Annotated in this window: 176 protein-coding genes, 1 tRNA gene, 1 other RNA gene and 2 pseudogenes (1 of these 180 cut by a window edge); 93 read left to right on the top strand and 87 right to left on the bottom strand. The window is 69.3% G+C overall.

Features of this window, described 5'->3' with window-relative positions:
* Positions 1 to 111: 111 nt before the first annotated feature.
* Positions 112 to 1299, bottom strand: a complete 1188-nt coding sequence (locus I4Q42_RS13780; RefSeq protein ID WP_198576642.1) for an acetyl-CoA C-acyltransferase — start codon at positions 1297 to 1299, stop codon at positions 112 to 114.
* A gap of 152 nt (positions 1300 to 1451) precedes the next feature.
* On the opposite strand from I4Q42_RS13780, the gene I4Q42_RS13775 reads away from it, so the two are divergent.
* The 11 genes from I4Q42_RS13775 to sugE all read left to right on the top strand — a co-directional run bounded on the left by I4Q42_RS13775 (position 1452) and on the right by sugE (position 9926).
* Positions 1452 to 1877 carry a hypothetical protein gene (locus I4Q42_RS13775; protein WP_232793105.1) on the top strand — a complete coding sequence of 142 codons (426 nt, stop codon included), beginning with the start codon at positions 1452 to 1454 and terminating at the stop codon, positions 1875 to 1877.
* A 437-nt stretch (positions 1878 to 2314) separates the two neighbouring features.
* A complete protein-coding gene (locus I4Q42_RS13770; protein WP_198576641.1) occupies positions 2315 to 2635 on the top strand; it encodes a CC_3452 family protein in 321 nt (106 codons plus the stop codon).
* Between the two features lie 121 nt (positions 2636 to 2756).
* A complete protein-coding gene (locus I4Q42_RS13765; RefSeq protein WP_198576640.1) occupies positions 2757 to 3005 on the top strand; it encodes a hotdog family protein in 249 nt (82 codons plus the stop codon).
* Between the two features lie 217 nt (positions 3006 to 3222).
* Positions 3223 to 3777: a F0F1 ATP synthase subunit delta gene (locus tag I4Q42_RS13760; RefSeq protein WP_198576639.1), complete on the top strand. Its 555-nt coding sequence runs from the start codon at positions 3223 to 3225 to the stop codon at positions 3775 to 3777.
* Between the two features lie 61 nt (positions 3778 to 3838).
* On the top strand, positions 3839 to 5371 hold the full coding sequence (gene atpA / locus I4Q42_RS13755) for a F0F1 ATP synthase subunit alpha (RefSeq protein WP_198576638.1): 1533 nt from the start codon (positions 3839 to 3841) through the stop codon (positions 5369 to 5371).
* Positions 5372 to 5406: 35 nt separating this feature from the next.
* On the top strand, positions 5407 to 6285 hold the full coding sequence (locus I4Q42_RS13750; RefSeq protein WP_198576637.1) for a F0F1 ATP synthase subunit gamma: 879 nt from the start codon (positions 5407 to 5409) through the stop codon (positions 6283 to 6285).
* Positions 6286 to 6337: 52 nt separating this feature from the next.
* Positions 6338 to 7963 (top strand): F0F1 ATP synthase subunit beta, encoded by a 1626-nt coding sequence (atpD, locus tag I4Q42_RS13745; RefSeq protein ID WP_198576636.1) that lies wholly within the window; start codon positions 6338 to 6340, stop codon positions 7961 to 7963.
* Positions 7963 to 8214, top strand: a complete 252-nt coding sequence (locus I4Q42_RS13740) for a hypothetical protein (protein WP_198576635.1) — start codon at positions 7963 to 7965, stop codon at positions 8212 to 8214. The genes atpD and I4Q42_RS13740 overlap by 1 nt, the downstream gene beginning before the upstream one ends.
* Entirely contained in the window at positions 8214 to 8474 is a 261-nt protein-coding gene (locus I4Q42_RS13735) for an ATP synthase F1 subunit epsilon (RefSeq protein WP_198576634.1), read from the top strand. Before I4Q42_RS13740 ends, I4Q42_RS13735 begins: the two co-directional genes overlap by 1 nt.
* A 313-nt stretch (positions 8475 to 8787) precedes the next feature.
* Positions 8788 to 9456 (top strand): hypothetical protein, encoded by a 669-nt coding sequence (locus I4Q42_RS13730; RefSeq protein WP_198576633.1) that lies wholly within the window; start codon positions 8788 to 8790, stop codon positions 9454 to 9456.
* Between the two features lie 146 nt (positions 9457 to 9602).
* Positions 9603 to 9926: a quaternary ammonium compound efflux SMR transporter SugE gene (gene sugE / locus I4Q42_RS13725; RefSeq protein ID WP_198576632.1), complete on the top strand. Its 324-nt coding sequence runs from the start codon at positions 9603 to 9605 to the stop codon at positions 9924 to 9926.
* A 147-nt stretch (positions 9927 to 10073) separates the two neighbouring features.
* Here the strand turns inward: sugE and I4Q42_RS13720 are convergent, their stop codons facing one another.
* The 5 genes from I4Q42_RS13720 to I4Q42_RS13700 form a co-directional block, all read right to left on the bottom strand.
* Complete coding sequence (locus I4Q42_RS13720; protein WP_198576631.1) at positions 10074 to 10823, bottom strand: alpha/beta hydrolase; 750 nt, start codon at positions 10821 to 10823, stop codon at positions 10074 to 10076.
* Positions 10824 to 10879: 56 nt separating this feature from the next.
* The gene (locus tag I4Q42_RS13715) at positions 10880 to 12397 is read right to left on the bottom strand and encodes an alpha/beta hydrolase (RefSeq protein ID WP_198576630.1); all 1518 of its coding nucleotides are present in this window, start codon (positions 12395 to 12397) and stop codon (positions 10880 to 10882) included.
* A 43-nt stretch (positions 12398 to 12440) separates the two neighbouring features.
* Positions 12441 to 12932 (bottom strand): RNA pyrophosphohydrolase, encoded by a 492-nt coding sequence (locus I4Q42_RS13710; RefSeq protein WP_198576629.1) that lies wholly within the window; start codon positions 12930 to 12932, stop codon positions 12441 to 12443.
* Positions 12929 to 14116 (bottom strand): divergent polysaccharide deacetylase family protein, encoded by a 1188-nt coding sequence (locus I4Q42_RS13705; RefSeq protein ID WP_198576628.1) that lies wholly within the window; start codon positions 14114 to 14116, stop codon positions 12929 to 12931. The genes I4Q42_RS13710 and I4Q42_RS13705 overlap by 4 nt, the downstream gene beginning before the upstream one ends.
* 86 nt (positions 14117 to 14202) lie before the next feature.
* Positions 14203 to 15672: an alpha/beta fold hydrolase gene (locus I4Q42_RS13700; RefSeq protein WP_198576627.1), complete on the bottom strand. Its 1470-nt coding sequence runs from the start codon at positions 15670 to 15672 to the stop codon at positions 14203 to 14205.
* A gap of 177 nt (positions 15673 to 15849) precedes the next feature.
* Here I4Q42_RS13700 and I4Q42_RS13695 point away from each other — a divergent pair, with 177 nt between their 5' ends.
* Entirely contained in the window at positions 15850 to 18051 is a 2202-nt protein-coding gene (locus tag I4Q42_RS13695; RefSeq protein WP_198576626.1) for a TonB-dependent receptor, read from the top strand.
* Positions 18052 to 18329: 278 nt separating this feature from the next.
* Here I4Q42_RS13695 and I4Q42_RS13690 read toward each other — a convergent pair whose 3' ends face one another.
* Positions 18330 to 19730, bottom strand: a complete 1401-nt coding sequence (locus tag I4Q42_RS13690; protein ID WP_198576625.1) for a S41 family peptidase — start codon at positions 19728 to 19730, stop codon at positions 18330 to 18332.
* Positions 19731 to 19872: 142 nt separating this feature from the next.
* On the bottom strand, positions 19873 to 20916 hold the full coding sequence (locus I4Q42_RS13685; RefSeq protein ID WP_198576624.1) for a murein hydrolase activator EnvC family protein: 1044 nt from the start codon (positions 20914 to 20916) through the stop codon (positions 19873 to 19875).
* Positions 20917 to 21104: 188 nt separating this feature from the next.
* On the opposite strand from I4Q42_RS13685, the gene I4Q42_RS13680 reads away from it, so the two are divergent.
* On the top strand, positions 21105 to 21482 hold the full coding sequence (locus tag I4Q42_RS13680; protein WP_198576623.1) for a VOC family protein: 378 nt from the start codon (positions 21105 to 21107) through the stop codon (positions 21480 to 21482).
* A gap of 21 nt (positions 21483 to 21503) precedes the next feature.
* Here the strand turns inward: I4Q42_RS13680 and rlmH are convergent, their stop codons facing one another.
* The 5 genes from rlmH to I4Q42_RS26715 all read right to left on the bottom strand — a co-directional run bounded on the left by rlmH (position 21504) and on the right by I4Q42_RS26715 (position 25424).
* Positions 21504 to 21968, bottom strand: coding sequence for a 23S rRNA (pseudouridine(1915)-N(3))-methyltransferase RlmH (gene rlmH, locus I4Q42_RS13675; RefSeq protein WP_198576622.1), 465 nt, complete (start codon positions 21966 to 21968; stop codon positions 21504 to 21506).
* Between the two features lie 67 nt (positions 21969 to 22035).
* The gene (gene rsfS / locus I4Q42_RS13670; RefSeq protein WP_198576659.1) at positions 22036 to 22476 is read right to left on the bottom strand and encodes a ribosome silencing factor; all 441 of its coding nucleotides are present in this window, start codon (positions 22474 to 22476) and stop codon (positions 22036 to 22038) included.
* A gap of 108 nt (positions 22477 to 22584) precedes the next feature.
* Positions 22585 to 23238, bottom strand: a complete 654-nt coding sequence (locus I4Q42_RS13665) for a nicotinate-nucleotide adenylyltransferase (protein ID WP_198576621.1) — start codon at positions 23236 to 23238, stop codon at positions 22585 to 22587.
* Positions 23204 to 24478 (bottom strand): glutamate-5-semialdehyde dehydrogenase, encoded by a 1275-nt coding sequence (locus I4Q42_RS13660; protein ID WP_198576620.1) that lies wholly within the window; start codon positions 24476 to 24478, stop codon positions 23204 to 23206. The genes I4Q42_RS13665 and I4Q42_RS13660 overlap by 35 nt, the downstream gene beginning before the upstream one ends.
* Positions 24417 to 25424: a hypothetical protein gene (locus tag I4Q42_RS26715; RefSeq protein ID WP_198576619.1), complete on the bottom strand. Its 1008-nt coding sequence runs from the start codon at positions 25422 to 25424 to the stop codon at positions 24417 to 24419. Before I4Q42_RS26715 ends, I4Q42_RS13660 begins: the two co-directional genes overlap by 62 nt.
* 159 nt (positions 25425 to 25583) lie before the next feature.
* On the opposite strand from I4Q42_RS26715, the gene I4Q42_RS13650 reads away from it, so the two are divergent.
* The 3 genes from I4Q42_RS13650 to I4Q42_RS13640 are packed head-to-tail and all read left to right on the top strand — an operon-like array spanning position 25584 to position 27140.
* Positions 25584 to 25988 (top strand): hypothetical protein, encoded by a 405-nt coding sequence (locus I4Q42_RS13650; RefSeq protein WP_198576618.1) that lies wholly within the window; start codon positions 25584 to 25586, stop codon positions 25986 to 25988.
* Positions 25985 to 26185, top strand: a complete 201-nt coding sequence (locus tag I4Q42_RS13645) for a helix-turn-helix transcriptional regulator (RefSeq protein WP_198576617.1) — start codon at positions 25985 to 25987, stop codon at positions 26183 to 26185. The genes I4Q42_RS13650 and I4Q42_RS13645 overlap by 4 nt, the downstream gene beginning before the upstream one ends.
* A gap of 40 nt (positions 26186 to 26225) precedes the next feature.
* The gene (locus tag I4Q42_RS13640; protein WP_198576616.1) at positions 26226 to 27140 is read left to right on the top strand and encodes an alpha/beta fold hydrolase; all 915 of its coding nucleotides are present in this window, start codon (positions 26226 to 26228) and stop codon (positions 27138 to 27140) included.
* Positions 27141 to 27275: 135 nt separating this feature from the next.
* Here I4Q42_RS13640 and proB read toward each other — a convergent pair whose 3' ends face one another.
* A complete protein-coding gene (proB, locus tag I4Q42_RS13635) occupies positions 27276 to 28409 on the bottom strand; it encodes a glutamate 5-kinase (RefSeq protein WP_198576615.1) in 1134 nt (377 codons plus the stop codon).
* A complete protein-coding gene (obgE, locus tag I4Q42_RS13630) occupies positions 28406 to 29470 on the bottom strand; it encodes a GTPase ObgE (protein ID WP_198576614.1) in 1065 nt (354 codons plus the stop codon). The genes proB and obgE overlap by 4 nt, the downstream gene beginning before the upstream one ends.
* Before the next feature lie 215 nt (positions 29471 to 29685).
* On the opposite strand from obgE, the gene I4Q42_RS13625 reads away from it, so the two are divergent.
* Positions 29686 to 30642, top strand: a complete 957-nt coding sequence (locus tag I4Q42_RS13625; RefSeq protein ID WP_198576613.1) for a hypothetical protein — start codon at positions 29686 to 29688, stop codon at positions 30640 to 30642.
* Positions 30643 to 30788: 146 nt separating this feature from the next.
* Here I4Q42_RS13625 and I4Q42_RS13620 read toward each other — a convergent pair whose 3' ends face one another.
* The 4 genes from I4Q42_RS13620 to rplU form a co-directional block, all read right to left on the bottom strand.
* Positions 30789 to 31808, bottom strand: a complete 1020-nt coding sequence (locus tag I4Q42_RS13620) for a glycoside hydrolase family protein (protein ID WP_232793104.1) — start codon at positions 31806 to 31808, stop codon at positions 30789 to 30791.
* Positions 31809 to 32049: 241 nt separating this feature from the next.
* Complete coding sequence (locus tag I4Q42_RS13615) at positions 32050 to 32583, bottom strand: GNAT family N-acetyltransferase (protein WP_198576612.1); 534 nt, start codon at positions 32581 to 32583, stop codon at positions 32050 to 32052.
* A 226-nt stretch (positions 32584 to 32809) separates the two neighbouring features.
* Positions 32810 to 33079, bottom strand: a complete 270-nt coding sequence (rpmA, locus tag I4Q42_RS13610; RefSeq protein WP_198576611.1) for a 50S ribosomal protein L27 — start codon at positions 33077 to 33079, stop codon at positions 32810 to 32812.
* 78 nt (positions 33080 to 33157) lie between these two features.
* Positions 33158 to 33670 carry a 50S ribosomal protein L21 gene (rplU, locus tag I4Q42_RS13605; protein WP_198576610.1) on the bottom strand — a complete coding sequence of 171 codons (513 nt, stop codon included), beginning with the start codon at positions 33668 to 33670 and terminating at the stop codon, positions 33158 to 33160.
* Between the two features lie 214 nt (positions 33671 to 33884).
* Between rplU and I4Q42_RS13600 the strand changes: the two genes are divergently transcribed.
* Positions 33885 to 34514, top strand: a complete 630-nt coding sequence (locus I4Q42_RS13600) for a hypothetical protein (protein ID WP_198576609.1) — start codon at positions 33885 to 33887, stop codon at positions 34512 to 34514.
* Between the two features lie 36 nt (positions 34515 to 34550).
* Positions 34551 to 35669, top strand: a complete 1119-nt coding sequence (locus I4Q42_RS13595) for a CobW family GTP-binding protein (protein WP_198576608.1) — start codon at positions 34551 to 34553, stop codon at positions 35667 to 35669.
* Between the two features lie 178 nt (positions 35670 to 35847).
* Here the strand turns inward: I4Q42_RS13595 and I4Q42_RS13590 are convergent, their stop codons facing one another.
* The 3 genes from I4Q42_RS13590 to I4Q42_RS13580 form a co-directional block, all read right to left on the bottom strand.
* Entirely contained in the window at positions 35848 to 36441 is a 594-nt protein-coding gene (locus I4Q42_RS13590) for a CC0125/CC1285 family lipoprotein (RefSeq protein WP_198576607.1), read from the bottom strand.
* Positions 36442 to 36544: 103 nt separating this feature from the next.
* On the bottom strand, positions 36545 to 37228 hold the full coding sequence (locus tag I4Q42_RS13585) for a LysE family translocator (RefSeq protein WP_408611069.1): 684 nt from the start codon (positions 37226 to 37228) through the stop codon (positions 36545 to 36547).
* 62 nt (positions 37229 to 37290) lie between these two features.
* On the bottom strand, positions 37291 to 37695 hold the full coding sequence (locus I4Q42_RS13580) for an MAPEG family protein (protein WP_232793103.1): 405 nt from the start codon (positions 37693 to 37695) through the stop codon (positions 37291 to 37293).
* A 170-nt stretch (positions 37696 to 37865) separates the two neighbouring features.
* On the opposite strand from I4Q42_RS13580, the gene I4Q42_RS13575 reads away from it, so the two are divergent.
* Positions 37866 to 38066 carry a KTSC domain-containing protein gene (locus tag I4Q42_RS13575; protein ID WP_198576605.1) on the top strand — a complete coding sequence of 67 codons (201 nt, stop codon included), beginning with the start codon at positions 37866 to 37868 and terminating at the stop codon, positions 38064 to 38066.
* A gap of 92 nt (positions 38067 to 38158) precedes the next feature.
* Here I4Q42_RS13575 and I4Q42_RS13570 read toward each other — a convergent pair whose 3' ends face one another.
* The 4 genes from I4Q42_RS13570 to I4Q42_RS13555 are packed head-to-tail and all read right to left on the bottom strand — an operon-like array spanning position 38159 to position 41747.
* The gene (locus I4Q42_RS13570) at positions 38159 to 40009 is read right to left on the bottom strand and encodes a flotillin family protein (protein WP_198576604.1); all 1851 of its coding nucleotides are present in this window, start codon (positions 40007 to 40009) and stop codon (positions 38159 to 38161) included.
* 46 nt (positions 40010 to 40055) lie between these two features.
* Entirely contained in the window at positions 40056 to 40670 is a 615-nt protein-coding gene (locus I4Q42_RS13565) for a YqiJ family protein (RefSeq protein ID WP_198576603.1), read from the bottom strand.
* 5 nt (positions 40671 to 40675) lie between these two features.
* Complete coding sequence (locus tag I4Q42_RS13560; RefSeq protein ID WP_198576602.1) at positions 40676 to 41251, bottom strand: PspA/IM30 family protein; 576 nt, start codon at positions 41249 to 41251, stop codon at positions 40676 to 40678.
* Positions 41252 to 41261: 10 nt separating this feature from the next.
* Positions 41262 to 41747 carry a hypothetical protein gene (locus tag I4Q42_RS13555; RefSeq protein ID WP_232793102.1) on the bottom strand — a complete coding sequence of 162 codons (486 nt, stop codon included), beginning with the start codon at positions 41745 to 41747 and terminating at the stop codon, positions 41262 to 41264.
* A gap of 609 nt (positions 41748 to 42356) precedes the next feature.
* On the opposite strand from I4Q42_RS13555, the gene I4Q42_RS13550 reads away from it, so the two are divergent.
* Genes I4Q42_RS13550 through I4Q42_RS13520 form a run of 7 tightly spaced genes read left to right on the top strand, consistent with a single transcriptional unit; the run spans position 42357 to position 50535 of the window.
* The gene (locus I4Q42_RS13550; RefSeq protein ID WP_198576600.1) at positions 42357 to 44759 is read left to right on the top strand and encodes a TonB-dependent siderophore receptor; all 2403 of its coding nucleotides are present in this window, start codon (positions 42357 to 42359) and stop codon (positions 44757 to 44759) included.
* A gap of 20 nt (positions 44760 to 44779) precedes the next feature.
* Entirely contained in the window at positions 44780 to 46123 is a 1344-nt protein-coding gene (locus tag I4Q42_RS13545) for an MFS transporter (RefSeq protein ID WP_198576656.1), read from the top strand.
* A 15-nt stretch (positions 46124 to 46138) separates the two neighbouring features.
* A complete protein-coding gene (locus tag I4Q42_RS13540) occupies positions 46139 to 47203 on the top strand; it encodes an LLM class flavin-dependent oxidoreductase (RefSeq protein WP_198576599.1) in 1065 nt (354 codons plus the stop codon).
* Positions 47200 to 47832 (top strand): cysteine hydrolase family protein, encoded by a 633-nt coding sequence (locus I4Q42_RS13535; protein ID WP_198576598.1) that lies wholly within the window; start codon positions 47200 to 47202, stop codon positions 47830 to 47832. Before I4Q42_RS13540 ends, I4Q42_RS13535 begins: the two co-directional genes overlap by 4 nt.
* A complete protein-coding gene (locus I4Q42_RS13530) occupies positions 47832 to 49217 on the top strand; it encodes a zinc-binding metallopeptidase family protein (protein ID WP_198576597.1) in 1386 nt (461 codons plus the stop codon). Before I4Q42_RS13535 ends, I4Q42_RS13530 begins: the two co-directional genes overlap by 1 nt.
* 5 nt (positions 49218 to 49222) lie before the next feature.
* Positions 49223 to 49711: a flavin reductase family protein gene (locus I4Q42_RS13525; RefSeq protein ID WP_332873079.1), complete on the top strand. Its 489-nt coding sequence runs from the start codon at positions 49223 to 49225 to the stop codon at positions 49709 to 49711.
* A gap of 11 nt (positions 49712 to 49722) precedes the next feature.
* Positions 49723 to 50535 carry a TauD/TfdA dioxygenase family protein gene (locus I4Q42_RS13520; protein ID WP_198576596.1) on the top strand — a complete coding sequence of 271 codons (813 nt, stop codon included), beginning with the start codon at positions 49723 to 49725 and terminating at the stop codon, positions 50533 to 50535.
* Between the two features lie 171 nt (positions 50536 to 50706).
* Here I4Q42_RS13520 and I4Q42_RS13515 read toward each other — a convergent pair whose 3' ends face one another.
* Positions 50707 to 51456, bottom strand: coding sequence for an enoyl-CoA hydratase/isomerase family protein (locus tag I4Q42_RS13515; RefSeq protein WP_232793100.1), 750 nt, complete (start codon positions 51454 to 51456; stop codon positions 50707 to 50709).
* 291 nt (positions 51457 to 51747) lie between these two features.
* On the opposite strand from I4Q42_RS13515, the gene ccrA reads away from it, so the two are divergent.
* The 7 genes from ccrA (at position 51748) to I4Q42_RS26070 (ending at position 58114) form a co-directional block, all read left to right on the top strand.
* Positions 51748 to 53028, top strand: a complete 1281-nt coding sequence (gene ccrA, locus I4Q42_RS13510) for a crotonyl-CoA carboxylase/reductase (RefSeq protein WP_198576595.1) — start codon at positions 51748 to 51750, stop codon at positions 53026 to 53028.
* Between the two features lie 90 nt (positions 53029 to 53118).
* Positions 53119 to 53358, top strand: coding sequence for a DUF2188 domain-containing protein (locus I4Q42_RS13505; protein WP_198576594.1), 240 nt, complete (start codon positions 53119 to 53121; stop codon positions 53356 to 53358).
* Positions 53359 to 53439: 81 nt separating this feature from the next.
* On the top strand, positions 53440 to 54276 hold the full coding sequence (locus I4Q42_RS13500) for an outer membrane protein (RefSeq protein WP_198576593.1): 837 nt from the start codon (positions 53440 to 53442) through the stop codon (positions 54274 to 54276).
* Between the two features lie 103 nt (positions 54277 to 54379).
* Entirely contained in the window at positions 54380 to 55846 is a 1467-nt protein-coding gene (locus I4Q42_RS13495; protein ID WP_198576592.1) for a M20 family peptidase, read from the top strand.
* A 173-nt stretch (positions 55847 to 56019) separates the two neighbouring features.
* Positions 56020 to 56172, top strand: coding sequence for a hypothetical protein (locus I4Q42_RS13490; RefSeq protein WP_198576591.1), 153 nt, complete (start codon positions 56020 to 56022; stop codon positions 56170 to 56172).
* A 32-nt stretch (positions 56173 to 56204) separates the two neighbouring features.
* Positions 56205 to 57323 carry an aromatic ring-hydroxylating oxygenase subunit alpha gene (locus tag I4Q42_RS13485; protein ID WP_198576590.1) on the top strand — a complete coding sequence of 373 codons (1119 nt, stop codon included), beginning with the start codon at positions 56205 to 56207 and terminating at the stop codon, positions 57321 to 57323.
* The gene (locus I4Q42_RS26070; protein ID WP_332873078.1) at positions 57311 to 58114 is read left to right on the top strand and encodes a CPBP family glutamic-type intramembrane protease; all 804 of its coding nucleotides are present in this window, start codon (positions 57311 to 57313) and stop codon (positions 58112 to 58114) included. The genes I4Q42_RS13485 and I4Q42_RS26070 overlap by 13 nt, the downstream gene beginning before the upstream one ends.
* Before the next feature lie 86 nt (positions 58115 to 58200).
* Here the strand turns inward: I4Q42_RS26070 and I4Q42_RS13475 are convergent, their stop codons facing one another.
* On the bottom strand, positions 58201 to 58776 hold the full coding sequence (locus I4Q42_RS13475; RefSeq protein WP_198576589.1) for an SH3 domain-containing protein: 576 nt from the start codon (positions 58774 to 58776) through the stop codon (positions 58201 to 58203).
* Positions 58777 to 59051: 275 nt separating this feature from the next.
* On the opposite strand from I4Q42_RS13475, the gene I4Q42_RS13470 reads away from it, so the two are divergent.
* Positions 59052 to 60737: an acyl-CoA dehydrogenase family protein gene (locus I4Q42_RS13470; protein WP_198576588.1), complete on the top strand. Its 1686-nt coding sequence runs from the start codon at positions 59052 to 59054 to the stop codon at positions 60735 to 60737.
* A gap of 173 nt (positions 60738 to 60910) precedes the next feature.
* Here the strand turns inward: I4Q42_RS13470 and I4Q42_RS13465 are convergent, their stop codons facing one another.
* The 3 genes from I4Q42_RS13465 to I4Q42_RS13455 all read right to left on the bottom strand — a co-directional run bounded on the left by I4Q42_RS13465 (position 60911) and on the right by I4Q42_RS13455 (position 62511).
* The gene (locus I4Q42_RS13465; RefSeq protein ID WP_198576587.1) at positions 60911 to 61516 is read right to left on the bottom strand and encodes a TetR/AcrR family transcriptional regulator; all 606 of its coding nucleotides are present in this window, start codon (positions 61514 to 61516) and stop codon (positions 60911 to 60913) included.
* 132 nt (positions 61517 to 61648) lie between these two features.
* Entirely contained in the window at positions 61649 to 62296 is a 648-nt protein-coding gene (locus I4Q42_RS13460; RefSeq protein WP_198576586.1) for a TetR/AcrR family transcriptional regulator, read from the bottom strand.
* The gene (locus I4Q42_RS13455) at positions 62293 to 62511 is read right to left on the bottom strand and encodes a hypothetical protein (RefSeq protein ID WP_198576585.1); all 219 of its coding nucleotides are present in this window, start codon (positions 62509 to 62511) and stop codon (positions 62293 to 62295) included. The genes I4Q42_RS13460 and I4Q42_RS13455 overlap by 4 nt, the downstream gene beginning before the upstream one ends.
* Before the next feature lie 421 nt (positions 62512 to 62932).
* Between I4Q42_RS13455 and I4Q42_RS13450 the strand changes: the two genes are divergently transcribed.
* The 7 genes from I4Q42_RS13450 to I4Q42_RS13420 all read left to right on the top strand — a co-directional run bounded on the left by I4Q42_RS13450 (position 62933) and on the right by I4Q42_RS13420 (position 68140).
* Entirely contained in the window at positions 62933 to 63130 is a 198-nt protein-coding gene (locus tag I4Q42_RS13450) for a twin transmembrane helix small protein (RefSeq protein ID WP_198576584.1), read from the top strand.
* A 47-nt stretch (positions 63131 to 63177) separates the two neighbouring features.
* Positions 63178 to 63756, top strand: a complete 579-nt coding sequence (locus I4Q42_RS13445; RefSeq protein ID WP_198576583.1) for a cob(I)yrinic acid a,c-diamide adenosyltransferase — start codon at positions 63178 to 63180, stop codon at positions 63754 to 63756.
* Between the two features lie 18 nt (positions 63757 to 63774).
* Positions 63775 to 64476 carry a type 1 glutamine amidotransferase gene (locus I4Q42_RS13440; protein WP_198576582.1) on the top strand — a complete coding sequence of 234 codons (702 nt, stop codon included), beginning with the start codon at positions 63775 to 63777 and terminating at the stop codon, positions 64474 to 64476.
* A gap of 33 nt (positions 64477 to 64509) precedes the next feature.
* Positions 64510 to 65160 (top strand): Isoquinoline 1-oxidoreductase subunit, encoded by a 651-nt coding sequence (locus I4Q42_RS13435; RefSeq protein WP_198576581.1) that lies wholly within the window; start codon positions 64510 to 64512, stop codon positions 65158 to 65160.
* Positions 65161 to 65262: 102 nt separating this feature from the next.
* Positions 65263 to 65721 (top strand): hypothetical protein, encoded by a 459-nt coding sequence (locus tag I4Q42_RS13430; protein ID WP_198576580.1) that lies wholly within the window; start codon positions 65263 to 65265, stop codon positions 65719 to 65721.
* Between the two features lie 5 nt (positions 65722 to 65726).
* A complete protein-coding gene (gene rpiB / locus I4Q42_RS13425; RefSeq protein ID WP_198576579.1) occupies positions 65727 to 66167 on the top strand; it encodes a ribose 5-phosphate isomerase B in 441 nt (146 codons plus the stop codon).
* A 110-nt stretch (positions 66168 to 66277) separates the two neighbouring features.
* Positions 66278 to 68140 (top strand): glycoside hydrolase family 2 protein, encoded by a 1863-nt coding sequence (locus I4Q42_RS13420; protein ID WP_232793099.1) that lies wholly within the window; start codon positions 66278 to 66280, stop codon positions 68138 to 68140.
* Between the two features lie 138 nt (positions 68141 to 68278).
* Here the strand turns inward: I4Q42_RS13420 and I4Q42_RS13415 are convergent, their stop codons facing one another.
* Entirely contained in the window at positions 68279 to 68755 is a 477-nt protein-coding gene (locus I4Q42_RS13415) for an SRPBCC family protein (RefSeq protein ID WP_198576578.1), read from the bottom strand.
* A 158-nt stretch (positions 68756 to 68913) separates the two neighbouring features.
* Here I4Q42_RS13415 and I4Q42_RS13410 point away from each other — a divergent pair, with 158 nt between their 5' ends.
* Both I4Q42_RS13410 and I4Q42_RS13405 read left to right on the top strand, forming a co-directional pair.
* A complete protein-coding gene (locus I4Q42_RS13410) occupies positions 68914 to 69678 on the top strand; it encodes an SDR family oxidoreductase (RefSeq protein WP_198576577.1) in 765 nt (254 codons plus the stop codon).
* A gap of 128 nt (positions 69679 to 69806) precedes the next feature.
* Entirely contained in the window at positions 69807 to 72374 is a 2568-nt protein-coding gene (locus I4Q42_RS13405) for a hybrid sensor histidine kinase/response regulator (protein WP_198576576.1), read from the top strand.
* A 3-nt stretch (positions 72375 to 72377) separates the two neighbouring features.
* Here I4Q42_RS13405 and I4Q42_RS13400 read toward each other — a convergent pair whose 3' ends face one another.
* The gene (locus I4Q42_RS13400) at positions 72378 to 72836 is read right to left on the bottom strand and encodes a response regulator transcription factor (protein WP_198576575.1); all 459 of its coding nucleotides are present in this window, start codon (positions 72834 to 72836) and stop codon (positions 72378 to 72380) included.
* A gap of 123 nt (positions 72837 to 72959) precedes the next feature.
* A complete protein-coding gene (locus I4Q42_RS13395; protein ID WP_198576574.1) occupies positions 72960 to 73673 on the bottom strand; it encodes an extensin-like domain-containing protein in 714 nt (237 codons plus the stop codon).
* Positions 73674 to 73785: 112 nt separating this feature from the next.
* Between I4Q42_RS13395 and I4Q42_RS13390 the strand changes: the two genes are divergently transcribed.
* Positions 73786 to 75165 (top strand): MFS transporter, encoded by a 1380-nt coding sequence (locus I4Q42_RS13390; protein ID WP_198576573.1) that lies wholly within the window; start codon positions 73786 to 73788, stop codon positions 75163 to 75165.
* Here the strand turns inward: I4Q42_RS13390 and I4Q42_RS13385 are convergent.
* From I4Q42_RS13385 to I4Q42_RS13360, 6 genes are all read right to left on the bottom strand, one after another.
* A complete protein-coding gene (locus I4Q42_RS13385) occupies positions 75152 to 75511 on the bottom strand; it encodes a HepT-like ribonuclease domain-containing protein (RefSeq protein ID WP_198576572.1) in 360 nt (119 codons plus the stop codon). The two genes, I4Q42_RS13390 and I4Q42_RS13385, sit on opposite strands and share 14 nt — an antisense overlap.
* Positions 75504 to 75794, bottom strand: coding sequence for a nucleotidyltransferase family protein (locus I4Q42_RS13380; RefSeq protein ID WP_198576571.1), 291 nt, complete (start codon positions 75792 to 75794; stop codon positions 75504 to 75506). The genes I4Q42_RS13385 and I4Q42_RS13380 overlap by 8 nt, the downstream gene beginning before the upstream one ends.
* A 28-nt stretch (positions 75795 to 75822) precedes the next feature.
* Positions 75823 to 77811 carry a methylmalonyl-CoA mutase family protein gene (locus I4Q42_RS13375; RefSeq protein ID WP_198576570.1) on the bottom strand — a complete coding sequence of 663 codons (1989 nt, stop codon included), beginning with the start codon at positions 77809 to 77811 and terminating at the stop codon, positions 75823 to 75825.
* Positions 77812 to 78068: 257 nt separating this feature from the next.
* On the bottom strand, positions 78069 to 78554 hold the full coding sequence (locus I4Q42_RS13370; RefSeq protein WP_198576569.1) for a VOC family protein: 486 nt from the start codon (positions 78552 to 78554) through the stop codon (positions 78069 to 78071).
* A 15-nt stretch (positions 78555 to 78569) separates the two neighbouring features.
* Entirely contained in the window at positions 78570 to 79400 is an 831-nt protein-coding gene (locus I4Q42_RS13365; protein ID WP_198576568.1) for an oxidoreductase, read from the bottom strand.
* 192 nt (positions 79401 to 79592) lie between these two features.
* A complete protein-coding gene (locus tag I4Q42_RS13360; protein WP_198576567.1) occupies positions 79593 to 80468 on the bottom strand; it encodes a TauD/TfdA dioxygenase family protein in 876 nt (291 codons plus the stop codon).
* Positions 80469 to 80740: 272 nt separating this feature from the next.
* On the opposite strand from I4Q42_RS13360, the gene I4Q42_RS13355 reads away from it, so the two are divergent.
* The 6 genes from I4Q42_RS13355 (at position 80741) to I4Q42_RS13330 (ending at position 86951) form a co-directional block, all read left to right on the top strand.
* Positions 80741 to 81943 (top strand): aromatic ring-hydroxylating oxygenase subunit alpha, encoded by a 1203-nt coding sequence (locus I4Q42_RS13355; RefSeq protein ID WP_198576566.1) that lies wholly within the window; start codon positions 80741 to 80743, stop codon positions 81941 to 81943.
* A gap of 1 nt (position 81944) precedes the next feature.
* On the top strand, positions 81945 to 82751 hold the full coding sequence (ygiD, locus tag I4Q42_RS13350; protein WP_198576565.1) for a 4,5-DOPA-extradiol-dioxygenase: 807 nt from the start codon (positions 81945 to 81947) through the stop codon (positions 82749 to 82751).
* Between the two features lie 11 nt (positions 82752 to 82762).
* On the top strand, positions 82763 to 83836 hold the full coding sequence (locus tag I4Q42_RS13345; protein WP_198576564.1) for an acetamidase/formamidase family protein: 1074 nt from the start codon (positions 82763 to 82765) through the stop codon (positions 83834 to 83836).
* A 4-nt stretch (positions 83837 to 83840) separates the two neighbouring features.
* Positions 83841 to 84806: a helix-turn-helix domain-containing protein gene (locus tag I4Q42_RS13340; RefSeq protein ID WP_198576563.1), complete on the top strand. Its 966-nt coding sequence runs from the start codon at positions 83841 to 83843 to the stop codon at positions 84804 to 84806.
* Positions 84807 to 84917: 111 nt separating this feature from the next.
* Entirely contained in the window at positions 84918 to 86162 is a 1245-nt protein-coding gene (locus tag I4Q42_RS13335) for a GAF domain-containing sensor histidine kinase (RefSeq protein WP_198576562.1), read from the top strand.
* A gap of 12 nt (positions 86163 to 86174) precedes the next feature.
* A complete protein-coding gene (locus tag I4Q42_RS13330; RefSeq protein ID WP_198576561.1) occupies positions 86175 to 86951 on the top strand; it encodes a polysaccharide deacetylase family protein in 777 nt (258 codons plus the stop codon).
* Between the two features lie 140 nt (positions 86952 to 87091).
* Here I4Q42_RS13330 and I4Q42_RS13325 read toward each other — a convergent pair whose 3' ends face one another.
* Positions 87092 to 88240 carry an aminotransferase gene (locus I4Q42_RS13325; protein WP_198576560.1) on the bottom strand — a complete coding sequence of 383 codons (1149 nt, stop codon included), beginning with the start codon at positions 88238 to 88240 and terminating at the stop codon, positions 87092 to 87094.
* 247 nt (positions 88241 to 88487) lie between these two features.
* On the opposite strand from I4Q42_RS13325, the gene I4Q42_RS13320 reads away from it, so the two are divergent.
* From I4Q42_RS13320 to I4Q42_RS13310, 3 genes are all read left to right on the top strand, one after another.
* A complete protein-coding gene (locus I4Q42_RS13320; protein WP_198576559.1) occupies positions 88488 to 88739 on the top strand; it encodes a GlsB/YeaQ/YmgE family stress response membrane protein in 252 nt (83 codons plus the stop codon).
* Positions 88739 to 90049 (top strand): PQQ-dependent sugar dehydrogenase, encoded by a 1311-nt coding sequence (locus I4Q42_RS13315; protein ID WP_198576558.1) that lies wholly within the window; start codon positions 88739 to 88741, stop codon positions 90047 to 90049. Before I4Q42_RS13320 ends, I4Q42_RS13315 begins: the two co-directional genes overlap by 1 nt.
* Before the next feature lie 405 nt (positions 90050 to 90454).
* Positions 90455 to 93397: a TonB-dependent receptor plug domain-containing protein gene (locus I4Q42_RS13310; protein ID WP_198576557.1), complete on the top strand. Its 2943-nt coding sequence runs from the start codon at positions 90455 to 90457 to the stop codon at positions 93395 to 93397.
* A 160-nt stretch (positions 93398 to 93557) separates the two neighbouring features.
* On the opposite strand, the gene typA is transcribed toward I4Q42_RS13310, so the two are convergent.
* Positions 93558 to 95393 (bottom strand): translational GTPase TypA, encoded by a 1836-nt coding sequence (typA, locus tag I4Q42_RS13305; protein ID WP_198576556.1) that lies wholly within the window; start codon positions 95391 to 95393, stop codon positions 93558 to 93560.
* A 524-nt stretch (positions 95394 to 95917) separates the two neighbouring features.
* Positions 95918 to 96877 carry an N-formylglutamate amidohydrolase gene (locus tag I4Q42_RS13300; protein WP_198576555.1) on the bottom strand — a complete coding sequence of 320 codons (960 nt, stop codon included), beginning with the start codon at positions 96875 to 96877 and terminating at the stop codon, positions 95918 to 95920.
* Positions 96878 to 97027: 150 nt separating this feature from the next.
* Here I4Q42_RS13300 and cpdR point away from each other — a divergent pair, with 150 nt between their 5' ends.
* The 3 genes from cpdR to I4Q42_RS13285 all read left to right on the top strand — a co-directional run bounded on the left by cpdR (position 97028) and on the right by I4Q42_RS13285 (position 99989).
* On the top strand, positions 97028 to 97384 hold the full coding sequence (cpdR, locus tag I4Q42_RS13295; protein WP_198576554.1) for a cell cycle two-component system response regulator CpdR: 357 nt from the start codon (positions 97028 to 97030) through the stop codon (positions 97382 to 97384).
* A gap of 106 nt (positions 97385 to 97490) precedes the next feature.
* Positions 97491 to 97565, top strand: a tRNA-Val gene (locus tag I4Q42_RS13290).
* A gap of 249 nt (positions 97566 to 97814) precedes the next feature.
* A complete protein-coding gene (locus I4Q42_RS13285; RefSeq protein WP_232793098.1) occupies positions 97815 to 99989 on the top strand; it encodes a WD40/YVTN/BNR-like repeat-containing protein in 2175 nt (724 codons plus the stop codon).
* 3 nt (positions 99990 to 99992) lie between these two features.
* On the opposite strand, the gene I4Q42_RS13280 is transcribed toward I4Q42_RS13285, so the two are convergent.
* Together I4Q42_RS13280 and I4Q42_RS13275 are read right to left on the bottom strand one after the other, a co-directional pair.
* Entirely contained in the window at positions 99993 to 100994 is a 1002-nt protein-coding gene (locus tag I4Q42_RS13280) for an AraC-like ligand-binding domain-containing protein (RefSeq protein WP_198576552.1), read from the bottom strand.
* Complete coding sequence (locus I4Q42_RS13275) at positions 100995 to 102317, bottom strand: MFS transporter (RefSeq protein WP_198576551.1); 1323 nt, start codon at positions 102315 to 102317, stop codon at positions 100995 to 100997. It abuts the gene before it with no gap.
* Positions 102318 to 103062: 745 nt separating this feature from the next.
* Between I4Q42_RS13275 and I4Q42_RS26405 the strand changes: the two genes are divergently transcribed.
* The gene (locus I4Q42_RS26405; protein WP_198576550.1) at positions 103063 to 104289 is read left to right on the top strand and encodes an OmpA family protein; all 1227 of its coding nucleotides are present in this window, start codon (positions 103063 to 103065) and stop codon (positions 104287 to 104289) included.
* Positions 104290 to 104533: 244 nt separating this feature from the next.
* Here I4Q42_RS26405 and mnmD read toward each other — a convergent pair whose 3' ends face one another.
* From mnmD to I4Q42_RS13250, 4 genes are all read right to left on the bottom strand, one after another.
* A complete protein-coding gene (mnmD, locus tag I4Q42_RS13265; protein ID WP_198576549.1) occupies positions 104534 to 106324 on the bottom strand; it encodes a tRNA (5-methylaminomethyl-2-thiouridine)(34)-methyltransferase MnmD in 1791 nt (596 codons plus the stop codon).
* A 72-nt stretch (positions 106325 to 106396) separates the two neighbouring features.
* Entirely contained in the window at positions 106397 to 106705 is a 309-nt protein-coding gene (locus I4Q42_RS13260) for a hypothetical protein (protein WP_198576548.1), read from the bottom strand.
* A 144-nt stretch (positions 106706 to 106849) separates the two neighbouring features.
* Entirely contained in the window at positions 106850 to 107719 is an 870-nt protein-coding gene (motA, locus tag I4Q42_RS13255) for a flagellar motor stator protein MotA (protein ID WP_198576547.1), read from the bottom strand.
* Positions 107720 to 107828: 109 nt separating this feature from the next.
* Positions 107829 to 109631, bottom strand: coding sequence for a methyl-accepting chemotaxis protein (locus I4Q42_RS13250; RefSeq protein ID WP_232793097.1), 1803 nt, complete (start codon positions 109629 to 109631; stop codon positions 107829 to 107831).
* 133 nt (positions 109632 to 109764) lie between these two features.
* On the opposite strand from I4Q42_RS13250, the gene I4Q42_RS13245 reads away from it, so the two are divergent.
* A complete protein-coding gene (locus I4Q42_RS13245; protein WP_198576546.1) occupies positions 109765 to 111081 on the top strand; it encodes an MFS transporter in 1317 nt (438 codons plus the stop codon).
* A 110-nt stretch (positions 111082 to 111191) separates the two neighbouring features.
* Here I4Q42_RS13245 and I4Q42_RS13240 read toward each other — a convergent pair whose 3' ends face one another.
* From I4Q42_RS13240 to I4Q42_RS13230, 3 genes are all read right to left on the bottom strand, one after another.
* A complete protein-coding gene (locus I4Q42_RS13240) occupies positions 111192 to 111674 on the bottom strand; it encodes an ASCH/PUA domain-containing protein (RefSeq protein WP_198576545.1) in 483 nt (160 codons plus the stop codon).
* A gap of 172 nt (positions 111675 to 111846) precedes the next feature.
* Complete coding sequence (gene rpoH / locus I4Q42_RS13235) at positions 111847 to 112743, bottom strand: RNA polymerase sigma factor RpoH (RefSeq protein ID WP_198576650.1); 897 nt, start codon at positions 112741 to 112743, stop codon at positions 111847 to 111849.
* Positions 112744 to 112943: 200 nt separating this feature from the next.
* A complete protein-coding gene (locus I4Q42_RS13230) occupies positions 112944 to 115079 on the bottom strand; it encodes a histidine kinase dimerization/phosphoacceptor domain -containing protein (protein WP_198576544.1) in 2136 nt (711 codons plus the stop codon).
* Positions 115080 to 115288: 209 nt separating this feature from the next.
* On the opposite strand from I4Q42_RS13230, the gene I4Q42_RS13225 reads away from it, so the two are divergent.
* Positions 115289 to 115645 (top strand): phage holin family protein, encoded by a 357-nt coding sequence (locus I4Q42_RS13225; RefSeq protein WP_198576543.1) that lies wholly within the window; start codon positions 115289 to 115291, stop codon positions 115643 to 115645.
* A 4-nt stretch (positions 115646 to 115649) separates the two neighbouring features.
* Here the strand turns inward: I4Q42_RS13225 and I4Q42_RS13220 are convergent, their stop codons facing one another.
* Entirely contained in the window at positions 115650 to 116438 is a 789-nt protein-coding gene (locus tag I4Q42_RS13220; RefSeq protein ID WP_198576542.1) for a M23 family metallopeptidase, read from the bottom strand.
* A 319-nt stretch (positions 116439 to 116757) separates the two neighbouring features.
* Between I4Q42_RS13220 and I4Q42_RS13215 the strand changes: the two genes are divergently transcribed.
* On the top strand, positions 116758 to 117108 hold the full coding sequence (locus tag I4Q42_RS13215) for a UrcA family protein (RefSeq protein WP_198576541.1): 351 nt from the start codon (positions 116758 to 116760) through the stop codon (positions 117106 to 117108).
* 122 nt (positions 117109 to 117230) lie between these two features.
* Here I4Q42_RS13215 and I4Q42_RS13210 read toward each other — a convergent pair whose 3' ends face one another.
* From I4Q42_RS13210 to I4Q42_RS13195, 4 genes are all read right to left on the bottom strand, one after another.
* A complete protein-coding gene (locus I4Q42_RS13210; RefSeq protein WP_198576540.1) occupies positions 117231 to 118649 on the bottom strand; it encodes an NAD(P)(+) transhydrogenase (Re/Si-specific) subunit beta in 1419 nt (472 codons plus the stop codon).
* Positions 118650 to 118680: 31 nt separating this feature from the next.
* Positions 118681 to 119004 carry a proton-translocating transhydrogenase family protein gene (locus I4Q42_RS13205; protein WP_198576539.1) on the bottom strand — a complete coding sequence of 108 codons (324 nt, stop codon included), beginning with the start codon at positions 119002 to 119004 and terminating at the stop codon, positions 118681 to 118683.
* A gap of 23 nt (positions 119005 to 119027) precedes the next feature.
* Positions 119028 to 120170 carry a Re/Si-specific NAD(P)(+) transhydrogenase subunit alpha gene (locus I4Q42_RS13200; protein ID WP_198576538.1) on the bottom strand — a complete coding sequence of 381 codons (1143 nt, stop codon included), beginning with the start codon at positions 120168 to 120170 and terminating at the stop codon, positions 119028 to 119030.
* A gap of 119 nt (positions 120171 to 120289) precedes the next feature.
* Complete coding sequence (locus I4Q42_RS13195; RefSeq protein ID WP_198576537.1) at positions 120290 to 120529, bottom strand: aa3-type cytochrome c oxidase subunit IV; 240 nt, start codon at positions 120527 to 120529, stop codon at positions 120290 to 120292.
* Positions 120530 to 120636: 107 nt separating this feature from the next.
* Here I4Q42_RS13195 and I4Q42_RS13190 point away from each other — a divergent pair, with 107 nt between their 5' ends.
* On the top strand, positions 120637 to 121704 hold the full coding sequence (locus tag I4Q42_RS13190; protein ID WP_332873080.1) for a glycosyltransferase family 4 protein: 1068 nt from the start codon (positions 120637 to 120639) through the stop codon (positions 121702 to 121704).
* 188 nt (positions 121705 to 121892) lie between these two features.
* On the opposite strand, the gene I4Q42_RS26400 is transcribed toward I4Q42_RS13190, so the two are convergent.
* From I4Q42_RS26400 to I4Q42_RS13155, 7 genes are all read right to left on the bottom strand, one after another.
* Positions 121893 to 122900: a glycosyltransferase family 9 protein gene (locus tag I4Q42_RS26400; RefSeq protein WP_198576535.1), complete on the bottom strand. Its 1008-nt coding sequence runs from the start codon at positions 122898 to 122900 to the stop codon at positions 121893 to 121895.
* Complete coding sequence (locus I4Q42_RS13180) at positions 122897 to 123820, bottom strand: alpha/beta fold hydrolase (RefSeq protein ID WP_198576534.1); 924 nt, start codon at positions 123818 to 123820, stop codon at positions 122897 to 122899. The genes I4Q42_RS26400 and I4Q42_RS13180 overlap by 4 nt, the downstream gene beginning before the upstream one ends.
* A 3-nt stretch (positions 123821 to 123823) precedes the next feature.
* Positions 123824 to 124297: a PaaI family thioesterase gene (locus I4Q42_RS13175; protein ID WP_198576533.1), complete on the bottom strand. Its 474-nt coding sequence runs from the start codon at positions 124295 to 124297 to the stop codon at positions 123824 to 123826.
* Between the two features lie 241 nt (positions 124298 to 124538).
* Positions 124539 to 125384 (bottom strand): pirin family protein, encoded by an 846-nt coding sequence (locus I4Q42_RS13170; protein ID WP_198576532.1) that lies wholly within the window; start codon positions 125382 to 125384, stop codon positions 124539 to 124541.
* Between the two features lie 129 nt (positions 125385 to 125513).
* A complete protein-coding gene (locus tag I4Q42_RS13165) occupies positions 125514 to 126887 on the bottom strand; it encodes an ABC1 kinase family protein (protein ID WP_198576531.1) in 1374 nt (457 codons plus the stop codon).
* A gap of 165 nt (positions 126888 to 127052) precedes the next feature.
* Positions 127053 to 128843 carry a M3 family oligoendopeptidase gene (locus tag I4Q42_RS13160; RefSeq protein WP_198576530.1) on the bottom strand — a complete coding sequence of 597 codons (1791 nt, stop codon included), beginning with the start codon at positions 128841 to 128843 and terminating at the stop codon, positions 127053 to 127055.
* Between the two features lie 218 nt (positions 128844 to 129061).
* A complete protein-coding gene (locus I4Q42_RS13155) occupies positions 129062 to 129427 on the bottom strand; it encodes an MmcQ/YjbR family DNA-binding protein (protein ID WP_198576529.1) in 366 nt (121 codons plus the stop codon).
* A gap of 203 nt (positions 129428 to 129630) precedes the next feature.
* On the opposite strand from I4Q42_RS13155, the gene I4Q42_RS13150 reads away from it, so the two are divergent.
* Entirely contained in the window at positions 129631 to 131100 is a 1470-nt protein-coding gene (locus I4Q42_RS13150; protein WP_198576528.1) for a sigma-54-dependent transcriptional regulator, read from the top strand.
* A 58-nt stretch (positions 131101 to 131158) separates the two neighbouring features.
* Here the strand turns inward: I4Q42_RS13150 and I4Q42_RS13145 are convergent, their stop codons facing one another.
* From I4Q42_RS13145 to I4Q42_RS13120, 6 genes are all read right to left on the bottom strand, one after another.
* Positions 131159 to 131581 (bottom strand): hypothetical protein, encoded by a 423-nt coding sequence (locus I4Q42_RS13145; RefSeq protein WP_198576527.1) that lies wholly within the window; start codon positions 131579 to 131581, stop codon positions 131159 to 131161.
* Positions 131582 to 131926: 345 nt separating this feature from the next.
* Positions 131927 to 132253: a hypothetical protein gene (locus I4Q42_RS13140; RefSeq protein ID WP_198576526.1), complete on the bottom strand. Its 327-nt coding sequence runs from the start codon at positions 132251 to 132253 to the stop codon at positions 131927 to 131929.
* 71 nt (positions 132254 to 132324) lie between these two features.
* A complete protein-coding gene (gene gapR, locus I4Q42_RS13135; RefSeq protein WP_198576525.1) occupies positions 132325 to 132594 on the bottom strand; it encodes a nucleoid-associated protein GapR in 270 nt (89 codons plus the stop codon).
* A 75-nt stretch (positions 132595 to 132669) separates the two neighbouring features.
* Positions 132670 to 133287, bottom strand: a complete 618-nt coding sequence (locus I4Q42_RS13130) for an HAD family hydrolase (RefSeq protein WP_198576524.1) — start codon at positions 133285 to 133287, stop codon at positions 132670 to 132672.
* Positions 133287 to 133412, bottom strand: a complete 126-nt coding sequence (ykgO, locus tag I4Q42_RS13125) for a type B 50S ribosomal protein L36 (protein ID WP_198576523.1) — start codon at positions 133410 to 133412, stop codon at positions 133287 to 133289. The genes I4Q42_RS13130 and ykgO overlap by 1 nt, the downstream gene beginning before the upstream one ends.
* A 174-nt stretch (positions 133413 to 133586) precedes the next feature.
* Positions 133587 to 133994, bottom strand: coding sequence for a DUF805 domain-containing protein (locus tag I4Q42_RS13120; protein ID WP_198576522.1), 408 nt, complete (start codon positions 133992 to 133994; stop codon positions 133587 to 133589).
* Positions 133995 to 134124: 130 nt separating this feature from the next.
* Here I4Q42_RS13120 and I4Q42_RS13115 point away from each other — a divergent pair, with 130 nt between their 5' ends.
* Positions 134125 to 135423 carry a lytic murein transglycosylase gene (locus tag I4Q42_RS13115; protein WP_198576521.1) on the top strand — a complete coding sequence of 433 codons (1299 nt, stop codon included), beginning with the start codon at positions 134125 to 134127 and terminating at the stop codon, positions 135421 to 135423.
* 172 nt (positions 135424 to 135595) lie between these two features.
* Here the strand turns inward: I4Q42_RS13115 and I4Q42_RS13110 are convergent, their stop codons facing one another.
* Positions 135596 to 136051, bottom strand: a complete 456-nt coding sequence (locus I4Q42_RS13110) for a chemotaxis protein CheW (RefSeq protein ID WP_198576649.1) — start codon at positions 136049 to 136051, stop codon at positions 135596 to 135598.
* A 155-nt stretch (positions 136052 to 136206) separates the two neighbouring features.
* Positions 136207 to 136929 carry a GGDEF domain-containing protein gene (locus I4Q42_RS13105; RefSeq protein WP_198576520.1) on the bottom strand — a complete coding sequence of 241 codons (723 nt, stop codon included), beginning with the start codon at positions 136927 to 136929 and terminating at the stop codon, positions 136207 to 136209.
* Between the two features lie 246 nt (positions 136930 to 137175).
* Here I4Q42_RS13105 and purE point away from each other — a divergent pair, with 246 nt between their 5' ends.
* From purE to I4Q42_RS13085, 4 genes are all read left to right on the top strand, one after another.
* Positions 137176 to 137661, top strand: a complete 486-nt coding sequence (gene purE, locus I4Q42_RS13100; protein WP_198576519.1) for a 5-(carboxyamino)imidazole ribonucleotide mutase — start codon at positions 137176 to 137178, stop codon at positions 137659 to 137661.
* A gap of 5 nt (positions 137662 to 137666) precedes the next feature.
* Positions 137667 to 138758 carry a 5-(carboxyamino)imidazole ribonucleotide synthase gene (locus I4Q42_RS13095; RefSeq protein ID WP_198576518.1) on the top strand — a complete coding sequence of 364 codons (1092 nt, stop codon included), beginning with the start codon at positions 137667 to 137669 and terminating at the stop codon, positions 138756 to 138758.
* A gap of 1 nt (position 138759) precedes the next feature.
* A complete protein-coding gene (locus I4Q42_RS13090; RefSeq protein WP_198576517.1) occupies positions 138760 to 139461 on the top strand; it encodes an aspartate/glutamate racemase family protein in 702 nt (233 codons plus the stop codon).
* A gap of 66 nt (positions 139462 to 139527) precedes the next feature.
* Entirely contained in the window at positions 139528 to 139944 is a 417-nt protein-coding gene (locus tag I4Q42_RS13085; protein ID WP_198576516.1) for a hypothetical protein, read from the top strand.
* 16 nt (positions 139945 to 139960) lie between these two features.
* On the opposite strand, the gene I4Q42_RS13080 is transcribed toward I4Q42_RS13085, so the two are convergent.
* Positions 139961 to 140620, bottom strand: coding sequence for a COQ9 family protein (locus tag I4Q42_RS13080; protein ID WP_198576515.1), 660 nt, complete (start codon positions 140618 to 140620; stop codon positions 139961 to 139963).
* 181 nt (positions 140621 to 140801) lie between these two features.
* Between I4Q42_RS13080 and rpsU the strand changes: the two genes are divergently transcribed.
* Together rpsU and I4Q42_RS13070 are read left to right on the top strand one after the other, a co-directional pair.
* Positions 140802 to 141035: a 30S ribosomal protein S21 gene (rpsU, locus tag I4Q42_RS13075; RefSeq protein WP_198576648.1), complete on the top strand. Its 234-nt coding sequence runs from the start codon at positions 140802 to 140804 to the stop codon at positions 141033 to 141035.
* A 174-nt stretch (positions 141036 to 141209) separates the two neighbouring features.
* The gene (locus I4Q42_RS13070) at positions 141210 to 142007 is read left to right on the top strand and encodes a DUF72 domain-containing protein (RefSeq protein WP_198576514.1); all 798 of its coding nucleotides are present in this window, start codon (positions 141210 to 141212) and stop codon (positions 142005 to 142007) included.
* Positions 142008 to 142171: 164 nt separating this feature from the next.
* Here the strand turns inward: I4Q42_RS13070 and I4Q42_RS13065 are convergent, their stop codons facing one another.
* Positions 142172 to 142909, bottom strand: a complete 738-nt coding sequence (locus tag I4Q42_RS13065; RefSeq protein ID WP_198576513.1) for a tetratricopeptide repeat protein — start codon at positions 142907 to 142909, stop codon at positions 142172 to 142174.
* A gap of 313 nt (positions 142910 to 143222) precedes the next feature.
* Here I4Q42_RS13065 and I4Q42_RS13060 point away from each other — a divergent pair, with 313 nt between their 5' ends.
* Complete coding sequence (locus I4Q42_RS13060; protein WP_198576512.1) at positions 143223 to 146129, top strand: TonB-dependent receptor; 2907 nt, start codon at positions 143223 to 143225, stop codon at positions 146127 to 146129.
* 200 nt (positions 146130 to 146329) lie between these two features.
* Here the strand turns inward: I4Q42_RS13060 and pth are convergent, their stop codons facing one another.
* The gene (gene pth, locus I4Q42_RS13055) at positions 146330 to 146944 is read right to left on the bottom strand and encodes an aminoacyl-tRNA hydrolase (RefSeq protein ID WP_198576511.1); all 615 of its coding nucleotides are present in this window, start codon (positions 146942 to 146944) and stop codon (positions 146330 to 146332) included.
* A gap of 9 nt (positions 146945 to 146953) precedes the next feature.
* On the opposite strand from pth, the pseudogene I4Q42_RS26040 reads away from it, so the two are divergent.
* A pseudogene (locus I4Q42_RS26040) lies at positions 146954 to 147056 on the top strand (hypothetical protein); the annotation flags it as partial.
* 79 nt (positions 147057 to 147135) lie between these two features.
* Here I4Q42_RS26040 and I4Q42_RS13050 read toward each other — a convergent pair.
* From I4Q42_RS13050 to lgt, 6 genes are all read right to left on the bottom strand, one after another.
* Positions 147136 to 147735 (bottom strand): 50S ribosomal protein L25/general stress protein Ctc, encoded by a 600-nt coding sequence (locus tag I4Q42_RS13050; RefSeq protein WP_198576510.1) that lies wholly within the window; start codon positions 147733 to 147735, stop codon positions 147136 to 147138.
* Between the two features lie 161 nt (positions 147736 to 147896).
* Positions 147897 to 149012, bottom strand: a complete 1116-nt coding sequence (locus I4Q42_RS13045) for a hypothetical protein (RefSeq protein ID WP_198576509.1) — start codon at positions 149010 to 149012, stop codon at positions 147897 to 147899.
* 303 nt (positions 149013 to 149315) lie between these two features.
* Positions 149316 to 150254, bottom strand: a complete 939-nt coding sequence (locus I4Q42_RS13040) for a ribose-phosphate pyrophosphokinase (protein ID WP_198576508.1) — start codon at positions 150252 to 150254, stop codon at positions 149316 to 149318.
* A 301-nt stretch (positions 150255 to 150555) separates the two neighbouring features.
* Positions 150556 to 151341 carry a peptidoglycan editing factor PgeF gene (gene pgeF, locus I4Q42_RS13035; RefSeq protein WP_198576507.1) on the bottom strand — a complete coding sequence of 262 codons (786 nt, stop codon included), beginning with the start codon at positions 151339 to 151341 and terminating at the stop codon, positions 150556 to 150558.
* Positions 151338 to 152513, bottom strand: coding sequence for a class I SAM-dependent methyltransferase (locus I4Q42_RS13030; RefSeq protein ID WP_198576647.1), 1176 nt, complete (start codon positions 152511 to 152513; stop codon positions 151338 to 151340). Before I4Q42_RS13030 ends, pgeF begins: the two co-directional genes overlap by 4 nt.
* A complete protein-coding gene (lgt, locus tag I4Q42_RS13025) occupies positions 152513 to 153382 on the bottom strand; it encodes a prolipoprotein diacylglyceryl transferase (RefSeq protein WP_198576506.1) in 870 nt (289 codons plus the stop codon). The genes I4Q42_RS13030 and lgt overlap by 1 nt, the downstream gene beginning before the upstream one ends.
* A 117-nt stretch (positions 153383 to 153499) precedes the next feature.
* On the opposite strand from lgt, the gene I4Q42_RS13020 reads away from it, so the two are divergent.
* The 3 genes from I4Q42_RS13020 (at position 153500) to proC (ending at position 155474) form a co-directional block, all read left to right on the top strand.
* Positions 153500 to 153817, top strand: a complete 318-nt coding sequence (locus I4Q42_RS13020; protein ID WP_198576505.1) for an accessory factor UbiK family protein — start codon at positions 153500 to 153502, stop codon at positions 153815 to 153817.
* A gap of 131 nt (positions 153818 to 153948) precedes the next feature.
* On the top strand, positions 153949 to 154452 hold the full coding sequence (locus tag I4Q42_RS13015) for a type III secretion system chaperone family protein (protein ID WP_198576504.1): 504 nt from the start codon (positions 153949 to 153951) through the stop codon (positions 154450 to 154452).
* A 239-nt stretch (positions 154453 to 154691) separates the two neighbouring features.
* Complete coding sequence (gene proC / locus I4Q42_RS13010; RefSeq protein ID WP_198576503.1) at positions 154692 to 155474, top strand: pyrroline-5-carboxylate reductase; 783 nt, start codon at positions 154692 to 154694, stop codon at positions 155472 to 155474.
* Between the two features lie 165 nt (positions 155475 to 155639).
* Here proC and I4Q42_RS13005 read toward each other — a convergent pair whose 3' ends face one another.
* Positions 155640 to 156632, bottom strand: coding sequence for an alpha/beta hydrolase (locus I4Q42_RS13005; RefSeq protein ID WP_198576502.1), 993 nt, complete (start codon positions 156630 to 156632; stop codon positions 155640 to 155642).
* 96 nt (positions 156633 to 156728) lie between these two features.
* Between I4Q42_RS13005 and I4Q42_RS13000 the strand changes: the two genes are divergently transcribed.
* The 5 genes from I4Q42_RS13000 (at position 156729) to I4Q42_RS12980 (ending at position 161433) form a co-directional block, all read left to right on the top strand.
* Complete coding sequence (locus tag I4Q42_RS13000) at positions 156729 to 157022, top strand: hypothetical protein (RefSeq protein WP_198576501.1); 294 nt, start codon at positions 156729 to 156731, stop codon at positions 157020 to 157022.
* Positions 157023 to 157248: 226 nt separating this feature from the next.
* Complete coding sequence (locus I4Q42_RS12995; RefSeq protein WP_198576500.1) at positions 157249 to 157890, top strand: TetR/AcrR family transcriptional regulator; 642 nt, start codon at positions 157249 to 157251, stop codon at positions 157888 to 157890.
* Positions 157891 to 157924: 34 nt separating this feature from the next.
* Positions 157925 to 158968: an alpha/beta hydrolase gene (locus I4Q42_RS12990; RefSeq protein WP_198576499.1), complete on the top strand. Its 1044-nt coding sequence runs from the start codon at positions 157925 to 157927 to the stop codon at positions 158966 to 158968.
* Positions 158965 to 159945, top strand: coding sequence for an NADPH:quinone oxidoreductase family protein (locus I4Q42_RS12985; protein WP_198576498.1), 981 nt, complete (start codon positions 158965 to 158967; stop codon positions 159943 to 159945). Before I4Q42_RS12990 ends, I4Q42_RS12985 begins: the two co-directional genes overlap by 4 nt.
* 93 nt (positions 159946 to 160038) lie before the next feature.
* Positions 160039 to 161433 carry a glycoside hydrolase family 28 protein gene (locus tag I4Q42_RS12980; protein ID WP_198576497.1) on the top strand — a complete coding sequence of 465 codons (1395 nt, stop codon included), beginning with the start codon at positions 160039 to 160041 and terminating at the stop codon, positions 161431 to 161433.
* Between the two features lie 151 nt (positions 161434 to 161584).
* Here I4Q42_RS12980 and I4Q42_RS12975 read toward each other — a convergent pair whose 3' ends face one another.
* From I4Q42_RS12975 to I4Q42_RS12965, 3 genes are all read right to left on the bottom strand, one after another.
* Positions 161585 to 162289, bottom strand: a complete 705-nt coding sequence (locus I4Q42_RS12975; RefSeq protein WP_198576496.1) for a DUF899 family protein — start codon at positions 162287 to 162289, stop codon at positions 161585 to 161587.
* Positions 162290 to 162528: 239 nt separating this feature from the next.
* Complete coding sequence (locus I4Q42_RS12970; protein WP_198576495.1) at positions 162529 to 164370, bottom strand: arginine--tRNA ligase; 1842 nt, start codon at positions 164368 to 164370, stop codon at positions 162529 to 162531.
* Positions 164367 to 165089 carry a Tat pathway signal sequence domain protein gene (locus I4Q42_RS12965; protein WP_198576494.1) on the bottom strand — a complete coding sequence of 241 codons (723 nt, stop codon included), beginning with the start codon at positions 165087 to 165089 and terminating at the stop codon, positions 164367 to 164369. Before I4Q42_RS12965 ends, I4Q42_RS12970 begins: the two co-directional genes overlap by 4 nt.
* A gap of 188 nt (positions 165090 to 165277) precedes the next feature.
* Here I4Q42_RS12965 and ispH point away from each other — a divergent pair, with 188 nt between their 5' ends.
* The 5 genes and pseudogenes from ispH (at position 165278) to I4Q42_RS12945 (ending at position 168339) form a co-directional block, all read left to right on the top strand.
* Positions 165278 to 166240 (top strand): 4-hydroxy-3-methylbut-2-enyl diphosphate reductase, encoded by a 963-nt coding sequence (ispH, locus tag I4Q42_RS12960; RefSeq protein ID WP_198576493.1) that lies wholly within the window; start codon positions 165278 to 165280, stop codon positions 166238 to 166240.
* A gap of 41 nt (positions 166241 to 166281) precedes the next feature.
* Positions 166282 to 166404, top strand: a pseudogene (locus I4Q42_RS26035) (hypothetical protein); the annotation flags it as partial.
* Positions 166405 to 166441: 37 nt separating this feature from the next.
* Entirely contained in the window at positions 166442 to 167404 is a 963-nt protein-coding gene (gene thrB, locus I4Q42_RS12955; protein WP_198576646.1) for a homoserine kinase, read from the top strand.
* Positions 167401 to 167847, top strand: a complete 447-nt coding sequence (gene rnhA, locus I4Q42_RS12950; RefSeq protein ID WP_110120061.1) for a ribonuclease HI — start codon at positions 167401 to 167403, stop codon at positions 167845 to 167847. Before thrB ends, rnhA begins: the two co-directional genes overlap by 4 nt.
* Positions 167848 to 167922: 75 nt before the next feature.
* A complete protein-coding gene (locus tag I4Q42_RS12945; RefSeq protein WP_198576492.1) occupies positions 167923 to 168339 on the top strand; it encodes an MAPEG family protein in 417 nt (138 codons plus the stop codon).
* Between the two features lie 164 nt (positions 168340 to 168503).
* On the opposite strand, the gene nudC is transcribed toward I4Q42_RS12945, so the two are convergent.
* Positions 168504 to 169448, bottom strand: coding sequence for an NAD(+) diphosphatase (gene nudC / locus I4Q42_RS12940; RefSeq protein WP_198576491.1), 945 nt, complete (start codon positions 169446 to 169448; stop codon positions 168504 to 168506).
* Between the two features lie 141 nt (positions 169449 to 169589).
* Here nudC and ffs point away from each other — a divergent pair.
* The 4 genes from ffs to recR all read left to right on the top strand — a co-directional run bounded on the left by ffs (position 169590) and on the right by recR (position 172856).
* An RNA gene (ffs, locus tag I4Q42_RS12935) (signal recognition particle sRNA small type) lies at positions 169590 to 169682 on the top strand.
* An 85-nt stretch (positions 169683 to 169767) separates the two neighbouring features.
* Positions 169768 to 171612 (top strand): DNA polymerase III subunit gamma/tau, encoded by a 1845-nt coding sequence (locus I4Q42_RS12930; protein ID WP_198576490.1) that lies wholly within the window; start codon positions 169768 to 169770, stop codon positions 171610 to 171612.
* A gap of 146 nt (positions 171613 to 171758) precedes the next feature.
* A complete protein-coding gene (locus tag I4Q42_RS12925; RefSeq protein WP_198576489.1) occupies positions 171759 to 172088 on the top strand; it encodes a YbaB/EbfC family nucleoid-associated protein in 330 nt (109 codons plus the stop codon).
* A 165-nt stretch (positions 172089 to 172253) separates the two neighbouring features.
* Positions 172254 to 172856 (top strand): recombination mediator RecR, encoded by a 603-nt coding sequence (recR, locus tag I4Q42_RS12920; protein ID WP_198576488.1) that lies wholly within the window; start codon positions 172254 to 172256, stop codon positions 172854 to 172856.
* On the opposite strand, the gene mutY is transcribed toward recR, so the two are convergent.
* On the bottom strand, positions 172853 to 173905 hold the full coding sequence (gene mutY / locus I4Q42_RS12915) for an A/G-specific adenine glycosylase (RefSeq protein WP_198576487.1): 1053 nt from the start codon (positions 173903 to 173905) through the stop codon (positions 172853 to 172855). The two genes, recR and mutY, sit on opposite strands and share 4 nt — an antisense overlap.
* 59 nt (positions 173906 to 173964) lie before the next feature.
* Between mutY and I4Q42_RS12910 the strand changes: the two genes are divergently transcribed.
* From I4Q42_RS12910 to smc, 4 genes are all read left to right on the top strand, one after another.
* Positions 173965 to 174507 carry a DUF721 domain-containing protein gene (locus I4Q42_RS12910; RefSeq protein WP_198576486.1) on the top strand — a complete coding sequence of 181 codons (543 nt, stop codon included), beginning with the start codon at positions 173965 to 173967 and terminating at the stop codon, positions 174505 to 174507.
* Between the two features lie 109 nt (positions 174508 to 174616).
* Positions 174617 to 175240, top strand: coding sequence for a DsbA family protein (locus tag I4Q42_RS12905; protein WP_198576485.1), 624 nt, complete (start codon positions 174617 to 174619; stop codon positions 175238 to 175240).
* A 2-nt stretch (positions 175241 to 175242) separates the two neighbouring features.
* Positions 175243 to 175854: a thioredoxin domain-containing protein gene (locus I4Q42_RS12900; RefSeq protein WP_198576484.1), complete on the top strand. Its 612-nt coding sequence runs from the start codon at positions 175243 to 175245 to the stop codon at positions 175852 to 175854.
* Between the two features lie 13 nt (positions 175855 to 175867).
* Positions 175868 to 178580 carry the 5' portion of a chromosome segregation protein SMC gene (gene smc / locus I4Q42_RS12895; RefSeq protein ID WP_198576483.1) on the top strand. It continues 734 nt past the right edge of the window, so 2713 of the gene's 3447 nt are visible here — the first part of the coding sequence; its start codon is at positions 175868 to 175870; the stop codon falls past the right edge of the window.

Genomic DNA, 178580 nt, shown 5'->3' with positions numbered 1-178580 from the left:
GGTGGGGGTGGGTGCCCCGGGGGGCGGGGCGCCCCCCAGCACCGCCTTCGGCGGCCCCCTCAGTCGCTCCGCGACAGCTCCCCCAGAGGGGGAGCATCGCCGAGCTCGACCTCAGAAGATCTCGAACAGACCCGCCGCGCCCATGCCGCCGCCGATGCACATGGTCACCACGCCGAGCTTGGCCTTGCGGCGCTTGCCTTCCAGCAGCAGGTGGCCGGCGCAGCGGGCGCCGGTCATGCCGAAGGGGTGGCCGATGGCGATGGAGCCGCCGTTGACGTTGTACTTCTCCGGATCGATGCCCAGGCGGTCGCGGCTGTAGAGGCACTGGCTGGCGAAGGCCTCGTTCAGTTCCCACAGGTCGATGTCGTCGACCTTCAGGCCGTGGCGTTCCAGCAGGCGCGGCACGGCGAAGACCGGGCCGATGCCCATCTCGTCGGGCTCGCAGCCGGCGATGGCGAAGCCCTTGAACAGGCCCAGCGGCTCCAGATTGCGGCGGGCGGCCTCCTTGGCCTCCATCACCACCACGGCGGCGGCGCCGTCCGACAGCTGTGACGCATTCCCGGCCGTGACGAAGTTGCCCGGACCCTTGACCGGCTCCAGCTTGGCCAGGCCCTCCAGCGTGGTTTCCGGCCGATTGCACTCGTCTTTGGTGACCGTGTAGTCGACCAGGCTCTCTTCCTTGGTCTCCTTGTCGACCACCTTCATCTTGGTGGCCATCGGCACGATCTCGTCATTGAAGAGACCGGCGGCCTGGGCGGCGGCGATCCGCTGCTGGCTGCGCAGCGAATATTCGTCCTGGTACTCGCGGCTGATGCCGTAGCGCTTGGCGACGATGTCGGCGGTGTCGATCATCGCCATCCACAGGGCCGGCTTTTCCCGCATCAGCTTGTCTTCGGTGATGTGGAAGCGGTTCATGTGGCCGCCGCCCTGGACCAGCGAGATCGACTCCACGCCGCCGCCGATCGCCGCCGGGGCGCCGTCGTTGCGGACGTAGTTGGCGGCCGTGGCGATCGCCTGCAGGCCCGAGGAGCAGAAGCGGTTGACGGTCTGGCCCGAGGTGGTGACCGGCAGGCCGGCCCAGATGGCAGCGTTGCGGGCCACGTTCATGCCGGTGGCGCCTTCGGGGCCGCCGCAGCCCAGCACCACGTCCTCGATCTCCGGGCCGTCGAGGCCGGCGCGCGACACGGCGTGCTGGATGGCGTGGCCGGCCATGGCCGCGCCGTGGGTGTTGTTGAAGCCGCCGCGATTGGACTTGGCCAGGCCCGTCCGGGCGTAGGAGACGATGACCGCTTCGCGCATGGCGCTTCTTCCCTGTTTAAACGTTAGTTTGAATTGCCGGCACCGTATGCCGGAAATTCGGCGGGGGGAAGATCACGCGTGCGGCAACCTGCGGCGTCCGGCCGCGGGGCCGCTTAACCTCGTCTTGAGGCCGTCGTGTCTTAGGTCGTGGCATGATCCTGATGGCCGCCTTCGCGTTTCTGGGAGCCCTGCTGGGGCTGTTCTGGCGCCCCCGCTTCGTCGGGGCGGCGATCGCCGTCGCCGTGGCGGGCGCGTTCCAGGGCGGGGCCTTCATGGCGCTGCGCACCCTCGAGAGCCAGGTCAACCACGAGCACCTGCTGACCCAGCTGCACGCGCTGTTCGGCGAGACCCCGATCGATTTCGCCGGGCCGGTGCTGGCCGCCTTCGTCGGCGCGGTGTTCTCGGCCCTGCTGGGCGGCATGGCCGACAGCCGCCGCCCGCCGGTGCTGGTCACCGCCGACAGCCTGCGCCGCAAGGCCGGCAAGGACGGCCGCTACGCGCGCCTGGAAGGCATGGTCGAGGACCGCGCGATCCACGCCAAGGCCGAGAGCCGGATCGACTCCATCCTGGGGCTCTGAGCGGCTGAGCCGCGGGCTTATCTGCCGCGAGCGCCCCCACTTCCCGTCATTCCCGCCCCTGTGGCGGGAAACCCTGGTTCCGCTTGCACGGGAAGCGCCGCGGCGTGCTGGGCACGCCGCCACTCCCGCCCCTGCGGCTGATAGAGGGGTTCCCGCCACAAGGGCGGGAATGACGGGAGAAATAAGGAGGCGTGGTCAATCGAACTGGATTGCCGGCCGCCGCCAGCCCGAAAATCTCCGTTTCGATAAAATATGCGCACGCGAACAAAAAGCGCCTTGCGCTATTTCTGAACGCTGATATCTAAGCAGTGCTTAGTTCGGTTGTGCGGCGCCGGTGGGGATACCGGTGTCCAGCATCCCACGCATCGAACGGCCAGTACAGCTTACGCGTCGATCATCGATCTTCCCATCATCCCCGAAGCTGGAGGGCTTTTCCCATGAAGCTCCGCGCCCTGGCGGCTGTCGCCGCCCTGTCCGTTTCCGCGCTCGTCGCGGCCCCCGCCCTGGCCGATGGCCGTCTGGCGGTCACCCTCGAAAAACCCGTCTCCGCGAAGACCAAGATCGTCGCCGGCGGCGCGGTCTTCGTCTGCGAGGACGCGTCCTGCGTCGCGGCCTCGGCGCCGTCGCGGGCCCTCAGCGTCGCCTCGTGCAAGGCGCTGGCCAAGGAGGCCGGCCGCGTCTCGGCCTTCGGCGGCGACGCCAAGGTCCTGGCCGCCGAAGAGCTGGAGCGCTGCAACGCCTCGGCCAAGGCCGCCTGAGCCTTTCCATCAGTACCCGGAGGCTTGTTTCTCCGGCTGTTTCCTCGATCATTCGCCTGACAGGGCGGCGGCCCGTTCCGCCGCCCTTTTTCTTTTCCCAGCCTGGGCGTTAGATCCCCTCATGACCGAACCGTCCGCTCCACGATTGACCGCCCAACTGGAAGACGCCCTGCGCCTGGTCGCCGGCCCCGATACGGCCCCGGTGTCGCTGACCGTCGACTACGCGGGAGAGGAGAAGACGGATCTGGCCGTGCGCGGCTGGATCGAGCGGGCCACGCGCAGTCTGGTGTTCGCCCAGGCCGAGGCGCGGACGGCTGGCGGCGTGCTGGCCGGGGCCGCTTCGGGTGTCTTCCGCCGCGTCAACGTCTGACGGATAACGGCTTTTTTCCGGAACTTGGCCGAACACGATCGTCTCGGCTTGGTTGCGACTGCGAACACCCCGTGTTATCAGGCGCCGGGCTTCGGGAAGGGCAGCGTGAATGCGCGGGCCGCCCGTGCGCTTTTCTCAAGCGCGATCAAGTCTTTAAGCCGGGAAGAGGGGGCAGCTTCTCTTCCGCGGCGATTGCAATGCACACCGGGCGGAACACGTGGCGGACGAAACCAAGGCGACGGATGCGGGTCAGCGTTATGCGCAGTCCCTGTTCGAACTGACGATCGAAGGCGGCAACCTGGCGAAGGTCGAAAGCGACCTGAAAGCGCTCAAGGTGCTGATCGCCGACAGCGCCGACCTGCGCCGTCTGCTCGACTCGCCCGCGTTCTCGGCCGAGGACAAGGCCAAGGGCCTGACCGCCGTCGCCGTGAAGGCCGGTTTCGACATCCTGACCGCCAAGTTCCTGGGCCTGATCGCCACCAACGGCCGCTCGGTAGAGCTGGTCGGCGCCATCAACGCCTTCGTCGAGCTTTCGGCCAAGCACCGCGGCGTGGTCGCCGCCGAGGTCACCTCGGCCGCCCCGCTGAGCGCCGCCCAGCTGAAGGCCGTCACCGCCGCCGTCTCCGAGGCGCTCGGCAAGACCCCCGAAATCTCGACCCGCGTCGACCCGTCCATCCTGGGCGGCGTCAAGGTGCGCGTCGGTTCCCGACTGTTCGACGCTTCGCTCCGTTCGAAGCTCGATTCCCTGAAATTCGCCCTCAAGCGCGCCTAAGCGTATAACCGCGCCAAAACGTCGTACGCCAAAGAGCCCTAAGAAAGAGCCCGACCCAGCCATGGATATCCGCGCCGCCGAAATCTCGGCCATCCTCAAGTCGCAGATCGCCAACTTCGGCGAGGAAGCCGCCGTTTCGGACGTCGGCCAAGTCCTGTCGGTCGGCGACGGCATCGCCCGCATCTACGGTCTGGACAACGTCCAGGCCGGCGAGATGGTCGAATTCCCGAAGGCCGGCGTGAAGGGCATGGCCCTGAACCTCGAGCGCGACAATGTCGGCGCCGTGATCTTCGGCCAGGACCAGGCCATCAAGGAAGGCGACGAAGTCCGCCGCCTCGGCGAGATCGTCGACGTTCCGGTCGGCAAGAGCCTGCTGGGCCGCGTCGTCAACCCGCTGGGCGAGCCGATCGACGGCAAGGGCCCGATCGTTTCGACCGAGCGTCGCCGCGTCGACGTCAAGGCGCCGGGCATCATCCCCCGCAAGTCGGTGCACGAGCCCGTGCAGACCGGCCTGAAGTCGATCGACACCCTGATCCCCGTCGGCCGCGGCCAGCGCGAACTGATCATCGGTGACCGTCAGACCGGCAAGACCGCCGTCGCCATCGACACCATCCTGAACCAGAAGGCCGCCAACGCCGGCAAGGACGAGAGCGCCAAGCTCTACTGCGTCTACGTCGCCATCGGCCAGAAGCGTTCGACCGTCGCCCAGATCGTCAAGACGCTCGAAGAGCACGGCGCCCTGGAATACACCATCGTCGTCGTGGCCTCGGCCTCGGAGCCGGCCCCGCTGCAGTACCTGGCCCCGTTCTCGGGCTGCGCCATGGGCGAGTGGTTCCGCGACAACGGCCTGCACGGCCTGATCATCTATGACGATCTGTCCAAGCAAGCCGTCGCCTATCGCCAGATGTCGCTGCTGCTGCGCCGTCCGCCGGGCCGCGAAGCCTATCCGGGCGACGTGTTCTACCTGCACTCCCGCCTGCTGGAACGCGCCGCCAAGCTGAACGAAGACAACGGTTCGGGCTCGCTGACGGCTCTGCCGATCATCGAAACCCAGGCCAACGACGTGTCGGCCTACATCCCGACCAACGTGATCTCGATCACCGACGGCCAGATCTTCCTGGAAACCGACCTGTTCTACCAGGGCATCCGCCCGGCCGTGAACGTCGGCATCTCGGTGTCGCGCGTCGGTTCGTCGGCCCAGATCAAGGCCATGAAGCAAGTCGCCGGCGCGATTAAGGGCGAGCTCGCCCAGTATCGCGAAATGGCCGCCTTCGCGAAGTTCGGCTCGGACCTGGACGCTTCGACCCAGAAGCTGCTGGCCCGCGGCGAGCGCCTGACCGAACTGCTGAAGCAGCCGCAATACGCGCCGCTGTCGGTCGAAGAGCAGGTCTGCGTGATCTACGCCGGCACCCGCGGCTATCTCGACAAGATCCCGACCTCGTCGGTGCGTCGTTTCGAGACCGAGTTCCTGGCCCGCCTGCACAGCCAGCACCAGGACCTGCTGACCGGCATCGCCACCAAGAAGGCCCTCGACAAGGACCTGGAAGCGTCGCTGAAGAGCGCGCTCGAGGCCTTCTCGTCGACCTTCGCCTAAGCCCCCTCGGAACCGCTCGGAGAGAGTAGCGCCGAATGGCCAGCTTGAAGGAAATGCGCAATCGGATCTCGAGCGTCAAAGCGACGCAAAAGATCACGAAGGCGATGCAGATGGTGGCGGCAGCCAAGCTGCGCCGGAGCCAGGACGCGGCTGAAGCCGCCCGTCCTTACGCCCGGCGTCTGGCCAGCGTCATCGCCAATCTCGCGACCGGCGTGTCGGGCGACGGCGCTCCGGCGCTGCTGGCCGGCACCGGCGGGGACGATCGTCACCTGGTCGTGGTGGCCGCGGCCGACCGCGGCCTGGCCGGCGGCTTCACCTCGTCGATCGTGCGCGCCGCTCGCGCTCACATCGACCGGCTGATCGCCCAGGGCAAGGACGTGAAGATCGTCTGCGTCGGCAAGAAGGTGACCGCCCAGCTGCGTCGCCCCTACGCCGCGCACATCGTCGACAATTTCGACCTGTCGTCCTACCGCCAGCTGACGCTGTCGGTGGCCCAGCCGATCGCCGACGTCGTCACCAAGCTTTACGAAGCGGGCGACATCGACGTGGTCACCCTGTTCTACAGCCGCTTCAAGTCGGTGGTGCAGCAGATCCCGACCGCGCTTCAGCTGATTCCGGCCGTGGTCGAGGGCGGCGCCGAGCCGGTTTCAGGTCCGGCCGCGGTCTACGAATATGAGCCCTCGGAAGAGGCCATCCTCGAGACCCTGCTGCCGCGCAACCTGACGGTCCAGATCCTGTCGGCCCTGCTCGACAACATGGCCGGCTTCTATGCCAGCCAGATGACGGCGATGGACAACGCCACGCGGAACGCGGGCGACATGATCAAGCGCTACACCCTCGAGTACAACCGTTCCCGCCAGGCTCAGATCACCAAGGAGCTGATCGAGATCATCTCCGGCGCCGAAGCCGTCTGATCTAGCCTAACGCCAAAAACGCACGCAGAGACGCACGAAAGACCCGCACGCCATGGCCAAGACCCCCGCTAAGGCTCCCGCCGCCGCCGCTGAAAAGCCGGCTGCCGCCAAGAAGCCCGCCGCCCCGAAGGCCGCCGCCGCCGCTCCGGCCGCTGCTGCTGCTCCCAAGGCTCCGGCCGCCAAGAAGCCGGCCGCTCCGAAGGCCGCCGCCGCTCCGAAGGCTCCGGCCGTCGCCGTCGGCGAAGGCACGGGCCGCCTGGTCCAGATCATCGGCGCCGTCGTCGACATCGAGTTCACCGGCCCGCTGCCGGCGATCCTGAACGCCGTCGAGACCACCAACATCGCCACCGGCCAGCGCCTGGTGTTCGAAGTCGCCCAGCACCTGGGCCAGAACACCGTCCGCGCCATCGCCATGGACGCCACCGAGGGTCTCGTCCGCGGCCAAGTCGTGCGCGACACCGGCGAAGCCATCCGCGTTCCGGTCGGCCCTGGCACCCTGGGCCGCATCATGAACGTCATCGGCGAGCCGATCGACGAGCAGGGCCCGATCCAGTCGGACCTGTCGCGCCCGATCCACCGCGACGCCCCGACCTTCGCCGAGCAGACCAACACCGCTGAAGTGCTGGTCACGGGCATCAAGGTCATCGACCTGATGTGCCCCTACACCAAGGGCGGCAAGATCGGCCTGTTCGGCGGCGCCGGCGTCGGCAAGACCGTGACGATGCAGGAACTGATCAACAACATCGCCAAGGCTTACGGCGGTTACTCGGTTCTGGCCGGCGTGGGCGAACGCACCCGCGAAGGCAACGACCTCTATCACGAGATGATCGAGTCGAACGTCAACGTCGACCCGAAGGCCAACAACGGCTCGACCGAAGGCTCGCGCTGCGCCCTGGTCTACGGCCAGATGAACGAACCCCCGGGCGCCCGCGCCCGCGTCGCCCTGACCGGCCTGTCGATCGCGGAATACTTCCGTGACGAAGAAGGCAAGGACGTGCTGCTGTTCGTCGACAACATCTTCCGCTTCACCCAAGCCGGCGCCGAAGTGTCGGCTCTGCTGGGCCGCATCCCCTCGGCCGTGGGCTACCAGCCCACCCTGGCCACCGAGATGGGCAACCTGCAGGAGCGCATCACCTCGACCAACAAGGGCTCGATCACCTCGGTCCAGGCCATCTACGTTCCCGCCGACGACCTGACCGACCCGGCCCCGGCCGCTTCGTTCGCCCACTTGGACGCCACCACCGTTCTGTCGCGCGACATCGCCGCCCAGGCCATCTTCCCGGCCGTCGATCCGCTGGACTCGACCTCGCGGATCATGGACCCGCTGGTCATCGGCGAAGAGCACTACACCGTGGCTCGCCGCGTCCAGGAAGTTCTGCAGCAGTACAAGGCGCTGAAGGACATCATCGCCATCCTGGGCATGGACGAGCTGTCGGAAGAGGACAAGCTGACCGTCGCCCGCGCTCGCAAGATCTCGCGCTTCCTGTCGCAGCCCTTCCACGTCGCCGAGCAGTTCACCAACACGCCCGGCGCCTTCGTCGAGCTGAAGGACACCATCCGCTCGTTCAAGGGCATCGTGGACGGCGAGTACGACCACCTGCCGGAAGCCGCCTTCTACATGGTCGGTCCGATCGAGGAAGCCGTGGCCAAGGCCGAAAAGATGGCGGCGGACGCCTGATGACCGAAGAAGACGGCGATCTGGCCCACTTCTGCTGCGAGGAGCTGGAGGACGCGGTGTCTTCGGACGCCGAGGCCTCCCTCATCGAGCACGACAGCGGCCTGATCCTGTTGAACCTGGGTCAACGGGAAGTCGAAGGTGAGACGGGCGCTGTCCTGACCACCATCCGCTTCTGTCCGTTCTGCGGCACCGAGATCCAGACCGACGAAGACATCGAAGCGGCCCTGGGCGCCGTGGAGACCTACGACTGATGGCCAAGCTGCACTTCTCCCTCGTCGCGCCCGAGCGCGAACTGTTCTCCGCCGACGTCGACCAGGTCGACGCGCCGGGCACGGAAGGCGACTTCGGCGTCCTGCCGAACCACGCGCCGTTCATGACGACGCTGCGCGAGGGCCGGGTGACGGTGCGCGACGGCGCGACCGTCAAGCTGTTCGACATCCAGGGCGGCTTCGCCGACGTGGGTCCGGACGGCTTCACGATCCTGGCCGAGCACGCGGTGGAAGTGGCCTAAGGGCTGCTTTTTCCGGACGACTTGGAAACGCCCTCGCTGGAAACAGCGGGGGCGTTTTCGTTTGCAAGATCCTCCCCCTCTGGGGGAGGTGGCCCGAAGGGCCGGAGGGGGGCCGTTTTCAGCTTCCTGAAGAGCGGCCGATTTCGCGTTCCACTTCCCCCTCAGTCGCTCCGCGACAGCTCCCCCTTCAGGGGGAGCGATAAAAAATTACGATTGTGACCCCATACCCGCCGTAATCCGTCACCATAAGGGTTGCGAGGGAACGCTCGTCGGTTTTAATGCCGACCACCAGTCTCTAGGGGATATCCAGACTATGCGCCTTGCGCTCGCCAGCTTGATCGCCCTCGGCGTCGTCTCGACCGCCGTTGCCCAGGAGCAGCCCGCTCCCGCCGCCGCCCCGGCTCCCGCCCCGGCCGCCGCGCCCGCCGATCAGGCCGCGCCCGTGGTTCCGGCGCCCGCCGCCGGCACGCCCGAAGCCGCCGCCGCCGCGGCCGCTCCGGAGCCCGTGCGTCCGCCGCCGCCGACCGACGCGGTCTCGGTGCGGATCCTCAGCGTGCTCGACACCATCTGCAAGCCGGCCGTGGTCGGCGGCGACTTCAACGCCCTGGCCAAGGCCGCGGGCTTCAAGAAGAAGAAGGACCTGTGGACCCTGGACCTGGGCAAGCCCTACCAGATCGTCCTCGACAACCCGGGTTCGAACAAGAACGTCTGCACCCTGAACGTCCAGCACGCTCAAGGCCCCGAGCAGGCCCAGGCCCTGGCCACCGCCCTGCACGACTGGGCGAGCTGGGAAAACAGCCCGCAGCTGCGCCTGATCCGTAACGACCAGCTGGTCACCGACGTCAAGCGCCTGACCGTGACCTGGGACAACAACGCCGCCGGCGGCAAGGCTGGCCTGGTCTACGTCCGCATCAAGAAGCTGGACGACAGCTCGGTCGGCAAGAACTACGAGCAGGCCCAAATCCTCTACACTTCGCAGTGATGTCAGGAGGGCTTGCCCTCCAGGATCCAGAAGCTATCTAGGCAAGGCGCGGGGACGACCCCGCGCCTTTGCTTTTTTCCGGGGACGACCCCGCTTCTCGCGACGCCGAGGCCAAAGGCCGGGCGCGCGATCAACGGGAGCAGGTCATGGCCTGGATCATCCTCTTCATCGCCGGTCTTTTCGAAATCGGCTGGGCCGTCGGCCTGAAATACACCGAAGGCTTCACCCGCCCGATCCCCACCGTCCTGACCGCGATCAGCCTCGTCGCCTCGATGGGCCTGCTGGGCTGGGCCGTGAAGAGTCTGCCGCTGGGCACGGCCTACGCTGTGTGGACCGGCGTCGGCGCGGTCGGCACCGCCATCGTCGGCATCCTGGTCTTCAAGGAACCGGCGACGGCCGCGCGGCTGGTCTGCCTGGCGCTGATCGTCTCGGGGATCCTGGGGCTGAAGGTGTTCAGCTCGGGGCACTAGCTACAGCGATCCTCTCCCTGTGGGAGAGGTGTCCGCGAAGCGGACGGAGAGGGGAGTGGCTGCGAAATCGGCCGATGTCGGCAGCGGCTGAAAACGTCCCCCCTCCGGCCCTGCGGGCCACCTCCCCCAGAGGGGGGAGGATTTGAGTTAAGCCGCCGCTCGATCTTCCGCAGCGATGAAGTCCAGGCACGCTTGCGCCACGTCTTCCCAGCCCGGTTCGCCCGGCAGCCAGTGGCTCATCTGCGGGAACTCGCGGAACACCCCGCCCAGGCGGGCGGCGGTCTGGCGGACGGTGGCGGGCGGGTGGACGACGTCCTGGCCGCCGGCGATGGCCAGCACCGGGGCCCGCACGGGGCCGGGGCTGGTGGTCATGAACGGATCCAGCCACCAGTTCAGCGTCTCCCACAGCGCCCGGCCGCTCTCCGACGTCATGCGGGCGTAGAGGGCGCGGCGGGTCTCGCGGGGCAGGCGGTCGAGGCTGTAGCGGCGCACGACGCCGTAGTCCGGCGCCACGGCCTGCAGCCAGTAGGGGCCGAGGGCGTAGAGGCTGACGGCCGAGACCGCCTCTTCCAGACTCGCCCCATGCACGCCCCAGGGCGGCGAGGGGGCCAGCAGGATCAGGCGGTCGACGCTCGCGCGGCTGGCGGCGAGCTGGGCCACCAGACCGCCCATCGAGTGGCCGATCAGGATCGGCGGCGTCTCGCACGTGCGGATCAGTCGGGCGATCTCGCGGGCATAGTCGCTCATCGACAGGCCGACGGTCGAACCGCCGGGCGCGTGGCCGGGAAGATCTGGCGTCAGCACCGTGTGACCGGCGGCCTCGAACGGCGCGCGAAACGTATCGAACGTCCAGCCGCCGCAAAAGGCGCCGTGGACCATGATCACCGGAGCCTTCACGCCCGCCTCTTAGGTCAACCCCGCCCGTCTGACTGATACGAGCGTTTCAATGGAGCCTACACGCTCTTCTTGCCCCGTGGCGAAGTTTTGGCGGGCGTCGTTGTCGCAGCAGCCTTGGTTGCGGCGGCCTTGGGGGTCGCCTTCGACTTGGCGGCGGGCTTGGGGGCTGGCGCGGCCTTCGGAGCGGCCTTCGCGGTCGGGGCGCTCTTGGCCTTCGGCGCGGCCTTGGTCGGCGCCAGCGCGGGTTCTGCCTTCGCGGCCGGAGCGGGCTTGGCCTTGGCGACAGGCTTCGGGGGCGCCGGCGTGGCCGGTTCGGCGGCGGGAGGGGCAGCCTTGGGCTTGGCGACCTTGGCGACGGGCTCGGCCTTGGCCTCGGGCTTGGGTTTGGCTTGGGGCTTCGGTGCGACCTTGGCCTTGGGGGTCGCCTTCGCCGCCGGAGCCGGTTCGACCGGCGCGGGCGTCTTCGGCTTGGCGGTCTTGGCCGGCGCGGCCTTCGGCTTGGCTTCGGTCTTGGCGGGCGCGGGCGCGACCTCGGCCTTAGCGACAGGCTTGGGGGCGGCAGGCTTCGGGGCGGCAGCGGCCTTGGGCTTGGCCGGCGCCTTGGCGGCCGGCTTCACGGCCGGTTCGGCGACGACGGTCTTGGCCTTGCTGGGCGTCTTGGTCTTCGCTGGGGCCTTGGCGGTCGGAGCGGGCGTCGGCGTCTCGACCTTGGGTTCGGGAGCGGGCGTCGCGGCAGCGACCGGCTCGGCCTTTGGCTCGGTCTTGGCCTTGCTGGGCGGCGGGGCCGAGGCCGGACCCAGGCCCTTCTCGGCCAGCCAGGCCTTGGCTGCGTCGTAAAGGGCCGCGCTACCCGGCTCGTCGATCAGCCAGTGGGCGTGGTCGGGATATTCGCGATAGTCGGCCCCAGCGTATTTGCGGCCGACCAGCCGCAGGTCCTCGACCGGCGTGGTGCGGTCGCGGGCCCCGGCCAGCACCAGCACCGGCACGGTCACCTTGGCGGCGTCGACATGGGCGGTGCGCGAGGGATCGCGGTCGGGATAGGCCAGGTCCTGCAGCACCCGGCCGGAATCATAGACCGCCGTGGCGTAGAGGGCGTCGTGGCGGGCCGAGGGTACGGCGTTGACCACCCCGAACTTGAAGCCCGTCTTCCACATCTTCACCGGCTTGGGCGGACCGCCCTGAGTCAGGGCGGCGTTGAGGAAGGTGAACAGCGGCGAGAGCTTGGGCTTGCCGCGCGCGTCGGCCGGCGAGGCCGGGGCGAAGAGGACGATCCCCGAAGTCAGGCCGCTCTCGGCCAGCTTCTGGGCGATCAGCCCGCCCATCGAGTGGCCGAAGACGATCGGCTTGATCCCGTCGCGGGCGGCGGTCACGGCCGCCAGGGCGCTGAGCTCGGCGACATAGTCGCCAAGGCTCAGTCCGCCCAGCTCGGCCTTGGGCGAGGACACCGTCCGCAGTTTCGGCTGGATGGTCGGGGTCTCGACCGCGTAGCCGGCCTTGCGGAAAGCCTCGGCCGCCGGCGTCCAGCCGTCGCCGGTCATGCCGTAGCCGTGGATCATCAGGATGGTTCTGGTCACGCCCGCGCCTCCAAGCCCCAATGAGGCCAAGCACGAGCCGGTGTCAGGCGACGCGCGCGAACCCCGAGAAAGCGGCGACCATTCGTTCGTAGACGCCGCGCTTGAAGGGTACGATCAGTTCGGGCGTTTCGTCGAGAGCGCCCCAGCGCCAAGAGTCGAACTCGACGTCGCCGTGGGCGGCCAGATCGATCTCGGATTCGGCTCCGGTGAAGCGGAAGGCGAACCACACCTGCTTCTGGCCCTTGAAGCCGCGGGCGCGTTTCGTGCCCATGAAGTCGGCCGGATAGTCGTAGGTCAGCCAGCCCTCGGTGCGGCCCAGCAGTTCGGCCGAGACGACGCCGGTCTCTTCGTGCAGCTCGCGGCGGGCGGCGGCTTCCAGGTCCTCGCCCGCGTCGACCCCGCCCTGCGGCAGCTGCCAGTTGTAGGGCGGCGCCTGCTGGTGGCGCTGGCCCAGCCAGACGCGGCCGTCGGTGGGATGGAACAGGGCGACGCCCACGTTCGGGCGGTAGAGCGACAGGTCGATTTGCGCGGTCATCGCTTGGCGATAGCCGAAGCCGGGGCCAGTTGCACGCCTCGCGCGCTCAGGCCGCCGGCCCAGTTGCGCACCTGGCTGATGGTGACGGGATAGGCGAAGCCGACGCCCAGGGCCTGGCCGCGCGCGCCGGCGCCGGCTTCCAGGGCGCCCAGCTGGGCCTGGATGGCCTCGCCGGACAGATCGTCGTCGATGCCGCGCTCGGCCGAGGCGCGGGGGATCGGGCCGCCGCGACGGGCGGCCGCGCCGTCGTCGACGAAGGCCAGGCCGCGCGCCTTGAGGGCGGTCGTGAAGGTGGCCATGGCCGGGTCGGAGGCCAGGAACTTCGAGCCCAGATAGTTGGTCAGGCCGAAATAGCCGGTGGCGCGCGACATCAGCCATTCCAGCTTGCGCACGGTCTCGTCGGGGCGGTTGGCGGCGATCAGGGTGTAGGGGCCCGGATCGTTGGCCGGATAGTCGTTGGGCTCCATCGGTGTCTCGAGCAGCACCTCGTGGCCGTGCGAGCGGGCCAGGTCGATCCAGCCCTGCAGGCCCTCGGAATAGGGCGCGAACGACAGGGTGATCTCGGGCGGCAGGGTCTCGATGGCGGCGCGGGTGGTCTGGGCGTTGAGGCCGAGGCCGCCAATCACCAGGGCCACGCGCGGGCGACCGTCGGGGGTGAACGGGCGGGCATAGGCCTCGGCGACCGTGCGGCCGTCGGGAGCGATCACCGGCAGCGGACCGCCGCCGGGGCCGGGGGCCGACAGGCCGGGCAGGGGCGCCTGGGCCAGGGCGACGCCGGTCGGGACGGGCGGGGCGGCCAGTTCGACAGCTTCGCCCTCGCCTTCCAGCTCGGGGGCCGCGGCGTGGCGGGCGAAGGGGTGGTCCGACAGGTCCATCGCGCCGGGCAGCAGCGGGGCTTCCTCGGCGCCTTCGGGGGCCAGGGCCTCGCGCCAGCCGTCGGGCGCGCCCTTGGTGGCGCCGATGTCCGACAGCGACAGGCGAATGATCGGGGCGCCGGCCTTGGGGTCGCCGGTGATCAGCACCAGCACGGCCAGGCTCAGCAGGAACAGGAAGGCCGCGGCGCTGGCGCTGATATAGGGGTTGGTCGCGGCCGCCATCAGGCGCGCGCGCAGATCGCCGCCGCCCGCATCGACGGCGGGCGCGGCGGCGCTGTAGGCGGGCTTGCGGGAGAACACGGCGGCCATGCAGCAGCCTTAAGGGGCAAGCTTCCAAGATATGGTTAACGAAGCTTGCGCGAGCAGGCTCCCGCCTGCGGCGCGGCGACGCGGGGTCAGCGGTCTGGCGGAGCGACGCAGGCGGCCAGCAGGGCTTGGGCGCCGGGGGCCTGCAACAGGGCCAGATGCCGGCGGGCCAGGGCGGCCGGGCGCAAGTCTCCGGGCGGCGTGGCGTTGACGGGCGTCGGCTCGTACCAGGGATCGAACACCGCCTGCCGGCGCACCGCGTTCCAGGCCCGCAGCAGATGGGCGCCCTCGGCGTCGGGCGTCAGGTTCGGCAGCCAGCGTTTGCCAAGGTCCGGGCGGGACAGGGCGCGCGGCGGCGGCGCGGGATCGGGCGTCAGGCCCGTCGCGTCGCCGATCGCCGGGACCAGGCCGTGGGCCAGCCCTTCGGCGACCAGGCGGGCGGGAGCGGTGTCGAGCGTCTCGATCGCCCGGGCCGCGAGACGGGCGTAGTCGGCGGGCGTCAGGGCGCCGTCGGCCGCGTCGCTGAGGCCGTGTCCCGGCCAGTCCAGCGCCGCCAGCGGCCCGCGCCGGCGGGCGGCGGCGTCCAGGGCGGTGCGATGCGAACCGCCAGGCCCGTGGACCAGCAGGGCGCCGGCCCCGCGCCCCGGCTTCAGGCCCAGATGCAGGCGGCCCTCGAAGGCGTCGTCGCGGATGTCGACGAAGCGGTGGGTGCGGCAGGGCGCGCCGGCGATCTCGGCAGGCTCGCCGGCGTGGTCGCGCAAGAACTGGCGGCTGGCGGCCTCGGCCCCGTCCCAGGTGTCGGTGAGCCGGTGCTCGACGCCCGACGGCGGCGCGGCCAGGCGCTCCAGGTGGCCCGACAGCGGGTCGGGGCGCGAGGCGACCAGCAGCGACGGGGTCGCAAGGCGTGCGGGCAGGGCGGCGTCCGACTGGAAGGCGGCCAGGTAGCCGGAGCGATAGGCGTCGCCGGCCCGCAGCAGGTCCAGCGCCTCCTCGTGCAGTTCCGCCGGCGTTCCCTCGCCCCAGGCCAGCCGCTGGCCGTGCCGCCAGTCATTCCAGGGGAAGAAGAGGCGCTGGTCGGCGACCCGGCTCCACAGCCAGGTCAGGTGCGCGCCCGAGGCGACGGGGCGGAAAGGCGGGGCGTAGCGGTCGCCGAAGATCGCCCGCTCCTGCGGCGTCCAGGCCCCATAGCCGTGCGCCGCTACCGCCGCCACGCGGTCGGGCCGGGCGACGCCGGCGGCCACGGCGAGGATGGCCCCGGTATGCACGCCGTAGAGGCCGAAGCGCTTCAGTCCCAGGGCGTCGGCCAGGTCGATCACCGCCTGGGCCAGGCGCTCCAGCGGAACCGGTCCCTTCAGGCGGTCGGACTCGCCAAAGCCCGGGGTGTCGGGCGCGATGCACAGGAAGTCGTCCGCCCACCGGCCCATCAGCCCCAGCATGTCGGCCGAGGAGCGCGGGCTCTGGTGCAGCAGGATCACCGGAAAGCCCCGACCGGCCGCGCGGTAGTGGACGACGCGGTCGCCGACGTCGACGAAATGGCGGGTGACGGCGGGCCGGCTCATGCCTGCCAGCAAACCAGCGACGGCCGCGCCCGGCGGCGTCGCGCCGCCGTTATCCGCCTGGCGGCCAATCGCTGTCCGACGAGCGGTGAAAGTCCAGCGCCCGTTTGCGCGGTCGCGCGCTTGGTTCGCCCCCTTTGATCGCGCCTGCCATTCGCGGTCGAAAAAGGGGAAGATCCGATGCCTAAGGTCCTGGGACGCAAGTCCGCGCAGTTCGCCAGCGCCGCGCTGTCGGTCGCCCTGCTCGACGCGGCCGCCTTCGCCGCCCACGCTCAGGAGGCGCCGGCAAAGGAGGCCCCGCCCGCGGTCGAGGAGCTGCTCGTCACCGCCCAGCGCCGCGAGCAGAACCTGCAGGACACGCCGGTGGCCGTCAGCGCCTTCTCGGCCCGCGCCCTGGACCAGCTGCAGATCGCCAAGGTGCAGAACCTCGGCTCGGCCGTGCCCAGCCTCTATGTCTCGCAGATCAGCGCCTCGCCCTCGACGGTGCAGATCAGCCTGCGCGGCGCGCTCGACCAGACGGGCGGCATGATCACGTCGGAGCCGCCGGTCGGCATCTATATCAACGACGTCTACCAGGCCCGCCTGTCGGTCGCGAACATGGACCTGGCCGACGTCCAGCAGGTCGAGGTGCTGCGCGGGCCGCAGGGCACGCTGTACGGCCGCAACTCGATGACCGGGGCGCTGAAGTACCAGACCCGCCAGCCGGACGGCAAAGGCGGCGGCACGCTGGAGGCCTCGGCCGGCAACTACGGCCAGCAGCGCTATCGCGCCACCGTCGGCGGGGCGATCACCGACCACGTCGCCGCCACCGCTTCGGCCCTGTTCTCCGAGCGTGACGGCTGGCAGTACGACACCACCCTGAAGCAGAAGGTCGGGGCGCGCCGCGATTCCGGCGTGCGCGGGGCCCTGGGCCTGACCGATGTCGGCCCGTTCAGCGCCATGGTCGAGGCCAGCTACGCCCGCACCGACACCGAGGGCCAGTATTTCGTGCCGCTGGATCCGACGACGCTGAAGCCCCTGGCCTCGGGTCCGTTCGGCTCGACCCGCACGCCCAACAAGACCGACACCCGCAACGAGCAGAAGACCCTGGCGCTGCACCTGGGCTATGCCGGCGAGGCGGTGACCTTCAAGTCGATCACCGCCTACCAGACCCTGGCCGACCACTGGACGCTCGATTTCTCCGGCGGGCTGGTCAACGGATTCGGAACCACGGTGGCCGGCTTCCTGCGCGGCAGCGACACCGACCAGGAGCAGATCAGCCAGGAGTTCCAGCTGCTGGGCGACGCGGCCGGCGGCAAGCTGCAATGGATCGGCGGGGTCTTCTACTTCAAGGAAACCGGCACGCAGGTGATCACCGACACCATCGGCGCCGGCGTCTACGCCGCCTTCCCGATCGGCCTGCTGCCGACCACGGTCAACGCCGAATCCAAGAGCACGGCGATCTACGGCCAGGCCGAATACGCCTTCACCGACAAGCTGAAGGGCTCGTTCGGCCTGCGCTACACCGATGACCAGAAGTCGGTCGACGGCACGATCCAGAACGGCCTGGCGGCCTTCCCGGCCACCCTGGTCGCGCGTTCCAACGACGCCGACTGGAAGGTCTGGACGCCCAAGTTCAATCTTCAATACGCCGTCTCCGACGACGTGATGGCCTACGCCACCGTGGCGCGCGGCTATCGGGCCGGCGGCTTCGTGGCCCTGTCGATCGCCAATCCCAGCATCTTCACCCAGGGCTATGACCCGGAATACGCCTGGTCCTACGAGGCCGGCGCCAAGATCGAGGGCTTCGACCGCCGGGCCCGCCTGAACGTGGCGGCCTATCTGGAGCAACTGAAGGACCTGCAGCAGAACGTCATCGAGAACGGCTCGACCCTGACCCAGAACGCCGCCGAGGCGCGGATCGCGGGCCTGGAGATCGAGGCTTCGGCCACCCCGATCACCGGCGTCAACCTGTTCGCCAGCCTGGCCTTGACCGACGCCGAGTACGAGAAGCTCGACGCCAGCACGGCGGCGGCCCAGGCCGGCGCCAAGAGCCTGCCGCTGATCTCCAAGGTCCAGGGCCAGGTGGGCGGCTCGTGGAAGATCGCCCCGGCGGCGCTGGGCGGCGGCTCGGTCACCGTGGCCGGTGACTGGAGCTATCGCTCGTCACGCTACTCGGAGGCGACCAATTCGGAGGCCGGCCACATCCCGGCCGTCGATCGCCTGAACGCCAGCGTCACCTACGAGTCGCCGAACGGCCAGTGGAAGGCCTTCGTGCAGGGCCGCAACGTTCTCGACTCCGAGGACTATTATTCGGGCGCGGCGTTCATCCCGGGCCTGATCGTCTACCGCGGCGCCGACGAGCCGGCGATGTGGAGCGTCGGGGTGCGGTTCAAGTACTGAGGGCGAGGCCGCTAAAGTTCGGCGCAAACTGGCCCCTCTCTCTTAGAGAGAGGGAGGGGCCCATGCGAAGCATGGGAGGGTGAGTGGTTACACCCTCAACCGGCGTGCCGGCACATCGCCCGCAACAGCGCCAAAATGATCAGGGGGCTTCGCCTACCCACTCACCCTCCCACGCCTTGCGGCGCGGGCCCCTCCCTCTCTCCATGAGAGAGGGCTCAAAACAAAACCCCGCCCGGATCGCTCCGGGCGGGGCTCGTCATTCTCGCTGCAAAAGCAGACTACTTCTTCTCGACCGGCGGCTTGCCGGGCGTCGCGGCCGCGGCGGCCGCCTTGGCGGTGACCTCGGCGATCTTGGGCTGGGGCTTGGGCAGCTTCGGCACGGCCTCGACCGAGCCGGCCTTCAGCACGGCCAGGGCGCGTTGCAGCTGGAAGTCGTCCTTCTTCTCGTCGAAGCCCGCGGGCGGGGCCTCGGCCGGGGTGTGGACGCCCTTGCGGGTCTTGCCCTCGTCGGCGTTCAGGGCGTTCTTGAAGCTGGCCTCGCTGAACCACACGCGGTTGGCGATGTCCTGGGCCTGGTCCTTGGTCTGGGCCACTTCCAGGTCGGGCTCGATGCCGGTCTTCTGGATCGAGCGGCCCGACGGGGTGAAGTAGCGGGCCGTGGTCAGCTTCAGGGCGCCGTCGGCGCCGCCGCGCAGCGGGATCACGGTCTGGACCGAGCCCTTGCCGAAGCTGGTGATGCCGACCAGTTCGGCGCGATGGCGATCCTGCAGGGCGCCGGCGACGATTTCAGCCGCCGAGGCCGAGCCCTGGTTGATCAGCACGACCAGCGGCAGGCCGTTGAGGATGTCGCCCGGGGTGGCGTTCAGGCGCTGGATGTCGCGCGGATTGCGGCCGCGCTGGCTGACGACCTCGCCGCCCTCCAGGAACAGGTCGGCCACGCCGCGCGCCTGGTCGAGCAGGCCGCCCGGATTGTTGCGCAGGTCGAAGACCAGGCCCTTCATCTGCGGGTTCTTGGTCTTCAAGTCGGTGATCGCGGCCGACAGGGCGTCGGTGGATTTCTCGTTGAAGCCGGGCAGGCGGACGTAGCCGTAGTCGCCTTCCATGCGGGCGATGGCGGCCTTGGGCTTGATGACCTCGCGCACCAGCTTGACGTCGAACGGGTCGGTCTTCTCGCGGGCGATGGTGATGGTCACCGTCTCGCCGGCCGGGCCGCGCATCTGCTTGACGGCCTCGTTGACCGTCAGGCCCAGCACCGACTGGCCGTTGACGGCCGTGATGTAGTCGCCGGCCTGGACGCCGGCCCGAGCGGCGGGCGTGCCGTCCATCGGCGAGATCACCTTGACCACGCCGTCCTCGCTGGTGACCTCGATGCCGAGGCCGCCGTACTCGCCGCGGGTGGTGTCCTGCATGTCCTCGAAGCTGTCGGGCGACAGGTAGCCCGAATGCGGGTCGAGGCTGGTCAGCATGCCGTCCAGCGCCGCCTCGATCAGCTTCTTGTCGTCGACCTCGGTGACGTACTGGTCCTCGACCGTGGCGAGCACGTCGCCGAACAGTTCGAGCAGCTTGTAGGTCTTGGCTTTCTGCGAGGGGATGGTCGCTTGGGCCATGGGGCTGATATAGGCCATGGTCCCCGCGCCGAGGACGAAGGCCGAAACACCGATGAGCAGGTACTTGCGCATAAGGCCTTGAAGGCTCCCTTGCGGCGCGTGAGCGCCGCGTCCGAAATTCGAGCGGCGCGCGCCGCGACTATAGTCCGGCCCCGTCCATCCCCGACGAAGGCCGCGCGTCATGATGAACGCCCATCATTACTGAAAAAGTCGTCTACCGCGACTCCTGCTTGAGCCAGCGACCCGGGTCGGCCGGAACGCCGTTCTCGCGCACTTCAAGATAGAGTTCCGGCTCCAAAGGTCCACGGTCCGTCATGCTTCCGAGGTCGGCTCCGGCTGCGACCGATTGTCCGGGGGCGACCTTTACGTCGGCCATTCCGGCCATCACCAGGTGATAGGCGCCCTGTGTCCGGACGATGACCACCATGTCCCAGCCGTTCAGCGGACCGGCATATTCCACCGTGCCTGCGGCGGGACTTTCGACGCTCTGGCCCTTGGCTGTGCGGATCGACAGGCCCTCGGACTTGCCACCGACCGGCAGGGCCTCGCCGAAGCGGCGGATCACCTCGCCCTGGGCGGGGGCCCGCAGGACCAGCGGGCCGGTGGGGGCGCCGGTCGCCAGGCCGTCGGTCAGGGCGCCCAGGGTTTGGCGCTCCTGGTCGGCGGCGATGGCGTCCTGGGCGTAGGCGCGCTCCAGCTGGGTCTTCTCGACGATCATCCGCTCCAGCTCGCCCCGACGGTCGGCCACGGCGCTCTCGGCGGTGAACAACTGCTCGGAGGCGGCGGCGGCCTCGCGGCGCAGGGCCCCGACGGCCCGGGCTTGTCGGGCATAGGCGTCGGCCCGGGCCTGCAGGTCCGGCGTCATGGCCCGGATCAGGATCGCCGCCCGCACCGCATCGCGGGCGTCGCGCGGATTGACCAGCAGGGCCGGCGGCGGGTTGCGGCGGAACAGTTGCAGGGCGCTGAGCAGCCGGGCCAGCTGCCCCCGGTCGCGGCCCAGCTCGCCGATCAGCGCCGACTCCCGCCGGTGCAGCACGTCCAGCCGGGCGCGCTTGATGTCGACATCGGCCCCGGCGACGACCTGCTGCTGGTTCAGGCGGGTCAGCTCGGCCCGCAGGTCCTCGATCTCGCGACGGGTGTCGGCGGCCTGTTGCAGGTCGCGGGTGCGCTGGTCGCCGACCTGCTGCGCGACGACGACGCCCGCTCCGGCAAGGAGCAGGACGGCGCTGGCGGCGGCGATCGCGAAGCGGCGGGGCATGGCGTCCCTATCTGCCTGAGGGCGCGGCGGTTTCCTAGGGCCTGCCATCTTCGGCTCGGCCTTCGGGGCGGGGAAAAATCTGCGGGCCTTTTTTCGAAGTCCTACAATCCGGAGTCCCTGCTGACAGCAGGGTGTCAGCAGGGCTGTGAAAAGAAGAATGGCGTGTTCGACGCAGGAGGAACAAGCCGATGGTCGATGTCAGCGAAGCGCAGATCGTATTCACCGAGATCCCGGTCGCGGATCCCGAACGGGCGTGCAAGTTCTACGAAACCCTGCTCGAAGGCGAGCTGACTCGGCAGGACGGCGGCCCGAACCCGATCTGGCTGCTGCCGCACGCCGAGGGGGCTCACGCGGTGGGCCATATCTATCCCGGAAAGCCAGCCGTGGACGGCGCCGGCGCGACGACCCATTTCGCCATCGGCGATGCGCTGGCCGATGCGATGGACCGCGTCAGGAAGGGCGGCGGAGAGGTCCTGTCGGACGTCATCGAGATCCCGGTGGGCTCGTTCTTCTACGCCAAGGACACCGAGGGCAACAGCTTGGGGATCTTCAAGTACAGAAGCTGATCGCGGAGGCTCGCGCCATCCTCAATCCCGGTGATAGGGCGAGCCCGCCAGGATGGTGACGGCGCGGTAGATCTGCTCGGCCAGCATGGCGCGGGCCAGGGCGTGCGGCCAGGTCTGGGGGCCGAAGGCCAGGAGCTCGTTGGCGCCCGCCAGGATCGACGGATCCAGCCCGTCGGCGCCGCCGATCAGGAACACGATCCTGCGCTGGCCGTCGTCGCGCAGCCGCTCCAGCCGCCCGGCGAAGGCTCGCGAGGTGTGGACCTTGCCGTGCTCGTCGCAGGCGATGACGTAGGCGCCCTCCAGATGCGGGCGCAGCACCTCGGCCTCGGCGGCCTTGCCCGGCTTGCGGGCCTCGACCTCGAGGATCTCGACGGGACCCAGCGCCAGGGCGCGGCCCGACGCCGTGGCGCGGGACGCATAGTCCAGCGCCAGCTGCGCCTCGACCATGCGGCCGAGCTTCCCGACGGTGAGGATGGTGATCTTCATTTTGGGGAGAGCGTGGCGAGACCCCGCCCCGAGCGTTGCTCAGGGGCGAGGCCCGTCCTGCGAGAGATCAGTTCGACGTCGCCGCCGGCATCCGGTGCGGGGCGTCGACGGCCCAGATCTTCTCGATGTTGTAGAAGCTGCGCACCTCGGGGCGGAACAGGTGAACGACGACGTCGCCGGCGTCGATCAGCACCCAGTCGCAGTGCGGCAGGCCTTCGACCCGGGCCTTGCCCAGGCCGTGGTCCTTCAGCGCGCGCAGCACGTGGTCGGCGAGAGCGCCGACGTGACGATGCGAGCGGCCGGACGCCACGATCAGGCTGTCGGCCACGGAGCTCTTGTCCGTGAGGTCGATGTGGACGATGTCCTGGGCCTTGTCGTCGTCGAGGCGCGAGAGGATCAGCGTCTCGAGCGCCTTGATGTTCAGGTCCGTACTGAGCGTCGGATTTTCAGTCGAGGAGTCGGCTTGAGCCGGTCCCTCGTGCGCCGTCGGCGCGGGGTCGCTACGCAGCGGAATGCTCCTTATTGGCTTCGCGCAAAGCCTCCCTTAGCACGGAAAGACTCGAAACGTGAGGGGGATCGTGGTCGCAGGCGGATTCGGCCGCGTTCCGGGTGCTGATCAGCCCTTGCTCTGCCGCGCCCGCAGGGCCGTGGAGGAGGCGAAGTTCAGCGGGCCGGTCAGGTAGACCCAGGCCGGCGTGTCGGCGTCGGCGATCGTGGCGGCGGCGCTGGCCGGGCGGCGGGCGAAGGCGAAGCGGCGGGCGGCCGGCGAGGTGCGGGCCTTCAGCGCCGCCCACGGCCGCGAGACCACGGCGACCGGCACCGAGCGCATGATCTGGGTCCAGCCGCGCCAGCGGTGGAAGGTGGCCAGGCTGTCGGCGCCCATCACCCAGACGAACTTCACGCCCGGATAGCGGGCTTTCAGCACCCGCAGGGTGTCGATGGTGTATTGCGAGCCCAGGCGGGTCTCGGCGTCGGAGACGATCATCCCCGGGCCGCGCGCCCAGCGGCGGGCCGCGTCCATGCGCTCGGGCAGGGGGCGGGTCTCGTGTGAGGACTTCAGCGGGTTTTGCGGCGAAACCAGCCAGATCACCCGGTCCAGGCCCAGGCGATGCTTCGCCGTCTCGGCCACGTGGGCGTGGCCCTCGTGCGCCGGGTTGAAGCTGCCGCCGAACAGCCCGACGCGCATCCCCGGCTCCAGGTGGAAGCCGAGGCGCTGGGCGCTGGGACGGCCGGCCTCAGGGACGAGTCTGGCCGGTCCCGCGAACCACATACTTGAACGTCGTCAGTTGCTCGGCCCCGACCGGGCCGCGGGCGTGTAGCTTGTCGGTGGCGATGCCGATCTCGGCTCCGAAGCCGAATTCGCCGCCGTCGGCGAATTGGGTCGAGGCGTTGACCAGCACGATGGCGCTGTCGACCTGGCTGATGAAGGCCTCGGCCGCCGCTTCGTCCTCGGTGACGATGGCGTCGGTATGGCCCGAGCCGTAGGCGGCGATGTGCTCGGCCGCGCCGGCGACGCCGTCGACCACGGCCAGGGCGATGATCGGGGCGAGATATTCGGTGGTCCAGTCCTCGACCGTCGCGGTCTCGAGGCCAGCGACGATGGCGCGCGCGGCATCGTCGCCACGAATTTCGCAGCCGGCCTGGATCAGCGCCTCGGCGATCGGCGGCAGCAGTTCTGCGGCGGCCGCGCGGTCGACCAGCAGGGTCTCGGCCGAGCCGCACACCGAGACGCGGCGCATCTTGGCGTTCAGCACGATGGCCACGGCTTTTTCCAGGTCGGCGGCGGCGTGCACGAAGACGTGGTTGAGGCCTTCCAGGTGGCCCAGCACCGGGGCGCGGGCCTCGGCCTGGACGCGGGCGACCAGGCTCTTGCCGCCGCGCGGAATGATCAGATCGATGGAGCGGTCCAGGCCCGACAGGATGGCGCCGACGGCGGCGCGGTCGGTGGTCCGGACCATCTGCACCACCTGGGCCGGCAGGCCGGCGGCCTCCAGGCCCTTCAGCACGGCGGCGTGGATGGCGAGGTTGGACTCGATGCACTCCGACCCGCCGCGCAGGATCACGGCGTTGCCCGAGCGCAGGGTCAGGGCGGCGGCGTCGGCCGTCACGTTCGGACGGCTCTCGAAGATCATGGCGATGACGCCGATCGGCGTGCGCACGCGGGCGATGTCCAGGCCGTTGGGCCGGGTCCAGCGCGAGGTCTCGACACCGAGCGGATCGGGGATGGCGGCCACGGCCTCGACGCCGGCGGCCACGCCTTCCAGGCGCGCTTCGTTGAGCATCAGCCGCTCGACCATCGGCGCGGTCAGACCGTTGGCGCCGGCCTTCTCGAGGTCGCGGGCGTTGGCGGCCAGGATGGCGGAGGCGTCGGCGCGGATGGCGGCGGCGATGGCGGTCAGGGCGGCGGTGCGCTGGGCTGGCGTGGCGAGGCGCAGGGCGCGCGCGCCCTCACGGGCCGCCTGGCCCATCGCCCTCATCGTCGCCTGCAGGCCGCCGGCCGCATCGTCCATCGCTCGTCCGTCCCCGGATATGCTCAGAGTGAGCCTTACCTAGGCGCTTTGTTCCCCGGGGGAAATGGCCAAATGCTGGCGCTGGCGCGAGAAAGCCTGTCACCGGCAACCGAACTTGGCGGCATAGGCGGCGATCGGCTCCAGGCCGACGGCGGCGCGGCGAGCCTCCAGCCCCTCGGGATCGATCACCGGATCGGGCCGCCAGTCGGCGGGACCCTTGCAGCCGCCCTGCGTGCCGTAGGTCTGGGCGCGGCCGGCGTTCACCGCCACCCGATCGGTCAAGGTAGGCGTAGTATTTCCCCTGCATGTCGCCGCGGGCGACCCGCGGCTTCAGGTCGGCCAGCACCGCGACCTGCCAGGCCGGATCGTGATCAGCATGCTGCACCAACAACCAGGCGGCCTGCGAGGCCTCCTCGCCATGGCGCGAGATGTCGAACCAGCCGATGCGCGCCAGCACGCCCTTCAGCCACGCGGCGTTGGCGGCGACCTCGCGATTGACGCGGGCCTCGATCATGGTCTGCAAGGCCTTGCCCTCAGGACCGTCGAGATCGCCGCCGTAGCGCATCAGCCGCTGGTCGAAGTCTACGCGGGCGAACAGGTCCCGGGCGTCGGGGTCGGTCGCGGCGTCGCGGTCCTTCATCCAGCGGCTGTCGGCCGGTCCGGAGGCGGCGCGCAGGGCGGCGATCTCGGCCTCGCTCCGGGCGAGGGCTGCGTCCAGGCGAGCCGACCGCGCGGCGTAGTCGGCGGCCGAGGCGCTGGCTCCTGCCAGACGCAGGCTGGCCAGGTCATCGGCGGCGGCGATGTCCAGCGGCCGGGCCAGGGCCTCGGCCTCCCGGGCCTTCAGCCGCGCGGCGAAGGCTTCGGACGTGTCGCCGGCCCGAACACTCCACGGATCGGCCAGCGCCATCGCCAGGGCCAGCATTGCCGTCGCCGTCCATCCGATCATCGCCGCCCCCGTCCAAATGAGATCCACAATGACGGGAGCCAAAAGAAATTAGCAACCGTCGGCGCCCTCAAAGCGAGGTCGTGTTTTCCTGACATTGTGTCAGGTTGACATGACATTTTGTCCGTGTCAGGTTTGCCTTACATCAACGGGAGGCGAGCCATGCTGGCGATCGGCAAGTTCCAGACTTCGGCGCACAAGCGCTACGCGATCAGGACCTGGGCGTTCATGGCGCCCTACGTGCTGGTCAATGTCGGAGCGATCTTCGGCGCCTTCGACGACATCAGGTCCCCTGTCGCCGCCTGGGCGCTGGCCCTGGTGGTCTCGGCGCCGGTGGTCGGGCAGATCTGGGCGACCCTGGCCCTGATGTCGGAGTCCGACGAGTTCGTGCGCGCCCTGGTGGCCCGGCAGTTCATCGTGGCGGCGGGCGTGGCCATGGCGCTGTTCTCGGTCTGGGGCTTCGGCGAGAGCTACGCCCATGCCCCGCACGCGCCGGGCTGGCTGATCTATCCGCTGTTCTGGGGGGCGTTCGGCGTCGTCTCGCCGTTCATCCGGAGCACGCGATGAAGAACCGCCTGAAGCTGCTGCGCATCGAGCGCGGCTGGACCCAGGAACAGCTGGGCCAGGTGCTCAACGTCTCGCGGCAGGCGGTCAACGCCCTGGAGACCGAGAAGCACGATCCCTCGCTCGATCTGGCCTACCGCATCGCCGCCGTGTTCGAGCGGCCGATCGAAGAGATCTTCGAGAACCCGCACGTCCGCTGAGGACGTCGTTTCCCCAAAACAACGAAGACTGGAGAGAGCCATGTCGTTCGCCATCCTTGGCGGCCGCGCGATCGCGCGCGCCTGCGTCATCATCCTGGCCGCCCTGCTGGGCCTTGGCCTGGCCGTGGCCGCCGCCCGCGCCGCGCCGGCCGGCTTCACCGCCGATCGGCTGACGGTCGAGGTGGTGGGGCAGGGGCCGGACGTGATCCTGATCCCGGGCCTGGCCTCGTCGCGCGAAGCGTTCCGGCCGCTGGCCGACCGGCTGAAGGCCACGCATCGCGTCCACCTGGTGCAGCTGTCGGGCTTCGCCGGCCAGGCCTGGAGCGGCGGCGACGGGCCGTTCGTCGATCCGGCGGTCGAGGCGCTGGCCGACTATGTCCGCGCGGCCGGACTGTCGAAGCCGGCGGTGATCGGCCACTCGATGGGCGGCCTGTCGGGCCTGCTGCTGGCTCAGCGCCATCCGGAGCTGGTCGGCCGGCTGATGACCGTCGACAGCCTGCCGTTCTACAGCGCCATGTTCGGTCCGACCGCCACGGCGCAGAGCGCCAGACCGTTCGCCGACCGCATGGCCGCGGGCGTCCTGTCGGCCAGCCCGGAGGCCTTCGCCGCCCAGCAGGCCGCCACCGCCAAGGGCCTGTCGCGCACCCCGGCCACGCAGGAGGCCATCGTCGCCTGGTCGCTGGCCTCCGACCGCCGGGCCGTGGCCAAGGCGCTGTCGGAGGTGATGACGCTGGACGCCCGGCCGGGCCTGGCGGCGCTGAAGCTGCCGGTGACCGCCGTCTACGCCGTCGATCCCGAGAGCGCGCTGCCGCCCGGCGTGGTCTCCGCCCTGTGGACGCGAGAATACGCCGCCTTGCCCGGCGTGACGCTGGTGCGGGTCGACAACAGCCGCCACTTCATCATGGCCGACCAGCCGGAGGCGTTCGCCAAGGCGGTGGAGGGGTTTCTGAAATAATCCCTCTCCCCTTGCGGGAGAGGGTGGCCTCCCGGAGGGAGGTCGGGTGAGGGGTCTCTCAGGCGTTGGCGGAGAGGCCTTTCGACCCCTCATCCGTCGGCTTCGCCGCCACCTTCTCCCGCTAGGGGAGAAAGATTACGAACCCACCGCCAGGTCATCGGCGTGGATCATCGGGCCTTCGGTGAAGCCTAGCTCGGCCTCGATGGCGTCGCTGCGCAGGCCGGCGATCTTGTGGGCGTCGGCGCTGTCGTAGCGGACGAGGCCGCGGGCGACCTCGTGGCCGGTCTCGTCGCGGACGCGGACGGCGTCGCCCTTGTCGAACGGGCCCTCGACGGCGCGGACCCCGGCCGACAGCAGGCTTTTCCCCTTGGCCAGGGCGGCGGCGGCGCCGGCGTCGACGGTCAGCCAGCCCTGGGGCGCCAGCGAGCCGGCGATCCAGGCCTTGTAGGCCGCGGCGGGCGAGGCGCCGGCCTCGATCAGGGTGGCGGGCGCGCCCTCCTCGATGGCGGCCAGCGGACGCGGGCGCGAGCCCAGGGTGATCAGGGTGGCGCAGCCGGCGGCGCGGGCGATGCGGGCGGCGGCGATCTTGGTGGCCATGCCGCCGGTGCCGACCCCGGCCGAGGCGTTGGCGCCCTCGGCCATGCCGGCGATCTCCGGCGTGATCTCGGTCACGCGAGCGATGTGGGTGGCGGTCGGGTCGCGGCGCGGATCGGCGGTGTAGAGCCCGTCGATGTCGGACAGCAGCACCAGCAGGTCGGCGCCGGCCAGCTGGGCGACGCGGGCGGCCAGGCGGTCGTTGTCGCCGTAGCGGATCTCTTCGGTGGCCACCGTGTCGTTCTCGTTGACCACGGGCACGACGCTCAAGGACAGCAGGGTCTCGACCGTGGCGCGGGCGTTCAGCCAGCGGCGGCGGGTCTCGGTGTCGTCGCGGGTCATCAGGATCTGGGCGACGCCGACGCCGTGCGGCTCGAACGCCTCCTCCCAGGCCCGCATCAGCAGGCTCTGGCCGGCGGCGGCGGCGGCCTGCTTCTCGGGCAGGGTGATCTTGCGGCCGGAGAGGCCCAGGCGGCGGCGACCCAAGGCCCCCGCGCCGGACGAGACCACCACCACCTGCTTGCCGGCCGCGCGCAGGGCCGCGGCGTCGGCGCAGAAGGCCTCCAGCCACGGCCGGTTGGCCGCGCCAGTGGCGGCGTCGACCAGCAGGGCCGAGCCGACCTTGAACACGATCCTCCGGGCGCGGCCCAGAGGTCCCCCGACCCCCAGGTTCACGGCTGCCAGCCTCCGGGCGTCTCCTCGACGTGGTCCTCGTCGTCCTCGATATCGGCCACCGCGTCGCCGCGACGGATGCGGACCTGCTTGTAGGCGGCCCGCAGCAGTTCGGTGACGCCTTCGCCCGACACGCCGGAGATCAGGTACGGCTTGACGCCGGCCACGGCTTCCAGCTCGGCCTGCTTGGCCAGGCGGGTTTCCTCATCGAGGGCGTCGATCTTGTTCAGCGCCAGGATCTCGGCCTTCACGGCCAGCTCGTCGCCATAGGCCTCGAGCTCACCGCGGATCGTGGTCCAGGCCTCGACGATGTCATCCTGGGTGGCGTCCACCAAGTGGATCAGGGTCGCCGAACGCTCGACGTGGCCCAGGAACCGGGTGCCGAGCCCTGCGCCTTCCGACGCGCCCTCGATCAGGCCGGGAATGTCGGCCAGGACGAAGCGCTCGCTGGTCGACAGGTCCACGACGCCCAGGTTCGGGGTCAGGGTGGTGAAGGGATAGTCGGCGATCTTCGGCTTGGCGGCGCTGGCTGCGGCGAGGAAGGTCGACTTGCCCGCGTTGGGCAGGCCCACCAGGCCGACGTCGGCGATCAGCTTGAGGCGCAGCCACAGCCAGCGCTCCTCGCCGTCCTGGCCGGGATTGGCCCACATCGGGGCCTGGTTGACCGGGCCCTTGAAGTGCAGGTTGCCCCAGCCGCCGTTGCCGCCCTTGGCCAGCAGCACGCGCATGCCCGGCTCGTCGAGGTCGACGATCAGGGTCTCCTTGTCCTCGTCGAGCACCTCGGTGCCGACCGGAACCTTCAGCACGATGTCGTCGCCGGCCGCGCCGTGGCGCTGGCGGCCCATGCCGTGCACGCCGGTGCCGGCCTTGAAGTGCTGCTGGTAGCGGTAGTCGATCAGGGTGTTCAGGCCTTCGACGGCCTCGATCCAGATGTCGCCGCCGCGACCGCCGTCCCCGCCGTCGGGGCCGCCGTATTCGATGTACTTCTCGCGTCGGAAAGACACCGACCCGCCGCCGCCGTTTCCGGAGCGGATGAAGATCTTGCATTGATCCAGGAATTTCATGGGCGTCTTTTGTCTCAAGCGGGGTTTCGCGTCGAGCGAAATGGACTTGGGCCAACCCTGGGAAAGTGCGTTCGGACGCTTCCCGTGTCGGGAATGCGACAAAGAAACGCTGCTGTGAACGCTGTTCGCTATCGTGACGAAATGTTAAACGTCGAGGTGCGACAAACGGTCCCGGGGCGAGAATTCTCTATTTCACGTGGGCGGGGAGGCTGGCGTTGTCGAACGCGAACGTCAGAAGCGAACTGGATCAAGACCTGCAGGGGCTGACGCTGCAGACGCTTTGCCGCAAATATGCGGGCGAGGCCTCGATCCACCGCAACATCCTGATGAGCCGCGGCACCGGCGTGACCGGAACCTGGCGCGACTTCCGCGCCTTCCTCGGCGACATCGGCCCGCGGCCGACCGAAAACCACGTGCTGGTGTTGATCAACCGGCTCGAGCGCACCTACGGCCCCGGCCGCGCCCGCTGGATGACGCCGGACGAGCAGGCCGCGCACGAGGCCGACTTCGACCGCCAACAGGCCGAGAAGAAGCGCGAAGAGCAGAAGCTGGCCCACGAGGCCGCCGCCTTCCGCCGCGCCAAGGCGCCCAACGCGCCCAATTTCGGCCAGTTCACGCCGATGGGCGGCCAGCAGGTCAGCTTCACTGACGTGGCCCGCAAGCTGAACATCCCGGTCGGCGCCCTGTCCAAGACCATGGCCGGCGGCCGCAGCGCCGACGACCTGGTCAAGCGCGCGGCCAGCGCCGCCGAGGTCATCAACCAGGACGCCACCTGGCTGCCGCCGGATCCGACCCGCAAGGCCAACTTCTTCGAGGCCTTCCGCATCTGGCACATGCAGGTGCAGCCGCAGTTCAGCCGCGCCGCCACCCCGACCTTCCTGTTCCTCTACATCGCCCTGCCGGTGATGAAGGAGTGCCGGGACGAGCTGATGGACCTGGACCTGTGGAATCCGCTGGGCCAGCGCGCCATGAACGCCCGCGACAACCACATCTCGTGGAAGAAGTACTGCGAGTTCATGCCCCGGGCTCAGGTGGCGATGATGGAGATCCCGATCTACGCCACCTATTCGCTGCTGAGCGATCTGGACGCCCTGTGCGAGCGGATCGTCACGGCGGAAAAGCGCTTCCGCGAGGGCCCGCAGAAGGTGATCCACACGCACCGGGCGGCCTGAGGCTTGGGTGCCAGGAACCTCCCCCTGTGGGGGAGGTGATCGCGAAGCGATCGGTGGGGGGAGTGGTTGGAGATCGCCCCCTCAGCGGCAGCTGAAAACGGCCCCCCACCGGCCTTCGGCCGCCTCCCCCAGAGGGGGAGGTTCTTCTATTTCGGCCTCTTCAGCCCCTTGGTCACGGCCGCCTCGCGATCCACCGCCAGCCACCCGTCCTTCACCTTCAGCTCCGCCAGCTGGATCACCGTGCGCTGGTTCCAGGTCGGGTCGGTCTTGGCCTCGTTTTCCTTGCCCTGGCCGACGAAGTAGTAGAGCAGCGCCCGGCCGTCGTTGACGACGACGTCGGGGTGGTGGCCGAGGTCGCGGTCGGTTGGCTGGCTGCCCGGCTTGTCGAGGATGAAGCCGCTCTGGCGCTCCCAGGTCACGGCGTCCTTGGAGCGCAGCACGGCCAGGCCCTTCCAGGCGTCGGCAATCATCCACCACCAGCCTCCGAAGAAGAACACCTTGGGGCCCTCGCCGGCGAAGTCGGCAACGAAGGCCGGCTGGAGGGTCCAGGTCTTCAGGTCGGGACTGTCGGCGACGAAGATGCGGCTGTTCTTGCGCTCGTCCTTGAACCACAGGCGATAGCCGCCCTGCGGGGCCTTGATGACGCCGGCGTCGATCACCCGGTCCGAGCCTAGCTCGAGCGTGTCGGCGCAGGTCCAGGCCTTGAGGTCGGTCGAGGTGAGGTGGACGATCTTCGCGCCCGCCTCCGGCAGGTTCCAGCGGTGGAAGATCCCCGGCACCACGGTCAGCCACATGTGGTGGACGCCGTTCTCGGTGAAGATCTCCGGCGCCCACAGGGTCTGGCCGGTGCAGGCGGCGGGAATGTTCGCCGTGCCGGCGTATTTCCAGGACAGGCCGTCCTTCGAGGTCGCCACGCCGATGGCCGTGGCGTGCAGCCAGGCGACGTCCTTGGGGTCTTCCAGTTTCAGCGTCGCGCGGCGGTTGGTGTAGAACATCCGCCACAGCCTGTCGGTCTTGTCCCAGGCGATCGAGACGTCGGCCGCGCCGTCGAACACCGGGTCGCGGTAGAGCGGCTTTTTTGCCTCGGCCAGGGCGGCGGCGGGAGCCGCAACGGCGAAAGCGAGCGCCAAACCGGCGAGAACGCGACCCAGAATACGACGATGCATGATGCCTCCCATATTATGGGTAGGCATTCTACATGATGTACAGAGTTTGCCCACTCCGCTCCCTTACCCCTCTTCCATAGGGAGAGGGAGGGGCCCGCCGCGAAGCGGTGGGAGGGTGAGGGGTTTCACCGTTGGCCGGGAAACCCAAGCCGAGCTTCATCCGGTGAGTTTGTTACCTCTCACCCTCCCACGCTTGCAGCGTGGGCCCCTCCCTCTCTCAAAGAGAGAGGGATCTATTTCCCTAAGCCAGCCAAACCATCATTCGCGTCGGCACGGTCTCGCCGCGCGACACGGACGGCTTGGCCTCGACGACGCCCGTATAGAGGAACCCCGCCTTGACCAGCACCTGGCCGGAGGCCGGGTTGTCGGCGAAGTGGCCGGCGACGACCAGCTTGCGCCGCCAGTCGTGCGTGGCCCACGACAGGGCGCCTTGCAGGGCCTCGGTCGCCAGGCCGCGGCCCCAGAACGGCCGGCCGATCCAGTAGCCGACCTCGAGCCGGCCGTCCTCGTTGGGGAAGAAGCCCAGCACGCCGACGACGCCGGCGTCTTCCAACTCGATGGCGAAGGTGGCCGAGCGGCTCCAGTCCTGCGACTGCACGCGGGCCACGAACTCGGCCGCGTCGGCCTGGCCGTAGGGCCAGGGCATGCGGGTGGTCATCTTGGGGATGGCGTAGTCGGCGCCCAGGCTGGCGATGCGGGGCGCGTCGGACATGTCCGGGGCCCGCAGCGTCAGCCGCCGCGTCTCGATGACGGGACTTCTTTCGATCACGCACATGGCGCGCCTCCCTTTCCCGGCCCTTCTTCACGACGAGGCGCCGATACTCCGACGCGCCTCAGATAGTGCGGGACCGTGACGCTCCAATTGCCGGGTGAAGGCTATTTCGTGGAGCGCGGACAAAACAAAAGCGGGGAGTCCGGCGTCCGGACTCCCCGCTTCGTAATCGTCGCGTCCGGATCGTCTTCTTGAGGAAGCACGATCCGAAGAGAGACTTCTGATCGTACTATTCGGCGGCCTGGGCCACCGGGGCCACGGTCACGTAGGTACGGTTGTTACGCTTGGTCACGAAGCCCACGGCGCCCTGCACGAGAGCGAAGAGGGTGTGGTCCTTGCCGATGCCGACATTGGCGCCCGGGTAGAACTTGGTGCCGCGTTGACGCACGAGGATGTTGCCGGCGAGAACCTTCTCGCCGCCGAACTTCTTTACGCCAAGGCGCTTCGATTCCGAGTCGCGACCGTTGCTCGACGAGCCGCCAGATTTCTTGTGAGCCATGATGCTCTCCTAATCTTTGACCCGGTTTCCGCGAGCGGACCTGGGTCAGATCAATTCCAAAAAAGACCCTGGCGGATCTTAGGCTTCAGCTTCCGGAGCTTCCGAAGCCGCGGCCTTCTTCGGCGCGGCCTTCTTCTTCGGAGCGGGGGCGGCTTCGGCCTTGACCGGAGCTTCCGGGATCGTCGCCGGGACGGCGGCGTCGCCGAGGCCGCGGGCGCGGGCGTTCAGGATGACCTTCGGGGTCAGGTCGATGGCGCCTTCCCACTTGGTTTCCTTGCCGGCGCCGGCCACCGACGTCACGCGCAGGACCGACTCGGTCTGGCGGTGACCGCGGGTGCGGCGGTAGCCCTGACGGCGGATCTTCTTGAAGATCTTCACCTTCTCGCCCTTGCGGGTTTCGAGCAGGGTGGCGTTGACGACGGCGCCGTCAACGGTGGGGGCGCCGACCGTCACGGCCTCGCCTTCGCCCAGCAGCAGAACTTCGCCGAACGCGACTTCCGCGCCGGGTTGACCTTCGAGCTTCTCGACGACCAGCAGGTCGCCGGCTTGGACCCGGTACTGCTTGCCGCCGGTTTTGATGACCGCGTACATAGGTTAGCGCCTTAAATAACGTGCTGTTCGCAAAATAACGGAACGCCCGCTAGGAAACCCGGCGGGCGAGAGGGGCGCACTTATAGCGCCGAAAGGCTGTGAGTCAACGGCCAAGGACGCCGCTCAAGCGCTTGGCGCGATTCAATATGTGACCCGTGGCGGAAGCGTCATGACTCCCCTGGCTCGTTATTTTGTAACAGGCTATAGCGCGGGCGTGACGTCCGCCTTCTTCGCCTCGATCGCGGCTACCGGCTTCATGGTGGCCTTCCTGCATGCGGCCCTGCCAACCCATTGGCTGCCGTTCGTGCTGGTCGGCCGCGCGCAGAAATGGTCGGCGGCCCGCACCTTGAGCGTCACCCTGCTGGCGGGGCTGGGACATGTGGCCCTGACCATCTTGCTGGGCCTGTTCCTGGTGGTCGCCGGCCTGGCGCTGGAGCCCAAGCTCGGCGGCCTGTTCCACTGGGTGGTCGGCGGGCTGATGGTCGCCGTCGGCGTCTTCTATATAGCGCGGGGCCGCCACAGCCACGGCCTGCCCGAGGCCGGCCGCCGCGCCTACACCTCGGACCGCGCCGCGATCATGGCCCTGGTCGTGCTGCTGACCCTGTCGCCGTGCGAGGCCTTCCTGCCCTATTACCTGGCCGGGATGAAGCACGGCTGGGGCGCCTTCCTGCTGCTCAGCGTCGTGCTGCTGGCGGCGACGGCGGCCGGAATGCTGATCTTCACGGGCCTGAGTCTCGCCGGCGTGCGCCGCCTGAACCTCGACTGGCTGGAGCGCTACGAGGAGACCATCCTTGGCGCGGCCCTGGTGCTGGTCGGCCTGGCGGTGGCGTTCCTGAAGACCTGACTTTCGCTCACGCCCCAGGGCCACTAAATACCCGCCATGACCCAGACCGCTCCTTCCGCCTCCGGCAAGATCCCCGTCACCGTGCTGACCGGCTATCTCGGCGCCGGCAAGACCACGCTGCTCAACCGCATTCTCACCGAGGAGCACGGCAAGCGCTACGCCGTGATCGTCAACGAGTTCGGCGAGGTCGGCATCGACAACGACCTGGTGGTCGGGGCCGACGAAGAAGTGTTCGAGATGAACAACGGCTGCGTCTGCTGCACGGTGCGCGGCGACCTGATCCGCGTGCTGTCGGGCCTGATGAAGCGCAAGGGCGGCTTCGACGCCATCGTCGTCGAGACCACCGGCCTGGCCGATCCCGGCCCGGTGGCCCAGACCTTCTTCGTCGACGAGGACGTCAAGGCCCGCACCTATCTCGACTCGGTCACCGCCCTGGTCGACGCCAAGCACATCATGCTGCGGCTGTCGGACTCCAAGGAAGCGGTCGAGCAGATCGCCTTCGCCGACCAGATCGTGCTCAACAAGACCGACCTCGTGGGCGAGGACGACCTGCGCCACGTCGAGGCGCGGATCCGCAAGATCAACCCGCTGGCCCCGATTCACCGCGCCCAGCGCTCGAACGTCCCGCTGAGCGCCATCATCGGCAAGCACAGCTTCGACCTGGAGCGGATTACCGAGCTGGAGCCGGACTTCCTCAACCCCGGCCACGGCGAGCCGGGCCACGTGCACGACGAGCACTGCGGCCACGATCATGGTCACCATCATCATGATCACGACCATGGGCACGTGCATGACGAACACTGCGGTCACGACCATCACCACGGTCATGATCACGGCCACAAGAGCGACATCCACGACGATGGCGTCAAAGGCATTTCCCTCACCCTCGACAAGCCGGTCGACGGTCAGAAGATCACCGTCTGGCTCAACAACCTGCTGGCGGCCAAGGGCGTCGACATCCTGCGCGCCAAGGGCATCATCGACGTGAAGGGTGAAGAGCGCCGCCTGGTGTTCCAGGCCGTGCACATGATCCTGGAAGGCGACTTCCAGCGTCCCTGGACCGACAAGGACAACCGCTACAGCCGCATGGTCTTCATCGGCCGCGACCTGGACGAAGCCGAGCTGAAGAAGGGCTTCGAGGCCTGCGTGGCTTAGTCACGATCCCTCTCCCCTTGCGGGAGAGGGTGGCCCCACGAAGTGGGGTCGGGTGAGGGGTTGCACGTACAGAAACGCCGCGACAGCTGATCGGCTGTCGCGGCGTTTTTCGTTCGTACGACCCCTCATCCGTCATCCTTCGGATGACACCTTCTCCCGCAAGGGGAGAAGGAAAGGATCAGCCAGCCACCGGCCGCTGGATGCTCGGCTCCAGGTTCTTGACGATCTCGCGGGCGTCGTAGGCGCGGGGGTCGCCGACCGGCTTGGCGCCCTTGTGCAGGACGATCTCGGCGCTGGCCTCGAACTTCTCGACCGTGCGGATCTCGGCGCGGTTGGCGAAGAAGGGGTCGCCCCAGAACGGGTCCCAGGCGCGCCAGCCGCCGTAGCGGGGGCCGTAATAGCGCCAAGCCGGACGCCAGTAGCCGTAGGGATAGCCGTAGCCGAAGCCGGGACGGCCGAAGGGATCCTCGTCGATCACCGTGCGCGCCGTACGGTCGGTGCGACGGTCGGCGGTCTCGAACCAGTCATAGCCCTGCTGGGTGGTCAGCTCGGCGGCGCGATAGAGCAGGTAGCGCTCGACGGTCTCGCGGCCGGTCAGGCTGTTGCCGGCGAAGGTGACGCGATAGCGGTCGCCTTCGAGGCGCAGCTCGGAGAAGCCGCCCGACGCCTTCTGGCCGGGGACGGCGGGCTGGTAGGGGGTGGCGGTGGCGCAGGCGCTCAGCGCCGCGGCGACCGCCGCGATCGCGAGCCACTTGACCTTTTTCTGGGACATGGCGCGCTCCTTTGCGACAACTCGTTACTCCCGTACCGTAACGGATGGCGCAGCTTTACGGTTTCGCCAAGGCGAACCGTTTCCGAAAGTGGAAAAAAGCGACCTATCCGCGAAGGACGATCAGGCAGGCCGCGCCGATCAGCAGCGCCCCCACCAGCAGGCCGAATCCCTTGCGGAAGGCCGGCTCGTTCATCCGCGTCGCCAGGGCCGCGCCGCCCAGGCCGTAGGCGCTCATGCTGATCAGGTCCATGCCGATGGTGGCGCAGGCGAACATGATCAGCTGCGGGACCAGCGGCCGGTGGATGTCGATGAACGGCGGCAGCACGCCGGCGAAGAACACCAGGATCTTCGGGTTGGCGATCTGCACGGTGAAGCCGTCGCGGAAAGCCGAGCGGCCGGTCGAGGTCCGCACCGCCGCCAGGGCCGAGCCCTCCGCGCCGGCCGGCTTCAGGGCGCTGATAATCGACTTTATCCCCAGCCAGACCAGATAGGCCGCCCCCGCCATAGCCAGCACGTGGAAGGCCTGGGGGAAGGCGGCGATCAGGGCGCCCAGCCCCAGGGCCGCGGCGACGAACCACACGAGGCTGGCGGTGTTCATCCCCACCACGCCCAGCAGGGCCGCGCCCTTGCCTTTTTCCATGCCGGTGGCGATGGCGAACAGATTGGCCGGCCCCGGGGTGATGGCCATGACGAACATGGCCGCCAGGAAGGCGCTGTAGCGGGCGGGATCGACGGGCAGGACCATGGCTGGGCTATAGGCTTTCGTTTGATCTCTTCCCACCCCCATCCTCCCGTCATTCCCGCCACAAGGGGCGGGAATGACGGGAAGAAGAGAGAAAGGCGGCTCCCCTACATTCCCACGGTCACCGCCACCCAGACCGCCCGCCCCAGGGCGCCCAGCAGCAGGGCGAAGGTCGCCAGGCCCTGGATGGCGAAGCCCAGGCCACGCTTCTTCGGATCGGCCGTGTAGCTCAGGGCGTAGATGATCCGGCCGAGGATCCAGACGACGCCGAGCGCGGCGGCGACCAGATCGCTCCAGTACCAGGCGAACAGCCACAGCGACGGCAGGAAGATCGGCAGCCATTCCAGGGTGTTGGCCTGCACCCGCACGTGGCGCTCGAGGTCCGGGTGGCCGGTCATGGCCGGGGCCTGGATGCCGGTGCGGCGGCGCGCCCCGCCGACCCGCAGGGTGATCCAGATGTAGCAGATCAGGGCGGCCAGCGTGACGATGGCGACCAGGGCGTGGCTTTGCATGATGTTTCCCCCTCTTGAGGCGGCGCAAGGACGGCCGCCGGCCGGGAGCTTAAGCGTAATCGCGCAAGAAGCTCAAAGCCGTCCGGGTTCTGTTCGGAACCAGCCGGCCCGCCATGCGCTTTCGGCTTCGAAGACCCTCGTCCGAACCCTTTCCAGGAAAGGTCTCGCGCATGCTTGTGGACTCCACCGCGATCCAGGCGATCGACTACGAACGCGAACACGGCAAGCTGTTCGTCCGGTTCATCGACGGCGACGAATATGTCTATGTCGGCGTGCCCGAACGGGTGACCGCGGCCTTCACGCGGGCCCGCTCCAAGGGGCGGTTCTTTCAGCGGATGATCCGCGATCGGTATCCGTACAACCGGATCTGAGCGCTTCCCTGAAGCCCCACAAAAAGAAAGTCATCGCCCGGCTTGTCCGGGCGATGACTTCTTAGTTTGAGGGAGAGGGCAGGAGAGGCGGCTTACGCCTCCTCGTCCTCCTCCGCTTCATCCTCGACAGTCTCAACCGGTGCGGCGATGGCGGCCGGCTTGGCCTTCTTGCCGCGGCGCGGGGCCGGAACGTCCTCGACCACCGACAGCGGCGCGGCTTCGGCCAGCGGGGCGGTCAGGCCCGACAGGGTTCCGCCGTTCAGGCCCACTTCAGCCATCAGCTGGTCGAGCAGCGGGGCCTGGGCGCGGTAGCGCAGGGCGCCGCTGACCACCTGGTCGGCCAGGTTGCCGCCGCCCGAACCGCCGGTCCCGGAGTCGTTGGCCGCCCCGCCGGTCGCGCCGTTCAGGCCGTCGACCTGGACGATGCGGATTGAGTCGATGGCTTCCAGCGGCTTCACCGACTCGGCGATGATCCGGTCGAGGTTCTCGATCAGCTTGATGCGGATGGCCATGGCCACCTGGTCGGCCGACAGCAGGTTGGCGGCCTTGTTCAGGGCCTCCTGGCCCGAGGCGTCGACGGCGTAGCGCACGCGGGCGGCTTCGGCCGACAGGCGCACGGCCTGAGCCTCGGCCTCGGCGCCGATGCGGGTCTTGTCGGCCGCGCCCTTGGCTTCCTCGCGCAGGGCCTCGGCCCGGTCGGCGGCGGCGGTCCTCTCGGCCTCGGCGGCGACCTTGACGGCGATGGCCTCGCGCTCGGCCTCCTTGGTCGCCTCGATCAGCTCGATGATCTTCTGGCGGTCGGCGGCTTCGCGTTCGCGGACGGTCTTGACCTGCTCCTCGGCGGCGACGGCGAGGGCCAGCGCCTTGTCGGCGTCGGCCTGGGCTTCGGACTGGGCGCGCGACTTCTCGGCGACGGCGATGGCGCGGTCCTGTTCGGACAGCTCGATGGCCTTGGCCTTCTCGATGGTCTGGGTCTCGACGGCGCGTTCCTTGGCGATCTCGCGCTCGCCCAGTTCCTGCTCGACGGCGATGCGCTGCTGGGCCACGGCCCGGTCGGCCTCGATCTTGGCGGTCTCGATCTGCTGCTGGGCGGCGATCTTGGCGCCCTCGGCCTCGCGCGACTTCTCGGCTTCCTTCTGCGAGACCTCGGCGGCCTGGGCGGCGCGGCGGATGGCCAGCTCGCGCTCCTGCTCGAGCTTGGCGTATTCCTCGTCGCGGCTGATCTCCAGCGTGCGGCGCTGGGCCTCGAGGTTCTTGGTGCGGATCTGCACCTGGGTGTCCTGCTCGATGTCGTTGCGCAGCTTCTTGCGCAGCTCGATCTCCTCGGTCAGCCGCGTCAGGCCCTCGGCGTCGAAGGCGTTCGACGGGTTGAAATATTCCATGGCGGTCTGGTCGAGGCCGGTCAGCGACACGGTCTCCAGCTCCAGGCCGTTCTTCAGCAGGTCTTCGGACGAGACCTGCTGCACCTTCTGGACGAAGTGGGTGCGCTGCTCGTGCAGCTCGGTCATGGTCAGCTCGGCAGCGACCGAGCGCAGGGCGTCGACGAACTTGCCCTCGACCAGGTCCTTCAGCTGCTCGGGGTGCATGGTGCGCTGGCCAAGCGTCTGGGCGGCGCTGGCGATGGCCTCGGCGCTGGGCTGAACGCGGACATAGAACTCGGCCAGCACGTCGACGCGCATGCGGTCCTTGGTGATCAGGGCCTGTTCGGCGCTGCGGGCCACGGCCAGGCGCAGGGTGTTCATGTTGACGGGGATGGTCTCGTGGAACACCGGCAGGATCAGGGCCCCGCCGTTCATCACCACCTTCTCGCCGCCGAAGCCGGTGCGGACGAAGGACGTCTCCTTGGAGGCGCGCTTGTAGAGGCGGGCCAGGATCAGGCCCAGGATCAGCAGGCCGAGCAGGCTGCCGCCGGCGATGACGCCGATTTCGATCAAGGCAGGCATGTGGGTAACCCCCGAAGTTTGGATAAGCGGAAAAGGGAGGAAGGGATCAGCGCTCGCGCAGGGCGTCGCTTTCGTTGCGGATGGCCAGGAACCGGGCCCCGGCGTTGCGGACGATGATGACGCTGGTCCCCTGTTCGAAGACCTCGCCGTCCTCGTCGGGCTCGACCATCACGTAGTGGGCCTGGCCGTGGGCGTCGCGCACCCGGGCCTGGGCGGGCGAGCCGACCTTGGCCTGGCCGGTGACGATGGTCGCCACGCGGCCGACCAGGGTCTCGCGCGAGACGGCGGTGGTCTCGTCGCCGGGCAGGACGCGGGCCAGCAGGCGCCCCAGCACCCGGGTGAAGGGCAGGGCGACCGCCGTAGCCAGCGGCCCGGCGATCCAGATCGGCGCGGGATGCCGAAACACCCCGGCGATCAGCTGTTGCAGCACCAGGCCGACGGTCCCGAAGGCGAACAGGAAGACCACGATCACCATCAACAGCGGCAGGCGCCCGACGTTCAGCCAGCCCAGCAGCGAGGGATGGTCGAGATCGTGGCCGTCCAGGCCGTCATGGCCCAGGCCCGCGCCCAGGCCGGCGGCCTCGACCGCGCCGATCAGCAGCATCAGCAGCAGGGCGGCCAGGAACAGGGTGTTGCCGTCGGCGGACAGGAAGCTCCACATCGCGGTCAGTCCTCCTGCCTGGCGGCGCGGAGGGCGGCCAGGCGCTCTTCCACCCGGTGGCGGCGGGCCAGGCGCTCCAGTTCCGACAGCTTGGCGCCCTGGGACAGCTCGACGTCGGTCGGCGGCTTGGGGGCCTTGGAGCGGGCGGCCGACAGGTCGGTCAGGTCCTCGGCCATCTCGCGGCGGGTGGCCTGCAGGGCGGCGAGATAGCCTTCCAGCTCGGCCTGGCGCTGGGCGGCGTCGGCGACGGCGGTCTCCAGCACCGGGACCTGGGCCTCGATGTCGAGCTGGTGTTCTAGGGCGGCGCGGATCAGGTCCTCGCGGTCCTGAGACAGGGCCAGTTCGATCTGGGCCGACAGGTCGTCGTGGCGGCTGGACTGCTCGGTCAGGCGCTTGGCGGCCAGATGCCGGGCGGCGATGGCGCGGCCGAGCTCGGCGCGCACCTCGTCGACGGCCTGGTCGACCTCGCGCAAAGCTTGCTGGCCGAGCGCGTCGGGCATGACGTCTTCCAAGGCGTCGATCAGGGCGTGGGCCCCGCCGCTGACGATGCGTCCCACCCGGGCGCGAAGGGAATCTGCCATCGGGTCCTCGTCAGGCGGCCGTCGGCCTGTCGGCCGCGGCGGTGATCAGGCGGGTCAGCTCGCCCAAGGCGGCGACGCGGCGGGAGACGATCGTGGGATCGTAGGCGGGGGCGTTTGTCGTCACGCCCCAGCGCAGCATCTGTTCGGTCAGGCGGGCGGCGGCGTCGACGAGACGCGCCTCGTGCCGGGCCAGGCGTTCGGGATCGCCGCCGGCCAGCTCGGCCGGGGCGGCCAGCAGCACGGCCAGCATCTCCTCGACGGCGGTGGTCAAGGCCAGGGCGACGGTGGAGTGACGGTCGCTGGCCAGCTCGGCCGCGCGCAGGGCCTTGAGGGCCGGGGCGGCGATGTCGTGGGCGGCGGCCAGGGCCGCGTCCCAGGTCGCGGGGGCCTGGGCGCGCTGGCGGGCCTGGCGGATCAGGCCGCGCACCTTGTCGCTGGAGGTCACCGCCCCCTCCAGTTCGAGACCGGCGAGGAACAGGGCGTCCTCCTCGGACAACCTGACGCTCAGGGGTGTGTTCAGCGCGACCATGGATAGAAACGTGGTGCGTTGTAAGACGTTTGTAAACAGCTGAGCCTTTCAGCTGGAGATTACATTTTCGTCAGGTGCTCGCTGGTCGGTTCGCCAAGTCCCCCGGCGCTCGCTGGGATCGGCCCCGACCTTTCCCATTCTCCCGTCATTCCGCCCTTGTGGCGGGAACCCCTCTATCAGCCGCAGGGGCAGCAGGGGCGGCGTGCTCAGCACGCCGCTTGCGCCTCACGTGCGATCGGAACCAGGGTTTCCCGCCACAAAGGCGGGAATGACGGGAGGAGGGGCGATCCACCGCTGCGGCTGAGCCTGCCGCAGGCGCGGCTGTTCTGGGCCGGGCGGCTGGCGCACGGCGCTTGAGTCGGTATCTCGTTCGTCCTCGATCAAGTTTTCTGGTCCCCCGGTGGGCGAAAGCCGCTCACGGGGGGACAAATCCTGGGCGTCGCGAACATTTTGAGTGAAATTACAGATGCCGCGCCGGACGTCCGGAACCGGTGAGGCGATGGTTTCTCCAAGAGGTGTCGCGCCTGGGGATAACCGCCGAGGGCGGAAGGTGCGACGGCCTCGAACGAGGACGTCATGTCGAACCAACGGATGTTGCTGGCGGGCTGCTCCGCCGCCGTTCTGCTCGCTCTGGCCGGCGCCGCGCACGCGGCCGAGCCCGATCCTGTCGCCGCGCCGGACGCCGTCGACGAGATCGTCGTCAAGGCCCGCGACAAGGCAGGCCTGATCGAGAAACAGCCCAACGACACGGTCTTCGGCCTCGACAAGCCGCTGATCGAGACGCCGCGCTCGGCCAGCTTCGTCTCCGACCTGACCCTGCAGCGCTACGGCATCGAGACCATCGACGGCCTGACCGCCGTCTCGCCCGGCACCTACACCGCCAGCTTCTACGGCGTGCCCGGTTCGCTGAACATCCGCGGCACCCTGGCCGAGAACTACTTCCGCGGCTTCAAGCGGGTCGAGAACCGCGGCACCTATTCCACCCCGATCGGGGCTGCCGAACAGATCCAGATCGTGCGCGGTCCGCCCACCCCGATCTACGGCCCCGGCAAGGTCGGCGGCCTGCTGAACTTCATTCCGAAATCGGGCAAGAACGAAGGCGGCTACCTGTCGGAACCGACCGGCGAGGTCACGGCCACCTACGGCAGCTACAACAAGAAGAACGCCACGGCCCAGGTCGGCCTGCCGGTGGCCTTCGGCGACGTGGTCGGCGGCGTCTATCTCTACGGCGAGGCCGAGGACAGCCACAGCTACTACCACGGCATCTATCCCAAGCGTCAGACGGGCGAGATTTCGGCCGACTTCGACCTGGGCAACGGCTGGAGCACCGCCATGGGGGCGATGCTCTACCACTCGAACGGCGACGTGCAGACGGCGGGCTGGAACCGCCTGACGCAAGACCTGATCGACAACGGCACCTACATCACCGGCCGCGACACCAGCCTCGTGGACAGCGACGGCAACGGCCGGCTGACGCCGAGCGAGATCGGCTACTATCCGTACGCTGCCGCCATGTACCTGGCCTATTACGGCTTCCCGTCCACCGACGCCAAGCACACGCTGGACACCGGCGTGGGTACGACCAAGCTGTCGCCGCGCACCGTCTACGTCTCCAAGGCCGACTTCTCGAAAACCAACACCAACACCTTCTACTGGGACCTGGCCAAGGACCTCAGCGCCGATAGTTCGATCAAGCTGCAGCTGTTCTACGACGATCTGGAGAACAAGCGCTTCTCGTCCTACGGCTATCCCGCCTGGTTCGACAGCCAGGTCTGGGAAGCCCGCCTGACCTACAACATCGCCCACGACTTCCTCGATGGGGCGGTGACCACCAAGTCGTTCGTCGGGGCCTCCTATCGCGACTTCGACGGCCGCCGCCGCGAAAGCTACAACAGCGGCCTGATCGCCCTGGACCGCCGCGACCTGTCGGCCGGGGCCTCGGCCACCGACCTGATCGGCAGCCCGTTCAACGCCGGCGACGGCGTGGAGTGGGAGAACGACAACCGCTCCAAGTGGTCCGACCTGGGCGTCTTCTTCACCAGCGACATCACGATCGGCGAAAAGCTGAACCTGATGGTCGGCGGCCGCTACGACGACTACGACGTCACCTCCAACGACACCGGCTACCTGTCCTACACCGTGGCGGGCCAGCAGAAGGCGTCGAAGGGCAAGTGGACCTATACCGCCAGCGCTACCTACAAGCTGCCGCTGGGCCTGATGCCCTACATCACCTACGCCGAGACCTCGTCGCTGGAGATGAGCCAGGCCGGCGACATCGCCCCGGGCCTGGTCAACAACGGCACCTGGCTGTCGGACGGCGATCTGGCCGAGACCGGCGTCAAGTTCCAGTGGCTGAACGGCACGCTGGTCGGCTCCCTGGCCGGCTATCGCCAAAACCGCACCCAGCTGACCGGCATCGCCGGCACGGTCACCGGCACCCGCGCCAAGGGCGTCGAGCTGGAGGTCCGCTACCTCGCCAGCGAGCACTTCAGCTTCACCTTCTCGGGCAACAGCCAGCACACCTCGGTCAAGGGGCCGGACACCTCGTTCCAGTACATCCCGGCCTGGGCCGCGGGCGTCTCGGGCGCCAACGGTTTTGGCGGCTCCTACGTGGTGTGGAGCTACAGCAGCGTCGTCGGGACCGGCGACTACGACTACACCCTGATCCCGAAATCGGTGGTCAGCCTGTACGGCGCCTACACCTCCGACGACTACGACTGGGGCAAGGTCGGCGCGACCCTGGGCGTGACCCACGTCACCAAGACCTCGGGCACGATCCCCGGCGCGGTGGTCTATCCGGCCTACGCCGTGGCCAACGCCAGCGCCTATTACGAGCGCGGTCCGTACACGGCCACGGTCAACATCGATAACCTGTTCGACAAGCTCTACTTCACGCCCGACGCCGACACCTACGCCAACCTCGGCGCGCTGCCCTCCAAGGGCCGCGAGTGGCGCGTGACCCTGTCCCGCAAGTTCTAGTTCCCCGTTCGGCGCGCTCGCTGCAACGGACGCGCCGTTCCTTTTTCCCCCGAAAAGGAACCTCAGATATGTCGACCTCGCCCTGGCGCGCCTGGCTGATCCTGTCGGTCTTCGCCCTGCTGCTGTTCCTGATCACCGCCTCGACCTTCTCGTCGCTGGGGGTGGTGTTGCCGGCGATGATCAAGGAGCAGGGCTGGGGTTTTGGCCCGGCCTTCCTGGGCTTCACGTTGCTGGGGGCGTTCTGTGGCGGCTCGTCGTGGCTGCCGGCCCTGCTGATCCGCAAGCTCGGGGTGCGGCCGACCATCCTCGCCGGCTCGGCGGTGATGGTGGCGGGCTTCTCGTGCCTGGCGGCGACGCCGGGCCTTGGCGTCTATCTGTTCGGCACCGCCCTGCTGGGCGTCGGCTACCAGATGATGGCCCTGATCCCCGGCACCCACGTGCTGGGCATGTTGTTCAAGAAGCGCGCCCTGCCGTTCGGGATCTATTTCACCGTCGGTTCGCTGGGCGGCGTGGTCGGGCCGTGGATGGCCCTGAGCGGCATGGAGATCGCCGGCGGCGCCTGGCGGCCCTACTGGTGGATGCAGGCGGCCGCGTCTCTGGTCGTCGGCCTGCTGTGCACCGCCCTGGTCGGCGGCAAGGCCTGGCTCGACGCCGCCGCCGCCGAGACCGACAAGGCCGTCGCCGAGGACGTCGAGAACGCGCCCGCGACCACCAAGGTCTATCGCACCGCCGTCGACTGGACCGTCAAGGAAGCCGTCCGCACCCCGCAGTTCTGGGTGATCCTGGCGGCCTATTTCGCCCACCTGCTGGGCGGGGTCACCGCCGTGAGTCTCGCCCCCAGCCACTTTGGCGAGCTGGGCGTGCCGGCGACCATCGCCATCTCGGCGATCAGCCTGGAATCCCTGATGCAGGTGGCCGCGCGGCTGGGCGGGGGTCTGGTCGGCGACCGCATCGATCCACGCTGGCTGCTGGCGGGCGCACAAGGCGTCATGGCCGTCGGCCTGCTGGCCCTGACCCACGCCACCACCTGGCCGCTGATGATGCTGTTCGCCGTCGGGGTGGGCATCGGCTTTGGCATGACCGTGCTGGCCGTCAGCATCCTGCTGCTCAACTACTACGGCCGGAAGAACAATCTCGAGCTCTTCTCGCTGGTCTGCCTGGTCGGCGCTGTCTCGGCCCTGGGCCCGGTGATCGGCGGCATGATGCGCGACCAGCTGGGCGGCTTCGCCCCCACCTTCCAGGTTTTCGCCGCGGTGATCGGGGTGATCTTCGTCGCCGCCCTGTTCATGCGCCCGCCGCGCAAGGCGACCTCGGTCGAACCCATCGCCGAACCCGTCCCGACCCTTCTGCAAGACGCCGCGTAATCAAGGATGTCCGCCATGTTCCACAGCCCTTCCAAGCACAAGGACTTCGGAGTCTTCCTGCCGGTGGCCAACGGCGGCTGGATCATCTCCAAGACCACCCCGACCCTCGACGGCCTCTACCAGAGCAACAAGGCCGCGGCCGTCGCCGCCGACCAGGTCGGCATGGACTTCGTCATGTCGATGGGCAAGTTCCGCGGCTTCGGCGGCGAGACCGACCACTGGGGCACGGCCCTGGAGTCGGTGACGATGATGGCCGGCATCGCCGAGGCCACCAAGAACGTCCGAATCTGGGCCACCATCCACCCGCTGCTGCAGAACCCGGCCGTGGCGGCCAAGATGATCGCCACCCTCGACCACATCAGCGGCGGCCGCGCCGGCCTCAACATCGTCGCCGGGGCCTATCGCGGCGAGTTCTCGCAGATGGGCGCCTGGGACGACGCCCTGACCCACGACGACCGCTACGTCCTGACCGAGGAATGGACCCAGATCGTCAAGCGGCTGTGGAGCGAGGACAGCGTCGATTTCGACGGTCGGTTCTTCACGATGAAGGACTGCCAGTCCAAGCCCAAGCCGCTCAGCCGTCCGCGTCCGGAGCTGGTCTGCGCGGGCATGAGCGACCGGGGCTTCCAGTTCTCGGTGCGCGAGGCCGATGTCTGCTTCATCGGCGGCCGCACGCCCGAGGAGCGCCGCGACGCCAGCCGCCGGGCCAAGATCGCCGCCCAGGGCATGGGCAAGACCATCAAGACCTACGCCATGTGCACCGTCGTCCACGCCGAGAGCGACGCCGGCGCCGAGGCTCTCGTGCAGCGCTACAAGGACGGGGCCGATATGGGCGCCATCCTGGCCATGCTGGAAAGCTGGGGCGTGCCGGCCGAGAAGCTGTCGAGCGTCGCCGCCCAGCAGGGCGCGTTCATGACCCACACCGTGGTCGGCTCGCCGGCCACCTGCGCCGAGCAGGTCCAGGCCTTCGTCACCGACTGCGAGCTGGACGGGCTGATGCTGATCTTCCCGGACTATGTGGAGGGCCTCTCGATGTTCGGCTCGGAGATCCTGCCGGGCCTGCGCTCGGTGTTCTCGTGAGCGACTTCGCAGGCTGGATCGCGCCCGGTCGCACGGCGCTGGCGGTGATCGACATCCAGGTCGATTTCGCCTCGCCAGACGGTCTGCTGGGCCAGTATGGCGTCGACATGGGCATGGCAGGGCCGGCCGTGGATGCGGCGGCGGCCCTGGTCGCGGTCGCGCGGGAGGCCGGCGTGCCGGTGGTGTTCGTCGGCCTGTTCACGTCGCCGGAAAGCGACAGCCCGTCGTGGAACGAGCGCATGCGCCGTCGCGGCGGCGATCCCGACAGCGAGGCGGCCCTGTGCCGCGCCGGCCAGCCGGGCAGCGCCTTCTACGGACCTCAGCCGGCGCAGGGCGAACTGGTGGTGGCCAAGACCCGCTACAGCGGCTTCGTCGGCACCGATCTCGACGCCCGCCTGAAGGCCATGGGCGTCGATACGCTTGTGGTCTGCGGCCTGACCACCGAGTGCTGCGTGGCGGCCACCGCCGCCGACGCCTTCGACCTCGACTACCACGTCTTCGTCGCCGCCGACGCCTGCGCCGCCTACGAGCCTGACCTGCACGAGGTGGCTCTGAAGACCATGGCGCTGAACACCGCGATCCTCACCGACAGCGTCGAGGTCGCCAAAGCCTGGAAGGAGGCCGCGTGATGGCCGACGGGTTCGCCAACATTCCGGGCGTCGCCGCGCCCTATGCGGTCACGGAAGCCGACCGCGCCGCCATCGCCGCCGCGATCAGCGAAAGCGAGATCGTCGAGCTGGCCCTGACGCTGGGCAACATCCCCGCCCCCTCGGGCAAGGAGCTGGAGGTCGCCAACTACGTCTACGACTGGATGGCGCGCGAGGGCTTCTCGCCGCGCAAGGTGGGAGCCACGCCCGAGCGCCCGAACATCATCGGCACGCACGGCGGCAAGGGTGTCGGCAAGAACCTGCTGTTCACCGCCCACCTCGACACCGAGGCGCCGACTTGGAATCCCGACCTCGACGCCTACAAGTACAGCCCCTCGACCCTGGCCAATCCCGAGTGGGAGAAGTGCTGGCTGGAGGACGGCAAGCTCTACGGCTATCCGATCGCCAACGACCGCGGGCCGATGGCCTGTTTCCTGATCGCCGCCAAGGCGCTGAAGGCGGCCGGCTACGACCTGGCCGGCAAGATGTATCTCACCGCCTGCCCCGGCGAGATCGGCCCCGAGCCGATCGAGGAGCATCGCGGGATCGCCTATATGGGCAAGGACATCGGCGCCCACTACCTGTTCCACCACGGCGGCGTCGCCCCCGACTACGCCATCGCCGCCGAGGGCTGCGACTTCGGCCTGACCTGGGTCGGCTGCGGCTATGCGGTGTTCAAGATCACGGTCTGGGGCGAGGGGGTGTTCACCCCGCTGCTGACCCACCCGGCCACGGCCGCCGAGCACCCCAACCCGCTCTACAAGATCGGCAAGCTGACCGAAGCCATCCACGCCTGGAGCGGCGAATGGGAGAAGGCCAGCCTCTATGAGAGCCCCGGCGGCACGGCCCAGCCGAAGTCGCAGCTGGCCTCGATCCGCGGCGGCATCCCCTACGCTTTCGGGGCCGGCACCGAGCGGGTGAACCTCTATCTGGAAGTGGGCCTCAACCCCCGCCAGCGCGTGGCCGACATCCAGCATTCGCTGGAGGCCATGGTGCGGGCCACGGGCATCGCCGGGATCGAGGTCGAGCCGGTGGTCGTACGCCACGGCTTCGAGGCCGACGCCGCCGAGGTGGCCCCGCTGGTCGGGGCCGTGGATGTCGCCACCCAGCTGTCGCTGGGCCACCCGGTCGCCAAGGCCGCGCCGGTCTATTCCAGCATGTGGCGCGACCACAACGTCTTCAACATGCACCGCATCCCGGCCATCACCACGGGTTTCGCCCGCTGGCGGCCGACCCCTAAGGACCTGGTCGACAGCGCCCTGGTCTACGCCCTGACCGCCCTGGCGGTCTGCGGCCGGGCCGAGACGGCCGAGACGGGAAACCGCGCCCCGCCGGTCTATGGCGACAACCCGTTCGGGGGCGAGTGACGGGCGTGGCCCTGGCCTCCGCCGCAACCGACCCCGCCCTGTTCCGCAAGGCCATGGGCGGCTTCGCGGCCGGCGTGACGGTGGTGACCACGGCGCTGGATGGCCAGCTGTCGGGCACGACGGTCAGCGCCTTCTCGTCGCTGTCGATGGACCCGCCGCTGGTGCTGGCCTGCCTCAAGCGCGAGAGCCGCACCCTGGCCGCCGTGCGCGAGGCCGGGGTGTTCTGCGTCAACATCCTGGCCGCCGACCAGGGCGAGCTGGCCTACGCCTTCGCCAGGTCGGGCTGCGACGACCGCTTCGCCCTGGCCGCCCTGGAGCCGGGCGCCACCGCCGCTCCAGTGCTGGCCGGCGGCGTGGCGGCGGTCGAATGCGAGCTGCACGCCGCCCACGACGGCGGCGACCACGAGATCCTCGTCGGCCGGGTGGTTTCCATCCGCATCGACGAGTCCAAGCCGCCGCTCGTCTACGTGCGCGGCCAGTTTCTTAAATCCTGAGAGAGCGTTCGATGGCCTACGACGTGCTGGAAGTGAAGCCGATGACCCGCCGGATCGGCGCCGAGGTGTTCGGCCTCGACCTGGGCCAGCCGCTGTCGAACCGGCAGTTCGAGGAACTGCACCAGGCCCTGACCCAGCACCAGGTGCTGTTCTTCCGCGACCAGGAGATGACCCACGACGCCCACAAGGCGCTGGGCCGCAAGTTCGGGTCGCTGGCCATCCATTCGGGCGTGCCGGGCCTGGCCGACCATCCCGAGATCGTGGCCATCCACGCCGACGGCAATTCCAAGTTCGTGGCCGGCGAGAGCTGGCACTCGGACCTGACCTGCGATCCCGAACCGCCGCTCGGCAGCATCCTGCACATGCCGATCGTGCCCAACGACGGCGGCGACACCGTCTTCGCCAGCATGTACGCGGCCTACGACACCCTGTCGGATCGCATGAAGGCCTATCTGGAGGGTCTGAGCGCCGTCCACGACGCCAACCCGATCTACAAGGCGCTCTTCCCCGACCTCGACCGGCAGTACAATTGCACCGCCCACCCGGTGGTGCGCACCCACCCGGTCAGCGGCCGCAAGAGCCTGTTCGTCAATCCGTCCTACACCACCCACATCGCCGGCCTGCCCAAGGCCGAGAGCGCCGCGATCCTGGGCTACCTCTACCACCACGCCGCCAACCCGGACTTCCAGGTCCGCTTCCGCTGGCGGCCCAATTCGGTGGCCTTCTGGGACAACCGCTGCACCTGGCACCAGGCGATCTGGGACTATTTCCCGGACGTCCGTTCGGGGTTCCGGGTGACGATCGCGGGGGATAAGCCGGTTTGATTTTCCCTCTCCCCTTGCGGGAGAGGGTGGCCTGCGAAGCAGGTCGGGTGAGGGGTCTCTCAGAACTCAAAGCGGCGTGTGGCGGCCAGACTGGATGAAGCGTCTCGTGTCTGAGAGACCCCTCATCCGACGGTCTTCGACCGCCACCTTCTCCCGCAAGGGGAGAAGGATCTACTTCCTGCGGAAATCCGCCGTGCGCTTGGCCATGAACGCCGAGATCGCCTCCTTGTGGTCGGCGCTTGCGATCAGGGCCGGCAGCTCTTCTTCCACGTAAGACCGCCCGTCGACGATCCGCTTGGTCGCCTCCACGGCCAGGGGCGCGCGAGAGGATATGGCCTCGGCCAGGCTCATGGCCTCGCGCAGCAGGGTCTGGGGCGTGTGGACGGCGGTGATGATCCCGTCGAACAGGGCGCGGGCCGGATCGAACTGGGCGCCGGTCAGCAGGTGGGCTTTGGCGCGGGCGGCGCCGATCAGCCTGGGCAGGCGCGTCACCGAGGCCACCAGGCCGATGTTGACGCCAGAGGCGGCGAACACCGCCCGGTCGCTGGCCAGGCGGATGTCGCAGGCCAAAGCGAGCTCCAGCCCGCCGCCAAAGCACCAGCCGTCGATGGCGGCGATGGTCGGCACCCGCAGGGCCTCGACCCAGTCCATCAGCCGATTGAAGTCTTCCACCGCCGCCAGGGCGCCGTCGCCGCGTACGGCCGCCTCGCGCAGGTCGTCGCCGGCGCAGAACACCGCGCCCCGTCCGGTCAGCACCACGGCGCGGACGTCGTCGTCGGTGGCGATTTCGTCGAGCGCCCGGACCAGCTGGGCGCGCAGGGAAAGGCCGAGCGCGTTGGCCGGCGGGGCGTCCAGCTCCAGCAGGATGATGGAGCCCGTGGGGCGCGAGACGTGCAGCAGCGGCGGGATCGTCGGCGTCATGTCCGCAACCTCGCCCGGCGCGGCGCGAATGGGAAGCGCGCAACCTCCGGGGTCACGGATGGTTTCTCGCGCAACCATGCTGCGACGCACAAGGATTCCACTTGCCAGATCCGAACGCTTGTCTCAGCCTTCGCCATACCGGCAGGCTTAGCGTCGCCGGAGAACACGATAAGAACGACGGCCCGGCGGCGCGTTTTTCGTTCGCGCCGAACCGTACCGCGGAGCGCAAACAGTCCTTTTGGCGTTCATGTTGCAGCGCCGAAGAGCCGGGGCCAAAAGCCGGGGAGTGATATGACCGCCGCGACCCTCGAAACCGCCACGTCTGCCGTCAAAGACCTCTATGAGATCGGCGAGATCCCGCCGGCCTTCCACGTGCCCAAGTCGATGTACGCCTGGACGATCCGCAAGGAGCGCCACGGCCCGCCGGGTTCGGCCATGCAGGTCGAGGTGGTGCCGACCTGGGAGATCGGCGAGGACGAGGTGCTGGTCCTCGTGATGGCCGCCGGCGTCAACTACAACGGCATCTGGGCCGCCCTCGGCGAGCCGATCAGCCCGCTCGACGGCCACAAGCATCCCTTCCACGTCGCCGGCTCCGACGCCTCGGGCGTCGTCTGGGCTGTGGGCGCCAAGGTCAAGCGCTGGAAGCTGGGCGACGAGGTCGTCATCCACTGCAATCAGGACGACGGCGACGACGAGGAGTGCAACGGCGGCGACCCGATGTATTCGTCCAGCCAGCGCATCTGGGGCTACGAGACGCCGGACGGCAGCTTCGCCCAGTTCTGCCGCGTCCAATCCCGCCAGCTGATGCCGCGCCCCCGTCACCTGACCTGGGAGGAAGCGGCCTGCTACACCCTGACCCTGGCCACCGCCTACCGCATGCTGTTCGGCCACAAGCCGCATGAGCTGAAGCCCGGCCAGAACGTGCTGGTCTGGGGCGCGTCCGGGGGCCTCGGGGTCTTCGCCGTACAGCTGGCGGCCGTCGCGGGCGCCAACGCGATCGGCGTGGTCAGCGACGACGACAAGCGCGAGTTCGTGCTGTCGATGGGCGCCAAGGCGGTGCTGAACCGCAAGGAATTCAACTGCTGGGGCCAGCTGCCCAAGGTCAACGGCCCGGAGTTCTCCGACTACATGAAGGAGAGCCGCAAGTTCGGCAAAGCCATCTGGCAGATCACCGGCAACAAGGACGTCGATCTGGTGTTCGAGCACCCGGGCGAGTCGACCTTCCCGGTCTCCGTCTTCGTCGTGAAGCGCGGCGGCATGGTCGCCATCTGCGCCGGCACCAGCGGCTTCAACCTGACCATGGACGCCCGCTTCCTGTGGATGCGCCAAAAGCGCGTGCAGGGGTCGCACTTCGCCAACCTGATGCAGGCCAGCGCCGCCAACCAGCTGGTCATCGACCGCCGCGTCGACCCCTGCCTGTCGGAAGTGTTCCCCTGGAACGACATCCCCGCCGCCCACGAGAAGATGCTGGCCAACCAGCACCTGCCCGGAAACATGGGCGTGCTGGTCTGCGCCCAGCGCCCGGGCCTGCGGACGTTCGAGGAGGTGCAGGAGCTGGGCGGGGAAGGGTAGGGCGCGCGCGACACGGCGCCTGCGTCCAAGACAGCGCGCCGGAACCACGTCCCTCTCGCGCCTGTTGTCACCGCACCACGAGGAGTTCCCATGACCGACATCACCTACACCATCGTCGAGCACGACGGCGGCTGGGCCTACAAGCTGGGCGCGGTGTTCTCCGAGACCTTCCCCAGCCACGACGCCGCCCTGGCCGCCGCCAAGCGCGCCGCCGGCGAGCAGCAAGTGGCGGGCGAGACCACCGGCATCACCTACGAAGACGAGAAGGGCCAGTGGCGCGCGGAGGTGTCCGAAGGCGACGATCGGCCGACGACGCATGTGAAGGGCTGAGGGGCGCTGGCCGCATCCGCGAACGTTGTTCGCTCGTAGCTCCCTTCGGCGGCGCCCCCGGCCGCCGGAGGGACCACCACAATGACCAAGACCTTTAAGGCCGCCGCCCTGGCGCTCGCGGCGAGCGCCATCCTCGGCGGATCGGCCCAGGCCCAGGGCATGACCGGCCAATGGAGCGGCCCCTATGTCGGGGCGCTGTTCGGCTACGCCAAGAGCGCCGATAACACCGGCGAGCAGGTGGTGTTCGACAAGAACCTCGACGGCCAGTACGGCGACACCGTCACCACGGCGGCTGGCGCCAACGCCTTCTCGCCGGGCTTCTGCGACGGCTTCGCCAAGGGACCGACCGCGGCTGGCGGCTGCGTCGGCGACGACGACAACAACTGGGAACTGGGCCTGCGCGGCGGCTACGACTGGCAGTTCGGGTCGTTCGTGATCGGCGGCGTGGCCGAGATCGAGCGCCTGCGACTGGAGGATCGGGTGACGGCCTTTTCCACCACCCCGGCCTTCTACAGCTTCGACCGCCGACTGAAGTCGCTGGCCGCCGTCCGCCTACGCGGCGGCTACGCCATGGGTCCCTATCTGGCCTACGCCACGGGGGGCGTGGCGCGGGGCGACCTCGATCACGCCTTCCGCACCAGCAATACCGTCAACACCTTCGTCGCCGATCATGACGACAAGGCCGACGGCTATCAGGCCGGCGTTGGGCTGGAGCGGCAGATCGATGGCCGTGTGCGGCTGGGGCTGGAATATCTCTACACCCGGCTCGAGGACGACAGCGGCCCGGTCCGCGTGCAAGGGCCCGCGCCAGCGACCAATCCCTTCATCCTGACCAATGCGGCCGGCACCGACATGCAGCGGGCCGAGAACCTTCTGGAGGTGCACAGTGTGCGGATGACCGCCAGCTATCGCTTCTAGAAAAGCCGTGCTCCCCATTTCGATCCATCGCGTATCGAAATGGGGATTGGCAACCACGCCGTCCCGTCCCACAGTCGCGCCCTGGCATTCGCGGAGGGGCGTCATGGGGTGGAAGAGCAAGGTCGCGCTGGGCACGGTCGGCGTCGTCGCCGTGCTGGCCGGGGTGGTCGCGGTGCGCACCGCCACCTTCAAGCCGCCGGCCCCCGCGGGCGACGTCGTTCTCGCCGCCGCCCGTCCGTTCGACGCCGCCAAGGCCGCCGCCCACCTGGGCGAGGCCGTCCGCTTCCAGACCGTCAGCCACCAGGACGCCGCCGAGAACGATCTCGCCCAATGGGACGCCCTGCACGCTTGGCTGCAGAGCACCTACCCCGCCGCCCACAAGGCCATGACCCGCGAGGTCGTCGGCGGCCACGCCCTCATCTACACCTGGAAGGGCTCGGACCCGTCGCTGCCGCCGGTCGTGTTGATGGCTCACCAGGACGTGGTGCCGGTGACGCCGGGCACCGAGAAGGACTGGAAGCATCCGCCGTTCGACGGCGTGGTGGCCGAGGGCGCGGTCTGGGGCCGCGGCTCGGTCGACGACAAGGGCTCGCTGGTCGGCCTGTTCGAAGCGGTCGAGGGCCTGGCGGCCGGCGGCTTCGTCCCCAAGCGCACCGTCATCATCGCCAGCGGCCATGACGAGGAGGTCGGCGGCGCCGGCGCCCGGGCCATGGCCGACGCGCTGAAGGCGCGGGGCGTCAAAGCCTGGTTCGTGCTCGACGAGGGCATGGTGGTGGTGGCCGACAATCCGGTGACCAAGGGCCCGGCGGCGATCATCGGCGTGGCCGAAAAGGGCTATGGCACGCTGCGGGTCACCGCCCCGGCCCCGGGCGGCCACTCCTCGACCCCGCCGGCCCAGACCGGAGTCACCACCCTGGCCCGCGCGGTGCTGGCCATCGCCGACCATCCCCATCCGATGAAGTTCGAAGGCCCCGGCGCCGACATGCTGAAGTCGCTGGCCCCCAGCGCCTCGCCCGTGGCGAAGATGGCGGCGGCCAACACCTGGCTGTTCTCGCCGCTGCTGATCAAGCAGATGGCCAAGTCGCCGGCCGGGGCGGCCATGCTGCACACGACGATCGCCCCGACCATGCTGAAGGGCTCGCCCAAGGACAACGTCCTGCCGCAGGACGCCACGGCCTGGATCAACTACCGCATCGCGCCGGACGACAGCTCGGCCGCGGTGATGGCCCGCGCCAAGGGCGCCGTCGGCGACCTGCCGGTGACCCTGGCCTGGGAGCGCCAGCCCAACGATCCCTCGCCGGTGTCTTCGACGACGTCAGGCGGCTGGAAGACCCTGGCCTCGCTGGCCGGAAACGAGAGCGGCGCGCCGGTCGCGCCGGGCCTCGTGATCGCCGCCACCGACAGCCGCTTCATGTCGCCGATCGCCGACGACATCTACCGCTTCCAGCCGATCACCCTGTCGATGGACGGCACCAAGATGATCCATGGCACCAACGAGCACATGACCTTGGCCAACCTCGAGGAGATGGTGCGGTTCTACCAGCGGCTGGTGGAGACGGCGGGGCGCTGATCTCTCACCATTCTCTCCGTTCATCCCCGCGGAGGCGGGGATCCAAGCCGAGGTGCGGATGTGCTCAGGCTCGTCCTGTGAGCCAGCTTGGGTCCCCGCCTTCGCGGGGAATGTTCGGATTTTGGTGATCACGCAGACTTAAAAGGTCAGCGGACTGGCGTTAGCATCCGAACATGTCCGCTACCGATGAATCCTCTCTTGAAGCAAAGATCGCCGACTGCTTGCTTGGTGACGGCCAAGCGCGTCCCGCGGATTTGATCCATTTTCTGGACCGCGCGCCCGATGCGCCGCCGATGGAAGGCGACGCTCTGGACAAGGCGCCGTAAGTAAGCCCCGTTCATTCGCCATATCGACGATCATGCCCGCCGACGACGCTCGTATCGCTTCCCCAGCCGCCGGCTCCGCCAAGGCTCCGCCCGCCAAGTTCGGCAAGGGCTTCCTGTTCGACGCCTGGTACTTCGCGGCTTTGTCGCGTGAGGTGAAGACCGGCAAGCTGGCGCGCTACGAGATCCTCGGCGAGCCGGTGCTGGTCAGCCGGGGCAAGGACGGCAAGGTGTTCGCCATCCGCGACGTCTGCCCGCACCGCGCCGCGCCCTTGTCGGGCGGCAAGCTGACGCAAGAGGCCGACGGCCGTTCCAGCGTCGAGTGCCCCTATCACGGCTGGCGGTTCGGATCGGACGGCGCCTGCGCGGCGATCCCGTCCCTGACCAGCGACCAGAGCCTGGAGGTCTCCCGCATCCGCGTGCGGCGCTATCCTGCGGCCGAGAGCCAGGGGATGGTGTTCGTCTGGATCAGCGCCGATCCCCGCTTCGATGGCGAGCCGCCGCAGGCCCCGCCCGCGTTTCCCGGCGTGGTCGGCGGCCAGGCCAAGATCGTCGACTCGATGGTCTTCGAGACCCACATGGATCACGCGGTGGTCGGTCTGATGGACCCCACCCACGCCCCCTATGTGCACGAGGCCTGGTGGGCCCGCTCGTCCAAGCGCCAGTCGGAGAAGACCAAGGTCTTCGCGCCTTCTCCGGAGGGCTTCGTCATGCGCCGCCACGGGCGCAGCAAGGCCAACCGCCTTTACGACATCCTCGGCGGCGCGCCGGAGATCGAGATCACCTTCCGCCTGCCCGGCTATCGCTGGGAGCACATCGTGGTGGGCAAGCATCAGGTGCTGGCCCTGACCTGCCTGACGCCGCTGACCGAGACCAGCACGCGGATCAGCCAGCTGATCTGGTCGGACCATCCGGTGATGATGCTGCGCGCCCTGATCGCCCCCTTCGCCCGCGAGTTCCTGCGCCAGGACGGCCGCATGGTGAACCTGCAGAACGAGGGGCTGAAATACGATCCGTCCCTGATCTGGATCGACGACGCCGACACCCAGGCCAAGTGGTACCAGCAGCTGAAGCGCGAATGGGTCGCCAGCCGCAACGAGGGCCGGGCCTTCGTCAATCCGGTCAAGGAAACCACGCTGAAGTGGCGCAGCTGAACGTCCATCTGGGCGACGAGTACGACCGCGACCTGCGCGCGGCGTTGCTGACGGCCTTGCTGGAAAGCGGCGCGACCCTGAAGAATCGCTGGTCCGGCGTCGGCGGATCGCAGGAGGTTTCTCATGAGGAATGGGAGACCGAGCACGGCCTGCTGGTGGTCGAGGCCGAGACCTATCAGGGCCTGAGCCTGGAAGGCCCGGCGGAGGCGGTCGAGCTTGTGACCGCGAGGCTGGCCGATGTCCGAGCCAGGACGCCTGTTGTGTCCGAGGCGCCGCCGGAGGGCTGGGTACGTCGGTTGGGCCGGCGTCTGGCTTTGGCCCTGACGACCCTGCCCGATGCCGCCGGCTGGCGATGGTGCGCCCTGGCGGCGGTGATCTGCGGCGCGCTGATGGCCGCCATCGGCCTTTCGACCGGCCTCTATCTCCCGACCGAGACGGCTCCCGGGCTGATGATCCGCCTACTGACGGTGTGGGTCGTGCCGGCCCTGGGCGAGGAGATTCCGTTCCGCGCCCTGCTGCTGCCGGGACGCGACGAGACCCGCCGGCCGTGGCTGTGGGTGACCGTCTCGACGGCGCTCTATGTCGCTTGGCATCCCTTCGAGACCCTGACCTTCCTGCCGCACGCGACGATGTTCCTGCGCTGGGACTTCCTGCTGTGCACGGGGATCCTGGGGCTTTCCTGCGCCCTGATGCGGCTGCGCACCGGCTCGCTGTGGCCGGCGGTGCTGCTGCATGGCGGGTTCGTCGTGGTCTGGCAGACCTGGCTGGGCGGCGTCAGCGCTCTGGGGTGAGGGCCAACGAAAAGCCCGCCTGGGCGGGGGACCAGGCGGGCTCGCACGGAGCGCGCAGGGGGACGGGAGCGCGCCCCGAACCTCGCTTAAGCGCGGTAGACGTAGGCGCTGGAGACGTAGCCGACGCCGACGCCGTTCTGGCCGACCAGGATCCACTTGCCGTCGCCGGTGCGGCCCAGGGCCTGGAAGGTCTCGCCGGTGACGACCGAGCCGACGCGCTGGCCGCGGGTCGAGGCCGAGGCGCGCAGGTTCAGGTTCGAGCGGGCGACGTACTTGCCGCTGATCTTGGTCATCGGCGCATCGTCGATGTTGTGCGAGATGCGGATGCCGTTGCTGGTCTTGTAGGCCCCGCCGACGTCGTTGGCGGCGTCCTTCTTCTGCATCGAGCAGCCGACGTAGGAGCCGGCGCCCGCGCCGACCACGGCGCCGATGGCGGTGCCCGTGCCGCGGTCGTTCTTGGCCAGGTTCGAGCCGGCGACGGCGCCCAGCAGGCCGCCGATAACGGCCGCGGTTTCCTGCTTCTTGCCCGAGGCCTGGCAGCCGACGACGCCGCCCAGGCGCTGTTCGACGGCGTTGGCGGCCGGGGCCGCGGCCATGGTGAAGGCGGTGGCGGCGGCGGCGATAGTCAGGCCGATGGTCTTGATGGTGTTGTTCTTTTGCATGGCGATAGTCCTTCGTCCCATTTGAATTTTGCCGGGGCGCGTCGGCCCCGTGAGACGCAACATGGCAGGGCCAAGCTGAACCGGGCCGTCAGGTCGCTCGACAGATTTCGTTCATGTTGAAATTTTTCTGAGAGAGCCCTTCTCCCCTTGCCGGAGAGGGAAACCCTTTCCTTGCCGGAGAGGGAAACCCTTTGCTGCATCGCCGCATTGCTCGCAGGTGCGAAAGGCATCAGACTGCCGGAAAACATAAGTCCGCCCAGGGGAGTTCGAGAGCCATGACCGACGCGGTCGCCCAGCCGTCCCTGATCCTGCCCGGCCTGACGGGCCTGCTGCGCGAGGCGGCGACCTCGGCGCAGCTGTTCGTCGCCGAGGCCAAGCCGGCGGTGAAGGCCGCCGTGACGGCCGAAACCGGCAAGATCGACCGCAAGCTGGCCGACGCCCAGCAGCACGCCGTGCACGGCTTTGGCTGGTACGCCGCCTATGCGGAGCTGATGAACCAAGTCGCCGGCTGGGCCGAGCGGCTGGAAGGCGAGGGCCGCTTTTCCGAGGTCGAGGCCCTGCTGGCCCAGCTGCTATTCTCCGAATACTGCGCCCAGCTGGTCGGCGGGGTGCCGATGAATCAGGGCGAGATCGTCCGGCCGGCCCACCTGGTCACCGACCGCTCGGCGCTGAACCGTCTCTATTCCAACGGCATCATGAAGCTGATGATCGAGGGCGGCACGCAGGCGGTGAAGACCCGCGTCGCCCAGCGCCTGGCCGAGGCGCGCGGCCGGCCGACCCTGGAGCACACCGGTCTCGACGAGACCTTCGAGATGATCCGCGACCAGTTCCACGCCTTCGCCGAGGAGAAGGTCACCCCCTTCGCCCACGAGTGGCACCTGAAGGACCAGCTGATCCCGATCGAACTGGTCGAGGAGCTGGGCGCGCTGGGCGTGTTCGGCCTGACGATCCCTGAAGAGTACGGCGGCTCCGGCATGGGCAAGACCGCCATGTGCGTGGTCTCCGAGGAGCTGTCGCGCGCCTGGATCGGCGTCGGATCCCTGGCCACCCGCTCGGAGATCGCCGGCGAGCTGATCCTGACCGGCGGCACGGAAGCGCAGAAGCAATACTGGCTGCCGAAGATCGCCAGCGCCGAGATCCTGCCGACCGCCGTCTTCACCGAGCCCAATACCGGCTCCGACCTCGGCGCCCTGCGCACCCGCGCGGTGCTGGAGGGCGAGCAGTATGTGGTGACCGGGAACAAGACCTGGATCACCCACGCCGCCCGCGCCGACGTCATGACCCTGCTGGTCCGCACCGATCCGGCGACCAGCGACTATCGCGGCCTGTCCATGCTGCTGGCGCCCAAACCGCGCGGCGTGGACGGCGACGACTTCCCGGCCCAGGGCATGAGCGGCGGCGAGATCGGGGTGATCGGCTATCGCGGCATGAAGGAATACGAGCTGGCATTTGACGGCTTCGCCGTGCCCGCCGAGAACCTGCTGGGCGGCGTGCCGGGCCAGGGCTTCAAGCAGCTGATGGCCACCTTCGAAAGCGCCCGCATCCAGACCGCGGCCCGGGCCGTGGGCGTGGCCCAGGCGGCGCTGGAGGTGGGCCTGTCCTATGCGCTCGACCGCAAGCAGTTCGGCGACGCGATCTTCGCCTTTCCCCGGGTGCACAACAAGCTGGCCATGATGGCCGCCGAGATCATGGGCGTGCGCCAGCTGACCTATTTCGCCGCCCGCCAGAAGGACGAGGGCAAGCGCTGCGACCTGGAGGCCGGCATGGCCAAGCTGATCGCCGCCCGCGTCGCCTGGGCGGCCGCCGACAACGCCCTGCAGATCCACGGCGGCAACGGCTTCGCCATGGAATACGCCGCCAGCCGCCTGCTGGCCGACGCCCGGATCCTCAACATCTTCGAGGGCGCCGGCGAGATCCAGGCGCAGGTCATCGCGCGGCGGCTGCTGGAGGATGGGAACTGAAGAGAGATCCTTCTCCCCTTGCGGGAGAAGGTGGCGGTCGAAGACCGTCGGATGAGGGGTCTCTCAGAAATCAAACGCCGCGCCAGTCGTGAAGCCGCCGCGGCGTTTCTGTTCGTGCGACCCCTCACCCGACCCGCTTCGCGGGCCACCCTCTCCCGCAGGGGGAGAGGGATCTAGGGTCTGGGCCGCCAGCCGCTGGCGACCAAAGCGATCTGCCGATCCATCGCCGCCGACATCGCCGCGGCGTCGGCGCCCTGGGCGGCGGCGAGGCGGTAGTTGGCGGCGTAGCAGGCCTTGAGCACTTCCACGGTCAGCGGAAAGTCGAGGTCGGGGCGTACGTCGCCACGGCCGACGCCGTCGCGCAGCACCATTTCCAGCATGTCGGCCAGGTGTTCGTTGCGTCCGTAGGGGGTGACCCCCGGATCGTTGCTCGGGCTGTAGGACGCGGCGATGTGGGCCAGGAACAGCCGCACCCGCCGGGTCTCGAACTCGTAGTGGATGGCGAAGATCGAGCACAGCCGGTCGGCCGTGGCGCCGCGCAGATACGGCAGCACCCGGTCGAACTCGGCATAGAGATCACCGAGCCTTCGATCCATCACATGGCTGAGCACCTCGGCCTTGGAGGCGAAGGTGGTGAAGACGCTGCCCACCGACACGCCCGCCCGCTCGGCGATGGCGCGAATGGTCGTCTCTTCGTAACCCGTCTCGTTGAACAGGTCGCGCGCGGCCTCGAGCACGCGCTCGCGCGTCGCCTGTTTCTGTTCGTCGCGTACGCCCACGCAGTTCCCCCTCGGACACGCAGCGTTGATTTACACACCGACCCGCGCGCCCGACCCCGACGGACGCCCGCATCGTCATTCCTTATCGTTGGCCTGGTCCGGGGGACGGTCCGCCCCCCGGCGGAACCATCCTCAGGCGCGCGCGCCGGCGAGGATCAGCGTCAGCTGTTCGCGCAGGTGAGCCACCAGGTTCTCGACCGTCCAACCGTCGAAGACGGCGCGGCGATAGTTGGCGACATACACGTCCCAGGCGATTTCGGCCACGAGTTTCGCGTTTACATCGGCCTTCAGCTCGCCCGACTGCACGCCACGCTCCAGAGCGTCGGCGATCAGGCCGAAAAGGTGCTTGATGTCGCCGCGGGCGCGCTTCTCGGCGGCGTCCGAACGGGTCCAGGAAACGGCGATGCTGGCTTGCAGCAGCGGCAGTTGCTCCAGGTGGAAGCTGTAGGCCACGCCGAACAGACCGATCAGGGCGTCGGCGACGGTTTCGCCGTCACGGGCGGCCTGCTTCATCTGGGCGTAGATGACTTCGTAGTCGGCGGTCAGGATCTCGTCGAACAGTTCCGACTTGTCCGAGAAGCTGGCGAACACCGCGCCGGTCGACATGCCGGCGGCCTGGGCGATGTCACGGATCGTGGCGCCCTCGTAGCCGCGCTCGCTGAACAGCTGGCGGGCGGCCGACAGGACGCGTTCGCGGGTGCGCTGCTTGGCGAGCGCCCGGCGGGTCAGCTTCACCGGGGTTTCAGAACCGGACTCGATGTTGACGGAAACAAAGCTCATGCGACGGCCTCCAGGCGGGCGAGCGCGGCTTCAGCGCGCTTTTCAAATTCGATGCAGTACTCGTCGACGACGTTTTGCAGGACGTCGGCGTAGCGGCGGGCGAGGTCGCGCCCATCCTGGGCGGCGTCTCGAAGGTCGGTAATCAACTGGCGGACTTCGGCCAGGGCCTCTTCACGTTCGGAGGGGGCCGCGGTGAGCCGGGAGCTCTGCGACATGTCGTTCTCTCTCCAGACCGACCGCGGAAAAACAAACTGCGCTGAACGATCCGCGGCTGGGTGTCGATCATGTTCAACGAACGCGCACTGTGAAATCAGGTGGGGGCGTTTACCCATGTGTGCAAGGGATTTCAACCCACAAAAGTAGCGAAAGTCGGTGAACCTTGGCTGGATTTCTTTCTATGGTAGCGCTGCTCAATCGTCGATGCGACAAATGCACTCAACGAACATGCTCGTCGAACATGTTTTGCGATTTTTGAGCGAGTGGGGCGGTTCTGGCGTTCCTCGAGCGAGCGGCGCCGAGCCTGCCCGGTTCGGATCCCTGATCCGAAACGGTGTGGCAGGCTCGCCCTCTAAATTTAGAGGGTGACGGCCGCCGAAATCGTTTCGATTTCGGCTGTCACCCTCTAGGTTGGAGGGCATGGCCCCCCTGTTTCAGATCCTGGTCCCTGTCGCCCTGTTCGCCGTGCTGGCGACGCTGTGCGTGGGGATCTACGCCCTCTTCCGTGGCGGCGATTTCGGCCGCTCCTATTCCAACCGGCTGATGCGGCTGCGCGTGGTGCTGCAGTTCGTCGCCGTGCTGGTGCTGGTGGCCGCCTTCTGGTGGAGCCACCGCTAGCTTTACTAGTCCGCTGATTTTGCAGCTTTGTTTCAAAGGGTAACCAGATGGTCGTCCTGAACCGCATCTATACCCGCACCGGCGACAAGGGCTCGACGCGGCTGTCGACGGGCGAGCCGGTGAGCAAGGCCAGCTTGCGGGTCGAGGCCTATGGCGGGGTCGACGAGACCAACGCCTTCATCGGCGTGGCCCGCCAGTACGCGGGAGACGACCCCGAGCTGGACGCCATGCTGGAGCGCATCCAGAACGACCTCTTCGACCTCGGCGCGGATCTGGCCACCCCCGAGCAGAACGGCAAGCCCGAGTGGGAGCCGCTGCGGGTGGTCGAGGCCCAGGTCGAGCGGCTGGAGGCCGAGATCGACCTGATCAACGAACGCCTCTCGCCCCTGACCTCGTTCGTGCTGCCGGCCGGCTCGGCCCTGTCGGCGGCCCTGCACGTGGCCCGCACCGTCAGCCGCCGGGCCGAGCGGACCTGCGTGGCCCTGGCCGCCACCGAGGGCGAGATCGTCGGCCAGCCGGCGCTGAAATACCTCAATCGCCTGTCGGACCTCTTGTTCGTCGCCGCCCGACGCGCCAATTCCGACGGCGCGAGGGACGTGCTGTGGAAGCCCGGCGCGACGCGATAGGACGCCAGTAGGAAGACGATGCGCATCGGTCTGCTGGAAACGGGCGAGCCGCCCGAAAGCCTGATCCCCACCTTTGGCCGCTATGGCGGCATGTTTCAGCGCCTGCTGGGGCCGGGCCACGACTACGCGACCTTCAACGTCCAGGCCGGCGAGCTGCCCAAGGCGATCGACGCCTGCGACGCCTGGCTGGTCACCGGCAGCTCGGCCGGGGTCTATGACGACCTGCCGTGGATCGACCCGCTGAAGGGTTTCCTGGCCAGCGCCCGCGACCAGGTCCCGCTGGTCGGCGTCTGCTTCGGCCACCAGGTGATGGCCGAGGCCTTCGGCGGCAGCGCGGTGAAGTCCGACAAGGGCTGGGGCGTGGGGCTGCAGAGCTATTCGGTGTCGCGACCGGCGGCGTGGATGGACGAGGTGGCCCACGTCACCGCCCCCGGTTCGCATCAGGACCAGGTCGTGGCCCTGGCCCCCGGCGGCCGGGTGCTGGCGGGCAGCGACTTCACCCCGTTCGGCGTGCTGGCCTATGGCGACAAGGCCCTGTCGATGCAGTTCCATCCGGAGTTCGACCCGGCCTACGCCACGGCCCTGATCGAGAGCCGGCGCGGCACGCGTTTTACCGAGGCCCAGGCCGACGCGGCGATCGCCTCCCTGGCCGCGCCCAACGACAGCGGCCGCATCGCCGGCTGGATCGCGCGCTTCCTGAAAGAGGCAACCGGCGCCTGATCCCGGCCGTTGCAGGCGGGAAGGGAGACGCCGATGTCCCGCCCCGCCGCCTTGCTGTTGCTGACCGGCCTCGCCCTCGCGGGCGGAGCGGTGGTCGCCAGCGCCCTCGACGGCCAGCCCGCGGCCGCCGCCAGCGCGCCGGTTCCGGTCCTGAAGACCGCCGCCGACTTCCAGTCGATCCAGGATCCGGCCGCCCGGTCGCTGGCCCTGTTCGCCGAGGCCGGCAAGGTGATCCAGAGCCCGCGCTGCCTGAACTGCCATCCGGCCACCCGCGTCCCGACCCAGGACGACGACCTGCATCCGCACGACCCGCCGATGGTCGCCGGCCAGAGCGGCCACGGCCCGACCGGTCTGCCCTGCCGATCGTGCCACGGGCCGGCCAACGTCCGGATCTTCGGCGAGCACATCAAGAGCATGCCGGGCGATCCCAAATGGGCGGTCGCGCCCGCCGAGATGGCCTGGCAGGGCAAGTCGCTTGGCGCGATCTGCGCCCAGCTGAAGGATCCCGCCCGCAACGGCGGCAAGACCCTGGCCCAGCTGCAGCACCACATGGCCCACGACCATCTGGTCGGCTGGAGCTGGAACCCCGGCGAGGGAAGAAAGCCCGCGCCGGGCACGCAGGCGCAGCTGGGGGCGCTGATCCAGGCCTGGATGGACACCGGGGCCAAGTGCCCGAAGGCGTGACGGTAGCCTGTTCTCCCGCAGAAAACGCTTAAGGCGCAGCTATCGTTATGGTAGCGGTTACGCGCGCTTTCTATCGCTTTCGAATAGGTTTGCGGGGTGACGATGCTGGCTCAAGGCTTGGCGATTTTGTTGCTGTCGCAGAGTGCGGATTTCACCGTGCTCAGGACCCTTGATGGCGCCGACCTCCTGGCCGGCGGGATCGATGCTCAAGTCATCGACCTGCCCAAGGCGGTGACCCCCGAGGCCTTCGCCGAGCAGGTGGTTCAGGCCGAACACCTGAAAGCCTGGGACGATGGTCCGATAACGCAGAACGAGCGGCCTGGCGCGCTCGGCTACAAGGCGATCCACGAAGGCAGCGGGAGAAGCATCGTCGTCTACTACGCGCGCCAGGAGAATGGGCCCAGCGTGGTTTGCCGACTGAGAACCAAAGGCGCCACGGGCATCAGCGCCGCACGCTATCGCGCGCTTCGGTGGTGCGCCGGGCAGGTGGGCGTCGACTTGCCGGCGATCCCTCCGCCGCCGGTCGGACACCCCGGCGGTGAGGCGGAACGGGGGAGCTGAACGCCATGCGCATCGCCATCGCCTCGGACCATTCGGCGATCGATCTGAAGGCCGAGCTGGTCGGTTGGCTGACTGGCGAAGGCCACGAGGTGACCGACCTGGGTCCTCAGGGCGATGCGCGTGTCGACTATCCCGACTACGGCTACAAGCTGGCCGCACAGGTCGGCAGCGGTCGAGCCGAACGCGGCGTCGCGCTCTGCGGCTCGGGCATCGGCATCTCCATCGCGGTCAATCGCAATCCAGCCTGTCGCTGCGCCCTGGTCCACGAACCCGTCTCCGCCGCGCTCAGCCGCGAGCACAACGACGCAAACGTCATCGCCCTCGGCGCCCGTCTGGTCGGGCTCGACGCAGCCAAGCGCTGCATAGCGGCTTTCCTGGCGACCGAGTTCGCCGGCGGCCGCCATGGCCCACGCGTGGAGAAGCTCGGCGCGGCGCCGGCCTGCTGACCACCAAGGCGCGCCGTCGCGGCGGTCTGGACAACCGCTCACTGGCCTGACCAATATCCCCGCCAACGACGGCGCTGGCATTACCAGCGTCGCGAGCGAGGGAGAGGCGGATGCGGCGGATCTTCGGATGGGCGTTGGCGGTCGTGGCCCCGTTCCTGGCGACATCGGCGGCCATGGCCGGCCCTATCCTCAACCGCGCCGACCTGCGGCCCGGTCAGGATCTGTCCGGAACCTGGAACTACTCGGTCGATCCCTACCGCGACGGCGTCACCGGCTTCCATCGCGGCCCGCCGGGCGCAGGGCACCGGCGCTATGACGACAGCGACGTCGACCAGGTGACCCGCGCCGATCCCAAGGCGCTCTACGAATACGACATGAAGCGCAGCCCGACGGCGACCCTGCCGGCCTCGTGGCTGACCCACGCGCCGGAGATGCGCCACTACCAGGGCCTGGTCTGGTACCAGCGGCGGTTCGACAGCGTGGCCCTGAAGCCCGGCCAGCGGGCCTTCCTGCGCTTTGAAGCCGCCAACTACACCGCCAAGGTGTTCCTCAACGGCCAGGCCGTGGGCGAGCACGAGGGCGGCTTCACGCCGTTCTCGTTCGAGGTCACCTCGCTGCTGCGCGCCGGCGAGAACCAGGTGACCGTCGGCGTCGACTCCACGCCTTCGGTCGACGGCGCTCCGCCGCCGGTCACCGACTGGGAGACCTACGGCGGCATCACCCGGCCGGTGCGGCTGGTGATCACCCCGGCCACCTTCGTCGACGAGGCCTGGGTGCGGCTGACCCGCGACGGCAGGACCATCGCCGCCGACGTCAAGCTCGACGGCGCCGCCGCCGCCGGAGCGGCGGTCAGCGTCAAGGTCGCGGGCCTGACCCTGTCGGGCCAGGCGGGCGCGGACGGCGTGGCGAAGCTTTCGGCCCTCGCGCCCAAGAGCCTCAAGCGCTGGGCCCCCGGCGCGCCCACGCTGTACGACGTTCGCGTCGAGGCGGGTGACGACGTGCTGAGCGACCGGGTGGGCTTCCGCACCATCGAGGTTCGCGGCGGCGAGATCCTGCTGAACGGCAAGCCGGTGTTCCTGCGCGGCATCTGCCTGCACGAGGAGGAGCTGGGCGAGAATCCGGCCCGCACCATCACCGAAGCCAATGCCCGCGCCCTGCTGGGCGAGGCCCGCGACGGCCTCAACGCCAATTTCGTGCGCCTGGCCCACTATCCGCACTCAGAGGTCACCACCCGCGTCGCCGACGAGATGGGCCTGCTGGTCTGGAGCGAGATCCCGATCTACTGGCTGGTGGCCTTCGACAATCCGCGCACCCTGAAGCTGGCCCGCGAGATGCTGGCCGACTCGATCCATCGCGACCGCAACCGCGCCTCGATCGTGCTGTGGAGCGTGGCCAACGAGACCCCGGTCGGCGAGGCCCGCAACACCTTCCTGGGAACCCTGACCGACGACGTCCGCGCCCTGGACGACACCCGCCTGGTCACCGCCGCCCTGCTGGCCGCCCGCAAGACGGTCGATGGCCCCAACGGTCGCCAGGCCGAGCAGTGGATCGACGATCCGCTGGCCGCCAAGCTCGACGTGCTGGCGGTCAACACCTATGCCGGCTGGTATTCCGACGACGATCTCGACGCGGTGGCGAAGATCGCCTGGCGTCCCACCGACAAGCCGATGGTGTTCTCCGAGTTCGGCGCCGACGCCCTGGCCGGGTTCAGCGACCCGGTGCTGATGCGCAAGTTCTCCGAGGACTTCCAGGCCCGCTACTACGAGCAGACCCTGGCCATGGCCGCCAACGCGCCGTCGTTGCGCGGCCTGTCGCCCTGGATCCTCAAGGACTTCCGCTCGCCCCGCCGCCAGCACCCGGTCTACCAGCAGGGCTGGAACCGCAAGGGCCTGATCTCGCCGACCGGCCGGCGCAAGGCGGCGTTCAAGGTGCTGGCCGACTACTACGCCAAGCTGAAGGGGGAGGGGCGGTAGGGGGGCCTCCGCCGGTTCAGCCGTTTTCCCATTTCGATGTCATCGCCCGACTTGTTCGGGCGACCCAAGCGACCTGTCAGCTCGTGGTTAGCTCAGCTTAGGTCGCCCGCATAAAGCGGGCGATGACGTCTTGAAAAGCTAAAGCGTCGCCGCCAGCGCCGTCATCTGGTCGGCGGCGACGCCCCAGCCTTCGTGGAAGCCCATCTGCTCGTGGGTCGCCTTGTCCTCGGCGGTCCAGTGGCGGGCGGTGGCGGTGTAGCGGGTCTTGCCGTCGCCCAGGTCCTCGAACTGCACGATCCCGACCATGAACGGCTTTGCCGACGGGACCCAGGCGCTGGTGAAGGCGTCGGTGAAGACGATCAGCCGGTTCTCGATCACCTTCAGATAGACGCCGGGATTGGGCATCTCTTCGCCGTTCGGGCCGCTCATGACGATGTAGCTGTTGCCGCCGCTGCGAACGTCCATCTCGGCGTGGCTGACGCGCCAGGGCGGCGGGCAGAACCACTTGGGCAGCAGTTCGGGCGTCGTCCAGCACTTGAACAGCTTGTCGGCCGGAACGTCGATGATCCGGGTCAGGGTCAGCTCGTGCGCGGCGGCGGGGGGCGTGAAGGCCATGGAAAGCTCCGTCTGTCTCGAAGGGACTGTTCGGGCCAAGGACGGTCCAGGTCCAGCCGTCCCGACAGCGGCGGCGCATTTTTCGATCGCGGTTGACCGGGCCGCGCCCCGGGGCCACTGTCGCCGACAATTCAAACAAACGTTTAGGGAGTGCGCCCGTGAGCCTGTTCGACCTGTCCGGCAAGGTGGCGATCATCACCGGATCCTCGCGCGGCATCGGCAAGGCGATCGCCGAACGCCTGGCCGAGCACGGCGCCAAGGTGGTGATCTCGTCGCGCAAGGCCGGCCCCTGCGAGGAAGTCGCCGCGGCCCTGAACGACAGGCACGGCGAGGGCACGGCGATCGCCGTTCCGGCCAACATCGCCTCGAAGGAAGACCTGCAGCGGCTGGTCGACGAAACCAAGTCCGCCTTCGGCAAGGTCGACGTCTGCGTCTGCAACGCCGCCAGCAATCCCTATTACGGCCCCCTGGCTGGGATCGCCGACGACCAGTTCCGCAAGATCCTCGACAACAACATCATCAGCAATCACTGGCTGATCTCGATGGTCGCGCCGGAGATGCGCGAGCGGAAGGACGGGGCGATCATCATCGTCAGCTCGATCGGCGGCCTGCGCGGCAACGCCGTCATCGGGGCCTACAACATCTCCAAGGCCGCCGACTTCCAGCTGGCCCGCAACCTCGCCCACGAGTTCGGACCCGACAACGTGCGGGTCAACTGCATCGCGCCGGGCCTGATCAAGACCGACTTCGCCAAGGCCCTGTGGGACGATCCCGCGACCCTGGAGCGCTCGACCGCCGGGGTGCCGCTGCGCCGGATCGGCGAGCCCGACGAGATCGCCGGGGCGGCGGTCTATCTGGCGTCCCAGGCGGGCAGTTTCATGACCGGACAAGCCCTGGTGGTGGACGGCGGCGCGACCATCTGAGCCGGCCTCCACCCTGGCGCGATAACGCCGGTCTTCCGGTGCGGCCTAGAGACGCGCCCGGTCCGAAATTAACCTCCAGCGGAGAACCTTGACGCTAGGACTGGGCGGTTGATCGAGGACCGTCGCCGGTGAAGCGCATCCTGCCCCTGCTGTTCGCGCTCGTCGCCCTGGCCGGCGTCACGCCGGCTCGCGCCGCGACGCCGTCGGACCAGGCGCGCAAGCTCGAACAGCTCTATCGCGAGATCGACGTGCAGCGGGCCGGACCGGCGCCGCGCGACAACGAGGATGTCGAGCGGGCCGGCCGCCGCGCCCTGCGCCAGCGCGGCGACACCCGCCTCTACGCCCTGTGGCGGGTGCTCTACGCCTACAAGAGCAACCACGTCGAAAAGTCGTTCAACGACTGGGTGGCGACGGTGCGCGCCACCGCCCGGGTCGACAATGACGCGGAACTGGCCGTCCTGGCCGACCTGATGCAGGCCGCCTACGATGTCGAGGCGCGCGGGCCGACGGGCATGGACGACGCCCGCTGGGCCAGGTTCCTCGACGGTTCGGGTCGCGAGATCGGTCTGATGGCCGGCGTGGAGCGCATCCGCGCCCTGGCGCGCAGCGGCCGCTGGACCGAGGCTAGCCATTTCGCCGGAGAACTGTTCGAGGACCTGGGAGAGCGCGGCTCGATCGCCCGCCCGCTGCTGGCCGAGGCCCACCAGGTGCACTCCTACACGCTGTCGGAAATCGGCGACAAGGACGGGGCCCTCGATCACATGGCCGAGGCCGCGCGGCTCGACGAGCGCGACGCCTTCTACATGCGCAAGATCGAGCGGCTCTACGACATCGCCTACACCGCCGCCGAGCTGGGCGAGGTGCCCGCCGCCGAACGGTTCGCCCAGATGCACCATCGCATGAGCGTGGACGCGGGCGACCCCGACCTGCTGACCTGGGACCAGAACCTGTGCGCGATGATCGCCGACACGCGCGACGACCCGCAGGGGGTGCTGCGCTGCCTGCGCGACGCCGGCCCGGCGCTGGCCGTCACCCAGGACCGCGTCGCCGTCTCGATGCTGCGGATGCGCGCCAAGGCCCTGGCCCAGACCGGCCGCGCCGCCGCCGCGCGTCGCGACCTGGCGGTGCTGGACGCCGCCCCGCCGCGCGAGGCCCGCATCGATCCGGTCGGCCGCATGCTGATCGAGGCCTTCATCGCCCATGCCGAGGGCCGCAAGGACGCCTTCGCCCTGTTCGACCGCTGGCGTGTGGCCCATGCGCGCGAGACCAGCGGCGCCCAGGCCGCCACGGCCTCGCAGATCTCGTCGGCGCTCGAGGCCGAGCTGCAGTCCAAGCGCACCGAAAGCGAGCGCCTGACCGCCGAGGTCGAGCTGACCCGCCGCCTGGCCCAGGCCACCGGCGTCATCGCCGCCCTGATGGCCCTGCTGGTCGCCGGCGGCGTCACCTGGGCTCTCTACATGCGCCGGGCCCAGGCCAATCTGAAGGACGCCCGCGGCCGGGCCGAGGCGGCCAGCGAGGCCAAGTCCTCGTTCCTGGCGGTGATGAGCCATGAGCTGCGCACGCCGCTGAACGGCATGCTGGGCATGGCCCAGGCCTTGCGCGGCGAAAGCCTGGGCGCGGGCCAGCGCGAGCAGGTCGATCTGCTGATCGATTCCGGCGAGACCCTGCTGGTGCTGCTGAACGACATTCTCGACCTGTCGAAGATCGAGGCCGGCAAGCTGGAGATCGCCCCGACCGTCGGCGACCTCGTCCAGACTGTCGGCCGGCTGGTCAACGGCTTCCAGCCGACCGCGCGCGAGAAGGGCCTGACCCTGAACTTCAACGTCGTCGGCGATCCGCCGCCGTGCCTGATGTTCGACGTGGTGCGGGTGCGCCAGTGCGTGGCCAACCTGGTCTCCAACGCCCTGAAGTTCACCAGCGAGGGCCGGGTCGAGGTGACCCTGTCCTGCGCGCTGGAGCCGGCCAGCGGCCGCCAGTCGGTGCGGCTGACGGTCAGCGACACGGGCATCGGCATGGGGCCGGCGACGCTGAACAAGCTGTTCGGGGCCTTCACCCAGGCCGACGCCTCGACCACCCGCAACTATGGCGGCTCGGGCCTGGGCCTGAACATCACCCGCCGCCTGGCCGAACTGATGGGCGGCTCGGTGACCGTGCGCAGCCGCGAGGGCGAGGGCTCGCTGTTCACCCTGCGCTTCATGGCCGACGCGGCCGCCGCCTGCGACCTGGCCGAGGCTCCCGAGGCCGAGCCCGCCGCCCTGGAGCTGGACGCCCTGGCCTCGCTGGGCGGGCGCCGGGTGCTGGTGGTCGACGACCATCCGGTCAACCGCCGGGTCATCCGCCTGTTCCTCGAGCCGTTCGGCTGCGAGCTGGTCGAGGTCGAGAACGGCCAGGAGGCGCTGGACGCCGTCGCCGCCGAGGCCTTCGACATCGTGCTGATGGACGTCAACATGCCGGTGATGGACGGGCTGGAGGCGACCCGCCGCCTGCGCGCCGACCCGCGCTGGGTCCGCCTGCCGATCGTCGCCCTGACCGCCGACGTCATGACCACCCAGATCCGCACCTGCCTGGAGGCGGGCATGGACGCCCACGTCGCCAAGCCGATCGACATGCGCAACCTGCTGTCGGTCCTGGCCCAGGTGGTGGTCGCCGCCCAGGCCCCGGCGGCAAGCCGGTCGCGGGCGGTGGAGCGGGTTTAAGTTTTAATCGATCTCGAAGGTGTCGGGGGCGGACGGCGGCGGCGGCGTCGCCGGCTTTGGCGCGACCGGTGGAGCGGGGGGAACGACCGCGCGGGGCTCCGGCGCCAGCAGGGCCGAGATGCGCTTCATCAGATCGGTTGGGGTGAACGGCTTGACGATGAAGCCGTTGGCGCCCTCGTTCAGGGCCTGCTTGACGGTGTCGATGTCGCCGCGGGCGGTGATCATCATCACCGGCGTCCTCAGGCGGCGGTGCTTGCGCAGGATCCGCAGCACCTCCAGCCCGCTCATGCCCGGCATCTGGATATCGAGCAGGATCAGGTCGGCGCGGACGTGGCCCAGGGTTTCCAGGCCGATCGTGCCGTTGGGCGCGGCCGAGACGCGGTGACCCGCCTGGCTCAGCACCAGGTCGACGAAATCGCGGATCAGCGGGTCGTCGTCGATCACCAGGATGGCGTGGGGCATCGCGGATATTTTCCGAAAAGGTACGCAGTCGGGAACTCGACCAACTATAGCGCGTGCGGCCGCTGCGTCGCACCCCCGGGAACGCGAATAGCGACGCGCGCAATTGTCGCGCCGTGATGAGGCTCAGCGGCAGAGGCGGTAGGGCGCCAGGTCCAGATGCAGATGGTCGGCGTGGGCGGCGTTGTAGTCGGGGCTCAGCACCGTGCCGAACAGGTCGCAGGCGCCGGCGCGGGCGATGCGCAGGAAGCGGCCTTCGGGACCGGGATCACGGAAGTCCGCCGCCACGTTGAGCCGCCGGCCGTCGGCCAGGCGCACGCCGGAGACGTCGAGGGCCGAGGCGCGGGCGTGCTGGCTGGGCCGCTCGCCGGGGCGGCCGTAGATCGTGCGGCAGGCATAGGTCCCGAAGTGATCGACCCGGGCCAGCGGGCTGCCCAGCACCCGCCGCGCGGCCGGGGCCAGCACATGGCGCTCCCACACCGCGTAGCGCAGGGCCAGCGGGCAGGTCATGACCGGGGCGGCGGGCGCCAGCAGGCTCCTGGCCCGCACCGTGTCGCGGGTCGAGCAGAAGCCCTGCTCGCGCACCGGCTGGTCGACGGGATCGATCCCCGCCTCGCGCAGGGCCGCGCGGCAAGCGGCCGGATCGGCGGCGATCCGCGACAGCTTGGCCTGCGTCGCCAGTCCCAGCGGCTGGTCGATCGAGAACGGCTTCCACGGCAGGTCCTGCGGCGGCGCGGTGCGGTCGATCAGGGCGAGCAGCAGCAGGCCCGCGAGAGCGGCGTCGATCAGCAGGCCGCCGATCTCGGCCAGCACCAGGGTCTGGGAGGATGCGGGTTTCACGGCCCTTCAACGAGCGGGCGAGCCCGGCGGTTCTGTGCAGCGGCTTGGCGAGCGGCGAGGAAACGGGCATGACCGCCTGCCCGGCTCCGAAAGGGGCCCCAAGAGACCGTCGATGTCCGTCGCCGCCGACCGTTCGCCCCTGCTCGACCGCGCCCTGCTGCCGCGCTTTGGCCTGCTGTGCCTGGGCATCTGGCTGAACGCCGCCGACACCCTGGTCACCGCCACCATCATGCCCAGCGTCGCCCGCGAGATCGGCGGCCACCAGTATTTCGGCTGGTCGGTGGCGGCCTATCTGATGGGCTCGATCGTCGCCGGGGCGTGCAGCGGCAAGCTCTCGCAGGGCCTGGGCCTGCGGCGGGCCACGGCCCTGGCGGGGGTCGTCTACGCCCTCGGCTGCGCCATGAGCGCCCTGGCTCCCGACTTCGTCACCTTCGTCGCCGGCCGCCTGATCCAGGGGCTGGGCGCGGGGGCGGTGGTGGCCCTGTGCTATGTGGCGATCACGGCCCTGTTCCCCGAAAGCCTGTGGCCGCGCGTCTATGGCGCGGTGGCGGGCGTCTGGGGCGGGGCGACCCTGCTGGGACCTCTGCTGGGCGGCGTATTTGCCGCCGCCGGTTTCTGGCGGGGGGCGTTCTGGGCGTTCGTGGGGCAGGGCGTGGTGTTCGTGGTCGCCGTGCTGGCCATGCTGCCGGGCGAGAAGCGGGCCGAGACCCGCACCCGCATTCCCAGCCGCCAACTGGCGCTGCTGGTGCTCGGGGTCAGCCTGATCGGCGCGGCCGGGGTCGTCGCCTCGCCGGCGACGGCGGGGATCTGCGCCGTGCTCGGCGTCCTGGCCATGGCCGCCATGCTGGCCGTTAACCGCGCCTCGCCCGACCGCCTGCTGCCGCGCTCGGCCGCCGACCTTTCGACCGCCACCGGCCTTGGCCTGCTGGTGATGTTCGCCTGCGAGGCCGCCGCCATCGGCTTCACCGTCTACGGACCGGCCTTCATCCAGGCCCGGCACGGCGCCTCGCCGCTGGTGGCCGGCTACGTCACCGGCGGCATCGCGGCCGGCTGGACGGTCTGCGCCATGCTGGTGGCTCATTTGAAGGCCGAGCGCGAGCCGCTGGCCATCCGCGCCGGGGCCCTGGTCATCCTGGTCGGCGTCGCCGCCTCGGCGGTGGCGGTCACGCGCGGCGGCCTGTGGAGCACGGGCCTCTCCCTGCTGGCCGTGGGCTGCGGCTTTGGCCTGTGCTGGGCGTTCCTTGCCCGGCGGACCATCGCCGGCGCCCCGGCCGAGGAGCAGGCCCTGGCCTCGTCGGCCGTGCCGACGGTGCAGCTGATCGGCGGCGCGGCCGGCTCCGCCGCCGCAGGGGCCATGGCCAACTTGCTGGGCTTCGGCCACGGCATCGCCCCGGCCGAAGCCTTCGCCCAGGGGCCATGGCTGTTCGCGGCCTTCGTGCCGCTGGCGTTGGTGGGCTGCGTCGCGGCGTGGCGGCTGGCTAAGAGGCCTTGAGCGCCGTCGCCATCGCATCGACAGCGACTTCCAGCTCGTCGAGCCGCGTCGTGGCGATGGTCCAGATGACGTCGGGATCGATGTCCGGATAGCCGTGCGACACCAAATTCCTCACCGCGACGATCTGCTTCCAGGGCGGCGCGGGCTCGACCGTCGCCTTGAGGTCATCGGGCAAGTTGGCGATGGCTTCGCCGATGACCTGGATATTCATCACCACGGCGTCGAAGGTGATGAAAGACGCCTCGAAGGCAGCGGCGTCGAGCCCCGAGGTATAGAGGCGGATGCGCCCGATCGCCTTTTCGATGTCACTGATCCGCAGCGCCGCGTCGCGCTGGGTCTTAGGCATAGACGACTTCCCGGAGGACATTGTCGCGCATCAGGCGCGGCAGCGACTTGGGCGTCGCCACGTCGACTGGGCGGGCCATCACCAGCGCCAGTTCATCCCCGAGCGTGAAGTATTCCCAGCCTGGAACCCGAAGGGGGTCGAACTCCACCAGCACGTCCACGTCGCTATCTGGACCGGCCTCGCCACGTGCCGTCGAGCCGAAGACGCCGACGCGCGCAACGCCATAGCGGTCGAGCAGCGGCTTGGCCGCGCGCAGTTTGGTCAGCGCCTCGTCGAGGGTCATGGGGCGATCATAGCACGAAATGCGGCTCTCAAGCCTCCGCCAGCGCCGTCGCCTCGACCAGACGCACCACGTCGCCCATGATCTCGGTGATCCGGAAATCCTTGGGCGTATAGATCCGCGCCACGCCCATCTGCTTGAGGATCAGGGCGTCGGCCTCGGGGATGATGCCGCCGGCGACGACGGGGATGTGGTCGAGGCCTTCGGCCCGCATCAGCCGCACCACCTCCTGCACGAGATCCAGGTGCGAGCCCGACAGGATCGACAGGCCCACGACATGCGCGCGGCTTTCCTTGGCGCGGCGGACGATCTCCTCGGGCGTCGAGCGGATGCCGTCATAGACCACCTCCATGCCGCAGGCCCGGGCGCGGGTGGCGATCTGCTCGGCGCCGTTAGAGTGGCCGTCCAGGCCCGGCTTGCCGACGAGATAGGTCAGGGTGCGGCCCAGCACCTGCGAGACCCGCTCGACCTCGGCCTTAACCGCTTCGACGTCCTCGGCCTCGCCGGTGGAAACGACGATCGCCACGCCCGTTGGGCCGCGATACTCGCCGAACACCTCGCGCAAGGCACCGGACCATTCGCCGGTGGTGACCCCGACTTTGGTGGCGGTAATCGAGGGCTCCATGATGTTTCGGCCATCGACCGCGGCGGCCTTCAGGTCGGCCAGGGCGGCCTCGACGGCGGCCGGATCGCGGGCCGCGCGCCAGGCCTGGATGCGCGCGACGACCTCGGCTTCGAGCTTCGGATCTATGGTCTCGATGTTTCCTTCGCCGGCCGACAGGGGCGAGGGTTCGCTGTCGGTCCAGCGGTTGACGCCGACCACGGTCAGGTCGCCGGTCTCGACGGCCCGCACCCGCTTGGCGTTCGACCCGACCAGTTCGGCCTTCATGTAGTCGATGGCGTTCTGCGCCCCGCCCATCTCGTCGATCAGAGCCAGCTGCGCCAGCGCCCCTTTCGACAGCTCGGCGACCTTGGCCTCGACCACGTGAGAGCCGGCGAACAGGTCTTCGTATTCCAAGAGGTCGGTCTCGTAGGCCAAGACCTGTTGCAGCCGCAGCGACCACTGCTGGTCCCACGGCCGGGGCAGGCCCAGGGCCTCGTTCCAGGCCGGCAGTTGCAGGGCCCGGCAGCGCGCGTCCTTGCTGAGGGTGACGGCCAGGGCCTCGATGAGGATGCGGTAGACGTTGTTCTCGGGCTGCGGCTCGGTCAGGCCTAGGGAGTTGACTTGCACGCCGTAGCGGAAGCGCCGGGCCTTCTTGTCCTGCACGCCGTAGCGCTCGAGCAGGATCTCGTCCCACAGCTTGGTGAAGCTGCGCATCTTGCAGAGCTCGGTGACGAACCGAACCCCGGCGTTGACGAAGAAGCTGATCCGCGAGGCGACGATCTCGAAGTCTTCCTCGGGCACCTGGCCGCCGGCGCGGACGGTGTCGAGCACGCTGATCGCCGTGGCCAGGGCGAAGGCCAGCTCCTGCTCCGGCGTCGCCCCGGCCTCCTGCAGGTGGTAGCTGCAGACGTTCATCGGGTTCCATTTCGGAACCTCGCGATAGCACCAGGCGATCATGTCGCCGATCAGCCTGAGAGACGGCCCCGGCGGGAAGATGTAGGTGCCGCGGCTGAGGTATTCCTTGATCAGGTCGTTCTGGGTGGTGCCTTGCAGCAGCGCCCTATCGGCCCCCTGCTCGTCGGCCAGGGCCACGTACATCGCCAGCAGCCAGGCGGCCGGGGCGTTGATGGTCATGGAGGTGTTCATCTTCTCCAGCGGGATCTCGCTGAAGAGCGCGCGCATGTCGCCCAGATGGCTGATCGGCACCCCGACCTTGCCGACCTCGCCGCGCGAGAGGATGTGGTCGGGATCGTAGCCGGTCTGGGTGGGTAGGTCGAAGGCCACCGACAGGCCCGTCTGGCCGCGCGCCAGGTTCGAGCGATAGAGCGCGTTGGATTTCTCGGCCGTCGAGTGGCCGGCATAGGTGCGGAAGATCCACGGCGGATCGGGCGCGTGCTGATAGGCCTTGTCCGACATCCTGCGCTCCCGGTGATCTTTTCTGGTTATCGCCGGATGATGCGCCGGTGTTGGGTGCGGTGCAATATGAGGCTTCGCAGGTGCGCAACGCGTCCTTCTCCCCTTGCGGGAGAAGGTGTCATCCGAAGGATGACGGATGAGGGGTCTCTCAGACTTTTAATGCCGAACCCAGCCTGTCCGCCGTCGCGGCGGACAGGATTTTCGACCCCTCACCCGACCCGCTTCGCGGGCCACCCTCTCCCGCAAGGGGAGAGGGGTCATTCCTTGCTGAAGCTCTCAGGAATTTCCGGCTCCGCGCCCGCCTTGCCCCACAGCACGATCTCGTTCCCCCAAGGATCGCGGAAGGCGTGGTTGTAGCCGTTGAACTCGGCCCAGTAGTGGTCGCGCCACAGCAAGGTGGCGCCCAGGCTCTCGGCGGTCCCCAAAATCCGGTCGGCGCTGTCGTCGTCGCCGATCAGAATCCAGATGCGCGGCTTGCGGCCGTCGGTCGACAGGGCGCGGGGCTCGACGCCGGCGGGCTCTGGGTGCGGGCGGGCGTTGGCGGCGTCGAAGATGCCGAGATGCAGGTTGCCGATCTGGCTGTCGCTGCCGTCCGGGTTCTTGAACTGACCGCCGGGCACCATGCGGTGATAGATCCCCTGCGGCCGCGCGTCGTTCTGCCAGCCGAACACCTGGGCATAGAATTCGCCGGCCTTGGCGGGGTCGTCGCTGGCCAGGTCGACGAAGATCAGGGTGTTGGTCACGGGCGGTCCTTTGGGTCAGTCGAAGGCGATGGAAAGGGAGAGGTCGCGCCAGGCGTCGATGTCGGCCTTGAGGCCGTCGATCGCGTAGCCGGCGTAGTGCAGGGCGTCTTCGCCCAGCAACAGGTGCAGAGGCGGCTCGGGCGCGTCGACGATGGCCAGCATCGCCAGGGCGGCCTTCTTCGGATCGCCCGGCTCGGCGCCGGCGTGGTCGGCCATGATCCGCTCGGCGTCGCGAGCGAGGCCGTCGTAGTCGGCGAGCTTGTCGGCCACGATGGTCTTGGAGCCCTTTGCGAAGGCCGTGCGCAGGCCGCCAGGGGCGACGTTGGTCACCTTGATCCCGAGTTCCGCGACCTCGGCCGCCAGGGTCTGGGTCAGGCCTTCCAGGGCCCACTTGCTGGCGCAGTAGACGCCGGTGCCGGCCCAGACCGCCAGGCCCGAGACCGAGGTGACGTTGACGATCCGCCCCGACCGCCGCGCCCGCATGGCCGGCAGCACGGCCTTGAGCACGGACAGCGGCCCGAAGACGTTGGTCTCGAACTGGGCGCGGACTTCTTCGAGGGAGGCCTCCTCGACCGCGCCGACCAGGCCGTAGCCGGCGTTGTTGACCAGCACGTCGATCACGCCGGTCAGGGCCTCGGCCGCCTTCACGGCCTCGACGACGGCGACCGGGTCGGTGACGTCCATGACCAGGCCGTGGGCGCGGCCCGGCGCCAGGGCCTCGAAGGCGGCGACGTCGGCTTTCTTGCGCACCGTGCCGGCCACGACATCGCCGCGCACCAGGGCCGCCGCGGCGATCTCGCGCCCGAGCCCGCCGGATACGCCGGTGATCAGCCAGGTCTGGGTCATGGTGGAAGGTCCTGTCGAACAAGATCCTCCCCCTCTGGGGGAGGTGGCCCAGAGGGCCGGAGGGGGACGTTATCAGCTGACTAGGCGTTGGCCGTGCTCAGCGACAACTTCCCCCTCAGTCGCCCATTTTCTGTTGGGCCGGCCTTTGGCCGGACCCGGGAGCGACAGCTCCCCCTTCAGGGGGAGCGCACATCAATAGGGAGCGTCGCCCTTCACCCACAGGCGGTGCATCGTCCGGAAGTACTTCTGGTCGTCGTACAGCGTGCCGGTGTGCAGGGTGCAGCGGTTGTCCCACGTCAGGATGTCGCCGGGCCGCCACTTGTGGGCGTGGACGAAGCGCTCCTCCGTCATGAATTCCACCAGCTCGTCGAGCAGGGCCAGACCCTCGGGGCCGGGCTTGCCGATCACTTCGGTCACCGTGCCGGTCGAGGGCCACAGGGCCTTGCGGCCGTCCGAGGGGTGGGTGCGGATCAGCGGGTGCTCGACGTCGGGATTGGCCGCCTCCATCTCGGGCGACAGGATCATCTGCTCGCCGAAGGTGCGGGTGGCCATGAAGTGCTTGTAGCTGTGGTGCAGTTGCAGCGGCAGCAGCTCGGCCTGCTTCTCGGCGGAGAGGGCGTTCCAGGCGGCGCAGCCGTCGGCCAGCAGGGTGTCGGAGCCTTCCTCCGGCGCTTCCACGCAATAGAGCATGGTCAGCATCACCGGCTCGGGCTTGTAGCTGTAGTCGGTGTGCCAGCCGACGCCGTCGTTGTGGGCCCCGATCGGCTGGCCGTCGACGACGCGGTTGGAGAGGATGAAGATCTTCGGATAGCCGGGCAGGGTGAAGCGGGTCTGGGTGTGGTCTTCCGGATCGCCAAACCGGCCGATGAAGGCCATCAGGTCGTCCGGGGTCATGGTCTGGTCGCGCACCAGCACCGCGCCGTGGGCGTGGAAGGCGGCGACCACGCCGTCCAGTTCCGCGTCCGAGGCGGTGGGCAGGTCGATGTTGAGGATCTCGGCGCCGAAGTCGTCTTGCTCGCCGGTCTTCAGGGGCTTGGTGGCCAGGGCGGCGGGCGCTTTCGCGAGCATGGGAACGACCTCGGGTGACTTTGTTGCGGCAAGCCTAAGCGGCAGAAAAACCACGGTCTTGCCTCAGAGCGCCCTCTCTCTTTCCGGCTTCTCGTGCGCGTATGGTCAAAAATCGCCTCCTTGTACGCCGCGGCGACAGCAGCGCCCGTTCGGCGAGCGACCGCGCGGCGCCGGCCTGCGGCTGACCAAGTTTTCGTGCGCGCTGGAGCAAGACCGGGGCGGATAGCGGCGCCAGCCTTGGGTCGTCTTCTTCCCAAAGCGAGCGCCCGGCCGTGACCCTGTTCAGCGACGCCTTCTTCGACGGGCTGTCCAGCTCCACCCAAGAGGTGGGCGCGGCCGAGACCCTGCCGCCGGCCTGCTACACCGACGCGGCGTTCTACGAGTTCGAGAAGGCCGCCTTGTTCGACCACGAATGGCTGTGCGTGGGCCGGGTGGACCAGGTGCAGGAGCCCGGCGACTTCTTCACCACCGAGATCGTCGGCGAGCCGATCCTGGTCACCCGCAACCGGGCCGGCGAGATCAAGGCGATGTCGTCGGTGTGCCAGCACCGCGCCATGCTGGTGGCCGAGGGCAAGGGCAACGCCCGCGGCTTCGTCTGCCCCTATCACCACTGGGTCTATTCGCTGAACGGCGACCTGGTGAACGCCCCGGCCATGGACCGCACCTGCGGCTTCGACAAGAAGAAGATCAGCCTGCCGACCTTCAAGGTCGAGGTTTGGCTGGGCTTCATCTTCGTCAATTTCGACGCGGACGCCGAGCCGCTGGCCCCGCGCCTGACCGCCGTCGAAGCCGCCATCGCCAATTTTGACCTCGAGACCGCCGAAGCGCTCGAACCGATGACCGGCCAGTTCACCTGGAACTGGAAGGTGATGTTCGAGAACAACAACGACGGCTACCACGCCAGCAAGCTGCATCGCGGCGTGCTGCACGACTTCATCCCCAGCGAGCTTGCCAGCTTCCCCGAAGCCGAGCCGGGCGATGCGGGCTTCCTGCGCTACAACGGCACCCTGCATCCCGACGCCAGCTTCAACCCGACCCAGAAGGCGGTGCTGCCGATCTTCCCCAAGCTGTCGGACGAGGACCGGGGCCGGGCGACCTTCGCCAACATCCCGCCGACCCTGTCGCTCGTGATGACCAGCGACATGGTCATCTACCTGATCCTGCGGCCGACGGGCCCGGAGACCATGGCCCAGGACACCGGCATCCTGGTCGCCCCCGGCGCGCGAGACTCCTACGGCTTCAAGGAGCGGCTGGAGATGATCATGACCTCGGCCGGTCAGATCATCGCCCAAGACATGCATGTCGACGAGCTGGTCCAGAAGGGCCTGCGCTCGCGCTTCGCCATCCGAGGCCGCTATTCCTGGCAGGAAGGCGCGCAGGTGCAGTTCAACCGCTGGCTCGCCCCGCGCTACCAGGCTCAGTGGGCGCGGCTGAAGGGCGCCGCAGCCCCCGCCGCGCCGGTGGAGGCCGCCTGAGATGAGCGCCCGCCTTCCCGTCGTCTTCTTCGGTCACGGCAGCCCGATGATCGCGCTGGAGACCAACGACACCACCAGGACCTGGGCCGCCATGGCCGCGCAGATCGAGGCCGCGTACGGCAAGCCCAAGGCCATACTCTGCGTCTCGGCCCACTGGATCACCAAGGGCGTCGGCGTCACGGCGATGAGCCAGCCGCGCACCATCCACGACTTCGGCGCCTCGTTCCCGCGCGCCCTGTTCGAGGTGCAGTACCCCGCGCCGGGCTCGCCGGAGCTGGCGGCCCGGGTGCGCGATCTGCTGGCGCCGGAGATCCCGGTGGTGCTGGACGAGCGCCAGTGGGGCCTGGACCACGGGACCTGGTCGGTGCTGTGCAAAGCCTATCCCGAGGCCGACGTGCCGGTGATCCAGCTGTCGATGGACGGGACCAAGCCGCCGCAATGGCACTACGAGATGGGCCAGCGCCTGGCCGCCCTGCGCGACGAGGGCGTGCTGATTGTCGGCACCGGCAACATCGTCCACAACCTGCCGGCCATGGACTGGGGCGACCGTAACTGCGCGCCCTATGACTGGTCGCAGCGCTTCAACGAGGCGATCAAGAAGGCCATCGCCGACGACCAGCCGCTGGCCGCCGTCGAGTTCGAGAAGCTGGGCGAAGACGCCCGCCGCGCCGTGCCGACCCCCGACCACTACTGGCCGCTGCTCTACGTGCTGGGCGCGCGCCTGCCCGGCGACGTTGCCCGCTTTTCCCCCGACCACATCGAGCACGGCTCGCTGAGCATGACCAGCGTCACGCTGGCCGCGGCCTAACGGAGAACCCGATGCCCTTCATCTGCGAACCCGGCCAGGTCCGTCCCGACGTCGCGCCCGGCGCCCTGCACCATCTGAAAGCCACGCCCGAGACCATCCACTGGGGCTATTTCGATCCGTCGATCAAGCCGGCCCTACGCATCAAGAGCGGCGACCTGATCCAGGCCGAGGCTGTCACCCACCACGCCGGCGACGCGCCCGACCTGATGATGGACGCCGCGATCACCCGCATCTTCACCGAGGTGCCGGAGGACGACCGCAACCCCGGCGTCCACATCATGACCGGGCCGATCTACATCGAGGACGCCAAGCCCGGCGACGTGCTGGAGGTGCGCTACCTGCGCATGGTCCCGCGCAACAACTACGGCTCCAACCTCGCGGCCAACTGGGGCTATCTCTACAAGGAGTTCGGCGAGAAGGAGCGGGTGACGATCTACGAGCTCGACGCCGACTACAACACCGCCAGCGCCCTCTACGCCTACGACTTCCCGGGCAAGTACCTGACGCCCGGCACGATCACCAACTGCCCCGAATGCGACCGCCAGAGCGCGCTTCCCGGCGTGCGCATCCCGGCCCGGCCGCACCTGGGCACCGCCGGCGTCGCGCCGGCCGTCGACGGCCGCGTCAGCACCATCCCGCCCGGCCTGCACGGCGGCAATATCGACAACTGGCGGATCGGGGCGGGGGCGACGATGTACTATCCCGTCCAGGTGGAGGGCGGGCTGTTCTCCATCGGAGATCCCCATGTCAGCCAGGGCGATGGCGAACTTTCAGGCACGGCGATCGAAAGTTCGCTCAACGTGCTGATGCAGATCGTGCTGCGGAAGGATTTCGAGACCCCGGGGCCTTTGCTGGAGACCCCCAAGTGGTGGATCGTCCACGGGTTCGACGAGGATCTCAATGTGGCCATGCGCCAAGCTTCCCTCAACATGCTGAGCCTGCTGTCCGACCATGTCGGCCTGACCAAGAACGACGCCTATTCGCTGATGAGCGTGGCCTCCGACTTCGGCGTGACCCAGGTGGTCGACGGCAAGCAGGGCTGCCACGTGCGCATCCCGCGCGACATCTTCCCGAAGAGAACCTGAGGCCTTGCGCGCCTGGTCGTTCAGCACCGACAGCTACCCGCGCGCCGAGCGGGCCGACGCCTGGCGCGAGGCCATGTCGCGCCTGGGCCTGCCGGTCGAGAGCCTATCTGATCTCGAGCCGGCCTCGACCTCGGTGGTCTGCCTGACCAGTCCGCTGGGCATCGAATTCGCCCTGGTCAACGCCGGGGCCCAGACCATCTCGGGCCGCCTGACCAACCAGCCGGCTGCGGTGTGGATGGCGGTGCTGCTCGATGGCCAGGCGGCGGTGGTCAGCGATGACCTGGGCGAGGACCTGTCGATCGGCGACATCGCCTTTGGACCGACTGGACAGGCCGCCGCCCTGCGGCTGGCCACCCGCTGCCGGCTGATGTTCGTCCGCGCCCCGCGCGTGGCTTTGAACCATCGCCTGGTTGCGCCGCGCGCCCTGCGCGTGGGGCGTCTACGCGGCGAGGGCGGGGTCAAGCACATCCTGTCGGGCCTGCTGCGGGCCACCGCCGACTCGCTGGAGGACCTGACCGTCGACCAGTTGCGCCCCGTGGAGCTGGCCCTGGCCGAGTTCCTGGGCCTGTGCCTGCTGGAGGCCGGCGAAGAGCGCGGCGCGGCCTGGCCGACCGACGCCCGCAGCGCCCACCTGCAGCGCCTGCGCCAGACCATCGAGACCCTGCTGCCCGACCCGAACCTGACCATCCGCCGGGTGGCCGACGAGGAGGGCGTCTCGCCGCGCTACGTGCAGAAGCTGTTCGAGGGCGTCGAGGAGACCTTCAGCCACTATCTGCGCACCCGCCGGCTGGAGCGCTGCCGCAACGACCTGGCCAGCCCGCAGTTCGCCCGGCTGTCGATCTCGGAGATCTGCTTCCGCTGGGGTTTCAACGGCAGCGCCCACTTCAGCCGCGCCTTCCGCGACCAGTACGGCTGCTCGCCCCGGGATTTCCGCCGCAGCGTCCGCGACGAGGAGCGGGTGGCGGCCTAGCTGCCTATGGCGCGGGGCCGGCCTGCCTTGCTATGCTCGACCGGCGGGAGGCAGGAGCCCTCCCGGCAAGACCCATCCCAGTGGGTTGCCAGGGTGTTCTGGGAGGGGCGCATGGATTCCGAGGCTTTCACGACCAGCGAATATCGTCCCGACGACCTGGCCTCGCCGACGCCTCAGGACGCCGCCTTGCCCGGGCTGCTGGCCGATGTCGCCAAGGTCGCCAAGATCGAGGTGGTGCCCCAGATCCTGGAGGTGATCTGCCGCACCACGGGCATGGGCTTCGCCGCCGTCGCACGGGTCACCAAGGACCGCTGGATGGCCTGCGCGGTGCGCGACGAGATCGGCTTTGGCCTGCTGCCCGGCGGCGAGCTGGAAGTCGCCTCGACCATCTGCGACGAGATTCGTGACAACGAGACCGCCGTGGTCATCGACCACGTGGCCGAGGATCCGGTCTGGCGCGACCACCACACGCCGCTGAAATACGGCCTGCAGAGCTATATCTCGACGCCCATTCACTACAACGGCCTGTTCTTCGGCACGCTCTGCGCCATCGATCCGCGTCCGGCCAATCTGCGGGGCACCCAGGCCCTGGCGACCTTCGAGCTGTTCGCCAAGCTGATCGGCGGCCACCTGGAAGCTCAGGACCGCCTTGTGGAGAGCCAGGCGGCCCTGGCCACCTCGCAGCGGGATTCGGAGCTGCGCGACCAGTTCATCGCCGTGCTCGGCCACGACCTGCGCAATCCCCTGGCCGCGATCAACGGCGGCGCCCGCCTGCTGCGCAAGCAGCCCTCCGGCGAGAAGGCCGAGTTCATCCTGGGTCAGATGGAGCAGAGCGTCGCGCGGATGGCGGGGCTGATCGACGATGTCATGGACTTCGCCCGCGTGCGTCTGGGCGGCGGGTTCGGCCTGGATGCACGCCCCACGCCGCCCGAGACCTTGAGCCGGTCGCTGGAGCAGCTGGTCGCCGAACTGCGCAGCGCCCGGCCCGACCGGCGGATCGAGTCCGACATCGTCCTGAGCGAGACGGTCGTCTGCGACGAGGCCCGGATCGCGCAGATGTTGTCCAACCTGCTGGGCAACGCCTTGACCCACGGCGATCCGGCCAAGCCGGTAAGGGTCGAGGCGACCACCGCGGACGGGCGGTTCGTGCTGTCGGTGATCAACGGCGGCCCGGCGATCCCGCCCGAGACGATGGCCAAGCTGTTCCAGCCGTTCACCCGCGGGTCGGCCGAGATGCAGCAGGGGCTTGGCCTGGGGCTCTACATCGCCTCGGAGATCGCCCGCTCGCACGGCGGCGCCCTGACGCTGCGGTCGGACGACCGGGAGACCCGCTTCTCGTTCTCGAAGCCGTTGTAGGGGAGGCCGTCGATGAAGGCGCTGCTGGCGATCGTCATGAGCCTGGCGTGTGGGGTTTCCATGGCCAGCGCCACCCAATGGCCGAACGGCGCCAAGGCGGCCGTGGCCCTGACCTATGACGACGCCCTAACCTCGCAGCTCGACAACGCCGTGCCAGCCCTGGACGCGGCCGGTTTCAAGGGCAGCTTCTTCCTGTCGGGCGTCAAGGCGGCCGAGATCCCGCGCTGGCGGGCCGCCGCGGCGGAGGGCCACGAGCTGGCCAACCACACGATCTTCCACGCCTGCCCGGCCGCCAGCTTTCCGGCCGATCCGCGCTATGTCGCCGAGGCCTATACGCCCGCCAGCCTGCTCAAGGAGATCGAGCAGCAGAACGTCCTGCTGACCGCCATCGACGGCAAGACCCGGCACGGCTTCGCCACGCCCTGCGGGGCCAGCAAGGCCGGCGGCGTCGACTATCTGGAGGCGCTGCGGGCCTCGGGGCTGGTGACCTATGCGCGCGGCGTGGTGACGACGCCGGAGGACCTGGCCGGACGTCGGATCGACCCGATGCACGTTCCCTCGCGCGGCTTTCCCGAAGGCGTGACCGGCGCCCAGCTGATCGACTTCGCCAAGGGCGCCGCGGCCGGCGGCGGGATGGCGGTGTTCCTGTTCCACGGCGTGGGCGGGGACTATCTCCAGGTCTCCAACCCGGCGCATCTGGAGCTGCTGGCCTGGCTGAAGGCGCATCCCGATCAGGTCTGGGTGGCGCCGTTGCAGGAGGTCATGGACTGGGCGGCGGCGCATCCTTGAGGCGCATTCCCTCTCCCCTTGTGGGAGAGGGTGGCCTCCGAAGGAGGTCGGGTGAGGGGTCTCTCAGACGTTGGCGGAGAGGCCTATCGACCCCTCATCCGTCGGCTTCGCCGCCACCTTCTCCCGCAAGGGGGGAAGGATCACCTAGCCCGCGCTAGCCGCTCCACCGCCGCGTCCAGCACGTCGTCCCCCTTGGCGAAGCACAGCCGCAGGACGTTGGTCACCGGATCCTCCGCGTAGAAGGCCGAGACCGGGATCGCCGCCACGCCGTGCTCGCGGACGGCTCGCAGGGCGAAGGCCCGGTCGGGCTCGTCGACGCCCGAGGCGGTCAGGTCGACATTGAGGAAATAGGTGCCGCCGCTGTCGAGCACCGTGAAGCCGACTTCGCGCAGTCCAGTCGCCAGCCGATCCCGGGAGCGCTGAAGGCCGGCGGGCATGGCCTCGAACCAGTCGCCGGGTTCCTCCAGCCCGAAGGCGACGGCGGCCTGAAGATTGGGCGGGGTGGTGAAGGTCAGGAACTGGTGGGCGCCGGCCAGGGCCTTGGCGAGCGGCGGGGCTGCGCACAGGAAGCCGACCTTCCAGCCGGTCATGCCGAACATCTTGCCCGCCGAGCCGATCTTGACCGTCCGCTCGCGCATGCCGGGGAAGGTCATCAGCGGTTTGTGGGCGCGGCCGTCGAAGACCACGGCCTCCCACACCTCGTCGCAGACGGCCGTAACGTCGAAGCGGACGCAGAACTCCGCCAGCAGGGCCAGGTCCGCGTCGGGGGTGACGACGCCGGCCGGGTTCAGCGGACTGTTGAGCACGACGAGCTTGGTCTTGTCGCTGAACACCGCCTCCAGTATGGCGCGATCGAACCGCCAGTGCGGCGGGGTCAGGCGCACCAGGCGCGGGATCCCGCCGGCCCGCCGCACCATCGGCAGGTAGGCGTCGTAGAGCGGCTGGAACAGCACCACCTCGTCGCCGGGCGAGATCATGGACAGGAAGGCGGCCGCCAGGGCCTCGGTGGCGCCGGAGGTGACGATGATCTCGCGGTCGGGGTCCAGCGCCAGGCCCTGGGTGCGCCCATAGTGGCCGGCCACCGCCTGGCGCAGCTGCGGCAGGCCGCGCATCGGCGGATACTGGTTGGAGCCCTCGATCAGCGCTTCGCCGGCCTTGCGCCGCAGCGCGATCGGGCCCTGGTCGTCGGGAAAGCCCTGGCCCAGATTGATCGCCCCCAGCTCGCGGGCGAGGCCGCTCATCTCCTCGAAGACGGTGACGGGCAGGTCGGCGAAGACGGGATGGACCATGGAACGCTCGCGGTATGGGCGGCGACCATGGCGCGGTGGCGGCGCGGCGCCAAGGTTTAGCGGCCGCGCTGCCCCCTCAGTCGCTCCGCGACAGCTCCCCCAGAGGGGGAGCATCTTGCGGCGTAGATCCTTCCCCTCTGGGGGAGGTGGCCCGGAGGGCCGGAGGGGGCGCGGCAGGCGGCAGGCAACCTCTGCCGCGCCCCGTGCATTTCCCAACCACCCGAGGGCTAATCAGGAGAGCGACGGCATGAACGGCGTGGGTTTCATCGGTGCGATCATCATCGGCATTTTCGCCGGCTGGCTGGCCGAGAAGATCATGAAGCGCGACCATGGGCTGCTGACCAACCTGGTGGTCGGCCTGGTCGGTTCGCTGATCGGCGCCTTCCTGGCCAGCATGGTGGGACTGGGCGCGACGGGCTGGATCGGCAGCCTGGTGATCTCGACGATCGGCGCGGTGGTGCTGCTGGCCCTGCTGGGTCTCTTCCGTCGGCGCGCCTGATGAAGCGCGTCCTGGTCGCCGCCGCGGCGCTGACGGCAATGAGCGTCGCCGCGTGCGGCGAGCGGGCCAAGCTCGACGTGGCGGCCGGCACGGGCCCCAATCCCGAATTGCCGGCCCCCAACAAGACCCTGCTGCCGACGATGAATATCGCCCCGGCCAAGGGCTGGCCGGCGGGCGGCGCGCCCAAGCCGGCGGAGGGGCTGGCGGTCAAGGCCTTCGCCGACAAGCTGGACCATCCGCGCTGGATCGAGATCCTGCCTAATGGCGACGTTTTGGTGGCCGAGACCAACGCCCCGCCCAAGCCCGAGGACAGCAAGGGCCTGCGGGCCAAGATCCAGGGGCTGGTGATGAAGCGGGCGGGGGCGGCGACCAAGAGCGCCAACCGCATCACCCTGCTGCGCGACACCGACGGCGACGGCGTCGCCGACCTGCGCGCCAACTTCCTGTCAGGCCTGAACTCGCCGTTCGGCATGGCCTTGGTGGGCGACACTCTTTACGTGGCCGACACCGACGCGGTGCTGCGCTTCCCCTACAAGACCGGCGAGACCTCGATCGCCGCCAAGGGCGAGCGGGTCGCCGACCTGCCGGCCGGGCCGCGCAATCACCACTGGACCAAGGCCCTGATCGCCAGTCCGGACGGCAAGAAGCTCTACGCCACCGTCGGCTCCAACAGCAACGTCGCCGAGAACGGCTTTCCGGACGAGGAGGGGCGGGCGGCGATCTGGGAGATCGACGTCGCTACGGGGGTCAAGCGTCAGTTCGCCGGCGGCCTGCGCAATCCCAACGGCATGGGCTGGGAGCCCTCGACGGGCGCCCTGTGGACCGTGGTCAACGAGCGCGACGAGATCGGCAGCGACCTGGTGCCCGACTACCTGACCTCGGTGAAGGACGGCGGCTTCTACGGCTGGCCCTACAGCTATTACGGCCGCCACGTGGACGAACGGGTCAAGCCGCAGCGGCCCGACCTGGTGGCCAAGGCCATCGTCCCCGACTACGCCCTGGGGCCGCACACCGCCTCGCTGGGCCTGACCTTCGACACGTCTTCGGCCCTGCCGGCGGCGTTCAAGGGCGGGGCCTTCATCGGCCAGCACGGCTCGTGGAACCGCAAGCCGCACAGCGGCTACAAGGTGATCTTCGTGCCCTTCGCCGAGGGCAAGCCGTCCGGTCCGCCGCGCGACGTGCTGACCGGCTTCCTGAGCGCCGAGGGCGACGCCCTGGGACGGCCGGTGGGCGTGGCCTTCGACCGGCGCGGCGCGCTGCTGGCGGCCGACGATGTCGGCAACGTCATCTGGCGCGTGACGGGACGCTGACTCGAGTCACGCGCGTGTCGGCGCCCAAAACCCGGGCGTCGGCGGTTGCACGGCCATGCGCCCAATGCGGGTGCTGGCCGGCGGTGCAATCATCGCGCATTCGTATATTTCAGGAAATTCCAAGTATTGATGTTGTGTGGACAATATAACTATCTGTTAGTGGGTGTTATTTGCCCTCAGGAGATAAAGTCGGAACTGTGACCGGCTAATGTCTGCCCCCTGATCTTCCTTGGCTGATTATTGCTACGGAAGGCGGCTTTGGCGGGGTTTTTAGGAAAATAGCTCGGACTTGGGGTGTGTTATCGCTTCCCGACGACCCTTGCCGTCCTAAAGCACCTGCCATGATGGAGGCTTCGCGAGGGGTGAAGTTTCCAAGCTAATCTCTCCATGGGGGAATAAGTTCTAATGCTTGATCGCAAGTTGCTGCTGGCCACGTCGGTGATCGCGGGCCTCGGCCTCGCGCCTGTCGGCGCCTGGGCCCAGGCCGAAGCCAAGGCCAAGGCCGCTTCGACCGCGCCCGCCGACGACGCCGACGCCGTCGAGGCGGTGGTCGTCACCGGTTCGCGTCTGAAGCAGAACGCCTACACCAGCGCCTCGCCCATCCAGGTGATCACCGCCGACCAGGCGTCGCTGGAGGGCCTGATCGACACCACGAGCATCATCCAGGGCTCGTCCGTCGCCAGCGGCTCGTTCCAGGTCGGCAACGAGCTGACCGGCTACAACACCACCGGCGGCCCGGGCGTGAACTCGATCTCTCTGCGTGGCCTGGGCGCCAACCGCACCCTGGTGCTGCTGGATGGCCACCGGATCGCCCCGTCGGGCGTGCGCGGCACGGTCGGCCCGACCGACCTGAACACCATCCCGAACGCCATCGTCGAGCGCGTGGAAATCCTCAAGGACGGCGCCTCGTCGATCTACGGGTCCGACGCCGTGGCCGGCGTGGTGAATTACATCACCAAGAAGGATTTCGACGGCGGCAAGATCAAGCTGTACGGCAATGCCCCGTTCTCCAGCGGCGGCGGCGGCAACCAGTACACGGCCGAAGCTCTGTGGGGTAAGGCGTTCGATCGCGGCTACGTCAACGTCACCGGCAGCTACTACAAGCAGAACGCCCTGCGTCGTGGCGACCGCGAATACACCAGCTGCGCCAGCGAGAACTACACCAACCTGCAGACCGGCGCGCGGATCGACTACACGGACGCCATCAACGGCGGCCTGAAGTGCTACAACCAGATCAACAACGTCATTTCCACGAGCGTGGGCTACCTGCAGTATAAGCAGGACGGCGTCGACTACAGCTATGCGGGCAACAACAGCACCTTCGCCGGCCTGGCCCGCGTCGCGCGCGCCAACTATCCGGACAGCTACCGCTACGCCAACTACGATTCGGCGGCCTGGCAGCGGGCCACGGTGATCAGCCCGGTCGAGCGCTACAGCCTGTACGTCAAGGGCGGCTACGACATCTCCGACTCGGTCGAGGCCTATGGCGAGGTGCTCTACAACCGCCGCAACTCCGAGCAGGACGGCGCGCGTCAGCTCTACGCCACTCTGGCCTCGACCAACCCGAACAACACCCTGGGCGCGGCCGCCGGCACGGTTCAGCCGGTCATTTCGGTGGCCTATGACTCGATCCAGAAGATCGACTACTACCACACCCTAGGCGGCGTCCGCGGCGACCTGCGGAGCCTAGCCGACACTAAGCTCGACTTCCTGAAGTCGTGGAGCTGGGACGCCTACGCCCAGTACGGCAAGTCCGACGGCACCTATTCGGTCAGCACGATCAACAGCGACGCTGTCGCCGCGACCATGGCCGCCGGTTCGACGAACTACTGCGTTCAGTCGATGGTGACGATCTCGGGCGGCGACTGCTCGACCCTGCCCACCGGCATTCCGTGGCTGAGCTCGCGCGTGCTGTCGGGCAACTTCACGGACGCTGAAAAGGCCTTCCTGTTCGGCGTCGACGTCGGCCACACCGTCTACGAGCAGTGGATGGGCGAGGTCTCGGCGACGGGCGACCTGTTCACCCTGCCGGCCGGCGTGGTCAGCGCCGCCGTCGGCGTGTCGTTCCGCAAGGACGATTTCGACGACACCCCGGGTGAAGCCTCGCTGAAGAACAATAACCTCAACCTGACCCAGGCGGGCCACACCGCCGGTCACGACGCGACGACCGAAGCCTTCATCGAGGTCGAGGTTCCGGTGGTCCGCGACCTGCCCTTCGTCAAGCGCCTCGACCTGACCATGTCAGGCCGTCACACCGAGGTCGATAGCTACGGCGACAACGACGTCTACAAGTTCGGCCTGAACTGGCAGATTACGCCGTCGTGGCGCGTGCGCCTGTCGGACGGCACCTCGTTCCGCGCTCCGTCGCTGTACGAGCTCTATCTTGCCGACCAGACCGGCTACACGACGGCCGACCCCTGCATCCTGTGGGGCAGCAGCGGCGTCAGCGCCACGATCCAGACCAACTGCGCCGCCCAAGGCGTGTCCAGCTCGCGGACGACCTACACCAGCAAGGTCTACACGGGCGGCGGTTCGGGCAATCTGAAGGCCGAGACCTCGGAGTCGAAGATCGCCGGGATCATCTGGACCCCGCAGTTCATGAACCTGCAGGTCGCCGTCGACTACTCCGAGATCGACATCGACAACGAGATCTCGCAGTTCGGCGCGGCCAACATCGCCGAGCGCTGCTACGAGTCGACCAACCTCTCCAGCGCGTTCTGCGCCCTAGTCGAACGTGACTCGTCCGGAGCCCTGATCGTCCACAACAACTACGTCAACGTGGCCGAACAGAAGAACCGCGCGCTCGACCTCAACGTCGACTACCGCCACGACTTCCCGGCGGGCAAGCTGTCGTTCCACAGCGAGTTCAGCTGGCAGCTGCAGGACACGACCAAGCTGTTCGGCGACAGCACCGAGGACGACTACAACGGTTCGACCTTCATCTATGACGGTCCGGACTTCTCGGGCCGCATGAGCCTGGCCTTCCGCCACGACGACTGGACCGTCAACTGGACCACGTCGATCACCGGCAAGGGCTCGGACGCGGAACTGGCCGGCGACACCGTCGCGTCGAGCAAGTACGCCTCGTCGACCAACTACGACTACGTGTCCGGCGGCGTCTACTACAAGTACGTCGGCCGCAAGTACTACACCGAGTTCATGGCCTATCACGACGTCTCGTTCCGCAAGACGATCGACGACAAGACGACCCTGACCTTCGGCGTGCAGAACCTGTTCGACGAGGCGCCGCCCTCGATCTCGAGCAGCTATCGCGTCGGCAACTCCGAAGTCTGGGGCTACGACCTGAAGGGCCGCAAGGGCTTCGTCTCGGTCGAGCGCAGCTGGTAACACGCAGGTCGCCTGCAAGCTGGAAAGGCCGTCGCCCTCGGGCGGCGGCCTTTTTCTTTGGGCGCGCCGCGCCATGCGCCCTGTGCTGGGCTTCGAGCACGAAAAAGGCCGCCGACCTCGCGGTCGGCGGCCTCGTTCAGATCCCGAAGGATCCCGAAGACTAGTCTTCCTTCACGCGCTTCTTGCGGAACGACGGGTTCAGGATCTGCTTGCGCAGACGGATGTTCTTCGGGGTCACTTCGACCAGCTCGTCTTCCTCGATGTAGGCGATGGCCTGCTCGAGGGTCATCTTCCGCGGCGGGGTCAGGCGGATCGACTCGTCCTTGCCCGAGGCGCGGACGTTGGTCAGCTGCTTGGCCTTCATCGGGTTGACGTCCATGTCATCCTGGCGAGCGTTCTCGCCGATGATCATGCCGAGATAGGTCTTCTCGCCGGCGCCGACGAACATGGTGCCGCGCTCTTCCAGGTTCCACAGCGCGTAGGCCGCGGTTTCACCGTCCGAGTTGGAGATCAGCACGCCCTTGCGCTGCTGGTCGATGGCGCCCTTGTAGCCCTCGTAGTGGCTGAACACGCGGTTCAGCACGCCCGAGCCGCGGGTGTCGGTCAGGAACTCGCCCTGGTAGCCGATCAGCGAGCGCGAAGGGGCGGTCAGCTGGATGCGGGTCTTGCCCGCGCCCGACGGGCCCATGTCCTTCAGCTCGGCCTTACGGAGCGACAGCTTCTCGATGACGATGCCCGAGAACTCGTCGTCGACGTCGATCATGACGTCTTCCATCGGTTCCATGCGCTTGCCGGTTTCCGGGTCGTTCTGGAACACGACGCGCGGACGGCTGATCGACACCTCGAAGCCTTCGCGACGCATGTTCTCGATCAGGACGCCCAGCTGCAGTTCGCCGCGGCCCGACACTTCATAAGCGTCGCCTTCGCTGGTCTCGGTCACCTTGATGGCGACGTTGGACTCGGCTTCCTTCAGAAGACGGTCGCGGATGACGCGCGACTGGACCTTGTCGCCTTCGCGGCCGGCCAGCGGGCTGTCGTTGACCGAGACGGTCATCGAAATGGTCGGCGGGTCGATCGGCTGGGCCGGCAAGGCTTCGGTGACTTCCATCGCGCACAGGGTGTCGGCGACGGTGGCCTTCGACATGCCAGCGATGGCGACGATGTCGCCCGCTTCCGCGCCTTCGTCGACGGGCTGACGCTTCAGGCCGCGGAAGGCCAGCACCTTGGTGATGCGGCCGCGCTCGATTTCCTTGCCGTTGCGGTCCAGGGCGTGGATGGCCATGCCGGGGACGGCCTTGCCGCTCTCGATGCGGCCGGTCAGCAGGCGGCCCAGGAACGGATCGCTTTCGATCAGCACGTTCAGGATCTGGAACGGCTCGTCCTTCTTGGCGATCTGCTTGGGTTCCGGCACGTGGCGGACGATCAGGTCGAACAACGGGCCGAGGTTGTCGCTGGGCACGTTCATGTCCAGCGTGGCCCAGCCGGCGCGGCCCGAGGCGTAGATGTGCGGGAAGTCCAGCTGCTCGTCCGTGGCGCCGATGGCGGCGAACAGGTCGAAGGCGGCGTTGTGCACGCGGTCCGGATCGGCGTGGGCGCGGTCGACCTTGTTGATGCAGAGGATGGGCTTCAGGCCCATCTTCAGCGCCTTGGTCAGCACGAACTTGGTCTGCGGCATGACGCCTTCTTCGGCGTCGATCAGCAGGACGCAGCCGTCCACCATGCCGAGGATCCGTTCGACCTCGCCGCCGAAGTCGGCGTGTCCGGGGGTGTCGATGATGTTGATGCGGGTTTCGCCCGCTTCACCGTTCCACAGGACGCTGGTGCACTTGGCCAGGATGGTGATGCCGCGCTCGCGCTCCTGGTCATTGGAGTCCATGGCGCGTTCGGTCGTCGCCTCGTTGGCGCGGAACACGCCCGACTGGGCCAGAAGCTGGTCGACGAGGGTGGTCTTACCATGATCGACGTGCGCGATGATGGCGATATTTCGCATGGACATGGGAGGACGGCGGGCTTTCGGGGTAAAAAATCTTGAGACGCTGCGCGCGTCAGGCGCGCGGCTTTTACGCGACTGCGCTGCGTTTATCCACCCCGCGCGTACGTTCCTTATGTCGCAGATACCGGTGTCATGCTGGAAACCCTTATTCCTACCGGGTTTGAGGTGGTTTCGGGCGGCTGTCGTTTCTTCAGCAACTAATTGTGCAGCGCAGCAATGCCTATTTTATAGTCAAGCTTGAAGATCGGCGTTCTCCGATCCTTGCTGTGCAAAGGGTTGCTACAGGATGTCGCAGAAAATTCGACAACGCTGTCCAACTTTCCACTTGCTCGATTTCGCAGCGCACCCTATAAACAAGGGGTGAGGCGGCGCTGCCGCTTCTGCCCTTCCTGGGCGTTTCCTCCCTAATGAACTAGCCCGGCCTTACCGCCGGGCTTTTTTTTTGGCCTGACGCCGGGAGGCGCGAGTTTGCAGGGCTTTGCGGCAGTTTGCAGGCCTTTGGCCGCTCAAAGCCGCTCCCGAGAGCGCTATTTCAGCCCCGACCAGTCCGTTCCCGCCAGGATTTCCGTCAGCCGCTCCACATGCGCCGTCAGCGTCGCCAGGCCCTCGGTCGGCTCGCGCGTCGTCTCGTTCATATAGAGCGCGCGGTTGATCTCGACCTGCAGGGCGTGGGTGCGCCGGGCGGGGCGGCCGTAGTGCTCGGTGGTGTAGCCGCCGGCATAGGGGGCATTGCGGGCGACGCGGTAGCCCATGCCTTCCAGGGCCTGCTCGACCAGCTTGGTCAGCTCGGGCGCGCAGGCCGCGCCGAAGCGGTCGCCCAGCACGATGTCGCACGGACCGCCGCCGCGAGCCCGCGAGCCCCGCGCCGCCGCCGCCGGCATCGAGTGCCAGTCGATCAGCACCGCCAGGCCGTGGGCGGCCCTGGCCTGGGCCAGCAGGCGGTCGAGCATGTCGTGATAGGGCCTGTGGCCGCGCTCGACCCTGGCCTTGGCCTCGGCGAAGGTCAGCTTGCGGGCGTAGATCGGTCGCCCGTCCGCCACCCGCGCGATCGCGCCAAGCCCCGCGGCGACCCTGGCCGTGCGGCCGCGGGCGAACTCGGGCAGGTCGCCGTCGAACATCGCCGGGTCCATTTCCCAGGGGTCGCGATTGAGATCGATGTACGAGCGCGCCAGCCGCGCCCGGATCGTCGAGACGCCCCGGGCCGGGGCTCCGGCGATCAGCCGGTCGACGAAGGCGTCCTCCGAGCCGCGCAGCACGCTCTCGGGCAGGCGGGCGGCGCTCATCATCTCCGGCGGATACAGCACGCCCGAGTGGGGCGAGGCGAACACCATGGGCGTGGGCGCGGCCTGGCCCTCGGGGGCGGCGCGCGTCGCCTCGAACGCGGGCTCGCGTCCAGGCGCGCCCCCAGGCACGCCCGACGGCGACGCGCCAGCCGGGGAGGCGGCGCGCGACATGTTGTCCGGGCTGATCGGGTCCCATGCGTTCATGCGTCACATAGTCGAGGGCGCCGGGCTTGCGGTCAAATGGCCTCGCGCCCTGTCGTATCTGTGGACGGTCCACGTCGGTTCACCGGCGATTTACCGTCTCGGGCCTAGATTCGGCTTTCCAGAGACGAGATCCAACGGACACTGACCGACATGGCCCGCATCCTCCTCGCCGAAGACGACGACTCGCTGCGCGGCTTCCTGGCCCGGGCGCTTGAACGCGCCGGCTTCGAAGTCACCGCCTGCGCCGATGGCGAAGAGGCCGTCGGCCACCTCGACCACCCGTGGGACCTGCTGCTGACCGACATCGTCATGCCCGGCATGGACGGCATCGAGGTGGCGCGCCAGGCGGCCGCCCGCGACCCGGCCCTGCGCATCATGTTCATCACCGGCTTCGCCGCCGTGGCCCTCTCGGCCCAGGACCGCGCCCCGGCCGGCGCTAAGGTGCTGTCCAAGCCCGTCCACCTGCGCGACCTCGTTTCCGAGGTCGAAAAGATGATGGCGGCGTAAGCGCAAAAAAGTTTTTCAGCGCGGCTTGCGCCCCGGCCAAGCCGCCGCTATACCCCCACACCTTCCCGGCCGGGACGCCTCACGAGGCGCTTCGGACCGCTTCGGCGGACGCGTAGCTCAGCGGGAGAGCACCTCGTTGACATCGAGGGGGTCACAGGTTCAATCCCTGTCGCGTCCACCATTCCCTTCCTCTGAAATCGCCATCGCTTCAACGCCGTGACCGGTTCGTCCGGGCGGCGTGTTGTCGTGCGTCGCAAGCCGATCAGTGTGACCGGCGCGCCTGTGCGTAGTCGCGCAGTCACCCTGAACCCCTGTATTGTAGGATTAATCATCTTCGATATGGTAGCGCTCACAAGGGCGAGGGCGACGACGGCGAGGCCGTAGAGATCGTCCCGGGCGCAACGGGGGAAACGAGATGATCTTCAACGGCATGAAGTCTGTCGTGGGCGGCGCGGGCCTGGCCCTGTTGCTGGCCGTGTCCGGGCCCGCTGCAAGCGCGGCGGCGGCCGAGGCCGCGCCCTATGCGTGGACCAGCGTGCCCTATGGCGCTGGCGGCTATGTCGACGGCTTCGTCTATCATCCGCGCGAGAAGGGCCTGCTCTACGCCCGCACCGACGTCGGCGGGGCCTATCGCTACGACTACGCGGGCAAGCGCTGGATTCCGCTGCTCGACCACCTGCCGCGCGAGGACGCCGACCTGATGGGCGTGCTGAGCCTGGCGGTCGATCCCTCCGATCCGAACAAGCTCTACGCCGTCTGCGGCCTCTATCTGCAGGACTGGGCGCGCAAGGGGGCGGTGCTGCGCTCCGACGATCGCGGCGCCACCTGGAAGAAGACCGAGCTGCCGATCCATGTGGGCGGCAACGCCGACGGGCGCGGGACGGGCGAGCGGCTGATGGTCGATCCGGCCGATCCGAAGACGATCTATTTCGGCTCCAACCAGGACGGGCTGTGGCGCAGCACCGACGGCGGAGCCAGCTTTTCCAAGCTGGCCGCCTCGCCGGCCAAGGCGATCAGCCTGGTGATCTTCGCCCCAAAGACGGGCGAGCTCTATGTCGGGAGCGCCGACGGCAAGGGCGGGCTCTTCGTCAGCCGCGACCGCGGGGGCTCGTTCCAGCCGGTGGCCGGCGCCCCGACCCAACTGCCGCAGCGGGCCGCGTTCGGAGCCGACGGCACGCTCTATGTCACCTTTGCCGAGGGAGACGGCCAGGCGGCGGTCAATCCCAGCCACGCCAAGGGTGGCAGCGTGCGCCGGCGCGACCCCGCGACGGGCGCCTGGCGCGACATCTCGCCGAGCAAGGCCGGCGAGGGCGCCCAGGGCGGCTATTCCGGCGTCGACGTCGGGCCGGACGGCATGCTGGTGGTCTCGACCCTGGATCGCTGGTGGCCGCACGACGACGTCTTCGTGTCGCGCGACGGCGGCGCAAGCTGGAGCGCGCTGAGCCGCCAGGCGGGGTTCTCGGCCGAGGCCTATCCGTGGCTGGCCCAGAGCAATCCCGAGCGCAAGATGGGCGGTTGGATCTCGGCGCTCAGCGTCAACCCCTTCGACGCCGACGAGATGATCTACGGCCACGGCGGCGGCCTGTGGGTCAGCCGCAACCTGACGGCGGCCGGCGGCGATGCGCCGGTGGCCTTCGAGGCGCGGATCGACAATCTGGAGGAGGGGGCTGTCACCCAGCTGGCCTCGCCGACCGGTGGGCCGACCCTGCTGGCGGCCATGGGCGACACCGGCGGCGCGGCCTGGGACGACATCACCCGCTCCCCCGCCAACGGCCTTTTCCGGCCCAACACCGAGACCAACTGGAGCGTCGACTACGCCGGCCAGAAGCCTGGTTTCATCGTGCGCACGACCAACGCCACCAAGCCCAACGGCGTCTATTCGGTGGACGCCGGCGCCAACTGGCGGCCGCTGCCGGCCTCGCCCTACAAGGCGCCGACCGAGGGCCAGCCGTGGCGCGGGCCGGGCGTGATCGCCGTCTCGGCCAAGGGCTCGGCCCTGCTGTGGGCGCCGGAGAAGGACGCCGGCTACGCCTCGCTCGACGGCGGCAAGACCTGGACAGCCTCGGCCGGCTGGCCCGCCGGGCGCGACCAGGCGCTGGTTCCGGTCGCCGACAAGGTGGTCGAGCGGGTGTTCTACGTCCTCGACCGGGTCGCCGGCCGCATCCTGGTCAGCGTCGATGGCGGCCTGACCTTCACGGCCATCGCCTCGGGCCTGCCAGCGACGCAGGGCTGGGAGCGGGCCCAACTGGCGGTCGTGCCGACGCGGATGCGCGACCTGTGGATCGCCCTGCCGACCGGCCTGGTGCATTCGCGCGACGCCGGGGCGCCGTTCAAGTCGGTCCGCAAGGTCGACGCCGCCTGGTCGGTCAGCTTCGGCGCTCCCAGGGAGAAGGACGGTTATCCGACGGTCTATCTGTACGGCAAGGTCGAGGGGCGCGGCGGGCTGTGGCGCTCCGACGACGAGGGCGGCTCGTGGACGCGGATCAACGACGACGCCCACCAGTTCGGCGACATCCACGGCCTGGCCGGCGACCTGCTGGACTACGGCGTCGTCTATATCGCCCCGCACGGCCGCGGGGTGCTGGTCGGGCGGCCTCCGAAGTAGGGGCTAGTCCAGCTCGTTCAGCCAGCCGGCCCAGCGTCGGCGGGCGACGTCGGGGTCGTTACGAGGCTTGCCGGCGACCGCCTCGGCATAGTCTTGCGGACCCACGCCGTGCAGCTCGGCGAACAATCGCTCCATCTGCGGGGCGCCGGCGAAGCCCAGGCGGTCGGCCAGCTCGGCCGCGTCGGGCGCGTGGCCCTCGGCGTCGAGGATCGCCCGCAGGGCGTCCAGGCGGATCAGTTGGATGAACCGCGCCACCCCGCCCTGCTTGTCGAACAGCCGGTAGAGCGACGAGCGCGAGATGCCGGCCCCGGTGCTGATGGCGTCGACCGACAGGGTCTTGTCGGCCAGGCGCGGCAGGACGAAGCGGCGCACGGTCTCGCGGCGGGCGAGGTCGCGGCGCTGGTCCTCGCGGCCGGTGCGCGGGGCCTCGCCGCCGACCGATGAGAGAATGTCGATGAAGGCCCGGCCCAGGGCGGGCAGGGCGGCCGGGGTCAGGGCGTCGCCCCGGCGGGTCAGCGAGGTCAGGAAGTCGGCCAGAACGAGGTTGTCGGGCGGGGCCAGGATCTGACCGTGCAGTCGTCCGGCCGGGCCGAGCGCGGCCTCGACCACGTCGCGGGCGATGCTGGCGGTCAGGATCAGGGCGTCGCGATGGGCGCTGCGCATCGGCCGGCGGGTGTCGAGCAGCACGCCCTCGCCCGGCGCCAGGATCCGGGGCGGGCCGGATACCTCCAGCCGGACCTCGCCCTCGACCACGTGGGTCAGGACGAAATGGTCGAAGCCGTCGCTGGCGACCCGCTCGCGGCGGGCATGGACCACGCCCGACAGCCGGCGTTCAAACAGCAGGATCTTGTCCAGCCGCCAGGCGCGGACCTTGGCGAAGAACGGGCCCTCGCCCCGGCTGACGTCCGAGCCGCGCGAATAGAGCGCGGCATAGAGGTCGAAGGCCCGGTCGGCCGGATGGTCTTCGCTGAAGAAGCGGAAGCTGTCGGTCACGGCGGTGGGCATCTAGGCGCTCGCGGTCTCGCGCAGGTCGCGCGCCAGCCGCCGCCAGGGTCCCGCGCCGAGGAACGCGGCCAGGGCGGCCAGGGATCCGGCGAGCGCCAGCACCACGGCCAGGGCCATGGCCAGGCCGTGCGGGCCGGCGAACCAGCGGTCGCTGACCACGCCGGTCAGCAGCGGGCCGAAGCCCAGGCCGGCCACGGTGACGAAGGCCAGGTAGAGGCCGTTTATCGCCGGGCGCAGGGCCGGGGGGCTGAGGGGCTGCAGCCCGGCGAGGGCGGCCAGGGCGGCCGCGCCGCCGCCGGCGGTGACCAGGAACAGCGCCGCGGCGGCCAGGGCGGGTGAAGCGGCGCGGGACAGGACCAGCGCGCCCAGCGCCGCGGCCACAGCGCCGCCGGCCACGACCAGGGCGGGCCCGCCGCCGTCGCGCCGACGACGGTCGAGCAGCCAGCCGCCGCCCAGGTGCCCGGCCGGGGCGGCGACCAGCACGACGAGGCCGGCCAGCAGGGCGCTGGCGGCGGGGCCCAGGCCGCAGGCGCGGTTGACGATCGACGGCGCCCAGGCCGCCGCGGCCTGCACCATCAGTATGACCGCGCCGGCCGCCAGGAAGTGCAGGCCCAGGCCCGCCGGCCGCGCCGCCAGGTGGGCCAGGGCGGCGCCGAGCCCCAGGCCTTGCGTGGTCGTCTCGTCGCGACCGCGAAGCCGCCAGGCCAGCAGGACGACCAGGATCAGGTTGGGCAGGGTCAGCAGCACGATCGCGGCGCGCCAGGGAGCATGGGTCCAAGGCGTCGGGACAAGGGCGTGCAGGGCGCCGCTCGAAAATACGCCGAGCGCCAGGCCGCCGGCCAGCAGGGCGCCGCTGCGGCCCATGGACGAGCCTGAGGTGAATACCGAGACCCAGCGCGACAGCCGAGGCGCGGGCGCGCTGGCGACGATCACCGCCAGGGCCGTGGGGGCGAATACGGCCTGGGCCAGCCCCAGCACCAGGCGCGAGGCCAGCAGGCCGGCATAGGTCTGGGCCAGGGCCATGGCCATCGTGGCCAGGGTCCACAGGGCGGCCGAACCGGCCAGCAGGGCGCCGCGCGGCAGGCGATGGCCGCGATGGCCCGTGGCCAGGGTGGCGATCGTGTAGAGCGTGACGAAGGCGGGCCCCTGCAAGGCGCCCAGCTGGGTGTCGGTCAGATGGAAGCCAGCCTTCAGCGCCGGCGCGTAGACGCTGGGCACGGCTCGGTCGACGAAGGCCATGAAGTGGCCGGCGGCCAGCAGCAGGACGAGAGGGAAATCAAGCGAGGGACTTTCGTCCGGACGCCGCTGCGCGCGGTCAAGCATCAGGGTTCGAAGACTTTTGACGAGGCGCGCCGGTCCGCCGACGCCCGATCCTAGTTAATGCAGCGCTTCGCACTGTCCAGTACCCGACACTACGAGCCGCGGTGGAGCGTTCCAGCTTTGGGACGCGACAATTCCGCGGAGCCGATGCTAGCCGTTCGTCCGAACGCTTCCGCCGCTTCGGCGGCGGTTCTCCCCTGCGTCGGGTCGGGCGGTCGATCCCCCGAGCTGGCCCGATGCGGTCGGAGGGCGGCTCGGCGTCGTCACGCACTCCACAAGCGCGACGGCGCCGAGGCGATCCTAAGAAACATGTCGCGCCGCGCTCGAGATCGAGGCGCGGGCGGCGAAGGGCTTCACCGCATCCTCCAGCGGTGGAGAGGTGAGGGTGGCCTGCCGCAAGGTCGTGGGGGCGATCGGCGGCCCGGCCCGTGACCAGCGACGCTTTCATTTGCGGCGCTGGTCGCCTCCCGCTCGCGCAACGGCGCTCGCCGCCCAGCGTTCTCTCAATATCGCCAGGGTTGATCTGGACCTCGACTGCAAACTGCGCGACCATTCCCTTGTGACGCGAAAGCCCGCGTCGCGCGGAGGGCGAACGTCCGTGCGCCAATCGTTTGGGGTTCTGTCGAGGATTCGACGAAACTCTCCCACTGTGGCGCTGGCGCCACATCCGATTTGCGACGTGGCGCGTTTGTCGTCTGGAAGCCGCCCCGCGGGGGGTGTCCTGGCTATTTTAAAGAGGGTTCTCATCATGAAATTCGGGTTGCTGGCTGGCGTCGCAACCGTCGCGCTCTGCGCGGCGTCTGGCGCCTCCGCCCAAAGCGCGTTGAGCGGATGGTATGTCGCCGGCGACGTCGGGTACCACTCGACCGAGGGCGTTGAAGCGAGTTCGTCGGTCAATGCATCGGACAGCCGTCCCTACGACTGGACGTTCTCGACGGACGAAGACTGGGCGGGCTTCGCGCGCATCGGTTACCGGATCTCGCCGAACTGGCGGGTCGAAGGCGAATACGGCTATCGCGGCGGCGACATCTCGGGCGTTCGCGGCGAAGACGCCTCGCGTCCGCAGCCGCTGGGCCTGTGCACCGCCGGTCCGATCCGCAACGCGACCAATCCGACCTGCGGCGCGCCGAACGGCGAGCTGAAGGCCACCACCCTGATGGCCAACGTCATCTATGACTTCCTGCCCGACTCGTCGTGGCGTCCGTTCATCGGCGCCGGCGTCGGTACGGCCTGGGTGCACAACAAGGTCTACGGCCAGCTGAGCGGCGTGCCCGCCGGCGCGGCTGCGATCCAGAACGCCAGCATCGACGACACCGACCAGGGCTTCGCCTATCAGGGCCTGCTGGGCCTGGCCTGGGACGTGACGCCGAACTGGTCGGTCGACCTGACCGGCCGCTACCTGGTGGCCAAGAGCCTCAACTGGGGCACGGTCACGGCCAATGTCGGCGCTCCGGGCGGCGACGTGACGCCGCTGGGCTTCTTCGAGGGCGACTACAAGGACACCTCGATCACCCTGGGCGTTCGCTACACCTTCGGGTCGCCGCCGCCTCCGCCGCCCCCGCCGCCGCCGCCTCCCCCGCCGCCCCCGCCGCCCGAGCCCCCGGCTCCGCCGCCCCCGCCGCCGCCTCCGCCGGCCTACGAGGCCCGCGAGTTCGTGGTCTACTTCCCGTTCGATCAGTACGTGCTGACGCCGGAAGCCCAGGCCGTGGTCCAGCAAGCGGCTGACTACGCCAAGGGCGGCAACGCGACCAAGATCACGGTCGTGGGCCACACCGACACCTCGGGCTCGCCCAAGTACAACGTCCGCCTGTCGGAACGTCGTGCGAAGGCCGTGGCCGACGGCCTGGTCTCGGCCGGCGTGCCGGCCACGACCCTGGCGGTCGACTGGAAGGGTGAAAGCGCTCCGGCCGTCGCCACCGGCGACGGCGTGAAGGAACCGCTGAACCGCCGTTCGACCATCTCGATCAACTTCTAAGATCGAGACCGGACGGAGGCTCACGCTTCCCGACGAAATGCGAAGGCCCCGGAGGAAACTCCGGGGCCTTTTGCTTTTTTCCTTCTCCCCTTGCGGGAGAAGGTGGCGGCGCAGCCGTCGGATGAGGGGTCTCTCAGATATCGGACGCCGCGCTTGATCGATCCGCCGTCGCGGCGGCGAGTACTTTCGACCCCTCACCCGACCTCCTTCGGAGGCCACCCTCTCCCGCAAGGGGAGAGGGATCTCAGCGCTCTGGCGTCACCAACCCCGCCAACTCCCTCGGCAGCGGCGATGGCGTTCCCAGCACCAGCGCCACCACATGCTCGGCCAGCAGCGGCGCGGTGGTGAAGCCGCGTCCGCCCAGGCCGCCCAGCACGAACAGTCCCGCCGGCGCGCCGGGAACCGCACCGGCCAGGGGCAGGTGGTCGGCCGTGGTCGCCCGAACGGCGGCGCGGCCGTCCAGTGGCGTCTCGGCGAGGCGTGCGGCGAGGTCTGGGCGTCCCTTGGCCAAGGCCGTGCGGTTGCGGTCGTGATCGGCGTCGCGGAGGTCGGTCGCCGTCTCGCCCCGGTCGTGGGTGGCCCCGAACAGCACCCCGCCGTCGCGGGTGGGCGCGGCGTAGCCGCCGAAAGCGGCTGGAGCCACGAGTTCGTCGATGGGACCGGTCCAACTGGTCTGTCCCCGCACCGGGCGGATGGGCGCCTCGGGCCAGAGGCGGGGCAGGTCCGTCCCGCCGGCCAGGACGACGGCGTCGGCGACGACTAGCTCCACGCCGTCTGTGTCCAGCAGCCGCCAGCCGCCCTCGATGGGCTCGAGCCGCGCGACCTCGGCGGCCAGGGCCTCGCCGCGCCAGGCCGCGATCACGGCGGCGGGCTCGACGACGCGGGCCAGGCCCATGCGCAGGGCGCCGGCAGCGGGTTCGCCGAGGGCCGTCGTCGCGGCCTCGCCGTCGAGCACGGCCATCTCGCCGGCGGCGAACAGGTCCTGGCCAGCGATGGCGGCGAAGCGTTCGGGATCGCGCGGGCCGGTGGCCAGGCGCAGCACGCCGCGCGCCAGGACGGCGTCGGGCAGGGCGTCATAGAGGGCGGTCGCGCGGGCCAGGGCCTGGGCCGGGAAGGCCGCGCGGAGGCCGCCGCCGGCGTCCACGGCGGGCGTGACCAGGGCGGCGGGATTGCCAGAGGCCGGGTTGCGGCCGGCGTCGACCACCGTGACCGCCAGGCCCTCGGCGCGGGCGGCGCGGGCCAGGCTGGCGGCGGCGATCCCGCCGCCGACGATCGCCAGGCTGCGCGGCCGGACGGGCGCGGTCCGCGCGCCGGGGAAGGTCGCTTCCAGCCGCTCCTTCTTGCGGCCGAAGCCCGGGCGTTTTTCCCAGGAAAAGCCGGCGGCGGCCAGGCCCCGGCGCACGGCGCCAGCGACGGTGAAGGTCGCCGCCCGCGCGCCCGGCGCCGAGCGGGCGGCCACGGCGGCGAGGATCTCGTCGCGCCACATGGCCGGGTTGAGGGCGGGCGAGAAGCCGTCGAGGAACCAGGCGTCGGCCGCGCCGCTCCAGGCTTCCAGGGCCTCGGTGACGTCCATCACCGCCAGGTCGAGCACCGCGTCGAAGCCGGGCAGGTCGATGCGGTGGAAGCCGCGCGCCGCGCTGGGCCAGTGGTCGAGCAGCACCTGGGCCGCCTCGCCGAGCTCGGGCCAGACGGCCAGGGCTCGGGCGGCCTCGTCGCGGGTGATCGGATGGGCTTCGATCGAGAAGATGTGCAGCCGTGCTCCCGCCGGTTTCTCCCGTCGCCAAAGGTCGAGCAGGGCGGCGATGTTCAGGCCCGTGCCGAACCCCAGCTCCCCGACCACGAAGCGGTCGCGGCCCGACCAGGCGCCGGGCAGGCCGCAGCCCTCCAGGAACACCGCCCGGGTCTCGGCCAGGCCGTCGGCGCTGGAGAAGTAGACGTCGCCGTACAGCCGCGACTGCGGCATGCCGTCCTCGCGCCAGATCAGGGGCGACTCTTGAGGAGAGCCAAGGGAAGGGTCGGAAGAGTCGGAAGTCATGGAGCCATCATAGAAGAAGGGCCGCCCTCGCGGACGGCCCTTCGGATCTTTCGGAAGAAACGGACGAAAGGCTTAGTGGCCTTCGGTCTTGTGCTCTTCCTTGGCGGGTTCGGCGGCGGCCGGAGCGGCCGTGCCTTCGGCGGCCGAGACGGCGTCCGGCTCGGCGGCGGCGTCGGCGGCGGCCTTGTTGGCGTCGGCGGTGGCCTGGTCGGCGGCTTCACCGGCGTCGGCGGCGGTCACGTCGCTGGCGCCGGCGGCGGCCGCGGCGGCGGCCTTCTCGTCGACGGCGGGCGCCTCGTCCTTCTTGCCGCAGGCGGCCAGCGACAGGGCGGTCATGGCCGCGCCGGCGATCAGGATCTTGCGGAGGACTTGGGTGGTCATCGGGGCGTTCCTTGCGACTGGAATGAGCAACGGCCCGGCGTAGAGGCCGGGCCGCTTGAAGGCAAGGAACTGCTTTTCAGGATAGGTTGCAAGACAAAGATCACGGCGGCGTGATCTGCCCTGTACGGATGAAGGCCGGGTCGATCAGCCTTCGGCCGGGATCTGCGACAGGGCCTCTTCCAGTTCGGTGAAGCTGGGCTGGCAGACGGTCGGCACGTTGCCGCGGCCGATCTCGACGCTGATCTGGGCGGCGTTGCCGTGCAGGTGGGCGACCAGGACGGCCTGGATGATCTTGTAGAAGGCGCCGTCCTCGTTGACGACGGCCTGCAGGCGGGCTGCCATCGGGCCGACCAGGCCATAGGCCATGAACACGCCGAGGAAGGTGCCGACCAGGGCGCCGCCGATCATGCCGCCGAGCACGGCGGGCGGCTCGGTGATCGAGCCCATGGTCTTGATGACCCCGAGCACGGCGGCGACGATGCCCAGGGCGGGCAGGGCGTCGGCCATCGACTGCAGGGCGTGGGCGGGCTCGAGCGTCTCGTGGTGGTGCTTCTCGAGCTGCTTTTCCATCGCGTCCTCGACCTGGTGGGGATCCTCCAGGTTCATGGTCATCATCCGCAGGGTGTCGCAGATGAAGTCGACGGCGAAGTGGTCCTTCGAGATCTTGGGGTAGCGCGAGAAGATCGAGCTGTCGTGCGGCTTTTCGATGTGGCTTTCCAGGGCGATGACGCCCTTGGACTTCATGGTCTTGGTCAGCAGGAACAGCAGCGACAGCAGGTCGCGATAGTCGCCGGCCTTCCACTTGGGACCGGCGAAGATCTTGCCGAAGCCGCCGGCCGTGGCCTTGATCACGGTCATCGAGTTGGAGATCAGGAAGGCGGCGATGCCGGCGCCCAGGATGGCCATCAGTTCGTGCGGCGCGGCGTGAAGGATCACGTCCATCTTGCCGCCGCCCATCAGGTAGCTGCCGAACACGAGGCCGAAGAGCAGCACGATGCCGATGATCTGGAACATGACGTCAGTAAGCCCCGCGAAATTCAGCCGGCATCATGGCTGTTAATGATTAATCCAAGGTATCGGCGGTTTGCAGGCCGGTGCGGCGCCTGACCGCAGGCGAGGGAGGCTAGGCGGCCCGCGACGCCTTGCGGGCCTGGGCCGGACCGCCGACCCGGAACCGACCGACCAGGTGGGCCAGGGTGGCGGCCTCGTTCTTCAGGCTGTGGCTGGCGGCGGTTGATTGCTCGACCATGGCGGCGTTCTGCTGGACGGTCTGGTCCATCAGGTTGATGGCGCTGTTGACCTCGACCAGGCCGGCCGACTGCTCGGCGGCAGAGGCGGCGATCTCGCCGACCAGGCCGTCGATCTCGCCTACCTTGTCGGCGATGGCTTGAAGAGCCTCGCCCGTCTGGCCGACCATCGACACGCCCTGGCCGACCTCGTGGGCGGCGGTGGCGATCAGCACCTTGATCTCGCGGGCGGCCTCGGCGCTGCGCTGGGCCAGGGCCCGCACCTCCATGGCCACGACCGCGAAGCCCTTGCCGCTGTCGCCGGCCCGGGCGGCTTCGACCCCGGCGTTGAGGGCCAGCAGGTTGGTCTGGAAGGCGATCTCGTCGATCACCCCGACGATGCGGCCGATCTCGCGCGAGGAGGCCTCGATCCGGGTCATGGCCCCGACCGCGTCGCCCACGACGACGCGCGAGCGCTGGGCGTCGGCGCGGGCCGCGCCCACCACCAGGGCCGCGCTCTTGGCCCCGGCCGAGCTGCGGCGGACGGTGGCGGTGATCTCGTCGAGAGCGGCGGCGGTCTCTTCCAGGCTGGCGGCCTGGCGTTCGCTGCGGCGCGACAGGTCGTCGGCGGCCGAGGCGATCTCGTCGCTGCCGGCCTCGATGCCGCCGGTCGAGCGGACGATGACCTTCAGGGCGTCCTCCATCTGGCCGATGGCGGCGTTGAAGTCGGCGCGCAGGCGCTCGTATTCGGCGGGGAAAGAGATGTCGACGCGGCGGGTCAGGTCGCCTTCGGCCAGGGCGCGCAGGCCGCCGGCCAGGGTGTCGACCACGGTCTCCAGCTGGATGCGGGCGGCCTCGCGCTCGGCCTCGGTGGCGCGGCGGGCGGCCTCGGCGGCCTGGCGCTGGACCTCGACCTCGCGCTCGACGGCGATCTTCTCGAGGGCGGCGTCCTTGAAGCGCAGCACGGCCTGGGCCATGGCCCCGATCTCGTCGCGGCGATCGACGTCGGGCACGGTGACGCCGTTGTCGCCCCCGGCCAGGCGGGTCATGACGCCGGTCAGGGCGGTGACGGGGCGGCCCAGGGCGCGGGTCAGCAGCCAGGCCAGGCCCAGCGAGGCCAGCAGGCCGAGGATCCCGCCCACCATGATGCCCAGAAAGGCGCGGCCGAAGGCCCGCTCGCGGCTGGCCGAGCGGACGACCTCGTCGCGATGCTCTTGGGCCTCGACCTCGGCCAGCACCTTGCGCAGGTCGGCCAGACGGTCGCCAGCGCTCGTCTGCGTGGCGGCCTGGGCCCGGCCCTCGGGCGTGGCGGCCATCTCGATCAGGGCCTGGGCCTCGGCCTTGTACTGTTTGCGAGCATCGGAGAGCTTGGCGGCGGCGGTGGCGTAGTCGCCGGCCGCGTCGGCGTTGCGCAGGGCGTCGAGATCGGCTTCCAGGGCCTTCTCCGCCGCATCGAACCGCTTGATGTGCTCGCTGGCGCCGGAGGCGACATAGCCGAGGATGGCGTTCTGCTGTTCCAGCGCGGCGGCCTGCATCCGGGCGCTGGCCATGGCCAGGGCCATGGAGTCGTCGGTCATCTCGGTCGCCTTGCGCAGCGACCACAGGTCGAAGGCGACCACGGCGCTGGCCGCGCCGCAGATGGTGATCATGGCCGCGAAGGCCAGCAGCAGCTTATGGGGGACGGAGATGTGACGCAGCATGCGCCCAATACGCGCCCGCGCCATGAGCGGACCCTTAATTCGGGCCGTCCCAGGGTTGCGGCAAAGCGTCCCGGTATCGCTTGGGATTTCCTTGGGCTTCCCCTCGGGGCGAACCCACTCTAACGTTTGTTCGATGTCTGCCGCCGCTCAAGATCAACAGGTCAACCGGCGGGCCTTCGCCATCCTTTTCGGGGTGTCGGCGGCCACGGCGCTGGGCAATACGGGCATGCTGTCGGTCCTGCCCGCCATCGGCCGGCAGATCGGCATTCCCGACGCCATGGTGGCGGCGATCTTCTCGCTGTCGGCCCTGCTGTGGGCGCTGTCCTCGCCGTTCTGGGCCAAGCGCTCGGACGTGAGGGGCCGCAAGCCGCTGATCCTGCTGGGGCTGGGCGGGTTCTGCGTGTCGATGACCCTGTGCGCCTTCGTGGTCAGCGCCGGGCTGCACCACCTTTTCCCGCCGATGCTGGTCTTCGTGCTGTTTTTGCTGGCGCGGGCGCTGTTCGGCCTGTTCGGCTCGGCGGCCAATCCCGCCACCCAGGCCTATCTGGCCGATCGCACCAAGCGGGAAGAGCGCACCCAGGCCATGGCCACCCTGGCCGGGGCCTTCGGCCTGGGCACGGTGGTGGGGCCGCTGCTGGCGCCGCTGTTCGTGCTGCCGGTGGTGGGCCTGGCCGGGCCGATGTTCGCCTTCGCCGCCCTGGCGGCCGGCATGATGTGGATCGTGCACCGGGGTCTGGACGAGGCCAAGCGGCCGGCCAGCGCGGGCGAGGTCCAGCCCCGCGCGCGCCTGGCCTTCCCCTCGCTGCGCAAGGGCGACAGCCTGTGGCGCGATCCGCGCCTCATGCCGTTCCTGATCTTCGGCTTCCTAGTCGCCACCTGCCAGACCGCCCAGACCCAGACCCTGGGCTTCCTGATCATCGACAAGCTGGGCGTCGCCCCGGTCAAGGCCCAGGGCTTCATCACCCTGGCCATGGCGGCGGGCGCTGTCGCGGGCCTCCTGGCCCAGTGGGGCCTGATCCGGATGTTCGCCATGGGCCCGCGCGAGCTGATGCGCTGGGGCGTGGCCGTGGCGGCCCTGGGCAACGTCGTGGTCGCCTTCGCGCCGGACTATGCGGCGGTGGCCATCGGCTATGCGGTGTCGTCGATGGGCTACGGCTTCGCGCGGCCGGGCTTCACGGCGGGGGCGTCGCTGTCGGTGCCGGCCAAGGATCAGGCGGGCGCCGCCGGGGCGATCGCCGCCATCAACGGCCTCAACGTGGTGGTCGCGCCGCTGTTCGTGCTGCTTTACGAGGCCGTGCGCTGGGCCCCGTTCGTGCTCAACGCCCTGATCCTGGCGGCCATGCTGGTCTACGCCCTGCGCCAGGCGGTGCTGCGCAAGGTCAGCGACGCCGAGGCCCAGGACGAAGCGACCCTGGCCGGCCTCGAGCGCGGCGACGAGGGCGGGGTGTAGGGAACACGCCCTCGTCCTTCGACAGGCTCAGGATGAGGGCAATGCAGACTCGGTGCCGAAATTCATCCTCACCCTGAGCTTGTCGAAGGGCGAGGATGACACATCGACGTTCAGCCCTTGCGGACGATCCGCGCGGCCGCGGCGTGGAAGGCCGCGTCGGTTTCGGCCAGGGCGGCCACCGCGCCGTGGCGGTCGGCGGCGACGCTCATGCCGGTGCCGGTGTAGGACTGCGACACCCGGCGGGCCTCTTCGCCGCGCAGGGCGGCGTTGGCCGCGGCGGTCTCGTGCCACTCGGCCAGTTCGGCGGCGGTCAGCGGGTGGTTTTCCGGGGCCTCGGGGTGGTGGACCACGTCGCCGAAGCCGATGGCCACGAAGCCGTGGATGACGCCGTAGTCCTCTTCCGACAGCAGGAAGGTGATCTGACGCTCTTCCACCTGGCCGGTATAGACGTCCTGGTCCGGATCGAACTCGCGCAGCACCAGCACGTCGCCGACCTTGAACTCGCGGTCGTTGCGGCGGATCTCGAAGCGCTTCTTGCCCGAGCGGACGGCGGCGAAATACTGCGGCCAGGTCTTCAGTTCGTGACGGGTCATGGGAAGTCTTTGAATTTGCGCTGTGAAAGCGCCGAAAAAATCGAAGGCGAGGCTCTTAGAGCGCGTCGGCGGCGAGGAAAAGGCCGTTTATGACGGTCTCGCGACGTCGGCGATACGAAAAGGCCGCCGCGACAGGGTCGCGACGGCCGTTCTCATAGCAGATCGGGAAGCTTCAGGCCTCGACCATGTTCTTGGCGACGGCCGCCTCGCGCATGGACTTCTGCAGCTTCTCGAAGGCCCGGACCTCGATCTGGCGGACCCGCTCGCGGCTGACGCCGTACTGGGCGGCGAGGTCTTCCAGGGTGGTCGGGTCGTCCTTCAGACGGCGCTCGGTCAGGATGTGGCGCTCGCGGTCGGTCAACTCGACCATGGCCTCCTCCAGGAGGCTCATGCGCATGGACTTTTCCTGGTTCTCGGCGACCACGGTCTCTTGCGACACCTGGTCGTCGTCGGCCAGCCAGTCCTGCCACTCGCTTTCGCCGTCGGCGCGCAGGGGCGCGTTCAGCGAGGCGTCCGGACCGCCCAGGCGGCGGTTCATCGAGATCACTTCGCTGTCCAGCACGCCCAGCTTGGTGGCGATGTAGCTGACCTGGTCGGGGCGCAGGTCGCCGTCCTGGAAGGCGGCGATCTGGCTCTTGGCCTTGCGCAGGTTGAAGAACAGCTTCTTCTGCGCGGCGGTCGTGCCCATCTTCACCAGCGACCACGAGCGCAGGATGTATTCCTGGATCGAGGCGCGAATCCACCACATGGCGTAGGTGGCCAGGCGGAAGCCCTTCTCGGGCTCGAACTTCTTGACCGCCTGCATCAGGCCGACATTGCCCTCGGAGATCACCTCGCCGATCGGCAGGCCGTAGCCGCGATAGCCCATGGCGATCTTGGCCACGAGACGCAGGTGGCTGGTGACCATCTTGTGCGCGGCGTCGCTGTCCTGATGCTCTTTCCAGCGCTGGGCGAGCATGAACTCCTCGTCCTTGGCCAGCATCGGGAACTTGCGGATTTCGGTGAGGTAGCGCGACAGGCCGCCGTCCGGCGACATCACCGACAAGGAATTCACAGCCATGAGTTCAATATCCCCTGGGCCCGAAGCCAACGTGGCTCCCGCGGCCCACTTTCGAATGGGTGAGATAGGTACGGGTTGCGGTGAAGGTAAGGGCGATAACGCATTTGTAATGCCCGACACCCTGGCTCAGGTATTGGACATTTCCAAGGCCGATTGAACGATCATTCTCAAAATCGTGAACGATCGTTCTCAAGTTCGGGGAGGCTGGATCAGCCCGCCGGCGCGTTGAGTTCGGCCCGCACGCCGGGGCTGTTGTCGTTGTAGGTCAGGGTTCCGGCCAGCTGGCGGACCATGGCGTCCATCATCTTGCTGCCGAAGCCGACGCGGGGGCCCTGCTTGCCGCCGCCCTGGTCGGCGACCGAGAGGCGCACGCGGCCGCCCTGTTCGACCAGGCCGATGTCGATGCGGCCGGGCCGGCCGCCATAGGCGTACTTCACCGCATTGATCACCAGCTCGGTGACCACCAGGCCGATGGTCACGGCCTTGTCGGTCGAGACCGTGGCCGGGGCGGCGTCGACGCGGAGCATGCGGGCCCAGTCCTGGCCCAGGGACTCCACGAGCTCCTCGGCCAGCTCGACGAGATAGCGGTCGAGCGACACCGTCTCCAGCTGGTCGCCGCGATAGAGCCGGCGGTGGACCAGGCCCACGGCGGTGAGCCGGCGGCTGGCCTCCTCGAGCGGGGCGCGGGCGGCAGGGTCCTCGATGGCCTTCATCTGGATGGTCAGGAAGCCAGCGGCCAGGGCCAGGCTGTTCTGCACCCGGTGGTTCACCTCGCGCAGCAGAAAATCCTTCTGCCGCAGCAGGTCGTCCTTGTCGTCGAGCGTGGCGCGCAGCTGGCTGTTGAGCTCGGCCGTGCGGCGGGCGCGGCGCAGGTCCAGCAGGTCCTGGCGCAGGCGCGCGGCGGCGTCGCTCTGGGACGGGGTCCAGGGGCGCGAGCGGCCGCGGACGGTCTCGCTCCAGGCGTCGAACGAGGCGCGGGGCGTCAGGGCGCCGTCGCCGCCGGCCGCCTTGGCGGTGCGGTAGGGATCGCCGGCCCAGCGCACGACCTCGACCTCCTCGGCCCGGGTCCACAACACCGCCAGCAGCGGCGAGCGCTCGATCACCACCCCCATCAGGCCCGAGGCCCAGCTCTTGAAGGCGCCGGCCCCGGGGAAGACGTTGGCGCTCTGGTCGGTGGCGACCACGCCGCCCGTATCGGCCTCCAGCAGCCAGTCGCGCAGCATGAAGAGAGCTGTGTGCGGCGGGGTCTTGCCGGCGGTCTCGATGCGCTCGTCGCGGAACAGGGCCACGCCGTCGGCCTCGCCCAGGGCGACCAGGTCGGCCAGGTGCTCCTCCAGCGCCAGGTCGCCGATGTCGGACTGGGCCAGCACGGCGGACAGGTCGTCGCCCAGGGCCCGCAGGCGCAGCTTCTCGCGCCAGGCCTCGGCCTCTTCCTTGGCCTTGATCTGGCGGGCCAGTCCGCCGGCCAGGGCGCGGCAGGCGGCGCGGATCTCGTAGGGCAGCAGGCGGGAGCCGTCGTGGTGGCAGGCCACCAGTCCCCACAGCCGGCCGTCCTTGACGATCGACACCGAGGCCGAGGCGCCCACGCCCATGTTGCGCAGGTACTGCAGGTGCACCGGCGAGACGCTGCGCAGGGCCAGGTCGCTCATGTCGAGCGCGGGCTCCAGAGCGGGTTCGAGCGGCGCGGGGAGGTAGGCGGCGTCCGGGATCACCCGCACGAGGTTGCGTACATAGAGGGCGCGGGCCTGGCGGGGGATGTCCGAACCGGGGAAGCGGTGGTTGAGGAAGCTTTTCAGGTGCGGGGCGCGGTCCTCGCCGACCACCTCGCCGGCCTCGTCGGCCACGCCGAAGCGATAGATCATCACCCGGTCGAAGCCGGTCAGGCGGCGAAATTCCAGGGCAGCGCGATCATAGAGCGTCTTCAGGCCCGGGCAGCGCTCGAAGGCGGCGGCGGCGGCTTCCAGGTGGGCCAGGATCTGCGAGCCGGCCATCGGCCGGTCCAGGCCGGGCTCGATCTCCAGCAGCACGAGGTCGCCCTGGATCGTGGCGCTGAGGTCGAGGTTGCGGCCTTGGCGACGCAGCACCCCGATGAAGCCGCCGGCCGGGCGCGAGCTGGAGAGGGCCGCGACCTGTCCGGCCAGGTCGTCGCCGATCAGGGCCCCGGCCGTCTGGTCGAGCCAGGCTTCCACGCCCAGCAGGCCGGCCACGTCTCCGGCCGCGGCGCGCACGACCAGGCTGTCGCGGTCGAGCACCAGCAGGGCGCCGTGCGGCTGGATGGCGCCGGGGATGTGGATGGGCTCGCGATCGCAGGCCTGGATCTGCTCGGCCGAAGGCGCGTCGCTCATGCGTCGAGGCGCGCGCTGGCGAGGTCGAGGGCAGGGCGGGCGTCGATCACGGCGGCGGCTCCAAAGCGGCCAAGGCCGTAAAACAACAGTAGGACGCATTGGAGAGGCTTACAGTCGTCTTGTCGACATTCCGCCAGTCTACGTTGATCCGCCTTGCGAGGCGTCGCCAAGCGGGTCAGGCTTCAAGCTGGACCTCGGGGATATCTCTGATGACGGGCTTTCTGCTGCGCGCCGTGTTCGCGGGACTTGGGCTGTGGCTGGCCTCGCGGATCGTGCCGGGGGTCAGCGCCTCGGGCTGGCAGAGCGTGGCGATCGCCGCCGTGCTGCTGGGGATCGTCAACGCCGTGGTGCGTCCGGTCGTGATCGTGCTGACCCTGCCCATCACCCTGGTGACCCTGGGCCTGTTCCTGCTGGTGGTGAACGCCGCCATGCTGGGGCTGGTGGCCATGGTGCTGCCGGGCCTGGCGGTGCACGGCTTCTGGGCGGGGATCTTCGGGGCGATCGTGATCGGGATCGTCAGCTGGTTCGGCCACCTGCTGTTGGGCGAGGCGGGCGAGCGGGATTGATGCCCTAGCCGTCGGCGACGGCGATCCGCACACGGACCCGGCCGTCCTCGCCGCGCGCGGCGACGCCGACGCCGCCATTGGCCGCGGCGCGGCGGGCGGCGACCTTTTCCTTCATGCCCTCGGGCCAGCGCGACACGTGGGCCAGGCGCACCTTGCGCGGCACGCGGGCGGCCGCCTTCAGGGGCAGGTCGTCGGCGCTGGCGAAGGTCTTGTCCATGAACAGGGCCGGGTTCAGCGGGCGGCCCTTGCGGCTGATCTCGAAATGCAGGTGCGAGCCCGTCGAGCGGCCGCTATCGCCGACCAGGGCGATCGGCGTGCCGCGACGCACGAAGACGCCCTTCTTCATGCCGAGGTTGCGGCCGAGGTGGGCATAGAGACTGGAGAAGCCGTCCTTGTGGCGGATCTCGACGAAGCGGCCATAGCCGGGGTCGGTTCCGATGCGGATGACCACGCCATCGGCGGCGACCTTGACGGCCGTGCCGGAGGGGGCGGCGATGTCGACGCCCTCGTGCAGGCGGCCGCCTTCTTCCCACGGCAGCTGGCGCAGGCCGAAGGGCGAGGCGATGTCGCGGCCGGGCAGGGGCGCGTCGAAGGCGTATTCCGGCGGCGGGGGCGACGGCGGCGCGGGCTCCGGAACCACGACGGCGGCCGGCGCGGCGCTCGGGGCGGGCGCCAGCAGGTCGGCCAGGGCGCGGGCGGCCGGCACGGAAACGCCGGCGAAGGCCACGGCGAAGCCGAGCGTCAGCGGCAGGGCGAAGCGTCGGGCGGGCGGGGCCTGGATGTCTGGCGCCAAGAACGGAACCTCGTGGAGCGGTCGGGGGCGAGGACCGGCGGCGTTTCTAGAAGCTCGGCCTTTCGCGATCGTGAACGGTGGGCTCTTTGCCTGCCGGATCCGGCGGAAAGGCGGCAGCTGCGCCACGGAGCGATCAGAGCTTTGCCGTGAGCTGTCGCCAAAATTTCAAACATTACGCGAATTTTAGAATATTAAATCAAAGCAATACTATGAATACGGAGTCATGAACGACACTTAACGAGACTCTTCAAGTATCGTTCAGTACACCTTTGTTCATGGAGGCGCGGCGGACGCGCCAAGGAACAGAGGGAAAATTCCAATGCGCAAGTTCATGATCAGCCTGACCTCGATCGCCACCCTGACCCTGGCGGCCGTGCCCGTCCTCGGCCTGACCCAGGCCGCCCACGCCGGCGAGCGCGCCGTGACGGTGCGGGTCGGCGACCTGAACCTGGCCAATCCGGCCGACGCCGCCGAGTTCGAAAGCCGCGCCGACGACGCCACCAAGCGCTTCTGCAAGGCCCAAGCCCGGGGCCAGCGCCTGGACCTGATGTCGCGCCGCGCCTGCACCCTCGAGGTCCAGACCGAGATCAACGAGAAGCTCTCCAGCAAGCAACGCCAGGCGCTGGCCTCGGCCCAACGCCTGACCCCGGTCACCGTGGCCGCGCGCTGAACGCCCCATGCTGATCGATCCGCCGCGGAGGCCCCGGTGAAAGCCGGAGCCTCCACGAGCGGCGAACGAAAAAGGCCCCGGCTTTCGTCGGGGCCTTTCGTCGTTCCGGAGTGAGGCGGGGGTCAGAGCCCCTTGACGATGCCCTCGACCATCTTCTTGGCGTCGGCGAACAGCATCATGGTGTTGTCCTTGAAGAACAGCTCGTTCTCGACGCCGGCATAGCCCGAGGCCATGCCGCGCTTGACGAAGAGAACGGTGCGGGCCTTCTCGACGTCCAGGATCGGCATGCCGAAGATGGCGCTGGTCGGGTCGGTCTTGGCGGCCGGGTTGGTGACGTCGTTTGCGCCGATCACGAAGGCCACGTCCGCCGTCGAGAACTCGCTGTTGATGTCTTCCAGCTCGAACACCTCGTCGTAGGGCACGTTGGCCTCAGCGAGGAGAACGTTCATGTGGCCCGGCATGCGGCCGGCGACGGGGTGGATGGCGTATTTCACCTCGACCCCCTCTTCCTTCAGCTTGTCGGCCATTTCGCGCAAGGCGTGCTGGGCTTGGGAGACGGCCATGCCGTAGCCCGGGACGATGATCACCTTGCTGGCGTTCTTCATGATGAAGGCCGCGTCGTCGGCCGAGCCTTGCTTGACCGGACGGCTCTCGACCTTGCCGCCGGGACCGGCGGCCGCGGCGTCGGCCCCGAAGCCGCCCAGGATCACCGAGACGAACGAGCGGTTCATGCCCTTGCACATGATGTAGGACAGGATCGCGCCCGACGAACCGACCAGGGCGCCGGTGATGATCAGGGTGGTGTTTTCCAGCGTGAAGCCCAGGGCCGCAGCCGCCCAGCCGGAATAGCTGTTAAGCATCGACACCACGACCGGCATGTCGGCGCCGCCGATCGGGATGATCAGGGTGACGCCGATCAGCAGGCTCAGGGCGAAGATGCCCCAGAAGGCCCACTTGGCCTGGCCGCCGCTGATCACCAGCACCACCACCAGGGCGACGATGGCCAGGGCGATCACGATGTTCAGCAGGTGGCGGGCCGGCAGCAGGATCGGCGCGCCGCCCATGTTGCCGTTCAGCTTGGCGAAGGCGATGACCGAGCCGGTGAAGGTGATCGCGCCGATCGCCAGGCCCAGCGACAGCTCGATCAGGCTGTTGAGGTGGATGGCCCCGTCCTCGCCGACGATGCCGTAGGCGGCCGGGGTGTAGATGGCGGCCACGGCCACCAGGCAGGCGGCCATGCCGACCAGCGAGTGGAAGGCGGCGACCAGCTGCGGCATCGAGGTCATGGCGACCTTGCGGGCGATGATCGCCCCCACCGCGCCGCCGACGGCGACGCCGCCGAGGATCAGGCCCAGGGTCACGATGTCGAGCGCGCCTTGCGTCCACAGGGTGGCCAGGGTGGTCGCCACGGCGATGGCCATGCCGATCATGCCGTTGCGGTTGCCGGCCTGGCTGGTCACCGGGCTGGACAGCCCGCGCAGCGCCAGGATGAACAGCACGCCCGAGACGATGTAGAGGATGGCTGCGAGATTGGCGTTCATGATGTCATTTCCCCCAAGTGGCTCTCGCCGCTCACTTCTTTTCTTTCTTCTTGTACATGGCCAGCATCCGCTGGGTGACCAGGAAGCCGCCGAAGATGTTGACCGCCGCGAAGGCCGCGGCGATCGCGCCGGCCCCCTTGGAGATCCACACCGAACCGGCGTCAGGCGCGCCCGACGCGCCATGCGCGGCGGCGGCCAGCAGCGCGCCGACGATGATCACCGACGAGATGGCGTTGGTCACGGCCATCAGCGGGGTGTGCAGGGCGGGCGTCACGCTCCAGACGACGTAGTAGCCGACGAAGATGGCGAGCACGAAGATCGCCAGGCGGAACACGGTGGGGTCGACGGCTTCCATGGGAGCCTCCCTTTCTATGCCGGTTAGGCGGTCTTCAGGTTCGGATGGACGATCTCGCCGCCGTGGGTGACCACGGCCGCCTTGAGGATCTCGTCCTCGAAGTCGGGGGCGAAGGCCCCTTCCTTGGTCAGGAACAGGGCCGACAGGGCGAACAGATTGCGCGAATAGAGCGCCGAGGCGTCGGCGGCGATGCGGCCGGGCAGGTTGGCGTGGCCGAGGATCTTGGCGCCGTTGGCGGTGACCACGGTCTCGTCCAGCTTGGCGCCTTCGACGTTGCCGCCCTGCTCGATGGCCAGGTCGACCAGGATCGAGCCGGCCTTCATCGACGCCACCTGGGCGGCGCTGACCAGTTTCGGCGCGGCGCGGCCCGGGATCAGGGCGGTGGTGATGACGATGTCCTGCTTGGCGATGTGGCTGGAGACCAGCTCGGCCTGCTTGGCTTGGTACTCGGCCGACATCTCCTTGGCGTAGCCGCCGGCGGTCTGGGCGTTCTTGAACTCCTCGTCCTCGACGGCCAGGAACTTGGCGCCGAGGCTCTCGACCTGCTCCTTGGTGGCGGGGCGGACGTCGGTGGCGGTGACCACGGCGCCCAGGCGGCGGGCCGTGGCGATGGCCTGCAGGCCGGCGACGCCGACGCCCATGACGAACACCTTGGCCGCGGCGACGGTGCCGGCGGCGGTCATCATCATCGGCAGGGCCTTGCCGTAGGCCTCGGCCCCCTCGATCACCGAGCGATAGCCGGCGAGGTTCGCCTGGCTGGACAGCATGTCCATTACCTGGGCCCGCGTGATGCGCGGGATGAACTCCATGGCGATGGCGCTGGCGCCCGCTTTTGCAAGCGCGTTCAGCGTGTCCTTGTCCTGGTAGGGATTGAGCGCGGCCGCGACGATCGCGCCGCTCTTCAGGGCCGCGATCTCGGCGGCTTCCGGCGCGCGGACCTTGAACAGGACGTCGGCGTCCTTGATGGCGTCCTTGGCGGACTTGGCCAGCTTGGCGCCGGCCGCTTCATAGTCGGCGTCGAGATAGGAGGCGGCCGTTCCGGCCCCGGCCTCGACCACCACCGAGAAGCCGGCGGCGGTCAGTTTCTTGACGGTCTCGGGCGTGGCGGCGACCCGTGTCTCGTTCGAGCGGGTCTCTTTCGTGACGGCGATGATGGCCATCGGCATGCCTCCCCCGGGAGCGTTGTTCGCTCAAAACACTTGAGCCGCTCTTTAGGGGAGGTTCTTGCCTCTTGTCGAGAATTACCCGCCTGACGGACGCAAAAAATTGCCGATGTCCACCGGTGTCAGTGAGCTGGCGCGGCCTTCTCGCGCAGGAACACGATGCCCAGGACGGCGAGCACGACGGCCGTTCCGGCCGCGCCGATGAAGCCGGCCGGGGTGCAGAACAGCAGGACGAAGAAGGTCAGGGCGACGGCGATCGCCAGCGAGCCCCACTTGGTCATCTTGCCGAACGCCGCGTAGGTCGCGGCCTGTTCGTGGATGTCCATTTCACCGCGGTGGTAGTCGGACGCTTGGTTGCCCATCGACGAGGCTCTCCCTGGATTTTTTCCCTTACCGACGTATAGCAAGCCCCGCGCGGCGCTCAAGCCTGGGCGGCGCCGTGACGCATCCGGGGGCTGGCTTGAAAATCGTGTTCGTGGAGCCGGGGGCGAGCCTTCGCCCGGTGGGTGGAACGCGCATCGTCTACGAGCACGCCAACCGCCTGGCCGAGCGCGGCCACGACGTCACCGTCGTGCTGCCGGCCTCCGCCGCCATCGACGCCCGCCTGCGCAAGCGGTTGCGGCTGTGGCTGCGCTGGCGACGCTGGAAGGCCGACGGCCGCTGGCGTCCGACCTGGGCGCGGATCTCGCCCAAGGTGAAGGTGCTGTGGGCGCCCGACCTTTCGGCCCGCCATGTGCCGGCCGGCGACGTCGTGGTCGCCACGGTCTGGAACGCCGTCGAGGGCGTCGACCGCCTGCCGCCGAGCCACGGCGTGAAGGCCTTCTTCGCCCAGCATTGGGATTTCGGCTTCGAGCGTAACGCCGAGGGCGTCGAGCGCGCCTGGGCGCCGGCCATGGCCAAGATCGTCATCGCCCGGTCGATCCGGGCCAAGGCGGCCGAGCGCGGCGTTGACGCGGCCCTGGTGCCCAACGGCCTGGAGCTGGCGACCTTCGGCCTCGACACGCCGCTGGACCAGCGCGACCCGTTCCGCGTGGCCCTGATCCACCAACGGGCCAGCTACAAGGGCTTCGACGACGCCCTGGCGGCTCTCGCCATCGCCCACGCGGCCGAGCCGCGCCTGACCGTCGAGATGTATGGCCCGGCCGCGCCCGACGACCTGCCGGCCTATGTGACCTATCATGTCGCCCCGACCGACGCCGACCTGCGGGCGCTCTACAACCGCGCCTCGGTGTTCGTCTCGGCCAGCCACAACGAGGGCTGGGGCCTGCCGCCGTGCGAGGCGGCCCTGTGCGGCGCGGCCCTGGCCATCACCGACAACCTGGGCCACCGCGAGTTCGCCTTCGACGGCAGGACGGCCCTGCTCAGCCAGCCGCACGATCCGCCGGCCCTGGCCGCCAACCTGCTGGCCCTGATCGCCGACGCGGAGCTGCGCGCGCGGCTCAATGCCGGGGCGCGTGCCGAACTGGCGCAATACGACTGGAACCGCTCCAGCGCCCTGATGGAAGAGGCGCTGACCCGGATCGTGGCGGCGGGTTAGGCAGCGGCGGCGTAGCGACCATCATCTGTGGTCGCCCCCCCCCCAAAAAAAAACCCGTCGTTCCCCGCGAAGGCGGGGACCCAAGCTGACTTTCAGGATGGAGAGCTGCCGTCGATGACCTGCAGCCTCGGCTTGGATCCCCGCCTTCGCGGGGATGCACGGAGGAAAATGGCGACTATCGATCGGCGCTAAACGGCCTGGGCCAGCAGCCGGCGGGCGCTGTCGGCGACGGTGGCGGCCTCCAGTCGCGACAGGTCGTCGGTGGCCACGGCGTGCAGGAAGCGCGAATAGTCCAGCACCGGCCCGGGACCGAACAGGCCCAGCGTTGGCGTTCCCACCGAGGCCGACAGGTTCATCGGCCCGGAGTCGTTGCCGACGAAGAGATCGGCGCGCGCCATGAGCGCCGAGCCGACGTCGAACTTCAGGTCGCAGACGTTGACCTCGGTCACGCCCGCCGGCGAACCGTTCGCCAACTGGGCGTCGACGCGGGCCTTGTCCTCGAAGCCGCCCAGCCAGAAGCGCGTGCCGCCCAGGTCGGAAAGGCCGGCGCTGAGGGCGGCGAAGCTGGCCAGCGGCCACATGCGGCGCGCTTCGCTGGCCCCGACGCCGTAGACAATCCAAGGCTTGGGCAGGGCGCCGAACCGGGCTTCGACGGCCTCCAGCGAGGCGGTGGTCGGAGTCATGGCCGGCTCGCGGCTGGCGACGGTCAGGCCGTGGGCCGTCTCGAAGGCGGCCAGCTTGTCGATCCGATGGGCCGGACGCATGGCCTTGGGCAGGTAGGGGCCGTGGGTCAGCCAGCGCTGCTGGCCGTGGCCCAGGCCAAAGCCGCGCCGCTCCTTCACCCCGGCCAGGGCCGCGCCGATGGCGGGGCGGTCGATCTTCTCGAGAATCCACACCGCGCGCGGCCGGCGGGTCCGACAGAGGCGGTAGAAGTCGGCGATCTCCTGAAGGTTCTTCCAGGTCCCCGATCGGTACTCGACGTAGTCGATCGCCGTGACGCAGGTCTCCGCGCCCAGCAGGTCGCGGGCCCGGCTCGACGGACGGGCGGCCAGCAGCACGGTCTTTTCCGGCGTCTGGGCGGCGATGGCGCGCAGGGTCGGCAGGTGCCAGGTCAGGTCGCCCACGCCCCGGTCGGGCATGTAGACCATGACGAGGCCCCGGCCCGCCTGAGCCGAAGCGGCGGGATCGAGGTTCACGCCCAGGCCGCCAGCAGGCCGCGAAGCCCGGCCGTGAAGGCCAGGGGCTGGTCGATCATCACGTGGTGGTCGGCGTCGGGAATGGGCAAGCGCAGAACGTCCTTGGGCATCTGCGCGACCATATAGTCCAAGGTCTCGGCATGCATAAGCCCCGAGCGCTCGCCCCACATCAGGGCCGCCGGGCAGGCGATCTCGGTCAGCAGCAGGCCGAGATCAGGCATCGAGAACCGCTGCCAGATGGCCGGGTCGAACTTCCAGGTCCAGCCGCCCTCGACTTCCTTCAGCGAGCGGCGGGCGATGAAGTCGGCGATGTAGAGGTTCTCGCAAGCCTGCGGCGGGGCAAGGCGGAAGCGGGCCAGGGCCTCTTCCAGGGTCGGATAGACCTTGGTCCCGAAGCCCGAGCGCGGCGGCGGGCCTTTCCAGCGCTTTTCCGGCGGCTGGATGCTGGTGTCGACCAGGATCGCCCCGCGCAGCCGCTCGGCATGGCGGGCGGCGCAGTAGAGAGTGGGAAAGCCGCCGAACGAGTGGCCGACGAAGATCGGCTTATGCCCGCCGACCTCCAGTTGGGCCGCCTCGACCGCGGCGAAGGCCTCGGCCGCGAAGGTTTCGGCGCTGTAGGCCTCGCGCCAGCCGCTGTCGCCCATGCCTGCCCAGGAGATCGCCGCGATCCGCCAGTCGGCCGCGAAATAGGGCGCGATGAAGCTCCACCAGTCGGCATGGGCGCCGTTGCCGTGCAGGAACAGCAGGCCCGGCTTGCCGACCTCGCCCCAGGTCAGCAGTTCGATCGACGTGCCGAGCACCTCGATGGTCGAGCGTTCGGGCTCGATGGCGACGGTGGCGTCGAACCAGGCGGGGGCGGGCGGCGGCGCGCCGTCGAACGGGGCCAGCAGCGAGGCGGGGGCGGCGTGGTCGTCGGCCATGGCTCAGGCCTCCTCGCGGAAGGCGATCTCGCCGGGGCGGGGCTTGCGGGGGCTCAGCGCCTTGAAGATCCCGGTGCCGGTGATCAGGGTCCGCTCGCCGGTCCAGATGCGGCCGCGCACGGTGAAGATGCCGTCTTCTTCCGCCAGCAGTTCGCCCCGGCCCTCGACGAACTCGCCCAGCTGCGCGCCCGACAGGAAGTCCGTCATCAGCCGCACCGTGACCCACGAATAGGACTTCTGCAGCGAGATGATCCGGCCCCAGGCCATGTCGGCGAAGCTCATCAGCATGCCGCCGTGGCAGTTGCCCAGGCCGTTGGTGTGATGCTCCTCGACCCGGAAGCCCAGCGTCGCCTCGCCCGGACCGTCGGCGCGCTCGTACAGCGGCCCGATCTGCCGGCCGAACCCGCGCGTCCAGTTCAGCTGGGCGTAGCCGTCGGGGATGGCGGCGCTCTGGGCCTCGGTCAGGTCGTCGGACATGGGGGAAGTCTAACGGTCGTTTGAATGCGCCCGCAAGACCCTCTCCCCGTGGGAGAGGTGTCGGCGCAGCCGACGGAGAGGGGAGGGGTGCGAAATCGGCCAGCTTCTCAGCGGCCGAAAACGTCCCCCCTCCGGCCCTTCGGGCCACCTCCCCCAGAGGGGGAGGATCTTGTTGGACGGGCTCGCTCTTCGAGATGCTCCCCCTCTGGGGGAGCTGTCGCAAAGCGACTGAGGGGGTTTCCTACGCGTTCACGCTGCCGAACTTGCCCGCCTGGTAATCCTGGATCGCCTGGATGATCTCCTCCCGCGTCGTCATCACGAACGGCCCATGCGAGACGACCGGTTCGCGGATCGGGTCGGCGTGGCCGAGCAGCAGCACCGCGCCGTCCACGGACGAGAGATCAAGGCCTTCGCCGTCGGTCAGCTCGACGAGGTTCGCCGCGCCCGCCGTCCGGTCGCCGATCGCGATCGAGCCGCGCACCACATAGAGGAACACCGCCCGCCCGGCCGGGATCGGCAGGGACAAGGCCGCGCCCGCCTCCAGCCGCACGACGCTCATGGCCACGCCGGTCAGGGACTTGATCGGGCCGGTCACGCCGTCGACCTCGCCCGAGATCAGCTCGATCGTCGCGCCGTCCTTTTGGATCTTCGGAATGTCGGGCGCCTGCAGGCCGACATAGTGCGGCTTGGTCATCTTCAGGCGGCTGGGCAGGTTGACCCACAGCTGCAGGATTTCCAGCGGCCCGCCGCTGCGCTTGAAGGTCTCGGGCGACAGCTCGGCGTGCACCAGGCCGCTGCCGGCCGTCATCCACTGCACGCCGCCGGCGTCGATGACGCTCTCGTGGCCGCCGCTGTCCAGGTGCGACAGTTGGCCTTCGAGGATGAAGGTCACGGTCTCGAAGCCGCGATGCGGATGCGGCCCGAACGGCAGGCCGCGATTACCCGGGCGATAGGTCTGCGGGCCGTGGTGGTTGAGGAACAGGAACGGATCCAGCTGCTCGATCGCCGGACCGGGCAGGGGGCGACGGGTCGAGAGGTCGCCGATGTCGTCGCGATAGGCCGCGTGCAGGCGGGCGATGGTGCGCATTCCAAAACCTCGTCATCCCCCGACTTGTTCGGGGGACCCAAGCCGAGGCGGAAAACAATGCGGAAGCTCCGCTTGGGTCACCCGCATAAAGCGGGTGATGACGTCTGTTAAGGGACTGCGCTCAAGGCGTCACGCCGGAGCCGCGATCCCCGCCGCCCCCAGCACCGCCTTCTGCCGCTCCGCCAGACCCTCTTCCGAGAACCCCTCCAGCGAGGCCTCGAACAGGGCGCGCCAATTGTGGCGGGCGCCCAGGTGCAGGAAGGCCGCGCCCAGGCCGATGGCGGCGCGGTCCATGAACACGAACTCGCGGGGGATCGTCACGCCGCCGACCGATTTCAGCGCCTGGCGCACCTTGAAGGCTTCGCGGCGGCCATACTCGCCGGGCGGCACGTCGTCGGCCACCGTGCGCACCCGGTCGTCGAGCAGCGGGCCATAGATGAACCGCGCCCAGACGTTCAGCACGTCGACCAGCTCGTCGGTCAGGTTGGCGAAGCCCCAGCTGCGATAGGCCTCCATCTGGCCGGCGCGATCGTCTTCCGAGAGGGCGCGATAGAGCCGCACCACCCCGGCCACGAAGCGCGGCGGAAACACCCGGATGCAGCCGAAGTCGAGCAGGTTGAGGTGCGCGGCCCCGTCCTCGCCGCCGCCGAAGGTGTAGTTGCCCAGGTGCGGGTCGCCATGGATGACGCCGATGTGAGTCATCGGACCCCACCAGGCCTCGAACAGCAGGGCGGCGATGCGGTCGCGGGTTTCCTGCGGCGCGCTCTTGAAGGCCATCAGCCCCTGGCCGTCGAGCCAGGTCATGCTCAGCAGCCGCTTGGTCGACAGCGCCGGCACCGGCTCGGGCGTACGGATGTCGTCGCGGCCGGCGAAGAAGCCCCCGTAGACGAGCATCATCTTCGCCTCGCGCTCGTAGTCGAGCTCCTCGCGCAGGCGGTCGCCGATTTCCTCGATCATCTCGGTGGGGTCGATCGAGCCGTCCATGCGCTTGAGCAGGGCGATCAGGGCGCGCAGCTGGCCAAGATCGCTTTCGACGGCGCTCTGCATGTCGGGGTATTGCAGCTTCACCGCCAGCTTGCGACCGTCCGGCGCGACGGCGCGGTGCACCTGGCCCAGGGAAGCGGCCGCTGCGGCGTCGTGCTCGAAGCTTTGGAATTTCGTGGCCCAGTCGGCGCCGAGTTCGGCCGCCATCCGCCGGCGCACGAACGGCCAGCCCATGGCCGGGGCGTTGGTCTGGAGCTCGGCCAGTTCCTTGGCGAACTCCGGCGGCAGGAGGTCGGGCACTGTGGCGAACATCTGCGCCGCCTTCATCAGCGGCCCCTTCAGCCCGCCCAGCGCCGCCTTCAGCGCCTTGGCGTTGCGGGCGCTGGCGTCGTCGCCGGCGAACAGGCTGTTGGCGCCGTAGCTGACGGCGGCGCCGGAGAGACCCGCCCCGACCTTGGCGAAACGGGCGAGGCGGCCGGAGAGGCGGTCGCGTTCGCGATCTTTGGCCGGGTCAGACATGATCTCTCCTTCTCCCCTTGCGGGAGAAGGTGTCGCGAAGCGACGGATGAGGGGGCGACAGGCCTGTCGGTTCGCACGCAGCGGCGCGGGCGGCGCGACCCCTCATCCGACCGCCTGCGGCGGCCACCTTCTCCCGCAAGGGGAGAAGGGCGCGATCTTGCCCGATCACACCAGCGCCTCGAACTCGTCCACCAGCCGTTCCAACTGCCGGCAGCCGGCCGCCCAGAACGCCTTGTCGCGCGGGTTGAGGCCGAAGGGCTTGAGGGCCTCGACATAGGTGCGGGTGCCGCCGGCGGCCAGCAGGTCTTCGTAGAGGGGAGCGAAGGTCTCCGGATCCTCGCGGCGCTTCTCCATCAGGCCGCGCACCAGCAGGTCGCCGAACGCGTAGGCGTAGACATAGAAGGGCGCATGCACGAAGTGGCTGACATAGGCCCAGTAGTGCTCGTAGCCCTCGTTCAGCTTGACGGCCGGGCCCAGGCTCTCGGCCATCACCTCCAGCCACAGGCCGCCGATCTGGTCGGGCGACAGCTCGCCCTCCTGGCGGGCGGCGTGGAAGCGGCGTTCGAAGCGGTGGAAGGCGATCTGGCGGACGACGGTGTTGAGGCCGTCCTCGATCTTGCCGGCCAGCAGCCCCTTGCGGTCGGCGGGCGTGGCCTCGGCCAGCAGGCGGTCGAACACCAGGCCTTCGCCGAAGATCGAGGCCGTCTCGGCCAGGGTCAGGGGCGTGTCGGCCAGCAGGGTCCCCAGCGGCGCGCACAGGGTCTGGTGCACGGCGTGGCCCAGTTCGTGGGCCAGGGTCAGCACGTCGCGCCGCTCGCCCATGTAGTTCATGAAGACGTAGGGGTGGCGGTCGGCGGTTACCGGGTGCGAATAGGCGCCCGACTGCTTGCCCGCGCGGGGGCGGGCGTCGATCCACGGCTGGGTGAAGAAGGTCTCGGCGGTGTCGGCGAACTTCGGGGCCAGGGCCTGGAAGCTTTCCAGCACCACGTCCTTGGCCTCGGCCCAGGGATAGGTGCGCGGCTGGGCGGCGTCGAGGGGGGCGTTGCGGTCCCAGTAGTCGAGCGACTTGCGGCCCATGGCCTTGGCCTTGAGCGCATAATAGCGGTGCGACAGGCGCGGATAGGCCTCGACCACGGCCGCTTCCAGGGCGTCCACCGCGTCGGCGTCGACCTCGTTGGCCAGGTGGCGCGAGTGGGCCGGCTCGTCATAGCGCCGCCAGCGGTCCTCGACCTGCTTTTCGAAGGCCAGGGTGTTCACCACCAGCGCCTGGGTCGAGGCGCGCTCTTCCAGGGCGTGGGCCAGACCGTCGGCGGCGGCCTTGCGGCGGCGCACGTCGGGGTCGGACAGGCGGTTCAGCGCCTCGGGCAGGGTCAGCTGCTCCTTGCCGACCTTGGCCGACAGTTTGGCCAGGGTCTCGTCATAGAGCCGCACCCAGTTGGCCACGGCCGGGCCGCGATCGACGATGTAGCGCTCCAGCTCGGCCGACAGCTCGTGCGGGCGCGACAGGCGCAGGCGGCGCAGCCACGGGGTCCAGCGGCGGACCGGCTCGTGGGCCTTCAGCGCGGCCTCGAGCTCGGCGTCCTCCAGCTGGTTCAGCTCCAGCGAGAAGAACAGGCTCTCGGCGGCGATCTGCGAGGAGCGGGCGCGAAGATCGGCCTCGAACTTGGCCCAGGCCGGGTCGTCGCGGGCGGTCGAGGCGGCCAGGCCCGCATAGGCGCCCACGCCCCACAGCCCGTTGACGGCCTCCTCATAGAGCCGGATCCCGCGATCGAGCAGCTTGCCCAGGCGCTCGGGCTCGCCCCGGGCTTCGAGGAACATGCCCTCCAGCGAGGCCAGCTCGTCATTGGCGGCCTTGGCGGCGGCCAGGTCGGTCTCGATCCTCGGATCCTCGCGACCGGCATAGAGGTCGGCGAGGTTCCACTCGGGAAGGGCGTCGGGCTTGAAGGGCGCGTTCATGATGGGAAGGGATATGGCTCTGAGCGGGGGTGGAGGCAATTGGGAAGGGCGCAAATCCCCTCTCCCCTTGCGGGAGAGGGTGGCCCGCGAAGCGGGTCGGGTGAGGGGTGGAAGGACGAGGCCACCGCCAAACGTGTCAGCCGACGAGGCGGTTCAGATTTGAGAGACCCCTCATCCGTCGGCTATCGCCGACACCTTCTCCCGCAAGGGGAGAAGGATCAGGAATGCCGTTTCACCAACGCCTTCGGCGCCACGAGCGTCCAGGCCGTGCGCAGCAGGCCCGCCAACTCGTCGGCGTCGATTTCGGCCAGCCGCACCAGCACCGCCGGATAGCCGCGATAGTGGGCGTCGTCGAAGAAGCGCTCGGGGGCTGCCTCGATCAGCATCTGCTTGGTCTCCATCAGGCAGCGGATCGCGATGACGCCGGGCACGAGCACGCGCTTGGCCTTGGGCGCGGGGCGGGCCAGATAGCTCCAGGCCAGGCCCTTGCCGGCGACCTCGAAGGCGACCTGCTGGCCGTTGGAAGCCTCCGCCACCTCGGGCAGGGCCGTCGCCAGGGCGCGCAGGGTTTCGTCGTCGACCATGAGGCGATGAAGCGCTCAATTCCCGCCCCGTGCAACGGGAGAGCGGCTCTCCGACCCCAACACCGTAAACCCTTGTTAAGCCTCGCTGTTAAGGTCTGGGACACCTCTCCGAAAGCCGGTGTTTACTCCCGTGCTGTACCACTCTGAACCAACAAGAGCTTCGCTCCATGTCGGGCGCGGCCGGTTCTGGTGGGTGTTCCTCAATGACCAAGACGGTGCTCGTCGTCGATGACGATCCGACTCAACGTCGACTGATCCAGGCGGTGCTGGAGCGCGAAGGTTTCGCCGTCTCCCACGCCGAGAACGGCGACGCGGCCATGGCCCACCTGGCCAGCGGCGCGCCGGCCGACGTCATCCTGCTCGACCTCGTCATGCCCGGCCTGCCCGGCCAGGAGGCGCTGAAGGAGATGCGGGCCCGCGGCTATGCCCAGCCGGTGATCGTGCTGACCGCCAGCGGCGGCGTCGACACCGTGGTCAAGGCCATGCAGGCCGGCGCCACCGACTTCTTCATCAAGCCGGCCAGCCCTGAGCGGATCACCGTGTCGATCCGCAACGCCCTGTCGATGGGCGACCTCAAGGGCGAGGTCGACCGCCTCAACAAGCGCGTCACCGGCCGGACCACCTTCGCCGACCTGATCGGAACCTCGCCGGCCATGACCATGGTCAAGCGTATCGGCGAGCGCGCCGCCAAGAGTTCGATCCCGGTGCTGATCACCGGCGAGAGCGGGGTCGGCAAGGAGCTGATCGCCCGCGCCGTGCACGGATCCTCGGACCGGGCCGGCAAGCCGTTCGTGGCCGTCAACTGTGGCGCCATTCCGGAAAACCTCGTCGAGTCGATCCTGTTCGGCCACGAGAAGGGCAGCTTCACCGGCGCCTCCGACAAGCACTCGGGCAAGTTCAAGGAAGCCGACGGCGGCACCCTGTTCCTCGACGAGGTCGGCGAGCTGCCGCTCGACGTCCAGGTCAAGCTGCTGCGCGCCCTGCAAGAGGGCGAGATCGACCCGATCGGCTCCAAGCGCTCGGTCAAGGTCGACGTCCGCATCGTCTCGGCCACCAATCGCGACCTGTCGGCCGCGGTGGCCCAGGGCGTGTTCCGCGAGGATCTTTTCTATCGCCTGAACGTCTTCCCGGTGGAGGCGCCCGGCCTGCGCGCGCGTCGCGAGGACATCCCCGCCCTGGTCGAGGCCTTCGTGCGCCGCTTCAACGTCGAGGAAGGCAAGCGCGTGGTCGGGGCCTCGCCCGAGACCCTGCAGATCCTCTGCGCCTTCGACTGGCCCGGCAACGTGCGCCAGCTGGAGAACGCGGTCTATCGCGCCATCGTCCTGGCCGACGCGCCCTATCTGCAGCCCTACGACTTCCCGGCCATCTCGGGCGTCATGGCGCCGCCGCTGGAAGCCTCGCCGACCGAGCCCCTGCCGGCCGTGCTCCAGGCCGCCGTCGCCCAGGCCCAGGCCGAGATCGGCCCGTTGGGCGAGGCGCCGGTGCGCATCCTCGACGGCCACGGCCACCTGCGGACGCTGGAAGAGATCGAACGCGACCTCATCCAGCACGCCATCGAGGTCTATGCCGGCCACATGAGCGAGGTCGCCCGCCGTCTGGGCATCGGCCGCTCGACCCTCTATCGCAAGGTGCGCGAGCAGGGCATCGACGTGGACGTGAAGGAAGCCTCGTAAACGCGCCGGCGGCTTCAAAGCCGCCAGAACGTTCCACGGATTTGAAAGCGCGCGGCCTTCAGGCCGCCGCTTCGTCCTCGACGACCGTCACCCAGCCGCCGCCGCTGCGGCGGACGGCGCGGTCGGCTTCGAGGCCTTGCAGCTCCAGAATGACGCCGGACAGCGGCAGCGCGCGGCTCCAGCGCCGTTCGAGCTGGCGGGTGATGTCGGGCGCGGTCAGCACCACGTTCTCGCGGCCGAGCACCATCAGGATCATGTCGCGGGCGGAGCGGGGCTTGCGGCCTCGTCGCGCGGGGCCGGCCGCGGCGAACGTCGCCGGCTCTCCGGGCGGGGCGAGGCCCGCTCTCTCGATGGCGCCGATCGCAAGGCCGATCGCCTTCAGTTCGCCTTCGAACGGCTCCTGCGCACGGCGCTGGGCCTCGATCATGCGAACTTCCAGGTCGGCTTTTCTCCGGAGGAGGAATTCGTAGGTGTTGGCCATGTCTCGTCCCCGTGAACGGGTCGCCAGGTCGGCCTCCACGCACCAACCCCTCCGACGCAGCCCTTTGAGCCGCTCCGTCCACTTTGTTGAATTAATACAATTACTTGCGATATGTGCATATTGTCGCACCAGTCTTAAAAACTGCTTAACGATAATCGTCGAGCGCTGCTATTTGGTAAGAAATCAGGACTTAATTCGTGTCTTTTTCCAGGGGTGCACGTCAGGATTGCAGATGCGCGCGTCCGGCAAGTCTTGTGAAGCTTGGCCTTTGTCGCATCGAGCTGTCGCCCGACCTGCCTGCGGCCTGCATCGGCCGGATTAACGAATGCGATCCCGCCCGGAGCCTCAGTCCTCGACGGTTTCCGCCGGTCTTCCGCGCCGCGCGAAGCCCTTGCCGCGCGACATGAGCTTTCGCTCGCCCTTGGCCTTGGCGGTGATCTCTTTGAGCTTGATGGTCTGGTTGACCGACAGGGCCTGGCCCGCGCCGCCCTTTTCCGGATCGCCGAAGGCCCGGCCGTAGGTCTCGATGCGCTGGGCCACCGAGCCCAGGAACTCGCCCTCCCAGTCGGAAAGCTCGACGCCGCCCTTGTCGGCCATCCGCTTGGCGCGCTTGAGGGCGTTCAGGGCCGCCTTCTTGGCCTGGGTGCGGGGATCGGGCGGCTTGGCGCGCATGGTCCGAGCCTAGATGCTAAAAAGGCCCCCTTCCAGGGAAGAGGGCCTTCAAAAACTCAGGTCTCGGAACCTCAGATCTCGCCGATGGCCGAGAGGTAGAGGTCGAGGATGGCGTCCTCTTCCTGGCGCTTGGCGCGGTCGGTCTTGCGCAGGCGGACCACCTTCTTGAGCACCTTGACGTCGAAGCCGTTGCCCTTGGCTTCGAGGTAGACTTCCTTGATCTGCTCCATGATCTCGGCCTTCTCGACCTCGAGGCGCTCGACGCGCTCGATGATCGACTTCAGCTGGCCCTGGGCGGTGGAGTTCAGAACGTCGGCGTGGGGAACGGCGTCATCGGCCATGGTCGGCTCTCGTCGATAAAGGGGAGAAATCGGGCCGCGGAACCTAGTGCGGGACGCGTCCGAGGGAAAGCCGATTCAGAGCAGGCCGTGCGCCTGAATCACCGGACGCAGGGCGGCCGGGTCGGTGAACAGGTGGACGTGGAAGCCCAGCGCCCGCGCGGCCGCGATATTGTCGGCGTTGTCGTCGATGAACAGCAGGTCGTGGGGCGCCAGGCCCGTGCGCTCCAGCACGATCTCGTAGATGCGGGGATCGGGCTTGATGACCTTTTCCTCGGCCGAGACGATGGCGTCGCGCAGGTGGCGGAACACCGGGCTCATGGCCTTCACGCCGGGCCAGGACTCGTTGGCCATGTTGGTCAGGGCGTATTGCGGCACGCCGGCGAGCGCCAGGTCCTCGATCAGGCCTTCCGTCTCGGGGATGGCGCCGGAGAACATCTCGTCCCAGCGGTCCCACCAGGCGGCCAGATGCTCGGCGTGTTCGGGGAACTGGGCGGCGCGCAGGGCGATGTTGTCGCCGAAGGTCACGCCCCGGTCGGTTTCGCTATGCCAGTCCATGGTCCCGACATGCGAAAGGAACCGGTCGAGATCGGCCGGTTCCTTGAAGATCTTCGCGTAGAGCGTGCGCGGGTTCCAGCGCACGATGACATTGCCGACGTCCCAGAGCACGGCCCTGGGAGGCGTCACGGCCGTCATCAGCCCTGCTTGGCCTTGAAGCGCGGGTCGGTCTTGTTGATGATGTAGACGATGCCCTTGCGGCGCACCAACTTGCAGTCGCGGTGGCGACCCTTCAGCGACTTCAGCGAGCTGCGAACCTTCATGACCGTCTCTGTGTTTCAGCGGAGAGGTTCGGGCGCGCCAAGAGACTCGCCGGAACATCCGGATGTTTCGGAGGGCGTGCGTATAGGCAAGACCCGGGCGAGAGTCAATCGACCCAGGCCCTTTAGCGCGCGGCGCTAGACCCTTTCGCGCGCGACGTTTGCGCGCTGTGGCGCTCAGGCCTCTGTGGTGGCCTGGGCCGGGACGCCGGGCTTCAGCGACAGGCCGCGCGGCGGGGGCGGTCCGAAGCGGTTGTCGGCGCTCTTGCCCGGCATGGCGCCCAGCCAGATCAACAGGCCCGCCAGCAGCAGCACCACCAGGCCCAGGGCCGTCTGGAAGGGCTGCGGCGGCAGCACGAAGGCCCCGCCGAGGATCAGGGCGGTCTCGGCGATGAAGAAGCCGCCCGCCCACCAGCCGGTCCGCCCCAGGTCGTGCAGGCGCGGCACGGCGGCGATCAGCAGCACCACCTGGGCGGCCGGCAGGGGCCGCTTGAACACCAGGCTCGAGATCAAAGCGGCGGCGATGGCCACGGCGACGATGGCCCAATAGGTGGCGCGGTTGATCCGGCCCTTCAGCAACTGCACGCGAATGCTCCTTCGAGGTCCGGTCAGTCTAAAGCAACGCTTCGGTCCTGGCGATGGAAACAGGGAACCGGCGCCGTCCTGGCGTCCTTGTGATTGAAGCTTTCGCACGAACCCCGGTAGCCTGCCGCTCATGGATAGACGCGTATTCCTCGTTCTGCTGCTGGCCGGTTGCGCCGACACGACCGTCAACGCACCGCTGGCGCCGTCGACCCCGGTCGCGCCGCCGCCGAAGGTCTCGTCGCCCGCAGCCCCGACCCCGCCGAGCGCCGTCACGGCGATCGAGACCGGCGGCCAGGTCGCCGCCTTCAACGCCTGGCTGGCCGACTTCAAGCCGCGCGCCGTGGCCGCCGGCGTGCCCCAGGCGGTGGTCGATCGCGAGCTGGACGGCTTGACGCCCAATCCCCGCGTCATCTCGCTGGACGGCCGCCAGCCGGAGTTCTCCAAGCCGGTCGGCGACTACATCAAGGGCGTGATCAGCGACGACCGCGTGGCCGTGGGCCGCGGCAAGCGCGACGGCCTGGCCTTCCTGCCGGGCGTCGAGCAGCGCTACGGCGTGCCGCGCGACATCCTGCTGGCCGTCTGGGCGATGGAATCGGCCTTCGGCAAGATCCAGGGCGATTTCGACGTCGTTCGCTCGATGGCCAGCCTGGCCGCCGACGGCCGCCGCCGGGCCTGGGCCGAGGGCGAGCTGATCGCCGCCCTGAAGATCATCGCCTCGGGCGAGGACCGCCGCGACCAGCTGAAGGGCTCGTGGGCGGGGGCGATGGGCCAGACCCAGTTCCTGCCGTCCAACTACATCTCCACCGCCGTCGACTTCGACGGCGACGGCCGCCGCGACATCTGGGGCAGCGACGCCGACAGCCTGGCCTCGGCCGCCAACCTGCTGGCCAAGGGCGGCTGGAAGCCGGGCGTGGGCTGGGCCAAGGAAGTCGTGCTGCCGGCCGGCTTCGACTACAGCCTGGCCGAGGGCCCGCGCGAGGTTCCGTCGTGGTGGGAGGCCAAGGGCGTCAAGCGAGCCGACGGCCTGCCCTGGACGGCCGCGGACGCGGCTCAGCCGGCCGGGCTGATCCTGCCCGCCGGCGCGGCCGGTCCGGCCTTCCTGGCCCTGCCCAACCACTTCGCGATCCGCAAGTACAACAACTCCACCTCCTACGCCCTGGGCATCGGCCTGCTGGCCGACCGCTTCGGCGGCGGCGGACCGCTGGTGACCGCCTGGCCCGTGGAGCAGCCGCTGTCGCTGGACGACCGCATGGCCGCCCAGATCGCCCTGGCGCGGCTGGGCTTTGATCCCGGTCCCGCCGACGGCGTCATCGGCGCGGGCACCCGCAAGGCCCTGCGCGCCTGGCAGCAGAGCCGCCAGCTGCCGGCCGACGGCTACCTGTCGTCGGACATGGTGGTGAAGCTCAAGGCCCAGGCGGCGATTTCGTAGTCCCGGTCCCTCTCCCCTTGCGGGAGAGGGTGGCCTCGCGAAGCGAGGTCGGGTGAGGGGTCGCACATACGGAAACGCCGCGAAAGCCGATCAGCTTTCGCGGCGTTTGATTCTGAGAGACCCCTCATCCGTCGCCTACGGCGACACCTTCTCCCGCAAGGGGAGAAGGAGATCAGGCCGCCTGGCTGATCTGCGGCGGGAACACGTCGTCCATGCGCAGATAGGTGATCAGGCGGGTGTCGACCGACAGGATGGCCTGCACGAAGCGCAGTTCGTCGGCCCCCATGTCGGGAGCCGGCTGCAGGTGGTCGCGGGTGATGGTGAAGGTTTCCGACACGGCGTCGACCAGGATGCCGGCCAGGCGGTCGTGGCACTCGACGACGACGATGACGTGGCGGGTTTCCGGGACGGTGACGCCCAGGCCCAGGCGGTTGCGCAGGTCGATGACCGGCATGATCGCGCCGCGCAGGTTGATGACGCCCTTCAGGAAGCCCGGCGCATGCGGGATCGGGGTCGCCGGGGTCCAGCCGCGGATCTCGCGGACGGTCTTGACGTCGATGCAGAACTCCTGCTCGCCGATGCAGAAGGAGATCAGCTCCAGGGCCGGTTCGGCTTGGTCGGTCATCAGGAAATCCCCGGGTCTTGAAAGGTCTTTGCGGACGTCTCCGCTCGCCTGACACAAGAGCCCGAGCGCCGTTTAACAACGGTTAATGCTGAAGTTTCTGGAGGGTTTTCGGGGCGAGACGGATTGTCGCGGTCCCCGAATGCTCAAGGAACGAGCGACTAGCTCGCCGCGCGAACACGCTTCTTGAGGAACATGGCCGCATCGGCCTCGGCCAGGGCGGTTTCGGGCTCGGCGTTGGTCTCGATCTCGCGCACCCCGAACGAGACGTGCAGGGGCGCGCTCCATTCGCCGAACTGGACGGGCACGTTGCGGATGGCGTTGGCCAGGCTCTCGCCTTTCATCTCGGCGGTGGCCTTGTCGGCCTGGGCCAGCAGCACGGCGAACTCGTCGCCGCCCATGCGGCCGACGATGTCGCTTTCGCGGACATTGGCCAGCAGGCGCTCGGCCACGGCCTTCAGCGCCGAGTCGCCGGCGGCGTGGCCGAAGCGGTCGTTGACGGCCTTGAAGTTGTCGAGGTCGAAGAACACCAGGCTGGCCGGCGAGCCGTAGCGCTGGGCGAAGGAGGAGACGCGGCGGACCTCGCGCAGGAAGGCCCGGCGGTTCAGAACCGGGGCCAGCACGTCCATGTCGGCCAGGGTCTCGGCCTCCGTTAGGCGATACTTCAGGCGCGATACCTCGGTGCGCAGGTCGTCGATCTCGGTCATCAGGGTCTGAAGGGCGGCCTGCACCTGGGGCGTCAGGTCGGCGGGCTCAAGACCCAGGAAGCCGGCCTTGTCGACGGCGACGCTGCCGCGCGGCGCCGCCGAAACGCCCGCGGCGTCAGCCAGCGCCCGGCGACGGATCGCGGAGAAGGTTTCGGTGCGGGCGCCGGAGATTTTCATTGGGAGGGCAACGAATCACTTCTGGTCAAGCTTGATCGGAAATCTGCGTTGTCTCGTTAACCATGACAATGGTGCGCAAGGACAGGCGCCAATAGGACGCAGGCGGCGCCGGCCCGGCGTGCGCCGCTGGCGAAATCCTCCGAGAACGGGCTTTGGCCCGGCAGGGCGAGCCGCTATAAGGCGCGCGATTCAAGGGGCCGCCCGCGGCGCCTTCGTCATTCCCTTCGTCGCTTGAGGAAGACGCCGATGACCACGCCGCCTGTCGCCATCGTCATGGGCAGCCGCTCGGATTGGCCGACGATGAAGAAGGCGGCCGACGCCCTCGACGAACTGGGCGTGGCCTACGAGGCCAAGGTCGTCTCGGCTCACCGCACGCCCCAGCGCCTCGTCGAATTCGCCACCGGCGCCAAGGCGGCCGGATACCAGGTAATCATCGCCGGAGCCGGCGGCGCGGCGCACCTGCCGGGCATGGTGGCGTCGATGACCCCGCTGCCGGTGCTGGGTGTGCCGGTGCAGTCCAAGGCCCTCAGCGGCCTCGATTCCCTGCTGTCGATCGTGCAGATGCCGGGCGGCGTTCCCGTGGCCACCCTGGCCATCGGCGAGGCGGGCGCCAAGAACGCCGGCCTGTTGGCGGCCCAGATCCTGGCCCTTGCCGACCCCGCGTTGGCCGCCCGCCTGGACGCCCAGCGCGCCGCCCAGACCGACAGCGTCGCCGAAAGCGTCGAGGACTGAACATCATGACCGCTCCGGCGCTTCCCCTGCCTCCCGGCTCCACCCTCGGAATCCTCGGCGGCGGGCAACTGGGCCGGATGCTGGCCCAGGCCGCCTCCCGCCTCGGCTTCGACGTGGTGATCCTCGACCCCGAGGAAAACAGCCCGGCCGGCCGCGTGGCCGCCCGCCAGATCGTCGGCGCCTATGACGACCGCTGGTCGCTGCGGCGGCTGGCCGAGTCCTGCCAGGTCGTCACCTACGAGTTCGAGAACGTCCCGGCCGACACCGTCGCCGAGCTGACGGCCCTGGGCTGCGAGGTCGCCCCCGGCGCCGCCGCCCTGGCCGCCGCCCAGGACCGCGTGGTCGAAAAGAGCTTCCTGGCCGAGATCGGCGTGCCGACCGTGGCCTTCGCCGCCGTCGACGACGAGGAGAGCCTGCTGGCCGCCGTGGCCAAGATCGGCGCACCCAGCCTGCTGAAGACCCGTCGCGAGGGCTATGACGGCAAGGGCCAGGCCTGGATCCAGCGTCCGGCCGACGCCATCGCCGCCTTCGAGAAGATCGGCCGCCAGCCGGCCATCCTCGAGGCCCCGGCCGATTTCGGCCGCGAGCTGTCGGTGATCGCCGCCCGCGGCCGCAACGGCGAGATCGTCTGCTACCCGCTGTCGGACAACCACCACGAAGGCGGGGTGCTGCGCCGCACGATCGCCCCGGCCAAGGTGACCCCGGCCGAGCGCGACGCCGCCGAGGCCATCGTCGCCAAGATCCTCACCGCCCTGAACTATGTGGGCGTGATCGGGGTCGAGCTGTTCGAGCTGGCCGGCGGCAAGCTGCTGGTCAACGAGTTCGCCCCCCGGGTGCACAACACCGGCCACTGGACCCAGGACGGCTGCGAGGTCGACCAGTTCGAGCAGCACATCCGCGCTGTCGCCGGCTGGCCCCTGGGCCCGACCGCGCCGCACGCCCGGGTCGAGATGACCAACCTGCTGGGCTCCGAGGTCGAGGCCTGGAAGAAGCTCGCCGCCGAGCCCGAGACCCGCATCCACCTCTACGGCAAGGGCGAGGCCCGGCCGGGACGCAAGATGGGCCACGTCAACCGCCTGCGGTCTCTGGAGGGCTGAGATGGGCGATCAGGCGACCATCGGCCTGATCGGCGGCATGAGCTGGGAAAGCTCGGCGCATTACTATCGACTGATCAACGAGGCGGTGCGCGCACGGCGCGGGCCGACGGCGTCCGCGCGATGCCTGCTGTGGTCGTTCGATTTCTCCGAGATCGAGGCCCTGCAGCACGCCGGCCGCTGGGACGAGCTGGCCGAGCGCCTGGCCGACGCCGGCAAGGCGCTGGAGCGCGGCGGGGCCGATTTTCTCGTCCTGTGCACCAACACCATGCACCGTCTGGCTAGCGAGCTGCAGGCGGCCGTCGACCTGCCGCTGCTGCACATCGCCGATCCGACCGGCGAGGCGATCCAGGCGGCGGGCCTGCGCAAGGTCGGCCTGCTGGGCACGGCCTTCACCATGGAGCACGCCTTCTATCGCGGACGGCTGGAAGAGCGGTTCGGGCTGGAGGTGGTGGTTCCCGACGCCGACGACCGCGCCCTGGTCCACCGGGTGATCTACGAGGAGCTGGTGGCTGGCGTGGTGCGCGAGGAATCCCGCCACGCCTATCGCGAGGTCATCGCCAGGCTGGTCGCCGCCGGCGCCGAGGGGATCATCCTGGGCTGCACCGAGATCATGCTGCTGGTGGGAACGGACGACAGCCCGGTCCTGGTCTTCGATACCACGACGCTGCACGCGCTGGCGGCGGTCGAGCGGGCGCTGGGCTGATACGCATATTCAGGTTGTGTTTTGCGCGCCGCTCGCGTTCGATGTCCGGGAGACACGGAGGAGTCCATGGTCGGTCTGGCGCTGTTCTTGATTATCGTCCTGGTGACGCTGAGCATCGGCGGCGTGACGATGGGCGCCGTTCCCGGCGGACGGCTTTCGCAGAACCGCTTCGTACGCAAGGCCGGCCTGATCCCGCTGCTGGGCGTGATCCTGATGTTCGTGTTCCCGCACGGGGCGCAGCCGGCGCTCGCCGTGCTCACCCTGGTCGGCTGGGCGGCGCTCGGCGCCGGCCTGCTGCTGGACCGGCGGACGGCGAAATTCTGTTCCGGCGGCGGCGGGGTCCTGCTGCTGTCGGTGTCTGTATGGACCCTGCTCAAGGACGGTCTGTCGTCCAACGACTTGCTGATCCTGTCGCTCGCGGTGGTCAGCGCGGTGGTCGTCGCCGGGGCCTGCTGGATCGAGGTGCGCAAGGCGCGGGCCTGAGCCGTCCGCCGGGCGATTAGCTCCGCGCGTAGCGCATCTTCGCCAGGGCCGCGACGAACTCCATCGCCAGGTTCGGCACCTTCACGCCGGCCTTCCATTTCTCGAAGGCCATCACCCCGTCGATGCGGGCGTCCAGGTGCTTGAGCGCCGAGTCGCGGCCCGAAGCCAGGTCGACGGCCAGGGTCGAGACCAGGATCCCCGACAGGATGGCGCGCTTGGAATAGTGGTTCTCGTCGGTGGCCGTGTCGCCGGCCCAGCGCCACAGCTGGTCGGCGCTTTCCCACAATAAGGTGAGCGCCAGCGGCAGGTTGGTCGGGAAGGCCAGGAACGCGGCCCAGCGTCGCACGGCCTCGCTGTCGTGGGCGGCGGCGTCGATGCGGGCGATGACGCCTTCGCGGATCTTCTGGCGGATCTTCAGGGCGGCGGGATCGAACTTGCCCAGCGATTCCATCGCCTTGGCGGCGTGACGGCGGGCCAGCAGGGCGGCCAGGTCGCGCGGGCCCTGGGGCAGCAGCAGGTCGGTCTCGCCCGGTGAAAGGTTGGCCGCCGCCGCGGCGGCGCGCACCAGGCTGGCGTTCCATCCCAGGCGGGGCGACAGGCGCATGGCCTCGCCCAGAACCCGTTGTTCGGCCTCGTCGGCCCAATCCTGTGTGGCTTTGGTCGCGGTGTCGCTCATGAATCCGAGTCTACACCGGTGTTTAGGCCTCGTCGCGCATGGACATGGCCCGTCTGCTCTGCTATCTGCCGCCCCTCGTCGCCCGGAAGCACCCCTTTCGGAGCGTAAGGTTTTATTCGCCCGCCCGGCCCCTCAAGAGGGACTTGGGAAATTGGTCGGGCCGTCGAATGGAGAGTCACCCCTGGTCCAGATTTTCGTCCGCGACAACAACGTCGATCAGGCCCTCAAGGCCCTGAAGAAGAAGATGCAACGCGAAGGCTCGTTCCGCGAGATGAAGCGTCACGTGCATTACGAAAAGCCGTCGGAAAAGCGCGCCCGTCAAAAGGCCGAAGCCGTCCGTCGCGCCCGCAAGCTGGCCCGCAAGCGCGCCCAGCGCGAAGGCCTGCTGCCGATGCCGAAGAAGCCGGCGCGTTAAGAGCGCCGTCGAGGCGCGGATCTTCGCGCCTCCGCGTTCCACGCACCCGAAAACAGACGAAACCCGCGCCGGGCGACCGGCGCGGGTTTTGTTTTGCCCGCTCCCCGGTTTGCCCTCTCGACGGCGGCGGGAAGCTCGCCTAGGTTTCGCCTCCGGAACAAGAGGGGAACACGCATGAGCGGCGATATCCGCATCGGCATCGGCGGCTGGACCTTCGAGCCCTGGCGCGGCCACTTCTATCCGAGCGACCTGAAGCAGAAGGAGGAGCTGGCCTATGCCAGCCGCCAGCTGACGGCGATCGAGATCAACGGCACCTACTATTCCAGCTTCAAGCCCGACAGCTGGCGCAAATGGCGCGACGAAACGCCCGACGACTTCGTGTTCGCGGTGAAGGCCTCGCGCTTCACCACCAACCGCAAGGTGCTGGCCGAAGGGGGCGAGTCGGTCGGCAAGTTCCTCGACCAGGGCCTGACCGAACTGGGCGACAAGCTGGGGCCGATCCTCTGGCAGTTCATGCCGACCAAGAAGTTCGACGAGGCCGACTTCGGGGCGTTCCTGGCCCTGCTGCCCAAGGAGAAGGACGGGGTGCGCCTGCGCCACGCTGTCGAGGTGCGCAACGACACCTTCATGACCCCGGCCTTCCCGGCGCTTCTTCGGGAACATGGCGTGGCCGGCGTCTACGCCAAGCACTTCGACTATCCGGAGTTCGCCGACGAGACGGCCGACTTCGTCTATGCGCGCCTGCAGACCGGCTCCGACGAGGTGGCCACGGCCTATCCCGAGCCCGAGCTCGACGCCTGGGCCGATCGGCTGAAGACCTGGTCGCGCGGCGACCGCCCCGGCGACCTGCCGCGCATCGACAAGGACACGGCGCCCGTCGCCGAAAGCCGCGACGTCTTCGCCTTCATCATCCACGAGGGCAAGGTCAACGCCCCGCACGGAGCCAAGGCGCTGATCGAGAAGGTCCGCTGATCCTTCTCCCCCCTGCGGGAGAAGGTGTCGACGAAGTCGACGGATGAGGGGTCTCTCAGAACTGCAAGGCCGCGCCCGGCCTTATCGCCGTCGCTGCGGATAGGGCTATCGACCCCTCACCCGACCTCCTTCGGAGGCCACCCTCTCCCGCAAGGGGAGAGGGGTCAGCCCGCCGCCGCCGCCGCCATCTCGCGCCAGCCCTTGGCTTCCTTGCGGAAGCGCGGGTGGGTCTTGGCCAGGCGCTTGTCGAGTTCGACCAGGGCTTCGCGGGCCTCGGCCTTGCGGCCGCTCTCGCCCAGGAACACCGCATAGCGCGCCATGCCCTCGAAGCCGGGCAGGTGGGCGGCGGCCCAGCGCAGGGAGACGTCGGCCTCCTCGGTGCGGCCCAGGGCGGCCTGGGCGCGGCCCAGGGCCAGGGCGGTCTGCGGGGTGCGGCTCTTGACGTCCTGCTGGCCCAGGGCCTCCAGCAGGGTCAGAGCCTCGGCCGCGCGGCCAAGCTCGATCAGGCTGTTGGCGCGGGCCAGCATCAGGGCCGGATCGTCGGCATAGTGGCCTTGCAGGGCCTGGGCGTAGATCCGCTCGGCTTCCTCGTGCTTGCCCAGGCTGGTGGCGGCCGCGGCCAGGCGCGAAAGGTTGGTGACGGTCGGCGCGTCTTCGGCGTCGCGGCCGGCCTCGCGATACTCGCGCTGCGGGTCGAGCGCCTGGCGGGCGGCCACCTTCATCTGCTGGGCCTTGGCCCCGCCCATGAACTCCGGCGCGACGATGGCCAGCAGGTAGACGATCCCGCCCAGCGGCTGGAACATCAGGATGATCAGCAGCCAGTACATGGCCTGGCCCGAGCGCACCACGTGGACGCACAGGGCGATCGAGAAGATCAGCGACAGGCCGAAAAGCGGGATCATCGAAAGGCTCCGGAACGTCCCGGCTATGTGTGGCGCGAGCGCCGCCGCGTCAATCCGTCGAGCGAGGCCATTGTGGGGCTTCGACGAGACCCTCCGGATGGGCCGCCCGGCCCGCTGATGGTGGATCTGGGGACTAACCGACAGGCGGGGACTTGTGCTTCAGCCTTGTCACAGTATTCTACCTATATTGCGAGATAGTGTCCCAAAAGATGGGATTTCGTCTCCGCTGACATAAGCAGACCGGGAAAACCGGCGCTTTGGGTTGGAAACAAAAGGGCGGGCCGCCGCGCGGCGCCGTCGTCAGGAGGGACCTATGTCGTCGTCATCCTTGCGTAACCTGCGTGCGGGCGTGTCCATCGCTGTGCTGGCCGCCGCGGCCATGGCCGCTGGCGCGGCGAGCGCCCAGACCGCGCCTTCGGCGGCTCCTCCCGCGGGCGAGACCACAGAGAACGCCGTCGAGGAAGTGATCGTCACCGGCTTCCGAGAAAGCCTGCGCAGCGCCCTGTCGGTCAAGCGCCAGTCCTCCGGCGTGGTCGACGCCATCAAGGCCGAGGATATCGCCGACTTCCCCGACGCCAACCTGGCCGAGTCGATCCAGCGCGTGCCCGGCGTGTCGATCACCCGCGTGGCCGGCGAAGGCCGCACGATCACCGTGCGCGGCCTGCCGCCCAGCTTCACCCGCGTGCGCATCAACGGCATGGAGGCCCAGTCGACCAGCGGCGCCACCACCAGCGACCGGGGCGCCAATCTCGGCCGCGGCTTCGACTTCAACACCTTCGCCTCGGAGCTGTTCAGCGGCATCACCGTGCGCAAGTCGGCCCAGGCCGAGGTGATCGAGGGCTCGCTGGGCGCCACGGTCGATCTCGACATCGCCAAGCCCCTGGACCAGAAGGGCCGCACCCTCGTGCTGGGCGGCTCGCTCGGCTACAACGACCTGTCCGAGAAGATGGACAAGAAGTTCACCATCGTCGCCGGCGATCGCTGGGACACCGACTGGGGCGAGTTCGGCGCCCAGGCCTCGCTGGCCTACAGCAAGCGCAAGTTCCTCGAGGACCAGTGGGGTTCGGGCGGCTGGAACCCGGCCACGATCGACGGCGGCTTCTGCACGCCCGTGGGCCGCACGGCGCAGAACCCCGCCACCGACCCGGTCACCGGCGCCGACGCCCTGAACTGCGCCACCGGCGTGGCGCGCCCGGCCGCCAACGACACGCTGTACGACCTGGGCAACCAGACCACCGTCTTCTTCCCGCGCCTGCCGCGCTACGGCCGCTTCCACCACGACCAGGAGCGCACCGGCGCCACCCTGGCCCTGCAATGGAAGCCCAACGACCGCACCTCGTTCGGCTTCGACGCCCTCTATTCGAAGTACGACGTGGTGCGCGAGGAGAACTGGCTGGAAGGCTTCTCCTTCGCCCGCGCCATCAGCCAGAACGGCAAGCCGCAGACGGCCATCCGCGAGCTGATCCTGCGCAACGCCGGGACCAGCAACACCGCCGGCATCAACTTCGGCAAGACGGTCTACGACGTCGCCTATGGCCGCTTCGACGGCGTCGACGTGCGCTCCGACACCCAGCACGACGAGTTCCAGAACGTCTTCCAGCAGTACACCTTCACCGGCAAGCACGAGCTGACCGACAGCATCACCGTGTCGGGCCTGGTCGGCTATTCGAAGTCGGACTACGACCAGCCGATCACCACGACGATCATGTTCCAGCGTCCCAACACCAGCATGACCGTCGACTTCCGCGACGATCGCGACCAGCCGACCATCACCCACGGCTTCAACGTCGCCGACGCCAGCCTCTACACCTTCGGCACGGGCAACGCCGAAGTGCGGATGTCGCAGATTTTCACCACCAACATCTACAAGACCGCCGAGGCCAATCTGGCCTGGCGGGCCGACGACGACCTGACCATCAAGTTCGGCGGCCACTTCCACGAGTTCTCGTTCGACACCTCGGCCTTCCAGCGCTCGAACAACTTCCTGGTGCCCAACCTGACCAGCGCCCAGTTGCAGGCGGTGACCAAGGTGGTCGAGGGCTTCGGCGGCCACGGCATCAAGGGCGGCGTGTTCCCGTCCAGCTGGGCGACCATCGACTACGACAAGTTCGTCGCCAACCAGAACCTCTACAGCAACAGCGGCATGTACGCCCTGATCCCCAACACCGGGGGCACGCGGCGCGTCGAGGAGAAGGTCACCTCGGGCTATCTGCAAGCCGACCTGCGGACCGAGATCGGCGGCCTGCCGGTGCGCGGCGACGTCGGCTTCCGGATCGCCAAGACCGAGCTGCAGGCGCGGGGCTACCAGATCGGCGCGACCCGCGTCAGCGCCGAGAACGACTATCTCGACGTGCTGCCGGCCCTGAACGTGGCCTTCGACCTGAGGGACGACCTGGTGCTGCGCTTCTCGGCGGCCAAGGTCGTCTCGCGCCCCGACCTGACCTTCCTGTCGCCGGGCGGCAGCCTGAACCTGACCGGCACCCCGTCGATCACCTCGGGCAACCCGGATCTGGATCCCATCCGCGCGACCACCTTCGACATCGGCGGCGAATGGTACTTCTCGCAGGGCTCGGTGCTGGGCGTGGGGCTGTTCTACAAGGACATCGACACCTACGTGCAGAACCAGTCGCAGCAAATGAGCTTCCGCCAGACGGGCCTGCCGCTGACCTTGCTGGGCACTTCGCAGCTGGATCCGGACAACACCCTGTTCACGGTCACCCGTCCGGTGAACACGCCCGGCGGTCCGCTGAAGGGCTTCGAGATCAACTACCAGCAGGCCTTCACCTTCCTGCCGGGCCTGCTGCGCCATACCGGCGCGCTGGTGAACTACACCTATGTCGACTCGACCATCGACTACTTCCTGGCCGACGGCAGCGTCACCACCAACGACCTCGTCGGCCTTTCGAAGAACGCCTACAACGCCACGATCTACTACGAGGACGAGAAGTTCAGCGCCCGCCTGTCGGCCTCGTACCGCGACAAGTCGATCGTCGCCCTGCCGGCCAACAACCCTTACCAGGACGTCGAGGGCTACGACGCCAACCTGACCTTCGACATGGCCGCGTCCTACCAGATCAACGACAAGTTCAAGCTGTCGCTGGAAGGGCTGAACATCTTCGACCGCTTCAATCGGCAGTTCATCGACTCCGACCGCGACAGCACCTTCGTCTACACCCACACCGGGCGGCAGTTTAATCTGGGGCTGCAGTACCGGTTCTAGAGCAAGAGGCTAAGAGGGGGCGGGCTTGAGCGCCCGCCTCCGCCCCCTTTACTCCCGTCATTCCCGCCCCTGTGGCGGGAACCCCTGGTTCCGCTTTCACGTGAGATGCAAGCGGCGTGCTGAGCACGCCGCCCCATCCGTCCTTGCGGCTGAAGGAGGGTTTCCCGCCACAAGGGCGGGAATGACGGGAGGTTGGGAGGCTATGCCCCGCGAGGCTTCTTCGGATCCGCCTTCGGCGACGGCGCCAGGCGCAGCACCTCGGCCTGGTAGCGCTCGTCGTCGCCAGCGGCGGCGAAGGGCAGGGCGTCGGTGACGGCGTCCAGCAGCAGGTCCAGCCATTGCTGCTCGACCTTGTGGAAGTCGCCCAGCACGTAGTGCATGACCATGTCCTTGTCGCCGGGATGGCCCACCCCGATGCGGCCGCGGCGGAAGGCGTCGCCGATCTGGCTGGTGATCGAGCGGATGCCGTTGTTGCCGGCCGCCCCGCCGCCGGCCTTCATCCGGAAGCGGCCCGGGGCCATGTCGATCTCGTCGTGGAAGACGATGACGTCGGCTGGCGCCAGCTTGAAGAACTTCATCGCCTCGCCCACGGCGCGGCCGCTCTCGTTGTAATAGGTCTTGGGCTTGAGCAGCAGCAGCTTGACCGGGCCATTGGGCGTGTCGACCTGGCCCTCGCAGGCCAGCCCCTGGAAGCGCGCGCGCCACGGGGCCGTGCCCCATTTGCGGGCGATGGCGTCGATCGCCATGAAGCCGACGTTGTGGCGGTTCTTCTCGTACTTGGGCTCGGGATTGCCGAGGCCGGCGAGGATCAGCATGGCGCGGTCCTGAAGCAGTGGGGCGAAATCCTCGTCCTTCGACAAGCTCAGGATGAGGATTTCGAGCGGGCCTTCCAGTCGCCCTCACCCTGAGCCTGTCGAAGGGCGAGGGCGGAGCCACATACGAAAACGGGCGGACCCGAAGGCCCGCCCGCTTCCTAGATCAGTTCGGTCGCAAGACCGAGCCGGGATCAGCCTTCGACGGTGGTGTCGCCTTCGCCCGACTGGGCGGCGGCCGAGGCCTTCAGGGTGGCGATCACGAAGTCGCGGTCGACGGCCGGCTTCACGCCTTCCGGCAGCTTCACTTCCGAGATGCGGATGGTGTCGCCGATGTCGTGGCCGGCCAGGTCGATGACCAGCTCTTCCGGGATCTGGTCGGCCGGGCAGGCCAGCTCGACGGTGTGGCGGATGACTTCCAGCGAGCCGCCCTTCTTCAGGCCGACCGAGGTTTCGTGGTTCTTGAAGTGCACCGGCACTTCGATCTTGATCAGCTGGTGCTCGCTGACGCGGTACAGGTCGAAGTGCACCGGCTCGTCGGTGACCGGGTGGAATTGCACGGCCTTGGCGATGACCGATTGCTTGTCTTCGCCGTGCTGCAGCGTGACCAGGTGGCCGAGCAGCTTGCCGGTGAACAGCGCCTTGCGGAATTCGTTGACCCGCACGGCGACGTTCACGGGATCCTTGTCGCCGCCGTACAGCACGCCCGGGACGAAGCCGGCGCGGCGGGTTTCGCGGGCGCCGCCGGTGCCGGTGCGATCGCGGACTTCAACGTTCAGAATGATATCGGCCATGTCAGTTCTCTCTTGAGGGCCCATGCCCTCGGAATGCGAAATCGCCGCACAAGGCCGGATTGCCCCGCTCGGTCGACGTTTTCAGGAGGGCGCCCAATACACGAAGAGGGCCGCCGGTGCAATCCGGCGGCCCTCTGGCAGGCTTGGAAAGGTCTGAAGCGTCAGGCCTTCTTCTTCTTGGCGGCCGCGGGCTTGGCGGCGGGCTTCTTCTTGACGGCCGGCTTTTCCGGCGGCGGGGGCGGCAGCGGCTCAACCGGCATAGGCGCGCCCGACGCCTTGATCACGCAGGCGCCGGTGTCGATCATGATGTGCTGGCCCAGGCAGAAGATGTCCTCGTAGTGCGGCTTGGACACGGCCAGGCACTGGTAGAGGTTCAGCTTGGCCATGTTCAGGCACGAACCGGCGCTGGGCTCGGCCATGATGGCGTCGATGGTCGGCAGGTTGTCGTCGCCGGCCGCGCCCAGGGCGGCCAGGGCGGCCACGGCGAGGCTGCGGATCACCAGCGGGCGATAGGGCGGCGGGGCCGAGCGCGGGCCGGCCGAGGCGGCGGCAAGCGCCGCGTCGATGCTGCCGGCGTCCGGAGCCGGCGGCGCGGGCGGGGCGTTGACCGTGGCCAGCGAAGCCTGCTGCAACTGGGCCACGTCGGCGGTGTCGGCCAGGGCCGGGGTGGACGAGGCGGTCTTGGCGTAGGCCAGGCGGCCGTCGCGATCGGTGACCGAGGCCTTCGACCAGGTCGCGCGCTGCACGTCGTAGGCGGCCTGCTTCACCTTCTTGCCGGCGTCGTAGACCTTGAGGCCGTCGGCGCCGAGAGTGTCGATGATGCGGGCGGCGGCGGTGTCGCTGCCCTTGAAGCCGACGGCGTAGGCCGGGTCGGCGATCAGCTGGTTGATCACCTGCTGGCGCTGGGCCGGATCGGCGGCGAAGGCGCGGACCGAGGCGACGAAGGTCGGGTCCTGCAAGGCCAGCACCGCGCCGTAGGACATGGCGCCGCTGAGGAAGTGCTTCTGCTCGTAGCCCACGGCGACCTTCAGCGAGGCCTGGATCTGGTCGCCGTTCTGGAAGTCGGGCGTGATGGCGCCGGTGCGCTGCATGTAGCCGCGGAAGGCGCTGGCGCGCTCGACCACCTTGTTGGACAGGGTGATCGGCGGCGGGGCCGGCGGGGCCTGGACGACGGGCGGCGGCGGGGGAGGCGGCGGGGTGCTGCAGCTGGCCAGGACCGTGGCCGCGGCGATCGCGACCGCCGTCAGAGCGGCGCGCGGGCGCAGGTTGGAAAGCATGCTGACGACATCCCCGTATAGCTGGAACCGGCATAACATCGCCGACGGGCGACATTGTGACAGTCAGTCCGTTAACCAGTCTTTGACAAGCGGGGCCGTGTCGCGATTTCCGCGAGAGCACGGATTCCGTTGGGGATTTTCCGATCGGAGAATGTGGCGACGGTGTGGCGGAAGCGGGCAGGGGTTAACGGCCTTGCCGGAACCTCGCCCTTCGACAGGCTCAGGGTGAGGGCCTTGAGCGCGTCGCTTGGCCCGTGGTCCTCATCCTGAGCTTGTCGAAGGACGAGGACCACGCAGGGCGGATCAGTCGAACAGCTTCGACACCGATTCTTCGTTGGCGATCCGGCGGATGGCTTCGCCGATCAGCGGGGCGCATGAGACGTAGCGGATCTTCGGGCAGGCCTTGGTGGTGTCCGAGGCCTCGATCGAGTCGGTGACCACCAGTTCGGTCAGCACCGAATTGGCGACGCGCTCGGCGGCCGCGCCCGACAGCACCCCGTGGGTGACATAGGCGCTGACCGAGGTCGCGCCGTTGGCGATCAGGGCGTGGGCGGCGTTGCACAGGGTGCCGGCCGAGTCGGCGATGTCGTCGAACAGGATGCAGCGGCGGCCGGCGACGTCGCCGATGATGTTCATCACCTCCGACTGACCCGGGCCCGAGCGGCGCTTGTCGACGATGGCGAGGTCGGCGTCGTCCAGGCGCTTGGCCAGGGCGCGGGCGCGCACCACGCCGCCGACGTCGGGCGAGACAACCATCAGGTCGTCGCCCAGCGGGTAGTTGCGGATGATGTCGTCGGCCAGCAGGCGCGAGGGCAGCAGGTTGTCGGTCGGGATGTCGAAGAAACCCTGGATCTGGCCGGCGTGCAGATCCATCGTCAGCACGCGGTCGGCGCCCGAGCGGGTGATCAGGTTGGCCACCAGCTTGGCCGAGATCGGGGTGCGGCCGCCGGTCTTGCGGTCCTGGCGGGCGTAGCCGAAGTAGGGCAGCACCGCGGTGATCCGCTTGCCCGACGCGCGCTTGAGGGCGTCGATGCAGATCAGCAGTTCCATCAGGTTGTCGTTGGCTGGGTAGCTGGTCGACTGGATCACGAACACGTCCTCGCCGCGGACGTTCTCGTCGATGGTGACGAACACTTCGAGGTCGGCGAACCGGCGCACCTGGGCGCGGGTCAGCGGCATGTCGAGATACTCCGCGATGGCCTGGGCCAGCGGACGGTTGGAGTTGCCGGACAGCAGCTTCATTTTGGATTCTCGGTGGGGGGTCGCCGTTGCCGGGCCTTCTAGCAGTGATCCGCCCCGGGGCAACCCGCTTAAGGTCACAGGTTGTGCTTCGTAACCATTTCGTGTCGTTCGGGCCGCAGGGTGGTTTCTAGGAGTCCTTCTCCCCTTGCGGGAGAAGGTGGCGGCCGAAGGCCGTCGGATGAGGGGTCTCTCAAATCTCGATGACGACGCCCGGTCGGTCGATTGTCGCGGCGGACAGGGCTCTCGACCCCTCACCCGACCCCGCTCCGCGGGGCCACCCTCTCCCGCAAGGGGAGAGGGATTACCCCTCCAGCATGATCGCCGACAGCAGCCGGCCATAGTCCTTCTGCCCGTTCAGCACCGCGCGGCGGTTGGAGAAGAACTCGGCCTCCTCCGCGCACGTGTCGCGGCCGATCCATTCGCGCCGCTCGATGCCGGCGGTCTCGATGCGGTCGAGCACGAAGGCGGGCAGGTCGAACATCCGCTTGTCGCCCGATCTGCCCGGCTTGAAGAACCGCTTGGAGCCGGGGCAGTCGGCCTCGAACCTGTGCAGGAACTCCAGGCCCACCTCGTACGAGTCCGGCCCGATGCAGGGGCCGACGGCGGCGACCATGCGGGCCGGATCGGCGCCCAGCTCGACCATGGAATCGACGGCGGCCTGGACCACCCCGTCCAGCGCGCCGCGCCAGCCGGCGTGGGCGGCGGCCACGACGCGGGCCTCGGGGTCGACGATCAGCACCGGGGCGCAGTCGGCGTGCAAGGCCCCGCAGACCACGCCCGGGGTCTTGCTGACCACGGCGTCGCCCTGCGGCCGTGCATCGCCCCACGAGCCGTCGGCGACGATGGCGATGGTCGAGTGGATCTGAAAGCAGGTGTTGAGGTCTTCGCGCTCGACGCCGAACCAGTGGGCGGCGCGGGCGCGGTTCTCGACCACGTCGGCCGGCTCGTCCTGGCTGCCACGCCCGACGTTGAGGCTGTCGTAGAGCCCCTTCGAGACGCCGCCGTTGCGGGTGAAGAAGGCGTGGCGCAGGCCGGGCACGGCCGCCAGCAGCGGCGACTGGACGGTGGGGAGGGGGTGTTGCGTCATGCCTCGTCCTCGAAGAGCGGGGCGGCCAGCCCCGGCGCGCTCAGGCACGCGACCTTGAAGAGATCGCCCATCTGCGCCGCTCCGGTCAGGCGATCAAGCTGTCTTGCGATCGTGTCGGCGCGATCGGGGCGGGCGGCGGCCAAGGCCTGGGCGCGAGCCTCGATCCCCAGAGCCCGCAGGAAATCGCCCTGGGTAAGCACCGGCGGGGCCTTGGCCCCGGCCTCGCGGGCGGCGTCGAGCACCGAGGGGAAGTCGGCCCAAACGGTCAGGTCGGCTTGGCCGGGGCTGTCCAGCGGGCCTTCCTTCTTGTGGGCGCGCAGGGCCTGCAGGGTGTCGCCGGCCTCAGGCGTCGCGCGACCGTAGTCGATCAGCAGGGCGGCCCCGCCGTCGCGGGCGACGCGATGGCCGATCTCGGAGCCCAGCGCGGCCTGAGCGGGCGAGGATTCGAGGATGGCGCCGACCGCAAGATCCTCCCCCCCTGGGGGAGGTGTCGGCGCCGCCGACGGAGGGGGGAGAATGCTTGGCTCGGCGGCGGCTGAAAACGCCCCCCCTCCGGCCCTGCGGGCCGCCTCCCCCATGGGGGGAGGGCCCAGCTTGCGAAGCCCGAACGCCAGTTCCCCGTCCTCGCCCAGGCCCACGACCCGCTCGGCCCAGCCGTCGGCGGTCTTCACGAACTGCCGCGCCGGCAGGCAGTCCAGCAGTTCGTTGGCGACCAGCAGCAGCGGCGCGTCGCCCGGAACCTCCTCCAGCCGCCCGGCCCAGCGCACCGAAGCGCTGGCCAGCCTGGTTTCCTGCGCGGCGCGCAGCACCGGCGAGACCTCGACCAGCCACAGGTCCGCGGCCTCCAGGAACGGCGGCAGCAGGCGGGCGGCGCGCAGGATGTCGCTCATCAGGGTTCCGTCGCCGGGACCCATCTCGACCAGGCGGAACGGGGCGGGACGGCCCATCCGGTCCCAGGTCTCCATCAGCCACAGGCCGACCAGTTCGCCGAACATCTGGCTGACGCCCGGCGCGGTGACGAAGTCGCCCTCTGGACCCAGGGCAGGTCGGTTGGCGTAGTAGCCGTCGCGCGGGTCGTGCAGGCAGCGAGTGAAGTATTCGGGCACGCCGATCGGCCCGTCCTGGGCGATCTGGGCCTTCAGCCGGTCGAGCAGCGCGGGTCGTGCGGGGATCAAGACGCGGCGGTCTCCCCGGCGACCGGAACGATCGGGTCCTTCAGCGACCGCCACAGCAGCCAGCCGCCGGCCAGCAGCATCGGGGTCGACAGCATCATCCCCATGGTCAGGCCCAGCGGGAAGTTGGGCATGAAGGCGTCCGGCTGGCGCACGTTCTCGAGGCTGGCGCGGAACAGGCCGTAGCTCAGCATGAACAGGCCGGCGAGACCGCCCCGACGTTGCAGGAAGCCGAACTTGTGGGTGGCCAGGCGCAGGATCAGGAACAGCAGCACGCCTTCCAGGGCGGCCTCGTAGAGCTGGCTGGGATGGCGCGGCAGCTCGCCGGCGGCGCAGACGCCGCCTTCGATCGCCCGGATCCGGTCGTTGCAGAACACCACGCCCCACGGCACGTCGGTGGTGCGGCCCCACAGCTCGCCGTTGATGAAGTTGGCCAGGCGGCCGAACAGCAGGCCCAGCGGCGCGACGGGCGCCACCAGGTCGCCCAGCTTCAGCAGGTCGATCTTGTTGCGGTGCGCGAACAACACGATCGCCGCGCAGACGCCCAGGAAGCCGCCGTGGAAGCTCATGCCGCCGTGCCAGACCTGGAAGATCTCCAGCGGCCGCGTCCACAGCAGCGACGGGCTGTAGAACAGCACATAGCCGATCCGGCCGCCCAGGATGATGCCCAGGGTCACCCACAGCACCAGGTCGTCGATCTGCTCGGAGGTGGCGGTCGGCGTCTGGCCGCCCCACAGCCGCGGGGTCTTGACCAGCCGCACCGCATAGCGCCAGCCCAGCAGGATGCCGGCCACATAGGCCAGGGCGTACCAGCGGATGGCCAGCGGGCCGAGATGGACCAGGACGGGGTCGAATTCCGGAAAGATCACGCCGCTCGGCTCCGATCGGGACAGATGGTCGCAGGCATAGCGGGTTCGCTGTTCGCTTTCATCCCCCGCTCACCATATAAAGGGCGTCAGGCGATTTGCGCCCCATCCGGAACGACGATGCACAGCCAGAACCCTTTCCTCGACGAGTTCGCCAAGTTCACCCAGGCCGCCATGGGCATCGCCCAGACCGCCGGCGACGAAGCCAAGACCGCGTTCCGCGCGCAGGCCGACCGCTGGGCCGCCGAACTCGACCTGGTGCGCCGCGACGATCTCGAAGTGCTGAAGGCCCAGATCGTGGCCCTGCAGGCCGAAGTCGCCGCCCTGAAAGCCGAAAAAGCCGCTCCCGAGGCCGCCGCCGCGCCGAAGCCGGCCGCCGCCAAGACCGCCAAGAAGGCTGCTCCGAAAGCCGATGAATCGCCCGGAAAGAGCGAATAAGCACATATTCTGCTCGCTTGGAGCGTGAACGCTGTTGTGGCGAAACGCGCGAAGCAGCTTAGACTCCATTCTCGTGGGCGACACCCGGCGGGCCCCACGCCCGCTATCGCCCCTGGGGGCCAAAGGTTCTGATGGACACCCAACCCGACGACGACGTCCTGCTGGCGCTGGATCCCCTCGAGGTGGTCGAGCATGTGCTGGCGGCCGAAAACCTCACCTTCGACCGCACGGAAGACGGCGATCTCGCCTTCGCCCTGACCGGCGACTGGAAGGATTACGAGCTGTGGTTCGCCTGGCGGCCCGAGGCCGACTGCCTGCAGCTGTGCCTGTCGCTCGATCTGCGGGCCTCCAAGACCAAGCGCCCGGCGGCCTATGAGCTGCTGTCGATGATCAACCAGCGCGTCTGGCTGGGCCACTTCGAGGTCTGGACCGAGGACGGCGAGGTGGTGTTCCGCCACGCCCTGGCCCTGCCCTCGGGCGAGCGTCCGACCATGGCCCAGGCCGCCTCGATGATCGACGCGGCGGTGGAAGCCGCCGACCGCTTCTACCCGGCCTTCGACTTCCTGCTGCACGGCGCCAAGACCCCCGACGAGGCCATGGCCGCCTGCATGTTCGAGACGGTGGGTCAGGCCTGATCTCCTTCTCCCCTTGCGGGAGAAGGTGTCATCCGAAGGATGACGGATGAGGGGTCTCTCGGATTTTCGACGCCGCGACAGCTGAACCGCTGTCGCGGCGTTTTTCGTTTGTACGACCCCTCACCCGACCCGCGTTGCGGGCCACCCTCTCCCGCAAGGGGAGAGGGGATTTTCAGTGGTGACGCCGCCTGCGCTCCGCGCTACGCCCCGCCGAACACAGTGACGCGGGAGCTTCGCCCATGACCCCCATTCTTCTGCTCGGCGCGGGCCGCATGGGCGGCGCCCTGATCGAGGGCTGGCGCAAGACCGAGGCCTTCGCCCCCGCCGACCTGATCATCCGCGACCCGTCGGCGACGCCCGAGGCCTTCCCCGGGGCGGTGGTCAATCCGCCGCTGGAAGCGCTGTCCGCGGCCAAGGTCGTGCTGCTGGCGGTCAAGCCGCAGATCTGGCGCGAGGCGGTCAAGGACGTCGTCCCGCACCTGGCCCCCGACGCCATCGTCGTCTCGATCGCCGCCGGGGTGCGCGCGGCCGACATTTCGCAGGCCTTCGGCGGCCGGCGCGTGGCGCGGGTGATGCCGACCACGGCCGTGGCCATCGGCCAGGGCGCGGCCAGCCTCTATGCCGACACGCCCGAAGCCCTGGACGCCGCCAAGGCGCTGTTCGCCCCGGTCGCCGCCACGGTCGAGCTGGCCGACGAACAGCTGATGCACGCGGCCACCGCCGTCTCGGGCTCGGCCCCGGCCTATCTCTACGCCTTCATCGAGGCCCTCGAGGCGGCCGGCGCCGGCCAGGGCCTGACGCCCGAGGACAGCGCTCGCCTGGCTCGCGCCACCATCGTCGGCGCCGCGGCCCTGCTGGCCCAGGGCGGCGAGGAGCCGGCCGAACTGCGCAAGCAGGTCACCTCGCCCGGCGGCACCACGGCCGCGGCCCTGTCGGTGCTGATGGGCGATGGCGGTTTCGGGGATCTGCTGCCGCAAGCGCTGGCGGCGGCGGTGAAGCGCTCGGAGGAGCTGGGGGGCTGATCCCTCTCCCCTTGCGGGAGAGGGTGGCCTGCGAAGCAGGTCGGGTGAGGGGTCTGTCAGAAATCAAACGCCGCGACAGTCGATCAGCCGTCGCGGCGTTTTTCGTTCGTGCGACCCCTCATCCGTCGACTTCGTCGACACCTTCTCCCGCAAGGGGAGAAGGGTCTAGCGGGTCACGTCCACCAGCGTCGCGGCAGGCTTCCCTCGCTCCGCCGCCACGAACTCCACGGCCCGCACGATATGGTCGGCGAATTCGCCGCCGAGCAGGCGGGTGTGGCTGGCGCCGGCCACGTGGTCGACATAGCCGTGTTGGGAATCGCGGGCCGGGGCGGCCTGCATGTCCTTCCACTGGGCGCGTTCGCCGACGCGGGCGCCGGCCGTGACCACGGCCACCGGCCATTCGGGGGCGAAGGGCGGCTCGGCGGCGGCCTGGGCCGAGGATTCGGCCCACAGCGAGACCTCGGCGGCCGAGGTGCGGTTGTGGCGGCCGTTGGCGAAGCCCCAGCGCTTCTCGGCCTTGGCGTCCGGCGGCAGGCCGATCTTGTCGCCCAGGCGGGTATAGACCAGCGGCTTGTAGAGTCCCGTTGAGGCGCCCAGCGCCGCCGCGCGCGAAACGAAGACGAACGAGTTGATGAAGCTCTTGGCTCGGCGCATCCGCGTGGCTTCGGGCGTGGCGGCGTCGACCAGGACGATGCCGGCCACCTGACTGGGATTGCGGCCAGCGTATTCGCGCAGGCGCAGGCCCGCCATCGAGTGGCCGACCAGGATGAACGGGCCCTTCTCGCCCGAGGCGACAACCAGCTTCTCGAAGTCCGAGACGATGGCCAGGCCGTCGCGGGGGGCGGGACCCTTGGGCGAATAGCCCATGCCGGCCCGGTCGTAGGCGCAGGCGCGCCAGCCGGCGGCGGCCAGGGCGTCCTGGGTCGCGCCCCAGTCGGCGGCGAAGCCGAAGGCGCCGGCCTCCAGCCAGACGGTCGGGCGGTCGGGCCGCGCCGGCGGTCCCTCGCAGACCAGGCGCAGGGTGCGGCCCCCGCCGATGTCGACCTGGGTCCCTCGTGGGGCCTTGGCGCCGGCCGCGGCCATCACGCCGCCCGTCGCGACGAAGGAGACGAAGAGCAGGGTGAAGGCGGCAAGGGCGCGTCCGGCGTGCTTGAGCATGGCTCCAATGTAGGGCCGCGCGGGCGTTCGTCGAGGGGGTGGTGCGGCTTCTCGGCGCGGTTTCCTTCTGGCGGATCAATCCCTAGACTCGCGGGCATGCGTCGCGCCCTCTCCGCCCTGCTGCTGGTCGCCGTCCTGGCCTCGTCCGCCGGGGCGCAGACGGCGAGCAATCCGTCCCCGACAGGCGCGCCGCCGGCCGTCGCGCCGGCCCCGCCGCCGCCGCTGTTCTCGCCCAAGCCGCCCGAGCGCGACACCCAGGCCTGCAAGGCCGCCTGCGCCAGGACCTACTATTTCTGCCGCGCCAACGCCGACGACGACAACTGCCCCAGCGAATGGTCGCGCTGCAACGTGCGCTGCACCGCCAGCTTCACCCGACCGACCGGGAATTAGCTCAAGATCCTCCCCCTCTGGGGGAGGTGGCCCGCAGGGCCGGAGGGGGGACGTTTTCAGCTTCCGCTGATCCGGCCGGCCTTCTAGTCACTTCCCCCTCCGTCGGCTTCGCCGACACCTCCCCCTTCAGGGGGAGGGTCGCGAACTCTACCTCTTGCTCCGCGCCCGGAACGAGGCTCAAATCCTGACGGCGCGTCATCGACGCCGCTGGGAGTCGCGCATACCGATGTCGAACATCGCCTATTTCCCCGCCATGCCGCCGCGCGAGGACAATCGCCCCGGCAAGCGCGAGCGCACCAAGACCGCCAATCGCCAGGCCATTCTCGACGCCGCCCGCCAGGTGTTCGGCGAGCTGGGCTATGACGGGGCCACGGTGCGCGACATCATCCGCCTGACCGGCTTGGCCTCGGGCACCTTCTACAACTACTACAAGTCCAAGGAGGAGGTGTTCGACGCCCTCGCCGACGACGGGGCGCGGCGCTTCCGGCCGCTGCTGCGCGTGGAGTTCGAGAAGGCGACCGACTTCGCCTCGTTCCTGCGCGGGGCCATGCGGGCCTATTTCGACTTCCTGGCCGCCGAGCACGAGACCTGGCGGGTCAACCGCCCGGCCGGCGAGGCCCACCCGACGGTGCGCTCGACGCCCGAGGTCACCGCTGTCTTCGCCGAGGTGCGCGAGGCCTTCGAGCGGGTGCTGGAGCGAGAGCACGCCCCGCCCGTCGATCTCGACTACCTGACCGCCGCCTGCATCGCCGTGGCCCGCGAGGTCGGCGACAAGATGCTGGAGCGCCGGCCGATGGACACCGAAGGCGCCACCGCCTTCGCCGTCGGCCTGATCCTCGGCGGCCTGCCGGCCCTGCCCAGGCCCTAGACCCTCCCACGTCCCCGAACAGAAGAGCCCCCGAATGGCCGACGTCCAGAAGCTGATCCTCAAGACCATCCTGTCGCTGCCGACGCCGATCCTGCGGGCGCTCAGCGGCGGGGGCGTGGTCTATCGCGGTGGACGCACCCTGGACCCGCGCTTCCAGTTCTTCGCCCATGCGGCCCAGGGCCTGCCGTCGATGACCACCCTGGCGCCGGACGAGGCGCGGGCGGCCAGCGCCAAGGGCCTGGCGGCGGTGGCCGGCTCGCCCGAGCCGGGCGTGCGCACCGAGAGCCTTTCCATTGATGGCCCGGGCGGCCAGATCCCGCTGCGCGCCTATCGCCCGGCCGAGCAGGACGCCTCGGCGCCGCTGATCGTCTTCGCCCATTTCGGCGGCGGGGTGATCGGGGACCTGGAAACCTGCCACGCCTTCTGCGGAATCCTGGCGCGCATCGCCAGGACCGCCGTGCTGTCGGTCGACTACCGCCTGGCGCCCGACCATCGCTTCCCGGCGGGCCTCGACGACGTGCTGGCGGCCTGGCGCTGGGGCCGCGACAACGCCGTCCGCTTCGGCGCGGCGCCGGGCGTGGCGGCCATCGGCGGCGACAGCATGGGCGGCAATTTCGCCGCCGTGCTGGCCCAGGAGGCCAAGCGGACGGGCGAGGCCCAGCCGGCCTTCCAGCTGCTGATCTATCCCGCCGTCGACGTGGCCAGCGAGACGCCGTCGATGAGCCTCTACGCCGATACCTATCCGCTCAGCCGGCCGATCATGGAGTGGTTCATGGGCCACTATATGGGCCCCGAGGCCGATCCGGCCGATCCGCGCCTGTCGCCGGACAAGACCCAGGACCTGTCGGGCCTGGCGCCGGCCATCGTCGTCACCGCCGGCTTCGACCCGCTGGTCGACCAGGGCGAGGCCTACGCCAAGCGCCTGATCGCCGCCGGCGTGCCGACCACCTACCGTTGCTACGACAGCCTGGCCCACGGCTTCACGGCGTTCACCGGCGCCGTGCCGGCGGCCGATGCGGCGTGCCGCGAGATCGCGGGGCTGGTGCGGGCGGAGATCGAGGGGCGGGCGGGCGCGTGAAGGCGCTGGTCGTCGAAAGCCTCGCTCCGGACTTCGCCGGCTGCGCCCTACGCGAGGTTCCAACGCCGACGCCCGGTGCCGGCGAGGTCCTGGTCCGCATCAAGGCCGCCAGCGTCAACTTCCCCGACCTGCTGATGACCCGCGGCGAATACCAACTGAAGCCGCCGCTGCCGTTCACCCCTGGCCTCGACTTCGCCGGCGAGGTGGCGGGTCTGGGGGAGGGCGTCACGGACCTGGAGATCGGCGCGGCGGTGGTCGGCGGGGCGCGGACCGGGGCCTTCGCCGACTATATCGCCGTCCCGGCCAAGGCGCTGAAGCCCAAGCCCGCGCGGCTGTCGTTCGGCGAGGCGGCGTCCTATGGCGCGGCCTATCTGACGGCCAGGGTGGCGCTGGTGCGGCGGGCCAATCTGCAACCCGGCGAATGGGTGCTGGTCCATGGCGCGGCCGGCGGGGTGGGGCTGGCGGCGGTGGACCTGGCCAAGGCCATGGGCGCCCGAGTGATCGCGGCCTCGGCCTCGGACGACAAGCTGGCGCAGATCGCGCGGCTCTACGCCCCTGACGCGACCGTCAACGTCATCGGCGGCTTCCGCGACCAGGTGAAGGCGATCACCGGCGGGCGCGGCGTCGATGTGGTCTATGACCCGGTCGGCGGCGACGTCTTCGACGAGAGCCTGCGGTGCTTGGCCTTCGACGGCCGGCTGCTGGTGGTCGGCTTCGCCTCGGGCCGGATCCCGACCGTCTCGGCCAATATCCCGCTGATCAAGGGCGTGTCGGTGATGGGCGTGCGGGCCGGCGAATACGGCCGCCAGTTCCCCGAGCGCGGCGCCGAGGATCAGGCGGCCGTCTGGGCGATGGCTGAGGCTGGAACCATACGCCCGCATGTCCATGCCGAACTCCCCTTGGACCGCTGGCGCGAGGCCTTCGACCTGCTGGCCCAGCGACGGGTGGTCGGCAAGGCGGTGATCCTCCCCGGTTAGTCGCTCTCAAATATTGACTTCGTGTCCCATAATGTAGGGAATGCGTCCCAAGCGGGCGCGCCTCGACGCCGTCTGGACACTGGGAGACGCGTCATGGGGCTAACCCGCAGAGCCACTGTCGGAGCCGGCCTCCTGGCGCCCCTGCTGCCCGGGGCGAGCTTCGCCCGGCCCCTGCCGCGCAAGCTGGTCCGCCCGACCGCGCCGTTCGACATGCCGAGCATCGGCGTGCCCGACTTCTCCAGCGCCAAGCGCTTCGTCATCACAGATTTCGGCGCAGATCCGGGCGATCAAGGCAAGACCAGCGCCGCCATCGCCGCGGCGATCGCCGCCGCCAATACCGCCGGGGCGGGCGTGGTGGTGGTCCCCGAAGGAACTTGGCCGACCGGCAAGGTGCACCTGAAGAGCAACGTCGCCCTGCACCTGGCCAAGGGCGCGACCCTGCTGTTCTCCGAAAAGCCCGCCGACTATCTGCCGCCCGTCCAGACGACCTGGGAGGGGCTGGAGTGCTGGAACTATTCGCCGCTGGTCTATGCCTTCGACTGCGAGAACGTGGCGATCACCGGCCCCGGCAGGCTGAAGGCCAGGCTCGACGTCTGGCGCGAGTGGTACAAGCGGCCCAAACCGCACATGGACGCCCTGGTGGCCCTCTACCACCAGGCCGCCAAGGGCGAGCCGGTCGGCGAGCGCCAGATGGCGGCCGGCGAGGCCAATCTTCGCCCGCAGTTCATCCAGTTCAATCGCTGCCGCCACGTGCTGGTCGAGGACGTCAGCATCGAGGACAGCCCGTTCTGGGTGATCCACCCGTTCCTGTGCACCGACGTCGTCATCCGCCGGGTCAGGATTCGCGCCCACGGCCACAACAACGACGGCGTCGATCCGGAGATGAGCCAGAATGTGCTGATCGAGGACTGCGTCTTCGACCAGGGCGACGACGCGGTGTCGGTGAAATCGGGCCGCGACCAGGACGCCTGGCGGCTGGGCGTTCCCTCGCGCAACATCGTCATGCGCGACTGCCGGATCCGCAACGGCCATCAGCTGATGGCGATCGGCAGCGAGCTGTCGGCCGGGATCGAGAACGTCTTCGTCGACAACTGCCACTTCACCGGCGACGGCAAGGGCGAGGACGGCTGGGCCGTGCCGATCGCCAACCTGCTGTTCGTCAAGACCAACGAGCGGCGCGGCGGCTTCGTCCGCAACATTCACATGACCCATGTCAGCGCGACGAAGATCGCCGGCAGCGTGCTCGCGGTCGACACCGACGTCCTCTACCAGTGGCGCACCCTGGTTCCGACCTACGAGCGTCGCCTGACGGCGATCGAGGGGCTGAGGGTCTCCGACGTCCGCGTCGAGGAGGCCGGGTTCGTCTGCAGCCTCAAGGGCGAGAAGGACCTGCCGATCCGCGACGTGCGTCTGCGGAAGGTGGCGGTGGGCAAGGTGCTGCAGGCGCCGGTGAAGGCGGAGAACGTCGAAGGGTTCGACTACACCTAGGGTCAGCGGGCTCCACCTCCACCGAGCATCCCCGCGAAGGCGGGGATCCAAGCTGACTCTCGGAGGGAGGCGCGGCCGTGGGTCATCCGCGGACTCGGCTTGGATCCCCGCCTTCGCGGGGATCTATCGGGTGGTGGGGTGCGGGAATGCCTCAGTAATCCAGCTTCGGATACCAGTCGGGCGGCCGGCCCTCCGGCGTGCTGTCGAGCACCATCCACAGCGGCGCGGGATCGGGCGCGCCGCGGGGGTCCTGGCCGGGATCGGCGGTTTCGTCGGCCATCTCGCCCGACCAGAAGTGGCGGATCGTGCCGTCGCGGCGGGAGAAGACGTTGAAGGCCGGAATCTCCGAGCCGTCGGGCAGCAAGCCGAAATAGTCGCGGGAATAGTCGCCGGTCAGGTCGGTGTAGAGACGAAGGTTCTTCCAGCCGCGCTCGCGCTTCCAGGCCAGCAGCTTGTCGAGCGGCGAGCGGGCCACGACCGCCAGCGACAGCTGCTGGTCGATGTCGGCGGCGTTGCCTTCCCAGGAGCCCAGCAGGTTGGTGCACATGGGGCAGGGCCGCTCGCGCTGCGGCCCGAACATGTAGGAATAGACGGCCAGGGTCGGCTTGTCGCGGAACAGGCCGGCGAAGTCGACCTCGCCCTCCTCGCCCTGGAAGCGGTAGTCGCCGACGACCGGCCCGCCCGGCGGCAGGGCCCGGCGCTGGGCGGCGACCCGCTCGATATGGCGGCGCAGCTCGATCTCCTCGGCCAGCAGGGCCGTGCGGGCGGCGCGGTATTCGGCGCTTTCGTTGGGGATCCGCACCGGATTGGCGCGGGCGAGCTCGGCGGCGGGGATCAGGGGCGCGGCGTCGTCCATGGCGGTCCTCCCGGTGGCGCGGGCAGGGGACGTCAGGGGGCGATGGTTTGCAAGCGTCGCCGCGGCGTCCTTCTCCCCTTGCGGGAGAAGGTGTCGGCGAAAGCCGACGGATGAGGGGTCTCTCAAATGCAAAACGCCGCGACGGCTGATCGGCAGTCGCGGCGTCTGATTTTTGAGAGACCCCTCACCCGACCCCACTCCGTGGAGCCACCCTCTCCCGCAAGGGGAGAGGGATCAGCTTACATCCGTTCGGGCGTCTCGACGCCCAGCAGGTCGAGCGCCAGTTCCAGCTGCTTCAGCGCCGTCTGGGCCAGGGTCAGGCGCGAGGCGCGTACGGCCGCATCATCGGCGCCGAGGATCGGGCAGGCGGCATAGAACTTCGAGAAGCCCTGGGCCAGCTTGTAGGCGTGCTCGGCCACGAAGTTGGGGGCCTTCTTGTCGTAGGCCTCCGACAGCGCGCCCTCGAAGCCGTCCAGCAGCAGGGTCAGGTCCCGCTCGGCCGGCTCGGCGACGATCACCGGACCCGCTTGCGCGGCCTGGTCGGCGGCCTTGCGCAGGATGCTCTTGATGCGGACGGTCTGGTACAGCAGGTACGGACCGGTCTTGCCCTCGAAGCTGGTGAAGCGGTCGAGGTCGAAGACGTAGGAGGTGCCGCGGAAGTTCTGCAGGTCGGCGAACTTCAGGGCGGCGACGCCGACCTTGTGCGCGGTCTCCTCGAAGGCTTCCGGCGACAGTTCTGAACCGAGGCCGGCTTCGCGCAGGCGCTCGCGGGCCTTTTCGCGGGCCATCTCGATCAGGTCGTGCAGCTTCAGCACGCCGCCGGCGCGGGTCTTGAAGGGCTTGCCGTCGGCGCCGTTCATGGTGCCGAAGCCGATGTGCTCCAGGCCGCCCGGCTGGGCGTAGCCGGCCAGGTAGGCGGCGCGGAACACCTGCTCGAAGTGATCGGCCTGGCGCTGGTCCACGCAGTAGAGGATCAGGTGCGGGTCGAAGGACTGGCGGCGGTCGAGGATGGTCGCAAGATCGGTCGTGCCGTACATGGCCGAGCCTTCGGACGACACCACCAGCAGCGGATCGGGGCTTTCGACCTCGATCACCGAGCCGTCGGGCAGCTTCTTCTTCTTGGTCTCGCCGGGACGGGCCACGCGGACGATGCGGGCGCCCTGGTCCTCGACCAACAGGCCCTTGTCCTCCAGCTGGCGCACCATCGGCGCGATCAGCGGGTCGGCGTCGCTCTCGCCCTTCCACAGGTCGAAGTCGACGCCCAGGGCATGGAACTCGCGCTCCAGGGCCACGCGGCTAACCTCGACGAAGTGCTTCCACAGCAGGCGGTAGCCGAAGCGGCCGTTCTGCAGGTCGGCCGTCGCCTTGCGGGCGCGGTCGCGATACTCGACGTCTTCCTTGGCGCGCGCGGCGGCGGCCGGATACAGTCGGTCTAGGTCGGCCAGGGTCACCCGGCCGGCGAACTCGGCGCGCACCTTGGCCTCGTCGGCGGCGGTGAAATCGCGCGGGGCGTCCGGCAGCTTGGCCATCAGGGCGGCGATGAAGGCGTCTTCGTCCATCACCGCGGTGATGAGCAGGCCCATCTGGAAGCCCCAGTCGCCGAAGTGGGCGTCGCCCACCACCGTGTCGCCGCGGAAGCGGTACAGGCGCTTGATCGACTCGCCGATGATCGAGGCGCGCAGGTGGCCCACGTGCATCGGCTTGGCGACGTTGGGGCCTGCATAGTCGACCAGCACACGGCGGGGCTCAGACAGCAGCACGGCGCCGGCGCGGTCGTCGGCGGCGATCTGGTCGGCGCGCTCGGCCAGGGCCGAGGGGCTGACGCGCATGTTGATGAAGCCGACGCCGGCGATCTCCACCGAGGCCAGGCGCGGATCGGCCTTCAGCTGCTCGACCACCTGGACGGCGATCTCTCGGGGATTGCGCTTGGCGCTCTTGGCGGCCGCGAGGGCGCCGTTGCACTGGAAGTCGGCAAGGTCGGGCCGGTCGGACGCCGTGACGCGCCCGAAGTCGGGAGACAGTCCGGCGGCCTGGAAAGCGGCCGCGGCCGCCTCGCTCAAGGACCGCTTCAAATCGTTCATTGCTTAGGAGGAGTCCCTGCTTGCTGGCCCTGGGCGACCTGGCCGGCGTTGACCCGGAAGCGCTTGCCGTCACGGTTGAAGGCGGCCATTTCCGGGGTGACGTCGAAGCCGATCAGGACCTCGAAATTGCCGCCGCTCGTCTTGATGTCGGCGCGCGGGATGGTGATGGTCTGCAGCTTCTCGGTGGCGTAGACGCGGTCGCCGCTGGCCGGGAAGGTGATGGGCAGGTCGAAATATTCCTTGGCCAGAACCGACTTGTTGCGCTCGGTCACGGCCACCCAGTAGCGATAGGTCTTGCGCGGCTCGACGGCCTCGGGACCGCGGCCCAGGGCGAACAGCACCTCGACCTGCATCTTGATCGGCTCGTCGTTCTTGTAGGCGCAGCCCGAGGACACGCCCTGGATCTCGCCGGTGTAGCCGGCGGCGGCGCTGCTTTCCTTGCCGCCCTTGAATTCGACATAGCGGCTGGCGTCGTACAGCACCTTCACGAAGGGGCAGGGGCCGGCGTTGCGCAGCTGGGCCAGCGGCGCCTTGGGCTGGTTCCACTCCTCGTCGCGCTTCTTCTTCTTGCCGCCGTCGTCGTCACCGCCTTGGCCGCCGCCGCCGGGGCCGCCCTGGCCGCCCATGCCGCCGCCCATCTGGGCGTGAGCGCCGACGGCGGTCATGGCGAACGACAGGGCCATGGTGGCGCTGAGGGCGACGGAAAGCGTGCGGCGCATGAAACGTCCGGTTCGAGAAGGATTGCCAAGTCGGGATAGCCCCAGCCGGCGTCAATGCAGCCTGATAAAGGCATATGCGTGACCTCGCAACGGGCGCGCGTTGCAGGCCTGACGTCAAACGCTGCATCACGCAGGCCGGCGGCGCACGGGTCTGGCGCCGGGGCCGCCAAACGCTTAGGTTCCGCGCCATGACCTCCGACGCGCCGACCCGTCCCCAGCTCCGTCTGTTCCTGGCCAGCCCGCGCGGCTTCTGCGCCGGGGTGGACCGCGCCATCCAGATCGTCGAGCGGGCCATCGAGAAGTTCGGCGCGCCGGTCTATGTGCGCCACGAGATCGTCCATAACCGCCACGTGGTCGACCGGCTGAAGGCCCTGGGCGCGATCTTCATCGAGGAGCTGGACGAGGCCCCGGACGATCGTCCGGTGGTGTTCTCGGCCCACGGCGTGCCCAAATCGGTGCCGGCCGAGGCCAAGTCGCGGCAGATGATCTATCTCGACGCCACCTGCCCGCTGGTCTCCAAGGTCCATGTCGAGGCCCAGAAGCACTTCGACAACCAGCGCGAGATCGTGCTGATCGGCCATGCCGGCCACCCGGAAGTGGTCGGCACCATGGGCCAGCTGCCCGAGGGCACGGTGACCCTGATCGAGGACATCGAGGACGCCCGCACCTGGCAGCCGAAGGACGCCTCGAACGTGGCCTTCCTGACCCAGACCACCCTGTCGGTCGACGACACCGCCGACATGGTCGCCCTGCTCAAACAGCGCTTCCCGACCATCGCCGCCCCGCACAAGGAAGACATCTGCTACGCCACCACCAACCGCCAGGACGCGGTGAAGATGCTGGCCGAGGCTTCCGACCTGATCCTGGTGGTCGGCTCGCGCAACTCGTCCAACTCGGTGCGCCTGAAGGAAGTGGGCCTGAAGGCCGGCGCCAAGGCCGCCTATCTGATCGACGACGCCTCGGGCCTTGAGTGGAGCTGGTTCGAGGGCGTGCAGACCATCGGCCTGACCGCCGGCGCCTCGGCCCCGGAAGACCTGGTCCAGGGCGTCATCGACGCCATCAGCGGCCACTTCGACCTGACCATCGAGGAACTGGTCGAGGCCCGTGAGACCGTGACCTTCAAGCTGCCGCGTCTGTTGACGACCGCTTAGAGGAATAAACAGTCTCCCTCTCCCATAGGGAGAGGGTCGGGGTGAGGGGTTACGGCGTCCGACGGAGTGCCGGCACGCCGTCCGACCTCGTAACCCCTCACCCTCCCACCGCTTCGCGGTGGGCCCCTCCCTCTCCCTCTGGGAGAGGGATTCTAAAAGCGGCCGCTTGACCGCCAGCGCGTGGCGCCGCATCCCGCCGGCATGGCCGTCTATACCGACATCACCGACCAAGAGCTCGAAGCCTTCCTGGCCGAGTACGACCTGGGCGCCCCGCTGGCGTTCAAGGGCATCGCCGAGGGCGTGGAGAACTCCAACTTCCTGCTGGAGACCGAGACCGGCCGCTACATCCTGACGGTCTACGAGCGCCGCGCGCGGCCCGAGGACCTGCCCTATTTCCTCGACCTGCTGGGCTGGCTGGCCGACCGCGGCTACCCCTCGGCCCGGCCGATCGCCGACAAGGCGGGCAAGAACCTCAAGACCCTGCGCGGCAAGCCGGCGGCCATCGTCGAGTTCCTGCCGGGCCTTTCCGTGCGCAAGCCGACCCCGGCCCACTGCCGCGAGGCCGGAGAGGGCCTGGCCTGGCTGCACCTGTCGGGCGAGGGCTATGCCGGCCGCCGCGCCAACGACCTGGGCCAGCCGCACTGGGCGCCGCTGTTCTCCAAGCACCGCCAGGCCGCCGAGGACCTGAAGCCAGGCCTGTCGGCCGTGATCGACAAGGACCTGGCCGAGCTGTCCCTGGCCTGGCCGCGCAACCTGCCGACGGGGACCATCCACGCCGACTACTTCCCCGACAACGTGTTCTTCAAGACCGACGGCAAGTTCGCCGCTGCGATCGACTTCTACTTCGCCTGCGACGACGCCTACGCCTACGACGTGGCCGTGACCCTGAACGCCTGGTGCTTCGAGGCCGACGGCAGCTTCAACGTCACCGCCGCCCGCGCCCTGATCGCCGGCTACGAGCGCCGCCGTCCCTTGAGCCCGGCCGAGCGCGACGCCCTGCCGATCCTGGCGCGCGGCGCGGCCATCCGCTTCTTCCTGACGCGACTGGCCGACTGGAACGCCACCCCGGCCGGGGCCCTGGTGCGCCCGAAGGATCCGTTGGAATACGAGCGCAAGCTGGCGGTGCACCGCGAAGGCCTGTCGCTGTTCGGATCCTCGCAGTGACCCCGAAACTGATCATCTATACCGACGGCGCCTGCCGCGGGAATCCCGGCCCCGGCGGCTGGGGCGCGGTGCTGATGTACGGCGACAAGCGCAAGGAAATCTGCGGCGGCGACCTGGCGACCACCAACAACCGCATGGAGCTGATGGGCGCGATCATGGCCTTGGAGGCGCTTAACCGCCCGACCAAGGCCGAGCTGCACACCGACAGCCAGTATGTGATGAAGGGCGTCACCCAGTGGATCCATGGCTGGAAGGCCAAGGGCTGGAAGACCGCCGACAAGAGCCCGGTCAAGAACGTCGACCTGTGGCAGCGCCTCGACGCGGCCCGCCTGCGCCACGAGATCGACTGGCGCTGGGTCAAGGGCCACGCCGGCCACGAGCACAACGAACGCGCCGACGAGCTGGCTCGCCGGGGCATGGAAGAGACGCTGAAGAAGCGCTGACCGCACGTCACGCTTCGCGAAACGCCGTTCCATCGATAGCCTCCCCGAAAGAAGAACGCCTGGGGAGGCAAAGCCATGAACACGATGATCGCGCCGGTGTTGGCGCTGGTGAGCTGGTCGCTGCTGATCTGGGTGTGGATGTACGCCCAGCGCCTGCCGGCCATGACCAAGGCCGGGATCAAGCCGCAGGACGCGCGGTTTCCCGGCGCGCTCACGGGCCTGCCCGACGCCGCCCGGCAGGCGGCCGACAACTACAACCACCTGATGGAACAGCCGACGATCTTCTACGCGGCGGCCCTGGCGATCGCGGTCGCGGGCCATGCGGACGGGGCGGCGGTGGCTCTGGCCTGGGCCTATGTGGGCCTGAGGGTGCTGCACAGCCTGATCCAGGCCAGCGTGAATATCGTTCTGGCGCGGTTCGCGGTGTTCTCGCTGAGCACGATCGTGCTGGGGGCGATGGTGGTGCGGGAGTGGGTGCGGTTCCTCTCCTGATCCCTCTCCCCTTGCGGGAAAGGGTGGCCTGCGAAGCAGGTCGGGTGAGGGGTCTCTCAGGCTTCGACGCTGCGGGGGCGGTCAGGTCGGGCGAGGTGGTTTTCTTTTGAGAGACCCCTCATCCGACGCCTTCGGCGCCACCTTCTCCCGCAAGGGGAGAAGGGTCAGTCGTCAGACTCGCACCACGTCTTGATCAGTTGATGCGCGATCGCCAGCGTCGGCGGCGCGAACGCGTCTTCGATCTCGCCGCGGATCAGGGCTTTCGCCTCGTCCTTGTCGAACCAGCGGACGGCCTCGAGCTCGGTCTGGTCGGGGGCGGCCTGGTCGCTGTCGACCTCGGCGATCAGGCCCATCATCAGCGAGGCGGGGAACGGCCAGGGCTGGCTGGAGTGGTAGCGGACCTTGGTGGCGATCAGGCCCGCCTCTTCCTTCAGCTCGCGGGCGCAGGCCTCCTCGATGGTCTCGCCGGGCTCGATGAAACCGGCCAGGGCCGAGAACATGCCTTGCGGCCAGGCCGCCTGACGGCCCAGCAGGCACTTGCCGCCGTGCACGGCCAGCATGATCGCCACCGGGTCGGTGCGGGGGAAGTGCTCGGCATGGCAGGCCGGGCAGATGCGCTTCCAGCCGCCGTCGGAAATCTCGCTCTTCTGGCCGCAATTGGCGCAGAACGGATGCTTGCGCCGCCACTCGAACATCGACTTGGCGGTGCCCAGTATGCCGGCGTCCGGGGCGGGCAGGGTGGCGGCCGCGCCGCGCAGTTCCTCGAACCGGCCCAGGCCCGACAGCGCGCCCTCGGACGGGTCGGCCGCGCCTTCCAGGTCGACGGCGAAGACGGCGATGTCCTTCCACAGGCCCATGAACAGCAGGCGCTCGTCGGTGCCGGCCAGCTCCTTGGCCATGTCGGCGCGCAGATAGGCGATCTGGACGCCGCTGGGTTCGCCGTCGGCGCCCGGCGCGTCCTCGATCAGCACCTTGCCGTTCCAGACGGCGACGGCCAGGGACTGGGCGTCCTCCAGCTTCTCGGCGATCCAGCTGGCGTCGCCTCGGCGCTCGCTGGCGCGGTCCAGCGGGTTGCCCGCGAAGATGTTGACGATCTCGGAAAGCGGCATGGTTGATTCTGTAGCCCAGCCACGCGGAGTCGTCACCGCCTAGCGTCAGGCCTTTTCGCCCACCGGAAACCGCCGCGACTTTCGTCTGCGACCCTCTGGACGCTTGCATATCGATCGATGAGTCGCGATATACCCCCTCGGAGATCGGCGACGGACGATGGCCTCGCCAACCTGGTCAGGGCCGAGAGGCAGCAGCCACAACGAGATCACCCTCGGGTCGTCTGCCGGTCTCCACCTTCCCCCAAAATTAGTCAGCATTGACCGGATGCATTCGCGCGCGAGCCTTTTGCCGCGCCGTCCGACGCTCTAGACTGCGCCCATGGCCGACCAAGACCTCACGCCCGATTCCGCCCCGCCGTGGGACGAGCCCGCCTTCGACCGCGAGGACGTGGCCGAGCGCGACGAGAACACGGCCGACATCTTCGGCGAGGCGGCCGCGCCTGTTCAGGCGCCGGTCGTCGCGGACAAGCCGCTGCCCGAGCCCGAACCGGAAGAGCTCGGCGCGGCCTACACCGTGCTGGCGCGCAAGTACCGCCCGCGCACCTTCGAGGACCTGATCGGCCAGGAGGCCATGGTCCGCACCCTGGCCAATGCGTTCACCACCGGCCGCATCGCCCACGCCTTCATGCTCACCGGCGTCCGCGGGGTCGGCAAGACCACGACCGCCCGCCTGCTGGCCCGGGCCCTGAACTATGAGAGCGACACCGTCCACGGCCCCAGCGTCGACCTGACGGTCGAGGGGCGCCACTGCCGCTCGATCATCGAGGGTCGGCACATGGACGTGCTGGAGCTCGACGCCGCCTCGCGCACCAAGGTCGACGAGATGCGCGAGCTGCTGGACGGGGTGCGCTACGCCCCGGTCGAGGCGCGCTACAAGGTCTACATCATCGACGAAGTGCACATGCTGTCGACGGCGGCGTTCAACGCCCTGCTGAAGACGCTGGAAGAGCCGCCGCCGCACGCCAAGTTCATCTTCGCCACCACCGAGATCCGCAAGGTGCCGGTGACGATCCTGTCGCGCACCCAGCGCTTCGACCTGCGCCGGATCGAGCCGGACGTGCTGGCCAAGCACTTCGACCGCATCTCGCAGAAGGAAGGGGCGCGGATCGACGCTGACGCCCTGGCCCTGATCGCCCGCGCCGCCGAAGGCTCGGCTCGCGACGGCCTCTCCTTGCTCGACCAGGCCATCGTCCAGACCGAGCGCGGCCAGACCGTCACCGCCGCTGTCGTGCGCGACATGCTGGGCCTGGCCGACCGCAGCCAGACCATCGCGCTGTTCGAACAGGTGATGAGCGGCAAGCCGGGCGAGGCCCTGACCACCTTCCGCCAGCTGTGGGGCTTTGGCGCCGATCCGGTGGTGGTGATGCTCGACCTGCTCGACCACTGCCATGCCTCGTCGGTGGCCAAGGCCCTGGGGCCGGACGCCCTGTCGATGCCCAAGGAGCAGGCCGCGCGCCTGACCTCGGTCGGCGCCCAGACCAGCGCCGGGACGATGGCCCGCCTTTGGCAACTGCTGCTTAAGGCCTATGACGAGGTGCGCCGCGCGCCCGACGCCATGGCCGCCGCCGAAATGGCTCTGATCCGCCTGTGCTACGCCGCCGACCTGCCCGGTCCGGAAGAGGCGCTGAAGGCCCTGCGCGACGGCGGCAACCCGGGTGGTCCTGGCGGTGGCGTCGCCGTGGGCGGTGGTTCGGCGCCCGGCGGGGCGGTCTCGGCCGCGCCGCGCGCCATGGCCGCCGTCGGCGTCGCCCCGGCCGCGCCCGTCCTGGCCTCGTTCGACGACGTGCTGAAGCTGATCGCCGAGAAGCGCGACATCGGTCTGCGCCTCGACGTCGAGCAATATGTCCGCCCGATCAGCTTCCGGCCCGGGGCCATCACCTTCGAGGCGGCCCCCGGCGCCCCCGGCAACCTGGCCGGCCGCCTGGTCCGCGCCCTGAAGGAATGGACGGGTCAGCCCTGGCTGATCGCCGCCGAGGGCGGCGGCGGGGCCGAAAGCCTGATGGAGCGCCAGAAGCGCGAGGAGCGCGAAGCCCTGGCGGCCATCAAGTCCGATCCCTTCGTGGCTTCGGTGCTCAGCGCCTTCCCGGGCACGGAGATCGTCGAGATCCGCAAGGTGCTCGCCCCCGAACCCGCGCCGATCGAGCCGGACGAGGTCGAGGACTAGTCATTCTTCCTTCCCCCTTGATGGGGGAAGGGCCGGGGATGGGGGTGACCTGCCGAGTTGGCCTCCTGCGCGGCCTTCAGCGCCGTAGCCACCCCCACCCAACCTCCCCCATCAAGGGGGAGGGCGTTTCGATCGAGGAGCAGACCATGAAAGACCTCAGCGGCCTGATGAAGCAGGCCCAGGCCATGCAGCAGAAGCTGGCCGACGCCCAGGCCCGGATCGCCGAGATCGTCATCGAGGGCACCGCCGGCGGCGGCATGGTCACCGTCACCCTGTCGGGCGCGGGCGAGCTGACCAAGGTCGTGCTCGACGAGAGCCTGGTCGAGCCGGGCGAGGGCGAGGTCATCGCCGACCTGATCGTCGCCGCCCACGCCGACGCCAAGCGCAAACTCGACGCCAAGCAGGCCCAGCTGATGCAGGAAGCCGCCGGTCCGATGGCCGGCATGGTGGGCGGCCTGCCCGGGATGAAGTTCTGATCTGGGACCCGAAAGCCTCGTCCTTCGACAAGCTCAGGATGAGGTTTTCTACTGACGCGGCGTGATTTTGGTCCTCACCCTGAGCTTGTCCCCCGGGTCCGACCTTTGGTCGGCCCGAGGATGAACTCCGGGCGAGGACCACGCACCGCCTGAACAAGAGAGAAAATGGCCGCTTCCGCCGGACCCGAGATCGAGCGCCTGATCGCCCTGCTGTCGAAGCTGCCGGGGCTGGGTCCGCGCTCGGGCCGGCGGGCGGCGCTGGCCTTGCTGAAGAAGCGCGACACCCTGCTGGCGCCGTTGGCGGCCGCCATGGCCGACGCCCAGGCCAAGGTGAAGACCTGCTCGACCTGCGGCTCGCTCGACACCACCAACCCCTGCGCCGTCTGCAGCGACGGAAGCCGCGACGTGCGGCTTCTGTGCGTGGTCGAGGAGGTCGGCTCGGTCTGGGCCATGGAGCGCGGGGGCTCGTTCAAGGGCCGTTACCATGTGCTCGGCGGTCTGCTGTCGGCCCTGGACGGGGTCGGCCCCGAGACCCTGCGGGTCGGCGAGCTGCTGGCCCGGGTCTCCAGCGGCGAGGTGGCCGAGGTGATCCTGGCCCTGCCGGCCACGGTCGACGGCCAGACGACCGCCCACTACCTCGCCGATCGCCTGGCTCAGACCAATGTGCCGGTGACCATGCTGGCGCGCGGCGTGCCGGTCGGCGGCGACCTCGACTGGCTCGACGACGGCACCATCGCCCAGGCCCTGCGCGCGCGGCGGCCGGCTTAGACCAACCGCTCCAGCCCCGCCCGCGCCGCTTTCTGGAACACGCTGGGCAGGGCCGTGAGGCCCTCGTGCGGGGTCCAGACGAAGTCGCCGGCGACGTCGGCCTCGGCGACCAGCACCCGAAGGGTCAGGGAAAAGTGCGTGAAGACGTGCTCCACCGCGCCCAGGTCGCGCCAGGGGGCGAGGATTGGGGCGGCGCGGGCGGCCTCGTCGTCGGTCCACGGCCGGTCGCGCCAGTCCGAGGTCGGTAGGCCCAGCATGCCGCCCAGCAGGCCCTTGTCGGGCCGTCGCACCAGGGCCGTCTCGCCCCGCCGGCTGACCACATAGGCCACGCCGTGGCGGCGCGGGCGTTCGGCTTTCCTGGTCTTGCGCGGATAGGTCTCCGGCGCGCCGCCCGCCTTGGCCTCGCAGAAGGTCTCGACCGGGCAGCGGTCGCACAGCGGCGACTTGGGCTTGCAGATCGTCGCGCCCAGATCCATCAGCGCCTGGGCCCAGTCGCCGGGGCGCTCGTCGGTGACCAGCAGGCCGGCCAGACGCTTCAGTTCGGGCTTGGCGTCGGGCACGGGGGTCTCGACCGCGAACAGTCGCGCCATCACCCGCTCGACATTGCCGTCGACGACGTTGGCCGCGCGGTCGAAGGCGATCGCCGCCACCGCGGCGGCGGTGTAGGCGCCGACGCCCGGTAGGGCCAGCAGGCCCTCCTCGGTGCTGGGGAATACCCCACCGTGGTCGTGGGCCACGGCCCGGGCGCAGGCCAGCAGGTTGCGGGCGCGGGCGTAGTAGCCCAGCCCCGCCCAGGCGGCCATCAGGTCGCCGTCCTCCACGGCCGCCAGGGCCTCGACCGTCGGCCAGCGCTGGGTGAAGACCAGGAAATAGGGCGTGGCGTGCGGCACGGTGGTCTGCTGCAACATCACTTCCGACAGCCATACCCGGTAGGGCTCGCTGCGCACGCCCTGCTGTCCCGCGGCGGGGCCGGTGCGCCACGGCAGAACGCGGGCCTGCTGGTCATACCAGGCGAGTAGGGCTGAGCGGATCGCGGCGACGTCGGTCATTGTCCGCTCTATCGCAAATCCGCGCGCGCAAGGGGAGAGGCGGTGCTACGATCTCGCGCATGTATCGCCGCTCGCTGCCCACGTCCGACGAGGCGCTGAAGATCCTGTCGCGCCGCCGCACCCGGCCGCCGATGCGCGTGCCGCCGCCGGCCGGCAAGAGCCTGGCCCCGCTGATCCGCGAGCTGGACAAGAAATACGGCCAGGGCCCTGGCGCGCTTCAATCGCGCTGGAAGGAGATCGTCGGCGAGACCCTGGCCCGTCGCACCGAGCCCGTTCGCATCATCAAGAGCCGCACCGGCGAGGGCGGCACGCTGGAGCTGCGCGTCGACGGGCCCGTGGCCTCGCTGATCCAGCACCAGGCCCCGCAGATCACCCAGCGGCTGGACCTGCTGCTCGGCAAGGGCGCGGTCACCCGCCTGCGCATCGTGCAGGGTCCGGTCCGCACCGCGGTGGCGGCCGCACCGGCCCGCCCCCGCCGCAAGCCGCCGCTCGACGCCGCCCAGGAGCGGGATCTGGCCGCCAGCCTCGCCGACCAGCCCGAAGGGCCTCTGAAAGAGGCGCTGCTGAAGCTTGGCCGGGGCGTGCTGCGCAACGAAAGTTGACAACCCTGACGGCTTGCCGCTGATGCGAGCGAGCCTCAAGGCCGCCGTTTTCGTGCGGCTAAAGAATCGCGCTTAACTCTACCGTTCACGTTCGTAGGAAGACCCGACCATGCGCTCGCCCCTTCGCCGGATCCTGCTCGCCGCAACCCTCGTCGCCAGCGTCGCCGGCCTTTCCGCCTGCAACAAGTCGGGTTCGACCGTCACCGCCGACGACATGAGCCTGGGCAACCCGAACGCCAAGGTCACCGTCATCGAGTACGCCTCGGCCAGCTGCGTCCACTGCGCCCGCTGGAACGAGGAGGTCTTCCCGGAATTCAAGCAGAAGTACATCGACACCGGCAAGGTCAACTACGTCTACCGCGAGTTCCTGACCGCCCCGCCGCAGGTGGCCGCCGCCTCGTTCCTGCTGGCCCGCTGCGCCGGCAAGGACAAGTATTTCAGCGTGCTGGACTCGGTCTACCGCTCGCAGGAAGAGATGTTCACCACCGGCCAGTACCGCGACGTGCTGCTGCGCATCGCCCAGTCGGCCGGCCTGGACGAAGCCAAGTTCGACGCCTGCGTCAGCGACGAGAAGGCCCTGAAGGCCCTCAACGACCGCATCGAGCGCTACACCAAGGAAACCGACATCAAGGGCACCCCGACCTTCGTCATCAACGGCAAGAAGCTGAACGACGAGGGCGGCGAGGCCCCGCTGGCCCAGCTGGACGTCGCCATCGCCGCGGCGAGCAAGTAGGCATGACCCTGGACCGGCGCGCGCTGATCGTCTCGGGCATGGCGGCCGCCGCCATGCCGACCCTGGCGCGCGCCGCCCAGCTGCCGCCGCAGCCCGGCGACCACGTTCTGGGCTCGGCCACGGCCAAGGTGCAGATCGTCGAATACGCCTCCATGAGCTGCGGCCACTGCGCCCACACGGCCATGGAGGTCATGCCGGCGATCCGGAAGCGCTACATCGACACGGGCAAGGCGCGCCTCGTTTTCCGCGAGTTCCTGACCCCGCCCTACGACCTGGCCGGCGCCGGCTTCCTGCTGGCCAACCGCGTGCCGCCGGCCCGCTATTTCGAGGCGGTCGACGCGATCTTCGCCGCCCAGAAGGGCATGTACCAGACCGGCGACTACTGGGGCGGCCTGCTGGGCGTGGCCAAGCGCTTTGGCCTGACCGAGGCCCAGCTGGAAGCGACCCTCAACGACAAGGCCGCCCTCGCCGCCCTCAACGCCCGGGTCGAGGCCGCCGGCAAGCGCGACAAGGTCGAGGGCACCCCGACCTTCTTCGTCAACGGCCAGGAGCTGGTCGGCGACGTCACGGTGGACGATCTGGTCCAGGCCATCGAGAAGGCCCTGAAGGGCTAGCGGCGGGCGGGCCGTGCAGTTCCAGCGCCTGCGCCTGTCCGGCTTCAAGTCCTTCGTCGAGCCGACGGAGTTCAGGATCGAGCCTGGCCTGACGGGCATCGTCGGGCCCAACGGCTGCGGCAAGTCCAACCTGCTGGAAGCCCTGCGCTGGGTGATGGGCGCCAACTCCGCCAAGGCCATGCGGGCCGGCGGCATGGACGACGTGATCTTCGCCGGCTCGGGCGCCCGCCCGCCGCGCAACCACGCCGACGTCACCCTGACCATCGACAACGCCGACCGCACCGCGCCGGCCGCCTTCAACGACGATCCGGTGCTGGAGGTGGTGCGCCGCATCGATCGCGGGGCCGGCTCGACCTATCGCATCAACGGCCGCGAGGTGCGGGCCCGCGACGTGCAGCTGTTGTTCGCCGACGCCTCGACCGGCGCCAACTCGCCGGCCCTGGTCCGCCAGGGCCAGATCAGCGAGCTGATCGGCGCCAAGCCGCAGAACCGCCGCCGCATCCTGGAAGAGGCCGCCGGGGTTTCGGGCCTGCACACCCGTCGCCACGAGGCCGAGCTGCGGCTGCGGGCGGCCGAGACCAATCTGACCCGCCTGGAGGACGTGGCGCGCGAGCTGGAGACGGCGCTGAACCGCCTCAAGCGCGAGGCGCGCCAGGCCGAGAAATACCGCCGCCTGTCGACCGAGATCCGCGCCGTGCAGGGCGCCGTGATGTTCGCCCGCTGGACCGAGGCCCGCGACGCGCTGGAGCGCACCCAAGCCGAGGCCACCCAGGCCATCCGCGACGTCGAGGACACCGCCCGCGCCGCCGCCGCCGGCCAGGGCGCGATCGTCGAGGCCGAAACCGCCATGCCGCCTCTGCGGGAAGAGGCGACGATCGCCCAGGCGGTGCTGGGCCAGCTGGCGATCCAGAAGGACCGCGCCGAACGCGACGCCCAAGCGGCCGCCGCCGAGTTCCAGCGCCTGTCGGCCGACCTGTCCCGCATCGACGCCGACGCCGCCCGCGAGCAGCAGGCGGCCGAAGACGCGGGCCGAAGCCTGTCCCGCATCGAGCCGGAGCTGGCCGAGGTCCGCGCCCTGATCGCCGCCGCGCCCGAACGCGGTCCCGAACTGGAAACAGCCGCCAAGGCCGCCGAGGTCGCGCGCGCCGAGGCCGACGGCGCCGTCGAGCGCCTGGCCGCCCAGACCGCCGCCGAGGAGGCCCGCGCCCGCGCCGCCGCCCAGCGCCTGGCCGAGGCCGAGGGCCGTCTGGCCCGCACCGTCCGCGCCCTGGACCAGGCCAAGGCCGAGCGCGCCGCCGTCGGCCCGGCCGTCGATCCCGCCGCCGCCGAGGCCCGGCAGCGCTTCGCCAACGCCGAAGCTTCGCTGGCTTCGGCCCGCGCCGCCCTGGAGGCCGCCGAGGCCGAGCGCACCACGGCGGCCCAGGCCGAGGGCGCGTCCCGAGACCTAGCCCGCAAGGTCGAGGACCAGCTGGGCCGTCTGCGCACCGAGGCCCGGGGCCTGGCCCAACTGACCGCCCCGCGCGCCAAGAGCGGATTTTCGCCCGCCCTCGACGCGGTGACGCCCGACAAGGGCTACGGCGCCGCCCTGGCCGCCGCCTTGGGCGACGACCTGGAAGCCGCCCTCGACGTCCGCGCCTCCTCGCACTGGGCCGGGGCGGAGGCGCCGACGACCGCCTGGCCGGACGGCGTCCAGCCGCTGGCCCCGCTGGTCAAGGCCCCGCCCGAGCTGGCCGCGCGCCTGGCCATGGTCGGCCTGGTCGAGCGGGCCGACGGCGAGCGCCTGGCCAAGGGCCTGCCGGTCGGCGCGCGCCTGGTCTCCAAGGAAGGCGACCTGTGGCGCTGGGACGGCTTCGTCGCCAAGGCCGACGCCCCCAAGCCCGCCGCCGTGCGGCTGGAGCAGCGCACGCGCCTGGCCGAGGTCGAGGCCGAGATCGATCTGGTCGCCCCGCGCGCCGAGGCCGCGACCGCCGCCCTGAAGACCGCCGCCGACCGCCTGCGCGCCGCCGAAGACCTGCTGCGCGACAAGCGTCGTGGCCCGCCCGACGCCGAACGCCTGCTGAACCAGGCCCGCGAGACCGTCGCCCGCTATGAGCGCGAGGCCGCCCAGCGCGAGGCCCGCGCCCAGTCTCTGGACGACACCATCGCCCGCTTCGAAGCCGAACGCGTCGAGGCCGACGAGGCGCTGTCGGCCGTCCGCGCCGAGCATGCGGCCGCGCAGAGCGTCGGCGATCTTGCCCCGCAGCTGCTGGCCGCCCGCCAGGCCGCGACCGCCGCCCGCGAAGCCGCCGCCGCCGCCCGCTCGGCCCTCGAGCTGGAGAATCGCGAGCGCTCTGGCCGCCAGCGCCGCGTCGAGAGCCTGGAGCGCGACCTTTCCGACTGGACCCGCCGCCGCGACGCCGCCGCCAAGCGGGCCGAGGGGCTAGAGGCCGACCGCGCCAAGGCCGCCGGCGCGCTGGACGCCGCCCGCGCCGCCCCGGCCGAGCTGGAAGCCAAGCTCTTGGTGTTGGTCGACCAGTTCGACGCCGCCGAGCAGCGCCGGGCCAAGGCCAGCGACGCCCTGGAGGCGGCCGAGACCGCCCGCATCACCGCCGACCGCGCCGCCCGCGCCGCCGACCAGGCCGCCGGCGAGGCCCGCGAGCGTCGCGCCGCCCTGGTCGCCCGCCTCGACGGGGCCCGCGAACGCTTCGCGGAGATCGCCTCGAACATCCGCGAGAGCGCCCGCATGG

The organism is Caulobacter hibisci (assembly GCF_016135805.1).
Classification (GTDB): domain Bacteria; phylum Pseudomonadota; class Alphaproteobacteria; order Caulobacterales; family Caulobacteraceae; genus Caulobacter; species Caulobacter hibisci.
Note: the sequence above shows the minus strand (reverse complement) of the source record. Positions and strands in the feature narration are given on the sequence as shown.

Coding starts and splice junctions, on each gene's coding strand:
- I4Q42_RS12970 (WP_198576495.1), bottom strand. CDS start 164,370: ATGAACGATTTGAAGCGGTCCTTGAGCGAGGCGGCCGCGGCCGCTTTC.
- atpA (WP_198576638.1), top strand. CDS start 3,839: ATGGATATCCGCGCCGCCGAAATCTCGGCCATCCTCAAGTCGCAGATC.
- I4Q42_RS13515 (WP_232793100.1), bottom strand. CDS start 51,456: ATGACGCCGACGATCCCGCCGCTGCTGCACGTCTCGCGCCCCACGGGC.
- I4Q42_RS13180 (WP_198576534.1), bottom strand. CDS start 123,820: ATGGCCGACGACCACGCCGCCCCCGCCTCGCTGCTGGCCCCGTTCGAC.
- I4Q42_RS12995 (WP_198576500.1), top strand. CDS start 157,249: ATGTCGAACATCGCCTATTTCCCCGCCATGCCGCCGCGCGAGGACAAT.
- I4Q42_RS13380 (WP_198576571.1), bottom strand. CDS start 75,794: ATGACCCTCGACGAGGCGCTGACCAAACTGCGCGCGGCCAAGCCGCTG.
- I4Q42_RS12990 (WP_198576499.1), top strand. CDS start 157,925: ATGGCCGACGTCCAGAAGCTGATCCTCAAGACCATCCTGTCGCTGCCG.
- I4Q42_RS13700 (WP_198576627.1), bottom strand. CDS start 15,672: ATGAGCCGGCCCGCCGTCACCCGCCATTTCGTCGACGTCGGCGACCGC.
- I4Q42_RS13590 (WP_198576607.1), bottom strand. CDS start 36,441: ATGTCCCAGAAAAAGGTCAAGTGGCTCGCGATCGCGGCGGTCGCCGCG.
- I4Q42_RS13530 (WP_198576597.1), top strand. CDS start 47,832: ATGGCCGACGGGTTCGCCAACATTCCGGGCGTCGCCGCGCCCTATGCG.
- I4Q42_RS13215 (WP_198576541.1), top strand. CDS start 116,758: ATGCGCAAGTTCATGATCAGCCTGACCTCGATCGCCACCCTGACCCTG.
- I4Q42_RS13140 (WP_198576526.1), bottom strand. CDS start 132,253: ATGCGCGCCAAGCCGCCCGATCCCCGCACCCAGGCCAAGAAGGCGGCC.
- I4Q42_RS13280 (WP_198576552.1), bottom strand. CDS start 100,994: ATGCCCACCGCCGTGACCGACAGCTTCCGCTTCTTCAGCGAAGACCAT.
- I4Q42_RS13385 (WP_198576572.1), bottom strand. CDS start 75,511: ATGCCTAAGACCCAGCGCGACGCGGCGCTGCGGATCAGTGACATCGAA.
- I4Q42_RS13495 (WP_198576592.1), top strand. CDS start 54,380: ATGGGGTGGAAGAGCAAGGTCGCGCTGGGCACGGTCGGCGTCGTCGCC.
- I4Q42_RS13765 (WP_198576640.1), top strand. CDS start 2,757: ATGACCGAACCGTCCGCTCCACGATTGACCGCCCAACTGGAAGACGCC.
- I4Q42_RS13170 (WP_198576532.1), bottom strand. CDS start 125,384: ATGCGCACCATCGCCCGCCTGCACGCGGCCTATCGCGACGACATCGGC.
- I4Q42_RS12980 (WP_198576497.1), top strand. CDS start 160,039: ATGGGGCTAACCCGCAGAGCCACTGTCGGAGCCGGCCTCCTGGCGCCC.
- I4Q42_RS12925 (WP_198576489.1), top strand. CDS start 171,759: ATGAAAGACCTCAGCGGCCTGATGAAGCAGGCCCAGGCCATGCAGCAG.
- I4Q42_RS13045 (WP_198576509.1), bottom strand. CDS start 149,012: ATGCTTTCCAACCTGCGCCCGCGCGCCGCTCTGACGGCGGTCGCGATC.
- I4Q42_RS13620 (WP_232793104.1), bottom strand. CDS start 31,808: ATGCATCGTCGTATTCTGGGTCGCGTTCTCGCCGGTTTGGCGCTCGCT.
- I4Q42_RS13660 (WP_198576620.1), bottom strand. CDS start 24,478: ATGGACGATGCGGCCGGCGGCCTGCAGGCGACGATGAGGGCGATGGGC.
- I4Q42_RS13735 (WP_198576634.1), top strand. CDS start 8,214: ATGGCCAAGCTGCACTTCTCCCTCGTCGCGCCCGAGCGCGAACTGTTC.
- pth (WP_198576511.1), bottom strand. CDS start 146,944: ATGCTGATCCTCGCCGGCCTCGGCAATCCCGAGCCCAAGTACGAGAAG.
- I4Q42_RS13750 (WP_198576637.1), top strand. CDS start 5,407: ATGGCCAGCTTGAAGGAAATGCGCAATCGGATCTCGAGCGTCAAAGCG.
- I4Q42_RS13320 (WP_198576559.1), top strand. CDS start 88,488: ATGAACGGCGTGGGTTTCATCGGTGCGATCATCATCGGCATTTTCGCC.
- I4Q42_RS12905 (WP_198576485.1), top strand. CDS start 174,617: ATGCGCTCGCCCCTTCGCCGGATCCTGCTCGCCGCAACCCTCGTCGCC.
- thrB (WP_198576646.1), top strand. CDS start 166,442: ATGGCCGTCTATACCGACATCACCGACCAAGAGCTCGAAGCCTTCCTG.
- I4Q42_RS13105 (WP_198576520.1), bottom strand. CDS start 136,929: ATGAAAATCTCCGGCGCCCGCACCGAAACCTTCTCCGCGATCCGTCGC.
- I4Q42_RS13435 (WP_198576581.1), top strand. CDS start 64,510: ATGTCCCGCCCCGCCGCCTTGCTGTTGCTGACCGGCCTCGCCCTCGCG.
- I4Q42_RS13540 (WP_198576599.1), top strand. CDS start 46,139: ATGTTCCACAGCCCTTCCAAGCACAAGGACTTCGGAGTCTTCCTGCCG.
- I4Q42_RS13005 (WP_198576502.1), bottom strand. CDS start 156,632: ATGCTCAAGCACGCCGGACGCGCCCTTGCCGCCTTCACCCTGCTCTTC.
- I4Q42_RS13070 (WP_198576514.1), top strand. CDS start 141,210: ATGAGCGGCGATATCCGCATCGGCATCGGCGGCTGGACCTTCGAGCCC.
- I4Q42_RS13420 (WP_232793099.1), top strand. CDS start 66,278: ATGCGGCGGATCTTCGGATGGGCGTTGGCGGTCGTGGCCCCGTTCCTG.
- I4Q42_RS13330 (WP_198576561.1), top strand. CDS start 86,175: ATGAAGGCGCTGCTGGCGATCGTCATGAGCCTGGCGTGTGGGGTTTCC.
- I4Q42_RS13020 (WP_198576505.1), top strand. CDS start 153,500: ATGCACAGCCAGAACCCTTTCCTCGACGAGTTCGCCAAGTTCACCCAG.
- I4Q42_RS13450 (WP_198576584.1), top strand. CDS start 62,933: ATGGCCCCCCTGTTTCAGATCCTGGTCCCTGTCGCCCTGTTCGCCGTG.
- I4Q42_RS13040 (WP_198576508.1), bottom strand. CDS start 150,254: ATGAAGCTGCTGTCCGGCAACTCCAACCGTCCGCTGGCCCAGGCCATC.
- I4Q42_RS13000 (WP_198576501.1), top strand. CDS start 156,729: ATGCGTCGCGCCCTCTCCGCCCTGCTGCTGGTCGCCGTCCTGGCCTCG.
- I4Q42_RS13130 (WP_198576524.1), bottom strand. CDS start 133,287: ATGACGGCCGTGACGCCTCCCAGGGCCGTGCTCTGGGACGTCGGCAAT.
- I4Q42_RS13360 (WP_198576567.1), bottom strand. CDS start 80,468: ATGCTCGCGAAAGCGCCCGCCGCCCTGGCCACCAAGCCCCTGAAGACC.
- nudC (WP_198576491.1), bottom strand. CDS start 169,448: ATGCCGCTTTCCGAGATCGTCAACATCTTCGCGGGCAACCCGCTGGAC.
- I4Q42_RS26715 (WP_198576619.1), bottom strand. CDS start 25,424: ATGATCGGATGGACGGCGACGGCAATGCTGGCCCTGGCGATGGCGCTG.
- I4Q42_RS13315 (WP_198576558.1), top strand. CDS start 88,739: ATGAAGCGCGTCCTGGTCGCCGCCGCGGCGCTGACGGCAATGAGCGTC.
- I4Q42_RS13250 (WP_232793097.1), bottom strand. CDS start 109,631: ATGCTGCGTCACATCTCCGTCCCCCATAAGCTGCTGCTGGCCTTCGCG.
- rpmA (WP_198576611.1), bottom strand. CDS start 33,079: ATGGCTCACAAGAAATCTGGCGGCTCGTCGAGCAACGGTCGCGACTCG.
- rplU (WP_198576610.1), bottom strand. CDS start 33,670: ATGTACGCGGTCATCAAAACCGGCGGCAAGCAGTACCGGGTCCAAGCC.
- mnmD (WP_198576549.1), bottom strand. CDS start 106,324: ATGACTTCCGACTCTTCCGACCCTTCCCTTGGCTCTCCTCAAGAGTCG.
- recR (WP_198576488.1), top strand. CDS start 172,254: ATGGCCGCTTCCGCCGGACCCGAGATCGAGCGCCTGATCGCCCTGCTG.
- I4Q42_RS13780 (WP_198576642.1), bottom strand. CDS start 1,299: ATGCGCGAAGCGGTCATCGTCTCCTACGCCCGGACGGGCCTGGCCAAG.
- ccrA (WP_198576595.1), top strand. CDS start 51,748: ATGACCGCCGCGACCCTCGAAACCGCCACGTCTGCCGTCAAAGACCTC.
- I4Q42_RS13560 (WP_198576602.1), bottom strand. CDS start 41,251: ATGGCAGATTCCCTTCGCGCCCGGGTGGGACGCATCGTCAGCGGCGGG.
- I4Q42_RS13205 (WP_198576539.1), bottom strand. CDS start 119,004: ATGGAAGCCGTCGACCCCACCGTGTTCCGCCTGGCGATCTTCGTGCTC.
- I4Q42_RS13390 (WP_198576573.1), top strand. CDS start 73,786: ATGTCCGTCGCCGCCGACCGTTCGCCCCTGCTCGACCGCGCCCTGCTG.
- I4Q42_RS12930 (WP_198576490.1), top strand. CDS start 169,768: ATGGCCGACCAAGACCTCACGCCCGATTCCGCCCCGCCGTGGGACGAG.
- I4Q42_RS13445 (WP_198576583.1), top strand. CDS start 63,178: ATGGTCGTCCTGAACCGCATCTATACCCGCACCGGCGACAAGGGCTCG.
- rlmH (WP_198576622.1), bottom strand. CDS start 21,968: ATGAAGATCACCATCCTCACCGTCGGGAAGCTCGGCCGCATGGTCGAG.
- I4Q42_RS13015 (WP_198576504.1), top strand. CDS start 153,949: ATGGACACCCAACCCGACGACGACGTCCTGCTGGCGCTGGATCCCCTC.
- I4Q42_RS13375 (WP_198576570.1), bottom strand. CDS start 77,811: ATGTCGGACAAGGCCTATCAGCACGCGCCCGATCCGCCGTGGATCTTC.
- I4Q42_RS13200 (WP_198576538.1), bottom strand. CDS start 120,170: ATGCCGATGGCCATCATCGCCGTCACGAAAGAGACCCGCTCGAACGAG.
- I4Q42_RS13115 (WP_198576521.1), top strand. CDS start 134,125: ATGGATAGACGCGTATTCCTCGTTCTGCTGCTGGCCGGTTGCGCCGAC.
- I4Q42_RS13195 (WP_198576537.1), bottom strand. CDS start 120,529: ATGGGCAACCAAGCGTCCGACTACCACCGCGGTGAAATGGACATCCAC.
- I4Q42_RS13245 (WP_198576546.1), top strand. CDS start 109,765: ATGTCTGCCGCCGCTCAAGATCAACAGGTCAACCGGCGGGCCTTCGCC.
- purE (WP_198576519.1), top strand. CDS start 137,176: ATGACCACGCCGCCTGTCGCCATCGTCATGGGCAGCCGCTCGGATTGG.
- I4Q42_RS12965 (WP_198576494.1), bottom strand. CDS start 165,089: ATGCGCCGCACGCTTTCCGTCGCCCTCAGCGCCACCATGGCCCTGTCG.
- I4Q42_RS13775 (WP_232793105.1), top strand. CDS start 1,452: ATGATCCTGATGGCCGCCTTCGCGTTTCTGGGAGCCCTGCTGGGGCTG.
- I4Q42_RS13650 (WP_198576618.1), top strand. CDS start 25,584: ATGCTGGCGATCGGCAAGTTCCAGACTTCGGCGCACAAGCGCTACGCG.
- motA (WP_198576547.1), bottom strand. CDS start 107,719: ATGTTCCAGATCATCGGCATCGTGCTGCTCTTCGGCCTCGTGTTCGGC.
- I4Q42_RS13580 (WP_232793103.1), bottom strand. CDS start 37,695: ATGCAAAGCCACGCCCTGGTCGCCATCGTCACGCTGGCCGCCCTGATC.
- I4Q42_RS12900 (WP_198576484.1), top strand. CDS start 175,243: ATGACCCTGGACCGGCGCGCGCTGATCGTCTCGGGCATGGCGGCCGCC.
- I4Q42_RS13770 (WP_198576641.1), top strand. CDS start 2,315: ATGAAGCTCCGCGCCCTGGCGGCTGTCGCCGCCCTGTCCGTTTCCGCG.
- I4Q42_RS13155 (WP_198576529.1), bottom strand. CDS start 129,427: ATGGTCGACGACGAAACCCTGCGCGCCCTGGCGACGGCCCTGCCCGAG.
- gapR (WP_198576525.1), bottom strand. CDS start 132,594: ATGGCCGATGACGCCGTTCCCCACGCCGACGTTCTGAACTCCACCGCC.
- I4Q42_RS13145 (WP_198576527.1), bottom strand. CDS start 131,581: ATGGCCAACACCTACGAATTCCTCCTCCGGAGAAAAGCCGACCTGGAA.
- I4Q42_RS13325 (WP_198576560.1), bottom strand. CDS start 88,240: ATGGTCCATCCCGTCTTCGCCGACCTGCCCGTCACCGTCTTCGAGGAG.
- I4Q42_RS13440 (WP_198576582.1), top strand. CDS start 63,775: ATGCGCATCGGTCTGCTGGAAACGGGCGAGCCGCCCGAAAGCCTGATC.
- I4Q42_RS13400 (WP_198576575.1), bottom strand. CDS start 72,836: ATGCCCCACGCCATCCTGGTGATCGACGACGACCCGCTGATCCGCGAT.
- I4Q42_RS13365 (WP_198576568.1), bottom strand. CDS start 79,400: ATGACCCAGACCTGGCTGATCACCGGCGTATCCGGCGGGCTCGGGCGC.
- I4Q42_RS13160 (WP_198576530.1), bottom strand. CDS start 128,843: ATGAACGCGCCCTTCAAGCCCGACGCCCTTCCCGAGTGGAACCTCGCC.
- I4Q42_RS13090 (WP_198576517.1), top strand. CDS start 138,760: ATGGGCGATCAGGCGACCATCGGCCTGATCGGCGGCATGAGCTGGGAA.
- ispH (WP_198576493.1), top strand. CDS start 165,278: ATGACCTCCGACGCGCCGACCCGTCCCCAGCTCCGTCTGTTCCTGGCC.
- ygiD (WP_198576565.1), top strand. CDS start 81,945: ATGAGCGCCCGCCTTCCCGTCGTCTTCTTCGGTCACGGCAGCCCGATG.
- I4Q42_RS13640 (WP_198576616.1), top strand. CDS start 26,226: ATGTCGTTCGCCATCCTTGGCGGCCGCGCGATCGCGCGCGCCTGCGTC.
- I4Q42_RS13500 (WP_198576593.1), top strand. CDS start 53,440: ATGACCAAGACCTTTAAGGCCGCCGCCCTGGCGCTCGCGGCGAGCGCC.
- I4Q42_RS13230 (WP_198576544.1), bottom strand. CDS start 115,079: ATGAGCGACGCGCCTTCGGCCGAGCAGATCCAGGCCTGCGATCGCGAG.
- I4Q42_RS13690 (WP_198576625.1), bottom strand. CDS start 19,730: ATGCGCAAGTACCTGCTCATCGGTGTTTCGGCCTTCGTCCTCGGCGCG.
- I4Q42_RS13455 (WP_198576585.1), bottom strand. CDS start 62,511: ATGTCGCAGAGCTCCCGGCTCACCGCGGCCCCCTCCGAACGTGAAGAG.
- I4Q42_RS12945 (WP_198576492.1), top strand. CDS start 167,923: ATGAACACGATGATCGCGCCGGTGTTGGCGCTGGTGAGCTGGTCGCTG.
- I4Q42_RS13050 (WP_198576510.1), bottom strand. CDS start 147,735: ATGGCCGATATCATTCTGAACGTTGAAGTCCGCGATCGCACCGGCACC.
- I4Q42_RS13475 (WP_198576589.1), bottom strand. CDS start 58,776: ATGCAAAAGAACAACACCATCAAGACCATCGGCCTGACTATCGCCGCC.
- I4Q42_RS12975 (WP_198576496.1), bottom strand. CDS start 162,289: ATGGACGACGCCGCGCCCCTGATCCCCGCCGCCGAGCTCGCCCGCGCC.
- I4Q42_RS13150 (WP_198576528.1), top strand. CDS start 129,631: ATGACCAAGACGGTGCTCGTCGTCGATGACGATCCGACTCAACGTCGA.
- I4Q42_RS13470 (WP_198576588.1), top strand. CDS start 59,052: ATGACCGACGCGGTCGCCCAGCCGTCCCTGATCCTGCCCGGCCTGACG.
- I4Q42_RS13485 (WP_198576590.1), top strand. CDS start 56,205: ATGCCCGCCGACGACGCTCGTATCGCTTCCCCAGCCGCCGGCTCCGCC.
- I4Q42_RS13490 (WP_198576591.1), top strand. CDS start 56,020: ATGTCCGCTACCGATGAATCCTCTCTTGAAGCAAAGATCGCCGACTGC.
- I4Q42_RS13430 (WP_198576580.1), top strand. CDS start 65,263: ATGCTGGCTCAAGGCTTGGCGATTTTGTTGCTGTCGCAGAGTGCGGAT.
- I4Q42_RS13095 (WP_198576518.1), top strand. CDS start 137,667: ATGACCGCTCCGGCGCTTCCCCTGCCTCCCGGCTCCACCCTCGGAATC.
- I4Q42_RS13275 (WP_198576551.1), bottom strand. CDS start 102,317: ATGCTTGACCGCGCGCAGCGGCGTCCGGACGAAAGTCCCTCGCTTGAT.
- cpdR (WP_198576554.1), top strand. CDS start 97,028: ATGGCCCGCATCCTCCTCGCCGAAGACGACGACTCGCTGCGCGGCTTC.
- I4Q42_RS13085 (WP_198576516.1), top strand. CDS start 139,528: ATGGTCGGTCTGGCGCTGTTCTTGATTATCGTCCTGGTGACGCTGAGC.
- obgE (WP_198576614.1), bottom strand. CDS start 29,470: ATGAAATTCCTGGATCAATGCAAGATCTTCATCCGCTCCGGAAACGGC.
- I4Q42_RS13705 (WP_198576628.1), bottom strand. CDS start 14,116: ATGGCCGCCGTGTTCTCCCGCAAGCCCGCCTACAGCGCCGCCGCGCCC.
- I4Q42_RS13080 (WP_198576515.1), bottom strand. CDS start 140,620: ATGAGCGACACCGCGACCAAAGCCACACAGGATTGGGCCGACGAGGCC.
- I4Q42_RS13165 (WP_198576531.1), bottom strand. CDS start 126,887: ATGTCTGACCCGGCCAAAGATCGCGAACGCGACCGCCTCTCCGGCCGC.
- I4Q42_RS13210 (WP_198576540.1), bottom strand. CDS start 118,649: ATGAACGCCAATCTCGCAGCCATCCTCTACATCGTCTCGGGCGTGCTG.
- I4Q42_RS13570 (WP_198576604.1), bottom strand. CDS start 40,009: ATGCCTGCCTTGATCGAAATCGGCGTCATCGCCGGCGGCAGCCTGCTC.
- I4Q42_RS13520 (WP_198576596.1), top strand. CDS start 49,723: ATGGCCTACGACGTGCTGGAAGTGAAGCCGATGACCCGCCGGATCGGC.
- I4Q42_RS13565 (WP_198576603.1), bottom strand. CDS start 40,670: ATGTGGAGCTTCCTGTCCGCCGACGGCAACACCCTGTTCCTGGCCGCC.
- I4Q42_RS13710 (WP_198576629.1), bottom strand. CDS start 12,932: ATGACCGCGCAAATCGACCTGTCGCTCTACCGCCCGAACGTGGGCGTC.
- sugE (WP_198576632.1), top strand. CDS start 9,603: ATGGCCTGGATCATCCTCTTCATCGCCGGTCTTTTCGAAATCGGCTGG.
- I4Q42_RS13300 (WP_198576555.1), bottom strand. CDS start 96,877: ATGAACGCATGGGACCCGATCAGCCCGGACAACATGTCGCGCGCCGCC.
- I4Q42_RS13415 (WP_198576578.1), bottom strand. CDS start 68,755: ATGGCCTTCACGCCCCCCGCCGCCGCGCACGAGCTGACCCTGACCCGG.
- I4Q42_RS13310 (WP_198576557.1), top strand. CDS start 90,455: ATGCTTGATCGCAAGTTGCTGCTGGCCACGTCGGTGATCGCGGGCCTC.
- I4Q42_RS13240 (WP_198576545.1), bottom strand. CDS start 111,674: ATGACCCGTCACGAACTGAAGACCTGGCCGCAGTATTTCGCCGCCGTC.
- I4Q42_RS26405 (WP_198576550.1), top strand. CDS start 103,063: ATGAAATTCGGGTTGCTGGCTGGCGTCGCAACCGTCGCGCTCTGCGCG.
- I4Q42_RS13695 (WP_198576626.1), top strand. CDS start 15,850: ATGCCTAAGGTCCTGGGACGCAAGTCCGCGCAGTTCGCCAGCGCCGCG.
- I4Q42_RS13175 (WP_198576533.1), bottom strand. CDS start 124,297: ATGTCCGACGACCTGACCGAGGCCCAGAGCGCCGCCATCCCCGACGGC.
- I4Q42_RS13740 (WP_198576635.1), top strand. CDS start 7,963: ATGACCGAAGAAGACGGCGATCTGGCCCACTTCTGCTGCGAGGAGCTG.
- I4Q42_RS13345 (WP_198576564.1), top strand. CDS start 82,763: ATGCCCTTCATCTGCGAACCCGGCCAGGTCCGTCCCGACGTCGCGCCC.
- I4Q42_RS13685 (WP_198576624.1), bottom strand. CDS start 20,916: ATGCCCCGCCGCTTCGCGATCGCCGCCGCCAGCGCCGTCCTGCTCCTT.
- I4Q42_RS13460 (WP_198576586.1), bottom strand. CDS start 62,296: ATGAGCTTTGTTTCCGTCAACATCGAGTCCGGTTCTGAAACCCCGGTG.
- I4Q42_RS13065 (WP_198576513.1), bottom strand. CDS start 142,909: ATGATCCCGCTTTTCGGCCTGTCGCTGATCTTCTCGATCGCCCTGTGC.
- I4Q42_RS13595 (WP_198576608.1), top strand. CDS start 34,551: ATGACCCAGACCGCTCCTTCCGCCTCCGGCAAGATCCCCGTCACCGTG.
- pgeF (WP_198576507.1), bottom strand. CDS start 151,341: ATGACGCAACACCCCCTCCCCACCGTCCAGTCGCCGCTGCTGGCGGCC.
- I4Q42_RS13260 (WP_198576548.1), bottom strand. CDS start 106,705: ATGACCACCCAAGTCCTCCGCAAGATCCTGATCGCCGGCGCGGCCATG.
- I4Q42_RS13505 (WP_198576594.1), top strand. CDS start 53,119: ATGACCGACATCACCTACACCATCGTCGAGCACGACGGCGGCTGGGCC.
- typA (WP_198576556.1), bottom strand. CDS start 95,393: ATGTCCATGCGAAATATCGCCATCATCGCGCACGTCGATCATGGTAAG.
- I4Q42_RS12910 (WP_198576486.1), top strand. CDS start 173,965: ATGTATCGCCGCTCGCTGCCCACGTCCGACGAGGCGCTGAAGATCCTG.
- I4Q42_RS13665 (WP_198576621.1), bottom strand. CDS start 23,238: ATGTGGTTCGCGGGACCGGCCAGACTCGTCCCTGAGGCCGGCCGTCCC.
- I4Q42_RS13575 (WP_198576605.1), top strand. CDS start 37,866: ATGCTTGTGGACTCCACCGCGATCCAGGCGATCGACTACGAACGCGAA.
- I4Q42_RS13225 (WP_198576543.1), top strand. CDS start 115,289: ATGACGGGCTTTCTGCTGCGCGCCGTGTTCGCGGGACTTGGGCTGTGG.
- atpD (WP_198576636.1), top strand. CDS start 6,338: ATGGCCAAGACCCCCGCTAAGGCTCCCGCCGCCGCCGCTGAAAAGCCG.
- mutY (WP_198576487.1), bottom strand. CDS start 173,905: ATGACCGACGTCGCCGCGATCCGCTCAGCCCTACTCGCCTGGTATGAC.
- ykgO (WP_198576523.1), bottom strand. CDS start 133,412: ATGAAGGTTCGCAGCTCGCTGAAGTCGCTGAAGGGTCGCCACCGCGAC.
- rpiB (WP_198576579.1), top strand. CDS start 65,727: ATGCGCATCGCCATCGCCTCGGACCATTCGGCGATCGATCTGAAGGCC.
- I4Q42_RS13550 (WP_198576600.1), top strand. CDS start 42,357: ATGTCGAACCAACGGATGTTGCTGGCGGGCTGCTCCGCCGCCGTTCTG.
- proC (WP_198576503.1), top strand. CDS start 154,692: ATGACCCCCATTCTTCTGCTCGGCGCGGGCCGCATGGGCGGCGCCCTG.
- I4Q42_RS13335 (WP_198576562.1), top strand. CDS start 84,918: ATGGATTCCGAGGCTTTCACGACCAGCGAATATCGTCCCGACGACCTG.
- I4Q42_RS13645 (WP_198576617.1), top strand. CDS start 25,985: ATGAAGAACCGCCTGAAGCTGCTGCGCATCGAGCGCGGCTGGACCCAG.
- I4Q42_RS13060 (WP_198576512.1), top strand. CDS start 143,223: ATGTCGTCGTCATCCTTGCGTAACCTGCGTGCGGGCGTGTCCATCGCT.
- I4Q42_RS13585 (WP_408611069.1), bottom strand. CDS start 37,228: ATGGGGGTGGGAAGAGATCAAACGAAAGCCTATAGCCCAGCCATGGTC.
- I4Q42_RS13680 (WP_198576623.1), top strand. CDS start 21,105: ATGGTCGATGTCAGCGAAGCGCAGATCGTATTCACCGAGATCCCGGTC.
- I4Q42_RS13285 (WP_232793098.1), top strand. CDS start 97,815: ATGAAGTCTGTCGTGGGCGGCGCGGGCCTGGCCCTGTTGCTGGCCGTG.
- I4Q42_RS13615 (WP_198576612.1), bottom strand. CDS start 32,583: ATGTGCGTGATCGAAAGAAGTCCCGTCATCGAGACGCGGCGGCTGACG.
- I4Q42_RS13730 (WP_198576633.1), top strand. CDS start 8,788: ATGCGCCTTGCGCTCGCCAGCTTGATCGCCCTCGGCGTCGTCTCGACC.